The sequence below is a fragment of the Pseudonocardia sp. P1 genome, from assembly GCF_000178675.2.
Classification (GTDB): Bacteria; Actinomycetota; Actinomycetes; order Mycobacteriales; family Pseudonocardiaceae; genus Pseudonocardia.
In genome coordinates, this window is record NZ_ADUJ02000001.1 from 2,176,873 (window position 1) to 2,407,558 (window position 230,686).

200 protein-coding genes, 7 tRNA genes, 3 rRNA genes and 1 pseudogene (2 of these 211 running past the window's edge) are annotated in these 230,686 nt (G+C 74.5%); 121 read left to right on the forward strand and 90 right to left on the reverse strand.

What is annotated here, in order from left to right; all coding sequences use genetic code 11:
• From PP1_RS09580 to PP1_RS09610, 7 genes are all read right to left on the reverse strand, one after another.
• Positions 1-1,069, reverse strand: partial view of an NAD-glutamate dehydrogenase gene (locus PP1_RS09580; protein ID WP_249265948.1) — the start only. The gene continues 3,743 nt to the left of window position 1, outside the view; 1,069 of the gene's 4,812 nt are visible here — the first part of the coding sequence; it begins with the start codon at positions 1,067-1,069; the stop codon falls past the left edge of the window.
• A gap of 109 nt (positions 1,070-1,178) precedes the next feature.
• Positions 1,179-3,383: a hypothetical protein gene (locus tag PP1_RS09585; RefSeq protein WP_337819668.1), complete on the reverse strand. Its 2,205-nt coding sequence runs from the start codon at positions 3,381-3,383 to the stop codon at positions 1,179-1,181.
• Between the two features lie 1,632 nt (positions 3,384-5,015).
• Positions 5,016-6,692, reverse strand: a complete 1,677-nt coding sequence (ettA, locus tag PP1_RS09590) for an energy-dependent translational throttle protein EttA (RefSeq protein ID WP_010225779.1) — start codon at positions 6,690-6,692, stop codon at positions 5,016-5,018.
• A 25-nt stretch (positions 6,693-6,717) separates the two neighbouring features.
• The gene (locus tag PP1_RS09595) at positions 6,718-7,254 is read right to left on the reverse strand and encodes a single-stranded DNA-binding protein (RefSeq protein ID WP_010225781.1); all 537 of its coding nucleotides are present in this window, start codon (positions 7,252-7,254) and stop codon (positions 6,718-6,720) included.
• A 1,637-nt stretch (positions 7,255-8,891) separates the two neighbouring features.
• A 5S ribosomal RNA gene (rrf, locus tag PP1_RS09600) occupies positions 8,892-9,008 on the reverse strand.
• Between the two features lie 132 nt (positions 9,009-9,140).
• Positions 9,141-12,241, reverse strand: a 23S ribosomal RNA gene (locus PP1_RS09605).
• Between the two features lie 321 nt (positions 12,242-12,562).
• A 16S ribosomal RNA gene (locus PP1_RS09610) occupies positions 12,563-14,082 on the reverse strand.
• The 16S, 23S and 5S rRNA genes sit together here, the layout of an rRNA operon.
• A gap of 725 nt (positions 14,083-14,807) precedes the next feature.
• On the opposite strand from PP1_RS09610, the gene PP1_RS09615 reads away from it, so the two are divergent.
• Positions 14,808-15,437, forward strand: a complete 630-nt coding sequence (locus tag PP1_RS09615) for a methyltransferase domain-containing protein (protein WP_010227829.1) — start codon at positions 14,808-14,810, stop codon at positions 15,435-15,437.
• 98 nt (positions 15,438-15,535) lie between these two features.
• Here the strand turns inward: PP1_RS09615 and PP1_RS09620 are convergent, their stop codons facing one another.
• Positions 15,536-16,333: a Stp1/IreP family PP2C-type Ser/Thr phosphatase gene (locus tag PP1_RS09620; protein WP_050802321.1), complete on the reverse strand. Its 798-nt coding sequence runs from the start codon at positions 16,331-16,333 to the stop codon at positions 15,536-15,538.
• A 209-nt stretch (positions 16,334-16,542) separates the two neighbouring features.
• On the opposite strand from PP1_RS09620, the gene PP1_RS09625 reads away from it, so the two are divergent.
• From PP1_RS09625 to PP1_RS09640, 4 genes are all read left to right on the forward strand, one after another.
• A tRNA-Arg gene (locus PP1_RS09625) sits at positions 16,543-16,616 on the forward strand.
• Between the two features lie 105 nt (positions 16,617-16,721).
• A complete protein-coding gene (locus PP1_RS09630; RefSeq protein ID WP_010227825.1) occupies positions 16,722-16,922 on the forward strand; it encodes a hypothetical protein in 201 nt (66 codons plus the stop codon).
• The gene (locus PP1_RS09635) at positions 16,919-17,923 is read left to right on the forward strand and encodes an isopenicillin N synthase family dioxygenase (RefSeq protein ID WP_075314038.1); all 1,005 of its coding nucleotides are present in this window, start codon (positions 16,919-16,921) and stop codon (positions 17,921-17,923) included. Before PP1_RS09630 ends, PP1_RS09635 begins: the two co-directional genes overlap by 4 nt.
• A gap of 196 nt (positions 17,924-18,119) precedes the next feature.
• Positions 18,120-18,941 carry an LmeA family phospholipid-binding protein gene (locus PP1_RS09640; protein ID WP_075314037.1) on the forward strand — a complete coding sequence of 274 codons (822 nt, stop codon included), beginning with the start codon at positions 18,120-18,122 and terminating at the stop codon, positions 18,939-18,941.
• A gap of 13 nt (positions 18,942-18,954) precedes the next feature.
• On the opposite strand, the gene PP1_RS09645 is transcribed toward PP1_RS09640, so the two are convergent.
• Together PP1_RS09645 and PP1_RS09650 are read right to left on the reverse strand one after the other, a co-directional pair.
• On the reverse strand, positions 18,955-20,457 hold the full coding sequence (locus PP1_RS09645) for an FAD-dependent oxidoreductase (RefSeq protein WP_075314036.1): 1,503 nt from the start codon (positions 20,455-20,457) through the stop codon (positions 18,955-18,957).
• A gap of 16 nt (positions 20,458-20,473) precedes the next feature.
• Entirely contained in the window at positions 20,474-21,388 is a 915-nt protein-coding gene (locus tag PP1_RS09650) for an AurF N-oxygenase family protein (protein WP_010224578.1), read from the reverse strand.
• 176 nt (positions 21,389-21,564) lie between these two features.
• Here PP1_RS09650 and PP1_RS09655 point away from each other — a divergent pair, with 176 nt between their 5' ends.
• Together PP1_RS09655 and PP1_RS09660 are read left to right on the forward strand one after the other, a co-directional pair.
• On the forward strand, positions 21,565-22,365 hold the full coding sequence (locus tag PP1_RS09655; protein WP_010224577.1) for an MSCRAMM family protein: 801 nt from the start codon (positions 21,565-21,567) through the stop codon (positions 22,363-22,365).
• Positions 22,358-23,161: a YceI family protein gene (locus tag PP1_RS09660; RefSeq protein ID WP_010224576.1), complete on the forward strand. Its 804-nt coding sequence runs from the start codon at positions 22,358-22,360 to the stop codon at positions 23,159-23,161. The genes PP1_RS09655 and PP1_RS09660 overlap by 8 nt, the downstream gene beginning before the upstream one ends.
• A gap of 144 nt (positions 23,162-23,305) precedes the next feature.
• On the opposite strand, the gene PP1_RS09665 is transcribed toward PP1_RS09660, so the two are convergent.
• From PP1_RS09665 to PP1_RS09690, 7 genes are all read right to left on the reverse strand, one after another.
• Positions 23,306-23,602: a hypothetical protein gene (locus PP1_RS09665; RefSeq protein ID WP_010224575.1), complete on the reverse strand. Its 297-nt coding sequence runs from the start codon at positions 23,600-23,602 to the stop codon at positions 23,306-23,308.
• A gap of 38 nt (positions 23,603-23,640) precedes the next feature.
• Positions 23,641-24,930, reverse strand: a complete 1,290-nt coding sequence (locus PP1_RS09670) for a YeeE/YedE family protein (protein WP_010224574.1) — start codon at positions 24,928-24,930, stop codon at positions 23,641-23,643.
• Between the two features lie 32 nt (positions 24,931-24,962).
• Complete coding sequence (locus PP1_RS09675; RefSeq protein WP_075314035.1) at positions 24,963-27,005, reverse strand: hypothetical protein; 2,043 nt, start codon at positions 27,003-27,005, stop codon at positions 24,963-24,965.
• Positions 27,005-28,837, reverse strand: coding sequence for a hypothetical protein (locus PP1_RS09680; protein WP_010231015.1), 1,833 nt, complete (start codon positions 28,835-28,837; stop codon positions 27,005-27,007). The genes PP1_RS09675 and PP1_RS09680 overlap by 1 nt, the downstream gene beginning before the upstream one ends.
• Complete coding sequence (locus PP1_RS09685; protein WP_010231013.1) at positions 28,834-29,187, reverse strand: hypothetical protein; 354 nt, start codon at positions 29,185-29,187, stop codon at positions 28,834-28,836. Before PP1_RS09685 ends, PP1_RS09680 begins: the two co-directional genes overlap by 4 nt.
• Before the next feature lie 302 nt (positions 29,188-29,489).
• The gene (locus PP1_RS31570; protein WP_369821703.1) at positions 29,490-29,570 is read right to left on the reverse strand and encodes a putative leader peptide; all 81 of its coding nucleotides are present in this window, start codon (positions 29,568-29,570) and stop codon (positions 29,490-29,492) included.
• 653 nt (positions 29,571-30,223) lie between these two features.
• Complete coding sequence (locus PP1_RS09690; protein WP_139323800.1) at positions 30,224-31,729, reverse strand: MDR family MFS transporter; 1,506 nt, start codon at positions 31,727-31,729, stop codon at positions 30,224-30,226.
• Positions 31,730-31,851: 122 nt separating this feature from the next.
• On the opposite strand from PP1_RS09690, the gene PP1_RS09695 reads away from it, so the two are divergent.
• The 4 genes from PP1_RS09695 (at position 31,852) to PP1_RS09710 (ending at position 35,364) form a co-directional block, all read left to right on the forward strand.
• Positions 31,852-33,015: an NAD(P)/FAD-dependent oxidoreductase gene (locus tag PP1_RS09695; RefSeq protein ID WP_075314986.1), complete on the forward strand. Its 1,164-nt coding sequence runs from the start codon at positions 31,852-31,854 to the stop codon at positions 33,013-33,015.
• A 9-nt stretch (positions 33,016-33,024) separates the two neighbouring features.
• Complete coding sequence (gene idi, locus PP1_RS09700; protein WP_010238201.1) at positions 33,025-33,555, forward strand: isopentenyl-diphosphate Delta-isomerase; 531 nt, start codon at positions 33,025-33,027, stop codon at positions 33,553-33,555.
• Positions 33,556-33,642: 87 nt separating this feature from the next.
• Positions 33,643-34,614 (forward strand): small ribosomal subunit Rsm22 family protein, encoded by a 972-nt coding sequence (locus PP1_RS09705; RefSeq protein ID WP_075314034.1) that lies wholly within the window; start codon positions 33,643-33,645, stop codon positions 34,612-34,614.
• Positions 34,615-34,791: 177 nt separating this feature from the next.
• Positions 34,792-35,364 (forward strand): hypothetical protein, encoded by a 573-nt coding sequence (locus PP1_RS09710; protein WP_010233887.1) that lies wholly within the window; start codon positions 34,792-34,794, stop codon positions 35,362-35,364.
• Between the two features lie 13 nt (positions 35,365-35,377).
• Here PP1_RS09710 and PP1_RS09715 read toward each other — a convergent pair whose 3' ends face one another.
• Positions 35,378-36,388, reverse strand: a complete 1,011-nt coding sequence (locus tag PP1_RS09715; RefSeq protein ID WP_010233884.1) for a CobW family GTP-binding protein — start codon at positions 36,386-36,388, stop codon at positions 35,378-35,380.
• 97 nt (positions 36,389-36,485) lie between these two features.
• On the opposite strand from PP1_RS09715, the gene PP1_RS09720 reads away from it, so the two are divergent.
• A complete protein-coding gene (locus PP1_RS09720; RefSeq protein WP_060573446.1) occupies positions 36,486-37,484 on the forward strand; it encodes a carbohydrate kinase family protein in 999 nt (332 codons plus the stop codon).
• Here the strand turns inward: PP1_RS09720 and PP1_RS09725 are convergent, their stop codons facing one another.
• Positions 37,485-38,546 carry a glycoside hydrolase family 16 protein gene (locus PP1_RS09725; protein ID WP_139323799.1) on the reverse strand — a complete coding sequence of 354 codons (1,062 nt, stop codon included), beginning with the start codon at positions 38,544-38,546 and terminating at the stop codon, positions 37,485-37,487.
• Between the two features lie 402 nt (positions 38,547-38,948).
• On the opposite strand from PP1_RS09725, the gene PP1_RS09730 reads away from it, so the two are divergent.
• On the forward strand, positions 38,949-39,362 hold the full coding sequence (locus tag PP1_RS09730; RefSeq protein WP_029239691.1) for a cupin domain-containing protein: 414 nt from the start codon (positions 38,949-38,951) through the stop codon (positions 39,360-39,362).
• A gap of 10 nt (positions 39,363-39,372) precedes the next feature.
• On the opposite strand, the gene PP1_RS09735 is transcribed toward PP1_RS09730, so the two are convergent.
• The 7 genes from PP1_RS09735 to PP1_RS09765 are packed head-to-tail and all read right to left on the reverse strand — an operon-like array spanning position 39,373 to position 47,111.
• Positions 39,373-40,416 carry a PHP domain-containing protein gene (locus tag PP1_RS09735; RefSeq protein WP_010233368.1) on the reverse strand — a complete coding sequence of 348 codons (1,044 nt, stop codon included), beginning with the start codon at positions 40,414-40,416 and terminating at the stop codon, positions 39,373-39,375.
• A gap of 10 nt (positions 40,417-40,426) precedes the next feature.
• Positions 40,427-42,043: a CYTH and CHAD domain-containing protein gene (locus tag PP1_RS09740; protein ID WP_083697051.1), complete on the reverse strand. Its 1,617-nt coding sequence runs from the start codon at positions 42,041-42,043 to the stop codon at positions 40,427-40,429.
• A 59-nt stretch (positions 42,044-42,102) separates the two neighbouring features.
• Complete coding sequence (locus PP1_RS09745; RefSeq protein WP_010236464.1) at positions 42,103-43,608, reverse strand: FAD-binding oxidoreductase; 1,506 nt, start codon at positions 43,606-43,608, stop codon at positions 42,103-42,105.
• Positions 43,575-44,687 carry a pyridoxal-phosphate dependent enzyme gene (locus PP1_RS09750; RefSeq protein WP_050802479.1) on the reverse strand — a complete coding sequence of 371 codons (1,113 nt, stop codon included), beginning with the start codon at positions 44,685-44,687 and terminating at the stop codon, positions 43,575-43,577. Before PP1_RS09750 ends, PP1_RS09745 begins: the two co-directional genes overlap by 34 nt.
• Positions 44,684-45,601 carry a GHMP family kinase ATP-binding protein gene (locus tag PP1_RS09755; RefSeq protein WP_075314031.1) on the reverse strand — a complete coding sequence of 306 codons (918 nt, stop codon included), beginning with the start codon at positions 45,599-45,601 and terminating at the stop codon, positions 44,684-44,686. The genes PP1_RS09750 and PP1_RS09755 overlap by 4 nt, the downstream gene beginning before the upstream one ends.
• A complete protein-coding gene (locus PP1_RS09760) occupies positions 45,598-46,407 on the reverse strand; it encodes a Rossmann-like domain-containing protein (protein ID WP_010228876.1) in 810 nt (269 codons plus the stop codon). Before PP1_RS09760 ends, PP1_RS09755 begins: the two co-directional genes overlap by 4 nt.
• Positions 46,404-47,111: a methyltransferase gene (locus PP1_RS09765; RefSeq protein ID WP_010228874.1), complete on the reverse strand. Its 708-nt coding sequence runs from the start codon at positions 47,109-47,111 to the stop codon at positions 46,404-46,406. Before PP1_RS09765 ends, PP1_RS09760 begins: the two co-directional genes overlap by 4 nt.
• Positions 47,112-47,244: 133 nt before the next feature.
• On the opposite strand from PP1_RS09765, the gene PP1_RS09770 reads away from it, so the two are divergent.
• Genes PP1_RS09770 through PP1_RS09785 form a run of 4 tightly spaced genes read left to right on the forward strand, consistent with a single transcriptional unit; the run spans position 47,245 to position 51,272 of the window.
• Entirely contained in the window at positions 47,245-48,276 is a 1,032-nt protein-coding gene (locus PP1_RS09770) for a FecCD family ABC transporter permease (RefSeq protein WP_082399084.1), read from the forward strand.
• Positions 48,277-49,077, forward strand: a complete 801-nt coding sequence (locus PP1_RS09775) for an ABC transporter ATP-binding protein (RefSeq protein WP_010228866.1) — start codon at positions 48,277-48,279, stop codon at positions 49,075-49,077.
• Entirely contained in the window at positions 49,078-50,058 is a 981-nt protein-coding gene (locus tag PP1_RS09780; RefSeq protein ID WP_010228864.1) for an ABC transporter substrate-binding protein, read from the forward strand.
• The gene (locus PP1_RS09785) at positions 50,055-51,272 is read left to right on the forward strand and encodes an MFS transporter (protein WP_010228863.1); all 1,218 of its coding nucleotides are present in this window, start codon (positions 50,055-50,057) and stop codon (positions 51,270-51,272) included. Before PP1_RS09780 ends, PP1_RS09785 begins: the two co-directional genes overlap by 4 nt.
• 957 nt (positions 51,273-52,229) lie before the next feature.
• On the opposite strand, the gene PP1_RS09790 is transcribed toward PP1_RS09785, so the two are convergent.
• Entirely contained in the window at positions 52,230-53,195 is a 966-nt protein-coding gene (locus PP1_RS09790; RefSeq protein WP_010228861.1) for an NAD(P)/FAD-dependent oxidoreductase, read from the reverse strand.
• Complete coding sequence (locus PP1_RS09795; protein WP_010228858.1) at positions 53,192-53,842, reverse strand: GntR family transcriptional regulator; 651 nt, start codon at positions 53,840-53,842, stop codon at positions 53,192-53,194. The genes PP1_RS09790 and PP1_RS09795 overlap by 4 nt, the downstream gene beginning before the upstream one ends.
• Positions 53,843-54,076: 234 nt before the next feature.
• Between PP1_RS09795 and PP1_RS09800 the strand changes: the two genes are divergently transcribed.
• The 4 genes from PP1_RS09800 (at position 54,077) to PP1_RS09815 (ending at position 58,400) form a co-directional block, all read left to right on the forward strand.
• Complete coding sequence (locus PP1_RS09800; RefSeq protein ID WP_010228856.1) at positions 54,077-55,318, forward strand: CaiB/BaiF CoA transferase family protein; 1,242 nt, start codon at positions 54,077-54,079, stop codon at positions 55,316-55,318.
• 1 nt (position 55,319) lies between these two features.
• Positions 55,320-56,240 (forward strand): hydroxymethylglutaryl-CoA lyase, encoded by a 921-nt coding sequence (locus tag PP1_RS09805; RefSeq protein ID WP_010228854.1) that lies wholly within the window; start codon positions 55,320-55,322, stop codon positions 56,238-56,240.
• Between the two features lie 35 nt (positions 56,241-56,275).
• A complete protein-coding gene (locus PP1_RS09810) occupies positions 56,276-57,724 on the forward strand; it encodes a GntP family permease (protein WP_010228852.1) in 1,449 nt (482 codons plus the stop codon).
• A 64-nt stretch (positions 57,725-57,788) separates the two neighbouring features.
• Complete coding sequence (locus PP1_RS09815) at positions 57,789-58,400, forward strand: MSMEG_1061 family FMN-dependent PPOX-type flavoprotein (protein ID WP_010228850.1); 612 nt, start codon at positions 57,789-57,791, stop codon at positions 58,398-58,400.
• Here the strand turns inward: PP1_RS09815 and PP1_RS09820 are convergent.
• Positions 58,387-59,340 (reverse strand): o-succinylbenzoate synthase, encoded by a 954-nt coding sequence (locus PP1_RS09820; protein ID WP_010228848.1) that lies wholly within the window; start codon positions 59,338-59,340, stop codon positions 58,387-58,389. The two genes, PP1_RS09815 and PP1_RS09820, sit on opposite strands and share 14 nt — an antisense overlap.
• A gap of 10 nt (positions 59,341-59,350) precedes the next feature.
• Positions 59,351-60,805, reverse strand: coding sequence for a flavin-containing monooxygenase (locus PP1_RS09825; protein WP_010228846.1), 1,455 nt, complete (start codon positions 60,803-60,805; stop codon positions 59,351-59,353).
• Positions 60,806-60,891: 86 nt separating this feature from the next.
• Here PP1_RS09825 and PP1_RS09830 point away from each other — a divergent pair, with 86 nt between their 5' ends.
• The 4 genes from PP1_RS09830 (at position 60,892) to PP1_RS09845 (ending at position 64,630) form a co-directional block, all read left to right on the forward strand.
• Positions 60,892-61,497 carry a TetR/AcrR family transcriptional regulator gene (locus PP1_RS09830; protein ID WP_029239470.1) on the forward strand — a complete coding sequence of 202 codons (606 nt, stop codon included), beginning with the start codon at positions 60,892-60,894 and terminating at the stop codon, positions 61,495-61,497.
• A gap of 27 nt (positions 61,498-61,524) precedes the next feature.
• Positions 61,525-62,286: a siderophore-interacting protein gene (locus tag PP1_RS09835; protein ID WP_010228842.1), complete on the forward strand. Its 762-nt coding sequence runs from the start codon at positions 61,525-61,527 to the stop codon at positions 62,284-62,286.
• A 66-nt stretch (positions 62,287-62,352) separates the two neighbouring features.
• Positions 62,353-63,093 (forward strand): response regulator transcription factor, encoded by a 741-nt coding sequence (locus tag PP1_RS09840; RefSeq protein ID WP_010228840.1) that lies wholly within the window; start codon positions 62,353-62,355, stop codon positions 63,091-63,093.
• Positions 63,094-63,103: 10 nt separating this feature from the next.
• On the forward strand, positions 63,104-64,630 hold the full coding sequence (locus PP1_RS09845; protein WP_010228838.1) for a sensor histidine kinase: 1,527 nt from the start codon (positions 63,104-63,106) through the stop codon (positions 64,628-64,630).
• A 7-nt stretch (positions 64,631-64,637) separates the two neighbouring features.
• Here PP1_RS09845 and PP1_RS09850 read toward each other — a convergent pair whose 3' ends face one another.
• The 3 genes from PP1_RS09850 to PP1_RS09860 form a co-directional block, all read right to left on the reverse strand.
• The gene (locus tag PP1_RS09850) at positions 64,638-65,411 is read right to left on the reverse strand and encodes a MerR family transcriptional regulator (RefSeq protein WP_010228836.1); all 774 of its coding nucleotides are present in this window, start codon (positions 65,409-65,411) and stop codon (positions 64,638-64,640) included.
• A 418-nt stretch (positions 65,412-65,829) separates the two neighbouring features.
• Positions 65,830-66,390, reverse strand: a complete 561-nt coding sequence (speG, locus tag PP1_RS09855; RefSeq protein ID WP_212567249.1) for a spermidine N1-acetyltransferase — start codon at positions 66,388-66,390, stop codon at positions 65,830-65,832.
• Between the two features lie 69 nt (positions 66,391-66,459).
• Positions 66,460-66,711 (reverse strand): hypothetical protein, encoded by a 252-nt coding sequence (locus tag PP1_RS09860; protein WP_010228833.1) that lies wholly within the window; start codon positions 66,709-66,711, stop codon positions 66,460-66,462.
• A 112-nt stretch (positions 66,712-66,823) separates the two neighbouring features.
• Here PP1_RS09860 and PP1_RS09865 point away from each other — a divergent pair, with 112 nt between their 5' ends.
• Together PP1_RS09865 and PP1_RS09870 are read left to right on the forward strand one after the other, a co-directional pair.
• Entirely contained in the window at positions 66,824-68,482 is a 1,659-nt protein-coding gene (locus PP1_RS09865; protein WP_010228831.1) for an AMP-binding protein, read from the forward strand.
• 75 nt (positions 68,483-68,557) lie between these two features.
• Positions 68,558-69,469, forward strand: a complete 912-nt coding sequence (locus tag PP1_RS09870) for a sucrase ferredoxin (RefSeq protein WP_010228829.1) — start codon at positions 68,558-68,560, stop codon at positions 69,467-69,469.
• A 5-nt stretch (positions 69,470-69,474) separates the two neighbouring features.
• Here the strand turns inward: PP1_RS09870 and PP1_RS09875 are convergent, their stop codons facing one another.
• Together PP1_RS09875 and PP1_RS09880 are read right to left on the reverse strand one after the other, a co-directional pair.
• Positions 69,475-70,254: an HAD family hydrolase gene (locus PP1_RS09875; RefSeq protein ID WP_010228827.1), complete on the reverse strand. Its 780-nt coding sequence runs from the start codon at positions 70,252-70,254 to the stop codon at positions 69,475-69,477.
• A gap of 11 nt (positions 70,255-70,265) precedes the next feature.
• The gene (locus PP1_RS09880; RefSeq protein ID WP_075314984.1) at positions 70,266-70,763 is read right to left on the reverse strand and encodes a GNAT family N-acetyltransferase; all 498 of its coding nucleotides are present in this window, start codon (positions 70,761-70,763) and stop codon (positions 70,266-70,268) included.
• 118 nt (positions 70,764-70,881) lie between these two features.
• Here PP1_RS09880 and PP1_RS09885 point away from each other — a divergent pair, with 118 nt between their 5' ends.
• The 6 genes from PP1_RS09885 to PP1_RS09910 all read left to right on the forward strand — a co-directional run bounded on the left by PP1_RS09885 (position 70,882) and on the right by PP1_RS09910 (position 79,852).
• Positions 70,882-72,021: an acyl-CoA dehydrogenase family protein gene (locus PP1_RS09885; RefSeq protein ID WP_075314030.1), complete on the forward strand. Its 1,140-nt coding sequence runs from the start codon at positions 70,882-70,884 to the stop codon at positions 72,019-72,021.
• A 73-nt stretch (positions 72,022-72,094) separates the two neighbouring features.
• Positions 72,095-74,041, forward strand: coding sequence for a glycosyltransferase family 39 protein (locus PP1_RS09890; protein WP_083697049.1), 1,947 nt, complete (start codon positions 72,095-72,097; stop codon positions 74,039-74,041).
• Between the two features lie 77 nt (positions 74,042-74,118).
• Positions 74,119-75,405, forward strand: coding sequence for a bifunctional glycosyltransferase family 2/GtrA family protein (locus PP1_RS09895; protein ID WP_083697310.1), 1,287 nt, complete (start codon positions 74,119-74,121; stop codon positions 75,403-75,405).
• Positions 75,402-77,453, forward strand: coding sequence for an ArnT family glycosyltransferase (locus PP1_RS09900; protein ID WP_075314029.1), 2,052 nt, complete (start codon positions 75,402-75,404; stop codon positions 77,451-77,453). The genes PP1_RS09895 and PP1_RS09900 overlap by 4 nt, the downstream gene beginning before the upstream one ends.
• A gap of 168 nt (positions 77,454-77,621) precedes the next feature.
• Entirely contained in the window at positions 77,622-78,170 is a 549-nt protein-coding gene (locus PP1_RS09905; RefSeq protein ID WP_010227087.1) for a PH domain-containing protein, read from the forward strand.
• Complete coding sequence (locus PP1_RS09910; protein WP_083697048.1) at positions 78,167-79,852, forward strand: PH domain-containing protein; 1,686 nt, start codon at positions 78,167-78,169, stop codon at positions 79,850-79,852. The genes PP1_RS09905 and PP1_RS09910 overlap by 4 nt, the downstream gene beginning before the upstream one ends.
• 3 nt (positions 79,853-79,855) lie before the next feature.
• On the opposite strand, the gene PP1_RS09915 is transcribed toward PP1_RS09910, so the two are convergent.
• Positions 79,856-81,451 carry a helicase HerA-like domain-containing protein gene (locus PP1_RS09915; protein WP_060573496.1) on the reverse strand — a complete coding sequence of 532 codons (1,596 nt, stop codon included), beginning with the start codon at positions 81,449-81,451 and terminating at the stop codon, positions 79,856-79,858.
• Positions 81,452-81,532: 81 nt separating this feature from the next.
• Between PP1_RS09915 and orn the strand changes: the two genes are divergently transcribed.
• The 7 genes from orn to PP1_RS09950 all read left to right on the forward strand — a co-directional run bounded on the left by orn (position 81,533) and on the right by PP1_RS09950 (position 85,628).
• Positions 81,533-82,174 carry an oligoribonuclease gene (orn, locus tag PP1_RS09920; RefSeq protein WP_010229914.1) on the forward strand — a complete coding sequence of 214 codons (642 nt, stop codon included), beginning with the start codon at positions 81,533-81,535 and terminating at the stop codon, positions 82,172-82,174.
• 79 nt (positions 82,175-82,253) lie between these two features.
• Positions 82,254-82,326 (forward strand) — tRNA-His (locus PP1_RS09925).
• Between the two features lie 100 nt (positions 82,327-82,426).
• Positions 82,427-82,502 (forward strand) — tRNA-Lys (locus tag PP1_RS09930).
• Positions 82,503-82,541: 39 nt separating this feature from the next.
• Positions 82,542-82,613 (forward strand) — tRNA-Lys (locus PP1_RS09935).
• Between the two features lie 123 nt (positions 82,614-82,736).
• Entirely contained in the window at positions 82,737-83,369 is a 633-nt protein-coding gene (locus PP1_RS09940; protein ID WP_010229911.1) for a class I SAM-dependent methyltransferase, read from the forward strand.
• 58 nt (positions 83,370-83,427) lie between these two features.
• Positions 83,428-84,630 (forward strand): FAD-dependent oxidoreductase, encoded by a 1,203-nt coding sequence (locus PP1_RS09945; RefSeq protein WP_050802361.1) that lies wholly within the window; start codon positions 83,428-83,430, stop codon positions 84,628-84,630.
• Positions 84,631-84,644: 14 nt separating this feature from the next.
• On the forward strand, positions 84,645-85,628 hold the full coding sequence (locus PP1_RS09950; protein ID WP_075314028.1) for an asparaginase: 984 nt from the start codon (positions 84,645-84,647) through the stop codon (positions 85,626-85,628).
• 15 nt (positions 85,629-85,643) lie between these two features.
• On the opposite strand, the gene PP1_RS09955 is transcribed toward PP1_RS09950, so the two are convergent.
• Positions 85,644-86,687: a helix-turn-helix transcriptional regulator gene (locus PP1_RS09955; RefSeq protein ID WP_170918876.1), complete on the reverse strand. Its 1,044-nt coding sequence runs from the start codon at positions 86,685-86,687 to the stop codon at positions 85,644-85,646.
• 76 nt (positions 86,688-86,763) lie between these two features.
• On the opposite strand from PP1_RS09955, the gene PP1_RS09960 reads away from it, so the two are divergent.
• Positions 86,764-88,236 (forward strand): carboxylesterase/lipase family protein, encoded by a 1,473-nt coding sequence (locus PP1_RS09960; RefSeq protein ID WP_075314027.1) that lies wholly within the window; start codon positions 86,764-86,766, stop codon positions 88,234-88,236.
• A gap of 34 nt (positions 88,237-88,270) precedes the next feature.
• A complete protein-coding gene (locus PP1_RS09965) occupies positions 88,271-88,588 on the forward strand; it encodes a putative quinol monooxygenase (protein ID WP_010234743.1) in 318 nt (105 codons plus the stop codon).
• A 9-nt stretch (positions 88,589-88,597) separates the two neighbouring features.
• On the opposite strand, the gene PP1_RS09970 is transcribed toward PP1_RS09965, so the two are convergent.
• The 3 genes from PP1_RS09970 to PP1_RS09980 all read right to left on the reverse strand — a co-directional run bounded on the left by PP1_RS09970 (position 88,598) and on the right by PP1_RS09980 (position 91,949).
• The gene (locus PP1_RS09970) at positions 88,598-89,602 is read right to left on the reverse strand and encodes a TerC family protein (protein ID WP_010234740.1); all 1,005 of its coding nucleotides are present in this window, start codon (positions 89,600-89,602) and stop codon (positions 88,598-88,600) included.
• A gap of 142 nt (positions 89,603-89,744) precedes the next feature.
• Positions 89,745-90,632, reverse strand: a complete 888-nt coding sequence (locus PP1_RS09975; protein WP_010234737.1) for an SCO6745 family protein — start codon at positions 90,630-90,632, stop codon at positions 89,745-89,747.
• A gap of 39 nt (positions 90,633-90,671) precedes the next feature.
• The gene (locus tag PP1_RS09980) at positions 90,672-91,949 is read right to left on the reverse strand and encodes an SLC13 family permease (protein WP_010234734.1); all 1,278 of its coding nucleotides are present in this window, start codon (positions 91,947-91,949) and stop codon (positions 90,672-90,674) included.
• 232 nt (positions 91,950-92,181) lie between these two features.
• On the opposite strand from PP1_RS09980, the gene PP1_RS09985 reads away from it, so the two are divergent.
• Both PP1_RS09985 and PP1_RS09990 read left to right on the forward strand, forming a co-directional pair.
• Positions 92,182-93,465 carry an MFS transporter gene (locus tag PP1_RS09985; protein WP_033200039.1) on the forward strand — a complete coding sequence of 428 codons (1,284 nt, stop codon included), beginning with the start codon at positions 92,182-92,184 and terminating at the stop codon, positions 93,463-93,465.
• Positions 93,466-94,018: 553 nt separating this feature from the next.
• Positions 94,019-94,594 carry a MarR family transcriptional regulator gene (locus PP1_RS09990; RefSeq protein WP_139323795.1) on the forward strand — a complete coding sequence of 192 codons (576 nt, stop codon included), beginning with the start codon at positions 94,019-94,021 and terminating at the stop codon, positions 94,592-94,594.
• A gap of 46 nt (positions 94,595-94,640) precedes the next feature.
• On the opposite strand, the gene glpK (PP1_RS09995) is transcribed toward PP1_RS09990, so the two are convergent.
• Both glpK (PP1_RS09995) and PP1_RS10000 read right to left on the reverse strand, forming a co-directional pair.
• Complete coding sequence (gene glpK / locus PP1_RS09995; RefSeq protein WP_010236371.1) at positions 94,641-96,146, reverse strand: glycerol kinase GlpK; 1,506 nt, start codon at positions 96,144-96,146, stop codon at positions 94,641-94,643.
• Positions 96,143-96,904 carry an IclR family transcriptional regulator gene (locus PP1_RS10000; protein ID WP_075314025.1) on the reverse strand — a complete coding sequence of 254 codons (762 nt, stop codon included), beginning with the start codon at positions 96,902-96,904 and terminating at the stop codon, positions 96,143-96,145. Before PP1_RS10000 ends, glpK (PP1_RS09995) begins: the two co-directional genes overlap by 4 nt.
• A gap of 201 nt (positions 96,905-97,105) precedes the next feature.
• Here PP1_RS10000 and PP1_RS10005 point away from each other — a divergent pair, with 201 nt between their 5' ends.
• The 8 genes from PP1_RS10005 (at position 97,106) to PP1_RS10040 (ending at position 105,033) form a co-directional block, all read left to right on the forward strand.
• A complete protein-coding gene (locus tag PP1_RS10005; RefSeq protein WP_010231841.1) occupies positions 97,106-97,939 on the forward strand; it encodes an MIP/aquaporin family protein in 834 nt (277 codons plus the stop codon).
• Positions 97,940-97,978: 39 nt separating this feature from the next.
• Complete coding sequence (glpK, locus tag PP1_RS10010) at positions 97,979-99,496, forward strand: glycerol kinase GlpK (protein WP_010231844.1); 1,518 nt, start codon at positions 97,979-97,981, stop codon at positions 99,494-99,496.
• Between the two features lie 112 nt (positions 99,497-99,608).
• Positions 99,609-101,321, forward strand: a complete 1,713-nt coding sequence (locus tag PP1_RS10015; protein ID WP_010231847.1) for a glycerol-3-phosphate dehydrogenase/oxidase — start codon at positions 99,609-99,611, stop codon at positions 101,319-101,321.
• Between the two features lie 7 nt (positions 101,322-101,328).
• Positions 101,329-101,628, forward strand: coding sequence for a hypothetical protein (locus PP1_RS10020; RefSeq protein ID WP_060633800.1), 300 nt, complete (start codon positions 101,329-101,331; stop codon positions 101,626-101,628).
• A 105-nt stretch (positions 101,629-101,733) separates the two neighbouring features.
• On the forward strand, positions 101,734-102,315 hold the full coding sequence (locus PP1_RS10025; protein WP_010237102.1) for a DinB family protein: 582 nt from the start codon (positions 101,734-101,736) through the stop codon (positions 102,313-102,315).
• Between the two features lie 11 nt (positions 102,316-102,326).
• Positions 102,327-102,887 (forward strand): DinB family protein, encoded by a 561-nt coding sequence (locus PP1_RS10030; protein WP_010237104.1) that lies wholly within the window; start codon positions 102,327-102,329, stop codon positions 102,885-102,887.
• Positions 102,888-102,909: 22 nt separating this feature from the next.
• Positions 102,910-103,881, forward strand: a complete 972-nt coding sequence (locus PP1_RS10035; protein ID WP_249265947.1) for a pyridoxal-phosphate dependent enzyme — start codon at positions 102,910-102,912, stop codon at positions 103,879-103,881.
• Between the two features lie 9 nt (positions 103,882-103,890).
• Positions 103,891-105,033: a flavin-containing monooxygenase gene (locus PP1_RS10040; protein WP_075314024.1), complete on the forward strand. Its 1,143-nt coding sequence runs from the start codon at positions 103,891-103,893 to the stop codon at positions 105,031-105,033.
• Between the two features lie 4 nt (positions 105,034-105,037).
• Here PP1_RS10040 and PP1_RS10045 read toward each other — a convergent pair whose 3' ends face one another.
• Positions 105,038-105,529, reverse strand: a complete 492-nt coding sequence (locus tag PP1_RS10045) for a DUF2127 domain-containing protein (RefSeq protein WP_010227152.1) — start codon at positions 105,527-105,529, stop codon at positions 105,038-105,040.
• A 65-nt stretch (positions 105,530-105,594) separates the two neighbouring features.
• On the opposite strand from PP1_RS10045, the gene PP1_RS10050 reads away from it, so the two are divergent.
• Positions 105,595-107,289, forward strand: coding sequence for an MFS transporter (locus tag PP1_RS10050; protein ID WP_010227150.1), 1,695 nt, complete (start codon positions 105,595-105,597; stop codon positions 107,287-107,289).
• Positions 107,290-107,334: 45 nt separating this feature from the next.
• On the opposite strand, the gene gndA is transcribed toward PP1_RS10050, so the two are convergent.
• Positions 107,335-108,771, reverse strand: coding sequence for an NADP-dependent phosphogluconate dehydrogenase (gene gndA / locus PP1_RS10055; protein ID WP_010227149.1), 1,437 nt, complete (start codon positions 108,769-108,771; stop codon positions 107,335-107,337).
• Between the two features lie 136 nt (positions 108,772-108,907).
• Positions 108,908-109,774 (reverse strand): alpha/beta fold hydrolase, encoded by an 867-nt coding sequence (locus PP1_RS10060; protein WP_010227148.1) that lies wholly within the window; start codon positions 109,772-109,774, stop codon positions 108,908-108,910.
• Positions 109,775-109,909: 135 nt separating this feature from the next.
• Between PP1_RS10060 and PP1_RS10065 the strand changes: the two genes are divergently transcribed.
• Both PP1_RS10065 and PP1_RS10070 read left to right on the forward strand, forming a co-directional pair.
• Positions 109,910-110,767: a sulfite exporter TauE/SafE family protein gene (locus PP1_RS10065; RefSeq protein WP_010227147.1), complete on the forward strand. Its 858-nt coding sequence runs from the start codon at positions 109,910-109,912 to the stop codon at positions 110,765-110,767.
• Between the two features lie 87 nt (positions 110,768-110,854).
• Positions 110,855-113,101 (forward strand): UvrD-helicase domain-containing protein, encoded by a 2,247-nt coding sequence (locus PP1_RS10070; protein WP_010227146.1) that lies wholly within the window; start codon positions 110,855-110,857, stop codon positions 113,099-113,101.
• A 25-nt stretch (positions 113,102-113,126) separates the two neighbouring features.
• Here PP1_RS10070 and PP1_RS10075 read toward each other — a convergent pair whose 3' ends face one another.
• The 4 genes from PP1_RS10075 to PP1_RS10090 all read right to left on the reverse strand — a co-directional run bounded on the left by PP1_RS10075 (position 113,127) and on the right by PP1_RS10090 (position 116,270).
• Positions 113,127-114,014: an SCO1664 family protein gene (locus tag PP1_RS10075; RefSeq protein ID WP_010227145.1), complete on the reverse strand. Its 888-nt coding sequence runs from the start codon at positions 114,012-114,014 to the stop codon at positions 113,127-113,129.
• 10 nt (positions 114,015-114,024) lie between these two features.
• Positions 114,025-114,609 carry a DUF3090 domain-containing protein gene (locus PP1_RS10080; RefSeq protein WP_010227144.1) on the reverse strand — a complete coding sequence of 195 codons (585 nt, stop codon included), beginning with the start codon at positions 114,607-114,609 and terminating at the stop codon, positions 114,025-114,027.
• Between the two features lie 97 nt (positions 114,610-114,706).
• Positions 114,707-115,396: a histidine phosphatase family protein gene (locus tag PP1_RS10085; RefSeq protein ID WP_010227142.1), complete on the reverse strand. Its 690-nt coding sequence runs from the start codon at positions 115,394-115,396 to the stop codon at positions 114,707-114,709.
• 52 nt (positions 115,397-115,448) lie between these two features.
• Positions 115,449-116,270 (reverse strand): undecaprenyl-diphosphate phosphatase, encoded by an 822-nt coding sequence (locus PP1_RS10090; protein WP_010227141.1) that lies wholly within the window; start codon positions 116,268-116,270, stop codon positions 115,449-115,451.
• 135 nt (positions 116,271-116,405) lie between these two features.
• Between PP1_RS10090 and PP1_RS10095 the strand changes: the two genes are divergently transcribed.
• Entirely contained in the window at positions 116,406-117,362 is a 957-nt protein-coding gene (locus PP1_RS10095; protein ID WP_029239358.1) for an aldo/keto reductase, read from the forward strand.
• Positions 117,363-117,503: 141 nt separating this feature from the next.
• A complete protein-coding gene (locus PP1_RS10100) occupies positions 117,504-117,782 on the forward strand; it encodes a DUF5703 family protein (RefSeq protein WP_010227137.1) in 279 nt (92 codons plus the stop codon).
• A 3-nt stretch (positions 117,783-117,785) separates the two neighbouring features.
• Here the strand turns inward: PP1_RS10100 and PP1_RS10105 are convergent, their stop codons facing one another.
• The gene (locus PP1_RS10105; RefSeq protein WP_010227135.1) at positions 117,786-118,166 is read right to left on the reverse strand and encodes a VOC family protein; all 381 of its coding nucleotides are present in this window, start codon (positions 118,164-118,166) and stop codon (positions 117,786-117,788) included.
• Positions 118,167-118,229: 63 nt separating this feature from the next.
• Positions 118,230-119,000, reverse strand: a complete 771-nt coding sequence (locus PP1_RS10110; protein ID WP_033199097.1) for an SDR family oxidoreductase — start codon at positions 118,998-119,000, stop codon at positions 118,230-118,232.
• An 86-nt stretch (positions 119,001-119,086) separates the two neighbouring features.
• Between PP1_RS10110 and PP1_RS10115 the strand changes: the two genes are divergently transcribed.
• On the forward strand, positions 119,087-119,890 hold the full coding sequence (locus PP1_RS10115) for an alpha/beta fold hydrolase (protein ID WP_033199101.1): 804 nt from the start codon (positions 119,087-119,089) through the stop codon (positions 119,888-119,890).
• Between the two features lie 21 nt (positions 119,891-119,911).
• Here PP1_RS10115 and PP1_RS10120 read toward each other — a convergent pair whose 3' ends face one another.
• The gene (locus tag PP1_RS10120) at positions 119,912-121,243 is read right to left on the reverse strand and encodes a M20/M25/M40 family metallo-hydrolase (protein WP_010227125.1); all 1,332 of its coding nucleotides are present in this window, start codon (positions 121,241-121,243) and stop codon (positions 119,912-119,914) included.
• Between the two features lie 121 nt (positions 121,244-121,364).
• Here PP1_RS10120 and PP1_RS10125 point away from each other — a divergent pair.
• Positions 121,365-121,449, forward strand: a tRNA-Leu gene (locus PP1_RS10125).
• 501 nt (positions 121,450-121,950) lie between these two features.
• On the opposite strand, the gene PP1_RS10130 is transcribed toward PP1_RS10125, so the two are convergent.
• Positions 121,951-122,361, reverse strand: coding sequence for a hypothetical protein (locus tag PP1_RS10130; protein ID WP_010227124.1), 411 nt, complete (start codon positions 122,359-122,361; stop codon positions 121,951-121,953).
• A 125-nt stretch (positions 122,362-122,486) separates the two neighbouring features.
• On the opposite strand from PP1_RS10130, the gene PP1_RS10135 reads away from it, so the two are divergent.
• On the forward strand, positions 122,487-123,986 hold the full coding sequence (locus tag PP1_RS10135; RefSeq protein WP_010227122.1) for a helix-turn-helix domain-containing protein: 1,500 nt from the start codon (positions 122,487-122,489) through the stop codon (positions 123,984-123,986).
• A 160-nt stretch (positions 123,987-124,146) separates the two neighbouring features.
• Here the strand turns inward: PP1_RS10135 and PP1_RS10140 are convergent, their stop codons facing one another.
• Both PP1_RS10140 and PP1_RS10145 read right to left on the reverse strand, forming a co-directional pair.
• Positions 124,147-125,031: a phosphotransferase enzyme family protein gene (locus PP1_RS10140; protein WP_010227120.1), complete on the reverse strand. Its 885-nt coding sequence runs from the start codon at positions 125,029-125,031 to the stop codon at positions 124,147-124,149.
• A gap of 10 nt (positions 125,032-125,041) precedes the next feature.
• Positions 125,042-126,226: a cytochrome P450 gene (locus tag PP1_RS10145; protein ID WP_010227118.1), complete on the reverse strand. Its 1,185-nt coding sequence runs from the start codon at positions 126,224-126,226 to the stop codon at positions 125,042-125,044.
• A 192-nt stretch (positions 126,227-126,418) separates the two neighbouring features.
• Here PP1_RS10145 and PP1_RS10150 point away from each other — a divergent pair, with 192 nt between their 5' ends.
• Positions 126,419-127,573 (forward strand): CaiB/BaiF CoA transferase family protein, encoded by a 1,155-nt coding sequence (locus tag PP1_RS10150; RefSeq protein WP_010227116.1) that lies wholly within the window; start codon positions 126,419-126,421, stop codon positions 127,571-127,573.
• Between the two features lie 13 nt (positions 127,574-127,586).
• Here PP1_RS10150 and PP1_RS10155 read toward each other — a convergent pair whose 3' ends face one another.
• Positions 127,587-128,240 carry a GntR family transcriptional regulator gene (locus PP1_RS10155; RefSeq protein WP_010227114.1) on the reverse strand — a complete coding sequence of 218 codons (654 nt, stop codon included), beginning with the start codon at positions 128,238-128,240 and terminating at the stop codon, positions 127,587-127,589.
• An 87-nt stretch (positions 128,241-128,327) separates the two neighbouring features.
• On the opposite strand from PP1_RS10155, the gene PP1_RS10160 reads away from it, so the two are divergent.
• The gene (locus PP1_RS10160) at positions 128,328-129,692 is read left to right on the forward strand and encodes a GntP family permease (RefSeq protein WP_010227112.1); all 1,365 of its coding nucleotides are present in this window, start codon (positions 128,328-128,330) and stop codon (positions 129,690-129,692) included.
• Between the two features lie 69 nt (positions 129,693-129,761).
• On the opposite strand, the gene PP1_RS10165 is transcribed toward PP1_RS10160, so the two are convergent.
• The gene (locus PP1_RS10165) at positions 129,762-130,949 is read right to left on the reverse strand and encodes an MFS transporter (RefSeq protein ID WP_249265945.1); all 1,188 of its coding nucleotides are present in this window, start codon (positions 130,947-130,949) and stop codon (positions 129,762-129,764) included.
• Positions 130,950-131,049: 100 nt separating this feature from the next.
• Between PP1_RS10165 and PP1_RS10170 the strand changes: the two genes are divergently transcribed.
• From PP1_RS10170 to PP1_RS10180, 3 genes are all read left to right on the forward strand, one after another.
• Positions 131,050-132,240 carry an aminotransferase gene (locus PP1_RS10170; RefSeq protein WP_075314023.1) on the forward strand — a complete coding sequence of 397 codons (1,191 nt, stop codon included), beginning with the start codon at positions 131,050-131,052 and terminating at the stop codon, positions 132,238-132,240.
• Between the two features lie 61 nt (positions 132,241-132,301).
• Positions 132,302-133,708, forward strand: a complete 1,407-nt coding sequence (locus PP1_RS10175) for an MFS transporter (protein WP_075314022.1) — start codon at positions 132,302-132,304, stop codon at positions 133,706-133,708.
• A 68-nt stretch (positions 133,709-133,776) separates the two neighbouring features.
• A complete protein-coding gene (locus PP1_RS10180; protein WP_010230228.1) occupies positions 133,777-134,910 on the forward strand; it encodes a sensor domain-containing diguanylate cyclase in 1,134 nt (377 codons plus the stop codon).
• A 23-nt stretch (positions 134,911-134,933) separates the two neighbouring features.
• Here PP1_RS10180 and PP1_RS10185 read toward each other — a convergent pair whose 3' ends face one another.
• Positions 134,934-136,583: an FAD-dependent oxidoreductase gene (locus PP1_RS10185; RefSeq protein ID WP_010230230.1), complete on the reverse strand. Its 1,650-nt coding sequence runs from the start codon at positions 136,581-136,583 to the stop codon at positions 134,934-134,936.
• 168 nt (positions 136,584-136,751) lie between these two features.
• Between PP1_RS10185 and PP1_RS10190 the strand changes: the two genes are divergently transcribed.
• The 6 genes from PP1_RS10190 (at position 136,752) to PP1_RS10215 (ending at position 143,854) form a co-directional block, all read left to right on the forward strand.
• Positions 136,752-137,912, forward strand: a complete 1,161-nt coding sequence (locus PP1_RS10190) for a DegT/DnrJ/EryC1/StrS family aminotransferase (RefSeq protein ID WP_212592094.1) — start codon at positions 136,752-136,754, stop codon at positions 137,910-137,912.
• Positions 137,913-137,955: 43 nt separating this feature from the next.
• Complete coding sequence (locus PP1_RS10195) at positions 137,956-139,221, forward strand: kynureninase (protein ID WP_010230234.1); 1,266 nt, start codon at positions 137,956-137,958, stop codon at positions 139,219-139,221.
• A 66-nt stretch (positions 139,222-139,287) separates the two neighbouring features.
• Positions 139,288-139,884, forward strand: a complete 597-nt coding sequence (locus PP1_RS10200) for a sigma-70 family RNA polymerase sigma factor (RefSeq protein ID WP_033199558.1) — start codon at positions 139,288-139,290, stop codon at positions 139,882-139,884.
• A gap of 129 nt (positions 139,885-140,013) precedes the next feature.
• A complete protein-coding gene (locus tag PP1_RS10205) occupies positions 140,014-140,856 on the forward strand; it encodes a DUF5134 domain-containing protein (protein WP_075314021.1) in 843 nt (280 codons plus the stop codon).
• On the forward strand, positions 140,853-142,358 hold the full coding sequence (locus PP1_RS10210; RefSeq protein WP_075314020.1) for a PepSY-associated TM helix domain-containing protein: 1,506 nt from the start codon (positions 140,853-140,855) through the stop codon (positions 142,356-142,358). The genes PP1_RS10205 and PP1_RS10210 overlap by 4 nt, the downstream gene beginning before the upstream one ends.
• Positions 142,359-142,960: 602 nt before the next feature.
• Complete coding sequence (locus PP1_RS10215; RefSeq protein WP_010235877.1) at positions 142,961-143,854, forward strand: oxidoreductase; 894 nt, start codon at positions 142,961-142,963, stop codon at positions 143,852-143,854.
• 48 nt (positions 143,855-143,902) lie between these two features.
• Here PP1_RS10215 and mftD read toward each other — a convergent pair whose 3' ends face one another.
• The gene (mftD, locus tag PP1_RS10220; protein ID WP_010235874.1) at positions 143,903-145,120 is read right to left on the reverse strand and encodes a pre-mycofactocin synthase MftD; all 1,218 of its coding nucleotides are present in this window, start codon (positions 145,118-145,120) and stop codon (positions 143,903-143,905) included.
• A gap of 558 nt (positions 145,121-145,678) precedes the next feature.
• On the opposite strand from mftD, the gene PP1_RS10225 reads away from it, so the two are divergent.
• The 7 genes from PP1_RS10225 (at position 145,679) to PP1_RS10255 (ending at position 155,487) form a co-directional block, all read left to right on the forward strand.
• Positions 145,679-146,563: a LytR/AlgR family response regulator transcription factor gene (locus PP1_RS10225; protein ID WP_082538392.1), complete on the forward strand. Its 885-nt coding sequence runs from the start codon at positions 145,679-145,681 to the stop codon at positions 146,561-146,563.
• A 120-nt stretch (positions 146,564-146,683) separates the two neighbouring features.
• Positions 146,684-147,658: a hypothetical protein gene (locus PP1_RS10230; protein ID WP_212592093.1), complete on the forward strand. Its 975-nt coding sequence runs from the start codon at positions 146,684-146,686 to the stop codon at positions 147,656-147,658.
• A 1,442-nt stretch (positions 147,659-149,100) separates the two neighbouring features.
• A complete protein-coding gene (locus PP1_RS10235; protein WP_139317010.1) occupies positions 149,101-150,873 on the forward strand; it encodes an LCP family protein in 1,773 nt (590 codons plus the stop codon).
• A 117-nt stretch (positions 150,874-150,990) separates the two neighbouring features.
• Positions 150,991-152,001 (forward strand): iron-siderophore ABC transporter substrate-binding protein, encoded by a 1,011-nt coding sequence (locus tag PP1_RS10240; RefSeq protein ID WP_060573567.1) that lies wholly within the window; start codon positions 150,991-150,993, stop codon positions 151,999-152,001.
• Positions 151,998-153,059 (forward strand): FecCD family ABC transporter permease, encoded by a 1,062-nt coding sequence (locus tag PP1_RS10245; protein WP_082399094.1) that lies wholly within the window; start codon positions 151,998-152,000, stop codon positions 153,057-153,059. The genes PP1_RS10240 and PP1_RS10245 overlap by 4 nt, the downstream gene beginning before the upstream one ends.
• On the forward strand, positions 153,056-154,114 hold the full coding sequence (locus tag PP1_RS10250; protein ID WP_010236084.1) for a FecCD family ABC transporter permease: 1,059 nt from the start codon (positions 153,056-153,058) through the stop codon (positions 154,112-154,114). Before PP1_RS10245 ends, PP1_RS10250 begins: the two co-directional genes overlap by 4 nt.
• Positions 154,111-155,487 (forward strand): ATP-binding cassette domain-containing protein, encoded by a 1,377-nt coding sequence (locus tag PP1_RS10255; RefSeq protein WP_010236087.1) that lies wholly within the window; start codon positions 154,111-154,113, stop codon positions 155,485-155,487. Before PP1_RS10250 ends, PP1_RS10255 begins: the two co-directional genes overlap by 4 nt.
• A gap of 43 nt (positions 155,488-155,530) precedes the next feature.
• On the opposite strand, the gene asnB is transcribed toward PP1_RS10255, so the two are convergent.
• A complete protein-coding gene (asnB, locus tag PP1_RS10260) occupies positions 155,531-157,135 on the reverse strand; it encodes an asparagine synthase (glutamine-hydrolyzing) (RefSeq protein WP_010236089.1) in 1,605 nt (534 codons plus the stop codon).
• A gap of 254 nt (positions 157,136-157,389) precedes the next feature.
• Between asnB and PP1_RS10265 the strand changes: the two genes are divergently transcribed.
• The 4 genes from PP1_RS10265 (at position 157,390) to PP1_RS10280 (ending at position 160,958) form a co-directional block, all read left to right on the forward strand.
• The gene (locus PP1_RS10265; protein ID WP_010236091.1) at positions 157,390-158,829 is read left to right on the forward strand and encodes an NAD(P)/FAD-dependent oxidoreductase; all 1,440 of its coding nucleotides are present in this window, start codon (positions 157,390-157,392) and stop codon (positions 158,827-158,829) included.
• Positions 158,830-158,921: 92 nt separating this feature from the next.
• Positions 158,922-159,365, forward strand: a complete 444-nt coding sequence (locus tag PP1_RS10270) for an ester cyclase (RefSeq protein WP_139323793.1) — start codon at positions 158,922-158,924, stop codon at positions 159,363-159,365.
• Between the two features lie 236 nt (positions 159,366-159,601).
• Positions 159,602-159,913 carry an integration host factor, actinobacterial type gene (mihF, locus tag PP1_RS10275; RefSeq protein WP_010236095.1) on the forward strand — a complete coding sequence of 104 codons (312 nt, stop codon included), beginning with the start codon at positions 159,602-159,604 and terminating at the stop codon, positions 159,911-159,913.
• A gap of 136 nt (positions 159,914-160,049) precedes the next feature.
• Positions 160,050-160,958 (forward strand): alpha/beta fold hydrolase, encoded by a 909-nt coding sequence (locus tag PP1_RS10280; protein ID WP_075314017.1) that lies wholly within the window; start codon positions 160,050-160,052, stop codon positions 160,956-160,958.
• Here PP1_RS10280 and PP1_RS10285 read toward each other — a convergent pair.
• Positions 160,940-161,635, reverse strand: a complete 696-nt coding sequence (locus PP1_RS10285) for a response regulator (protein WP_010229340.1) — start codon at positions 161,633-161,635, stop codon at positions 160,940-160,942. The genes PP1_RS10280 and PP1_RS10285 overlap by 19 nt on opposite strands.
• Positions 161,632-163,272 carry a sensor histidine kinase gene (locus tag PP1_RS10290; protein WP_010229342.1) on the reverse strand — a complete coding sequence of 547 codons (1,641 nt, stop codon included), beginning with the start codon at positions 163,270-163,272 and terminating at the stop codon, positions 161,632-161,634. Before PP1_RS10290 ends, PP1_RS10285 begins: the two co-directional genes overlap by 4 nt.
• A gap of 67 nt (positions 163,273-163,339) precedes the next feature.
• Between PP1_RS10290 and PP1_RS10295 the strand changes: the two genes are divergently transcribed.
• The 6 genes from PP1_RS10295 to PP1_RS10315 all read left to right on the forward strand — a co-directional run bounded on the left by PP1_RS10295 (position 163,340) and on the right by PP1_RS10315 (position 169,367).
• Positions 163,340-164,347 (forward strand): Bug family tripartite tricarboxylate transporter substrate binding protein, encoded by a 1,008-nt coding sequence (locus tag PP1_RS10295; RefSeq protein WP_010229345.1) that lies wholly within the window; start codon positions 163,340-163,342, stop codon positions 164,345-164,347.
• Positions 164,348-164,515: 168 nt separating this feature from the next.
• Positions 164,516-165,913, forward strand: coding sequence for a GntP family permease (locus PP1_RS10300; protein WP_010229347.1), 1,398 nt, complete (start codon positions 164,516-164,518; stop codon positions 165,911-165,913).
• Positions 165,914-165,922: 9 nt separating this feature from the next.
• The gene (locus PP1_RS10305; protein WP_010229349.1) at positions 165,923-166,264 is read left to right on the forward strand and encodes an HD domain-containing protein; all 342 of its coding nucleotides are present in this window, start codon (positions 165,923-165,925) and stop codon (positions 166,262-166,264) included.
• Between the two features lie 251 nt (positions 166,265-166,515).
• The gene (gene sfnG, locus PP1_RS10310; protein ID WP_010229351.1) at positions 166,516-167,685 is read left to right on the forward strand and encodes a dimethylsulfone monooxygenase SfnG; all 1,170 of its coding nucleotides are present in this window, start codon (positions 166,516-166,518) and stop codon (positions 167,683-167,685) included.
• 148 nt (positions 167,686-167,833) lie between these two features.
• Positions 167,834-167,905, forward strand: a complete 72-nt coding sequence (locus PP1_RS31575) for a putative leader peptide (RefSeq protein ID WP_369821704.1) — start codon at positions 167,834-167,836, stop codon at positions 167,903-167,905.
• A gap of 214 nt (positions 167,906-168,119) precedes the next feature.
• Complete coding sequence (locus PP1_RS10315; protein ID WP_010229352.1) at positions 168,120-169,367, forward strand: acyl-CoA dehydrogenase family protein; 1,248 nt, start codon at positions 168,120-168,122, stop codon at positions 169,365-169,367.
• Positions 169,368-169,777: 410 nt separating this feature from the next.
• Here PP1_RS10315 and PP1_RS10320 read toward each other — a convergent pair whose 3' ends face one another.
• Together PP1_RS10320 and PP1_RS10325 are read right to left on the reverse strand one after the other, a co-directional pair.
• Positions 169,778-170,599 (reverse strand): NAD(P)H-binding protein, encoded by an 822-nt coding sequence (locus tag PP1_RS10320; RefSeq protein WP_010242251.1) that lies wholly within the window; start codon positions 170,597-170,599, stop codon positions 169,778-169,780.
• 90 nt (positions 170,600-170,689) lie between these two features.
• Positions 170,690-172,000 (reverse strand): TMEM165/GDT1 family protein, encoded by a 1,311-nt coding sequence (locus PP1_RS10325; RefSeq protein ID WP_050802561.1) that lies wholly within the window; start codon positions 171,998-172,000, stop codon positions 170,690-170,692.
• A 320-nt stretch (positions 172,001-172,320) separates the two neighbouring features.
• Between PP1_RS10325 and PP1_RS10330 the strand changes: the two genes are divergently transcribed.
• From PP1_RS10330 to PP1_RS10345, 4 genes are all read left to right on the forward strand, one after another.
• Positions 172,321-173,487: a thiolase family protein gene (locus PP1_RS10330; protein ID WP_010242245.1), complete on the forward strand. Its 1,167-nt coding sequence runs from the start codon at positions 172,321-172,323 to the stop codon at positions 173,485-173,487.
• A 20-nt stretch (positions 173,488-173,507) separates the two neighbouring features.
• Positions 173,508-174,254, forward strand: coding sequence for a GIDE domain-containing protein (locus tag PP1_RS10335; RefSeq protein WP_010242243.1), 747 nt, complete (start codon positions 173,508-173,510; stop codon positions 174,252-174,254).
• A 103-nt stretch (positions 174,255-174,357) separates the two neighbouring features.
• Entirely contained in the window at positions 174,358-175,857 is a 1,500-nt protein-coding gene (locus PP1_RS10340; RefSeq protein WP_010242239.1) for a S1C family serine protease, read from the forward strand.
• 198 nt (positions 175,858-176,055) lie between these two features.
• Entirely contained in the window at positions 176,056-177,438 is a 1,383-nt protein-coding gene (locus PP1_RS10345; RefSeq protein ID WP_010242237.1) for a sugar porter family MFS transporter, read from the forward strand.
• A 9-nt stretch (positions 177,439-177,447) separates the two neighbouring features.
• Here PP1_RS10345 and PP1_RS10350 read toward each other — a convergent pair whose 3' ends face one another.
• The 4 genes from PP1_RS10350 to PP1_RS10365 are packed head-to-tail and all read right to left on the reverse strand — an operon-like array spanning position 177,448 to position 180,599.
• On the reverse strand, positions 177,448-178,131 hold the full coding sequence (locus PP1_RS10350; protein WP_227012682.1) for a DedA family protein: 684 nt from the start codon (positions 178,129-178,131) through the stop codon (positions 177,448-177,450).
• Positions 178,128-178,928, reverse strand: a complete 801-nt coding sequence (locus PP1_RS10355) for an MBL fold metallo-hydrolase (RefSeq protein WP_083697045.1) — start codon at positions 178,926-178,928, stop codon at positions 178,128-178,130. The genes PP1_RS10350 and PP1_RS10355 overlap by 4 nt, the downstream gene beginning before the upstream one ends.
• A 35-nt stretch (positions 178,929-178,963) precedes the next feature.
• Entirely contained in the window at positions 178,964-179,374 is a 411-nt protein-coding gene (locus PP1_RS10360; RefSeq protein ID WP_010239087.1) for a TIGR03618 family F420-dependent PPOX class oxidoreductase, read from the reverse strand.
• Positions 179,375-179,384: 10 nt separating this feature from the next.
• Positions 179,385-180,599 carry a citrate synthase gene (locus PP1_RS10365; RefSeq protein WP_060722236.1) on the reverse strand — a complete coding sequence of 405 codons (1,215 nt, stop codon included), beginning with the start codon at positions 180,597-180,599 and terminating at the stop codon, positions 179,385-179,387.
• A gap of 79 nt (positions 180,600-180,678) precedes the next feature.
• On the opposite strand from PP1_RS10365, the gene PP1_RS10370 reads away from it, so the two are divergent.
• From PP1_RS10370 to PP1_RS10390, 5 genes and pseudogenes are all read left to right on the forward strand, one after another.
• Positions 180,679-181,842, forward strand: a complete 1,164-nt coding sequence (locus PP1_RS10370; protein ID WP_060573595.1) for a citrate/2-methylcitrate synthase — start codon at positions 180,679-180,681, stop codon at positions 181,840-181,842.
• Positions 181,843-181,959: 117 nt separating this feature from the next.
• Positions 181,960-183,408, forward strand: a pseudogene (locus PP1_RS10375) (MFS transporter); the annotation flags it as partial.
• A gap of 529 nt (positions 183,409-183,937) precedes the next feature.
• Positions 183,938-185,887 carry a 3-oxoacyl-ACP synthase III family protein gene (locus PP1_RS10380; RefSeq protein WP_010242731.1) on the forward strand — a complete coding sequence of 650 codons (1,950 nt, stop codon included), beginning with the start codon at positions 183,938-183,940 and terminating at the stop codon, positions 185,885-185,887.
• 114 nt (positions 185,888-186,001) lie between these two features.
• Complete coding sequence (locus PP1_RS10385) at positions 186,002-191,632, forward strand: ATP-binding protein (protein WP_010242733.1); 5,631 nt, start codon at positions 186,002-186,004, stop codon at positions 191,630-191,632.
• Positions 191,629-192,396 carry a beta-ketoacyl-ACP reductase gene (locus PP1_RS10390; protein ID WP_010242735.1) on the forward strand — a complete coding sequence of 256 codons (768 nt, stop codon included), beginning with the start codon at positions 191,629-191,631 and terminating at the stop codon, positions 192,394-192,396. Before PP1_RS10385 ends, PP1_RS10390 begins: the two co-directional genes overlap by 4 nt.
• A gap of 51 nt (positions 192,397-192,447) precedes the next feature.
• Here PP1_RS10390 and PP1_RS10395 read toward each other — a convergent pair whose 3' ends face one another.
• Complete coding sequence (locus PP1_RS10395; protein ID WP_010242737.1) at positions 192,448-193,644, reverse strand: glycoside hydrolase family 3 N-terminal domain-containing protein; 1,197 nt, start codon at positions 193,642-193,644, stop codon at positions 192,448-192,450.
• A gap of 113 nt (positions 193,645-193,757) precedes the next feature.
• A complete protein-coding gene (locus PP1_RS10400) occupies positions 193,758-194,753 on the reverse strand; it encodes a glutathione S-transferase family protein (RefSeq protein ID WP_010242739.1) in 996 nt (331 codons plus the stop codon).
• A 62-nt stretch (positions 194,754-194,815) separates the two neighbouring features.
• Between PP1_RS10400 and PP1_RS10405 the strand changes: the two genes are divergently transcribed.
• The 3 genes from PP1_RS10405 (at position 194,816) to PP1_RS10415 (ending at position 198,070) form a co-directional block, all read left to right on the forward strand.
• Positions 194,816-196,018 carry an acetyl-CoA hydrolase/transferase C-terminal domain-containing protein gene (locus tag PP1_RS10405; RefSeq protein WP_075314016.1) on the forward strand — a complete coding sequence of 401 codons (1,203 nt, stop codon included), beginning with the start codon at positions 194,816-194,818 and terminating at the stop codon, positions 196,016-196,018.
• A 358-nt stretch (positions 196,019-196,376) separates the two neighbouring features.
• Positions 196,377-197,243, forward strand: a complete 867-nt coding sequence (locus PP1_RS10410; protein ID WP_010242743.1) for a glycine/sarcosine N-methyltransferase — start codon at positions 196,377-196,379, stop codon at positions 197,241-197,243.
• Positions 197,240-198,070: a methyltransferase domain-containing protein gene (locus tag PP1_RS10415; RefSeq protein ID WP_010242745.1), complete on the forward strand. Its 831-nt coding sequence runs from the start codon at positions 197,240-197,242 to the stop codon at positions 198,068-198,070. Before PP1_RS10410 ends, PP1_RS10415 begins: the two co-directional genes overlap by 4 nt.
• Before the next feature lie 90 nt (positions 198,071-198,160).
• On the opposite strand, the gene PP1_RS10420 is transcribed toward PP1_RS10415, so the two are convergent.
• The 6 genes from PP1_RS10420 to PP1_RS10445 form a co-directional block, all read right to left on the reverse strand.
• The gene (locus PP1_RS10420; protein ID WP_010242747.1) at positions 198,161-198,382 is read right to left on the reverse strand and encodes a hypothetical protein; all 222 of its coding nucleotides are present in this window, start codon (positions 198,380-198,382) and stop codon (positions 198,161-198,163) included.
• A gap of 40 nt (positions 198,383-198,422) precedes the next feature.
• Positions 198,423-199,322, reverse strand: coding sequence for an alpha/beta fold hydrolase (locus tag PP1_RS10425; protein WP_010242749.1), 900 nt, complete (start codon positions 199,320-199,322; stop codon positions 198,423-198,425).
• A complete protein-coding gene (locus PP1_RS10430) occupies positions 199,292-199,861 on the reverse strand; it encodes a GtrA family protein (RefSeq protein WP_010242751.1) in 570 nt (189 codons plus the stop codon). The genes PP1_RS10425 and PP1_RS10430 overlap by 31 nt, the downstream gene beginning before the upstream one ends.
• A 101-nt stretch (positions 199,862-199,962) precedes the next feature.
• Complete coding sequence (gene pcaG, locus PP1_RS10435; RefSeq protein WP_075314015.1) at positions 199,963-200,541, reverse strand: protocatechuate 3,4-dioxygenase subunit alpha; 579 nt, start codon at positions 200,539-200,541, stop codon at positions 199,963-199,965.
• Entirely contained in the window at positions 200,538-201,257 is a 720-nt protein-coding gene (pcaH, locus tag PP1_RS10440; RefSeq protein WP_010242755.1) for a protocatechuate 3,4-dioxygenase subunit beta, read from the reverse strand. Before pcaH ends, pcaG begins: the two co-directional genes overlap by 4 nt.
• Positions 201,258-201,296: 39 nt before the next feature.
• On the reverse strand, positions 201,297-202,535 hold the full coding sequence (locus tag PP1_RS10445; protein ID WP_010242757.1) for a 4-hydroxybenzoate 3-monooxygenase: 1,239 nt from the start codon (positions 202,533-202,535) through the stop codon (positions 201,297-201,299).
• Positions 202,536-202,605: 70 nt separating this feature from the next.
• Between PP1_RS10445 and PP1_RS10450 the strand changes: the two genes are divergently transcribed.
• The 4 genes from PP1_RS10450 to PP1_RS10465 all read left to right on the forward strand — a co-directional run bounded on the left by PP1_RS10450 (position 202,606) and on the right by PP1_RS10465 (position 205,901).
• Positions 202,606-203,379: an IclR family transcriptional regulator gene (locus PP1_RS10450; RefSeq protein WP_010242759.1), complete on the forward strand. Its 774-nt coding sequence runs from the start codon at positions 202,606-202,608 to the stop codon at positions 203,377-203,379.
• A gap of 58 nt (positions 203,380-203,437) precedes the next feature.
• Positions 203,438-204,571 (forward strand): epoxide hydrolase family protein, encoded by a 1,134-nt coding sequence (locus PP1_RS10455; RefSeq protein ID WP_010242761.1) that lies wholly within the window; start codon positions 203,438-203,440, stop codon positions 204,569-204,571.
• Between the two features lie 24 nt (positions 204,572-204,595).
• A complete protein-coding gene (locus PP1_RS10460; RefSeq protein WP_010242764.1) occupies positions 204,596-205,153 on the forward strand; it encodes a DUF1697 domain-containing protein in 558 nt (185 codons plus the stop codon).
• Between the two features lie 148 nt (positions 205,154-205,301).
• On the forward strand, positions 205,302-205,901 hold the full coding sequence (locus tag PP1_RS10465) for a superoxide dismutase (protein ID WP_060573617.1): 600 nt from the start codon (positions 205,302-205,304) through the stop codon (positions 205,899-205,901).
• A gap of 61 nt (positions 205,902-205,962) precedes the next feature.
• Here PP1_RS10465 and PP1_RS10470 read toward each other — a convergent pair whose 3' ends face one another.
• Complete coding sequence (locus PP1_RS10470; RefSeq protein WP_060573619.1) at positions 205,963-207,255, reverse strand: competence/damage-inducible protein A; 1,293 nt, start codon at positions 207,253-207,255, stop codon at positions 205,963-205,965.
• A 455-nt stretch (positions 207,256-207,710) separates the two neighbouring features.
• On the opposite strand from PP1_RS10470, the gene PP1_RS10475 reads away from it, so the two are divergent.
• Positions 207,711-209,051, forward strand: a complete 1,341-nt coding sequence (locus PP1_RS10475; RefSeq protein WP_083697043.1) for a glycosyltransferase family 2 protein — start codon at positions 207,711-207,713, stop codon at positions 209,049-209,051.
• A 47-nt stretch (positions 209,052-209,098) separates the two neighbouring features.
• Here PP1_RS10475 and PP1_RS10480 read toward each other — a convergent pair whose 3' ends face one another.
• A complete protein-coding gene (locus tag PP1_RS10480; RefSeq protein WP_075314013.1) occupies positions 209,099-209,572 on the reverse strand; it encodes an acyl-CoA thioesterase in 474 nt (157 codons plus the stop codon).
• Between the two features lie 237 nt (positions 209,573-209,809).
• Here PP1_RS10480 and PP1_RS10485 point away from each other — a divergent pair, with 237 nt between their 5' ends.
• The 3 genes from PP1_RS10485 (at position 209,810) to PP1_RS10495 (ending at position 211,567) form a co-directional block, all read left to right on the forward strand.
• Positions 209,810-210,202, forward strand: coding sequence for an STAS domain-containing protein (locus PP1_RS10485; protein ID WP_139317007.1), 393 nt, complete (start codon positions 209,810-209,812; stop codon positions 210,200-210,202).
• A gap of 5 nt (positions 210,203-210,207) precedes the next feature.
• Positions 210,208-210,302: transfer RNA gene (locus PP1_RS10490), tRNA-Sec, on the forward strand.
• Positions 210,303-210,319: 17 nt separating this feature from the next.
• Positions 210,320-211,567, forward strand: coding sequence for an amidase family protein (locus PP1_RS10495; protein ID WP_060573628.1), 1,248 nt, complete (start codon positions 210,320-210,322; stop codon positions 211,565-211,567).
• Positions 211,568-211,573: 6 nt separating this feature from the next.
• On the opposite strand, the gene PP1_RS10500 is transcribed toward PP1_RS10495, so the two are convergent.
• Positions 211,574-212,617: a PLP-dependent cysteine synthase family protein gene (locus PP1_RS10500; RefSeq protein WP_083697305.1), complete on the reverse strand. Its 1,044-nt coding sequence runs from the start codon at positions 212,615-212,617 to the stop codon at positions 211,574-211,576.
• A gap of 64 nt (positions 212,618-212,681) precedes the next feature.
• Positions 212,682-213,716, reverse strand: a complete 1,035-nt coding sequence (gene selD / locus PP1_RS10505) for a selenide, water dikinase SelD (protein ID WP_010237680.1) — start codon at positions 213,714-213,716, stop codon at positions 212,682-212,684.
• 235 nt (positions 213,717-213,951) lie between these two features.
• Between selD and PP1_RS10510 the strand changes: the two genes are divergently transcribed.
• The 5 genes from PP1_RS10510 (at position 213,952) to PP1_RS10530 (ending at position 219,189) form a co-directional block, all read left to right on the forward strand.
• Complete coding sequence (locus PP1_RS10510; protein WP_060633804.1) at positions 213,952-214,947, forward strand: hypothetical protein; 996 nt, start codon at positions 213,952-213,954, stop codon at positions 214,945-214,947.
• A gap of 16 nt (positions 214,948-214,963) precedes the next feature.
• Positions 214,964-216,289: an L-seryl-tRNA(Sec) selenium transferase gene (selA, locus tag PP1_RS10515; protein WP_075314012.1), complete on the forward strand. Its 1,326-nt coding sequence runs from the start codon at positions 214,964-214,966 to the stop codon at positions 216,287-216,289.
• Positions 216,290-218,101 (forward strand): selenocysteine-specific translation elongation factor, encoded by a 1,812-nt coding sequence (gene selB / locus PP1_RS10520; RefSeq protein ID WP_075314011.1) that lies wholly within the window; start codon positions 216,290-216,292, stop codon positions 218,099-218,101.
• A 71-nt stretch (positions 218,102-218,172) separates the two neighbouring features.
• Positions 218,173-218,619 carry an STAS domain-containing protein gene (locus PP1_RS10525; RefSeq protein WP_010226258.1) on the forward strand — a complete coding sequence of 149 codons (447 nt, stop codon included), beginning with the start codon at positions 218,173-218,175 and terminating at the stop codon, positions 218,617-218,619.
• A 243-nt stretch (positions 218,620-218,862) separates the two neighbouring features.
• The gene (locus PP1_RS10530) at positions 218,863-219,189 is read left to right on the forward strand and encodes a WhiB family transcriptional regulator (RefSeq protein WP_029239291.1); all 327 of its coding nucleotides are present in this window, start codon (positions 218,863-218,865) and stop codon (positions 219,187-219,189) included.
• A gap of 27 nt (positions 219,190-219,216) precedes the next feature.
• On the opposite strand, the gene PP1_RS10535 is transcribed toward PP1_RS10530, so the two are convergent.
• A complete protein-coding gene (locus PP1_RS10535) occupies positions 219,217-219,771 on the reverse strand; it encodes a hypothetical protein (protein WP_010226254.1) in 555 nt (184 codons plus the stop codon).
• Positions 219,772-220,312: 541 nt separating this feature from the next.
• Between PP1_RS10535 and PP1_RS10540 the strand changes: the two genes are divergently transcribed.
• The 4 genes from PP1_RS10540 (at position 220,313) to PP1_RS10555 (ending at position 223,326) form a co-directional block, all read left to right on the forward strand.
• Complete coding sequence (locus PP1_RS10540) at positions 220,313-220,735, forward strand: STAS domain-containing protein (protein WP_010226251.1); 423 nt, start codon at positions 220,313-220,315, stop codon at positions 220,733-220,735.
• 87 nt (positions 220,736-220,822) lie between these two features.
• Positions 220,823-221,257: an ATP-binding protein gene (locus PP1_RS10545; protein WP_010226249.1), complete on the forward strand. Its 435-nt coding sequence runs from the start codon at positions 220,823-220,825 to the stop codon at positions 221,255-221,257.
• Entirely contained in the window at positions 221,254-222,030 is a 777-nt protein-coding gene (locus tag PP1_RS10550) for an RNA polymerase sigma factor SigF (protein ID WP_010226247.1), read from the forward strand. Before PP1_RS10545 ends, PP1_RS10550 begins: the two co-directional genes overlap by 4 nt.
• 99 nt (positions 222,031-222,129) lie before the next feature.
• The gene (locus PP1_RS10555; RefSeq protein WP_010226245.1) at positions 222,130-223,326 is read left to right on the forward strand and encodes an NAD(P)/FAD-dependent oxidoreductase; all 1,197 of its coding nucleotides are present in this window, start codon (positions 222,130-222,132) and stop codon (positions 223,324-223,326) included.
• A 45-nt stretch (positions 223,327-223,371) separates the two neighbouring features.
• Here the strand turns inward: PP1_RS10555 and PP1_RS10560 are convergent, their stop codons facing one another.
• On the reverse strand, positions 223,372-223,593 hold the full coding sequence (locus PP1_RS10560; protein WP_029239290.1) for a DUF3618 domain-containing protein: 222 nt from the start codon (positions 223,591-223,593) through the stop codon (positions 223,372-223,374).
• Positions 223,594-223,839: 246 nt separating this feature from the next.
• Between PP1_RS10560 and bcp the strand changes: the two genes are divergently transcribed.
• The 3 genes from bcp to PP1_RS10575 all read left to right on the forward strand — a co-directional run bounded on the left by bcp (position 223,840) and on the right by PP1_RS10575 (position 225,052).
• Positions 223,840-224,307 (forward strand): thioredoxin-dependent thiol peroxidase, encoded by a 468-nt coding sequence (gene bcp, locus PP1_RS10565; protein WP_010226241.1) that lies wholly within the window; start codon positions 223,840-223,842, stop codon positions 224,305-224,307.
• Between the two features lie 31 nt (positions 224,308-224,338).
• Positions 224,339-224,989 carry a transposase gene (locus PP1_RS10570; RefSeq protein WP_010226239.1) on the forward strand — a complete coding sequence of 217 codons (651 nt, stop codon included), beginning with the start codon at positions 224,339-224,341 and terminating at the stop codon, positions 224,987-224,989.
• Positions 224,980-225,052: transfer RNA gene (locus PP1_RS10575), tRNA-Leu, on the forward strand. Before PP1_RS10570 ends, PP1_RS10575 begins: the two co-directional genes overlap by 10 nt.
• Before the next feature lie 93 nt (positions 225,053-225,145).
• Here PP1_RS10575 and PP1_RS10580 read toward each other — a convergent pair.
• Positions 225,146-225,832, reverse strand: coding sequence for a TVP38/TMEM64 family protein (locus PP1_RS10580; protein WP_249265943.1), 687 nt, complete (start codon positions 225,830-225,832; stop codon positions 225,146-225,148).
• A gap of 82 nt (positions 225,833-225,914) precedes the next feature.
• Between PP1_RS10580 and PP1_RS10585 the strand changes: the two genes are divergently transcribed.
• Complete coding sequence (locus PP1_RS10585) at positions 225,915-226,319, forward strand: carboxymuconolactone decarboxylase family protein (protein ID WP_010226235.1); 405 nt, start codon at positions 225,915-225,917, stop codon at positions 226,317-226,319.
• Between the two features lie 22 nt (positions 226,320-226,341).
• Here PP1_RS10585 and PP1_RS10590 read toward each other — a convergent pair whose 3' ends face one another.
• The 7 genes in view from PP1_RS10590 to PP1_RS10620 are tightly spaced (at most 57 nt apart) and all read right to left on the reverse strand, a layout consistent with a single transcriptional unit that may run on beyond the window.
• Positions 226,342-226,998 (reverse strand): non-canonical purine NTP pyrophosphatase, encoded by a 657-nt coding sequence (locus PP1_RS10590; protein WP_075314010.1) that lies wholly within the window; start codon positions 226,996-226,998, stop codon positions 226,342-226,344.
• Positions 226,995-227,786, reverse strand: coding sequence for a ribonuclease PH (gene rph, locus PP1_RS10595; protein WP_029239135.1), 792 nt, complete (start codon positions 227,784-227,786; stop codon positions 226,995-226,997). Before rph ends, PP1_RS10590 begins: the two co-directional genes overlap by 4 nt.
• Positions 227,787-227,843: 57 nt before the next feature.
• A complete protein-coding gene (locus tag PP1_RS10600; protein ID WP_029239134.1) occupies positions 227,844-228,629 on the reverse strand; it encodes an MBL fold metallo-hydrolase in 786 nt (261 codons plus the stop codon).
• Between the two features lie 8 nt (positions 228,630-228,637).
• Positions 228,638-229,048 carry a hypothetical protein gene (locus PP1_RS10605; protein WP_010224055.1) on the reverse strand — a complete coding sequence of 137 codons (411 nt, stop codon included), beginning with the start codon at positions 229,046-229,048 and terminating at the stop codon, positions 228,638-228,640.
• Positions 229,041-229,406, reverse strand: a complete 366-nt coding sequence (locus PP1_RS10610; protein WP_010224053.1) for a hypothetical protein — start codon at positions 229,404-229,406, stop codon at positions 229,041-229,043. Before PP1_RS10610 ends, PP1_RS10605 begins: the two co-directional genes overlap by 8 nt.
• Positions 229,403-230,254, reverse strand: a complete 852-nt coding sequence (gene murI, locus PP1_RS10615) for a glutamate racemase (RefSeq protein ID WP_010224051.1) — start codon at positions 230,252-230,254, stop codon at positions 229,403-229,405. The genes PP1_RS10610 and murI overlap by 4 nt, the downstream gene beginning before the upstream one ends.
• Positions 230,251-230,686, reverse strand: the 3' portion of a protein-coding gene (locus PP1_RS10620; protein ID WP_029239133.1) for a rhomboid family intramembrane serine protease. 179 nt of this gene lie beyond the right edge of the window; 436 of the gene's 615 nt are visible here — the last part of the coding sequence; its start codon lies off the right edge, out of view; the stop codon is at positions 230,251-230,253. The genes murI and PP1_RS10620 overlap by 4 nt, the downstream gene beginning before the upstream one ends.

Here is a 230,686-nt window from a genome sequence, read left to right on the forward strand (position 1 = left end):
AGTAGGAGTCGGCAGGGAACCCGGCGCGGCGGATCGCGCCGCGGATCCGGCGGGCGACGACCGGGATGTCGAGGACCGACTCGTGCCGGGCGGGGACGGTCAGCATCCCGAGGAACCGGTGTTCCCCGGTGACGGTGCCGTCGTCGTCGCGGGCGCGGACGCCGACGTAGTACGGGTGCACCGCCCGCAGCACCCGGCTGCGCTCGCTGGCCCGGGTGATCAGGAGGGGGCCGCCGAACTCCTCGGCGCCCTCCTCTCCCTCCCCGGGGAGGAAGACCGCGGCGCCGGCGTCGTCGGGGCGGAGCACGCCGAGCCCGGTGTCGGTGTCGGGCTGCAGGCGGCCCTCGCGCCGGGAGTAGTGCCGGTAGCCGACGAAGACGAAGTGGTCGTCGACGAGCCAGCGGAGCAGCTCGGCGACCTCGGTGGGGTGCACGTCGTCGCCCTCGTGGGGGGCGGTGGCGCTCCCGGCGCCGGTCAGGTCGTCGGCGAGCGCGCGGGCCCGCAACGTCATGGCGGCGGTGTCGTCGATGACCTGGCGGACGTCGGACAGCGTCCGCTCCAGCTCCGCGCGCAGGCGCTCCGGGTCGAGGCCACCCGCGGAGACGACGTCGAGGTGCATCCAGGACTCGGCCCGGGCGTCCCCCGGCTCGCTGGGATCGGCGTCGGTGTCGACGCGGACGAGCGACCCGTCCGGACCGCGGTGGACGACGAGGATGGGGTGCACGACCCGGCGCACCGTCCCGCCCGCGCGGCCGACCCCGGCGATGACGGACTCGACCAGGTAGGGCATGTCGTCGGTGACGATGTCGACGGTCGTCGCGTCACCGGGGCCCGCGGTGACGTCGACGACGGCGCGTCCCGGCTCGCGGCGCGCGGCCAGTGCGAGGTGCGCGTCGACGACGGGTGCCGGACCGGCCAGCTCGGGGCCGCCGGTGCTCTCCGCCTCGGGCGTGTTCCGCGTGTAGAGGCGGACCAGCTCCGCCGCGGCGCCGCTCCCCGGACGCGGCTCTCCCCCCGCCCGCACCTCGACCCCGGTCGTGCTCCCCGTGCCATCCGTACCGCTGCTCACGTACCACTCCGGCCCCGCGCGTGTGCTGACTCACGCACCCTATCGCCCGGGTACGGCCGCCCGGAGGAACATCAGCGGACGGCGACTGGACCGTTCGCGCAGGTCAGGATCAGATCTCGCGGTATGCGGCCATGGCTCCGGCGAGGAGATCGGCCAGCCCCATGTGCTCCGGAATGTCCTGCGGATCGCCGGACGTCGTGGCGTCGTCGTCGGACGGCACGACGGTAGGGGGCGCGTCGGTCCCGGACGGGGCGTCCGTCGCGGTCGGGGCGTCCGCCGCGATCGGGGTGCCCGCCGCGGTCGGGGTGCCCGCCGCGGTCGGGGTGCCCGCCGCGGTCGAGGTGCCGGCGGAGCCGGTGCCGTCCGATGCCGGGGATCCGGGCGGTGTGCCTGGACCCGGCCCGCGGCGGCCCGGGTCGCGGAGGCTCGGGTCGTCGTCCGTCCCACCCCGGTCCGCAGGCCCGCTCGACGCGGCCTCCGTGCGCCGGTGCCCGCTCTCGTCGTCCGCACGACGGGAGTCGGGCTCCACCTCCGGGGCGACGTCGCCCGGCACCACGGCCGGGACGTCCCCCGACGCGGCGGCCGACCGGACGGTCCACACCTCGTCGCGCGGTTCCTCGGCCGCGGCGGACCCGTTCCGCACAGCGGCACGGGACGGACCGACGCGCTTCGGCAACGCCGAGGGTCCCGCCCCTTCCGTCACCGAGGACCAGGCGACCGGCCGACCCGCACGCCCGGTCTCCCCGGGTTCCTCCCGGCCGGTGTCGGGGAGCTCGAGGTGCGCGCGGACGGCGGCCGCCAGCCGCCGATCGTCGCCGTCGCGCCCGGTCCGGGAGATCCGTCCCGGACCGTCCGGGACACGGTCGCCCTGCGCACGGTCGCCGGGCACACCGTCACCCGGCGCCGGCCCGGCACGGACGTCCTGCTCCTGACCGCCGTGCCGTCCGGCCGTCCGGGCCTCGGACACCGGCTCCGGACGCCGCGGCGCGTCGGACCGGCGCCGGCCACCGCTGCCCGGCCGGACCGTCGTCCCGGCCGGGAGCGCGGACGGCTCGGCACCCTCGACCGCCCTGCGGCGGCCGCGGCGCGGCTCCTCCTGCTCCGTCGTCGGGTCCCAGACCGCCGTCATGGCGGGCCCGGCGTCCGCGACGGACGGCGCCGTCCCCGATCCACCGCCCGGCACCGGCGCCCCGTCGGGTGCGACCGGGTCCGGCTCACCGGGCGCGCTCGTCGTGACGGGCGCCTCGTCGTCCACGGGCGGTGTGGCCCGGCGCCTCCCGTTCCGGGCTCCGCCGACCGCGGCTGCGGGTCGGGCGAGCGTCGGTTCCGGGACGGGAGCGGGCTCGTCGGGGCCGGTCAGCTCGCGGACGATCTCTTCGCCCTCCGCGCCCCGCGGACCGGTGGCGCGCAGCCGCAGCCCGGTTCCCGCCGGGAGGCCACCCCGCCGGACGCGCACCGCGAGATGCGCGGCGAGCGACCGGGCCCAGAGGAGCACGGTCACCCGGTCGGCGTCGGGGAGGGTGATGAGGACGGCGTCGTCCTCGGTGACCGTCGTCCCGGACGGCGGGACCAGCCGCGCCGACCGGACCGCGATCTCGTGCAGGACACCCGCCGGGAGAGGGGCCGGCGCGGGAGCACCGTCCCGGCCGATCAGATCCACCCGGATCGACCGCTCAGCGAGACCGGGGTCGGGTTCGACGGGCGATCCGGCGGGCTCCGGTCCGGAGGTCTTCGGCTCCGCGGCCTTCAGCTCGGACGTCTCCCGCTCGGACGCCGTCGGTGTCTCCCGCTCGGACGCCGTCGGTGTCTCCCGCTCGGACGCCTCCGGCTCGGACCTCGTCGGCTCGCCTGCCCCCGGCCCCGCGGGCTCCGGTCCGGCGCCGTCCAGGACACCGCCCCCACCGGCGGCTGTGCCGTCGTGCGGGCCGGAATCGACCGGCGCGGCCTCGGCGCGGAGCGCCCCGAGGACGGACGAGCCGTTCGTCGACGCCGACGCCGGTCGCGGGTCGCGGAGCTCGGCGAGCAACGCGTCTCCGAGGGGCGCACCACTGTCGGCACCCGAGACGCCCGAGACCCCGTACCGGGCCCCCTCCGCCCGGTCGAGCACGCCGCTTGCGTCCGGACCGACCGGCGGCAGGCCCCCGAGCGGCGCATCCTGTTCCGCGTCCTCGGCCCGTCCGGTCATCAGGCCCGAGACACCGAGCGGGTCGTCGGGATCGATCGAGCTCGTGCCGCCGGAGGCGGTGAGCGCGGTGTCCCCCGCCCCGGCAGGTCCCTCGTCCGGGAGGACAGCACGACCCGTCGTCCCGGACACGACCGGATCGGCGGGCCTGTCGCCGCGGATGACGATCTCCGACCGACTCTCCTCCGCCGAGGTCTCGACCGGTGCGCCGGACGGTTCTCCCGTCGGTCCGTCCTCGCGCGGGCGCCCGAGCCCGAACCGCAGTCGTGCCGCCGGTCCGCCGCGTGCCGGGCCCGCAGCGTCGTCGATGTCCGTGCCGGAGCCGGTGCCGGTGCCGGTCGCGGTGCCCGTGCCGGTCGCGGTGCCCGTGCCGGTCGCGGTGCCCGTGCCGGTCGCGGTGCCCGTGCCGGTCGCGGTGCCCGTGCCGGTCGCCGGTCGCGGTGCCCGTGCCGGTCGCGGTGCCCGTGCCGGTCGCGGTGCCCGTGCCGGTCGCGGTGCCGGCCACCGCCCGCCGGAACGGCGTGGGCGTCGGCGCGTCTCCGCGGGATCCGGACCACCGGGCACGGCGGCCGGCCGACCCGTCCAGCGGGAGGGCTGCGGCGACGGCATGCCGGAAGCGGCGACCGCGGGCCCGGTCGAGCTGGTCGGCCGCCGTGGCCGCCCGCATCGCCTCCAGCGCCTCGCGGAACCGTCCCGCGCTCTCGTGCAGCTCGGACTGGGCGGTGCGGCACGCGGCGACGAGCGCCGGGACCCCGGCCGCCCCGGCACCGTCCGCCGCCTCGGCCAGGGCACGGGACGCGTGGTCCGCCCGCCCGGCACCGGCGCGAGCCAGGGTCAGCCGCAGCAACACGCCCTGCCGCCCGGCGTCGGCCACGTCCCGCTGGGCCGACGCGGCCCGCACGGCGTCTGCCGGTACCCGGCCGCCGTCGAGGAGCGCGGTGATCCACTGGCTGAGCAGGGCCGCGGCCAGGTGCGCCGACAGGGGGCGGGCGTCGGCGCGGTCCGGCGTCCAGCCGAGCTGCGCGAGCCCGCGGAGCGCGCTGTCGACGGCGAGGTCGTGCTCGCCGCGGGCGCGGTGCACCGACCCGACGACGAGGTCGGCGAAGGCCGACGCCTCACCGCTGAAGGCCGCCCCGCAGGAGGCGACCTCCTCGCGCAGGCGCTGGAGGTCGTCCACGGCAGGCCCGGCGAGCGCGCACCGGACCTGGACGGCGAGCCGGTCGAGCAGGAGCAACCCCGGCTCCTCCCCGGCACCGTCGTCCGGCAGCCCGGCGACGAGGGCGTGCGCGGTAGCCAGCTCACCGTCGACCTGCGCGACGGTGGCGAGCTCGACCCGCAGCCGAGCGGCCTCGGGCCGGCTCAGCAGTGCGGCACCGGGCGCCCGGACGGGCACGGACGGGACCGCGTCGTCCGGGCGTCCGGTGCCGGTGAGACCGGCGAGGACGGCCGTCGCGACGTCGCGGGCGTCACCGCCGGCGGCATGCCCGTCCAACAGCCAGCCGGCCGCCTGCACCCAGCCGAGATCGTCACTGTCCGCGACCGCGCGGGAACACGCGTAACCGGCGAGCTCCGAGGTCAGCAGCGGACGCTGCCAGCGCAGCGCCGCTGCCGTCCTCAGTTCAGCCGTCGTCGCGTTTCCGCGATCTCCCAGGTGGGACGTCACTTCGCCTCCCGTGACATCACCGGCCCGGTACACCCGCGCCGCCTCGTCGCGTCCGCTCTGCTCAGACAGGACCGACTCGGAGCGGTCCGGCGGAGTGGTGATCAGTCGCGGGTGAGCTTACGGTGCGTGACCCGGTGCGGTCGCGCAGCCTCTGCTCCGAGCCGCTCGATCTTGTTCTTCTCGTACGCCTCGAAGTTGCCCTCGAACCAGAACCACGCCGCCGGGTTCTCGTCCGTGCCCTCCCACGCGAGGATGTGCGTGCAGACCCGGTCCAGGAACCACCGGTCGTGGGAGATGACCACGGCACAGCCGGGGAACTGCTCGAGCGCGTTCTCCAGCGAGCCGAGGGTCTCGACGTCCAGGTCGTTCGTCGGCTCGTCGAGCAGGATCAGGTTGCCGCCCAGCTTCAGCGTGAGCGCCAGGTTCAGCCGGTTCCGCTCACCACCGGAGAGGACCCCCGCCGGCTTCTGCTGGTCGGGTCCCTTGAAACCGAACGCCGCGACGTAGGCCCGGGACGGCATCTCGACGTTGCCGACCTGGATGAAGTCGAGCCCGTCGGAGACGACCTCGAACACCGTCTTCTTCGGGTCGATCCCGCCACGGTTCTGGTCGACGTAGGAGAGCTTCACGGTGTCGCCGACCTTGACCTCGCCGGAGTCCGGCTCCTCCAGCCCGACGATCGTCTTGAACAGGGTCGTCTTACCGACACCGTTCGGGCCGATGACACCGACGATGCCGTTCCGCGGCAGTGTGAAGGACAGGTCCTTGATCAGCTGCCTGCCGTCGAAGCCCTTGTCCAGGTTCGAGACCTCGACGACCTGGTTGCCCATGCGTGGGCCCGGCGGGATCTGGATCTCCTCGAAGTCCAGCTTCCGGTGGCGCTCGGCCTCGGCCGCCATCTCGTCGTACCGGTCCAGCCGGGAACGGCTCTTGGCCTGACGGGCCTTCGGGTTGGAGCGGACCCAGGCCAGCTCCTCCTTCAGGCGCTTCTGCAGCTTGGCGTCCTTCTTGCCCTGGACGGCGAGCCGCTCCGCCTTCTTCTCCAGGTAGGTGGAGTAGTTGCCCTCGTAGGGGAACGTGCGACCGCGGTCGAGCTCGAGGATCCAGCCGGCGACGTTGTCGAGGAAGTACCGGTCGTGCGTCACCGCGAGGACGGCGCCCGGGTAGTTCGCGAGGAACTGCTCGAGCCACAGCACGCTCTCCGCGTCCAGGTGGTTCGTGGGCTCGTCGAGCAGGAGCAGGTCCGGGCTGGAGAGGAGCAGCTTGCACAGCGCGACCCGGCGGCGCTCACCACCGGAGAGGTGCCCGACCTCGGCATCCCCCGGCGGGCAGCGCAGGGCGTCCATCGCCTGCTCCAGCTGGGAGTCGAGCTCCCAGGCGTCGGCGTGGTCGAGCTCCTCCTGGAGCTTGCCCATCTCCTCCATCAGCTCGTCGGTGTAGTTCGTCGCCATCTCCTCGGCGATGGCGTTGTACCGATCGAGCTTGACCTTGACGTCGCCCAGCCCCTCCTCGACGTTGCCGAGGACGGTCTTCTCCTCGTTGAGGGGCGGCTCCTGCTGGAGGATGCCGACCGTCGCTCCGGGCTTCAGGAACGCGTCACCGTTGTTCGCGTTCTCCAGCCCTGCCATGATCTTGAGGACGGTCGACTTCCCGGCCCCGTTCGGGCCCACGACGCCGATCTTCGCCCCCGGCAGGAAGCTGATCGACGCGTTCTCCAGGATGACCTTGTCGCCGTGCGCCTTGCGCACGTTCCGCATCGTGTAAATCAGGTCCGCCACGCCACCGATGGTAGTTCGACGGCCGTCAGCGTCCGGAAGCCGGTACGGCGGCGACCTCACGCGGAGTCTCCTCGTCGCCGTCGGGCGCTGCGCCGAACGGGGCATCGCCGTCCTCCGTCATGCCGTCGAGGGCCTCCGACGGCACCTCCCAGTCGTCGACCGGTCGCTGGTCGCGGCCGGGCTCACGGTCGGGGCCGCTCACCGGCCGCGGCGGGACCAGCACCGGCGAGTACCGCAGATCGAGGCCCACGCTGATCGGGTCGATCTTCGGGGTCTTGCGCAGGACGTTGTCGCGATCGAGCCACTCCTCGACGAAGAGCCGGCCGACGACGATGACCGCGTGCCCCTTGTCCAGGGTCTGCGCTGCGTGCTCGGCCAGCCTCCGCCAGCACGTCACCGTGTAGTAGGTCTTGGCGACATCACGCCACTCGCCGCTGCTGTCGTCGCGTCGGCGATAGTTCTCGGCGACCGTCAGGTCCAGCACCGGCCGCCCACTGTGGGTGTAGCGGAGCTGGGGCTTGCGGGTCAGGTTGCCGACGACGGTGATCTGGTTGCTGCTCACGGGCTACTCCGGGGGTGGACGTCGAGTCGATGTCCCGTCGAGCATCCCGCCGCCGGACGCTTCCGGATCGGTCTTCCGGCAGGCTGTGGATGGTTCGGCCACTTGTGGATGCGAGACCGGCTCCGGCCGGCCCGATGGCGTTCATCGTCGGCCTCGTGTGCAGCTCTCCACGTGACCGTGTCCGACGTGCCGTCACTGCCGCGGGCCCTCCGTCGACGAGGTCCGAACCGGTCCGGGAGAACCGCGCCGGAGCACAGGATTCGCGAAGCCCCGCGAGCTCGACATCGCAACTCGCTCCTCGCCGGCCCACCGGACCAGAGCTCCTGTCCGGTGCCGACGGCAGCCGCGTTCCGCGGAACGCCGGTCCCGCTCGTGGCGACCACTGCTTTCCGGGACCTGGTCCGCGTCGAGGTGAGGTCCTCGCACGAGCAGGCAGGTGACCCGGATCTGCGTTCCGCGGAACGCTCCCCGACCACACCGGGCTGCGCTCGAACCCGGTCACGAGCGCCACGCCGAATCAGGCAGGCGGTCCGCGGCCGGGTGCAGCGACGCTGTACGGATGTCCGGCGCCCACCCTGCTGTACTGCTCGTGGCGCTCGTTGTCATCGCAGGCCCCCGGTCCTGGTCCCTGCCCCCGCACGACGACCTCATCGCCGCGGCCTGCCCACATCCGTATGCCGCTGGGGCGACGGGGGATCCGGAACGGCTTGCTGTCTGCGCGGCCGCCGGATGCGGCCAGGGACGTCCGGTGCGCGCACCGCCGACACCAGGACCTCGGGAGGCCGTTCTGTCTCCGTGATGGAGCCAGGCACCGACGCCATCCGCGCCGAGGTGCTCGGGCACCCGCGACACCGCGACGCGTCACGGCCGCAGAGCAAGCGCTGAGCCTCCTGGGCAGGAGCGTTCCGCGGAACGCAGCTGCCGCTCACGGGCTGAAACAGCGAGTCCGACGCCCGCTCCCGGCCGAGGTGGTCCGCCGCTCCGTCGCGTTCCGCGGAACACACACGGCTCCAGCGGGAACAGGGACATGCCCACCGGTCCCGGGTCCCCCGGGCGGGACCCGTTCTCCGCTCGGGTGCCGACGACGGTGCACTCTCCTCACACCCGCCCGGCCCGACCAGCCTCCGCCGGCGCCACCGGCGCCGCCGGCGTGAACGACCTGGGGGACGCCGTGCGGGCGCGTTCCGCGGAACGCGCCCCGACGGTCTGCGGGCCCCGGGAGAGCTGTCGGAGCCGCTCGCCACCGGGTCGGCACAAGGTCCGCGCCGGGTCGGCGCCCGCCGGTCGGGCAGGTCGCGCTCCGAGAACCCGTCCGCGTCCCGACCGCGTTCCGCGGAACGCGGCCCTGGCAACGTTGCGCCGACCTGGCGGCGTTCCGCGGACCTGGCGGCGTTCCGCGGTCCTGGCAGCGTTGCGCGGTCCCGGCGGTGTTCCCCGTCCTGGCGGCGTTCCGCGGACCTGGCGGCGTTCCGCGGAACGCACGACGACCGCAGACGACACACCCACCCGGCGTCGACGACACCCCAGGACCCGCGCCCCGGACCCACCGGCCCGCCGGACCGCCACCAGAAACCGGGCCCAGAACGCAGAAAATCCCCCGGACCGAAACGGTCCGAGGGATCCCCTGAAATGTTGAATGTCGGCGGCGACCTACTCTCCCACACCCTGTCGAGTGCAGTACCATCGGCGCAGGAAGGCTTAGCTACCGGGTTCGGAATGGGACCGGGCGTTCCCCTACCGCCATAACCACCGACAACACTATCCAATTACACCCCACACCCCCTCACACCCCACACCACGGTGAGACACAAGAAGACCCAGGAAACAGAGACCACACAACCAATGGTTGTGGACTCAGGGTCACACAGTGGATGCGAACAACATGTTGTGGCAAGCCCTCGGCCTATTAGTACCGGTCAACTCCACCCCTCACAAGGCTTCCATCTCCGGCCTATCAACCCAGTCATCTACTGGGAGCCTTACCCACTCAAGGTGGTGGGAGACCTCATCTTGGAACAGGCTTCCCGCTTAGATGCCTTCAGCGGTTATCCCTCCCGAACATAGCCAACCAGCCGTGCCCCTGGCGGGACAACTGGCACACCAGAGGTTCGTCCGTCCCGGTCCTCTCGTACTAGGGACAGCCTTCCTCAAGTCTCCAACGCGCGCGGCGGATAGGGACCGAACTGTCTCACGACGTTCTAAACCCAGCTCGCGTACCGCTTTAATGGGCGAACAGCCCAACCCTTGGGACCTACTCCAGCCCCAGGATGCGACGAGCCGACATCGAGGTGCCAAACCATGCCGTCGATATGGACTCTTGGGCAAGATCAGCCTGTTATCCCCGGGGTACCTTTTATCCGTTGAGCGACACCCCTTCCACCAGGAGGTGCCGGATCACTAGTCCCGACTTTCGTCCCTGCTCGACCCGTCAGTCTCACAGTCAAGCTCCCTTGTGCACTTACACTCAACACCTGATTGCCAACCAGGCTGAGGGAACCTTTGGGCGCCTCCGTTACTCTTTAGGAGGCAACCGCCCCAGTTAAACTACCCACCAGGCACTGTCCCTGAACCAGATCATGGCCCGAGGTTCAGACACCCAATTCGACCAGAGTGGTATTTCAACAACGACTCCACCGCCACTAGCGTGACGACTTCACAGTCTCCCACCTATCCTACACAAGCCGAACCGAGCATCAATACCAAGCTATAGTAAAGGTCCCGGGGTCTTTCCGTCCTGCCGCGCGTAACGAGCATCTTTACTCGTAATGCAATTTCGCCGAGTCTGTGGTCGAGACAGCGCCCAAGTCGTTACGCCATTCGTGCAGGTCGGAACTTACCCGACAAGGAATTTCGCTACCTTAGGATGGTTATAGTTACCACCGCCGTTTACTGGCGCTTAAATTCTCCGCTTCGCCCCCAAAGGAGCTAACAGGTCCTCTTAACGTTCCAGCACCGGGCAGGCGTCAGTCCGTATACATCGTCTTGCGACTTCGCACGGACCTGTGTTTTTAGTAAACAGTCGCTTGGGCCTGGTCTCTGCGACCACCCACCCCTAGCCCGCGAAGGGGCTTCAAGGCAGATGGCCCTCCTTCTCCCGAAGTTACGGAGGTATTTTGCCGAATTCCTTAACCACAGTTCGCTCGATCGCCTCGGTATTCTCTACCTGACCACCTGTGTCGGTTTGGGGTACGGGCCGCAACAGCACTCGCTAGAGGCTTTTCTCGACAGCATGGGATCACCCTCTTCGCCTCAATCGGCTACGCATCACCTCTCACCCTTGATGAGCCCCGGATTTACCTAGGACTCGGGCTACAGGCTTACACCACGACAACCACCGCGTGGCGGAGCTACCCTCCTGCGTCACCCCATCACTTGCCTACTACCGGATCGGATCCCACGCTCCCCCACAAACAACACTCCCGAAGGAGCGAAGGTGGGTTCGGATGGTTAGCATCACCGGCCCCGGCATGGACGCACTATCACGAGCACGGGAATATCAACCCGTTGTCCATCGACTACGCCTGACGGCCTCGCCTTAGGTCCCGGCTCACCCTGGGCGGAACAACCTGGCCCAGGAACCCTTGGTCATCCGGCGGCAGAGATTCTCACTCTGCATTCGCTACTCATGCCTGCATTCTCACTCCCACACCCTCCACCCGTAAATCACTCCCGGGCTTCACCAGATGCAGGACGCTCCCCTACCCAACAACACAACAGTGTCATTGCCACGGCTTCGGCGGTGCGCTTGAGCCCCGCTACATTGTCGGCGCAGGACCACTTGACCAGTGAGCTATTACGCACTCTTTCAAGGGTGGCTGCTTCTAAGCCAACCTCCTGGTTGTCCGGGCGATCCCACATCCTTTCCCACTTAGCGCACGCTTAGGGGCCTTAGCCGGTGATCTGGGCTGTTTCCCTCTCGACCACGAAGCTTATCCCCCGCAGTCTCACTGCCGCGCTCTCACTCACCGGCATTCGGAGTTTGGCTGACTTCGGTAAGCTTGTCGGCCCCCTAGGCCATCCAGTGCTCTACCTCCGATGAGAAACACACGACGCTGCACCTAAATGCATTTCGGGGAGAACCAGCTATCACGAAGTTTGATTGGCCTTTCACCCCTACCCACAGCTCATCCCCCAGGTTTTCAACCCTGGTGGGTTCGGGCCTCCACGACGTCTTACCGACGCTTCACCCTGGCCATGGGTAGATCACTCCGCTTCGGGTCTACACCCCGCGACTCCACCGCCCTATTCGGACTCGCTTTCGCTACGGCTACCCCACAACGGGTTAACCTCGCCACGAAGCATAACTCGCAGGCTCATTCTTCAAAAGGCACGCCATCACCCTGCAGCACAAGACTGCTCCAGGCTCTGACGGCTTGTAAGCACACGGTTTCAGGTACTATTTCACTCCCCTCCCGGGGTACTTTTCACCTTTCCCTCACGGTACTAGTCCGCTATCGGTCACCAGGTAGTATTTAGGCTTGACGGGTGGTCCCGCCAGATTCACAGCAAATTCCACGAGCTCGCTGCTACTCGAGAACAATGCCCACGACCAGACTCATGCTTTCGCGTACGGGGCTCTCACCCACTACGGCCGACCATCCCAGAGTCGTTCCGCTAACACAAACACTGGACCGTCCCATCCTCGGCAGAAGATGAACAGCACGTCTCACAACCCCGCATCCGCAACACCTGCCGGCTTGACACGGACACGGTTTAGCCTCTTCCGCTTTCGCTCGCCACTACTCACGGAATCACTGTTGTTTTCTCTTCCTGTGGGTACTGAGATGTTTCACTTCCCCACGTTCCCTCCACGCACCCTATGAATTCAGGTACGGGTAACACCCCATGACGGGTGCTGGGTTTCCCCATTCGGACACCCTCGGATCACAGTTCGGTTGACAACTCCCCGAGGACTATCGCGGCCTCCCACGTCCTTCATCGGCTCCTGATGCCCAGGCATCCACCATGTGCTCTTAACAACTTGACCACAACAAGATGCTCGCATCCACTATGCAACACTCAACCCACAACCACACAAGACCCCAGGCAACCACCACCCCCAACCAGAAGGCGTTAGGACAACCCAGAACCCACGCGGCCAAAGACAACACCCACCAAACCGGTGTCCCCTCAGGACCCAACAGTGTGCCGAACCACAGCCTGACGTTCATTGCGTTCCACCCAGTCACACCCGACCCACACTCGGGGCCGACAGTGCGATCTCAGTTAAGGAACCAACACATCCCCAACATTTCAGAAGAAACGAAAGAAACGAGCCGGTGCCCCACCACATGGTGAGACTCCTTAGAAAGGAGGTGATCCAGCCGCACCTTCCGGTACGGCTACCTTGTTACGACTTCGTCCCAATCGCCAGTCCCACCTTCGACGACTCCCTCCACAAGGGTTGGGCCGCCGGCTTCGGGTGTTACCAACTTTCGTGACGTGACGGGCGGTGTGTACAAGGCCCGGGAACGTATTCACCGCAGCGTTGCTGATCTGCGATTACTAGCGACTCCAACTTCACGGGGTCGAGTTGCAGACCCCGATCCGAACTGAGACTCACTTTAAGGGATTCGCTCCACCTCACGGTCTCGCAGCCCTCTGTATGAGCCATTGTAGCATGTGTGAAGCCCTGGACATAAGGGGCATGATGACTTGACGTCATCCCCACCTTCCTCCGAGTTGACCCCGGCAGTCTCCCATGAGTCCCCACCACTACGTGCTGGCAACATGGAATAAGGGTTGCGCTCGTTGCGGGACTTAACCCAACATCTCACGACACGAGCTGACGACAGCCATGCACCACCTGCACACAGGCCACAAGGGAAACGACATCTCTGCCGCGATCCTGTGCATGTCAAACCCAGGTAAGGTTCTTCGCGTTGCATCGAATTAATCCACATGCTCCGCCGCTTGTGCGGGCCCCCGTCAATTCCTTTGAGTTTTAGCCTTGCGGCCGTACTCCCCAGGCGGGGCGCTTAATGCGTTAGCTGCGGCGCAGAAACCGTGGAATGGTCCCCACACCTAGCGCCCAACGTTTACGGCGTGGACTACCAGGGTATCTAATCCTGTTCGCTCCCCACGCTTTCGCTCCTCAGCGTCAGTATCGGCCCAGAGACCCGCCTTCGCCACCGGTGTTCCTCCTGATATCTGCGCATTTCACCGCTACACCAGGAATTCCAGTCTCCCCTGCCGAACTCAAGTGATGCCCGTATCGACCGCACGCTCAGAGTTAAGCCCCAAGTTTTCACGGCCGACGCGACACACCGCCTACGAGCTCTTTACGCCCAATAATTCCGGACAACGCTCGCACCCTACGTGTTACCGCGGCTGCTGGCACGTAGTTGGCCGGTGCTTCTTCTCCAGGTACCGTCACAAAAGCTTCGTCCCTGGCGAAAGAGGTTTACAACCCGAAGGCCGTCATCCCCCACGCGGCGTCGCTGCGTCAGGCTTCCGCCCATTGCGCAATATTCCCCACTGCTGCCTCCCGTAGGAGTCTGGGCCGTGTCTCAGTCCCAGTGTGGCCGGTCGCCCTCTCAGGCCGGCTACCCGTCACCGCCTTGGTAGGCCATCACCCCACCAACAAGCTGATAGGCCGCGGGCCCATCCCCCACCGAAAAAACTTTCCACCACCCAACATGCGTTGAGAGGTCCTATCCGGTATTAGACCCAGTTTCCCGGGCTTATCCCAGAGTGGAGGGCAGGTCACCCACGTGTTACTCACCCGTTCGCCGCTCGTGTACCCCCGAAAGGGCCTTACCGCTCGACTTGCATGTGTTAAGCACGCCGCCAGCGTTCGTCCTGAGCCAGGATCAAACTCTCCAACAAAAACCCTGACTTACAAACAACTGGCCCACCAGCACGACGGGGTCGCACCGGCAGCCAAACAAACAATCTGGCACAAAAACGCCAAACCAAAAAATAGCTCGACACACTGTTGAGTTCTCAAAAGACACCCGCACCACCATCACCGATCTCCCGACCGGATCCAGAAGGCGGATCGCCTTGACCCCACCACCGTAAACCCACAACAAACTCGAAGGCCGACCGGGGGGTCGTAGTGGCCAGCGGGCCTGTTGACCGGGCCTCCAGGGCCCGTTCTGTCCGGCTCACTCGCTGACAGGAAGAAAGTTACGGCACGCCCTGTAGGCGCGTCAAACCGGGGTCGAAAACGCCCGCTGACCTGCGCGAACACGGCCCCAGGCCGCACAGCAGCGCGGACGAACCCGACCCTGTCGCACGACGAACGGTCGTGCTGACGGGCTCCCTCGGGATACTGGTTGACCAGCGCCGATCGCGCAAGAGGAAGCCCGGATCGGGGCCCGCGCGGGCCGTCCGCGCTGTCGTTCGTCTCGTGGACGCCCGATCTCCAACTTCTTTCAAGATTTTTTTCGACCGTCCGTCGCGGGTCCGGGGTACGACGAGCGGCAGGTGGGCGGCACGCGTCCGGTCCGCGCGGCTCGCGACCCCACTCGAAGACGATCATCGGCTGTGGGCGGCCGTTCGTCGCGGTCCGGCCGTCCCACCGGCCACCTGTACGCGAGACTCCCCCGGTGCCCCTCGACGGAGACGTCCTCCCGCCGGTCCTTCACCGGCTGCGTGCCGACGACGGCCCGACCGCCGCACAGTGGTGCCGCGCGCCCGGGGCGAGCGCACGCGTGCGGGCGACCGTCACCGGCATCGGGGCCGCCCTGGAGGCCGGGGACGGTGCGTTCGCCCTCGTGGCGGCGTCGCCCCTCGCCCTTCCGGTGCGCACGCGGTCCGTCGACCGCGTCGCCGTCCCGCTCGTCCTCCCGCTCCTGCAGGACATGGACGGGCTGCTCGCCGAGATCCGGCGGGTGCTCGCCCCGCACGGGCTGCTGTCCCTGCTCCTCCCGGCCCCGGCGTCGTGGGGCTGGCGCGGACGGCACCTCCGGCAGGCGGTCCGCGAGGCGTGGCGGCACCGGTCGGCCGTCGAGCATCCGGAGTGGCTGGTGTCGTCGGCGGACTTCGCGGTCCTCGCCGACGACCGGCTGAGCTTCCGGCTCACCGACGGGGGTGCGGAGCCGGCGGGCGACGTGGCGGAGCTGTGCGCGGCGGGCGTCTACCCGCCCGATCTCCCCGCGGAGACCCGGGCGGAACTCGCTGCGCACCGCTCGGCGGCGCGGACGGTACGTCTGCGCCGGATCGTGGCCCGCCGCTGACGCGAGCGCCCGGACGGGCGGTGTCGGTGCCCGTCCCGCCGTCGGGCTTCCCGGCCCGCCCGGACGTCACCCGTGGACGGGGCCGCCCGGCGTCGTCCTCAGTTGGAGGTCGCGATCTCCTTGGCCGCGCCGGCCGTCTCGAGGGGCTGCGTCGCCACCTCGGGGACGTCGACGACGTCCGCCACGATCGCGGTGATGTTGTCCGGGCCGCCGCCCTCGTTCGAGAGCTCGACGAGACGCTCGACCACGGCGTCCGGCTCCGTCCCCGACGCCAGCTCGCGCAGGAGCGCGGCGTCGTCGAGGACGGCGGTGACGCCGTCCGAGCACAGCAGGAAACGGTCACCCTCGACGATCTCGACGCGGTCGAGGTCCGGCTCCGGCGCGTGATCGGTGCTCAGCGCCCGCATCAGCACCGAGCGCCGAGGATGGTGCGCGGCCTCCTCGGCGGTGATCTGCCCCTGGTCGACCAGCTGCTGCACCATCGTGTGGTCGTGCGTGAGCTGCGCGAGCTCACCCTCACGGAGCCGGTAGATGCGCGAGTCACCGATGTGCGCGAGCGCCAGGTGCTCGCCCGTCAGCACCAGCGACACGACGGTCGTGCCCATGCCCCGGGTCTCCGGGTCCTCCCCCGCACGGCGGGCGAGGCGGTCGGTGGCGTCCTCCAGGGCGGAGTTCAGCTCGGCATCGAGGTCGATGTCGCTGAGGTCCTCGGGGAGCCGGGCCTCCATCTCGGTGAAGGCCGAGACCGTCATCGCGCTCGCGATCTCGCCGTGGGCGTGCCCGCCCATCCCGTCGGCCACGATCAGCAGCCGGCCCGTCGTCGCGCCGGAGTCCTGGTTCGACGTCCGGCGACGACCCACATCCGACCTGATCGCGGATCGCAGTCCCAGAACCATGGGCACAGTATGGACGTCACGGTCCGTCAGCGTCGCAGGCGAGGCCCCTTCGGCGTGCTCTTCAACCGGACGGATGGTGGTCGGGGGTGTCTCGCGGCCCGTCGGACCGCCGTCGGACGGCCGTCGGACCGCCCCGGAGGCCGATGTCGGATGGCTGATCACTTGCGCGTGTCGCTACCGTGGGCGGCGTCCGGGGAGACCCGGGACATGCCCTCGTAGCTCAGCTGGACAGAGCAAGAGCCTTCTAATCTCTAGGTCGCAGGTTCGAGTCCTGCCGGGGGCACACACGGCACACCGGCTCCGTCCCACGACGGATCGTCGGTCGCCCGGACGGAGCCGCTCCGGTGCTACTTTCCGTCGGTCCCGGCCCACGTCGAGAGGATGTCGCGTGTCCTCCCCGTCGCAGTTCGCCGTCTCGGTCAAGGGCGTCGTCCTCGACCCGCAGCGCCGAGTGCTCGTCCCCCGGTCCGAGGTGGCGGGACTCCGCATGCCGGACGGGTACCGGCGGTCGATCGACACGTGGTTCGACCGGATCGGCCCGGCCACGGTCCCCCGACGCACTGCGGGTCGGGGCGGCGACAGCTCATGACCAGGACCACCCTCCCGGTCCTCGACCTGTCGGACCTCGACCACGACGCGGAGACCGCGGACACGTTCCGCTCCGCGCTGCGGTCCGCGGGTCACGGCGTCGGGTTCTTCCACCTCCGAGGCCACGGCATCCCCGACGACGTCACGGCACGCGCGTTCGCCGAGGCCGGACGGTTCTTCGCGCTCCCCGACGAGGACAAGCGGGCCGTCGAGATGCTGCGGAGCCCGCAGTTCCGCGGCTGGACCCGCACCGGCGGCGAGCTCACCCGGGGCCGCGTCGACTGGCGCGAGCAGATCGACATCGGTGCCGAGCGGGCGACACACGACGATCCTGCCGCTCCCGCCTACATGCGGATGGAGGGGCCGAACCTCTGGCCTGCCGCGCAGCCCGCGCTGCGCGAGGCGTTCCTCGACTGGGAGCAGCGCTGCTCGACCGTCGCGCGGCGGTTGCTCCGGGCCTGGGCGGTCGCGCTGGGGAGTCCCGCCGACGTCTTCGACGGCATGTTCGGCGACCGCCCCTCGACCCTGATGAAGCTGGTCCGCTACCCCGGGCGGGAGGACCGTGGCCAGGGAGTGGGCGCGCACAAGGACCCGGGGTTCCTCACCCTGCTGATGATCGAGCCGGGCAAGGGCGGCCTCCAGGTCGAGCACGACGGCGGGTGGATCGACGTGCCCGCCGTCCCCGGGGCGTTCGTCGTCAACATCGGTGAGCTGATGGAGGTCGCCACCGACGGCTACCTCAAGGCGACCGTGCACCGCGTCGCCTCGCCGCCGCCGGGCGAGGTCCGGACGTCGATCCCGTTCTTCTTCAACCCCGCACTCGACTCCACGGTGCCGCGCATCGCGCTTCCCGCCGCGCTCGCGGCGCAGGCCCGCGGGGTCAGCCGGGACCCGGACAACGTCATCTCGGGGACGTTCGGCGACAACCTGCTCAAGGCGCGGCTGCGTGCCCATCCGGACGTCGCGGCCCGGCACCACCCCGATCTCACCGGGCCTGGCTAGTCCGGTCACGGGCCGCCGGTCGACGGCGCCCGGCGCGTCGGCGCAGGGGGCCGCCTCCGGCCTGTCCGGACGCCCGCCGGGCTGCGACGCTCGGACGGGTCCGGCGGACGGCGCCGGGCCGGTGTGCCGGCTCCCGGGCCGGCGCGACCACCGCCGACGCCGCCTCCCCCGGGCGACCGAAGGAGCACCCCGCCGTATGGCCGTACGGGAACCGGTCTCCGCCCCGCAGGGCGGCCCCGGCGTGCTGGAGAGCGCGGCCCTGCTCGCGTCCGGCACCGGGCCCGGCGGGGCGCTGCTGCTGCGGGCCCTGATCGAGGCCGTCCGCTTCCGCTACCTGGGTCGCGAGACGACCCTCGGCGGCACGCTCCGGCTCGTCCCGACCGCGATCGGGACCTCGGGCATCGGGACGCGGGCGCTCACCACCGGCCGGCTCGACGTCCGGCTCGCCGCGCGCGACGTCGTCCGGCCCGGGCTCCGGGTCCGCGATCTCACGGTGTCCGCGTCCGACGTCCGGCTGCGGCCCGCGCTCACCCCGGAGCTGGTCACCGGCCCGGTGGAGATCGCGGCGGTGCTGGACCCGGACTGGGTGACCGCCCGGCTCCGCGAGCACGCACCCGACCTGGACGTGACGGTCGACGCCGACGGGGTCCCGCGGGCCCGGCTGCGTCGTCACCCCGGGCTCGGCGCCGCGGAGCTGGCCGTCGCCGTCGAGGGGCACACGCTGTCGTGGAAGGTCGCGGCGCTGACCGTCGCGGGCCGCCGCGTCGGACCGCCCCGCTCCGACGACACGCGCCGCTCGGTGCGCGCGCTGCTCGACCGCAGCCCGCTGCGGGCGGCCCGCTCCGGCCGCGTCGTGCTGGCGGGCCTCCCCCCGGAGCTGCACCTGCACGGTGTCGGGATCGCACCGGACGGGATCACCGTCCGTGGGCGGCTCGCGTCGTGGCGGCGGCCGGTCCCGCCGACCGGCATCGACGACGTCCTGCGCGGGGCCCGCTCCCTGTTCGCCCCGGGGCGTTGAGAGAGCGGGCGGCTCAGCCCCGGCGGAGCAGGCGGCCCACGGCGCGGAGCCGGGACCCGCGCGGCGGGCGCGACGGCAGCCGGCCGGCGACGGCGTCGTCGAGCAGGGACCCGACGGTCTCGGCCGCGCAGGTCCGGTTGGTGCCGATGCCGCCCGAGGGGCCGCGCTTGATCCAGCCGACGACGTAGTGGCCGGGACGGTCGGCGACCCGGCCGGCGTCGTTCGGCACGACGCCGCGGTCGTCGTCGAAGGGCAGTCCCGGCACCGGGCGACCGCGATGCCCGGCGGCGCGGACGACCAGCCCGGCCGGGATCTCGGTGCCGTCGCACTTGTGCACGCCCCGGGCGCGGACGTCACCCGCGATCCGGTCCGGCGCGGAGTGGAAGCGGAACACGACCCGCGGCGCGGGGGCGGGCAGCGACCAGTCGATCTTCTCCCGCCGCGCGCCCTGCAGCAGCTGGTGCGCCTCGGAGGCGGCGGGGCCGTCCATCGACTCGGTGACGCGCGCGTCGTGCTCGTCGACGACGACGTCCACACCGGACCGTCCGAGCAGCTCGCGCAGCTCCGGCGCGGTCGCGGCGACCGTCTCCGGCCCGCGCCGGCCCAGCACGACGACCTCGCGGACCGCCCCGGCCCGCAGCGCGGCCAGCGCGGCGGCGTCGATCGGGGTGTCGTCCAGGTCCTCCGGCGGGGCGGTGAGGATCCGGGCCACGTCGATGGAGACGTTGCCGGTCCCGATCACCACGACCCGCTCACAGGTGGTGTCGACGGCGTCGCGGGGCACGTCGGGGTGGCCGTTGTACCAGCCGACGACGGTGTCCGCGGCGATGCTGCCGGGCAGTCCCTCGCCCTCGATCCCGAGGTCCTTCGCCACGGGTGCGCCGACCGCCCAGACCACGGCGTCGTGCTGCGCGGCGAGCTCGTCGGCCGTCACGTCCCGGCCGATCTCGGTGCCGAGCCGCATCCGCACGCGCGGATGGGTGTGGAACCGGGCGAACGACTCCCCGATCCGCTTGGTCGACGGGTGGTCGGGGGCGACGCCGTAGCGGACGAGACCGCCGGGGGTGTCCAGCCGGTCGACCAGCGTCACCCGGGACGCCGTGTGCAGCAGGAGGTCCTGCGCGGCGTACATGCCGGCGGGCCCCGTCCCGACGACGGCGACGTCCAGCGGCGCCATGTCCGCCGGCAGCGACCGGGTGAACTGCAGCGGGTACCAGTCGTGGAACAGCGGGGAGTCGCCCTCGAGCTTCCCCGCGACCGGCTTGCCGTCGTAGTACGCCGCGTTGACGTCGGCGTACCCGGCGAGCGACGCGCTGAGCCTCTCGACCGGGAACACCGCGTCGACCGGGCACGCGTCCGCGCACGCCCCGCAGTCGATGCACGCCCGCGGGTCGATGTAGAGCATGTCGGTCGTCGTGTAGTCCGGCTCGTCCGGCGTCGGGTGGATGCAGTTGACCGGGCACGCCGCGACGCAGGACGCGTCGGTGCAGCAGGTCTGGGTGATCGCGAAGGCCACGGCTGGTGTCCCCGGCTCAGACGAGGTTGGCGCGGCGGTAGAACCAGAGCGCCGGCTTCGTGAGCAGCCCGCACGAGGACAGGAACTCCATCAGCCCGGCGCACGACGAGCGCAGCTGCGACTTGTGGTGCTCGTTGGCCTTCGCCTCGCGCAGCGCTCGCTTCGTGTCGAGCCCCGCGTTCGCGTAGATCTGGTCGTTCCACATGCTGGTGACGATGAAGTAGGCGGCGGCCGCGACGGTGAGCGCCTGGTACCGGCGGCGCAGCGGGCCCGCGCCCTTGAGCCGCTCGCGGGTCTCCTCGCGGGCGAACTTCATGTGCCGCGACTCCTCGACCACGTGGATGTTGTTGATCGTCCGGACGAACGGGACGACGCGCTCGTCGCGCATCCAGTCCCGCTGCATCACGTCGAGGACCTCCTCGGCGACCAGGATCGACGCGTACGCCGCCTCGCCGGTGTAGGTCATCGCGCACAGCCGGCCGAGGTTCACGACGCTGCGCTTCGGGATGTAGGCCGGGGCGCCGAGCTTCTCCGAGCCGCGCGCGAACATGATCGAGTGCCGGCACTCGTCGGCGATCTCGGTCAGGGCCCACTGGAACGACGGGTCGGTCGGGTCCTTCGCGTAGAAGTCCCGCAGCACGAGCTGCTGGAGGATCATCTCGAACCAGATGCCGGTGGAGGCGACCGACGCCGACTCCTGCCGGGTCAGCTCCCTGCGCTGGTCCTCGGTCATCTCGTCCCAGTACGCGGTGCCGTAGAGGCTGCTCCACTCCGGGCTCATGCCGTGGTAGCTGCGGTCCAGCGGGGTCTCCCAGTCGACCTGCGTCGCGGGGTCGAACGACAGTTCCTCGGACGAGCGCAGCAACCGGGCAGCGGTGTCCTTCCGCTCCTCGGTGGTGTCGATACCGGGCTCGGGAACGGTGGCAGTCATGTCGACTCCCTCGTAGACGACGACGTCATGTGCTGTAACCACCGGTAACGTTACCACCGGTTACACGTGACGCAAGTCCCGGCGGGCCGTCACCGCGACGGCGCACCGGACGGGTGATCGCCGGACCCATCGCAGGGGATATCGTTGCGATAGGCAATGAACGGAGGAGAGCCGACGTGACTACCGGGCCCTCGATCACCGGGACCGTCCGGCGCCGCGGCGGGAACCCCGTCCCCGCCGCGACCGTGACCGTCACCGACCTGGACGGCCGCCAGCACGGCCGGGCCACCACCGGCGAGGACGGCAGCTGGTCCGTCCCGCTCGGCACCGGCGGGACCTACCTCGTCGTCGTCCGCGCCGAGGGGTCCGGGCCGGACGCCGGCCTCGTCGCGGTCCGCGACTCCCCCGCCCGCCACGACGTCGTGACCACCGGCGGCGGGACCGTCCACGGTGTCCTCACCGACGGCGCCGGGGTGCCCGTCCCCGCCGCGGCGGTCACCCTCATCGACCAGTCGGGAGAGGTCGTCGGGCACGGCCCCACCGGCCCGGACGGGCGGTTCCGGCTGGAGACCCCGGGCACCGGCCCGCACACCCTCACCGTGACCGCGCCCGGCCACCAGCCGGTGGCGCGCACCGTGACCGCCGGTCCCCCGGGGCCGCCGGTCGAGATCCGGCTGCCCGCCCGCGCCGGGCTCGCCGGCACCGCCCGCACCTCCGACGGCCGTCCTGTCGCGGGCGCCCGGATGGCGCTCACCGATCTCGACGGCCGCACCGTCGCGACCACGACGACCGGCCCGGACGGGCGCTACGAGCTGCGGGACCTCCCGCCCGGCCGGCACTCGCTCACCGCGAGCGGGCACCCACCGGTCGTCGCAGCGGTCCAGATCGACCGGGGTGCGACGACCCCGGTGCAGGTCCACTTCCCCGACCCGCGCGGCGCGGCTGCCGGGACACGGACGGAGAACGTCGATGAGTGAGCTGTACGGCCGGCTGAGCAGCCCCGACGGGTGGCCCGTCGCCGGCGGGACCGTCACCGTCATGGACGCCGGCGGTGTCCAGCAGGGACGGGCGGCGAGCCGCGCGGACGGCGGCTTCTCGATCGACGGCCTGGTGGCGGGGCCGCACACGGTGGTCGTCGCGGCACCGGGGCACGAGCCGTCGGCGCGGGCGGTGGTGGTGAACGGCGCGGGCGTCGACCTGGGCCGGTTCGAGCTGACCCGGGCGGGCGGCGCCGTGCTCCCCGCCCCGGGGACCTGGCGGATCGACGCGCAGCACTCGAGCATCCGCGCGACCGCGCTGCACCTGGGCATGAGCCGGATCCACGGCCGGCTGCGCCGGTTCTCCGGGCAGGTCGTCGTCGCCGACCCGTTCGAGACGAGCCGGGTGGAGGTGGCGATCGACGCGTCCTCGGTGGACTCGGACGAGCCGGACCGCGACGCGCACCTGCGCAACGCCGACTTCCTCGACGTCGAGCGGCACCCGTCGATCGGCTACGCCGGTACCGGGCTCACGAGGCACGACCCGACGCACTGGACGGTGCACGGCACGCTGTCGCTCAAGGGCGTCTCGGCGCCGGTGGACCTCGCCGTCGTCTACGGGGGCAGCGGGCCGGACCCGTGGGGCGGGACGCGCGCGGCGTTCACGGCCACCACGGAGATCTCCCGGGACGAGTTCGCGATCGACTGGAACCAGTCGGTGCTCGCCGGGGTACTGGCGGTCGGCCGGACACTGCGGATCGACATCGACGTCCAGGCCGTACTGGACGGGGGCTGACGGTCCCGGGGCGGTACAGCAGGGACGGTCACCCGCCCGGCGCCGAGGCCGGCGCGGCTCCGGGCGGGTGACCGTGTGTCCGGCTCGCGGCCCCCGGCGAGCCGACGCCCGGTGCGCGCCGTGGCGGCGCGCACCGGAGCAGGATCAGGACAGGCCGTCGAGGGCGCCGAAGACCGGCGCGGTCAGGTCGACGGGCTTCAGCAGGTCCTCGGGAACCGGGGCCCCCGGCAGGCCGTCCAGCAGGAACACCGGGGTGCCCGAGGACTCGCCGGCCTCCTCCGAACCGGACTCCGAACCGGAACCGGCCGACGGGGACGACGTCGCGCCGTCGTAGCCACCCGCCCCGGGGGTGTCGGCGTGCGCGAGCCCACCGGTGAGCGCGGCCAGCGCCCCGGCCCCGGCGACGGCGGCCGCCGCGCGGCCGGCAGTGCGTACGTTCATGATCGAACCTCTTTCTTCTCGGGGAGCGACCGGGCGGCTCAGCAGAGCGAGTCGGCCGGCTTGGGGTTGGTCAGGCCGAAGAGCGGCCGCAGCCGCAGCCCGACCCAGGTACCGCCGAGTGCGACGACGGCCCAGATCCATCCGTGCAGGCTGAACGAGGCGATGCCGGAGAAGTAGGCACCGATGTTGCAGCCACCGGCCAGCCGCGCGCCGTAGCCCATCGCGATGCCGCCGAGGACGGCGCCCAGCGCGAGCTTCCACGGGATCCGCTTGTGCAGCACGAACGCGCCGCCCACCGCGGAGGCCACCAGCGCGCCGATCATGATGCCGACGTCGAGGTTGGAGATCCGGTCGGCGAGCACCGGTCCGGCCAGCGACCTCGCGTTCGCCGGGACCTGCCAGTAGGCCAGGCTCGCCATGTCGAACCCGAGGAGCTGCAGGAACTTCGATCCCCACAGCGCGAACGCCGACGTGACGCCCCACGGCGCGGCGGAGACGAACAGGACCGCGGCGTTGAGCACGGCCAGCACGATCGCGCCCGCCCACATCGGCCAGGAGCCGCGCAGCACCCGGGCGATCCCGCGGGCCGACGGCGGCCGCTCGACCGGCGGCGGGGTGCGGCGCCGGGCCACCACCCAGGTGACGACCGTGATCGCGGCCAGGACGACCAGGGTCAGCGCGAGCGCGCCCGGGTACCCGAGCGACTGCGCCAGGTCGACGGTCGGGCCCTGGGGCACCGTCTGCGTCCAGAAGCTGTGCGTGAACACCGCGAACATCGAGCCGACGATGAAGCCGAACAGCGTCAGTACGATCGCGCTCTGCCCGCTGCCGACCGCGAACAGCGTGCCGGACGCGCACGAGCCGCCGACCTGCATGCCGACACCGAACAGGAACGAGCCCACGACCAGCCCGATCCCGACCGGTGCGCTGAGCCCGCGGGGCTCGCCGGCCAGCGCGAAGCCGGACGACAGGATCACCGCGAACAGCACCGCCGCGGTGCCGAGCATCAGCATGTGCGCCCGGATCGCGGCACCCTGGCCGACCGCGACGAGCTGCCGCCAGCCGGAGGTGAACCCGAACCGGGAGTGGAACAGGGTGAAGCCGAGTGCGAGACCCAGCGCGGCGGTACCGACCATCGTGGCCGGCGCGACCGTGCTCACCCCGATCAGGAACAGCACCGCGAGCACCAGGCCGACGGTGACGACCTTCCACTGTGGCGGCTTCGCCGCGCGGTCCTGCGGGCCGTACGCGGCACGTTCGGTCTCCCGGACGGCGCCGAGCAGACCGTTCGGCGGCCGCCCGGCGGCCTCGTCGCTGACCACGGACATGGGTGTCTCTCCTCGGATGGGTGGGGGCGTGCTCATGGGGTGGGCGCCGGGGGCGCCGTGTCCAGCGGACCACCGATCCGGACGACGGCTCCACCCGGGAACCAGGCGGCCGTGTTCGGCTGGTGATGGTCGTCGTCGCCGCTGGTCATCGGGACGCTGACCGGTGCGGCACCGTACAGCGCGGGCGGTTCGTCGAACCGCACGCCGCTCTCGGCGGCCCAGGCCCGCAGCCCGGCCACCGACGGCGACGAGCCGGGGGCGACGACGGACAGCGAGCGGACGTAGCGCTGCGGGATCTCCTCCTGCGGTCCGAAGTCGAGCGGCAGGAGGACGCCCGGGGTGTGTGCCAGCACGCCGCCGGTCAACAGCCAGGGTGCGAGGTAGATTCCGCCGAGTGCCGTGGGTCGCTCCACGGCGGCGACCGTGGTGTCGCGCAGCGTCGTCGCGCCGCCCTGCCAGCCGGACAGGACCAGCAGTGCGTCGTCCGCACCGGCACGCTCGCTCAGCCGGAGCCCGGCGGCGGTCGCCTCGGCGCGGACGGCGCCGGCCGCCGCCCGCGAGCGCGGTGACGCGTCCGCGGCGAGCGCGACGCCCGGCACCCCGCTGCCCGCGAGCGAGCGGACCGTGGCACGCAGGGCCTGCTCGTCGGCGGGATCGAGCGTCTCCGACGGGCAGGTCCCGACGGTGGGGTCGCCACCGGCGGTGATCCGTCCCAGGACGGCGGACAGGCACTCCGGCCCGTCGGCCCCGGCGCTGCCCTCCGGCGCGGTCCGCTCGTCACCGACGTCGACCGGCACCGAGCGGCTGACCGCACCGTCGGACACGGTGATCGAGCCGGTCCCCGCGGGGACGTCGACGAGCGCCCAGCCCCCGGGGGCTCCGGCACGCTGCACGAACGGCACCTCCCGGTCCCCGGCGCGGACGACGTAGCCGGCCGGGGCGGCGTCGCCGTCGTGCCCGGGCATCGCGGCCGCGCCCTCCCCACCGGTGATCTCGACGTCCTCGCCGGTGAGCTGCACCAGGTTCGGCCCGGGCCGCATCGGTGCGACCGCGAGGGTCAGCGGACCGGAGCCGAGGTCCAGCCCCCGCAGCAGCGCCTGGCCGGGCACCGCAGCGGGGGCCGGCGCGGGCAGCGCCGCCAGGAGGGTCGCGGCGCCGATCCCCGCGACCGCCGCGACGGCGGCGAGGCCGCGGCCCCGCTCGCGGACGGCGGCCGCGCGGACCCGTTCGCGGGCGGACGGCCCGGCCCGCCGGGACACGAGCGTCTCGGCGACCACCAGTGCCACGACGGCGGCCGGGGCGAGCAGGGTGACCGCCGCTGCCCGGCCGTAGCCGGTGCCGGGGAGGTCGACGAGTGCGAACGGCCCGGACACGGCGACCCGGACCGCGGCCAGCACCGTGGCGGCCACACCGGCGACGAGCGCGAGCACCCGCACCCGGCCCGGCCGCGCGGTCCTGTGCTCGCCGTCCACCACGTCCACGGCGCCGGGGGTGCCCGCGGTGCGGGTGGCGAACAGGTGCACCACCGCACCGGCGAGCAACGCGCCGGCGACGGCGTACCCGGCGTCGAGCAGGTACGGCACCGACCCCGGACTGCCGGCGGCCAGCTGCATCACCAGCAGGACCGTCACGGCGACGGCCGGGACGACCGCCAGCACCGGCCGGGACGTCCACAGCAGGGCCGGGACGGCGACGGTCACCGCCACCAGGCCGAGCGTCCACGAGGAGGTGCCGGCACCGGACCAGGTCACCGCGGCAACCGCGGCGGAGACGGCGGCGAGCGCCGCGACTCCCGCGACGACCCGCTCCGCGCGTCCGGCCGGTCCGGAGAGGACCCGCACGAGCCCGGTCCCCGCGACGACGGCGAGTGCGGTGAGCAGTACCAGGCGCAGGACGGTCTCCGCGGGCGGAGCACCGTCGACGATCCCGGCGGCGAGCGCCGGGCCTGCCGGGGCGGCACCCGCCACCGTGGTGATCACGGTGGCGGGGCCGGCCCCGGCCGGGCCGGCGGGCAGGAGCCCGTCGGCCGGCACGAGCGCTGCCCCGTGGGGCAGCAGGGTTGCGAACACCGACATCAGTCCTTGATGTCCTCGTCCGCGGCGACGAACAGCATCGAGTGCGGCTTGGCGTTGCCGAACGCACCGTGCGGCCAGTTCTCGCGGTTGAAGTTGATGCAGGTGTCGCCCGTGTCCTCGTCCTTGAAGGTCTCGTCCACGGCGAGCTCGCCGTCCTCCGCGATGTCCACCATGCACACCCGGTGGTCGCCGTCGAGCCCGGTGCGGGCCACGAAGTAGTTCGCGGTCGCGAGGCGCTTCGGCTGGTCGGTGTGGTGGTAGAAGCCGTCGTCACCCAGCTCCAGGTTGTCCAGGGCGCCCCAGTGCGGGCCCGCCCCGGTCTGGTCCGGGTTGATGCCGACCGTGCTCCTGATGGTCGGGCAGTCGCCCTCGGCACCACCGGCGGTGGTCTCCTCGATCGTGTCGATCGAGCACTCGGGCGCGTTGCCCGAGCCGACCAGCTTCTCGATGTCGAGCGCGATCACGCCGCCCGCCGTGCCCTTGTCGTCCGGGCCCAGCGTGCCGGCCTTGCGGCCGATCGTGGCGTGGTAGAGCGTCTTGTCGTCGGGGCTGGTCTGGATCCAGCCGCCGTTCGCGCTCGGGCCACCGTTCTCGCCACCCACGCCGAGCTCCGGCGCGGCGGTGCCGAGGTCGAAGACCTCCTTCCACTCCGGGTTCTCAGCGGTGATGTCCGGGGTGTAGAAGATCGCGCCACCCTGCATGGTCTGGGCGAACGCGCCCTTGTTGCCGGGCTGGTTGGTGACCGTGGTCTCCATCGCGGCGCGGTTCTCGTTGCGCAGCGGGTCCTCGCCGTTGGATCGCGGACCGGTGGGCAGGTACTGCACCGACTTGACCTTCGGGTGGTTCAGGTCGGAGATGTCCCAGGTCCGGACCGTCGGTCGTCGCAGGTACGGCGACGGGTTCTTCACCGGGTCGAGGATGATCGACCTCGGCTCGGCGTAGTCGCTCGTGACCATGGTGTCCAGGTCCTCGCGCAGCTGGATGCCGTGCGGGTTGGCGCAGGTCGGGTTGCCCAGTGCCGGCATGTTGAGGCACTGGGTCGGGTCCTCCGGCGTCTCGGTCGCGGCCGGGGCCTCGACCAGGTTCTCGCCGTCCTCACCGAACCGCACCACGGAGCCCGGGGCCCCCGCGAAGCCGTTGCCGGTGCGGACCTCGCCGTGGGTGTAGCGGCACGGGCCCGGGGCGACGGGGCCGCCCATGTAGGTCCCGTAGGCGGTGCCGTCGTTGAGCACCCAGTAGGCGTCCGGCACCGAGCCGCAGAGGGTCTGCGACGGCAGCGAGATGCCGGAGAGCTTGAGCTCCGGCAGCGCGGTGACGTCGAAGACGTAGGTGGCCGCCGAGTAGAGGCCACCCGCGTAGATCTTGTCGCCCTTGCGCCACGTGTACTGCATGTGGTGCGGCTCGTTCTCGACCAGCGGCCCGACGGTCGCGGTGTTCACGACCTTGCCGTAGTCCGGGGTGCCCTTGGTCGCGTCGACCACGGCGACGAAGTCCGGCCCCGGCAGGGAGTCGCGGACCTTGTCGATCGGGTCGGTGAGGGAGCCGGGCAGCTCCCGCACGTCGGAGACCGCGGTGTCGGCGACGTTCTCGTCACCGGCCCAGACGATCGCGTACTCCTTCTTGGGCCCGTCGGCGGACTGCTGACGGGCCTCCGGCGTGAGGTTGTTCTCGACCCAGTAGTCCTTGCCGTCGGAGCCGGTGACCTCGGACTTGACCTTGTCGATGCTGTTCTGTGCCGTCGCCGGGACCGCGACGACCCCGGCGACGACGGCCGCGCCCAGCAGGGCGAACGCGGTCCGTCGACCCCAGCGGGACTTCGGGAGCAGACTCATTCGCCGACCGTTCCGCTCTGGAGGACGGTCGGGGTGATCTGCTTCGGCGCCTGGCTCACCACGTCGACGAGCCCGGCGGCGGGCACGCCCGCGGGGGCGAAGTCACGCAGCTGCTTGATCGGCTCGTCGGAGTCGAACGCGGTGTAGGACGGCTCGACGGGGGGCGCGGTGGGCGCCGGGTCCGGCTGGGCGTCGTTCGGCGCGCTGAGCAGCGGGCCGAGGTCCGGGACGACGTCCGGCGTGGCCGCCTGGGCCGCGCCGGACAGGCCGATCAGGGCGGTGCCGGCGAGTGCGGCACCCCCCGCGATCAGCCGGGCCCGGGACGTCGATCGTGCGCGGTGCTGGGGCACGACGTGTCTCCTTCTGTGGTCGGGGAGCGGATCGGGATCCGATGTGGACACCCGGTCCGAGGCGGGCCGGTACCGCCGTCCGTGCAGGACGGCGGCCGGGGCGCCGGCGGATCGGGCGTGAACTCCGGTGGGCGTCGGATCCCGTCCTCCCGGGCCGCCGGGTGGCGGGGCAGGAGGGTCGCGCGGGGCGCGATACCGGACGTTTCCTCAGGGGTCGGGGCGGTCCCGTGCCGTACGGGTGCGGAGCGGCCGGAGCCGGGTCCGCACGGGACGGGGCGGGCGCGCCCCGGGGCCGGGCGCGGTCAGGCGCCGGAACAGAGCGCGCTCGCCTGGCGGCGCAGGTCGACGTGGCGCCGACTCGCGAACCGGGAGACGAGGTGCATGGGAGAGAGTCTGCGCTACTCGTTCGGACCAACCCGCGCCCGGACATGTCCAGATGGTGGGATCCGACCGCTCCGGGCCTCGCCTCGGCCGCTCCGGGTGACCTGCACTACTCCGTACGGGCCCGGACATGCCGGGACGGGGCACGGAAATCGCCCGCCAGGATTCACCCGATCGTGGCTTCCGGGTCGGGAACCGATCACGCTCACGCCGCTGACCTGGGATGACTCCGCCGGTTCCACGGCGAACGGGAACCGGTCCGGACAACACGCGTCGGCAAGCGGGCGTGTCGTGGCGTGACGGAACGGTATTGACATCGGGCGTCCCGAGCATCCGGCTTGTCGGATTGCGGAGTATCGCCGCAGGTCGGAGGCGTGCCGGGCCTCCGGCGCCCCGCCGATCCCGCCCGGCGGCACCGGACCGGCCGCGGCGCACCGGCGGTACGCGGAGACGGGTCACCGCACACCGCACACCGGGCCGGGCAGCCGGACCGCCGGACCGGCACTCGTCGCGCTCTGACAGCCGCGGCACCCCGTGACGGGCCGGCGCACCCGTTGCGTGGGGTGCGGCAGGGGATCACGGGGTGCGGCAGGGGGTCACCGGGTGCGGCGTGGGAGCGCGGGGCCCGGCCCGTCGGGGGCCGGGCCGCCCGGGCTCAGTGCGTCGTCGTCCCGGAGGTGACCGGGTCGGCGGCCGCGCGGCCCCCGGTCAGGAACGCCAGCGCCACCACGGCGAGCGACACGAACGCCGCGACGAGGAAGGCCGCGTGCACCCCGGCCTCGTCGATGCCGCCGTCGCCGGAGGCCAGGGTCATGACGGTGATGAACAGCGCCGTCCCCGCGGCGCCGGCGACCTGCTGCATCGTCGTGACGATGGCGCTGCCGTGCGAGTACAGGTCACCGGGGAGGGAACCGAGCGCGTCGGTCATCAGCGGCGTGAACATCAGCGCCAGCGCCGCGGACAGCCCGACGTGCAGCACCGTCACCAGCCAGATCGGCGAGCCGGCGCCGAGCGTCGTGAAGCCCCACATCGCGACGGCCAGCACCACCGCGCCGGGGATGACGAGCGGGCGCACGCCGAGCCGGTCGTAGGCACGTCCGACGATCGGGCCGAGCAGCCCCATCACCAGGCCGCCGGGCAGCACGACCAGGCCGGCGACGAAGGCGCTGTCGCCGAGCACGTCCTGGATGTAGAGGGGCAGCAGGATGATCGCGCCGAACAGCGACATGAAACCGGTCGCGACCAGGACGAGCGCGAGCGTGTAACGGCGGATCGCGAACGGGCGCAGGTCGAGCAGCGGCGCCCCGGTCCGCTGCAACCGGATCTGCCGGTGCACGAACACGGCCAGTGCGAGCGCCCCGACCACCAGCGGCACCCAGGGTGGGACGCCCCCGTGCGTGCCCGCGGCGGCGGACTCGCCGACCGCGGACAGCCCGTAGACGATGCCGGAGAACGCGACCACCGAGATCAGGACCGACAGCACGTCCAGCGGGGCCGTCGACGTCTCGGCGGTCACCTTCAGCCAGGTGGCGCCCGCGGCGAGGGCGAGCAGCGCGATCGGCAGGACGATCCAGAACATCCATCGCCAGCCGAGCGCGGAGAGGATGACCCCGGAGATCGTCGGCCCGACGGCGGGCGCGACCGCGATGACGATGGAGATCGTGCCCATCGTCTGCCCGCGCCGTGACGCGGGGACCAGGCGCAGGATCGTCGTCATCAGCAGCGGGACCATCACCGCGGTGCCGCAGGCCTGCACGACCCGGCCGCCCAGCAGCACGGGGAACGTCGGCGCCAGCGCGGACAGCAGGGTGCCCGCGCTGAACAGGCTCATCGACGCCAGGTAGACCGCGCGCGGCCGGAACCGCTGCAGCAGGTACCCGGTGATCGGGATGACGACGGCCATCGTCAGCATGAAACCGCTGGTCAACCACTGTCCGGTCGCGGCGGTGATCCCGAGGTCGGTGATCAGCGCGGGCAGCGCGACGCTCATGATCGTCTCGTTGAGGATCATGACGAAGGCGGACCCGACCAGCAGCGAGATGATGAGCGGAGCACCCACCGGGAGCCGCTCCGCCTCCGGGACGGGACCGGTCGTCGGCTCGGTCGTCACAGCGGGACTCCTTCGCGGTTCGGGCACGGTCCGGCCCCCGGTCGAGGGCATGCGGGACCGCGGACGGACGGTCGTGCGGTACATCGAGTGAACACGACGCCGCGTTCCACGGCGAACGGATTCCGTGCCCGGCGAACGCCGTCCGCCCGGGGCGGACGCGCAGAATGGGACGCATGCACACGTACGACGTCGTCGTGGTCGGGGCCGGTCCGGCCGGTGCCGCGGCGGCCCTGAACGCGTTGCGGCTGCGGCCGGACGCGACGGTGCTGATGCTCGACGCGCAGGCGTTCCCGCGGGACAAGGTGTGCGGTGACGGCGTCGCGGCCGAGGTGTTCGACCTGCTCGACGCCCTCGGTGTCGGCGGCGTGCGCGAGCTCGGGCCCGAGGCGCCGTGGCTGCGGCTGCGGACCCCGGGCGGGCGGGCCGTGCACCGTGCGGCGCCGCGGCCGAACCGGGTGATCACGCGGACGGTGCTCGACGCGGCGCTGGCCGGAGCGGCCGTCGCCGCCGGGGCGGAGCTGCGCACCCACCGGGTCCGGGCGCTCGTGCCGGAGCCGGGCCGCGTCGTCGTCGACGGGGTGGTCGCCGGACGGACGGTCGTCGCCGCCGACGGCGCGAACTCGGTGGTCCGCCGCGCGCTCGGCGCGCCGGCCGCCCCGCCCGGCGACACCGCCGTCGCGATCCGCGGGTACGCGCCGGTCGCGGCCGAGCCGGGCACGCTGACGATCGAGTACGCCGGCGGCGACCACCCCGCGTACGCGTGGTCGTTCCCGGTCGCCGGGGGCGGCGCGAACGTCGGCTACGGGGTGTTCGACAAACGCGGCGCCGGGTCCCGCGCCGACCTGCTGGAACGGCTGGCCGGGCTGCTGCCCGGCCAGCAGCCCGACCCCGCGACCCTGCGGGCGCACCACCTGCCGCTGTCGACGACACCCCGGTTCCAGCCCGACGGCCGGGTGGTGCTCGCCGGCGACGCCGCCGCGAAGGTCAACCCGCTGACCGGCGAGGGGATCTTCGACGCCGTCGCCTCGGGGATCCTCGCCGGCCGCAGCGCGCTGCGCGGCGCGTCCGCGGGGGCCGTGCACCGGGACGCGATGGACCGGACCTTCGGCCGGCACCACCGGCACGTCGGGACGCTGGCCCGGCTCGCCGCACGGCCCGCGTTCCTGGACGCCGCGATCGGTGCCGCCGCGGCGCACCGGACCGTGTTCGACTGCGCCGTCCGGCTGGGCCTGGCCCGCGGGACCGTCTCCCCCACGGCGCTCGCACTCGTCGCCGCGCAGCTGCCGGGCAGCGTGATCCGCGCCCGCCGCCGGGCCACCGCGGCGTCGCTGGGGTAGACAGGTCGCATGGAACAGGTCGTGCTCCTCGACGACGACGGCGCCCCGGTCGGGGTGGCCGACAAGGCGACCGTGCACGGCGCGACGACCCCGCGGCACCTGGCGTTCTCCTGTTACGGCGTGGACGACGCCGGCCGCCTGCTCGTCACCCGGCGTTCCCGCAGCAAGACGGCGTTCCCGCTGGTCTGGACGAACACCTGCTGCGGGCACCCCGCCCCGGGCGAGGACATGGCCGACGCGGTGCACCGCAGGCTCTCCGACGAGCTCGGCATCCGGGCGACCGAGCTGCGGCTGGTGCTGCCCGACTTCAGCTACCGCGCCTCGCAGGACGGCATCGAGGAGAACGAGCTCTGCCCGGTCTTCGTCGCGCGGATCACCGGCGAGCCCGACCCGCGGCCCGACGAGGTCGAGGAGACCCGGTGGTGGAGCTGGGAGCGCTTCCGCGCCGCCGCCGACGACCCGGACTCCGGCCTCTCCCCCTGGGCCCGCCTCCAGGCCCCCCTCCTGGACGCCCTCGCCGACCCGCTCCTGACCCGGTAGATCACCGATCGGGAGGGGAGGCGGCCACATGTGGCCGCACCGCTTCCCGATCCGTGACCTCCCCGGGCGGGGTGGTGGGATGGCCGGGTGGACGATCTGGCCGACGACCTCGGTGCCGCGCTCGACGGGGTACTGGACCCGATCCCGGGCGGGCGGCTCGCACCGCTCGTCGAGCGGCTGATCGGCGAGTACCGCAGCGGGTCGGTGCCCTCGTCGCCGATCCTGCGCACCGACGACGACGCGGCCGCCTACGCGGCGTACCGGATGCCGGCGACGCACGCCGCGGTCGTCGACGTCCTCGGGCGGGTGGCCGGGCGGGTGCCCGATCCGGTCTCGCACGTCGACCTCGGTGGCGGGACGGGTGCCGCGGTGTGGGCGGCGGCGCAGGTGTGGCCGTCGGTGCGCCGGGCCACGGTGCTCGAGGCGGCCGCCCCGGCACGGGCGCTCGGGCGCCGGCTGGCCGAGGGGGCGTCGGCGCCGTCGGTGCGGGGCGCCCGCTGGGAGTCCGCCGTGCTCGGCACCGGCACGGAGCTGCCGGACACCGATCTGCTCACCGCCTGTTACCTGCTCGGTGAGCTGCCCGAGCCGGTACGGGCGGCGCTGGTGGACGCGGCGGCCCGCACGGCACGGGTGGTGGTCGTCGTCGAACCGGGGACGCCCGCCGGGTACGCGCGGGTTCTGGCCGCCCGGTCCCGGCTGCTCGCCGCCGGGCTGCGGATCGCGGCACCCTGCCCGCACGACGACGTCTGCCCGGTGACCGGCGACGACTGGTGCCACTTCGCGGCCCGGGTCAGCCGCAGCTCGCGGCACCGCGCGCTCAAGGCCGGCTCACTGGGTCACGAGGACGAGAAGTTCTCCTACGTCGTCGCCGTCCGGGACACGGCCGCGCCGGCGCCGGGACGGGTGGTGCGGCACCCGCAGACGCGGAAGGGGCTCGTGACGCTGCGTGTGTGCGCGGCGGACGGTTCCCTGCGCGACACCCCCGTTCCGCGCAGCCGCAAGGAGCTGTACCGGGCCGCCCGCGACGCCGCGTGGGGCGACCCGTGGCCACCCGGGTGACACGCCAGGGGGTCTGCGTCGACCCCTCGCAACCGGGGGTGATCAACGACACACAGGTGATGCACAGTCCAGTCGTTGTGAATCCGTAACACGGACGGGCATCGTGTGCGACTGACCGGGCGAGACGGCCATCCGGTGGGCCGCGAGCAGCAGCTTTCTCACAGATCGAGCACGACCATGAACGACTTCACCACCGGTGCTCCCACCGATCGGCTCCCGACACTCGTCCGCACGCGCCGCGGCTACCGCGTGCACGATCCTGCGCTGCTCCAGGGCACCTCCTACGTCATCGACGACGCCGGCGACCTCGTCTACACGAAGGTCCCCGCCGGCGTCATGACCGCGAGCGCGTTCCTCGCCGCGACCGTCACCGCGGTGACCGTGGGTGCGCACAGCTGGACCCTGGCGATGCTGGTGTTCGTGATCGGGCTGCCAGTCGCGTTCGCCGCCGCCGCGGCGCTGCTGTCGCTGGTCCACGCGGCGACCGACCCGGTGCGCCGCTACCGCGCGCGGTTCGGGAACACCCGTTTCGCGCTCGACGTGACCGACCGGTCGTCGGCGGACTGGCAGCTATGCGCGCGGGCCGAGCGGCTCGCCGCGAGCCGGTCCTGGCAGGCCGGGCGGATCGACCCGACGCGGACCCTCGGCGGGCTGCTGTGGACGGCCGTCGGCGGTGGGGAGACCTGGGCGGCCGGCGCCCTGACCACGCTGGCCGAGCCGGCGACCGGCCCCGACCTCACCTCCGTCTGAGCGGGCGCCGCGGTCACACCGCGTAGCGGGCGACGGGGAGCAGAGCGTCGGTGTCGCGGCGGTCCCCGTCGCCCGCGACGCACGCCTCCAGCGAGCGCCGCAGGGCGGCCTCGTCGAGTCCGGTGCCGATCAGCACCAGCGTGGTGCGGCGGGGTTCGTCGGCGTCCCACCGGGTGCGGTGGAACCGGACGTAGCGGCCGACGGTGTGCAGGTCCCAGCGTTCCCGGCCGGGCGCGGCGGCGAACCGCACCGAGCCCTTGATCCGGTAGAGCCCGGACGGGCGGGCGTCGAGGAGGTCCTGCAGACGCCCGGCGTCGAGCGGGTCGTCGCACTCGAACGTGAGGCTCTGGTAGCCGGCGTGCAGGTGGGCCTCGTGGTCGTGGCCGGCCTCGCGCACCTGCTCGCCGAGCATCAGCTGCCGCCCGGGGACGACCTCGATGTCGAACAGCAGCGCCGGGTCGACCGCACCGTCGCGCACCGGGACGATCAGGGCCCGGGGGTTGGCCTCGCGGCACAGCCGTCGCACCCGCCACAGCGTCCCCGGCCCGACCCGGTCGATCTTGTTGAGGACGACGAGGTCGGCCATCCCGACGTGCTTGTCCAGCTGCGCGTGCCGGCGGCGGGTGTCCTCGAACTCGGCGGCGTCGACCACCTCGACGAGCCCGCCGAAGCTGAGGTGCCTGCCGAGCGCGTCGAGCACCAGCTGGACCAGCGTGCCGGGCTCGGCGATCCCGCTGGCCTCGATGACGATCACGTCGATCTCGTCACGGCGGCGGGTCAGGTTCTCCAGGACCCCGGCGACGCCGTCCTCCCCGACCTCGCAGCACAGGCAGCCGTTGCCGAGGCCGACGACCTCGCCCGCCTGCCCCGCCAGGCGCATCGCGTCGATGCCGACCGAGCCGAAGTCGTTGACGACGACACCGATGCGCGCGTCCCCGCCGGTGGCGAGGAGATGGTTCAGCAGGGTCGTCTTGCCGGCTCCGAGGAAACCGGCCAGCACCACGACCGGGATCTTCCGGGGCACCCGACATGCCTACCACGTGCCACGGACCGTGCACGCCGGGTGGGGGCGCGTGCACGGAGTGGGTCCGGGTCGTCCACCGGTCGATACAGTGCCCCCCATGCCCGACACAGCTGCCGGACGTCCGCCACACGGAGTGATCGCCGTCGCCGGAGAGGCCCTCGTCGACATCGTCCCCGCCCCGGCCGAGGGGTACTGGGAGTTCGCACCCGGTGGCAGCCCGGCGAACGTCGCGGTCGGCCTGTCGCGGCTGGACGTCCCGGCCCGGATGCTCGCCCGGCTGGCCGACGACCTGCTGGGCCGGAAGCTGCGCGACCATCTGGCGGGCAACGGCGTCGACCTGTCGCACGCCGTCGAGGCCGGCGAGCCGTCGTCGCTGGCGATCGTCGAGCTGGCCGACGACGGGCAGGCGTCCTACGACTTCCGCATCTCGGGCACCGCGGACTGGCAGTGGACCACCGACGAGCTCGAGGGCGCCCTGGACGAGGGCCCCGGCGGACCCGTCCTGGCCGTCCACTCCGGATCGCTGGCGCTCACGACCGCGCCCGGGCACGAGGCGCTGCGCGAGCTCCTGGCCTCGGCGGTCGACACCGCGACGGTGAGCTACGACCCCAACTTCCGGCCGTTGCTGATGGGCACCCCGGAGGAGGTCCTGCCCGGCGTGCACGAGCTCCTCGGGCTGGCCGACGTGGTGAAGGTCAGCGAGGAGGACCTCGCCTGGCTGCACCCGGGACGCGAGCCCGGTGACATCGTCGGCGAGTGGCTGGACCTCGGGCCTGCCGTCGTCGTCGTGACGCTGGGGGCGGAAGGCGTGCTGGCCGGCACCGCGTCGGGGCTGCACAGCGTGCTGCCGGGCCGGCGGATCGACGTCGTCGACACCGTCGGGGCCGGGGACAGCTTCTCCGCCGCGCTGCTGGCCGGGCTGCACCGGCGCGGGCTGCTCGGCGCGATCGCCCGCGACGACCTCTACCGCATCGGGCGCGAGGCCCTCGACGGCGTGCTCGCCGAGGCCGTCGCCGCGGCCGCGATCACCTGCTCCCGGCACGGTGCGAACCCGCCTACCCGGGCCGAGCTCGACGCCGCGGACCTCGCCGGCTGATCAGCCGAGCCTGCGCGGCGCCCGCTCGGGGAAGTCCTTCGGCTGGCCGGTCGCGTTCGAGCCGGGCGCCAGGGTCAGCTCCGCCGGCTCGCTCTCGGGCAGCGCCCACTGCTTCGCCCAGTCCATGTGCATGGCGGTCGGGCCGCCCGCGTCGCCGAAGTAGTCCAGCTGCATGGTCATGTTCATCGGCCGCGGCGGGAACTGCTCGGTGTTCGTGGTCGAGTACCACTCCTTCCCGTTCACGAAGGCCGTGATCTTCTCCGGCGTCCACTCGAGCGCGTAGGCCGACCACTGCGTCGCGTCGTGCTCGACGGAGCCGTAGTCCTGGTCGTTGTTCTCCCCGTAGTGCAGGAAGAACTCCGTCTCCTGCCGGGTGTCGTCGGTGATCTCCATCCAGTCGACCTCGCCACCGACCGGGAAGTCCTCGGCGACGGGCCAGAGCAGCAGCAGCGCGTTGAGCCCGCCGGACGCCTTCTCCGACTGCACGCACGCCTCCCACCGGCCGTACTTCTGACCGGGGTGCCAGCTGACGGCGCCGGTGGTGCCGTCCTCGTCGCCCCTGATCGTCATGGCGCCGTCGGCGACGGAGACCTGGTCCGGGGTGCGGATGCCCTGCTTGTCGTGGCCGGGTTCGGGGCCGTAGGGGTGCCAGTCCGGCGGGAGGGCGGTGCCGTCGAAGTCGGACCGGCGGGTCGGCTCGCCCCAGCCGAGCGTGTCGGCGGCGGTCGTCGTGCAGTGCGACGCCGGGGCGGGGGCCTGCTGCTGCTGCGGTTGCTGCGGTGCCGGTCCGGTTGCCGGAGGTGCCGGCTCCGCGTCGGGCTGCGGCTGCGCGGCGGGCTGCGCGGCGACAGCGCCTGCGCGTGCCGGGTCCGCGGGCTGCGTCGTGGCGTTGCTCGTGCGCGCCGGGTCCGTGGACTGCGTCGTGGCGTTGCTCGTGGGCGCCGGGTCCGTGGAATGCGCCGTGGCGGTGCCCGCGGCCGTCGTCGCCGTGACCGCCAGCGTCACCGCCAGCGCGGACGCCACGGCCAGCGCCCGCGACCGGGTCCTCGTGTTCGCACGCACCGTGAGTCACTCCCGTCACTCGGTTACCGACCGCCCCATCAGACGAGCAGTCGGTGAGGGGCGCCAGCCGAAACACTCGTCCGAGTCACCCCCGATCGGTGCTCGCGCCGGGAGAGATCGACCCACGGTGACGTCGGTGGCGCGGAACTCACCGCCCGTGACCGGCACGCACCCCGTCCCGCGCCCGTCGCTGCTCGGCGCACCCCTTCGCTGCTCCACGCACCCGTCGCGTGGGGTGCGGCGCGCGGTCGGAAGGTGCGCGGCGCGGTCGGAGGGTGCGGCAGCGCGGGGCGGGCGGGGCGGGGCGGGAGTGCGGCAGCGCCGGGGGCGAAGCGGTGGGGCGGGCGGGGCGGGCGGGGCGGGCGGTGGGTGCGGGGAGCGGTGCTCTGCGACAGTGGGGCCGTGTCGCGCCCCGATCTCGCTGCCGCGCTGGACCTCGCACCTCACCCGGAGGGTGGCTGGTACCGGCGGACCTGGACCTCCCCCGCGTCCGTCCCGACGCCGCACGGGGACCGGCCCACGGCGACCGCCATCCTCTACCTGATGGACGGTCCGGGCCGGTGGCACCGGGTCCGGTCGACCGAGCTGTGGCTGTGGCACTCGGGCTCCGCCGCGGAGCTCGTCCTGGGCGGCGACGGGGACGCGCCCGGCACCGAGCAGGTGCTCCGCCTCGGCGCGGCGGATCCGGAGACGCTCCCCCAGCGTGAGGTCCCGGCCGGGGTGTGGCAGCGGGCGTACCCGCTCGGCGACGAGCCCGTCCTGGTGAGCTGCGTCGTCTCCCCCGGGTTCGACTTCGCCGACTTCGAGCTGCGCTGAGAGCGGCCGGTCAGGCGGGCGCGGTGCCGAGCAGCCCCGCCGCGTCGCGGGTGTTGCGGATCCGCTCCGGCGCGACCCCGCAGGCGACGGCGCGGGCGCAGCCGTGGTCGAGCCAGTCGAGCTGGCCGGGGGCGTGCGCGTCGGTGTCGATCGTGAACTCGCACCCGGCCTCGACGGCGAGGCGGAGCAGCCGTTTCGGCGGGTCGAGCCGCTCCGGCCGCGAGTTGATCTCGACGGCGACGCCGTGCTCCGCGCAGGCGTCGAACACGGCGGTGGCGTCGAACTCCGACTCCGGGCGCTTCCGCCGGCCGGTGACCATCCGCCCGGTGCAGTGCCCGAGCACGTCGACGTGGGGGTTCGCGACGGCGGTGAGCATCCGCTCCGTCATCTCGTCGCGCGGCATCCGCAGCTTCGAGTGCACGCTGGCGACGACGAGGTCGAGCTCGGCGAGCAGGTCGGCGTCCTGGTCGAGGGCGCCGTCGTCGAGGATGTCGACCTCGATCCCGGTCAGTACCCGGAAGTCCGACCCGGTGCCGGCGATCCGCTCGTTCAGCTCCGCGACCTGCTCCAGCTGGCGGCGCAGCCGGTCCGCGGAGAGCCCGTTGGCGACGGTGAGGCGCGGCGAGTGGTCGGTGACGACGAGGTAGTCGTGGCCGAGCCCGATCGCCGTCTCCGCCATCTCGGTGAGCGGCGACCCGCCGTCGGACGCGTCGGTGTGGCTGTGGCAGTCCCCGCGCAACGACTGCCGCAGCGTCACGGCGGCCTCGGCGAGCGGGACGCCGTCGGCGTCGGCCCGCGCGACGGCGTCCTCCAGGCGCCGCAGGTAGACCGGTTCCTCGCCGGCGACCGACTCCCCCACGCAACGGGCGGTGACCTCGCCGACCCCGCGCAGATCGGTGAGCGAGCCGGCCGCGTGCAGCCGGGCGAGCTCGTCGGGGCCGGTGCCCCGCAGCGCCGCGGCGGCGGTGCGGAACGCCCGGACGCGGTAGGTCGACTCGTGTGCCCGCTCCAGCAGGAACGCGATCCGGCGCAGGTCGGCGACGGCGTCTCTCACACCTCGCAGGCTAGCGGCGCCGCATCCAGCGGCGGGATCTCGTGGTCCACACGTGCTCCCAGACCCCGGGCAGCCGCTCCTCCAGCCCGATCATGGCCGCCGTGTCCCGCCCGTGCAGCACACCGAAGGTGAACCCGTTGCGGCTCTCCGCGCCGGCGCGGGCGCCGAGGGTCCGCAGGAGCTCCCGGGACACCACGGCGTCCTGGTGGTCGCCGAGCACGGTCTGCACCTTCTTGAGCTGCTTCGAGAAGGCCCGCGCGTCCTTCCCGACGGCGGGACGGGCGACGTCGGTGGCGTAGCGGAGCTGCTTGCCGGTCTTGCGGGCGTCGTGCAGGGAGGTCGGCGCGACGTGCCCGGCGTCGAGGTCGGCGAGTGCGGCCTCCATCCGCCGCTCCAGCTTGCGGGCGGTCCGGCCGACCATCCGCGGCAGCGTCTCCCGTGCCGGCCGGTCGGCGCGCGACGACAGCGGCGGGTCGGCCAGCAGCCGCAGCAGCGCCCCGCGCAGGGCGGCGTAGCGCTCGCCGTCGACGACCTCGGTCACCGCCGCGCCGGTCTCGGCGCGGGTGCGGGCGAAGTGCCGGGTGACGGCGGCCTGCACCGGGCCGAGCAGCAGTTCCGGGTCCAGGTCGTCGAGGCGGCCGTTCAGCCGGGCCTCCTGGACCTCGGCGTCGCGCTCACCGGCGAGGGCCCGACCCAGCCAGCGCAGCTCCGCGACCAGGTGCGGCACCCGTGGCCCCTCGAACACCCGCGAGAAGGTCCGCAGCGCGCTACGGATCCGGCGGGCGGACACCCGCATCTGGTGCACGGCGTCGGGCCGGTCGGCACGCAGGTCGGCCTCGCGCGCGGCGAGGGTGTCCACCTGCCGTGCGACGTGGTCGAGCAGCGCGCGCCCCGCGGTGCCCTTGCGGCCCCGGCGGCGCGGCGGCTCGGCGGGCCCGGCGGCGGCGAACAGCGCGGCGAGCGTCCGGCGGGCCTGACCCGGCCCGCGGACGAGTCCGGTGTCGCGCAGCGCGCCGTCGATCTCCTGCAGCACGTCGGTGCCCGCCGTCCCCGGCCGGACGACGGCCTCGCTCCAGGCCTCCCCCGACGTCGATCCGCCGAGCGTCCCGGCCTGCACCTGGTCGCGCTGGAGCGACGCGAGCTCGCGCCCGGCGGCGTCGTGCAGGAGGCCCACCGACCGCACGATCCGCACCCGCCCGACCGGGCGGAGCTCGGCGTCGCCGCGGACCCGGCGGAGCAGCGCGTCGATCTCCGGCGGGACGCCCTCCGGGTCGACGCCCTCGATCCCGCCGCCGGCCTGCGGCACCCGCAGCTCCTCGACCGGGTCGCCGTCGGGCAGCCGGAGCACCCAGGTGACGCTGGGCGCGACCGGCGCGCCGCGGTCGGGGACGATCCGCTCGACGGCGAGCTCGACGCCGACCGCGAACAGGCGCAGGTCGGCGGTGTCGAACCGCTCGTGCTCACGCACCTCCGCCTCGGTGACGGGCCGGACACCGTGGATGCCGGCGGACCCGCCGAGCCGGGGCGCGCCGGTGTGCGCGGGCCCGGTGTAGGTGAGGGCGTCGGGCGGGAGCTGCTCCTCCACCGCCGGGCCTGCCGTCCGTGTCGCGTCGCCGGGTTCGCTCATCCCGGAGGGTTCCCGCGGGCCCGCGGTCCATACGGGGCCGTCCGGGCGAACCGGGCGTGTCAGACGGCCTTGCCGGGGTTGAGGATGCCGTGCGGGTCGAGGGCCACCTTCACCGCCCGCTGCAGGGCCAGTGCGCCCGGGCCGAGCTCGCGCTCCATCCCGTCGCGCTTGAGCAGGCCGACCCCGTGCTCACCGGTCACCGTCCCCCCGGCCTCGACGGCGGCGGCGATGATCTCGTCGAACGCGGCCCTCGTCCGGGCCCGCGCGCCCGGGTCGTCGTGCGGGGTGAGCATCAGCGGGTGCAGGTTGCCGTCGCCGGCGTGCGCGACGGTGGCGATGCGGACCCGGTGCCGGGTGCCGATCTCCTCGATCCGGGCGAGCATCTCCGCCATCCGGGGGCGGGGGACGCAGACGTCCTCGGTGAGCATGCCCATCCCGAGCTGCTCCAGCGCCGGGTAGGCCATGCGGCGGGCCGCGAAGAGCGCCTCGGCCTCGGTCTCGTCGGTGGAGGCCATGGCCTCGGTCGCGCCGTGCCGCTCGAACGCGGCCAGGATCGCGTCCGCCTCGGCCTCGGCGGCCGGTTCGGGCAGGTCGGTCTGGGCGAGCAGCAGTGCGGCGGCGTCCTCGGGCAGTCCGGCGTTGCGCCAGTTGTTGACCGCGGTCAGGCACTCGCGGTCGACGAGCTCGAACACGGCGGGCTGCAATCCCTGCTCGGTGACGGCAGCGACCGCGGCCCCGCAGTCGGCGAGCGAGTCGAAGAACCCGACGACGGTGCGCGGCGCGGACGGGCGCGCCGGGCGCAGCTTCACGGTGATCTCGGTGATCACACCGAGGGTGCCCTCGGACCCGACGAGCAGGCCCGCCAGGTCGTAGCCGACGACACCCTTCGCGGTCCGCCGCCCGACCCGCACGATCTCACCGGTCGCGGTGACGACCTCGAGCGCGAGCACGTAGTCGCGGGTCACGCCGTACTTCACGCAGCACAGCCCGCCCGCGTTGGTGGCGACGTTGCCGCCGATCGTCGACCAGGGCGCCGACGCCGGGTCCGGCGGGTACCAGAGGCCCTGGTCCGCGCAGGCGGCGCGCAGGTCGTCGTTCACCACCCCCGGTTCGACGACGGCGAGCCGCTCCCCGGCGGAGATCTCCCGGATCGCGGTCATCCGCTCCAGCGACAGCAGCACGCAGCCCTCGACCGCGTTCGCGCCGCCGGACAGCCCGGTCCCGGCCCCGCGCGGGACGACCGGCACCCGGGCCCGCGCGCAGGCGGCGACGGTGGCGGCGACGTCGGCCGTGGTCCGGGCCCGCACGACGCACAGCGGGGTGCCGTACTCGGCCCACTCCGCCTCGTCGTGCACGTAGGGGCGGACGGTGTCGGGATCGGTGAGGACCCGGTCGGCGTCGAGCACGGCGGCCAGCTCGGCGAGCAGGGCACGGCCGGTGGCGTCGGGCACCGACCGGTCCAGCTCGGCCGGTGCCGTGGACCCGCCGAACGGCCGCCCCTCCGGCTCGACGACGACCGGGGTGCCCTCGGTCAGCTCCCCGTCGGTGGATGCGCGCTCGACCATGACCGCGACGGTAGGCGGCCGCCGGGGCGCCGGGCCAGTGGAACCGGTGTGTGCACCGCGTCCGCAGGTGGTTCCGCCCCCGCCCACGCCATCCGGGACCACGGCAGCGCCAGCTCGTCGGTGCCCGTCACCGGGTGCGGGGCGAGCGTGTCCAGCGGCACCGCCTCGGTGTGCCGGGCGAAGACGCCGTCGACGTAGCGGTGGCCGGTGTCGGCGGCGATCAGCACGACGGTGCGACCCGGGTCCCGCGCGCGCTCCCACCGCGCGGCGAGGTACGACGCGCCCGCCGACAGGCCCGCGAACACCGCGTGCCCGCGGAGCAACGCCACCGCTCCGGACAGGGCGGCGGTGAACCCGGTCCAGTGGACGACGTCGTAGGCGGGGTGGTCGACGTTGCCGAACGGGATCGAGCTGCCGATCCCGGCGATGATGATGTCCGGGTCGGCGACGTGCTCGCTGCCGAAGGTCACGCTGCCGAACGGCTGCACCCCGACGAGCCGGGTCGGGCCCCCCGGCGGGTCACCGGCGCGCAGGTACCGGGCGAGGCCACCGGTGGAGGCCCCGGACCCGACCCCGCCGACGACGGTCAGCGGCACCGGTCCGAGCGCCTCCCGCAGCCGTTGCGCGACCGGCCGGTAGCCGAGGTAGTGGACGTCGTCGTGGTACTGGCGCATCCAGTGCAGCCGGGGGTCGGCCGCGAGCAGCTCCCGGATCCGCGCGACCCGGCGGCTCTGGTCGAGCTTCAGGTCGTCGCTGGGCGGCATCCGCTCGAGGGTGGCGCCGAGCAGCTCCAGCTGGATCCGGGCGGCGTCGTCGACGGTGGTGGAGCCGACGATGTGGCAGTGCAGGCCGTGCCGGTGGCAGGCCAGTGCGAGGGCGTAGGCGTAGATCCCGCTGGAGCTGTCGACGACGCTGTCACCGGGCGCGATCCGGCCGGTGTCGAGCAGCCGCCGCACCGCGGCGTCGGCACTGAGCACCTTCATGGTCTCGAACCGCAGGCAGACGAGCCCGTCGTCGAGCCGGACCAGGTCGGGGCGTCCGACGGCGTCGGCGACGTGGGTGTCGACCGCGCCGGTCACCGGGTGCCCCCGGCCGCCGCGACCGGCCGGAGGTGCGCGCCCCCGCCGGCGGTGAACCGCCCGGTCGGCACCAGCCCGGCCGCGCGCAGCGCCGCCGTCACCCGGTCCGCGGCGACGCCGTCTCCCGGGGCGAGCAGCACCCCGGCCACGTTGCCGCTGTGCGCGATCTGCACCCCGAGCACGCCGGGGCCCTCGACCGCGGCCCGCAGCCGGTCCACCTCGCCGTCGGTGCGGTGCAGCTGCGCGCTGCGGGTCGCGACCCGTGCGATCCCGGCCGGGTCGCCGGCGGCCAGCGCCGCGCGCAGCTCGTCGCGCAGCTCCTCGTAGGTGCCGACGACCGGGGCCGGGGGCTCGGGCGGGCGCACGGCGGGGGTGTCCACCGGGCGTCCGCCGTCGAGCAGGCAGCCGACCACGAGCAGCCGCGGCAGCTCGCCGGGCAGGACCTCGAGGACGTCGCCGTCGCGCTGGGCGAACAGGCGGGGCCGGGCGTCGTCGAACATCAGCGGGTCACTGGCCGCCTCGGCCGCGACGGCGAGGCGCGCCAGGGTGTGCGGCGCGATCCGGGTGCCGGCGGCGTCGGCGACCGCACGCACCGAGGCGACCACGTCCGCCGTCGACGAGCCCAGCCCCAGTCCCGGCGGGACGGCGCCGTGCAGGGTCAGCTGCCCGCCCCCGGTCCCCGGGCCGGCCACCGCGTCGAGCGCGAGGCGGGCCGCGCGGGCGGCCTTCACCCGGCCCGGGGGCCGCACCGTCACCTCGGTGCCGGTGCCCGACGGCCGGAACTCCGCACGCACCCCCGCGACCGGCGACGGCAGCGTGACCAGCCCCGGCCGGGCCGCGCCGGAGGAGTCCCGGAAGAACCCCTGCAGCAGCTCGCCGTGGTGGCACGGTGCGCTCCCCCGGCCGGGTCTCACGAGGCCGCCCGGTACCGGTAGAGCGCGGTCGTGTCGGCGCTGAACTGGGAGAACGGGAACGGCTCCGCGGACAGCGCGGACACGCCGTCGCCGAGGAAGGCTCTGGCCACCGCGGCTCCGGTCTGCGCGTAGACGGTCAGCGGGATCCCGCGGTCGCGACATCGGGCGGCGATCGGGTCGAAGGTGCCGTTCGCCAGGGTCATCCCGGTGGCGACGACGGCGTCCGCGGAGCCGATCACCTCGTCGGCGGAGTCGGAGACCGTGTCGCCCCACTGCGTGGTGCGCAGGTCGAGGTCGCAGGGCAGGCACTCGGCGCCCCGCTCACGGATGGCCGCGACGAGCGGGTTCACCACCCCGATCAGCGCGACCCGGGCACCGGCGGGCACGTCGAGCAGCCCGGCGACGGCGGCGTCGCGGGCCACCGCACGCTCCTCCGGCGTCCCGGCGGGCAGCTCCACCCGCTCCGCACCCGGGTCGTCGCGGAACGGCCGCACCCCGGCGAGGTAGGCGTCGAGGGCGGCGGTCCGGACCGGGGCGGGCACGTCGTCGCCGAGCAGCGCGGCCAGCGGGCTGCCGGAGAGGTCCTGGCAGGCGACCGGATCGAGCTCACCGTCCCGCGCCGACGCCGCACCGAACGCGGCACCGCATCGGACCAGGACGTAGCGGTTGCGGTAGGTCACCGGTCCCCCGGCCAGCCGGGTGCCGTGCCCCGCCCAGAACACGCTGGTCGCGGTCAGTTCCGCCGGGTCGGGGCCGTGCCCGCCCGCGAGCACCTCGGCGACCAGGTCGTCCACCGTGCGGGTCATCGGGCGCCTCCGGCACGGGTGAAGCGGAACAGGTGGGTGATCACACCGTCGCCCCAGTCGTGGCGCAGCGCCAGACCGGCGTCGAAACCGTGCCGCAGCGCACTGTCCACCAGGGCAGGCAGGTCGGCGGTGTTGGAGGCGATCACGAACACCTCCCCGTCCGGGGCGAGCACGTCGCGCTCCGCCAGCTGGGCGAAGAACCGTTCCAGCAACGGGGCGCCCTCGCAGACGTTGCGGACGACGTCGGGGTCGTCGTCGACCCGGACGCTCACCGCGGGCGGGTTGAACGTCACCACGTCGACGACCGTGGAGTCCGGGACGCCGTCGAGCAGGTCGGCGACGATCCCGGTGCGCGCGGCACCGCCGGCCAGACGGTCGAGGTGGCCGACGGCGGTCTCCACACTCGCCGGGTGGACGTCGACGGCGTAGGTGTGCGCGGCCCCGCGCACCCCCGCGGCGATCACCTCCAGCCCCAGGCCGCAGCCCATGGCGAGGTAGCGGCGACCGCGGGTCTCGATCTCCCCGGAGAGCACCCGGTCGGCGATCATCTCGCTGGTCAGGCCGGGCCGGAACACGCCGGGCGGGACCTCGAGGTCCCAGCCGTTCCAGTGCCGGGTGCGGGTGGTGTGGAGGGTGCCGTCGGGCCGGTTGAGGGCCGACACGGTCTCGGCCGGCAGCGGTGCCGGCAGCTCCTGCGGCGTCACGGGAACACTCTGCGTCATAATGAAAACGGATACCATTTCGAGACCTGACCGGACAACGGTGACGCGGCGTGCATCACGACTCGGTCCGGACGCTGGCGGATCGCTCGCTCGAGTGTTACTACATACGACAATCATGTTCATCAGATGCACAGTCGGTCTCGCCGTGGCCCTGGTCGTGTCGGTCGTCCTCGCGATCGGGCTCGGCCCCGCCCCCGTCTCCCCCGCCGACACGCTGCGCTACCTCGGCGCCGCCTTCACCGGCGGCACGATCCGGCTCGACGAGGTCGCGACCTACGAGATCGTCTGGCAGCTGCGCACGCCCCGGGTGCTGCTCGCCGCCGTCGTCGGGGCGGGGCTGTCCGCGGTCGGGGCCGGGGTGCAGGCGCTCGTCCGCAACCCCCTGGCCGACCCGTTCGTCCTCGGGATCTCCTCCGGTGCCGCCGTCGGCGCGGTCTCGGTGCTGGTCACCGGGGCGCTGGCCGTCGCGGGCATCTACGCGCTGTCGGTCGGCGCGTTCGCCGGTGCGCTGGTCGCCGCGCTGCTGGTGCACCTGGCCGCCCGGCGCCGGGGCCCCGGCGGGACGAGCCCGCTGCGCCTGGTCCTGACCGGCGTGGCGATGGCGTACGCGTTCCAGGCCACGATGGCGTTGCTGATCTACCTGGTCCCGCAGGGCGAGGCGACCGCGACCGTCCTCTACTGGACCCTCGGCGGGTTCGGCGCCGCCACCTGGGGCTCGCTGCCGCTGGTCGTCGTCGTGGTGCTCGCCGGGATCGTGCTGCTGCGGCTGCGGGCGCGGGACATGGACGTGCTCGCCCTCGGCGACGAGACCGCCGCGAGCTCCGGTGTGGACACCGGCCGGCTGCGCCGCGAGCTGTTCGTGCTGACGTCGGTCATGACCGGGGCGATGGTCGCGGTCAGCGGGGCCATCGGGTTCGTCGGGCTGATCGTGCCGCACCTGGTGCGGATGGTCACCGGCGCCGTGCACGCCCGGGTCCTGGTGCTGGCGCCGCTGGTCGGCGCGGTGCTGGCGGTCTGGGTCGACCTGCTCTCGCGCACCGTCGTCGCCCCCCGGGAGCTGCCGCTCGGCGTGGTGACCGCGCTCGTCGGCGTCCCGGTGTTCGTCGTGCTGCTGCGCCGCCGCGGCTACGTGTTCGGGGGCGTGTAGATGTCCGGCCTGTCGCTGTCCGGGATCACCGTCGCCGCCGGTGGCCGCGAGATCGTCCGGGAGCTGTCCCTCGACGTCGCGTCCGGCTCCGTGGTCGGGCTGGTCGGCCCGAACGGCAGCGGCAAGTCCACCGCGCTGCGCTGCGTCTACCGGACGCTGCGGCCGCTGCGCGGGACCGTCCTGCTCGACGGCGAGGACCTCACCACCGGCTCGCTGCGCGAGAGCGCACGCCGGGTCGCCGCGATGACCCAGGACCACGCGTCCGACCTGGACTTCACCGTCGCCGAGCTCGTCGCGCTCGGCCGGACACCGCACCTGGCCGGGCACCGTGGGCCCGGACCCGGCGACCTCCGGATCTGCCGCGAGGCGATGGACCGCGTCGGCGTCACCCACCTGGCCGACCGCGGCGTCCTGACGCTGTCCGGCGGCGAGCGCCAGCGGGTGCTCGCCGCCCGCGCGCTGGCCCAGACGCCCGAGGTTCTGGTGCTCGACGAGCCGACCAACCACCTCGACATCTCCTACCAGCTGGGCCTGCTCGCCCTGCTGCGCGAGATCGGCACGACGGTGCTGGTCGTGCTGCACGACCTGAACCTCGCGGCCGCGGTGTGCGACCGGATCGGCGTGCTGTCCGAGGGGCGCCTCGTCGCCTCCGGCGCCCCCGCCGACGTGCTCACCCCCGCGCTCGTGGCCGACGTGTTCGGCGTGCGCGCCGACGTCGTCACCCATCCCGTCACCGGTGGGACCCGGCTGCTCTACGCCCTGCCGGGCGACCCGGTCCGTCCCGACACCGAGGAGATCTGAGTGCGCACGACCCGCGCCGTACCCCTGCTGCTCGCCACCCTGCTCGCCGCCACCGCCTGCGGCGCGCAGGTCGAGCGGTCGACGGCGGAGACCGCCACGGTCCCCCGCTGCGGGCAGCCGGTGGAGTACCGCGCCCCCGAGCGCGCCGTCGCCTACGAGGCAGGGAGCGCCGACAAGCTGTTCGCGCTCGGGCTGGGCGAGAAGGTGCGCGGCTACGTCATGCCGCCGGCGAACCCGCCCGTCTCCGAGTCCCCCTGGGCCGCCGACTACGCCGCCACCGAGGAGCTCTCCACCGACCTGCTCAACCGCGAGCTCGTCGTCGACGCGGGCGCCGATCTCGTCGTCGCGGGCTGGCGGTCCGGGTTCTCCGACGAGCGCGGCATCACCCCGGAGCTGCTCGACCGGCTCGGCATCCAGAGCTTCATGCACACCGAGACCTGCTGGAACTACCCCGGCTTCCCCGAGCGGGTCACGCCGCTGGAGGGCCTCTACGAGGACATGCGCCGGCTCGGCGCGATCTTCCGGGTGCCCGAGCGGGCCGACGACGTCGTCGCCGGGATGCAGGCCAGGGTCGACGCCGTCACCGCGGCCGCGCCGCGGCAGGACCCGCCGCCGTCGGTGTTCCTCTACGACTCGGGCACCGACCGCCCGAACACCGCGGGCAACCAGGTGCCGCCGAACGACATCATCTCCCTCGCCGGTGGCCGTAACGTCCTCGACGACGTCGACGCCCGCTGGACCGACGTCGGATGGGAGACCGTCGTCGAGCGGCAGCCGGAGATCATCATGATCCTCGACTACGGCGACCAGAGCGCCGAGCAGAAGATCGACTACCTGACCTCGCTGCCGCAGCTGCGCAGCGTCCCTGCGATCGCGGAGCGGAACTTCTTCGTGCTCGACTACAACGAGGGCATCAGCGGCCCCCGCAACATCGACGGCCTGGAGCGCTTCGGCGCCTACCTGCGGGAGTTCCGCCGGTGACGGGCGCGCGGACCGTCCTGCGCGACGTCGCGTTCCTCCGGCTGTGGACCGGGACGACGGCGTCCGGCCTCGCCACCTGGGCGCTGCCGTTCGTGCTCGGCCTCGGCGTCGTCCAGGGGGCGCTGACCGCCGTCGAGCTCGGGCTGGCCCTCGGGGTGCGGACGGCCGGGTTCCTCGCCGCGATGCCGGCCGGCGGTGTGCTCGCCGACCGCTACTCCCGCCGGACGACGGTCGCCTGGTCCGGCGCGCTCGCCGCCGCCGGGTCCGCGGCCACCGCGCTCGCCCTGACCGGCGCAGGCGGGCTCGCGCTGCTGCTCGCCGGGTGCGCGCTGGCCGGCGTCGGGCAGGGGGCCTGCCGGCCGGCGTTCCAGGCGCTGGTCGCCGAGATCGTCGACGGAGACCGGCGGCAGGAGGCGAACGCCGCGATGACGTTCGCCGTGCGCGGCACCACCCTGGTCGCACCGGCCCTGACCGCGCTGGTCGCGACCGTCCTCCCGGTCGCCGGGGTCACCCTGGGCGTCACCGCGCTGTGGGTCGTCGCGGCCGCCGTCCCCGGGCCGGGGACGCACCGGCCGGTGCCCGCCGGGCCCCGCGCCGGGTTCGTCGCCGAGTTCGCCGAAGGCCTCACCGAGGCACGCCGGCACCCCTGGTTCCTCGCCGGGCTCGGCGCGCTGACCGCCGTGATCGCGACCGGCTACTCCGCGACCGGGGTGGCGTTGCCGCTGGTCAGCACCGAGAGCTACGGCGGATCCGCGGTCCTGGCCGCGGCGCTCACCGGCTACACGGCGGGTGCGCTGGTCGGCGCGGTGATCGTCGCGCGGTGGCGGCCGGTGGCTCGCGGCCGGGTCGCGCTCGCCGGGCTCGCGGTCTACGCCGTCGCGCCGCTGTCGCTGCTGACCCCGCTGCCTGTGTGGGTCGTGGTCGGCGCCTACGTGGTGTGCGGGATCGGGATCGAGCTGTTCAACGTCCCGTGGTTCACCGCGGTGCAGCGCGAGGTCGAGCCGTCGAAGCTGGCCCGGGTGTCGTCGCTGGACTTCCTGCTGTCCTACGGCCTGGCCCCGCTCGGGCTCGCCCTGATCGCGCCGGCGATCCAGGCGTTCGGGCTGCGGCCGGTGCTGCTGGTGTGCGCGATCATGTGCCTGCTCGGACCGGCCCTGGCGATGCTGGCCCCGGGGTCGCGCCGGTTCTCCCGGGAACCCGCCCCCGCACCCTGATCCGCTCCCCCGTCGCACCGCCGCACCCCGCGGGGCGCGGGGCGCGAGGCACGGGGCACGGGGCACGGGGCACGGGGCACGGGGCGCCGAGATGCAGCTCAGCGTCGTGGCGGGGTGTCGCGGACAGCGCTGAGCTGCATCTCGGCGGGGGGTGCCGCACAGTCAGCGGCACCCGCGCAGCTCCTCCGGCAACCGCGCACGCTCTGTCGCTCACGCACAGCTCGTGACCCTCCCGCACATGCCCCCCGTAACCGCACCGGCTGGTACCGCGCCCGCATGGGCTCTCCGCACATCCGCGCGCCGCTCCCGCCACAGCCGCACAGGTTCCGCAACGGCCGCGCGCCGCTCCCGCACACCTCCCGCCGCAACCGCACAGGTCTCACCGCTCCCGCACGAGACACGAACCGTGCGAGAGCACCGCAATGTGCGCGGCTGCTGCGCAACCTGTGCGGTTGCAGGGCTCGGGTGCGGAGAAGGGGGCCCGCGCGAGGAGCAGGACCTTCGCGGCCGACACCAGATCCGTGCAACCGACAACGAGCCTGTGCGGCTGAGACAGAACCTGTGCGGCGGCCGAGCTCCCTCCACGACCGCACAGGTTCCGTGGCTCCCGCACGAGACATGGACCGTGCGGGAGCACAAGTAGGTGTGCGGCTCCGGCCGAGCCTGTGCGGCTGGGACAGAACCTGTGCGGCGGGGGCACCTTCCCCCTAGCGGCAGGACCTGTACGGGACGAAGGGCTGGGCGGCAGCACGACCTGGGCGGCGGCGGAGCCTTGCCCGCAGCGGTGGCGCCCGAACGGGACGAAGGAGCTGTGCCGCCGCACGACCTTGGCGGCACGGACGAGTCCTCCGGAGTGGCCGGGGGCCGGCAGGTCGAGACTGCGCGATCCGGTACACGGCCGCCGCCGGGTCTGTGCGGTTGCGGCAGAACCGCTGCGGCGGCGGACCAGCCGGGCGGTCAGAGGGCGAGGCGGGTGGCCAGGGCGTGGCCGAGGGTCCGGCCGGAGAGCCAGGCCGTCTGGACCCGGGATCGTCCCCAGCCGTCGCCGGCGAGGGCGATGTTCTCGTCGTCGAGGTGGAAGGCCGTGGAGCGCTGGTCCGCTGGGGCCGCGTACCGCCAGCGGTGCACGTGGGTCCACTCCGGACCCGGGCCGATCCCGAGCAGCTCCCGCACCGCGGCCGTCATGGCGGGGACCGCGGCGGCGGGATCGGCGTCGTGGCGGCGGGCGACGTCGCCGGTGGAGTGCGCGACCAGGACGGGGGCGTCGTCGCCGCGGCGGTCGCCGTCGTCGGCGACGAGCGACAGGACCGGGTGCTCGTTCACGAACGCGGCGGGCAGCGCGGGCCAGTCGTGGTGGGCGAAGCCGAGGGTCAGCGCGAGCACCGGGTTCCACTTTCGTCCCGCGACGGCGGCGCCGGCCGGGGTTCCCGGATCGAGCAGCCGGGCGGCCTGCGGGTCCGGCATCGCGAGCACGACGGCGTCGCAGGGCTCGCCGTCGACCAGCGGTCTCCCGTCCGGTCCCGGCCGCACGGCCGTGACGAGACGTCCGGTGTGGACGGTCAGGTCGCGCGCGGCGTCGGCGACGAGCGACCGCAGCCCACCGGGTGCCGCCCACCGCATCGGGCCGGGGGCGTCGGCGGCGCGGGTGCCGCCGTCGAACACGGCGAGGGTGTCGGTCCACTCGCGGAGCAGGCCGTCACGGCGCCAGCGGTCCACCCGGTCGGCGAACGCGTCGTCGGACACCGTGAGGTAGGCGGCCCCGATGTCGGCGGGCCGGCCGTCGTGCCGGTGCACCGCGAGCCGTCCCCCGGCTCCGCGGGCCCGTTCGAGCACGGTCACGTCGGCGCCGCGTGCCGCCAGCTCCCCCGCACAGGTCACCCCGGCGATCCCGGCCCCGACGACGACCACCCGCGGCGCGCTCATCCGCCGTCCTCCGGCAGGTCGGCCAGCACCTCGGAGGAGCTGAGCAGGTGCGTGGTCATCGCGGCCCGCGCCAGCTCGGCGTTGCGCCGCCGGATGGCCGAGACGATGTCGTGGTGCTGGCGCTGGCTGCGTTCCAGCTCGGCGGGCGAGTACTGGCCGAAGTTCCGGGCGATCGCGTTGACGCTCACGAGCTGCTGCAGGAGCTGCGGGAGCCGGGGACTGCGGGCGGCCTCGACGATCCCGTCGTGCAGCTCCGCGTTGTGCACGCTTCGCCGCTCGATCGCCTCCGGGTCGGTCCGGTCCCCGAGGGCGTCCATCGCGGTGAGGGCCCGTTCGATCCGGGCGAGCTGCTCGTCGGTCCGGAGCTCGGCGGCCCGGCCCGCGGCGTGGCTCTCCAGGACCGCACGCAGCGCGAAGACCTCGCCGAGGTCGTCGGCGTCCCACCGGATGACCCGCGCGCCGCGGTTGGCCTCGATCTCGACCAGCCCGTCCAGGCTCAGCCTGCGCAGCGCCTCCCGGACCGGGGTCCGGCTGAGGTCGAGCCGTTGCGCCAGCGAGGATTCGGCGAGCTTGTCGCCCGGCCGGAACTCCCCCTCCAGGATCGCCGCACGGACGGCCTCGTAGGCGCGTTCCGCTCCCGTCGCCATGGGCTCGCCCTCACCTCCGCCGGAGTCGCGGCACGGCCGGCGTCCCGGCCCCGACCGCAGCCTAAGCGGTCGTGCACGGGCACGTCCCGGCGGCCGAATGTACACAATCAATGCCGTTCCGGGAAGTAATCCCCAGGAAAGAACGAACTCTTGACGAATCATGTGTACAACTTGCAGTCTGACGTGGCGTACACCACGCGATCTGCCTCGACGCGGAGGAGACCGGCGAGCCCCATGACGACGACGTCGACGACCCCCGGCAGCGCCGCTGCCGGCACCACGACCGACGGGCCGCTCGCCGGCCTCCGGGTGGTGGAGACCGGCTCGCTCATCGCGGGCCCGTTCTGTGCCCAGCTGCTCGGCGACTTCGGCGCCGAGATCATCAAGATCGAGGACCCGGGCGCGGGCGACCCCATGCGCCAGTGGGGCAGCTGCCGGCCGTCCGGCCACTCGCTGTCCTGGCCGATCATCGCCCGCAACAAGAAGTCCGTGACCTGCAACCTGCGGAGCCCCGAGGGACAGGAGATCCTCCGCGGCCTCGCGGAGCGCGCCGACGTGGTGGTGGAGAACTTCCGCCCCGGCACGATGGAGCGCTGGGGCTGCGGCTACGAGGACCTGAGCCGGACCAACCCGGGGATCATCATGACCCGGGTGACCGGCTACGGGCAGACCGGGCCGTACGCCCAGCGTGCCGGGTTCGGCGTGATCGGCGAGGCGATGGGCGGCATCCGCCACCTCACCGGCGAGCCCGGACGCCCGACGGGCCGGATCGGCGTCTCCCTCGGCGACTCGCTCGCGGGGACGTTCGCCGCGCTGGGCACCGTGATGGCCGTGGTCGGCCGGCAGCGCACGGGCGTCGGCCAGGTCGTGGACTCGGCGATCTACGAGGCCGTGCTCGCGCTGATGGAGGCATCGCTCCCGGAGTGGGAGCTGGCCGGTTTCCAGCGGGAACGCAGCGGGAGCACCCTGCCGGGCGTCGCACCCAGCAACGTCTACCCCACCCGGGACGGCGCCGAGGTGCTCATCGCGGGGAACCGCGACACCGTCTTCCGCAGGCTGGCCTCGGTGCTCGGCCGCGAGGACTGGCTCGACGACGACCGGTTCGCCACCCACGGCGCGCGCGGCGAGCACGGCGCGGAGCTCGACGCCCTGATCGGGGCGATCACGGCGACCCGGGACAGCGCGGCGCTGCTCGACGCGCTGCACGACGCGGGCGTCCCGGCCGGGCTCGCCTACCGCTCGGAGGACATGCTCCGCGACCCGCACTTCGCCGCCCGGCAGGCGATCGTCCGGCTCACCCATCCCGCGCTCGGCCCGTTCCCGATGCAGAACGTCGTGCCGCAGCTGTCCGGTACCCCCGGCCGGGTCGGGAGCCTCGGCCCGGAGCTGGGCGAGCACACCGACGCCGTCCTGTCGTCGGTCCTCGGCCTGGACGACGCCCGGATCGCGGAGCTCCGCGCGCGGGGGGTCGTCTGAGATGGGCGCGGATCACGGGATCACGCTCGTCGAGGTCGCGCCCCGCGACGGCCTGCAGAACGAGGCCGTCCACCTGACGGTGCCGCAGAAGCTCGAGCTCGTCGCCCGCTGCGTCGACGCCGGCGCGCGGCGGATCGAGGCGGTCAGCTTCGCGAACCCGGCGCGGGTCCCGGCGATGGCCGGCGCCGAGGAGCTGATGGCGCAGGTCCCCCGCCGCCCGGGCGTGCGGTACGCGGGGTTGGTCATGAACGACCGCGGGCTCGACCGCGCGCTCGCCTGCGGGGTCGACGAGATCGACGTCGTCGCCGTCGTGACCGACACGTTCAGCCGCCGGAACCAGAACACGGACACCGCCGGCGCCCTGGCACTGGTCGCCCAGCTGGTGCCGCGGGCGCGCGCCGCGGGCGTCCCGGTGACGGTGACCCTCGGCGCGTCGTTCGGATGCCCCTTCGAGGGCGAGGTCCCGCTCGACCGGCTACGCGCGTGCCTCGCCGCGGTCGCGGACGCGGGACCGGCGGAGATCGCGCTGGCCGACACCATCGGCGTCGCCGTCCCGCGGGACGTGCACGAGCGCGTCGCGCTGGCCCGCGAGGCCGCCCCCGGCACCCCGCTGCGGATCCACCTGCACGACACCCGCAACACCGCCGTCGCCAACGCGCTCGCCGCCGTCGAGGCCGGGGTGACCGTGCTCGACAGCAGCATCGGCGGCGCGGGCGGGTGCCCGTTCGCGCCCGCCGCGACCGGGAACGTCGCGACCGAGGACCTCGTCTACGCCCTGCGGCGCAGCGGGATCGACGTGGGCCACGACCTGGAGCTGCTCCGGGACTGCGCCCGCTGGCTGGAGACCGTGCTCGAACGACCGCTGCCCTCGGCGCTGCTCGCCGCGGGCGACTTCCCCGACCGGAGCCGGCAGGCCGGCTGAACCGCAGAGAAAGCGAGAACGGTGTGATCGGATCAATGGCGATCCTGCACATAGCGATCGCGGTCGCCGGCATCGTCGGCACGATCGTCCTCCTCCGGGTCGAGCCGGTGATCGCGCTCGTGCTCGGCGCGGCGTACCTCGGACTCGCGACCGGTCAGGGGGTCGAGGGGACCAGCACGGCCGTCGCCGAGGGCTTCGGCTCGGTGATGGGCGAGATCGGGCTCCTGATCGCGTTCGGTGTCCTGCTGGGCTCGCTCGTCCAGGCACTCGGTGTGCCGCAACGCATCGCCGAGGCGATGCTGCGGACGTTCGGGCGGGGCGGCGTGCCCTACGCCTACGGATTGTCCCTCGGCGTCGTGCTGGCCTCGGTGTTCGCGGACGTCCTCATCGTGCTGGCCGGTCCGCTGACCCGGCACGCGTCGCCGCGGCTCGGCCGCGACGGGCACGGCCTGCTCTCCGGGACGGCGATCATCGGCATCACCGCCGGGCTCACGTTCGTCGTCCCCGGGACCGCACTGATGGCGGTGATCGGCGTGCTCGGCATCCCGGTCGGGCAGGCGCTGCTCTACGCGTTGCCGGTCGGCGTGCTCACGATCGTCGTCACCGTCGCCGTCTACAGCGCACTGATCCGCTACGGGCTCTGGAACGCCGCGCGCGACCAGCTCTTCCCCGACGGGGACCCCGGCGACGGCGCCTCCGCGCCGCGGCCGGACACCGGCTCCGGTCCCGTCGACGACGGTGGGTCGCGCGCGCCCGACGGCGACGGCGTCGCCCCGGAGCCGGCGGGCCGGGCGGCGGTCGGCACGACCGGTGCGGACGCCCCGGCACGGCTCCCCGACGGTCCACTGTGGCTGTTCGCCGCCCCGCTGCTGGTCACCGTCGTGATGATCCTGGCCGGGGCGGGTCTCACCACGGCGGGCGTGCAGGGCACGGTCGTCGACGTCCTCGGCGACGTCAGCACCGCCCTGTTCACCGGCGTCTGCGTGGCCTACGTCGTCGCCCGCCGGGTGCTGGCCACCGAGGAGCTGGACGAGGCGGTCCGCCGCGGCATGCGGACCAGCGGGTCGATCCTGGTCCTGACCGGCGTCGGCGGCAGCTTCGCGGCGCTGGTCGGCGGGACGGACGCGGGCGACTACCTGTCGGGCCTGTTCAGCTCGGGGTTCGGCTCCCCGATCGTCCTCACCTGGATCATCGCCGCGGTCCTGCACGCGGCGGTCGGGTCCATCACGCTCGGCGCGCTGACCGCGGTCGGGATCGTCGCCCCCGTCGCCCAGGCGGCGGGCCCCGGCGAGGCCGTCCTCATCGGACTCGCCGCGCTGTCCGGGGCGCTGTTCGGCGGCCTGCCGAACGCGAACGGCTTCTGGCTGTTCAAGTCGGTGTTCGACCTGTCCGTCCGGGGTGCGCTGAAGACGTACACGCTCGGCCCGTCGATCTCCTCGGTCGTCTCCTTCCTGCTCCTGCTCGCACTGTCCGCCGTGGTGTGAGCCGGGCGCCGTTTCCGTGAAGCCCCTTCACGGTTAGGGTGTCCTAAGACCTTGGGGGGAGCACATGGACGAGATCACCGACGAGGCGCGGCTGCGCGAGGTCATCGGCGAGACGAGCGCCGCGATCCGGGACAAGGCCCGCGACCGGGTCGACCCGGTGACGGCGGACTTCCTGGCGGCGTCGCCGTTCTTCCTGCTCGCGACGACCGGACCGGACGGCGTCGACGTCTCGCCGCGGGGCGACCCCGCCGGCTGCATCCTGGTGCTCGACGAGCGCACGGTGGCCTTCGCCGACCGCAAGGGGAACCGGAAGCTGGACTCGCTGCGCAACATCCTGCACGACCCGCGGGTCGGGATGATCGTCGTCGTGCCGGGGTCCAACGACACGGTGCGGATCAACGGCCGCGCCCGGATCGTGCACGAGCCCGACTTCGCCGACCGGCTCGAGGTCAAGGGGTCCACGCCCGACGTGGCGATCGTCGTCGAGATCGACGAGCTGTTCCTGCACTGCGCGAAGGCGTTCCTGCGGTCGTCGCTGTGGGACTCCTCGACGTGGCCCGCGAAGGGCGAGGTGCCCACCGCCGGGAAGCTGGTGAAGGGGCAGTACCGCATCCCAGGCCCGGCGAAGGCGATCGACGTCGCGCTGCGCCGGGACGCGAAGGTCAACCAGTACTGAGCGCCGCGACGCGGTCGTACCGGGCCCGCCACCACGCGTCGCGGTCCGGCGGCGCCGCGGCCGCGTCCCGGTGCACCGGCTCCGGGGCCCGGCGCGGCACCGGGAGGAACCCGCCGTCCGGGAGGTAGGGCTCGGCGACGACGTCGGCGGCCAGCAGCGACGCCGTCCCGAGCCCGCAGGCGTGGTGCAGCTCGGGCAGCGCCCCGGCCAGCGCGAGCCCGGCGGCCAGCCCGACCCCGGACTCGACGGCCGACGACACGACGACCGGGAGCCCGCACTCCTGCGCGATCCGCAGCGCCCGCCGCACCCCGCCGAGCGGCGACACCTTGAGGACGACGACGTCGGCCGCCTCGGCACGCACCACCCGCATCGGGTCCTCCGCGCGGCGGATCGACTCGTCGGCGGCCACCGGCACGTCCACGGCGCGCCGCACCGCGGCGAGCTCCTCCACCGAGGCGCAGGGCTGCTCGACGTACTCCAGCCCGCCCGCGGCCCTCTCCAGCCGGGCGATCGCGGCGACCGCCTCGTCGACCGTCCACGCCGTGTTCGCGTCGACCCGGACCAGGCCGGACGGGCCGAGCGCGTCCCGCACGGCGGCGACCCGCTCCTCGTCCTCCGCCGCCGGCCGGCCCTTCTCGGCGACCTTGACCTTCGCCGTGGTGGCGCCGGAGGCCCGCACGATCCGCTGCGCGTGGTCGGGGCCGACGGCGGGCACGGTCGCGTTGACGGGGATCCGGTCGCGCACCGGCTCCGGCCAGCCCTCGTGGGCCGCCTCCCGGGCCGCGGCCAGCCAGGCGACGGCCTCGCGGTCGTCGTACTCGGCGAAGGGGCAGAACTCGCCCCAGCCCGCAGGCCCCCGCAGCAGCAGCCCCTCCCGGACCGTGATCCCGCGGAACCGGGTGGTCATGGGCAGCGCGTAGGTCCAGACGGGGTCGTCCACCCCGCCCAAGCTAGGCGACGAGCTCGTGCGCGGCCGGGTCGGCCCGGCGGGTCCGGTTCCGGAAGGTGAAGGTGTAGCCGGGCCACAGCGTGCGGTTGCGGCCGTGCTCGTCGAGGTACCAGGACGCGCACCCGCCGGAGCCCCAGACGGCCGCGCCCAGACGGTCCTGCAGGTCGGCGTTGTGCGCGTCCTGCACCTCGGCGCGGGTGTCGATCGCGACGACGCGGTTGCGGTCGACCAGCTCCATCGCGTCGAGGACGTAGTTCAGCTGCGACTCGATCATCAGCACCATCGAGCTGTGCCCCAGCCCGGTGTTCGGCCCGACGACGGCGAACAGGTTGGGGAACCCGGAGACCGTCGTGCCGTGCAGCGCCTGCGGGCCGTCCCGCCAGGCGTCGGCGAGCTTGACGCCGTCGCGGCCGGTGATCGCCATCCGGCTCATGCCGTCGCCGACCCGGAACCCGGTGCCGAACACGATGACGTCGCACGGGTGCTCGACGCCGTCGGTGGTGACGACGCCGCGCGCGGTGATCCGGTCGATGCCGGTGGTCTCGACGGAGACGTCGTCGCGGCGCAGTGCCGGGTAGTAGTCGTTGCTCATCAGGACGCGCTTGCAGCCCATCGTGAAGTCCGGGGTGACCTTCCGGCGCAGCTCCGGGTCGCCCGCGAAGGTCCGCCGCAGGTACAGCCGCGCCGCGCGCTCGGCGAGCTTCATGATCCGCGGGTGCATGAAGCCGACGACCATCGCCTCGTGCCGCCAGTACAGCGCCGTCCGGTAGGCTCGCCGCAGCCCGGGCACCCGGCGGAACGCGCGCCGGGTGCGCTCCCGGATCGGCTTGTCGGGCTTGGGCAGCACCCACGGTGCGGTCCGCTGGAACAGCGTGAGGTGCTCGGTCTCCGGGGCGATCGCCGGGACGAACTGGATCGCCGAGGCGCCGGTGCCGATCACGGCGACGCGCTTGCCGCGCAGGTCGGTGCCGTGGTCCCACTGGGCCGAGTGGAACGCGGTGCCGGCGAACTCCTCCAGGCCCTCGATCTCGGGGACCGACGGCTCGTGCAGGGCGCCGGTGCCGAACACGACGTAGCGCGCCCGCAGCAGCGTGCCGTCGGCGAGCGTGACGTCCCAGGCGGCGCCGTCCCACTCGGCACCGGTGACGTGCGCGCCGAACCGGATCCGGTCGCGCAGCCGGTAGTGGTCGGCCACGTCCTCCAGGTAGGCGCGGATCTCGGCCTGCCGGGCGAAGGTGCGGCTCCAGTCGTCGTTCGGGAAGAACGAGAACGAGTAGAGGTGCGACTCCACGTCGCAGGCGCAGCCCGGGTAGACGTTGTCCCGCCAGGTGCCGCCGAGGGTCTCCGCCTTCTCCAGCATCAGCCAGTCGCGGCGCCCGGCCCCGTCCAGCCGGATGGCGGCACCCAGCCCGGCGAATCCGCTCCCGACGATCAGCGTGTCGACCTGCTCGGACATGCGTCCCCTCCGGATCACGTCGGCTCACATCACTGTTACCGGCGGTAACCTACCACGGGTAACTTACTGCGGGTAGGGTCCCCGCCGTGACCACGCAGACCGTTCCGGGACCCCGGCGCCGCGTGCCCCGGGCCGAGCGGGAGCGCCAGATCGTCGACGCCGCCGTCGCCGTGTTCGGCGAGCGCGGCTACGCGAACACGTCGATGGAGGCCGTCGCCGAGCGCGTCGGTGTCACCAAGCCGGTGCTCTACGCGCACTTCGGCTCCAAGGAGGGCCTGCTGCTCGCCGCGATCGCGCGGGCACGGGCCGAGCTGCTCGAGGTCGTCGCGGAGGCCGCGGGCGCCGCGCACGACCCGGAATCGATGCTGCGCGGCGGCACGCTGGCGTTCTTCACCTACCTGGACCGCAGGGCGCCGGCCTGGCAGCTGTTCTGCTCCGAGGCAGGGGTGGCCGACGACGCGCTGGAGGAGATCCGCGCCCAGCAGACCGACTTCATCGCCGGGCTGCTCGCCGCCCAGGTGCCGGGCACCGAGCCGGAACGGCTCACCGGCTGGGCGCAGGTGATCGTCGGGGCCGGGGAGCGGCTCGCCGTCTGGCGCGGGCAGGACGAGCGCGTCACCGCCGAGCAGGCCACCGACTACCTCATGGAGGTCGCCTGGACCGGGCTGGCGGGACTCCGCCGGAACCGCTGAGGCGCCCGTCCGGGAGACTGGTCGGCCATGAGCACGACCGCACCCCGCCTGCTGCAGGTGACCCGCACCGAGCGGGTCACGCCCGGGATGGTCCGGGTGACCCTCACCGGCGAGGAGCTGGCCGGTTTCCCCGGCCACGGCCCGGACCGCCGGATCAAGATGTTCTTCCCGGTCGAGGGGCAGGAGCGCCCCGCGGTGCCGCGCGCGTCGACCGGCGGTCCGGTGTGGCCCGCCGGTGAGGCCCGCCCGGCGATCCGGACCTACACGGTGCGCCGCTTCTCCCCCGGTGCGGGGGCGCACGGCGAGCTCGACGTCGACTTCGTCGTGCACGCCGGGTACGGCCCGGCGGCGGCCTGGGCGGTGGCGGCGGAACCCGGGAACTGGGTCGGGGTGTCCGAGCCCGGCGGCCGCTGGGCCCCGGACCCGGCGGCCGAGCACCAGGTCGTCATCGGCGACGAGTCGGCGCTGCCCGCCCTCGCCACCGTGCTGGAGACGCTCACGGAGGAGCATCCGGCGGTGCCCGTCCGGGCGATAGTCGAGGTCTCCGGGCCCGACGAGGAGCAGCCGCTGCCCGGCGACGCCGAGGTTCACTGGGTGCACCGCGGGTCCGACCCGGCCGGCGAGCCGCTGGTCGCGGCCGTGCACGCTGCCGAGCTGCCCGCCGGGCGCGGGCAGGCGTGGCTGTCCGGCGAGTCCGCGGCGGTGAAGGACCTGCGCGCGCACCTGCTCGGCGACCGCGGTTTCGACCGGCGCGCCGTCTACGCCACCGGGTACTGGCGGGCCCGCTGACCCGGTCGCAGCATGCCGACAGCCGGCCCACAGCCGTCGCACAGGTCGGGGCTGTGTGCTGGCACCATGACCGAGGTGATCGACCGGGGAGCCGACCAGCTGCGCCGCGCCGACGGCAGCCCGATCCGGGTGCTGGTCGTCGACGACGAGTCGACCCTGTCGGACCTGCTCTCGATGGCGCTGCGCTACGAGGGCTGGGAGGTCCGGACCGCCGGTGACGGTGCGACCGCGGTGCGGCACGCCCGGGAGTTCCGGCCGGACGCGATCGTCCTCGACGTCATGCTGCCCGACGTCGACGGCTTCGAGGTCCTGCGCCGCGTCCGGGCAGGCACCCCCGAGGTGCCGGTGCTGTTCCTGACCGCGCGCGACGCGGTCGAGGACCGGGTCGCCGGCCTCACCGCGGGCGGCGACGACTACGTGACCAAGCCGTTCTCGCTGGAGGAGCTCGTCGCCCGGCTGCGGGGGCTGCTGCGCCGGGCCGGGATGGCGGCCGCGCAGCGCTCGTCCGAGCTCGTCGTCGGGGACCTGGTGCTCGACGAGGACGCGCACGAGGTGCGCCGCGCCGACCGCCCGATCGAGCTCACCGCGACCGAGTTCGAGCTGCTGCGCTACCTGATGCGCAACCCGCGCCGGGTGCTGTCGAAGGCCCAGATCCTCGACCGCGTCTGGAACTACGACTTCGGCGGCCAGTCCAACGTGGTCGAGCTCTACGTCTCCTACCTGCGCAAGAAGATCGACGCCGGGTACGCCCCGATGATCCACACGGTGCGCGGCGCCGGTTACGTGCTGCGGCCCGCGGCGGAGTAGGACGGGTCGCATGGTCGTCACGCGGGTCTCCGGGCGGGTGCGCTCCCTGCGCGCCCGGCTGGTGATCACCGTCCTGCTGGTGTTCACCGTCGCCTGCGTGGCGATCGGCGTGACGACGACGCTCTCCCTCGACCGCTACCTGTCGTCCCGGCAGGACCGGGAGCTCGTCCTCGCCCTCGACGGCTTCGTCTCCCGGCAGACCGGGCAGCCGCCCGGGTCGGTGGCCGACCCGGGCGGGGACCGCACCGCGCCGGACGCCGGCTCGGGCGCACCCGGGCCGGGGCGCTCGCCGCTGCCGGCCGTCCCGGGCGACGGGTTCCTCATCGGTCCCGGTCAGGGGCCCGGCTCGATGGCCGCCGTGTTCGACGCCGGCCGGGTCGAGCGCGCCGAACGCGCCGAGCGGGGCGGGACCGGCACCTCGGTCGCGGACACCGACGTCGCGGCCCTGCAGACCGTCCCTGCCGACGGCGCCCCGCACGACACGGCGCTCTCGCCGGGGAACTACCGGGCGGTGGCGCACGTCGCCGGCACGAGGACCTACGTCGTCGCGCAGCCCGACAGTGCGGGCGAGACCGTCGACCGGCTCCTGGTCACCGAGGTGATCGTGCTCGGCGCCGCAGTCCTGCTCGCCGGGCTGGGCGCCGCCGTCCTCGTCCGCCGCGAACTGCGACCCCTCGAACGGGTCGCCGGTGTCGCCGCCGGGGTCGGCGCCCTGCCGCTGGACCGCGGAGAGGTCCACCTCGCCGCGCGCGTCCCCGATCCCGATCCCCGCACCGAGGTCGGCCAGGTCGGCACCGCCCTGAACCACATGCTCGACAACGTCGAGGGCGCGCTCGCCGCCCGCCAGGAGTCCGAGACCCGGCTGCGCCGCTTCGTCGCCGACGCCAGCCACGAGCTGCGCACCCCGCTCGCCGCCATCCGCGGCTACGCCGAGCTGTCCCGCCGCGAACCCGACCCCGTCCCGGCCGGCACCACCCACGCCCTGACCCGGATCACCTCCCAGGCCGAGCGCATGAGCACCCTCGTCGAGGACCTGCTCCTGCTGGCCCGTCTCGACTCCGGCCGCCCCCTCGAACGCACCGAGGTCGACCTGACCCGCCTGGTGCTCGACGGTGTCGGTGACGCCCACGTCGCCGGCCCGGAGCACCGCTGGTACCCCCGGCTGCCCGACGACCCCGTCACCGTCACCGGCGACACCCACCGGCTCGCCCAGGTCGTCACCAACCTGCTGGCGAACGCGCGCACCCACACCCCGCCGGGCACGTCGGTGACCGTCGGCCTGGACCGGCCGGCCCCCGGCCGCGTCCGCCTCCGGGTCGGCGACGACGGCCCGGGCATCCCGCCCGAGGTCCTGCCCCGGGTGTTCGAGCGGTTCGCCCGCGGGGCGGAGGGCCGCAGCCGGGCCGGCAACGACACCCCGAGCACCGGGCTCGGCCTGGCGATCGTGTCCGCGGTGGTCGCGGCACACGACGGCACCGTCTCGGTGGACAGCGAGCCCGGGCGGACGGTCTTCACCGTCGAGCTGCCGGGCGCGTGAGTGCCGGTCAGTCCCGGTCGCCGGTGGCCGGGGTGTCCGGCGCGAGGTCCCCGGAGAGCTGGCGGATGAAGTCGTCCATCGCCTCCTGCATCGTCTGCCGGAACGCGCCGAGCAGCGACTGGGTCGCGACCGGCTGCAACGCCTCGACGGCCGTCCGCAGGTCGGCGACGCCGTCGCGGGGCAGGCCGGCGTCGACGTGCGCCTGCCACACCTGGTCGCGGAACAGGGCGACGAACATGTCCGCGATCTCCCGGGTGCGCCCGCGCAGCGCCACCCCGACCTCGACGACCGACTCCGGCGACAGGCCGAGCGCGATGGCGTGCACCCCGGCCCGCACCATCGACGGGTTGAGGATCCGCAGGCGCCCCTCCGACGGCCACTCCAGCAGCCCGGACCCGGCGAGGAGGGCGAGCGACTCCGCCGGGAGCTCGGCACCCGCCCACTCGACGAACTCGCTCTCGTCGATCTCGACGGGCTCCTCGGGCTGCCAGGGCGCGAGCATGCCGCGGTAGAGCCGCAGCGCCTCCTCGGCGCTGCCCGACGGCGTCTGGTTGATCAGCACGCCGATCGCCGCGAGGGAGAAGCCGCGGCGCTGCAGCCCGGCGATGAGGTCGAGCCGGGCGAGGTGCTCGGGGCCGTACCAGGCGGTGCGGCCACGCATCTCCCCTGCCTGCAGCAGGCCACGGGACAGGTGTGCGCGCACGTTGCGCACGGTCATCCCGGCCCGCGCGGCGAGCTGGTCGATGGGGTACTCGTCCCCGGCGGGCGGCGATCCGGACATCGGTGCGGACCCTACCCGGGGAAGGCGGTGGGGGCGGCGTCCCACGGCGGGACCGCAGCCGGATCGGGCGGTGCCGCGCCGTCCGCCGCCGCGACTCACGAGAGACGGACGATCAACGGTGACACGAGTCGGTGTTCCATGACGGCGACATCGGCGCCACGCCGATCCAGACCCTGTTTCTGCTGCTCATCGCCGTGCCTCCCGAAGACTTTGACATGACCTCTTCTTCGGATAGTACTGTTCGGCCGTGTCGACGTCACGACCGAGGACGCGGATCGGCCCCCGCCGGGGGAACGGTCCACGCGCCCGGGTGACGGCGAAGGCCCCGGCCGCATGCCCGCGGCCGGCACCCACCGGACCGGCCGACGGGTCCCCCTCCCTGCCGGCCGGTCCGGTCCCGGCACACCGGCGTCCGGGGTCAGGACCGCCCGAGGTGCTGGTCCTGGAGGATCGCCATCCGGTAGGCGTCGCGGTAGCGGCCGCTCGCGAAGAACTCCTCGCGCAGCTCGCCCTCGACGACGAACCCGGTGCGCTCGTAGGCGCGCACCGCGCGGGTGTTGTCGACGTCCACGACGAGGAAGACCTTGTGCAGGTTGAGCACGCCGAAGGCGTAGTCCAGCGCGGCGGACGTCGCACGCGCGGCGAGACCCCGGCCCTGGAACGCCGGGTGCACGATGATCTGGAACTCGGCCTTGCGGTGGATGTAGTCGATCTCCACCAGCTCGACGAGGCCGGCCCGGCCGTCGCGCACGGCAGGATCGTCGCCGGAGCCGCCGGCGGCGGCGAGCTGAATGACGAACCGGCGCTCGCGGACGTCGTGGACGTGCCGGTCGTAGATGTCCTGCAGCTCGACGAGCGCCTCGTAGGGCTCCTCGAACCAGTAGGACATGATCCCGGAGTCGTTGGAGAGCTCGTGCACGAACGCGAGGTCGTCGCGCTCCAGGGCACGCAGCCGCATGTCCGGGGTGGGGGGCGTCACGCAGGCCTCCGGGCCGATCGATCGGACGTCGTCGACCCGGAACCTACGAGATCGCGGCCCGGCCGCCGCTCAGCGCGTGGCGTGCGCCCGCTGCGGGACGCAGGCCGGGCAGTCGCGCCACGGCAGCGCGTGCGAGTCGGCGGGGCGGGCGGCGCCGCACCGGCAGACGCCGGCGAGACCGCCGAAGCCGGGCATGGTCTTCGTGGGACGACCGGCCCGGACCAGGGTGCGGCCGGAGGCGGGCGTGCGGGCAGGCAGGTACAGGCGCATCAGGATCCCCGACGGTGTGCTGACGTGAGCGGTGACCTGTGGGTCACCCACGGAGACATCGTCGTCACACCCCGGAACATGACAGGTGCTCGCCGTGACCTCTGACACATCACCCGCCACCGGACCCGGCGACGCCGGGGAGAGCACTGCGAGACTGCGGCGCATGGCCGCCTCCCCGCTGCTCCAGAACCTGTCCGGCACCGCACGCTCGGCCTACGAGCTGGGCAGCGGCACCGCCCGCGCGGCCGTCGCCCTGACCCGGTCCGGCGTGGTGCGTCCGCTCGGGCCCGGCCGGCTCTACGGGATGGGCCGCGCGTTCGTGCGGTACGGCCACAGCATCACCGCGGCGTTCGCCGTCGGCGCGGCCCGGCACCCGTACCGGCTCGCGGTCGTCGACGACGACGGCGTCACCACCTACGCCGAGCTCGACCAGCGCACCGACCGGCTCGCGCTCGCGCTGCTCGACTCCGGAGCCGGGCCGGGCGCACCGGTCGGGGTGCTCTGCCGCAACGCCCGGGCGCCGATCGAGGCCATGATCGCCGCCGGGAAGGCGGGCGCCGACGTCGTGCTCGTCAACACCGGGCTGTCCGCGGAGCAGATGCGCGGCGTGCAGGACCAGCAGCAGCTGCACACGATCGTCACCGACCCGGACTTCCTCGGCATCGTCCCGGACGGCCCGCGCGCGGTGCTGACGTCGACCCCCGACCGGCCGCGAGCCGCCGGCGACCGGGTGCTCGACGACCTCGAGGTGATGGTGGCGCGGGGCGGGCCGGGCGAGCTCCCCTTCCGGCCCGAGCCGTCGAAGCAGATCGTCCTGACCTCCGGTACGACCGGCACGCCGAAGGGCGCCCGGCGGCCGCACCCGTCGAGCCTGGCCCCGGCCGCGTCGATCCTCTCGGCGATCCCGCTGCGCGCCGGGGAGCCGGTGCACATCGCCGCGCCGCTGTTCCACACCTGGGGCAACGCCGGGCTGCTGCTGGCCTCGCTGCACGGCGCGACGGTCGTCCTGCGCCGTAAGTTCACCCCGGAGGGCCTGCTCGACGCGGTCGCCGAGCGCCGGTGCACCACGGTGTTCGCGGTCCCGGTGATGCTGCAGCGGGTGCTGGAGTCCGGCACAGCGGGCTGGACGTCCGGCCACGCCCCGCGGATCGTCGCCGTCTCCGGGTCCGCACTGCCCGGCGGGCAGGCGCAGGACTTCATGGACCGTTTCGGCGACTGCCTCTACAACCTCTACGGCTCGACCGAGGTGTCCTGGGTGTCGATCGCCGGTCCGCAGGACCTGCGCGACGCCCCCGGCACCGCGGGCCGCGCCCCGGCCGGCACCACCCTGCTCGTCCTCGACGACGACGACCGGGCCGCCGCGCCGGGCGTCGAGGGCCGGGTGTTCGTCGGCAACGACCTCCCGTTCGAGGGCTACACCGGCGGCGAGGAGGGCCTCGAGGAGCGCGATGGCCTGCTCGGCACCGGCGACGTCGGGCACCTCGACGAGGCGGGACGGCTGTTCCTGACCGGCCGGGCCGACGACATGATCGTCTCCGGTGGCGAGAACGTGCACCCGGGCCCGGTCGAGGACCTCGTCTCCGGGATGGACGGGGTCCGCGAGGCCTGCGTTCTCGGTGTGGACGACGACGACTACGGCCAGCGTCTCGCCGCCTGGGTCGTCCTCGAGCCGGGCGCCGACGTCTCCGCCGACGCCGTCCGCGACCGGGTCAAGGCCGACCTCGCGAAGTTCGCCGTCCCGCGGGACGTGCACTTCCTCGACGAGCTGCCGCGCAACCAGACCGGCAAGGTCCTGCGTGCCGAGCTCCCGGGTCGTTCCTGATCACGACCGGGGGTACGGACCGCCCGACCGGGGGGTCCGGCTTGAAGTTAGGTCAACCTTCCCTACACTGACCCGATGACGGTCACCTCCCCGCTCGCAGGCCCGCGGGCCGCGGGGGCTCCCCTGCGCGCCGGCTGCGCCGCGCTCAGCGAGGACGCCGGTGAACCGCTGACCGGGACCGCACCCGCCGCTCGCCGGCTGGTCGCCGTCGAGCACGTCGGTGCCTGGCCGCGCACGGTCGCCGACCACCCGGATCCCGACGTCGCCGAGCTGTACACGCGGCTGCGCCACGAGGACGTCCTGCTGCTGCTCCTCCGCCGGACCGGGCGGGCCGGGCGGGACTGCGACGGCGCGCGCACGGTCTACGTCGCCGACCTGGCCCCGGGCGCGTCCCGGGTCACCCGGCAGTCCGTCCGCAGCACCGACGACCTCGCCCGGATCACGTTCGACCCGGACGCCGGCGAGCCCGTCACCGACCCGGTGATGCTGGTGTGCGCGCACGGCAGGCGCGACGTCTGCTGCGCCGTCCGCGGCCGCGCGCTCGCCGCCGACCTCGGCGCCGAGGGCGCCGACGTCTGGGAGTGCACCCACCTCGGCGGGCACCGCTTCGCGCCGACTGCGCTGGTCCTGCCCACCGGGTACGCCTACGGCCGGCTCGACACCGGCAGCGGGCTGGCGGCGCTCAAGGCGGCGGCCGGCGGCGGCGTCGACCCGTGGTCGTGCCGCGGGCACGCCGGGCTGGAGCCGGTGCAGCAGGTCGCGGAGCTCGCCGTCCGTGAGCACACCGGCATCGGTCACGCCGGCGCCCTGCACGTGGACGCCGCGCACGAGCCGGGCCCGGTCACGGTGCGGTGCACCGACGGTCGTGCCTGGTCGGTGGAGGTCCTCCCCGACGGGGGGCTGCCGCCGCGGCCGCCGTCCTGCGGGGCGGTGCTGGAGCCGGCGGAGCCGCTGGTCGCGGGCGTGCCGGTCGAGCTCGGCCGGTAGGTCCCTCAGAACCAGCGCCGCAGCGCCGCCGCGAGCCCGTCCTCGGCGACGGTCGCGGTGCTGGAGTCGGCGTCGGCGTGCACCTCCGGCGGGGCCTGGCCCATCGCGACGCCGTGCCCGGCCCAGCGCAGCATCTCGCGGTCGTTGTCGCCGTCGCCGACGGCGAGGACGTCGGCCCGGTCGATCCCGAGCCGGGCCGCGACGCGGGCCAGCCCGGACGCCTTGGACATCCCGGCGGGGACCAGCGTCACCCAGGGCAGCTCGTGGTCGAGGGTCATCGTGGCGTCGTCGAACTCCAGTCCGGCGGCGCGTTCGGCCGTCTCGGCGGGGGTCCGGCCCGGCCAGTACATGATCAGCTTCGGGGTGGGCTCGCGGAGCAGCCCCTCGACGCCGACCTCCGTCACGTTCCCGGCGAGGATCCCGTCCGGGAACGGGCCGCTCACCCGCTGCCCGACGCCGACGTGCTCCCCCGCGAACACCGCCCCCGGGAAGTGCTCGCGCAGCCGGGCGAGGCCCGCGCCGACGTCGAACCGCGACACCGACAGCACCCGGCGGGTGGCGGTGTCCATCTCGACGGCGCCGTTCGAGGTCAGCGTGACCCCGGTGTCCAGGCCGATCCGGTCCAGCGCGGGCGCGACGCCGACGACGGTCCGGCCGGTGCAGAGCATCACCACGGCGTGCCGGCCGGCGGAGGTGATCGCGTCGAGAACGGCGGCGGACGGGGGTCGCTTCCCGTGCACGATCGTGCCGTCGATGTCCAGGGCGACCAGTCGGGGTCGGGTCACAGCACGAGAGCCTATGTCGCCGCCAGCCGGTACCGGACGGCCCCGTCGGCGGAGCCGGTGCGGTGCATCCCGATGCGCTCCAGCACCCGGACCGACGCCGGGTTGCCCGGCTCAACACCGGCGACGACCCGGGGCACGCCGTCGGCCAGCGCGAGCGCGGCCAGCGCGCGGGCGGCCTCCGTGGCGTAGCCGCGCCGGCGCCGCGACACGACGACGCCGTACCCGAGCTCCAGGCCGCCGTCGCCGTCGGGGAACAGGCCGGCCCCGCCGACGACGAGGCCGGTCGCCCGCTCCACCAGCAGCCGGTGGCCGTGCCGCCCCCAGCCGGGCCCGCCCGGGTCGCGGGCGAGGAGCCGGGCGATCTCCCGGTCGCCGCAGGCGGGGAAGTCGGCGGCCCAGCCGTCCCGCCGGGCCCCGGCGACGACGGCGGCCGCGACCTCGGGACTCCAGCGGCGCAGCAGCAGACTCGGGGTCGTCAGGTCGGGCACCGGGGTCCGCGGTTCGGGCACCGGCGGATCCTCCCCGCGCGCCGCGCCGCCCGCCACCGGGTTCGCGGCAGGTGTGACGTCGGGTGCGGATCCGCCCGGTACCGGCCCGCCGCGACGGCGCCCGTGCGACGGTGCCCGGGTGAGTGCGTCCACCGGCACCGATCCGTTCGCTCCCCCGGCCGAGCTCGCCGCGCACCCGGCCGTCGTCGCGGCGTCCGGGATCGCGGGGACCGTCCTCGCCCCGCGAGCCGCCGCGGCCGACGACCCGGCGCGCGGGGTGTCCCGGGAGTCCTGCGAGGCGGTGGCGCGGGCGGGGCTGCTCTCGGTCGCCGTCCCGGTCGCCGAGGGCGGCCTCGGCGGCGACGCCCGGGTCGACGCCGAGACGGTCGAGCTGCTGGCCGGGGCGTGCGGGGCGACCTGGTTCGTCGGCACCCAGCACCGCACCCCGCAGCAGCTCGCCCGGGGCGGGCCCGCGGAGCTGCCGGAGGGGACCGTGCGCACCGGACCTGCCGCCGCACTGCACCGGGCGGACCTGGGCTCCGGCGCCCGCCGGTCCGGGATCGCGATCGCGCACCTGCGCCGGCCGGGCCCGCCTGCGGTGACGGCCGAGCCGGACGGCACCGGGTGGCGGCTGCGCGGCCGCTCCGACTGGTGCACCGGGTGGGGACTGACCGACCTGCTGATGATCGGCGCCGTGGCGCCCGGCGACCGGTACCTGTTCGTCCTCGTCCCCGCCCGGGAGACGCCCGGGCTGCGGGCCGGTGCGCCGCTGCCGCTCAGCGTGATGGGCGGGACCCGCACCGTCGCCGTCGAGTTCGACGACCTGGCCGTCGGCGGCGACGCGGTGCTCGCCGAGATCGACGGCGCCCCCTACCGCGAGCTCGACGCCGCCCGCACCGCGAACGCGACCCCCGCCTCGATCGGGCTGCTGCGCCGGGTGCTGGCCGAGCTCGACCGGCTGGGCCGGGAGCGGGACCGCCCGGAGGCCGTGGACCTCGCCGCCGCGCTGGCACCGGAGGCCGCCCGGCGCCGCGCGGAGGTGTACGCCCTGCTCACCGGAGTGCCGCTGCGGGAGCGGACCGCCGAGCGGACGGCGCTGCGCGGCGAGCTCGCGGCGCTCACCGTGCGGGCGGCGCAGGGGCTGGTCGCGGCCCGCGCCGGGTCGGCGCTGCTGGCGTCGAGCCCGGAGCAGCGCTGGGCCCGGGAAGCCATGTTCTACCTGGTGCAGGCGCAGACCGCACCGGTGCGCGCGGCGCAGCTGAGCGCGCTGGCGGGGTAGCCCGGGCGGTACACAGCCCCCGCACAGGTCGATCACCGGGACGGCACAGCGGGCCCCGGCAGCGTCGGCGGGCGTGACGAGCACCCTGCAGCGTTCCCGGCCGGTCCCCGCGCGGGAGCCGGCGCCCCCACGCGGGTGGCGGCGGCACGTGCCGCTCGCCGTCCTGCTCACCGGGACGGCGGTGCTCTACCTCTGGGGGCTGTCGGAGTCCGGCTGGGCGAACGCGTTCTACGCGGCCGCCGCCCAGGCCGGTGCGCAGAGCTGGTCGGCGTGGTTCTTCGGCGCGTCCGACGCCGCGGGCGGCATCACCGTCGACAAGGCGCCCGGTGCGCTGTGGCCGATCGGACTGTCGGTCCGGCTGTTCGGGCTGTCCTCCTGGAGCGTCCTGGTGCCGCAGGCGCTGATGGGTGTCGGCTCGGTGGCGCTGCTGCACGCGGCGGTGCGCCGGGTCGCCGGTGACGCCGCCGGTCTGCTCGCCGGGGCGGTCCTGGCGCTGACCCCCGTCGCCGTGCTGATGTTCCGCTTCGACAACCCGGACGCGATGCTCGTGCTGGTCCTGACCGGCGCGGCGTACGCGGTCACCCGGGCCGTCGAGCAGGGCCGGACCCGCTGGCTCGTTCTCGCCGGTGCGCTCGTCGGGTACGGGTTCCTCGCGAAGATGCTGCAGGCGTTCCTGGTGCTGCCCGCGTTCACGCTGGTCTGGCTGCTGGCCGCGCCGGTCGCCTGGTGGCCGCGGGTCCGAGGGCTGCTCGCCGCCGGCGTCGCGCTGCTGGTGTCCGCCGGCTGGTGGGTGCTGGTCGTCGAGCTGTGGCCGGCGGCCGACCGGCCCTGGATCGGCGGGTCGCAGGGGAACAGCGTGCTGGAGCTGGTGTTCGGCTACAACGGCGTCGGACGGCTGACCGGCGACGAGGTCGGCTCGGTCGGGGGCGGTGCCGGTGGTGGCTGGGGCGAGACCGGGCTGCTGCGGCTGTTCGGCTCGGAGATGGGCCGGGAGGCGTCGTGGCTGCTGCCGGTCGCGATGCTGCTGCTCGGCGTCCTGCTGTGGCGGTCCCGGCGCGCACCCCGCACCGACCCGGCGCGGGCCGCCGCCCTGCTGTGGGGCGGCTGGCTGGTGGTCACCGGCCTGACGTTCAGCCTGATGGCCGGGATCATCCACAGCTACTACACGGTCGCGCCGGCCCCCGCGGTCGCGGCGCTGACCGGCATCGGCGTCGTGACGCTGTGGCGGGACCGGGCCGCGCTCGCGTCCCGGCTGCTGCTGGCGGCGACGGTGCTGCTCGCCGCCGGGTGGTCGTCCGCGCTGCTCGCGGGGGCGGCCGGCTGGCTGCCGTGGCTGCGCTGGACGGTGCTGGGCCTCGGCCTGGTCGCGGCCGCCGCACTGACCGGGGTGCACCGGATGCCGCGGGCGCTCGCCGCGGGCGTCGTGGTGGCGGCGGTGCTGGCCGGGCTGGGCGGCACCGCCGCGTGGTCGGTGGCCACGGCGGCGACGCCGCACACGGGCGCGATCCCGACCTCCGGGCCGGAGGGCCACGGGTCCGGGCCGGGCGGGCGCGGCGGCCCCGGCGGGATGCGCGACGGTCGCGGTGCGGGCGGGCCCGCGAACGGCCTCCCCGACGGTGGCGCACCGGGTGGCGGTCCCGGCGGCATCCTCGGCTCCCCCACCCCGTCCGCACAGGTCACGGCCCTGCTGCAGGAGGACGCGGCGGACTACACCTGGGTCGCGGCGGCCGTCGGTTCGAACCAGGCGGCCGGGTACCAGCTGGCGTCCGGTGGCCCCGTTCTCGCACTCGGCGGGTTCAACGGCACCGACCCGTACCCGACCCTCGACGCGTTCCGGCAGATGGTGGCGGACGGGCGGGTGCACTGGTTCGTCGGCGGCTCCGGCGGCGGCATGATCGCGAGCTCGGACACCGGCGGCAGTGACGCGGCGACCCGGATCGCGGAGTGGGTGCAGGCGTCGTTCCCGGCCCGGACCGTCGACGGCGTCACCCTCTACGACCTGTCCGGGGCGGCGTCGTGACCGGCGGGCACGTGCTCACAGCCGGCGCACAGGTCGATCACACGGCCGCGACAGAGCCGGGGACGACCGTCGGTGCCATGACCCCAGTCGTCACCGGCCCCGAGACCGTGACCCGACCCGACGTGCCGCCGCCACCGCAGCGGCCCGGACGAACCGTGCTGGACATCGTCGTCCCGGTGTTCAACGAGGAGTCCGATGTGGAGTCCTCGGTGCGGCGGCTGCACGCCTTCCTCACCGGCGGGTTCCCCTACACCTTCCGGATCACGATCGCCGACAACGCCAGCACCGACGCCACCCCCGTCATCGCGGCCGGGCTGGCCGCCGAGATCGCCGAGGTCCGCACGGTCCGGCTGGAGCAGAAGGGCCGCGGCCGGGCGCTGCGGCAGGTCTGGTCCGCGTCCGACGCCGACGTACTCGCCTACTGCGACGTCGACCTCTCCACCGACCTCGGCGCCGTCCTCCCCCTGGTCGCGCCGCTGGTCTCCGGGCACTCCGACCTGGCGATCGGGACCCGGCTCGGCCGCGGCTCCCGCGTCGTGCGCGGGGCCAAGCGGGAGTTCGTCTCCCGCAGCTACAACCTGATCCTGCGCGGCGCGCTGTCCGCCCGGTTCTCCGACGCCCAGTGCGGCTTCAAGGCGATCCGCTCCGACGTCGCCCACCGCCTGCTGCCCCTCGTCGAGGACACCGGCTGGTTCTTCGACACCGAGCTGCTCGTCCTCGCCGAACGCGCCGGCCTGCGCATCCACGAGGTCCCGGTCGACTGGGTCGACGACCCCGACTCCAGCGTCGACATCGTCGCAACCGCCGTCGCCGACCTGAAGGGCGTCTGGCGGGTCGGCCGGGCGCTGGCCCGTGGCGCGCTCCCACTGGCCGACATCCGCGCCCAGCTCGGCCGGGCACCGCTGGAACCGGCGCCGGTGCCGGGCGTCCCGCGGGCGATGCCGTTCCAGCTCGCCCGGTTCGCGGCGATCGGCGTCGCCTCGACCGTGGCGAACCTGCTGTTGTTCCTCGCCTTCCGCGGGATCCTCGGCCCGATCACCGCCAACGTCGCCGCGATGGTGATCTGCGCGGTGGTCAACACCGCCGCGAACCGGCGGTTCACCTTCGGCGTCCGCGGGCGCGAACGAGCCGTCACCCACCAGTTCCAGGGACTGGTCGTGTTCGGGCTCGGCCTGGCACTGACCACCGGCGCGCTCGGCATGCTCACCCTCGCCGCCCCCGGCGCCCACCTGGCCGTCGAGGTCGCGGTGATCGTCGCGGCCAACCTCGTCGCGACGGTGCTGCGCTTCGTCCTGTTCCGATCCTGGATCTTCCGCCGCGAGACCACCCCCGTCCCCACGCTCGAGAAGGCAGCCGCCCGGTGACCACCACGCTCGACCGCGGGCCGTCCGCACGGCCCCGCACCGACGACGACACACCCCCCCACCGGCCCTGGCACCGGCCGGTCTCGGTCGCCGCCCTGCTGGTCGCGACCGGCGTCCTGTACCTGTGGAACCTGGGCGCGTCCGGCTGGGCCAACTCCTTCTACGCCGCCGCGGTCCAGGCCGGGGCGAACGACTGGACGGCGTTCTTCTTCGGCTCCCTCGACCCGTCGAACGCGATCACCGTCGACAAGCCGCCCGCCGCGCTGTGGCCGATGGAGATCGCCGCCCGGGTCGCCGGGTTCAGCTCCTGGAGCCTGCTCGTCCCCCAGGCGCTCATGGGGGTCGCCGCGGTCGGGCTGCTGTACGCGGCCGTGCGCCGGGTCTCCGGGCACGGCGCCGGGCTGCTCGCCGGTGCCGCACTCGCGCTGACCCCGGTCGCGACCCTGATGTTCCGCTTCGACAACCCCGACGCGCTGCTCACCCTGCTCCTCGTCGCCGCCGCCTACCTGGTGGTCCGCGGTGTCGAGGACGGCCGCACCCGGTGGATCGTCGCGGCCGGGCTCGTCGTCGGGTTCGCCTTCCTGACCAAGTCGCTGCAGGCGTTCGTCGTCCTGCCGGCGCTGGCCCTGACCTGGGTGTGGGCCGCTCCCGGACGGCCGCTGCGGCGGGGGTGGCAGCTCCTCGCCGGTGGCGCCGGGATCGTCGCCGGTGCCGGCTGGTGGCTGCTCGCGGTCGCGCTCTGGCCGGTCGGGTCCCGGCCCTGGATCGGCGGGTCCGGTGACAACACCCCGCTGGGCCTGGCCTTCGGCTACAACGGCCTCGGCCGGATCCTCGGCGGCGACGGCAACGGCGGTGGCGGGACGCCGGGTGGCGGTGGCGGGACGCCGGGTGGCGGGGCCGCGGGAGCCCCCGGTGCGACGGCCGGTGCCGACGCGGCCGGCGCGGCGGGCACGGCCGGTGCGACGCCGCCCGGCGGCGGGATGATGCCGCCCGGCGGCACGGGCGGTGGTCCCGGCGGCACGGGCGGGAACACCGCGTTCGGTGGCGGGACGGGCGTCCTGCGGATGTTCGAGGCCGCCTTCGGCACCCAGGTGTCCTGGCTGCTGCCGGCGGCGCTGCTGCTGGTCGTCGCCGCACTGGTGCTGCGCGGGCGGGCGTCCCGGACCGACCCGGTGCGCGCGTCGCTGCTGCTGTGGGGCGGCTGGACGCTGGTCACCGCGCTGGTCTTCTCCTTCATGGAGGGCACGATCCACCCGTACTACGCGGTGGCACTCGCCCCCGGGATCGCGGCGCTGGTCGCGGTCGGCGGCCGCGAGGTCCTCGCCCACCGGGACCGCTGGTGGGCGCGGGCGGTGCTCGCGGTCGCGACGGCCGGGACCGCGGTGTGGGCGTTCGTCCTGCTGGGCCGGTCGCCCGACTTCCTGCCGTGGCTGCGGTGGGTGGTGCTGGTGCTCGGCGTCGTCGCCGGGGTGGCGTTGCTGGTCCGGTACGGCGGGAGGCGGGTGCTCGCCGTGGTGCTCGGGGTGGCGGTCCTGTCCGGGATCGCGGCACCGGCGGCCTACGCGGTGCAGACGGCCGCGACCGTGCACGGGGGCTCGATCCCCACGGCCGGACCGCAGGTCTCCGGCTCGCAGGACGGCGTCGGTGGCCGCGGCGTCCGCGACGGCGGGCGAGGTCCGGGTGGGCCCGGCGGCGCCGAGACGAACGCCGAGGTCGCCGCGCTCCTCGCCGACGCCGGCGACGCCCGCTGGGCCGCGGCCACGATCGGCTCGCAGAGCGCCGCGTCGATGATGCTCGCCGCCGGCGGCGACACGGCCGTCATGGCGATCGGCGGCTGGTCCGGCAGCGACGAGTTCCCGACCCTGGAGCAGTTCCGGCAGTACGTCGCGCAGGGCGAGATCCGGTACTTCGTCGGCGGCGGCGACGGTGGTGGGCCCGGTGGCGACCGCGGCGTCGGCGCCGCGATCACCGAGTGGGTGGCGGCGCACTACACCGCCACCACCGTCGGCGGGACGACCGTCTACGACCTCGCGGCCCCGTCCCGCTGAGGCACCCGCCGAGACATCAGCCGAGTGGCACACGGTGCACGCCGTCCCGGGCTCCCGGGGTGCACGGTGTGCCACTCGGTGGCTCCGGGACCCCTCTTTCGGCCACAGCCGCACACCGGGCGGCGCGGCCGCATGCCGAGCGGCGTCCTCGTTCGGCAGAGTGTGCCCATGACCGCCTCCGGCCCCCTCACGACCGGCGACCCGACCGACGGCACCGAGCAGCTCCCGCTCCCCCTGCGCCCACCGGCGCACCGGGTGGACGGGCGCGCGATCTGGTGGTGGCGGCTGCGCGGACTGCCGACGCCGGTCGTGCTGCTCGTCGCCCAGGGGGTCGGCTGGGTCCTGCTCCCGCGCGAGCCGTGGCACGGCCTGCTCATCGCGACGATCACGCTGACCGTCCTGTGGCTGCTCGTCGCCACGCTGCTGGTCCCGACCCTGCGCTACCGGCTGCACCGCTGGGAGGTCACCGACGAGGCCGTCTACACCCGCTCCGGCTGGCTGGTCCGGGAGTGGCGGATCGCGCCGATCCCGCGGGTGCAGACCGTCGACACCGAGCACGGCCCGCTGCAGCAGGCACTGCGGCTGGGGACCGTCACGGTGACGACGGCGTCGGCCCGCGGCCCGGTCCGCATCGCCGGTCTCGACGCCGACGAGGCCCGCGAGCTGGCCCGGCGGCTCACCGAGACGACCGGCCGGCACTCCGGGGACGCGACGTGAGCGGCGACGGAACCGGGTCCCCCGACCCGGGCTCCCGGTGGGTCGTCCCGGCCCCGGACCGTCCGACGCTCCGGGAGTCCGGCGGTGTCCCGCCTCCCTGGAGCCGCACCGAGGCACCCGGCACCGCGCTCGACGGCCACGACTCCCCCGCCCCCGGACCCGCAGGTACCGCGACGGCCCCCGGGGACGGCTGGCGGCGCCTCCCGGCGCTGATGCTCGTCGTCGCCCCCGCCACCGCACTCCTGAAGCTGGCCCCCGCCCTGGTCGTCCTGCTGCTGTTCGGCGCCGGACGCGGGAACGCGGTGCAGCTGTGGATCGCGGCCGGGATCGCCGTGCTCGCCGTCGGTGCCGGGGTGGTCCGCTGGCGGACCACCCGCTACCGCATCACCGAGGAGCGCGTCGAGCTGCACAGCGGGCTGCTCAACCGGCAGCGCCGCTCGGTCCCGCGGGACCGGATCCGCACCGTCGACCTGACTGCGCCGCTGCTGCACCGGCTCGTCGGGGTCAGCGTGGTGAAGGTCGGGTCCGGGCAGAGCGCGGGCAAGGAGTCCGGCCTGGATCTCGACGCCGTCACCACGGCCGAGGCCGAGCGTCTCCGCCGCGAGCTGCTCTCCCGCCCCGCCGCGGGCACCCACCCGCCCACGGCCGGTGCTCCCGGGCCGGCAGCGGAGCCGGAGGCCGGCGAGGAGCTGGACCGCATCGACTGGGCGTCGCTGCGCTACGCCCCGCTGACCGTCAGCTCGCTGGCCGCGATCGGTGCCGCCGCGGCCGCGCTCTGGAACCTGCTCCGCGAGGCGGACGTCGATCCCCGCACCCTCCCCGGCGCGGACGCCGTCGCCGGTGAGCTGACCTCCGCACCGGTCTGGGCGTCGGTGCTGGTCGGCGTCGTCCTGCTGCTGTTCCTGATGGTCGCCGGGTCGATCGTGCTGTTCGTCGAGCGCTGGTGGGGGTTCCGGCTGACCCGCGAGCCCGACGGCACCCTGCGGGTCCGGCGCGGGCTGCTCACCCGGCGTTCGCTGTCGGTGTCCGAGCAGCGGCTGCGCGGGGTCACCGTCACCGAGCCGCTGCTGGTGCGCGCGATCGGGAAGGGCGCGCAGGCCGGGGCGCTGACCGTCGGGCTGGCCGGCGCCGACGGCGAGGCGAGCCACGCGGGCGCGCTCGGCCCGCCGGTCCCGCGGGCGCACGCGCACCGCATCGCGACGACCGCCGCCCGGACCGGGTCCGCGGTCACCGACGGCCCGCTGACGGCGCACCCGCGGCGGGCCCGCACGCGGCGCCTGGTCCGGGCGGTCGGCCCGGCGCTGGTGCTGCCGGTGGCGGCCGCCGCACTCGCCTACGCGGGCGGCCCGTCCTGGCCGCTGGCGGTCGCGGCCCTGCTGGTCGTCGTCGCCGTCCCGCTCGGGCTGGACCGCTACCGCGCGCTCGGCCACCGGCTCGACGAGCGCTACCTGGTGGCCCGCAGCGGCTCGCTGCTCCGGACGACGGCGGCGCTGCGCCGCGACGGCGTCATCGGCTGGCGGGTCCGGCAGAGCCTGTTCCAGCGCCGGGCCGGCGTCGTCACCCTGGAGGCGACGACGGCGGCGGGCAACGGCGCCGTGCAGGTGCTCGACCTGGCCCCGTCCGACGCCGTCGCGCTGATGGCGGAGATCTCGCCGGACGCCGTGCGCGGCTTCCGGGCCTGATCCTCAGCGCCGGCGGCGGGTCCCGAACAGGCTCCGGGTGATCTCCCGGGTGACCGTGTTCGTGATCTGCCGCCCGGTCGGGGACTGCAGGAAGTCACCGACCTTGGAGAACCAGCCCTGCTCGCTGGAGTCCTGCGGCTGCGGCGGGGGCGGCGGCGGGGCGGCCTCGCCGGGCGGCGGGGCCTGCGGGGCCGGGGCCTCGACGGGGGTGGCGTCCCCGCCGGGACCGGACGCGATCCGGCCGGTCAGCCGCTCGTAGGCGGAGTCGCGGTCGACCATCTCGCCGTACTTGGCCTGCAGCGACGACGCGGCCGCCTCCTGCCGGACGTCGTCCTCGCCGAGCGCGGCCATCATCGAGCGCGGCGCCCGCAGCCGGGTCCACGCGACCGGGGTGGGGGCGCCCCGCTCGGACAGCACGGTCACGATCGCCTCGCCGGTGCCCAGCGACGTCAGCGCCGACTCCAGGTCGTAGACGTCGGACCGGGGGTAGGTCTTCACGGTCCGGTTGAGGGCCTTCTGGTCCTCCGGGGTGAAGGCCCGCAGCGCGTGCTGGACGCGCGCGCCGAGCTGCGACAGCACCTCGTTCGGGACGTCGGTGGGCAGCTGGGTGCAGAAGAACACCCCGACTCCTTTGGACCGGATGAGCTTCACCGTCTGCTCGATGCGGTCGAGGAACGCCTTCGACGCGTCGGCGAACAGCAGGTGCGCCTCGTCGAAGAAGAAGACCAGCTTCGGCTTGTCCAGGTCGCCGGCCTCGGGCAGGTCCTCGTAGAGCTCGGCCAGCAGCCACATGAGGAACGTGGAGAACAGCATCGGGTTCGCGGCCCGCTCGGCGAGCTCGAGCAGGGTGACGACACCCTTCCCCTCGATCTCGCGCATCAGGTCCGCCGGCTCGAACTCGGGCTCGCCGAAGAACGTGTCCCCGCCCTGGGCCTCCAGGTTCACCAGCGCCCGCAGGATCACCCCCGCCGTCGACGACGACACCCCGCCGATCCCCTTGAGGTCGGCCTTGCCCTCGTCGGAGGTCAGGTGCTGGATGACGGCGCGCAGGTCCTTCGTGTCGAGCAGCGGCAGCCCGCGCTGGTCGGCCCAGTGGAAGATCAGGCCGAGGGTCGACTCCTGGGTGGGGTTGAGCCCCAGGACCTTCGCCAGCAGGATCGGGCCGAACTGGGTGATCGTCGCCCGCACCGGGACGGCCACGCCGCCGTCGCCCAGCGACAGGAACTGCACCGGGTAGGCCGTCGGCGTCCAGTCGTCGCCGGTGTCGCGCACCCGCTCGTCGATCTTCGCGCCCGGCTCGCCGGCCCGCGCCATGCCCGACAGGTCGCCCTTGACGTCGGCCAGGAGCACCGGGACGCCGGCGTCGGAGAGCTGCCCGGCGAGCGCCTGCAGCGTCTTCGTCTTGCCGGTACCGGTGGCGCCGGCGACGAGGCCGTGCCGGTTCAGCGTCGCCAGCGGGATCCGGACCCGCGCCTCCGGGTCGCAGACACCGTCGACGAGCACCGTGCCGAGTTCCAGCGCGGCGCCGTCGGTGGCGTACCCCTCGGCGATGGTGCGGGCGGCGGTGTGATCTGCAGCGGAATCTGCGTTGTCGGCCACGGACCGGGAGCGTAGGGCACTCACACCGCCGTGACCCGCGGGGCGCGCGCCGTGTGCACGGATGTCACATAGTCTGCACCGATGACCGACCGGCTGGTGTGGATCGACTGCGAGATGACCGGGCTCGACCTCGGTTCCGACGCGCTCATCGAGATCGCGGCGCTGGTCACCGACGGGGACCTCAACGTCCTGGGCGAGGGCGTGGACGTCGTCATCGCCTGCGACGACGCGCAGCTCGACGCGATGCCCGACGTGGTGCGGGACATGCACGCGCGCTCCGGGCTGACCGAGGAGGTCCGGGCCGCGACGGTGACCATCGCCGAGGCGGAGGAACGGGTGCTCGCCTACATCCGCGCCCACGTTCCCGACGCCCGCACCGCGCCGCTCGCCGGCAACTCCATCGCGACCGACCGCGGATTCCTCGCCCGCGACATGCAGGAGCTCGACGCCTACCTGCACTACCGGATGATCGACGTCAGCTCGGTGAAGGAACTGGCCCGCCGCTGGTTCCCACGGGTGTTCTACGCGAAGCCGGAGAAGGGGCTGGCGCACCGCGCGCTGGCCGACATCCAGGAGTCGATCCGGGAGCTCGCGTACTACCGGAAGGCGTTGTTCGTGGCCCCGCCCGGGCCGAGCAGCGAGCAGGCCCAGGCCGCCGCGGCCGCGGTCGCCGACGTGGCCACGACGGCGAACCCGCAGGCAGGGGGCGGCGCGACGGGGTGAGCCAACCCCCGCGCAACCGGCCGCACACCGGGGGCTATGCTGTATCAGCGCTTCCGGCCACGGCCGGGGAGTTCGCATGGTGGGTGTAGCTCAGTTGGTAGAGCACCTGGTTGTGGTCCAGGGGGCCGCGGGTTCAAGTCCCGTCACTCACCCGGTCGCCACCCTGGCGGTCGATCCCGGAAAGCATCGTGCTAATTTTCCGGGGTCGTTCTCGCCCGGGGCGCGCGACAGCACGACGACAGAAATGAATACGCGCCGTTAGCTCAATTGGCAGAGCAGCTGGCTCTTAACCAGCGGGTTCGGGGTTCGAGTCCCTGACGGCGCACCACAACTCCACATCGCGAGACCCGGTGAGAATTCACCGTACGCGCCGTTAGCTCAATGGCAGAGCAGCTGGCTCTTAACCAGCGGGTTCGGGGTTCGAGTCCCTGACGGCGCACCGTGACGAGAAGGCCCGCGACCATCCGGTCGCGGGCCTTCTCGCGTCCCCGGGGCCGCGCGGCCGTCGTGACGCCGGTCGCCTCCACATGACCGGAGGCCGCGGACCCGCCACGATGTCCGTATGGCCCGTCCCGACCACACCGTCTTCCTCAAGCGGTCCTTCTCCAAGATGGACCAGCTCGCGACACCGTTCCTCACCGGGCGGCGACTGTGCCGGCAGCTGGCACAGGTCGTCCCGCACGGCACGAACGGCGTGGTCGTCGAGCTCGGGGCCGGGCCCGGCGTCCTGGCCGAGCCGATCCGCGCCCGGCTCGGCCCGAACGCCCGCTACCTCGCCATCGAGATCGACCCGGAGCTCGTCGCGCACCTGCGGGAGCACAAGCCGTGGCTGGAGGTCGTCGAGGGTGACGTCGCCGACCTGGAGCGGATCCTCGACGAGGCCGGGATCGACCGGGTGGACGCGTTCGTCTCCACGCTGCCCTGGGCGGTGTTCCCGCAGACGCTGCGCCTGTCGGTGATGGGCGTGATCGCACGGCGGCTCGTGCCGGACGGCGTCATGAGCATGATCATCACGTGGATGGCGCTGCCGAACCGGGTGCGCGACCTGCGGGACCTGCTCGACACCCACTTCGACGAGGTCGTCGAGACCGCCACCGAGTGGCGCAACCCGCCGCCCGCGCGGACCTTCCTCTGCCGCCGCCCGCTCCCGCAGTTCAACTCCCTCGACGAGCGAGACACTCGATCGGCGAGCTAGCATTGCGGGCGTGACCACCCCCGCGAGGACCGTCGTCGCCGGCGGTGGGCCGGGCGGGATGCTGCTGGCCTACCTGCTGGCCCGGGCCGGGCTGCCGGTGACGCTGCTCGAGCGTCACCAGGACTTCGACCGCGACTTCCGCGGCGACTCCCTGCACCCGTGGACCCTCGAGCTCCTCGACCGGCTCGGTCTCGCCGGGCGGCTGCTGGAGCTCCCGCACGTCAAGGCCCGGCAGTTCCGGTTCCGGACGCCGAAGGGGCTGGTCACCACCTCCGACTACGGCCTGCTCGACACCCCCTACGACTACGTCGCGCTGATGCCGCAGGCCCGGTTCCTCGACTTCCTCGCCGGGGAGGCCGCCGCGCTGCCGTCGTTCGCGCTGCGCACCGGTGCCGCGGTGAACGGCCTGCTCGGGACCGGGACGGCCGGTGACCCGGTGCGTGGCGTGACGCTGCGCTCCGGCGAGCAGGTCGAGGCCGATCTCGTCGTCGCCGCCGACGGCCGGTTCTCCCGGATCCGCACCCTCGCCGGGGCGACGGCCGTCTCCCAGGGCGCCACCACCGACCTGCTGTGGTTCGCGCTCCCCCAGCGCGACGACGACCCACCGGACGCGGACGTCGACCTCTTCTTCGGCGAGCGGCACTACGTCGGCCTGCTCGGCGGTCCCGGCCGCTGGCAGGTCGGGCTCTCCCTGCCGAAGGGCGGCTACCCGGCGATCCGCGAGGCGGGCGTCGGGTACGTCCGCCGGGAGGTCGCCGAGCGCGTGCCGTGGCTGGCCGACCGGGTCGGGCTGCTCACCGACCTGAACGACGCGACGCTGCTGTCGGTGGACATCTCCCGGGTGCCGGTCTGGCACCGCCCCGGCCTGCTCCTGCTCGGCGACGCCGCGCACGTCATCTCCCCGGTCGGGGGCAACGGGATCCTGATGGCCGCACAGGACGCACTGGCCGCGGCGAACCACCTGGTCCCGGCGCTGCGGGCCGGCACACCGGGCGACGACGTGCTCGCCGCGGTGCAGGCCGAGCGGGAACCGGCGATCGTCACCGTCCAGGACCAGCAGGTGCGGGTGGAGCGGACCGTCGCCCGGGCCCGCGAGCGCGGGCGCGCCGTCACACCGCCCGGGTTCCTGCGGCTGCTGACCCGGCTGCCCGCGGTCCGGCGCCGCTCGGCCCGGCGGAACGCGTACGGCCCGGTGCCGGTGCACCCCACGCCCGAGCTGGAACGGGCGCTCGGCCTGCGCCCGGCGCCCGGCCCCGCCTGACGTAGCGTCGACGGGTGACCTCCCCCGCCGCCACGACCGCCCCGCCCGTCCTCGCCGCCGCCGTCCCGCTGGCGTACGTCGAGCGCGAGGGCACCGTCGAGTCGGTGCACCTGGGCACGGTCGCCGAGCTCGACGCCGGCGGCGGCCTGACCGGCCGGGGCGACCCGGACGTCGCGTTCCTCCCGCGGTCCGCGCTGAAGCCCGTGCAGGCGGTCGCGCTGCTGCGCGCGGGCCTCGATCTCGACGGTGAGCTGCTCGCACTGGCCTGCGCGTCGCACTCCGGCGAGCCCGCGCACGTCGACGGCGTCCGCCGGATCCTCGCCGGCGCCGGGCTCACCGAGGACGACCTGGACAACACCCCGGACCTGCCGCTCGACCCGGACGCCGCCGCGGGCGTGCGCGCATCCGGTGGCGGCCCCGCGCCGGTGCTGCAGAACTGCTCCGGCAAGCACGCCGCGATGCTGGCCGCCTGCGTCGCCGCCGGGTGGCCGACGACCGGTTACCGCGACCCGGGGCACCCGCTGCAGCGGCTCGTCCGCGACACGGTCGCCGACCTGACCGGGGTCGAGCCCGCCGTCACCACCGTGGACGGGTGCGGCGCCCCGCTCCTCGGATCCACCCCGGCCGGGCTGGCCCGGGCGTTCGCCCGGATCGCGACCCCCGCGCCGGGGACCCCGGAGGGCCGGGTGGCCGCGGCGATGCGCGAGCACCCGTGGTGGGTCGGCGGCACCGGACGCGCCGTGACCCGGCTGGCGCAGGCCGTCCCGGGCCTCGTCGCGAAGGACGGCGCCGAGGGCGTCCTCGCGGCCGCGCTGCCGGACGGGCGCGCGTTCGCCGTCACCGTGCTGGACGGGGCGGCCCGCCCGCTACCGGTCGTCGCGGCCGGTCTCCTCGGCGGCTGGGGCGTGCACTCCCCCGCGCTGGACACCGCCGGGCGGGTCGAGGTGCTCGGCCACGGCGAGCCGGTCGGGTCCGTCCGGCTCGTGCCGCAGCCCTGACCACCGCTCCGCGGATCAGCCCGGCGGTCCCGTACCGGCGCTCCCGGGCCCCTCGTCCGGGGGCACCGCCGGACGACCCTCGTCCGGGGGCGCCGCCGCCCGGGACGCCGCGGCGGCCCGCCGGTACCGGGCGGCGACCGCGTCCAGGTGCTCGACGAGCTCCGGCGGCTCCAACACGTGGAAGTCGACGCCGAAGAACCCGATCCAGACGGCGAGCGTGTCCAGACCGGACGCACCGGCGACGAGCTCGCAGCGGCCGTCGCCGAGGTCGGTGACGGTGCCCGACGCCGGCGTCACCCACTCCGCGACCTGCTCCGCGGGCGCCTCGAACACCACCCGCGCCCGGTACGGGTACGCGCCGGTCGAGATCCCCCGCTGGGCGAACGCCGCGACGCCGCCCTCCGGTGGGTCGCGGGGCGCGAACCGCGGCCCGGCGGGGAGCCGGAGCCGCATCCGGTCGACCCGGAAGGTGCGCCAGTCGTCGCGGCCGGTGTCCCAGGCGACCAGGTACCAGCGCCGGCCGGTGTGCACGAGCCCCTCCGGCTCGACGATCCGGCGGGTCTCGCTGCCGTCGCCCCCGGTGTAGTCGAAGCGGACCCGCTCCCGGTCCCGGCAGGCCGCGGCCAGCGCGGAGAGGTCGTCGGCGTCGACCGTGGGGCCGCGCCCGACCAGGGTCGCGGTGGCCGCGCCCAGCGCCGCGACCCGGCGGCGCAGCCGGTTCGGCAGGACCTGCTCCAGCTTGGCCAGCGCCCGGACCGACGTCTCCTCGATCCCGGAGACGGTGCCGCCGGCCGCGGTCCGCAACCCGACGGCGACGGCCACCGCCTCGTCGTCGTCGAGGAGCAGCGGGGGCAGCGCGGCACCGGCGCCGAGCCGGTAGCCGCCGGTCGTGCCCGGCGTCGAGTGCACCGGGTAGCCGAGGGTGCGGAGCTTGTCGACGTCACGCCGCACGGTGCGGACGTCGACGTCGAGGCGCTCGGCCAGCGCCGGACCGGTCCAGTCCCGCGGTACCTGCAGCAGCCCGAGCAGGCGCAGCAGCCGTGCCGACGTCTCCATCACGCCGCCCAGTCTGCACCGCACCGAGGACAGGTCCGGTCCTCGACGGCGGGGCCGCCGCCGGAGTAGACCGGAGATCGTGACCTCTCCCGACTCCGCGCCCGTCGTGCGGACGACCTCCGGCCGGGTGCGCGGCACCCGCACCGGCGGCGTCGTCCGGTTCCGGTCCGTCCCCTACGCCGCGCCGCCCACCGGCCCGCTGCGCTACGCGGCCCCGGCGCCCGTCCCCGGGTGGGACGGCGTCCGCGACGCCGGCGGCGGGCCCGGCCCGAACGCCCCGCAGCCGGTCCGCGCGATCGCCGGCGGGCTCGACATGAGCCCGGTGATCGGGACCGGCTGGCGGCCCGGCGCGGACTTCCTCACCGCCGACGTGTGGACGCCCGACCCGGCCGCCGGCGGTCTGCCGGTGCTGGTGTTCGTGCACGGCGGCGCGTTCGTCGCCGGGGAAGCGTCGGCCCCCGCCTACGACGGCACGGCCCTCGCGGCGGACGGCGTCGTGCTGGTGTCGGTGAACTACCGGCTGGGGGCCGAGGGCTTCCTGCCGCTCGACGGGGGCGCCACCAACGTCGGGTTGCGCGACCAGCTCGCCGCACTCGCCTGGGTCCGGGACAACGTCGCCGCGTTCGGCGGCGACCCCGGCCGGGTCACCGTGTTCGGCGAGTCCGCCGGGGCGATGAGCATCGGTCTGCTGCTCGCCTCGCCGCAGTCGGCGGGACTGTTCCGGCGGGCCGTCGTCCAGTCCGGCGGTGCCGAGATGGCCCGGTCGGGGCCGGAACGGGCGGCGCCGTTCGCGGCCGCGCTGGCCGCCGGGCTGGGCGCGCCGGCGTCGGCGGAGGCCTTCCGCGGGTTCCCCGTCGAGGACGTCGCTGCCGCGCAGGGCCGCGTCGACGTCCCGGGGGGCCGCGGTGACCTGCGAGAGGCCGACGGCCGCGACCCCGGCTTCGGGATCACCGGCTTCCTGCCCGTCCTCGGCGACGACGTGCTGCCCGAGGACCCGCTGACGGCGCTGCGCGCCGGCGCCGGGGCGGACGTCGACCTCGTCGCCGGGTCGAACGCCGACGAGATGAACCTCTATCTCGTCCCCACCGGCGCCCTCGACGCGCTGACCGAGGACCAGGCCCGGACGGTGGTGGCGGCCGTCGCGCCGGGCGCCACGCTGTCCGGCGACGGCAGCCCCGGCGAGCGCTACAGCCGTCTGATGACCGAGCTGGTGTTCGCCGGCCCCACCCGGCGGCTGCTCGACGCCCACACCGGACGGCGGTTCGGCTACCTGTTCGGGTACCGCTCGACCGCCTGCGGCGGCCGGCTCGGGGCGGCGCACGCCACCGAGCTGCCGTTCGTGTTCGGGACGCTCGACCGGGCGTCCGGCCCGTCCGGCCTGGCCGGCGACGCCCCGCCCGCCGCACTGTCGGACCGCATGCGCGCCTCGTGGGTCCGGTTCGCCGCCGACGGCGACCCCGGCTGGCCTGCCTGGGACCCCGCGGCACCGGTGCGCCGCCGGTTCGACGTCGAGGACACCGACGAGGAGGCCACCGACGACCCGGCCCGCTGAGCCCGCCCGGCGGCGGCCGTCTACGGTCGCCGCCGTGGAGACGAACGAGCGGGTCGGCAGGTACGTGCGGATGGTGGCCGTGGAGGGCCAGGGCCCCGAGCTGGCCAAGGCCCTGCTCCGGGTGGCGGACGGGATGGCGCAGCAGCCCGGCTGCCTGGCGTACGTCGTGAACGCGACGCCGGACGAGGCGGACGCCGTCTGGGTGACGGAGATGTGGTCCGACGCGGCCTCGTCCGAGGCCGCGCTGGGCCGGGACCTCGGCGAGGCCGGGCTCGGCGACGTGCTCGAGCTGCTCGCCGCGCCGCCGGACTACATCGAGGTCACCCCGCTGGGCGGCCCCGGCCTCGCCTGAGCACCCGGGTCAGTTCTGCTGCTCGGACCGCTCCTTGCGGGCCTTCAGCGAGCCGGGCTTGGCCTTCGCCGTCGGGTCGCCCTTGGTCTTGATCAGGCTGGCCACGGTGACGATCGCCAGGATGCCGAGGATGACGACCAGGCTGAGCACGGTCGGGATCTCCGGCACCGCCGGGTTGATGTCGACGTGGAGCCAGTGCAGGACCAGCTTCACGCCGATGAAGCCCAGGATGATCGCGAGCCCGGTCGACAGGTAGACCAGCCGGTCCAGCAGGCCCTTCACCAGGAAGAACAGCGCCCGCAGGCCCAGGAGGGCGAACGCGTTCGCCGCGAAGACGATGTACGCCTCCTGGGTCACGCCGAACACCGCGGGGATCGAGTCCAGCGCGAACAGCAGGTCGATGCCGCCGATCGCGACGAGCACCAGGAACAGCGGGGTGGCGACGCGCTTGCCGTTGTCCCGGGTGAAGAGCTTGCCGCCGTCGTACTCGGTGCTGACCGGGAAGAGCCGCTTGGCGCCCTTCACGACCATGTTGTCCTCGATGTCCGGCTCCTCGTCCTTGTGCCGGTACAGCTGGACCGCGGTCCAGAGCAGCAGCACGCCGAAGACCAGGAACATGAACGAGAACAGGTTCAGCAGCGCCGCACCGACCACGATGAAGATGGCGCGCATGATCAGGGCCAGGACGATGCCGAAGGTCAGCGCCTTCTGCTGGTGCTCCTCCGGGACCGCGAACGTCGTCATGATGACGACGAAGACGAAGAGGTTGTCGACCGAGAGGCTCTTCTCGACGATGTAGCCGGTGAAGTACTGGGTGCCGAAGTCCCAGCCGTGCACCATCGCGAAGATCACGCCGAACGCGATCGCGATCCCGATGTAGAAGACCGACCAGGCGGTCGCCTCCTTGAAGCCGACCTTGTGCGGCCGCAACCAGCCCTGTACGAGGTCGACCGCGAGCAGGGCGATGATCGCACCGATCGTGATGGCCCATTCCAGGCCGCTGATCTCGAGCACCGGGTCTCCTCCGTACGGGATCATCGTTCCGGCCGGGACGAGCCGGTTGCGCTACGCACCATATCGGTCACGGCGGACGTTCCGCCGCACGTGACGCACCGGCCCGTCGCCGGCCGGGACGATCGGTCCCGCCGGACCCGGTCTACCGGGCGAACACGCCGTCGGACGGGAACGCCCCGTTCGCGAGCGCGGTCCGCACGAACGCGCCGCCGATCTCGCCGAGCCGGCCGGCGCCGTCGGCGCCCAGCGCCGCCCAGGGCTCCGAGCCGAGCCGGTGGGTGTCGTCCTCGAGGCGCTTGCGCAGCAGCGACCCCTCCTCGGTGAGCACCGGTGTCACGACCTCGTCCGACGGGTCCGCCTGCTCGAGCAGGCCGCGGCCGGCGAGCCGCGCGACGCCGTCGTTCCACTCGCCGGCCGACCAGCCGCGGCTGGCCCGGGCGAAGCCGACGGTGAACCCGGTGCCGGTGGCGGTCGCGGTGAGCAGGGCCTCCAGCCCGGAGAGCCCGGCCTCGACGAGCAGCGCGATGTGCCCGTCGCCGCGGTGCTCGCGCAGGATCGACAGCGCGTGCCAGAACACGAGGTGCGGCGCGGTGGGCCACTCGACGTCGAGATGCCCGGCGGCGAGCGGGCGGCCGTCCGCGGGGACCGCCTCGGCGGCGGTGCGGGCGAGCGCCGCGGCCTCGGCCATCTCCGGGGAGCCGACGCCGTCGTCGCCCAGCAGCCTGCGCAGCGACGCGTCCGCCACCTCGAACCGGGCCGCGACCAGGTCCGACGGGGAGACCAGCTCCCAGGCCCGCGGGATCGACGCCGCGACCAGGCGGGGCGAGAAGTTGTAGAAGGTCGCCGTCACGACCGAGGGGCCGACCGCCCCCATCGGGGCGGCGCGCGGCGCGAAGTAGCTCATCCGCCCCTCCTCGAGCCCGGCGCTCCGGTAGCGGGGCTCGGCCTCGGGGGCGAAGTAGATCTGGGCGTGCAGGGGCTCGAGGCCGCGGGCCAGGCGGCCCGCGGCGACGACGCTGTCGGTGCTCATGCTCCGGACGCTAACCCGGCTGCGCCGTCCGGGCGCACCTCAGAGCAACCCGGGGAGCACGAGCAGGGCCCATGCCAGCAACGGTCCGACGACCACGACGACCCCGGCGTAGACCATCATCTGCCGGTAGAAGGCGTCCCGGTCGACGCCGGCGGGGGCGTTGGCGAGCACCAGCGCACCGTTGGTGGAGAACGGGCTGACGTCGACGACGGTGGCGGCGACGGCGAGCGCGGCGACCATCCCGATCGCCGAGACCTGCCCCTGCTGCAGGAACGGGACGGCCAGCGGGATCGCGACGCCGAGGATCGCGACCGACGACGCGAACGCCGACAGCACCCCGCCGAGGTAGCAGAGCAGCAGGGCCGCGAGCAGCGGCGCACCGATCGCCGTGATGCCGGACGAGACGAAGTCGACCGTCCCCGCGGCGATGAGGACGCCGACGTAGGTGATCACACCGCAGATCAGCAGGACGGTGGACCAGGAGACCTGCCCGACGACGTCGGGACGCTTCGGGTTCATCAGCCGCAGCACGATCGCGACGGCGAGGGCGACGACGCCGACGTCCCACCCGAACGCGGCCGCGCCGACGGCCATCAGCACGATCCCGGCGAGGGTCACACCGCGCTCCGGGCCGATCCGGAGGTCGGGGAGGTCACCGCTCTCCGTGACCTCCTGGTCGACCGACCGGCCGAGCAGCGAGCGGCCCCCGAGCAGCAGGTAGATCCCGACCGCGATGACGACGTTGACGACCAGCGGGGTCAGGAACAGCACGACCGGATCGCCGGGCAGCCCGACGCGGGCCATCGTCGAGTTCACGAACGCGCCGTAGACGGTGATCGGCGAGAACGCCCCGCCGAGCGCACCGTGCACCACCATCATGCCCATGAGCAGCAGGTTCACCCCGTAGCGACGGGCGAACGGCAGGGCCAGCGGCGCCACGATCGCCACCGCGAACAGCGCGCCGAGCGCGGACAGGCCGCAGGAGATCGCGAAGAACACGAACGGGGCGAGCGCGAGACGTCCGCGGACCAGCCGCATCGCCCCGTGCACGATGAGATCGACGGTGCCGTTCGCCGTCGCCAGCGCGAACAGGTACGTCAGCCCGACGAGGAGCAGGAACAGGTCACCGGGGAACCCGCCGGCGATCTCGTCGCCGTCCGGGACGCCGAGGATCACCTCGTCGAGACTCAGGCCCAGCATGCCGACGCCGACCCCGACGGCCGCGACCAGCGCCAGCGCGCCGAGGTTCACCGGCATCGTCGTGGCGATCACGAACATGACCACCAGCACGACGATCGAGACGATCTCGGGCCCCATCCGCGCGGCTCCTCGGGTCGACCGGCCCGGACGGCGGTGACCGGGCGACGGGCCGCATCGTGGCAAACGACCCACATCGTGGGCAAGCCTCGCTCGGTCACGACGGGCGACCCGCCGGACCCGTCCGGCCATTGACAGTGCGCCGAACGGGGGCGGAGAGTACTCCGGCCGGGCTACCGGGACAGGGGGAAGAGTGAGCGACACGACCGGGAGTGACACCGGGGCACCGGCGATGTCGGCCCGCCGCATCGCGCTGGCCAGCTTCATCGGCACCGCGATCGAGTTCTACGACTTCTACATCTACGGCACCGCGGCCGCGCTGGTCTTCGGGTCACTGTTCTTCCCCGACCTCGACCCGCTCACCGGCACCCTCGCGGCGTTCGCGACGTTCGGCGTCGGGTTCGTCGCCCGGCCGGTCGGCGCGGTGGCGTTCGGGCACTTCGGCGACCGGATCGGGCGCAAGGCGACGCTGGTCGTCTCGCTGCTGACGATGGGTGTCGGCACCGTCGCGATCGGGTTGCTGCCCACGTACTCGTCGGTCGGGATCCTGGCGCCGCTGTTGCTGGTGCTGTGCCGGTTCCTGCAGGGCTTCGGCCTCGGCGGGGAGTGGGGCGGCGCCGTGCTGATGGCGACCGAGCACGCCCCGGCGGGCAAGCGCGGCCTGTACTCCAGCTTCCCGCAGCTCGGGCCCGCTGTCGGGTTCGTCGTGGCGAGCGGCGCGTTCCTCGCGCTGTCCGCCGGCCTGAGCGACGAGCAGTTCGCCGCCTGGGGCTGGCGGGTGCCGTTCCTGGCCAGCGCGGTGCTCGTCCTCGTCGGTCTCTACATCCGGCTCCGGATCGCCGAGACGCCCGTGTTCGAGAAGGCGATGCGTGAGCAGGAGAAGGCCAGGGCGCCGATCGCGGACGTCGTGCGGCGCCAGCCGCGCTCCCTGCTGCTCGCGACCGGCGGCATGATCATCACGCACACGATCTTCTACACGGTGACGACGTTCAGCCTGTCCTACGGCACCCAGGTGCTGGACCTGTCCCGGACGATGCTGCTGGTCGCCGCCATGGTCGCGGCCGCCGTGATGGGCGTCGCGACCCCGATCCTCGCCGTGCTGTCCGACCGGACCGGGCGCCGCCGCGTCTGCCTGTGGGCGTGCGTCCTGGCGGTGCTGTGGGCGTTCCCCCTCTTCTGGCTGCTCGGCACCGGCAACGGCATCCTGATCACGATCGGCTTCTCCGTCGCCATGATCGCCTTCGCCGGGGTGTTCGCCCCGATGGGCGCGTTCCTCCCGGAGCTCTTCGCGACCCGCTACCGCTACACCGGCGCCTCGATCGGCTACAACGCCTCCAGCATCGTCGGCGGCGGGATCACCCCGCTGCTGGCGACCAGCCTGACCGCCGCCGCCGGCGCGTCCTGGCCGGTGTCGCTGCTGGTCGCCGGGCTCGCGGCGGTGTCAGGGCTGAGCATCTGGGCCCTGCACGAGACCCGCACCGCCGACCTGGGCGACGACGGCGCCTTCACCCGGTGACCCGCACCCACCGAGCCCGCCCCACCCCGGCGGCCGGCCGCGCGTGATCGGCAGCCGGTGATCGGCAGCCCGCGATCGGCAGCCCGCGATCGGCGGCCGTGGGCGCCGGATTCGCCGATCCACCGCGGTCGAGGCCCCCGTCGTGTTACCTCACCTGGATGCAGCTCCACACCGAGGGCGCACCCCACCCCCCACTTCTCTGGATTCGCTTCCCCAGGCAGGGATTTCCGAGAACACACTCCTGCGGGAGGGGCCCGGTCGTCCCGGGCGGCACGCCCGGTGTGCTCGTCGCACCCGCACCCGCACCCCGGCGCCACCGGCCTCCCGGTCTGCAGAATCGCTGCCTGAGGAAGCGGTTCTCCACGGGGATCACCCCGGCCGCCCGTGACGCAGGGGGCGTCGGGACGGGGCGGGACGGTCCGTGTGGCCGAGCCCGGGCGACCGGGCCCCGCCGTCGGCTCCCGGCCGCGCCGGCGACGGGGGCGGTGCCGGCGACTCGGGTGGTGCCGGCGACTCGGGTGGTGCCGGCGGCGCCGGGTCCGGAGGAGCTCCCGTGAGCCCCGGCGCCGACGACGCCCCCGTGGACGACGCTCCCGTGGACGACGCTCCCGTGGACGACGCTCCCGTGGACGAGGCCACCGCGCGCGCCGCCGCCCTGCACGAGGCCGCCGAGGAGCTGCGGGGGATCCTGCCGCGCTGGGAGCTCGTCGCGCACCACCGGCTGCGCGACCTGGCGGAGCGGCACGAGCTGTCGCTGAACGAGCTCGTCGTCCTGGCCGAGCTGCTGCTCCGCTCCCGGCCGCTCGACGGCGCCGCCACCGCGGAGCTGACCGGACTCCGCAGTGGCGGGGCCGCCCGGCTGCTCGCGCGGCTGGAGGAGCGGGACCTGGTGGTGCGCGACCCCGATCCCGGCGACGGGCGCCGGCTGCTGGTGTCCGCGTCGGACGAGGCGCGTGAGCTGCTGTGGCACGACCTCACCGACGTCGACGCCATGCGGATGTTCGCCGTCGTCCCGACGGACCGGATCGGCTGGGCGACCGGGTTCCTCGGCCGCCTCACCGACCTGGGCGTCCGCCGGGTCCAGGCGTTGCAGGACCGCCGCGCCCGCCGGCGGCGCCGCGGCCGGTAGGACCGCGGGACGGCAGCAGCACGGAGCACGGCAGCACGGCGCGCGCTCACCGCGCCCAGCCGGCGCTCCGTTCCACCGCGCGCTGCCAGTTGACGTGCTCGCGGTCCCGCACCGCGGGGTCCATCGCGGGGTCCCAGGCCGCGGCCCGGTGCCAGTTGCGGCGCAGCACCTCCTGGTCCGGCCAGTACCCGACGGCGAGGCCTGCCGCGTAGGCGGCGCCGAGCGAGACCGCCTCGGAGCCGAGCGGGCGTTCGACCGTCAGGTCGAGCACGTCGGCGACGCACTGCATGAGCAGGTGGTTCGCCGTCATGCCGCCGTCCACCTTCAACCGCGTGACCGGCAGGCCGGAGTCCGCGTTCATCGCGTCCAGCACCTCGCGGGTCTGCCACGCCGTCGCCTCCAGCACGGCCCGGGCCAGGTGCCCGCGGTGGATGTAGGACGTCAGCCCGACGATCACACCGCGCGCGTCCGGGTACCAGCGCGGCGCGTACAGACCGGAGAACGCGGGCACGACGTAGCAGCCGCCGTTGTCGGGCACGGTGAGTGCCAGCGTCTCGATGCGGGCCGCGGTGGAGATCATCCCGAGGTTGTCGCGGAACCACTGCACCAGCGACCCGGTCATCGCGATCGATCCCTCGAGGGCGTAGACCGGTTCGTCACCGAGCAGGTACCCGACCGTCGGGATCAGGCCCGTCTCCGACCCGGCGATGCGCGATCCGGTGTTCTTCAGGAGGAACGCGCCCGTCCCGTAGGTGCACTTCGCCTCGCCCGGCGCGAAGCAGGTCTGCCCGACCAGCGCGGCCTGCTGGTCACCGAGCGCCCCCGCGACGGGGACGCCGGGCAGCAGGTCCACGCAGCGGCCGTACACCTGCGAGTTCGGCACGATCCGCGGCAGCATCCGCGGCGGGACCCGCAGCGCGGCACACAGGTCCGGCGACCACTCGAGGGTCCGCAGGTCCATGAGCATCGTCCGGCTGGCGTTGGTGACGTCGGTGACGTGCACGCCGCCGTCCGGGCCGCCGGTGAGCTGCCAGATCAGCCAGCTCTCGATCGTCCCGAACAGCACGTCGCCCCGCTCCGCGCCCTCCCGGGCGCCCGGGACGTGGTCCAGCAGCCACTGCAGCCGCGGCCCGGCGAAGTAGGTGGCCGGGCCGAGCCCGGAGACCTTCGCGTACATCCCGGCGTCGGCGGCCAGCCCGGCGACGATGCCACCGGTGCGGGTGTCCTGCCAGGTGATCGCCCGCGACAGCGGGACGCCGGTGTGCCGGTTCCAGATGACAGTCGTCTCGCGCTGGTTCGCGATGCCGAGCGCCGCGACGTTCTGCGGACCGAGCCCGGCCCGGCGCAACGCCGCGGGCACCACCCGGTTGACCGCGCGCCAGATCTCGGCCGCGTCGTGCTCGGCACGCCCCGGGCTCGGGAAGTGCTGGCGGTGCTCGTGCTGCGCGACCGCGACCATCCGCCCGGAGCGGGTGAAGAGCAGGCAGCGGGTGGACGTCGTGCCCTGGTCGATCGCCGCGACCACCCGCTCCGACGACGGCACCGTGCTCATCGCAGTCCCTCCAGCCCGTCGGCGATCTCGGCGGCCGCGCCGGTCAGCTGGACCAGCGGATCCGGACGGGGCCTGCCGTCGGAGCTGAACAGCTGCTCGGCCGGGGCGCCGATGCCGAGCGCGGCCACGGTCAGCCCGCCGCCGCTGCGCACGGCGACCGCGAGCCCGCCGGTCCCCGGCTCCCAGCCGCCGGGATCCGCCGCCCAGCCGCGCCGGCGGGCCGCCGTCAGCTCCCGGGTCAGCGCCGCCGGATCGGTGAGGGTCCGCCGGGTGTAGCGGTCCAGCGGCTCCGGCACCCGCACCGACGCCGGTGCGAACGCCAGCAGGCACAGCCCCCACGCCGTCGCGTGCAGCGGCTGCACGGTGTTGGTGCGCAACGTCTGCGGGCTCCCGTCCGGCCGGAAGACGTGGTGCACGACGTCCACCCCGCGGCCGTCGACGGACGGGACGCCGAGGTACACCGCGCACCCGGTTCCCGCGGCGAGCGCGTCCGCCCAGTTCATCGCCCGCGACCGCAGGTCGTGCCGGTCCCACGGGGTGCCGAGCCGGTCCAGCCCCTCCCCCAGGAGGTAGCGCCCACTGGCCTGGTCCTGCGCGACGAGCCCCTCGTCGCGCAGCGTCCGCAGGATGCCGTGGACGGTCGGCCGGGGCAGGTCCACCGCGGCGGCGAGCTCCGCGAGCGCGAGCGGGCGCCCGGCGCCACCGAGCAGCCGCAGCAGCGCGGCCGCCCGCTCGACGGACTGGATCTGCCGGGCCACGACGCCCGATCCTAGGGGCCGGGGACCGCGACGGCGACGCCCGCTGCGGCCGACCGCCACCCGATCATGCGCTGATCGACCCGCAACGTTCGACATCGTCGAACGGTTTGCGTTGCCGCCTCACCGCTCCGCTCCTAGCGTCTCCGCCCACGGCGGGGCCGTCCGGTCCCGCGAGGGGGAACTCGAGGAGGAGGGGGTTCGATGACGAGCTCCGAGAAGACCGAGAAAACCGAGGCGGCTCCCGCGCCGAAGGGCCTGTCACTGATCGCCGAGATGAGCGCCGAGTTCGCCGGCACGATGATCCTGATCCTCTTCGGGGTCGGCGTCGTCGCTCAGGTGACCACGACGCCCGACGGGTCCAACGGGCAGTACGACTCGATCGCCTGGGCATGGGGCATCGGCGTCATGCTCGGTGTCTACGTGGCCGGCCGTACCTCCGGCGCGCACCTCAACCCGGCCGTCACCCTCGCCTTCGCGCTCTACGAGGGCTTCCCGTGGCGCAAGGTCGCACCGTTCGTGCTGGCCCAGGTGCTGGGCGCGTTCGTCGCCGCACTGATCGTCCGTGTCGTCTACGCCGACTTCATCCGGTCCGTCGACCCGAACCTGACCGAGACCCAGGGGATCTTCTCCACCTCGCCCGGTGACCCGGTGTCGATCCCGACGGCGTTCCTCGACCAGGTCGTCGGCACCGCGATCCTGATCTTCGTGATCTTCTCGCTGGTCCACCCGCGGAACAAGGGTCCGCTGGCCAACATGGCGCCGTTCATGATCGGCGTGCTGGTCGTGGGCATCGGCATGGCGTGGGGTGCGAACGCCGGCTACGCCATCAACCCGGCCCGTGACTTCGGCCCGCGGCTGGCCTCCTTCATCACCGGTTACGACACCGCCTGGGTCACCAGTGACGGCACGCCGTACTGGTGGCTGCCGATCGTCGCGCCGCTGCTCGGCGCCGTCGTCGGCGGTGGCCTGTTCAAGCTGCTGATCGACCGCTACATCCCGGCCGAGGACGCCCCGCAGGAGATCGGACGGGTCTGACGCCCGGCCCCACCGACCGCACAGCAGAAGGAGAGCTCAATGGCCGAGTTCGTCGGCGCCATCGACCAGGGCACCACCTCCAGCCGCTTCATGATCTTCGATCACTCCGGCAACGAGGTGGGCCGGCACCAGCTGGAGCACGAGCAGATCCTGCCGCAGCCCGGCTGGGTCGAGCACAATCCCGTCGAGATCATCGAACGCACCAACGCCTGCCTGCAGTCCGCGCTCAACGCGACCAACCTGACCGCGGACGACCTGGTCGCGCTCGGCGTCACCAACCAGCGCGAGACCACCGTCGTGTGGAACCGGCGCAACGGGCGCCCGTACTACAACGCGATCGTCTGGCAGGACACCCGCACCGACCGGATCGCCACCGCCCTGGAGCGTGAGGGCAAGGGCGACGTCATCCGGCGCAAGGCGGGCCTGCCGCCCGCGACGTACTTCTCCGGCGGCAAGATCCAGTGGATCCTGGAGAACGTCGACGGCGTCCGGGAGGCCGCCGAGGCGGGCGACGCGATCTTCGGCAACACCGACACCTGGGTCATCTGGAACCTGACGGGCGGCCCGAACGGCGGGCGGCACGTCACCGACGTGACCAACGCGAGCCGCACGATGCTGATGAACCTCGAGACGCTCGACTGGGACGACGAGCTGCTCGGCTTCTTCGGCATCCCCCGGCAGATGCTGCCGGAGATCAAGCCGTCGTCGTCGGCCGACGGCTTCGGCACGACGCTGGCGAACGGCGCGCTGGGCGGCGAGGTCCGGATCACCGGCGACCTCGGCGACCAGCAGGCCGCGACCGTCGGGCAGGTGTGCTTCGCCCCGGGCGAGGCGAAGAACACCTACGGCACCGGCAACTTCATGCTGCTCAACACCGGCAACGAGCTCGTCCGCTCGGAGTCGGGGCTGCTGTCGACGGTCTGCTACAAGTTCGGCGACGAGCCGGTCGTCTACGCGCTGGAGGGGTCGATCGCCGTCACCGGGTCGGCCGTGCAGTGGCTGCGCGACCAGCTCGGGATCATCTCCGGCGCCTCGCAGTCCGAGTCGCTGGCCCGCCAGGTCGAGGACAACGGGGGCGTGTACTTCGTGCCCGCGTTCTCCGGGCTGTTCGCGCCGTACTGGCGGTCCGACGCCCGCGGCGCGATCGTCGGGCTGTCCCGGTTCAACACGAACGCGCACCTGGCCCGGGCCACCCTGGAGGCGATCTGCTACCAGTCCCGCGACGTCGCCGAGGCGATGACGAAGGACTCCGGCGTCTCGCTCGACGTCCTGAAGGTCGACGGCGGCGTCACGCTGAACGAGCTCTGCATGCAGATCCAGGCGGACGTCCTGGGTGTCTCGGTGTCGCGGCCGGTCGTCGCGGAGACGACGGCGCTCGGCGCGGCCTACGCGGCCGGGCTGGCGGTCGGGTTCTGGAAGAACACCGACGAGCTGCGGGAGAACTGGAACGAGGCCCGCCGCTGGGAGCCGCACTGGGACGCCGCCCAGCGTGACGAGGGCTACGCGAAGTGGAAGAAGGCCGTCGAGCGCACGCTCGACTGGGTCGACGTCGAGTGACCCCTGTGCCCGGTGCCGCCCCCACGACAGGGCGACACCGGGCACAACGGCGCACGTCCCGGGCGTTGAACGGGTAGTCCCCTGCAGGACGACACGAGTGGAAGGTCTGATCATGAAATCGGTGGAGCTCTCCCCGGAGGCCCGTACCGCGGCACTGCAGGCGATGGGCGACCGCGAGCTCGACGTGCTCGTCGTGGGGGGTGGCGTCGTCGGCGCCGGCTCCGCGCTCGACGCCGCGACCCGCGGCCTGTCGGTCGGCCTCGTGGAGGCGCGCGACTTCGCGTCCGGCACGTCCAGCCGCTCGTCCAAGCTCGTCCACGGCGGTCTCCGCTACCTGGAGATGCTGGACTTCCGGCTGGTCGCCGAGGCGCTCGCGGAGCGCGGCCTGCTCATCCAGCACCTCGCCCCGCACCTGGTCCGCCCGGTGCCGTTCCTCTACCCGCTGCAGCACCGCGGCTGGGAGCGGCTCTACGCCGGCGCCGGCGTCGCGCTCTACGACACGCTCGGCTTCCTCTCGGGCCGGTCCCGCGGCGTCCCGCACCACCGGCACCTCACCCGTCGCGGTGCGCGCCGGGTCGTCCCGTCGCTGCGCAAGGACGCCCTCGTGGGCGCCCTGCAGTACTACGACGCCCAGGTCGACGACGCCCGGCACACCATGATGATCGCCCGCACGGCCGCCGCGTACGGCGCGCACGTGGCGACCCGCGCCCGCGTCGTCGGGCTGCTGAAGGACGCCGGCCGTGTGGTCGGCGCGACCGTGCAGGACCTGGAGACCGGCGAGCGGGTCGACGTCCGCGCCAAGCAGGTCATCAACGCGACCGGCGTGTGGACCGACGACACCCAGGGCCTGGCCGGTGAGCGTGGCCTGTTCAAGGTGCGGGCCTCGAAGGGCATCCACCTGGTGGTGCCCCGCGACCGGATCCGCGGTGAGTCCGGGCTGATCCTGCGCACCGAGAAGTCGGTGCTGTTCGTCATCCCGTGGGGCCGGCACTGGATCATCGGCACCACCGACACCGACTGGGACCTCGACAAGGCCCACCCGGCTGCCAGCGCGGCCGACATCGACTACCTGCTCGAACACGTCAACGCCGTGCTGGAGCAGCCGCTCACCCACGACGACGTCGAGGGCGTCTACGCGGGCCTGCGCCCGCTGCTGTCGGGCGAGTCGGACTCCACGTCGAAGCTGTCCCGCGAGCACGCGGTCGCGACGCCGGTGCCCGGCCTCGTCGTCGTCGCCGGTGGGAAGTACACGACCTACCGGGTGATGGCGAAGGACGCGGTCGACGCCGCGGTGCACAGCCTGGACGCGAAGGTCCCGGAGTCGTGCACCGAGGACGTGCCGCTGCTCGGCGCCGAGGGCTTCCACGCGCTGACCAACGCCACCGCGCGGCTGGCCACGCAGTCGGGCCTGCACAAGGCCCGGATCGAGCACCTGCTCGGCCGCTACGGCTCGCTGATCCAGGAGGTGCTCGGCGTCGCCTCCGACGACCCGACGCTCACCGAGCCCCTCGCCGGCGCGCCGGACTACCTGCGCGCCGAGGTCGTCTACGCCGCGTCGCACGAGGGCGCCCGGCACCTCGAGGACATCCTCGCCCGCCGCACCCGGATCTCGATCGAGACGTTCGACCGCGGTGTCGGTGCGGCCGAGGAGGCCGCCCGGCTCGTCGCCCCGGTCCTCGGCTGGAACGAGGAGCAGGTCGCCCGCGAGGTCGACCACTACCGCAAGCGGGTGGAGGCCGAGCGGGAGAGCCAGAAGATGCCCGACGACGCCACCGCCGACGCGGCCCGGCTCGGCGCCCCGGACGTCGTGCCGGTCAGCGGCTGAGCCCGCCGTGAGCGAGCCCGGGCGGACCCCGGACGGCCGGTACGTGGTCGTCCGGGGCCGCCGGTGGCGGGCCGCCGATCCCGAGCTGCCCGACGACGTCCGGTCCCGGCTGCAGCAGCACCTCGGGCAGGCCCGCGCCGAGGTCGGCGCCGGGCGGCGGACCGGCGACGACGACCGGGTCACCGCCGCACGCGCCCGCGTCGACGCGGCCAAGCACGGCCTGGGCGAGCGCGGCACGCCGTGGTGGGAGCTCGGGCTCGGCGAGCGGCGCGACCGCTGGGAGGACGCGCTGCGCGAACTCTCCTGAGGAGCCCGGTCATCGAGGACCGGACCTGTCCGCATGGGGTCCTACCGTCGTTCTCGTCGGGCCGGGGAACAGCCCCCGGCCGGAGAACCCCCGAGAGGCGGGCCCATGAACGCCACCACCGAGTCCCAGGCCCTGACCGGCGAGCGCGCCGAGCTGGTCGCCCTGCTGGAGCGGCACCGCGGTTTCCTGTTGCAGACCGCCCAGGGCCTCACCGAGTCCCAGGCCCGTACGGCGAGCACGGTCAGCGCCCTCACCATCGCCTCGCTGCTCAAGCACGTCGCCGACACCGAGGAGCAGTGGTTCCGGTTCGCGCTGGAGGGCGCGAGCGCCTTCACCGCCGTCTACACCGACGACGTCGACTGGGACGCCGTCGCCACCGAGGGCGAGAGCAACGGCGGCGACTGGTCGGACTCCGAGTGGACCGACACCCGGTTCGTGCTGGCGGACCACGAGACCCTGGAGTTCCTGCGGGCGCGGATCGAGCAGGTCGCCGGGCGGACCGAGGAGATCCTGCGGACCGCGGACCTCGACGTCGTCCACGACCTGCCCGTCGCCCCGTGGTTCGAGCCGGGCGCCGCCTGGTCCGTGCGGCGGGTCGCGCTGCACATGCTGGCCGAGATCAGCCAGCACTCCGGGCACGCGGACATCATCCGCGAGGCCCTCGACGGCGCGCGGACGATGGGCTGAGGGGGCAGGCGATGAACGACACCGCCGAGTCGATGACCGAACTGCTGGGCTCCGCCGCGCGCGGCCTGTCCGGCGAGCGGGCCTGCATCCTGGAGACCCTCGCGAAGCACCGGATGCTGCTGCGGCACACCGTGGACGGGCTCTCCGAGTCCGACGCCCGGCGACGCCCGACGGCGAGCGCTCTGACCCTCGCCGGGATCCTGAAGCACGTCGAGGGCGTCGAGCGGGGCTGGACGGACTTCATCCGGACCGGCGTCGTCGAGGGCGCCGAGACGTGGGCCGACGTCGCCGCGGACCCCGACGCCGAACGCGAGGACTTCGCCGTCGGCCCCGACGACACGTGCGAGTCCCTGCTCGCGCGGTACGCGGCGACCGCAGCCCGCACCGACGAGCTGGTCACGACCGTGGACCTCGACGTCGCGCACAAGCTGCCGCCCGCGCCGTGGTTCCCCGGGGAGGCGTGGTGGAGCGCCCGTCAGGCGCTCGCGCACATCGTCGGCGAGACCGCCCAGCACAGCGGGCACGCCGACATCATCCGGGAGACGATCGACGGCCGGAGGTCGATGGGCTGACCGGGTCACTACCGTCGGGGGCATGGCCGACCTGGTGACCCTCGACGACATCGAGACCGCGGCGGAGCGGATCGCCGGGGGCGTGGTCCGCACCCCGACCGTCCCCTCCCCCGGCCTCGCCGCCCTGCTGGGCGCCCCGGTGCTGCTGAAGCTGGAGCAGCTCCAGCGGGCCGGGTCGTTCAAGCCGCGCGGCGTGCTCGCGAAGCTCGCGACGTTGTCCGCCGCCGAGCGCGACGCCGGGCTGGTCGCCGTCTCCGGCGGGAACCACGGCCTCGCGGTCGCGGAGGTGGCGGGCGCGGCGGGGGTCGCGGCCGTCGTCGTCATGCCGGAGAACGCGCCGGCCCGGTCGGTCGCCGCCGCCCGGGCGGCGGGTGCCGACGTGCGGCTCACCCCGGACATCCCGGCCGCGTTCGCGCTGGCCGGCGAGCTGCAGGCGGCCGGGGCGACGCTGGTGCACCCGTTCGACGATCCGGTCGTGCTCGCCGCGCAGGGCACGACCGGGCTGGAGCTGGCCCGCGATGCCGCCACGCTCGGCGAGCCGCCGACCGACGTCCTCGTCTCGATCGGCGGCGGCGCGCTGCTCTCCGGGGTCGCGACCGCCGTGCGTGCGCTGCTGCCGGACACCCGGGTGTGGGGCGTGGAGACGGTCGGGGCCGAGGCGATGTCCGCGGCGCTCGCCGCCGGCGGCCCGGTCCCGGTGACGATCACCTCGGCGATCACCACGCTGTCCGCGCCGTCGGTCTCGCAGCTGACCTACGACCACGTCCGCGAGCTGGTCCACGACGTGCTGGTCGTGCCGGACGCCGACGCCGTCCGCGGCAGCGTCGAGCTCGCCGAGCACGCCGGGATCTGGGCCGAGCCCGCCGCGGGGTGCCTGGTCGCCGGCGCCCGCACCGTCGTCGCGCGGCACCCGGACGCCCGGCTCGCCCTGGTCGTCTGCGGGGCGAACGCGGACGTCGCCGACGTGGTGGGCGCGGCGCGGCCACCCGCCTGACCGGCCGGGATGGCGGGGCGGCTCCCCGGCGTTGAGTCCGGCGTGGAGCAGCGGACGGACGTGGTCGTGATCGGCGCCGGGCAGGCGGGGCTGTCCGCGGCGGCCGGGCTGCGGCGCGGCGGGCTGGAGCCCGGCCCCGGGTTCGTCGTGCTCGACGGCGAGGACGGCCCCGGCGGCGCGTGGCGGCACCGCTGGCCGACGCTGCGGATGCGCACGGTCAACGGGATCCACGACGTCGCCGGCGTCCGGTCCGGGTTCGACGACCCGGGCGCCGATCCCGACCGGCCCGCCCGGGAGGCGGTCCCCGGCTACTTCGCCGCGATCGAGCGGGCCTGGGACCTGCAGGTCGTGCGCCCGGTCCGGGTGCACGCGGTGCGCGACGCGGACGACGTGGCCGGCCGGGACGGGGAGCTCACCGTCGGGACCGACGCCGGCACCTGGACGGCCCCGCACCTGATCAACGCGACCGGCACCTGGACGCGGCCGTTCGTGCCGTCCTACCCGGGCGCCGGGACGTTCCGCGGGACCGCCCTGCACGCCCGCGACCACACCGGCCCGGAGGCGATGGCCGGGAAGCGGGTCGTCGTGGTGGGCGGCGGGATCACCGCGGTGCAGCTGCTGCTGGAGATCGCCCCGTACGCGGCGTCGACGATCTGGGTGACGCGGCGTGAGCCGGTCTGGCACGAGGGCCCGTTCGACGCCGGACACGGGCGCGCCGCCGTCGCGCTCGTGGAGGAGCGGGTGCGGGCCGGGCTGCCGCCCCGCAGCGTCGTCGGCGTCACCGGGCTGGGCCTGACGCCGGAGGTCCGGGCCGGGATCGCGAGCGGCGTGCTGCGCAGGCGGCCGATGTTCGCCCGCATCACCCCCGACGGCGTGACCTGGGACGACGGCACCCACGAGGCCGCCGACGTCCTGCTGTGGGCGACCGGGTGGCGGCCCGCGACCGGGCACCTCGCGCCGCTGCGGCTCCGGTCGCCGGGTGGCGGGATCCGGCTGGGTGAGCCGCTGGACACGACCGTCGTCGCCGACCCGCGGGTGCACCTGGTCGGCTACGGGCCGTCGGCGAGCACGATCGGCGCCGACCGGGCGGGGCGGGCCGCCGCCCGCGCGGTGCTGGCCGGGCTGCGCGACCGGGCCGGCGCGGCCGCCTGAGCCGTCACTCCCGCCGTTCCCGGCTGAGCAGCCGGTACTCGCGCAGCACCAGCACGATGATCGCGACGTCGAGCGCGGCGAGGAACGGCAGCAGCAGCGACCCGGTGTGCCAGGCGTGCACCAGCTCGTAGACCACGAACAGCGACAGCACCACGATCGCGGGCGGGTACGCCGGCAGCCACTTCCGCAGCAGCGCCCCCACCAGCGCCAGCTTGATCGCCCCGTGCAGGGCGAGGTAGACGACGGCGAAGGTGCGGTCGCCGCCGGCGAACGCGTCGGTCCCGGCGACGAGGTGCCGCGCCAGGGTGCCGTCCAGCGGCCCGACGAGGTCGCGGGCGAGGATCCGCGCCACCACGTGGTGCAGCCAGTCCCCGGACACCAGCAGCAGCGCGACCGCGGCCAGCAGCTCGGCCGCACCGTCGACACCCTTGACCACCAGGGCGATCCGGAACAGCCGCTCGGTCCACCGGGCCTGCTCGGCCGCCGGTCGTGTCATGGCGCGACCCTAGACCGGCCCGGTCTCGTTGCAGCACGCAACCGCCCGTCGTAACCTCGTTAGCGATGCTCAAGGAAACCGGCGACCGCTACCGATGGGTCGCGCTGTCGAACACCACCATGGGCGTGCTGATCGTGACGATCAACATGTCGATCCTGCTCATCGCCCTGCCGGACATCTTCCGCGGCATCGGGGTCGATCCGCTCGCTCCGCAGAACATCGACTACCTGCTGTGGCTGATCATGGGCTACCTGGTCGTCACCGCGGTGCTGGTGGTCAGCTTCGGGCGGCTCGGCGACATGTACGGCCGCACCCGGATGTACAACCTGGGCTTCGCCGTCTTCACGCTGTTCTCGGTGCTGCTCGCGGCGACCTGGATGCAGGGCGACGCCGGCGCCGTCTGGCTGATCGTGATGCGGGTGCTGCAGGGCGTCGGCGGGGCGCTCCTGCTGGCGAACTCGACCGCGATCCTCACCGACGCGTTCCCCGCCGACCGGCGCGGGCTCGCCCTCGGGGTGAACTCGGTCGCGGCGATCGCCGGGTCGTTCCTCGGGCTGGTCGTCGGCGGGGTGCTCGCCCCGGTGGACTGGCACCTGGTGTTCCTGGTGTCGGTGCCGGTCGGGGTGTTCGGCACCGGGTGGGCGTACGCGAAGCTGCGCGACACCGGCGTCCGCCGGGCGGCCCGGATCGACTGGTGGGGCAACGCGACGTTCGCGGTCGGGCTCGTCGCCGTCCTCATGGGCATCACCTACGGCATCCAGCCCTACGGCGACGACGTCATGGGCTGGACGAGCCCGCTCGTGCTCGGCCTGATCGGCGGCGGGATCGTCGTCCTGGGGATCTTCACCTGGATCGAGCGCCGGGTGCCCGACCCGATGTTCCACGTCTCGCTGTTCTCGATCCGCGCCTTCACCGCCGGGAACCTGGCGAGCCTGCTCGCCGCGCTCGGCCGGGGCGGGCTGCAGTTCATCCTGATCATCTGGCTGCAGGGGATCTGGCTGCCCGAGCACGGCTTCGCGTTCGAGGCGACGCCGCTGTGGGCCGGGATCTACATGGTCCCGCTGACGATCGGGTTCCTCGTCGCCGGGCCGGTGTCGGGGATCCTGTCCGACCGGTACGGGGCGCGGGCGTTCGCGACCGGCGGCATGGTCGCCGCGGCGGCGACCTTCCTCGCGCTGCTGGCCGTACCGGTGGACTTCGACTACCGCGTCTTCGCGGTGGTCCTCGCGCTCAACGGGCTCGCGATGGGGCTGTTCAGCTCCCCGAACCGGGCGGCGATCATGAACTCGCTGCCGGCGCACCAGCGCGGCGCGGGCGCGGGGATGACGTCGACGTTCCAGAACGCCGCGACCGTGCTGTCGATCGGGGTGTTCTTCTCACTGCTGATCGCCGGGCTGGCGACGACACTGCCGTCGGCGATGCACGACGGCCTGGTCGCCCAGGGCGTCCCGGAGCTCGCCGCGGACCGGGTGGCCGCGCTCCCGCCGGTGGGGATCCTGTTCGCCGCGCTGCTGGGCTACAACCCCGTCGCGACGCTGCTGGGCCCCGACGTGCTCGCCCACCTGGACCCGGCGCACGCCGCGTTCCTGACCGGGCGGGTGTTCTTCCCGCAGCTGATCTCCGGCCCGTTCGCCGACGGGCTCACCTTCGCACTGGGCTTCGCGGCCGTCGCCTGCCTGGTCGCGGCGGTGGCGAGCGCGCTGCGGGGCGGGCGGTACCACCACGACGACGCCGTGGCACCCGCCCCCACACGGACCTGACCGGACCTGACCCGCCCCGGAGTGTCCCGGGGCGGGTGGTGCCGGTCAGTCGGTGCGGACCTCGGCGCCGTCCTGGCTCCAGCGGGTGTGGAACTTGCCGTCGGCGTCGATGCGCTCGTAGGTGTGCGCGCCGAAGTAGTCGCGCAGGCCCTGGATCAGGTTCGCCGGGCCCCGCTCGCGGCGGTAGCCGTCGTAGTAGGACAGGCTGGAGGAGAACGCGGGGATCGCGACGCCGTTCTCGGTCGCGGTCACCACGACCCGCCGCCACGCGTCCTGCGCCGCACCGACGGCCTCGGTGAAGTACGGGACCATCAGCAGGTTGTCGAGGTCCGGGTGGGTCTCGTAGGCCTCGGTGATCCGGTTGAGGAACTGCGCGCGGATGATGCAGCCGCCGCGCCAGATCCGGGCCATCGCACCCAGGTCGAGGTCCCAGCCGTTCGCCTGCGACGCGGCCCGCATCTGCGCGAAGCCCTGCGCGTAGGCGACCACCTTCGACGCGTAGAGCGCCTGGCGGACGTCCTCGACCAGCTGGTCGACGTTCGCGGTGCGCTGCTGCGCCGGCCCGGCCAGCGTCGTCGACGCGGCCTTCCGCTCGTCACGCAGCGCCGACAGCGTCCGGGCGAACACGGCCTCGGTGATGCCGGTCAGCGGGACGCCGAGGTCGAGCGCGTCGATCGCCGTCCACCGGCCGGTGCCCTTCTGCTCGGCCTGGTCGGTGATGACGTCGACCAGCGGCGTGCCGGTCTTCTCGTCGGTCTTCGCGAGCACGATGCCGGTGATCTCGATGAGGAACGACTCGAGGTCACCGGTGTTCCACTGCTCGACGATCTTCCCGATCTCCGGCGCCGAGAGCCCGCCGACGTGGCTGAGCAGGTCGTAGGCCTCGGCGATGAGCTGGATGTCGGCGTACTCGATGCCGTTGTGCACCATCTTGACGTAGTGCCCGGCCCCGCCCGGCCCGACGTGCGTGCAGCACGGGGTGCCGTCGACCTCGGCGGCGATCGCGGTGAGGATCTCGGAGACCTCGCCGTAGGCCTCCACCGGCCCGCCGGGCATGATGCTCGGCCCGTTGAGGGCGCCCTCCTCGCCGCCGGAGACGCCGATCCCCATGAACCGCAGCCCGCGCTCGGCGCAGTAGGCGGCGCGGCGGTCGGTGTCGGGGAAGTGCGAGTTGCCGGCGTCGATGATGATGTCGCCGGAGTCGAGCAGCGGCGCGAGCTCGTCGATGACGGCGTCCACCGGCTTGCCGGCCTTCACCATGACGACGATCTTGCGCGGCGTCTCCAGCGCGTCGACGAACTCCTGCAGCGACTCGGCACCGGTGAAGGAGCCCTCGTGGCCGTAGTCCTTCATGAACTCGGTGGTCTTCGACGTGGTGCGGTTGTGCACCGCCACCCCGAACCCGCGGCGGGCCATGTTGCGGGCGAGGTTCGCCCCCATCACCGCCAGCCCGGTGACCCCGATCCGGCTCTTCTCCGCCATCGAACTCCTCCGTCTCGCTCTGCCGTGTGCGTGCGTCGCGCGCGATACCCCCGCGCGAGCCGCGGACCGGGCACCATCCTGGCCCTTCCGGTGTCCGCCGCGCGCGGTGCGTCCGCTGTCCCCTTGGTCACGGCGGTCATCGGCCGCGGAGGAACTCCAGCAGGAGCCGGCCCGCCTGCTCCGGTGCCTCCTGCGGGATCCAGTGCCCGGCGCCCTCGACGAGCGCGAACCGGAAGTCCTCGACGAACTCCGACGAGCGCCGCATCTGCCCCTCGGTCAGCGCCATGTCGCCGTCGCTCCACACCCCGAGGACCGGGACCCGGATCGGTGGCACCTGCGGGATCTCGGTGGCCACGAACGTCGCCGGGTCCACGTTGGCGCGGTACCACTCCAGCGACGCGGTCAGCGCACCCGGCCGGGACAGGTCGGCGATCTGCTGCGCGGGCAGCGGGTGCCCCTCCGGGAACGACGCCTGGGCCCATGCCCGGAGGAACTGCCAGTCGTGCGCGGGCAGCACCTCCTCGGCGACGCCCGGGAACTGGAACCACAGCATGTACCAGGACATCGCCTTCTGCCCGAACCCGGCCGTCGCGAACGCGGCGGGGTGCCCGACGGAGAACGCGGCGTAGCGGGTCACCCGGTCCGAGGCGAGCGTCAGCGTCCACCCCAGCACCGCGCCCCAGTCGTGCCCGGCGAGGGCGAAGCGGTCGATCCCGAGCGCGTCGGCGACGCCGAGGACGTCCGCCCGGAGCGCCTTCATCCGGTAGTGCTCGGTCCCCTCCGGCCGGTCCGACTCGCCGAACCCGCGCAGGTCGGGCACGACGACCCGGTAGCCGGCCGCCGCGAGGACCTCGGCCTGGGGCTCCCACAGCGTCGCCCGGTCCGGCCAGCCGTGCAGCAGGACGACGACCTCGCCCGGCCCACCGGTGTCGTGCACCGACAGGGTGGTCTCGGGCCGGGTCGTGCCGGGGACGGTGATCCGCTGCGGTGCGGGGAGGGCCATGCGTCGCTCCTGGTGGATGTCCGGGACCTGTCCCCCGCACGCTAGGCGGTGATCGCCGGCGCGGGGCACCGCGGCCGGATCCCGGTTCGTGGGACCGCCCCGGCGCGGGGTGCCGGGCCGATCGAGAATGGGCCCATGGCCCGCAGCGACGCGATCGGACCGCCGGGTGCGGGCGGACAGGCCGACGACAGCGGCGCGGAGGGCGGGCGCAGCGGGCTGGTCGGCACGATCGGGCTGGTCGGCGGCGTCGTCGGCGGTCTGATCGGCGGCGGGAGCGGGGTGCTGTTCGTCCCGGCGCTCGACCGGTTCACCCGGATGTCGCGGGCCCGGATCCACGGCACGTCGACGATCGCCAACATCGGCGTGTGCGTCGCGGGGGCCGCCGCCTACGCGGCCGGTGGCGGGGTGCTGGACCTGCGGGCCGGCGTCGGACTGATCATCGGCGGCACGGTCGGCGGGCTGGTCGGGCCGGCGCTGCTGGCGCGGGCGTCGGAGACCCTGCTGCGCGTCCTGCTGATCGGGATCCTCCTGCTCACGGCCGTGAAGCTCACCGTCGACGCGCTCGCGCTCCCCCTGTTCGACGGTGCGCTCGTGCCGCAGGAGCTGATCGACGACCCGTGGTTCCTGTACCCGGTGACGACGGCCGTCGGGTTGGTCATCGGCGCGTGGGCCGGGGCGATGGGGCTCGGCGGCGGGCTGCTCGCGGTGCCCGCGATGGTGCTGCTGTTCGGGACCGACCTGCACGTCGCCGCGGGGACGTCACTCCTGATGTTCATCCCGAACTCGATCGTCGGCACGGTCGTGCACCTGCGCCAGGGGACTGCGTCGGGCCGGTGGGGGCGGCTGCTCGCGGTGACGGCGGCCCCGGGGACGGTCGCCGGGGCGGCGCTGGGGCTGTCGCTCGACGCCGTCGTGCTCGGGCTGGTGTTCGGGACGTTCGCGACGGCGATGGCGGTCCGGGAGATCGTCCAGCTGCTGCGCACACGTGCGTGAGGGGTCGCGGAGGCGCTACCATGCGGGGTGCGACCTGACGAAGATCTCGTAGCTCCGCGCTTTCAGCATACCACGGATGGGAAGAGTGTGAACAGAGCCCTCGCCGACCAGGAACTGACCGCGGAGACCGGGCAGGTCCGCGCACTGCACGCACTGCTCGCCACCGAGCTCGCGGACGCGACGGCCCGCGCACGCGGCGGCGAGGCCGCACCGACCGGTGAGGAGCTCAGCGCCCGCTGGGAGCGGGACGTCTCGGTGCACCGCTGGTCGGAGCGGGTCACGGCGCTCAAGGCCGCCCGAGCGGGGCTGTGCTTCGGGCGCCTCGACCACACCGGCGGGGAGGCGACCTACGTCGGCCGGATCGGGCTCACCGACCCGGCCGACGGGGAGAGCGCGCTGGTCGACTGGCGGGCGCCGGCGGCCCGGCCGTTCTACTGCGCCACCCCCGTCACCCCGCTCGGGGTGACCCGGCGGCGGCACTTCCGCATCGCCGGTACCGCCCCCGACGAGCGCGTCGCGTCGTACCACGACGACGTCCTGGACCGCTCGGCCCTGGCCGGGACCGACGCCCGGTCGGCGTCGGACCCGGCGCTGCTCGCCGCACTGAACGCGCCCCGCGGATCGCAGATGCGCGACATCGTGACGACCATCCAGGCCGAGCAGGACGAGATCATCCGGCTCCCGCTGGCGGGCACCGCGGTGATCGAGGGCGGCCCGGGCACCGGCAAGACCGCCGTCGCGCTGCACCGGGTCGCCTACCTGCTCTACGCGCACCGCGACCGGCTGGCCCGCAGCGGTGTGCTCGTCGTCGGGCCGAGCGCCGGGTTCGTGCACTACGTCGGCGGGGTGCTCCCGGCGCTGGGTGAGTCGGCCGTGGTGTTCACGACGCCCGGCCGGCTGCGGCACGGCGTCGTCGCGGGCGCCCTCGACCCGCCGGAGGTCGCGCGCACCAAGGGCGACCTCGCGATGGTGGACGTGCTGCGCCGCGCGGTCGCCGACCGGCAGGAGCTGCCGGGCGGCCGGATCGCGATCGAGCTCGACGACGTCACCGTCGAGATCGACGACGCCATGGTCGCGGAGGCCCGGCGGCGGGCACAGGCCACCGGGTCGGCCCACAACGTCGCCCGCGTGACGTTCCGCGACGCGCTCGGCGGTCTGCTCGTCGACCAGGGCCTGGAGGCGCTCGGCGCGAGCCTGGAGGACCCGCCCGAGGTCGCCGAGCTCCTCGCCGGGCTCGGCGACCTGCCGGAGATCGAGCCGGCCGGCGCGGCGGAGGTGTCGGCGGAGATGCGGCAGGGGCTGCGCGCGAACCTGCGCTCGGAGCCCGGCTTCCACGCGGCCGTCGAGCAGCTCTGGCCGGTGCTGACACCGGAGCGGGCGCTCGCCGACCTCTACGCGTCGCGGCGGCGCCTCGCGGCGGCGGCCGGCGGGACCGACCTCACCGGCCTGCACCGCGCCGCGGGCGCACCGTGGACGGTGGCCGACGCACCGCTGCTCGACGAACTCGCCGAGCTGCTCGGGGACCCGCCCGGCGCGGCGGCCACCGCCGAGGAGCCGGACGGGCGCTACGCGGCCGACGTCCTGTCCATCCTGGAGTCCGCCGACCGCGACCTCGCCGGTGAGGACGCCGACGAGCTGCGCCCGACCGACTTCGTGACCTCCGACGTCCTGGCCGGACGGCACGTGGCCGGGATCGGTGGGACGGTCGCCGAGCGGGCCGCGGCCGACCGGGACTGGCGGTTCGGGCACCTCGTCGTCGACGAGGCGCAGGAACTGTCCGCGATGGACTGGCACGTCCTGCTGCGCCGGTGCCCGTCGCGCTCGATCACCGCGGTCGGCGACCTCGCCCAGCGCAGCGCACCCGCCGGGGCCCGCAGCTGGACCGACGTGCTCGCCCCGCACCTCGACGACCGGTGGACGCACCGCACGCTCACGGTGAACTACCGGACCCCCACCGAGATCATGGACCCGGCGGCCGAGGTCCTGGCGTCGTTCGCGCCCGGGCACCGGCCACCGGACTCGGTGCGGGAGACCGGCGAGCACCCGTGGGACCGCACGGTCCCCGCGGCCGGCCTCGCCGACGCGGTGCGGGAGGCGGTCGAGGCCGAGGCGGCCCGGCTCGACGACGGGACCGTCGCGGTGATCGCCGCCGACATCACCGGTCTCGACGATCTCCCGGCGCAGGTGCACACACCGGTGTCGGCGAAGGGCCTGGAGTTCGACGCCGTCGTGATCGTCGATCCGGAGCGCGTCCGGGCCGGGAACCCGGCCGATCTCTACGTGTCGATGACCCGGGCGACCCGGCGGCTCGGGCTGCTGCGCCCGGCGGACTGAGCGGCCCGGGCCGGGCGGCGGAGGATCAGAACGCGGGCCAGGGGATCGCCGGCCCGAACCCGTCCGGCCCGGGGAAGTGCGGCTCGGCGAGGAGGTGGTCGATGCGGGAGCGCAGCGCGGCCACCTCCCGCCGGGTGACGTGCTCCCCCAGCGTGTCGGCGAAGTCCCCGGCGAGACGGGATCGCAGCTCCTTGAGCTGCGCGGTGCGCTCCTCGCCGATGCCGTCGCCGATCCAGCCCCACAGCACCGTCCGCAGCTTGGGCTCGGTGTGCAGGGTGAGACCGTGGTCGACGCCGTAGACGCCGCCGTCACCGGCGACGATGACGTGCCCGCCCTTGCGGTCGGCGTTGTTCACGACGACGTCGAACACCGCCATCGCGCGCAGCTGCGGGTGGTCGGCGTGCACGAGGACGACCGGGTCACCGGCGCCGTCACGGGCACGCAGCACCGGCAGCCAGCCGCCCGGCACGTCGCCGGGCTCGCACAGCTCCACCAGCGACTCCGACGCCAGGTGGAGGGTCTGCTCGTCGAGCTCCCCGTCGAGCTCGTCGCCCTCCGAGCCCGGGTCGGTCAGCGCGCTCTCGTCGCCGGACGACACCCAGGCCTGCACCATTCCCGGCCCGAACGGGGCCTCCTCCCGGAGCACCGTCGGCGGCACGACGTTCAGCCCGGAGACCTCGGACACCAGGTAGGCGCCGACCTCGCGCCCGGCGAGCGTGCCGTCCGGGAAGTCCCAGAGCGGGCGCTCCCCGCGGACCGGCTTGTAGACGCAGCGCAGCTCGGTCCCGTCGAGCGTGACGGTGCCGAAGAGGGTGGCGTTGGACGCGTCGACCATCCGTCCGGTGACCTCGAGCCGCCCCCGGTCGAGGATCTCGAGCACGGCCGGGTCGCGGAGTCCGGGAGCCGGGCTCACTCGACCCTGCTCACTCGGAGGACCCGGCCACGGGGTTGCGGTCGTGGTAGCCGTTCAGCCGGACGCAGACGTGCCCCTCGGGGTCGAGCGGCTCGGCACACAGCGGGCACGGCGCGCGACCCGCGCCGACGACCTTCTCGGCCCGGTCGGCGAACGCCTTCGCCGCGTTCGGCGAGAGGAACACGCGCAACGCGTCCGGCCCCTCCTCGGTGTCGTCGAGGACGACCGACTCGTCGATCTCCTCCTCCGACACCGCGAGGAGCTCGACGACGATCGAGCTGGAGTCCGCGTCCCACCCCAGGCCCATCGTGCCGACCCGGAACTCCTCCTCGAGCGGGACGTTCAACGGGTCGTTGTCGGAGCCCGGCGTCTCGTCGCCCTCGGGGAGGTTCTCCTCGCCGAAGCGCTTGGACACCTCGCCGAGCAGCGCGGTGATCCGCTCCGCCAGCACCGAGACCTGCTGTTTCTCGAGCAGCACGCTGATCGTGCGCGAACTCTCGATCGCCTGCAGGTAGAAAGCGCGGTCGCCGGGTTCACCGACGGTGCCGGCCACGAAGCGGTCCGGGCGGCGGAAGACGTGGATGACGCGTGCCATGACCCTTCCCAGGGTAGGCGAGACGGGAACCGGGGGCATCCCCACCGTCGGCCGACAGCGCTGTCACCAGGAACGATGGGAGAAGGATCACCTTACCTCACGCGTTGGTCGCGCCTCCGACCACCGCGTCCGACGACGGCTTCTCCTCCGCCGGCCTGGGGATCAGGCTCGCCACGTCGCCGGACTGCTCGTTCATCCGCGCGACGAACGGGCGCAGCTGGGTGTAGGCGACGACGCTCACCGAGCAGGTGTCGACGACGATCCGCTGGAAGTTGTCGAGGTGGCAGGCGAGCGCGTCGGCCAGTACCGCTTTGATGACGTCGCCGTGGCTGCACGCGAGCACGATGGCGTCGTCGCCGTGCTCGGCGCGCACCCGCGCGACGTGCCTGCGGACGCCCGCGACCGCCCGGGCCTGCATGCCGGCGAGCGACTCGCCGTCCGGGAACACCGCCGCCGACGGGTGGGCCTGGACGACCTTCCACAGGTCCTCCGAGGTCAGCTCGGAGATCTTCCGGCCGGTCCACGAGCCGTAGTCGACCTCGGCCAGGTCGTCCTCGACGACGGGCTCCAGCCCGCGGGCGGCCGCCAGCGGCGCCACGGTCTCCCGGCAGCGGGTCAGCGGCGAGGTGACCACGGAGGCGATCGGCAGGTCGGCGAGCCGGTCGACGACCTTCGCGGCCTGCTCGCGGCCACGGTCGTCGAGCTCGACCCCGGGGGTGCGCCCGGCCAGCACCCCGGCGGTGTTCGCCGTGGAGCGCCCGTGCCGCAGCAGGATCAAGGTCGTCACGCGGGCGAGGCTACGTGACGTGCGCGGACCGGGGCGGGAGCCCCGGGCCCGCTCAGGTCGCGGAGACCGCCCCGATCGCCAGCGCCGCCAGCAGGGCGACACCCAGCGCGATCCGGTACGCCACGAAGACGTAGACGGTGTTGTTCTGCACGAACCGCAGCAGCCACGCGATGACCGCGTAGCCGACGACGAAGGCGATCACGACGGCGACGACCATCTGGGCCGCCGACGGTCCGTCGCCCGCGAACACGTCGGGCAGCGTGAACAGGCCCGCACCGAACACCGACGGGATCGCCAGCAGGAACGAGTACCGGACGACCGCCGGCCGGGTCAGGCCGAGCGCCAGGCCCGCGGTGATCGTGCCCCCGGACCGGGAGACCCCCGGGACCAGCGCCATGGCCTGGGCGAACCCGAGCACGATGCCGTCCCGCCAGGTGATCTTCTCGATCGGTTTGCGCTGCTTCCCGAACCGTTCGGCCAGGCCGAGCAGGATCCCGAAGACGACCAGCATCGTCGCGACCAGCCACAGGTTCCGTGCCACGGTCTCGACCTGGTCCTTGAGCAGCACGCCCAGGACGGCGATCGGGATCGAGCCGACGATCACCAGCCAGGCCAGCCGGTAGTCGTCGGTCTGGCGGACCTCGGCGTCGCGGAACCCGCGGAGCCAGGTGACGAACAGCCGCCACAGGTCCTTCGCGAAGTACACGATCACCGCGGCCTCGGTCCCCAGCTGGGTCACCGCGGTGAAGGCGGCCCCGGGATCGCTGTTGAAGAACACCTCGGACGTGATCCGGAGGTGCCCGGACGACGACACGGGCAGGAACTCGGTGAGTCCCTGGATGAGGCCGAGGACGATCACCTCGAGCCAGCTCATCGGCGCCCCCGGACGAGGGGCACCGGCTGCAGTGCGGCCTGATCGGTCACGGGCCGTCACCGTACGCGTGGAGACGGGGGTCACTACGCGCGCCCTCGACGGTGGCGGGGGTGAACCCGCCTAGGCTCGGGGACCGTGCTGAGCAGACCGGTGGGCGCCAGCGGCCTGGAGGTGTCCCGGGTCGGGCTGGGCACGATGACGTGGGGCGAGGACACCTCGCCCGCGGAGGCGGCGGAGCAGCTGCGGGTCTTCGTCGACGCCGGCGGCACCCTCGTCGAGACCGCCGACGACTACGGCGGCGGCGCGGCCCAGCAGGTGCTCGGCGGGCTGCTGCGCCGGACGGTCCCCCGGGACGACCTCGTGATCGCCGGGCGGGGCAGCACGGCCGGCACGGCGGGGCCGGGCGGGCGGGCGTCCCGGGCCACGCTGCTGCGCTCGCTGGACACGACCCTGCGCCGGCTCGGCGTCGACCATCTCGACCTGTGGCAGTTCCCCGGCTGGGACCCGCACGTCCCGCTGGACGAGATGCTGTCCGCGGTGCAGGTGGCGGTCTACTCGGGCCGGGTCCGCTACGCCGGGCTGGTCGCCCCGCAGGGCTGGCAGCTCGCCACGGTGGCCGGTGCCGCGGCGGGCGGGCCGGACCCGGCCGTGTGCCGGCCGGTGTCGACCCAGGTGGAGTACTCGCTGCTGGCGCGGGAGCCGGAGGCGGAGCTGCTGCCCGCGGCCCGGCACCACGGCCTGGGGATCCTCGCGTGGGCCCCGCTGGGCCGCGGGGTGCTGACCGGCAAGTACACCGACGGCACGCCCGCCGACTCGCGCGGCGCGAGCACGCTGCTGGCCTCCTACGTCGAGGCCCGCCGCACCGAGCACTCCGCGCGGATCGTGCAGTCGGTGCTGACCGCGGCCGACGGGCTCGGGACGTCCCCGCTCGTCGTCGCCCTGACCTGGGTGCGCGACCGGACCGGGGTGGCGAGCGCCGTCGTCGGTGCGCGGGACGCGGCGCAGCTGCTGGCCTCGCTCGCGGCGGAGGACGTGACCCTGCCCGCCGAGATCCGGACTGCACTCGACGACGTGAGCGACCCTGTCCGGTGACGTGACGCGGCCCGCAGGCCCCGGGGATGCGGGACGTTCGTGGTGGCCGGGGACCGAGCTGCATGCCTATCGTGGTCACGCCAGCACCACCCGCCGTTCACCCGGCGGGCGGCGCCGTGACAGCGCGACCGGGAGGCACGGATGGCGGAGAGCGGACCGGAGGAGTCGGCAGCCGAAGGGAATCGGTACGCCGGGACTCGGGACGGCGAGGGCTGGATCGACGACCGGTACGAGTACCGCCCCGTGCGGATCGACGGCGACGTCCCCCGGTTGACGGCCGCGGTCCGGCTCGCCATCCAGGCCGAGTTCTCCGGCTGGGAGCTCTCCCGGCTGCGCCTCTACCCGGGCGGGGTGCGCAAGGTGGTCCTCAGGCGGAGGATCAGCCACGCGCACGGGCTCCTGCCCGAGCCGACGTTCTGAGCCTCAGCCGCCGTACGGCACCGTGATGATCTCCAGCAGGTGCCCGGACGGGTCCTCGAAGTAGATCCCGCGCCCGCCGTCGTTCGTGTTGACCTCGCCCGGACGGGACCGGCCCGGGTCCGCCCAGTACTGCTGGCCGCGGTCCCGGATCCGGCCGAACGCGGCGTCGAACTCCGCGTCGGAGACCAGGAACGCATAGTGCTGGGAGACGACGTCGGCGCCCGGGCCGGCGTCGAGGTAGTCGAGGCTCACACCGTTCGCGGTCTCGACGACCTGGAACGGGCCGAACGGCTGCGGCTCCGGCAGCGCGAGTACCTCGGCCAGGTACGCGGCACCGGCCCGCTTGTCGTGCGAGTGGACGATGGTGTGGTTCAGCTGTGCCATGCCGGAGAGCCTGCGACCTGAACCTCGGTCGAGGTCAAGGGGCCGTTCCCCGGCGGGTCCCGCTCAGTGGTCCTGCCAGCCGATCTCCGGGGGCTTCCCCGCGCCCTTCGGACTCGGCACCCCGCGGAACCCGTACGGCGCAGGCTCCCGCCCCGGCTGCACGAACCAGCACTCCCCCGGCTCGCCCCGCTCGAGGATGTCCTCGATCCCGCCCGCGACGTCGTCCGCGGTCAGCATCGGGAACTCCCCGAACCGGTCGCGCACCCGCGCGATCAGCGGGGTGTCGGCGAAGCCGGGGCAGACCGCGTTCACCCTGATCCCCTCCGGCGCGAGCGTCGGCGCGGCGGACCGGACGTAGCCGACGACGGCGTGCTTCGTCGCCGTGTACAGCGCGTCGCCGGGCATCCCGACCAGCCCCGCCAGCGACGACGTCGCCACCACGTGCCCGCCGCCCGCCCGGCGCAGCGCCGGGACGGCCGCGGCCAGCCCGAACACGACGTGGTCGAGGTTGACCCCGAGGATGCGCCGGTAGTCGTCCAGGTCGAGGTCCTCGATGCCGGACTGGCCCGCGGTCACACCGGCGTTGAGGAGGACGACGTCGAGCCGGCCGAACCGGTCCTCCGCCGCGGCGACGGCGGCCGGCATCGCCCCGGGATCGGTGACGTCCGCGCCGATCGCCAGACCGTCCGACCGGCCGGCGACGGCCGCGGCCGCGTCGGCGTCCCGGTCCACCACGACGATCCGTGCCCCCGCCGCCACCAGCCGGTCCACCGCCGCCGCACCGATGCCCGACGCGCCGCCGGTGACCAGGGCGACCCTGCCCGAAAGATCCATGACGGCCACCCTGCCCCATGCGGACCACCCGCCGGAAGCGGCCCGGCCTCGTCGTCCGGGCGGGAGCGTCCTGCGATCGTGCGGGGATGGAGGACCACGCGATCGCGGACGACGGCACCACCCTGCACGTCGAGTGGACGGGCACCGGCCCCGTCGTGCTCCTGCTCCAGGGCGGGATCTCCGAGGCGTCCGCCACCACGCGGCTGGCCGCCGAGCTGGCGGACACCTTCACGGTGGTCTCCTACGACCGGCGCGGGCTGGGCAGGAGCCCGGCCCCGGTCCCCGGCGAGCCACCCCCGGACGCCCTCCACCGGCACGCGCTCGACGCGGCCGCCGTGCTCCGGCGGTTCACCGACCGGCCCGCGTCCGTCGTCGGGGCGAGCATCGGCGCGGTCGTCGCGCTGCAGCTCGCCGTCGAGGAGCCGGACCTCGTCGGCACGGCCGTCGTCCACGAGCCACCGCTGCCCGCCGTCGTCCACGACGCGGAGCGCGAGGCCGGGCTGGACCACGTCGCGGAGCTCGCCCGGACCGACCTCGTGGCCGCGATCGGCGCGATGGGCCGGCTCGTCGCCGACAGGAGCGATCCCGAGCCCGGCGCCGGGGCGCCCCGGCCGGCCGGCGATCTCCACGCCGGGCTGCGGTGGTTCTTCGCGCACGACTTCCCGGCGGTGCGCGCGAACCCGCTCGACGCCGCACGCCTCCGTTCCGTGCCCGTCACGCTCGTCCCGTCCGTGGGCGCGGACGTGCCCGGCGGCTGGGACCGACGCTGCGCGGAGGCACTCGCGGCCGCACTCGGACGGCCGGCGGTGCCGATGCCCGGCGGGCACGGCGCCCTCACGACCCGTCCGCGAGGGGCGGCCCGGCAGCTGCGCCGGATCCTGACACCGTGACCGCGGAGGCGGCGCTCCCCCTCAGACCGTTCTGAGGAAGCGGTCCAGCACCCGGGTGCCGAAGGTCAGCGCGTCCACCGGGACACGCTCGTCGATGCCGTGGAACAGCGACGCGAAGTCCAGCTCCGGGGGCAGCCGCAGCGGGGCGAAGCCGTAGCACTTCATCCCCAGCGTCGAGAACGCCTTCGCGTCGGTCCCGCCGGACAGCATGTACGGGACGATCTCCGCGGCCGGGTCCTCGGTGCGCAGCGCCGCCTGCATCGCGTCGGTCAGGGCGCCCTCGAACGGCGTCTCGACGGCGGGCAGGTCGGTGACCCACTCCCGCTCGACGTCCGGCCCGAGCAGCTCGTCGACCTCGCGCAGGAACTCCTCCTCGCGCCCCGGCAGCACCCGGCAGTCGACGACCGCCTCCGCCGTCGACGGGATGACGTTCGCCTTGTACCCGGCGTTCAGCATCGTCGGGTTCGCGGTGTCCCGGACGGTCGCCCCGATGATCCGCGCGATCGGGCCGAGCTTGGCCAGGGCACCCTCGAGGTCGTCCTCCGGGTACTCGACGCCGGTCAGCTCGGTCATCCGGTCCAGGAACGCCTGCACGGTGTCGGTGATCGTCAGCGGGAACGTGTGGTTCCCGAGCCGGGCCACGGCCTCCGACAGGATGGTGACGGCGTTGTCGTCGTGCAGGAACGAGCCGTGCCCCGGCTTGCCCTTGGCCCGCAGCCGCATCCAGGCGATGCCCTTCTCCGCGGACTCGATCAGGTAGGCGCGCTGGTCCTCGCCCAGGGTCAGCGAGAACCCGCCGACCTCGCCGACGGCCTCGGTGCACCCGGCGAACAGGTCCGGCCGGTGCTCCACCAGCCACTGCGCGCCCCACTTGCCGCCGGCCTCCTCGTCGGCGACGAACGCCCACACGATGTCCCGCGGCGGGACCACGCCCTCACGCTTGAAGCGGCGCGCGACCGCCAGCATCATCGCGTCCATGTCCTTCATGTCGACGGCGCCGCGGCCCCAGACGTAGCCGTCCTGCACCGCCCCGGAGAACGGGTGCACCGACCACTCGCTCGCGTCCGCCGGGACGACGTCGAGGTGCCCGTGCATCAGCAGCGCACCCCGCGAGCGGTCCGCGCCCTCCAGACGGGCGATCACGTTCATCCGCTTCGGCATGCCGGACTCGACCAGCTCGACGTCGTAGCCGACCTCGCGCAGCTTCTCCGCGACGTAGTCGGCGGCCTCGGCCTCACCGGCCAGGGTCTCGGGATCCGCGGTGTTCGTCGTGTCGATCCGGATCAGCTCGGAACACAGCTGGACGACCTCCGCCTCGGCACTGCTGGGGCTCTCGTCCGGTGAAGCGGTCATGGGCGCCTTCCTACCACCGCGCACCGGGGCCGACCTGCCGAGACCCGGGGTGGACACCCGGGCGCAGACCGCCCCGGGGGCTCGGCTATGCTTCTCCCCGACGCGATCGAGAGATCGTGGCGTCCGAGTGGCGGAATGGCAGACGCGCTAGCTTGAGGTGCTAGTCCCCGTATTAGGGGGTGGGGGTTCAAGTCCCCCCTCGGACACACTCATACACCCCCGGGGTCGGGTCGGATGGTGACATCCTCCGCTCTCACCCCGGGGTCGTGCCTCATCTCCAGCCGACGCTCGTCGTGCAGCTTCCGCTTCTCGTCCACGTTCGCGCTGGTCGAACGCCCGTCCCGGCGACGTGATCGACCCGGACGGCGACGCCCGTCCGCCGGTGGCGCCATGGTCGTGAGCGCGAGCGATCCAGCCGGCGACGACCTGGACCGTGGCCCAGCCGTTCTCGGCGACGAGCCCGACGGCGAACCGGTCGTAGGTGCTCATCCGCACCCCGGCCGACTGCAGGGCACCGGTCAGCCAGTGCGCACTGCACCAGCGGATCTCGGAGCCCGGCCGTCGGGCCCCGGAGTGCGGCGGGGCCTCGGCCAGCAGCGACTGCAGGTCGACCGGTTCGTCCGTGAACGCACCGAGCGGGACGGCGTCGCGAGCGTAGGGCGGACACGGCCGGCCCGACGCCGACTCGCGGCCGTTGCTCGTCGCGATCACCGGTCGCCCCGCGTGCGGAGCTGCCGGACGATCCGGGAGGACCAGCACCGGTTCCGGCGCGGCGCTCTCAGGGCCTCGTTCGCCTGCAGCCGACACCGGGCCTCGGTCCGGCAGGGCTCGCACCACAACGGCCCGATCGGTGTCAGCAGCGACGCCGCGCGGACCGAGCGCCCGCACAGGACCGAGAAGTACTCGCGGCGGTCGGCCAGTTCAGCGCCGTGGACGTCGGCGTCGGTGCGGTGACAGACGTCGTCGGCGGCAGCGACGAGGGGGATGGAGACGGGCCACGGCTCCGGAAAGGTCTCGCCACCGTCCGGATGCGGTCCGCGGACCGCGGCGTTCGCGGACCGCGGCGAGCAGGGTGGATTCCGTTGCGCGACAGTTGGATCGACGACTGTGGTGGTCATGTCCCCATGACACTCGGAAAGCGGAGAGCGCGAGAGCACATGCGGTCCCCGGAGTGGGCCCGGCCCGGGGACGTCGTGGGGACATTCCGGCCCGCAGCCGAGCAGGGTCGACTAGATTTTCCCGGGTGACGCCGGTCCGGGAGCGGACGCCGAACTCCGCGCTCGTCGAGCTGCGCGAGAACGCAGGCATGTCTCAGCACGATCTGGCCGAGGAACTGAACGACCTGGCGCGCAACAAGTTCGGGCGACCGGTGGAACTGACGAAGAAGACGGTCGGCCGGTGGGAGCGGGGCGAGGTCGCCTGGCCCCAGCCGTTCTACCGGCGGTTGCTGGCCGAGCACTTCCGCGTGGCCGCCGACGAACTCGGCTTCCTGCGGCCCCGGCCCGGCACCGCACAACTGCAGACCCGCTCGACGCTGACCGACACCGACGACCTGCTCCGCCTCACCGACGAGCCGGCCGCCCCGGATCCGCGAGTCGTCGCCGAACAGGACCGGTGGCGCCAGGTCCGGCAGGCGCTCGGCCTGCGGCGACGCGCACTCGCCGTCGCAGCCGAATCGCTGTACCCGGACCACCGGCTACCCGGCTGCACCGGGACAGGAGTGATCGCCGATCCCTCGTGGATCCCGGCCGCGCCGATCCCGTTGGAGCACATCGTCCTGGACCTGCTCGACGACGCACCGCGGATGATCTCCGGAATCGAGCCGGACAGCGCGGCCGTGCGTCCGCTGCGTGACACGTCCCGCCGCTACAGGCGCTACAGCCACGCGATCCGGGATCTCGCGCGGCCGTCGCTGTTCGAGAACCGGCTCACGTTCCGGCTGCTCGACGTCGACTGGTCACTACCCGACCAGCAGCTCTCGTTCGGCACGATGGGGTTCTTCGACGGACTCGACGTGAACGAGGCCCTGGCCCACGAGACCGCCCAGGAGTTCCTGGCCCGCAATGCTTCCGGAGGTCTGGAGATCGGCCGTCCGTCGTGGCGGCGGCTGGCGTTCCGCAAGCTCGTCGCCGATCCCTTCGACCTCAGGCGCCGTCCGATGATGGGCGCCATCGGCACCCTGACGGTTCGGGGTGGCGACAGCCCGAGCGTCGTCCTCCACGCCCGCGACGGTCTTCACGTCGCCGGGGGTGGCAGCATGATCCACCTGTTGCCTGCCGGGATCTTCCAGCCCAGCAGCGTGCTGCCGGAGTCCGTCGCCACCGACTTCTCCGTGTGGCGCAACATGCAACGCGAGTTCGCGGAGGAAGTACTCGGTCACGACGAGTACGACGGCACGGGCGCACCCGTCGACTACGACCGGTCACCCTTCGCCGATCTGGACGCAGCCGTCACCGATGGACGACTCCGTGCCTACTGTCTCGGCGTCACCCTCGACGCCCTCACCCTGGCCGGCGACATCCTCACCGTGGTCGTCCTCGACCCGGACCTCCACGATCGTCTGTTCGCCGACTCGGTCGACCGCAACACCGAGGGCACGATCCCGGCACGACGCATCCCGTTCGAGCGCAACACGATCGACCGGTTGTCCGACGCGCAGCGGCTGTCGCCGGGGGCAGCGGCAGCGCTGCACCTGGCCTGGCAGCATCGGGACACCCTGCTCGGTGGCGGACGTACCGCGTGACTCGGCGATCCCGGCTGGCCGGATCCGGATCCGACTTCGTCGGACCGTCCGAGGCGTCCTGGGCACTGGAACGTCGGTGCGTCCGCGGGTGTCGACGCGAGCGCCCGTCCACGCGAGATCGATGCTGCCCTGTGCCAGTGAGCCGAGGTTTCACCGGTCGTCAGAACGGGCGCCAGCCACGCCGGCTCGCACCGGTCCGGAGCGCCGTGATGCGCTTCTCCACCTCCGCAGCGGTGGTCGCGGACTCGCCGGCCCTGCGTCCGAGCCAGGTGGTCATCGCGATCTCCCGCATGTCCGCGAGCTCCGTGTACCCCTCCCAGCCGGTCAGGTCGTAGCCGTAGACCCGGACGAACTCCCGGTACTCGTCGGCCGTGTGCCAGCCGAGCCGATCGGAGAACAGCGCGGTCTGGACCAGGTCCCACTCGCGCGGCCCGACAGCGACACCGTCCAGGTCGATCAGCACCGGGCCACCGTCGTCACCCCGGAGGACGTTGCCGACGTTCGCGTCGCCGTGGACGACACCCGGCGGGAGCACGAACGGGAGCTCCGGGAACGTCACCCGCGCCCAGCGGATCCGCTCGTCCAGGAAGCCGCGGTTCGCCGGTGACAGATGCCGCAGGTCGGGGAGCTCGTCGCCCACCGCCCCGAAGGGACGCAGCGGCGGGAAGGCGATGTCGTGCGGCGGTTCGAGTGCGTGCAGCTCCCGAATCAACCGGGCGACGTCACCGATCGGCGCGTAGACCTCGCCCCGGCACACGGAGCGCCAGAGCGTGACGGCCCGTCCGGCGCCGTCGATCGGCTGCTCGACGGGCAGCGGGCGCGCCACCGGGTAGCCGACACGCTCCAGCCACCGCGCGACGCGGATCTGACGCTCGGCGTCGTCCCACGCCCGCCGGTCGGGCGCCACACGTCCGATGACCTCCCCGTCGAGCCGGAACACCGCATTCGACCCGATACGGATCGTCTCCACCGATCCGACACGGATCCCCACCCGCCTGCACGCGGCGACGAGCGACGAGCGCGCGTCGGCCCCGGTGAGGGACACGTCCCGCCCGTCAGGAGACCGTGACCACGAGGCTCTCCAGCCCCCGCAACCCGTTGTTGACCATCGGGCGCGACTCGACGATCTCGAACCGGTGCACCCGGTCGGCCAGCCGGTCCAGGAGAGCCGTCATCTCCAGCCGCGCCAGGTGCATGCCCACGCAGACGTGCTCACCCCGGCCGAAGGCCAGGTGGTCCGACGGCCGCCGCGTGATGTCGAACCGCGTCGGATCGGGGTAGTGCCGGTCGTCGCGGTTCGCCGACCCGTAGAGCAGGGCGACGCGCGACCCCGCCGGGAGCAGGGTCCCACCGACCTCGTGGTCCTCGGTGAGGACGCGGGAGAACTGCGGCACCGGCGTCTCCAGGCGCAGCGACTCGTTGATCGCGTGCGGGATGAGCGAGCGGTCCGCGCGCAGCAGGTCCCACTGGTCGGGGTGCTCGGCGAACAGCCGGACGGTGTTCGAGATGGCCAGGATCGTCGTGTCCAGGCTCGGCGTGACGTAGTCGAGCATCATCACCGGGCACTTGTCGTGCGGCATCTCCCCGCGGTCGGCGGCCTCGTAGAGGTGCGCCGCCCAGCCGTCCGGGCGGAGCCGGCCCGGCACCGCCTCCTCGACGGCGAACGCCATGAACTCGTCGACCGACGGCTGCGACGCGGTGAACCGCTCGTTGGCGGGCCCCTGGACGTTCCAGATGGCGGCCGCCCACTCCAGCATCTTCTCCCGCCCCCGGTCCGGGAGCCCGACCAGCTCGGACACGACGGCCATCGGGAGGTGCTCGGCGAGCTCGGTGGCGGCGTCGAACCGGCCGCGGTCGACCAGCTCGGTGACGATCGTCGCGGCCTCGGCCTCGATGCGCGGGGCGATCTCGCGCATCCGGTCCTGGCGCAGCGGGCGTCCGAGGACCGAGCGCATCATCGTGTGGTCCGGCGGGTCGCTGCACAGCGTGATGCCTTCGAGCTGCGCGTTGACCTGCGGGTCGACGAACACTCCCCGGGCCGACGAGAACGTCCGCCAGTCCATGAGGGCCGCGCGGACCTCGTCGTAGCGCGGCAGCGCGTAGAGGCCGTCCCGGGTCAGCCGGACCACGGGCCCGAGCTCCCGGAGCTCCTCGTAGATCGGGTAGGGGTCGATCCGCGCCGGTTCGGAGAACAGGTCGACGTCACTGGCAGGGACGGTGGGCGCTGCGGGAACGGTCACGGCTCTCCCGGGTGGTGGGGCGTCGTCCGTTCGATGTCTACCAGCTCCGGGCACCGCTACCCCCGGTCCGACGACGACCGGCCCGGCCGGGCGGCGACGGCACCCGCGGGGCGGTCCCGTCGTCGTTGTTGATTTATAAATTATTCGGTACGGTCCCGCCGACCACCCCGTCCGACGTCCGGAGGCACCGCCGTGACCCCGCTCCCTCTCGACGGCGTCACCGTCGTCGCCCTCGAGCAGGCCATCGCCATCCCGTTCGCCACCCGCCAGCTCGCCGACCTCGGCGCCCGGGTGATCAAGATCGAACGTCCCGGCACGGGTGACTTCGCCCGCCAGTACGACACCACCGTCCTGGGCCAGTCCAGCCACTTCGTCTGGGTGAACCGGGGCAAGGAGTCGGTCGAGCTCGACGTCAAGGACCCCGACGGGCTGGCCGCGCTGCGGTCGCTGCTGGACGAGGCCGACGTCTTCGCGTCCAACCTGGCCCCCGGCGCGGTGGGCCGGCTCGGGCTGGACGGCGCGACGCTGTCGGAGACCCACCCCCGGCTCGTCGTCTGCGAGCTGTCCGGCTACGGCGAGGACGGGCCCTACGGCGGCAAGAAGGCCTACGACCTGCTGGTCCAGTGCGAGGCCGGGCTGCCGTCCGTGACGGGGACGCCGGACGAGCAGGTGAAGGCCGGGATCCCGGTCGCCGACATCGCCGGGGGCATGTACGCGTTCTCCGGGATCCTGTCCGCCCTCTACGAGCGCGAGCGCACCGGCCGCGGCCAGGTCCTCGAGGTGACGCTGTTCGAGGCGCTCGCCGAGTGGATGGGCTACGCCGCCTACTTCTCCCGGTTCACCGGCTCGGCGCCGCCCCGGTCCGGGCTCCACCACGCCGCGATCGCGCCGTACGGCCCGTTCGCGACGGCCGACGGCGCCGTCTACCTGTCCGTGCAGAACGACCGGGAGTGGCGGCGGTTCTGCGAGGTCGTACTGGGCGAGCCGGAGCTGGCCGACCGCGCCGACCTGGTCACCAACGACGTCCGGTACCGGAACCGGGGCGCCGTGCAGGAGCTCGTCGAGCAGCGGTTCGCGACCCTCACGGCCGCCGAGGCCGTCGACCGGCTGGACCGCGCGCAGATCGCCAACTCCCAGCTGCGCGACGTCGGCGAGCTGTTCGACCACCCGCAGCTGGCGGCCCGGGACCGGATCCGGGAGGTCGGCACCCGGGGCGGTCCCGTCCCTGCGCTGCTGCCCCCGATCACGGTGCGCGGGCGCGAGCCGCGGATGGCGCCGGTCCCCGCGCTGGGCGAGCACACCGACGCGGTGCGCGCCGAGCTGTCCGCCCGCACCGGTGGTTCCTGAGACCCGCCGGCGGTCAGTCGCGGTCCAGCCAGTCGGCCGCGCTCGCCGCGGCGTCGGCGATGTGCCGGTGCAGGATCTCCCGCGCGGCCGCCGGGTCCCGGCGGGCCAGCGCGTCGACGAGCTCGCGGTGTTCCCGCGCGGACGTCTCGTAGCGGTTCTCGAGGACGACGGCCTGGAACGGCAATGCGTTCCACAATCGCGCGACGAATTCCTCCAGCATCGGCGACCGGGCCGCCCGGTACACGCGACGGTGGAATTCCGCATTGCGCGCGCCGACCGTCGAGATGTCCGCGTTCGCCCGGGTCGCCTCGTCGACCGCGCCGAGGGCCGCCTCGATCTCGCGGACGTCGGTGTCGGTCACCAGCCCGGCGGCCCGCTCGGCCGCCATCGGTTCGAGTGCGAGACGCAGCCGGTAGATCTCGGCGACGCGTTCCGCGCTGTGCCGGGCGATCACGGTGCCGCGGTTCGGCACCTGCTCGACCAGCCCGTGCTCGGCGAGCCGGCGCAGCGCCTCGCGGACCGGCGTCAGGCTCATCTCCAACTGCTCGGCGAGCCCGTTGAGGGTCACCCGCTCGCCGGGCGCCAACCGGCCGGACCGGATCGCCTCGCGCAGCACCGTGTAGGCGACCTCCGCCTTCGTGGGTGTGTGCGCCGGCCCCAGATTCACGTCCGGCATCGTACGTGACCATTGTCCGGCCACCCGGACACGATTCCCATTTCCCGACCCGACGAACCCCACTGCACAGGAGCAAGGATGATCGTGGTCCACACGACGATCGCGATTCTCGCGGTCGTCCTTCTCATCATGGCGCTGAAAGTGGACCCGATCATCTCGCTGATCACCGGGTCGCTCTATCTCGGCCTGGCGTCCGGCCTGGGCTTCGAGGCCACGCTCGGGGCGATCGTCGACGGCTTCGGCTCGATCATGGCCGAGGTCGGGCTGCTGATCGGCTTCGGCGTCCTGATCGGGTCCCTGCTGTTCGCGATGCGGGCGCTCCAGCGGCTGGTCGGGCTGCTGCTGGACGGGCTCGGCGCACGCCGCCTGCCGTACGCGATGGCCGCGGTGATGACCGCCCTGTTCCCGTCGATCTACGTGGACGTCCAGCTGGTGCTCGCCGCCCCGCTGGCCCGGCAGGCAGCGCCCCGGCTGGGCCCGCGCGGGCTGGGCATCATGGCCGGCGCGCTCACCACCGGGATCCTGGTCGGGTACGTCTTCGTCGTCCCCGGGCTGGGGACGATCTCGATCGCCGGGTTGCTCGGCGTCCCGCTCGCCCAGATGCTCGGCTACGGCCTGCTGATCGGCGTCGCCACCGCGGTGCTCACGGTGTTCCTCTACCGGCGACTCGTCGCGGCGGGCTTCTGGAACCCCGAGCGCGACGAGGTCGATCCCCCCGAGCTCGCCCGGACCGGGCAGGACACCGGCACCGGCACCGAGGCTGCACCCGCGCCGGGTTCCGGCCGCATCCCGTCGCTGCCGGTCTCGCTGCTCCCGGTGCTGGTCCCGCTGCTGCTGATCGCGTTCGGGGCCGTCGCCGAGGCCGCCGGGTTCTCGACGCCCTTCATCGCGTTCCTCGGCGACCCGGCGCTGGCCCTGTTCGTCGGCCTGGTGGGTGCCTACGCGCTGGCCAAGGCGACGATCGGTGGCGCGGCCACGGACTCCGCGATGGGCCGGGGGCTCGCCACCACCGGCCAGATCCTGCTCATCACCGGCGTCGGCGGCTCGCTGGGCGCGGTCATCGGCGAGACCGACCTCGACGGCGTCCTCGCCGGCCTCTTCTCCGCCGACGCCGCCTCCCCGGTGGTGGTCAGCATCCTGGTCGCCTGGCTGATCGCCGCCGTGCTGCACCTCGCCATCGGGTCGATCTCGGTCGCCGCGATCACCGCGGCCGGGATCATCGGCCCGATCCTCGCCCAGCTCGACGTCCAGCCGCTGATCATCGGGCTCGCGATCGGCGCGGGCTCGCTGTTCGCGCTGCACGTCAACAGCAACTTCTTCTGGATGTTCCAGGCGCTGCTCGGCGTGACGACCCGCGGGGCGCTCAAGGCGCTCACCTTCGTCACGGCACTGGCGTCGGTCGTGGCGCTGCCCCTGATCGTCGTCCTGGGGCTCGTCGTGTGAGCCCGCGGCCCGCGCCGTCCGGCGCACCGGGTTCCGCGGATCCCCGGACCGGGCGCTGCCGGTGCGAGCTCAGCGGGACGACGGCGGCCGGGTCCCGAGTGCCAGCAGTGCGCCGAGCGTCGTCGCCCCCGCGAGGACCACGAACAGCGCCGGGTACCCGCCGAGCGGCCCGGCCAGCGCCGCGCCCGCCCACGGCGAGATCGCGACGGCGGCCGTCGCCGGGGCGGACAGCAGGCCGTTGAGCCGGCCGTAGTACCGCGACGGCCACCGGTCGGACACCGCCGTGGCCTGCAGCAGCGTCGTGATCCCGCGGGCGGCGCCGGTCAGGACGGCCGCGGCGACCAGCAGCCACGCCGGTCCGGGCAGCAGCCCGAGCAGCGCCGTCGTGGCACCGAGCCCGGCGAGCACGACGACCGCGCGGGTCCGCGCCCCGAGCCGCCCGACCGTCCGCGCGTAGAACGCCCGGCCCGCGACCTGGCCGAGACCGCCGAGGCCGAGCGCCCAGGCCGCCGTCTGCACGTCCAGGCCGCGCTCGATGAGCAGCGGCACCTGGTTCACCGCGACCGCGAAGCTGCAGAACACGCCGAGGCACACCGCGGCGACCGTCAGCAGGAACGCCGGGCTGCGGGTGATCGCGCCCGGCCGGGCGCCGCGCGGCGGTTCCGGCGCCTCCGGCCACGGCCCGCGCAGCCCGAACAGGTGCGCGGGGACCGTCACCACCCCGAGGACGACGGCGAGCACCAGGTAGGTCCCGCGCCACCCGAACGGCTCCAGCAGCGCCGCCGTGAGCGGCGCGAACACCGTGCTCGCCAGCCCGCCGGCCAGGGTGACCCAGGTCAGCGCCCGCACCCGGTCGGTGCCCCACCAGCGGGTCAGCGCCGCGAACGCCGGCGGGTAGAGCGTCGCGGACTGGGCGAGCCCGGCGAGCAGCCACGCGGCCAGGAACCACGGCCACGACCCCGCACAGGCGATCGCGACGACGGCAGGCACCGCGAGCAGCGACCCGGCGGTCATCGGCCACCGCGGGCCCCACCGGTCCAGCACCCGTCCGACGCCGATCCCGGCCAGCGCCGACACCACCAGCCCGGCGGAGAACGCGCCGGTCACGGCGGAGTGCGACCAGCCCGTGTCGTCCGAGATCGCCGGGGCCAGCACCGGCAGCGCGTAGTAGAGGACGCCCCAGCTGGTGAGCTCGGTCAGGCACAGCACGGCCAGCACGCGGCGGCGCGGCACCGGGTCGTGCACCGGACGTCTCACCTCGCAACCGTTCGCCCGGAGGACCGTAGCGGCGCGCCACCTAGACTGCCCGTCGGACAGCCGACGATCGTCTGAAGAACCGGAAGGACGGCGCGCAGCGGTGCGACTCGACCCCACCACGGCAGCGGGCAGCGACTCCCCCATCGGCGCGGCGCTCGCGCTGGCCGGCGAACGCGACCCCGCCCGCGACGCCGAGCACCCGCTGCTCGACCTCTCCCAGGCCGCACCGGCCTACCCACCGGCGCCGGAGGTCGTCGAGCAGGTCGTCGCGACCGCCCAGGACCCGGCGACCCTCGGCTACGCGCCCGTCCCGGGGCTGCCGCCGCTGCGGCGGGCGATCGCCGACGAGCTCTCCCGCGACTACGCGGGCACCGTCACCCCGGACGACGTGACCGTCACCGCGGGCTGCAACCAGGCGTTCGCCGTCGTCGCCGACGCGCTCGCCGGCCCCGGCGACGAGATGATCATGCCGCTGCCGTACTACTTCAACCACCAGATGTGGCTGACGATGCGCGGCGTGCGCCCGGTGTACCTGGAGCCGGACGAGCAACTCGTCCCCCGCGCCGCCGACGCCGAGGCCCTGATCACCCCGCGCACCCGGGCGATCGTGCTGGTCACGCCCGGGAACCCGAGCGGGGTCACCGTGCCGCCGTCGGAGATCGTGGCGTTCGCCGGGCTGGCCCGCCGGCACGGCATCGCGCTGGTCGTCGACGAGACCTACCGCTCGTTCCGCGACGCCGCGGACGAGCCGGCGCACCCGCTGTTCGCCGGCCCGGACTGGCGCGACACCGTCGTCAGCCTGCACTCCTACTCCAAGGACCTGGCCATCCCCGGCTACCGCGCCGGGTCGGTGGTCGCCGGGGCGGACCTCACCCGCCAGGTGCTCAAGCTGCTCGACTGCGTCGCGATCTGCGCGCCGCGGGTCGGGCAGGAGGCGGCGCTCGCCGGGCTCACCCGGGCCGGGACCTGGCGGGCCGAGCGGGTCGCCGAGGTCGCGCGCCGCCGGGCCTGGCTGGGCGCGGCGCTGGCGGACCGGCCGGGCGGCTTCGAGGTCGTCGCGCTCGGCGCGTTCTTCGCGTGGGTGCGGCACCCGTTCGAGGGCACACCGACGCTCGACGTCGTCCGTGAGCTGGTGCTCGGCCACGACACCCTGACCATCCCCGGCACGGCGTTCCTGCCCGACGACCGCCGGATGCTGCGGCTGAGCGTCGGCAAGGTCGACGAGGCGGCAGCGGCGACGCTCGCGACCCGGCTGGCGGCGGCCGGCAGCCGGGCCGGCGCAGCCTCCTGACCGGCCCGGAGCGACGGGGCGGGCCAGGAATCCGGGCGGGGCGGCACGCGTTGAGGCCCGCGTGACCGACACCGGACTGCGCACCGGCACCGCCGCGGGCCGGTGGGTGATCCTCGCCTGCGTCCTCGGCTCGGGCATGGCGATGCTCGACAACACCGTCGTCACGATCGCGCTGCCGCGCATCGGTGAGGAGCTCGGTGCGGGTTTCGCCGGTCTGCAGTGGACGGTCAACGGCTACACCCTCACCCTGGCCGGGCTCATCCTGCTGGGCGGCTCGCTGGGTGACCGGTTCGGGCGGCGCCGGGTGTTCGTGACGGGGGCCGTGTGGTTCGCGGTCGCGTCCCTGCTGTGCGCGCTCGCCCCGACCGTGGAGCTGCTCGCGGTCGCGCGGGCGCTGCAGGGCGTCGGCGGGGCGCTGCTCACGCCGGGCAGCCTGGCGCTGATCTCCGCGTCGTTCCACGGCGCCGACCGCGCCGCGGCGATCGGCGCCTGGTCCGGCCTCGGCGGGGTCGCGGGGGCGCTCGGCCCGTTCGTCGGCGGGACGCTGGTCGAGTGGTCCTGGCGGGCGGTGTTCCTGATCAACCTGCCGCTCGCGGCGGTCGTCGTCGCGGTCGCGCTGCGGCACGTGCCGGAGTCGCGCGACCCGGAGGCGCCGCACCGTCCGGACCTCCCGGGCAGTGTGCTCGCCGTGGCCGGGCTGGCGCTGCTGACCTGGGCCGGGACCGCGGCCGGGACCGGTGGGACGCCCGGCCCGGCGGTGTGGGCCGCGGGCGCGGCCGGCGTGGTCGCGCTGGTGGCCTTCGCGCTGGCGGAGCGGCGCAGCCCGTCCCCGCTCGTGCCGCCGGACCTGTTCACCGGCAGCGCGGGCCGCCGGTTCACCGGCGCCAACCTCGTGACCGTCGCCGTCTACGCGGCGCTGTCGCTGCTGTTCGTGCTGATCGCGGTCCAGCTGCAGGTGGTGGCCGGGTTCTCGCCGCTGCTGGCGGGCACCGCGACGCTGCCCGTCACCGTCCTCATGCTGCTGCTGTCACCGCGCGCCGGGCGGCTCGCCACCCGGACCGGACCGGCCCCGCTGGTGACGACCGGGCTGCTGCTGGCCGCCGCGGGTGCGTTCCTCGCCGGGCGGCTGGACGCGGGCGCGAGCTGGCTCCTCGACGTCCTCCCCGCGACCGCGCTGGTGGGGCTGGGGCTCTCCGCCGCCGTCGCCCCGCTCACGACCGCCGTGCTCGACGCCGCCTCCGACCGGCACGCCGGCGTCGCCTCCGGGGTGAACAACGCGATCGCACGGGCGGCCGGGCTGCTGGCCGTCGCCGTCGTGCCCGCGGTGGCGGGCATCCGGGGCGACGGACCGGCGGACGCGGCGTCGTTCGGCCCGGGGTTCGAGGTCGCGATGACGATCGCGTCGGCACTCCTCGTGGTCGGAGCCGTACTCGCCGCTGCACTGTTGCGGCGTTCCGACGCGACATAGGTCACCTCGGCAGGACACGGGCTGCGCCGGTCACTACAAAGGCGTTACTGCAAACGTGTGAGGTGTGAGTGCGCGGAGCCGGTCCCGAGCCCGTCACCGTCGCCGACGACGCGGGTCGACCCTCACGCACGGTCACCACTCCGCTGCTCGCCGCAGTCTCCCGCGCCGTCGAGGACTTCGCGCTCGCCCCGTCCCGGGACCGTCCCACGGCCGTCGTCGGGCTCGTGCAGCGCGCCGGCTACCTGGAACCGCACCTGGGGACGTGGGCCCGGATCGCCGAGCGGTGCGGCGACGGCGCGGTCGTCGCCGTCGCCGGGGAGCCGCCCGAGGGCCTCCCGCCGGGGCTCGGCTGCGTCCCGCTCGCCGACGGCGAACCGGCGGCCCGGGAGTGGAGCGTCACGGTGCTCACCCCGCGGTCCGGGGCCACCGTCGTCGCGCACGACCTGGAGGCCGTCGACGGGTCGGCCCGGTCGCTGGAGCGCGGGCGGCTGTTCACCGCCCGCTGGTCGTTCCGGCACTCCGACGCGCACGACGAGCTCCTGCGGCTGCGCCGGGAGCTCGGGCCGCGGCTCGGACCCCGCCGGACCGGCGCGCTCGACGAGGTACTGTCGCGCGTCGTCCCGATCCCCGGCACGGCCACCGACCACCGCTACGACGCCGCGGCGGACCGGCTCGCGCGCAGCCTGTCGGACGAGCGCCGGCGGGCCGACCTGGCCGAGAACCGGCTCGACGCGCACGAGCCGGGCGCCGAGCGGGATCCGCGCAGCGGCCTGCCCACCCGGGCGTTCCTGGACCGGTGGATGCACGGCTCGGCGCCCGGGACGCTGCCGCTCGGGCTGGTGCTGCTGCGGGTGCACGGCCTGGGCACGGTGAACCGCCTGCACGGGTTCCGGGCCGAGTCCTCGGTGCTCCAGGGCGTCGCCCGGCTGCTCGGCGGGCACACCGGCGCCACCGGGCGGCCGGTCCGGGTCGGCCGCGAGGAGTTCCTGCTCGTGCTGCCCGGGCTCGACGTCCGGACGCTCGCCGGTACCGCCCGGCGGCTCTGCGAGAGCGTCGCCGGCCTGTCCTCGGCGTTCCCGTTCGTGCCGACGCCGTCCCACGCGGTGATCACCCGGACCCGGGACCGGCCGCTTCCGCTCGACGCCCTGTGGGCGGCGCTCGACGGCGCGGCGGGCACCGGCGTCACCCTGCTGCGGGGCTGACGGCGGTGCACCGAACGGGCCGCTCAGGACTCCAGCGCGATGCCCTCCGCCGACCGGCAGGCCAGCGCGACCAGCGCCAGCGTCGGACCGACCGCCCCGGCCGACGGGAACACCGCGCTGGACGCGATGTGCACGTTGGGGGTGCCGTGCACGCGGCAGTCCGGGTCGACGACACCGGTGCGCGGCGAGTCCGACATCCGCAGCAGGCCCATCTGGTGCGTGCCGTCGGTCATGTCCATCGAGTGCACCTGCTCGACGTCGGACAGGTCGACGTGCGCCAGGCCGGTCCGCTCGAGCTCCTTGCCGATGAGCGTCAGCGAGGTCGCGATCGCGTCCCGGTCGGCGGCGGAGACCCGGTAGTCGACGCGCAGCCGGTGCTGCCCCAGTGCGTCCCGCTCGCGGTCCAGGGTGACCCGGTTGGCCGGGTCCGGGGTCTGCTCGGCGTCGAACCGCAGCCGGCAGTGCCCGGTGTCCAGCGGCATGAACGACGGGACCCGCCGCTCACCGGTGATCCGCGGCCGCACCCACCCGCGGGCGAAGCGGGCCACCCGCAGGGGGTCGGCCGCGACGTTGCGCACGTGCCTGCCGATGCCGGTGGTGCGGGCGTACTGGGCGTGCGTGCCCGCCGCCTTGAACCCGGTGCGGATCCGCCCCATCCCCCAGTACGTCAGGGCGAACGTGGACAGCAGCGCGTCGCCGTGGGCGGGGTCCTTCGGGTCGGCGAACCACAGCGCCGCCTTCAGGTTGCCCAGCCGGTGGTCGGCCTGCGCCCGGGGCGTCAGCGAGAGCATCCGGCGGGCGTAGACGCCGTCGTCGGTCGGGAGGTAGCCGAGACCGAGCGACCGGCCGGCCTTCGTCAGCCGCAGCCGGCCGACCTCGCCGACCGGGTGCGTCATGTAGTGCCTGCCGACCTGGCCGTACTCGTCGCCGATGCCGGTGCCCATGCCGGTACCGCCGTAGCCGTCGGACGCGAGCAGGATCCGGGTGGACTCCAGGCCGCCGGCGGCGACGACGAAGTGCCGTGCCCGCACCCGCACCTCCAGCCCGGGACGCGGGACGACGACGGCCTCGGTCGCGGCCCCCGACACCGGGTCGCGCTCGAGCCGGGTGACGGTGGCGTGCAGGAACAGCCGGATCCGCCCGGCCCTCGCCATCGCCTCGACCCGCGGCGCGAACGACGTCGGCGGGCTCCAGCGCCACAGGTCGTCCCAGCGCAGGACGTCCGACGACACCCCGGACGGGGTGAGCGGGAAGCCGGACGAGGCGGCGGAGTACTCGCAGGCACCGGCGTCGAGGTGCCGCTGCGCGACCGCGTACCAGCCCTGCAGCTCGTCGTGGGCGATCGGCCAGCCGGAGCCGGGCAGCCAGTCGCGCTCGGCGAAGTCGACGTCGTCGAGCGGGGCGCAGCGCCCGCCCCAGACGATCGAGGTCCCGCCCAGCCGCTTCTGCCGGACGGCGTCGACCGGGTCGTGCGCGCCGCGGCCGGTGACGCCGCGGTAGGTGTCACGGGCGGTGCGTCCCAGGCCGGGGCCGCCGCCCTCCAGGACGACGACGCGCAGGCCGCGGTCGGCGAGCTCCGCGGCGACCGCGGCACCCGCCGGGCCGCTGCCGATCACGCAGACCTCGGCCTCGAACCAGGAACCGGGGAGCGCTCGTCGGGTGTCGATGAGCATTGCGGCGCGGATCCTTCCGGTCGTGTCCCCCGGGGGCAGGGGACAGACGTGCTCGGTACCGTCTGTCCGGTTCCGCAGGGTTGTGCGGAACCCGAATCGGGTGTGTTTCGTTGCGTTCGACCGATTCTCGCCGGAAGAGCTCCGGTGAAGCGGTCCAGGAGGACAATTATGGGACTCGCCGCCGCGGCGACGACCGCAAGGGGTATGGCCGCCACCGTCCGCGTGCTCGGACGGGGTGAGCTGGGCCGGTTCACCGGCGGCGACCGGTCCGAGGTGGCCCGCTTCGAGCGCGAGCTCGCGGCCCACGTCGGCACCGGGCACGCGCTGGCCGTGAACAGCGGGACCAGCGCGCTCGTCGCCGCGCTCGTCGGTGCCGGGATCGGGCCGGGCGACGAGGTGCTCGTGCCCGCCTACACCTGGGTGTCGACGGCCGCGGCGGCGCTCGCCGTCGGCGCCGTCCCGGTGCTCGTGGAGATCGACGGGTCGCTGACGATGGACCCGGCCGACCTCAAGGACCGGATCACGACGCGCAGCCGCGCCGTGGTGCCGGTGCACATGGGCAACCAGGTCGCCGACATGGACGCGATCATGGAGGTGGCCTCCGCGCACGACCTCGTCGTGATCGAGGACGCGTGCCAGGCGATCGGCGTGTCCTACCGCGGCCGGAAGGTGGGCTCGATCGGGCACGCCGGCTGCTTCAGCTTCAACCAGCACAAGAACATCCGCGCCGGTGAGGGCGGGGCGCTGGTGACGAACGACGCCGCGCTGTTCGAGCGGGCGTCGATGTACCACGACGTCGGCAGCTACGAGCGGCCCGGCTGGGCCGGGAACGACGCCGACCTGATCGTCGGGGTCAACCTGCGGATGCCGGAGCTGTCCGCGGCGGTGCTGCGCCCGCAGCTCGCCGGGCTCGACCGGCAGATCGCCCGGCGCCGCCGGCACCGCACGATCGTCCTCGACGCGCTGGCGTCGCGGAAGGACCTGGAGCCGGTCCCGCACCACGACCCGCTCGCCGCCGCCGGGCTGGCCGTGCGGTTCGACGGGGCGGCCGACCCCGTCCGGTCGGCCACCGCCTTCGCCGGGAACCGCGGCGTGCACCGGCTGATCGACACCGGCCGCCACGTCTACACGAACTGGCGTTCGCTGCAGGCCCGCAACCCGGTGCACCCGGCGCTGGACCAGTACGCGGCGGTCGACGCGCACATCGACCACGGTCCGACGGCCTGCCCCCGCACCCTGGAGATCCTCGCCCGCACCTGCGCGGTCGACCTGGCGCCGGAGCTGCCGACCCCGGCGTTCCGGCTGCTCGCCGGGCGGATCGCCGGCTGATCCCGGGCGGCGGGAGCGTGCGGGCACCGGCAGACTGCGCCGGGTGACCGGCCCGCTCGATCCCGCTCCCCACGACGACGCCGACCCGCTCGCCCGCTTCCGGGACCGGTTCGCCCCGGCCCCCGGCGTCGTCGCCTACCTCGACGGCAACTCGCTCGGCCGCCCGCCGGCGGCGACGGCCGAGCGGCTCGCCCGCTTCGTCCGCGAGGACTGGGGCACCCGGCTGATCCGCGGCTGGCACGAGGGCTGGTGGACCCGGCCGGAGGACCTGGGCGACCGGCTCGGCGCGCTGGCGCTCGGGGCCGCACCGGGACAGACCGTCGTCGCCGACTCGACGACGGTGCTGCTCTACAAGCTGGCCCGGGCCGCCGTCGCGCTCCGGCCGGGCCGCGACGAGATCGTCACCGACGCCGGGGACTTCCCCACCGACCGCGACCTGCTCGCCGGGATCGCCGCCGAGCGCGGCCTGCGGCTGCGCCGGATCGACACGGACCCGGCCGGCGGGATCACGCCGGAGGAGGTCTCCGCGGCCGTGTCGGAGCGGACGACACTGGTCAGCCTCAGCCACGTCGCGTACCGCTCCGGCCGGATCGCCGACGCCGCCGCGATCACCCGGATCGCGCACGACGCGGGCGCACTCGTCCTGTGGGACCTGTCGCACTCGGCCGGGTCGGTGCCGGTCGAGCTGGACGCCTGGGGCGCCGACCTCGCGGCGGGCTGCGGCTACAAGTACCTGAACGGTGGGCCCGGCGCCCCCGCGTTCGGCTACGCCCGCGCCGGGCTGCTGCCCGGCATCGAGAACCCGGTCCGCGGCTGGGTCGGCCGGGCCGAGCCGTTCGCCATGGACGCGGAGTTCGCGCCGGATCCCGGGATCCGGCGGCTGCTGTCCGGCACCCCGCCGGTGCTCGCCACGGTGCCGCTGCAGGTCTCGCTGGAGATGCTCGCCGAGGCCGGGACCGGTGCGGTCCGCGAGAAGTCGCTGCGGCTCACCTCGTACGTGCTGGACCTCGCCGACGCCTGGCTGGAGCCGCTCGGCGTCACCGTCGCCTCGCCGCGCGACCCGCGGCACCGCGGCGGGCACGTCATGCTCACCCGGCCCGGGTTCGCCGGCCTGCTCGCACCGCTGCACGCGGCCGGGGTGATCCCCGACTTCCGGGAGCCGGACGGGCTGCGGATCGGCCCGGCGCCGCTGTCGACGTCGTTCGCCGAGGTGCACGCCGGGATGGCGGTGCTCCGGGACATGATCGCCCGGGAGCCGGGATCGGCGCCCGGGTCTGTCCGGACAGCTCCGGTCGATCACCGAACGTGATCCCATCTCGCGGACGGTCACCAGGTCGGCGGACGCGGGCCGTCGGGGGCGGGCTACCGTGGCCCCGTGTCCCGACGTCCCGACGATGCCACGGTGACGGCGTGGGCGCTGGCCGCAGGCGCCGGCGACCAGGCCGCGCTGTCGTCGTTCGTGCGGGCGACACAGGCCGACGTGCACCGGTTCCTGGTGCACCTGAACGGCCGTGCCGACGCGGAGGACCTCGCCCAGGAGACCTACCTGCGGGCGCTGCGGACCCTGCCGACGTTCGAGGCCCGGTCCAGCGCGCGCACCTGGCTGCTGTCGGTCGCCCGCCGGGTGGCGGTGGACGCCGTCCGTACGGCGGTGCGGCGCCCCCGCACCCGTGACCTGGGCGAGGACACCGCCGAGGTGATCGAGCGGGCGCTCCCGCGGACCGGCGCCCACGAGGCGGTGCTGCTCCGCGCGCTGATCGACGACCTCGCCGCGGACCGGCGGGAGGCGTTCGTCCTCACCCAGGTCCTCGATCTCGGCTACGCCGAGGCCGCCGAGGTCTGCCGGTGCCCGGTCGGCACCATCCGGTCCCGGGTCGCCCGGGCCCGGGAGGACCTGGTCCGGGCGCTCGACGCCGACGGCGGGACCCGCACGGACCGCGCCGGCCGGGCGGCACGCTCCGCACCGAGCTGAGCCGGCGCCCGGACGTCCCGGGCCCACGTGACGAGCGTCGCACCGGGAACCACGATCGTTCCGGCGACGACCACTCCTCCACGTGACCGCGCGACCGCGGCCCACGTCCCGGACGACCCAGGAGGACACGTGATCACGTCCGTGCCGCTCGCGTGGGCGCTCACCGCGCTCTTCACCGCCACCGGCGGCTACGCGCTGGCCCGCTGGTCGGAGGCCGTGTCGGCACGGCGCTCGGCGGCGCACCGCACCGCGGAGCTGGCCCACGTCGTGATGAGCGCCGCGATGGTCCTGATGACCTGGACCTGGTCCGGCACCGCCGGTCTCGCCGTCCAGATCGCGCTCTTCGCGGTCTTCGCGCTGTTCTTCGTCGTGACCGCGGCTCGCGGGATCCACTGCGGACCGACCGGGCCGGTCGCCGGCGCGGCGCACGCGTTGATGGCGGCGGCGATGGTCTGGATGCTCGCCGCGATGCCGGTGATCATGCCGGTGGCCGCCGCGTCGTCCGGTGGCGGCGGGCACGCGGGCCACGCCGGCCACGGCGGGGGTTCCGGCGACGCCGGTCACGCGATGCACGCGGGCCAGGCGGGCTGGGCGGTCGCGGCGACGGTCGTGCTGTGCGCCGCGCTGCTCGCCGTCGCCGGGTTCTGGGCGGTGCGCGCGCTGAGCCACGGCACCCGCTCCGGCGACCCCTTCACCCCCGACGACGACGTCACCGGCGGCGCGGCGGCCGGCTGCCCGGACGGCTGCGCGCCCGGCACCGACGCCACGACGACGGCCGCCCCGGCAGGCGTGGACTCCGACGTTCCGGCCCGCGCGGACAGCGCGGCCGCCGGCACCGCGACGGTGCTCGCGGAGCGCCCGGCCGCCACACCGGCGGCGTCCCGGCTCGGTGCCCGCACCGACGCCGCCTGCCACGCCGTGATGAGCGTCGGCATGGTCGTGATGCTCGCCGCGATGGTGGCGGGCTGGTGAGCGCCGACCTCGAGACCCGGCCCGGCGCGCCCACCCCGCCGCCGGAGCGCGGGCCGCTGTTCCGCGGGCTGAAGCCCCTGATCACCCGGGTGCACTTCTACGCGGGCCTGTTCGTCGGTCCCTTCCTGCTCGTCGCCGCGGTGACCGGGCTGCTGTACACGGTGTCGCCGCAGATCGAGCGGTGGGTGCACGCCGACGCGCTGACGGTCCCCGTGTCCGGGCCGGAGCGGCCGATCGGCGACCAGGTCTCGGCGGCCCTCGCGACCCAGCCGGGCCTGACGGTGACGGAGGTCAGGCCGTCACCGGAGCCGGGGACCACCACCCGCGTCTCGTTCGACGCCGATCTCCCGGAGAGCTACGCGCGGACGGTGTTCGTCGACCCCTACACCGCGCAGCCGGTGTCCACGCTGGACACCTACGCCGAGTGGCTCCCGGTCCGCGGGGTGATCGACAACCTGCACCGGTCGCTGCTGCTCGGGCCGCCCGGGCAGGTGTACACCGAGCTGGCCGCCTCGTGGCTGGCCGTCCTGACGCTGTCCGGGCTCGTCGTCCAGCTGAGCCGGCGGGTGCGGGCCCGCCGCGACCGGTTCGTCCCGCGGGCCGCCGGCTCGCAGCGGGCGCGGTTGCGCTCCTGGCACGGCGCGGTGGGGATCTGGGCCTCGGTCGGGTTCCTGTTCCTCGCCGCCACCGGCCTGACCTGGTCGCTGTTCGCCGGGTCGAACGTCACCCAGCTGCGCCAGGCCATGGACTGGACGACACCGTCGGTCAGCAGCACGCTGCCGGACGCGGCGCCCGGCGGCTCCGGCGGCTCCGGGGACACGGGGAGCCCCGGCGGGTCCGCGGGCACGGACCCGGCGGCCACCGCACAGCGCGTCCTCGACGCCGCCCGCGCCGACGGCCTCGGCGGGCCGGTCGAGATCGCCCCGGGCGACGCCGGGGAGGCCTGGCGCGTGCAGCAGGCGGTCCGGAGCTGGCCGGAGCAGCAGGACTCGGTCGCCGTCGACCCCGCGACCGGCGTCGTCACCGACCGGCTCGCGTTCGCCGACTGGCCGGTCGCGGCGAAGCTGGCCCGCTGGGGCGTCGACGCCCACATGGGTCTGCTCTTCGGGACCGTCAACATGATCGCGCTGGCGGCACTCGCGCTGGCCCTGATCGTCCTGGTGGTCTGGGGCTACCGGATGTGGTGGCTGCGCAGGCCCGCGGTGCGCGGGGCCGGGGCGGGACCGCCCGGTTCGCGGGAGCGGCCGTCACCGGCGTCGGTGGCGCTGCTCGCGGGCCTCGCCGTGGTCGTCGGGATCGTCCTGCCGGTGCTCGGGGTCTCGCTGATCCTGTTCCTGCTGCTCGACGCGGCGCTCACCGCGCGCCGCGGGCCGGACGGCGGCGACGGCCGTGACCACGACCACGACGGTGACCGGGACCGTGCCGCCGGGGCCGGAGGGGCCGGGGCCGGGGTCGAGGCCGAGAGCCTGGACCCCGTGGGCCGGCCGGACACGGCGGGGTGATCGGGCCCGGCGGCGCCGATCCGGGCCGCCGCCCCGGGTCCACTCGCTCCCGGGCGCGGCCCGCGCCCCGGCTCCGCTGCCCGCCCCGGAGGAGCCCCTGTCGTGGAATCGCTGCCTTGGGAAGCGAATCCACAGAACCCCTCAACCCGTGGCGGCTCCCGGACCCGGCCCGCACCCCCGCTCCGCTGCCCGCCCCGGAGGAGCCCCTGTCGTGGAATCGCTGCCTTGGGAAGCGAATCCACAGAACCCCTCAACCCGTGGCGGCTCCCGGACCCGGCCCGCACCCCCGCTCCGCTGCCCGCCCCGGAGGAGCCCCTGTCGTGGAATCGCTGCCTTGGGAAGCGAATCCACAGAACCCCTCAACCCGTGGCGGCTCCCGGACCCGGCCCGCACCCCCGCTCCGCTGCCCGCCCCGGAGGAGCCCCTGTCGTGGAATCGCTGCCTTGGGAAGCGAATCCACGGAACCCCCTCCACCCGGGGCGGCTCAGCGCCCCCTGCGTCCGCGGCCCGCACCGGTCCCACCCCTCCGTGACGGGCAGCGGCCGGCGGGAACGGGTAGACCGGACGCAGCGATCCCGCCCCCGTCCGCGAAGGAGCCCCCCGTGTTCCGGAACTCACCCGCTCCCTGGACCGCCGCCGACATCCCCGATCAGTCCGGCCGGACCGTGGTCGTCACGGGCGCGAACAGCGGCCTGGGTCTCGAGACGGCACGCGCGCTGGTCGACGCGGGTGCCCGCGTCGTGCTGGCCGTCCGCGACACGGCGAAGGGGGACGCCGTCGCCGGCGAGCTGGGCGGCGCGGCGACGGTGCGGCGGCTCGACCTCGCGGACCTGACGTCGGTGCGGGAGTTCGCCGCGGGTGTCGAGGGGCCGATCGACGTGCTCGTCAACAACGCCGGGCTGATGGCGGTCCCGCAGAGCCGCACCGCCGACGGGTTCGAGACCCAGCTGGGGGTGAACTTCCTCGGGCACTTCGCGCTGACCGGCCTCCTCGCCGACCGGATCACCGACCGCGTCGTGACGCTGTCCAGCGTGATGCACCGGATCGGCCGCATCGACCTGGACGACCTGAACTTCCGGCGCCGCCGCTACGAGCGCTGGACCGCCTACGGCCAGTCCAAGCTGGCCTGCCTGATGTTCGCCTACGAGCTGGAGCACCGGTTCGTCGCCGCGGGTTCCCGGCTGCGGTCGACGGCGGCCCACCCCGGCTACTCCGCGACGAACCTGCAGTCGCGGACGGAGTCGGTCCAGGACGCGGTGATGGGCGTGCTGAACCGGATCGTCGCCCAGCCCGCCGCGGCCGGTGCCCTGCCGACGTTGTTCGCCGCGACCGTCACGGACCTGCCCGGCGGGGCCTACATCGGCCCGGACGGGATCGGCGAGGCCCGCGGGCACCCACGCCCGGTCGGGTCGACGGCCGCGTCGCACGACCGGCGGGTGCAGGCGGCGCTGTGGGAGCGCGCCGAGGAGCTGACGAAGGTCGCCTTCCCGGTGTAGCGCCGGCCCGGCACACCACACGTGGTGCACCGGGCCGGCGGACCGCGGTCAGAGCTTGGAGGTCCGCGTGAAGTTCTCCGGGACGATCAGGTCGTCGCGGCTCAGCTCGTGGATCGACGACTTGCCGAGCCCGAGCAACGCCTCGTCGATGCCCTTGTAGAGGATCGACAGCACGTTGGTGACGCCGCGCTCGCCCTGCGCGGCCATCCCCCACAGGTACGCACGCCCGATCAGGCAGGCGCGGGCGCCGAGCGCGAGCGCCTTGACGACGTCGGCGCCGCGGCGGATCCCGCCGTCCATCAGCACCTCGACCTGGTCACCGACGGCGTCGACGACGGCGGGCAGCGCCCGGATCGCGGCCGGGGTGCCGTCGAGGTTGTTGCCGCCGTGGTTGGAGACCGAGATCGCGGTGGCGCCGGCGTCGACGGCCCGGCGGGCGTCGTCCGGGTGCATGATCCCCTTGATCATGAACGGGCCGTCCCACTGCTCGCGCAGCCAGGCGAGGTCCTCCCAGGTCGGCAGCGGGCTGGTCCACCAGACGCCGTAGGCGCCGAAGAACGTGGGCGCGTCGCCACCGTCCGGCGGGGCCATGTTCGGGGTCTTCAGGTCCGGCAGCTTCCCGGAGCGGGCCCAGTCCAGCAGGTAACGGGGCTTGTTGATCACCTCGGGCGCGAACTGCATCATCGCCTTGAGGTCCATCTTCTCCGGGATGGGCGGGCTGCCCCAGTCGCGCCGGGTGGCGAAGGTCCAGTCCAGGGTGACGATCAGTCCCTTGGCGCCGGCCCGCTTCGCCCGCATCGCGCGGGCCAGGATGTCCTCGCGGGACCCGGCCCAGTAGACCTGGAAGAAGACCTTGTCGTTGACCGCGCAGACGTCCTCGACCGACCGCGACGCGAACGACGACAGGCCCATCGCCGTCGAGACCGTCTGCTCGGGGTTCAGCGGGTTCTGGATGTTGGAGCTCGCCGCGGCCCGCGCGACGGCGACCTCGCCCTCCGGGTCGACCGCCTGGACACCGGTCGGCGAGATCACGACCGGGAAGTCGATCTCCTGTCCGAGGACGCTCGTCCTCTGCTCGCGCTGCGGCGGCAGGCCCGCGATGTGCGGGCGGAAACCGATCTCGTCGAAGGCGGCCACGTTGTCGGCGAGGGTGATGCCCTGCTCCGCCCCGGCCACCAGCGCGTAGTAGACCGACTTCGGGAGGCGCCTGCGCGCCCGGCGCTGCGCCTCCGCGACCGTCTCGAACCAGTCCTTCGTGCTCGCCATGCCTGCCCCTTCGCAGTCCGTGGTGCTCGTGGTCGCTGTCACGTCACGTCGTCACGTGACGGGCTTCACGCACGCTATCGTTTCGGCACCCGGTGCCACAATCCGGCGTGCCCGTACCCCGTCCGATCGGCGGGGGCCGTACCGTCCGCCCGACCAGCCACGACGCCGCCCCGCACGGCTCCGGGCACCGTCCGGTGGACCGTCACCCGGTCCGCCGCACCTCCACCTCACGGAGCGCGACCGGCGCCACGGGAACGGCCCACCCCGGTTCGTGGAGGCCCGGACGGAGGACCGGCCGTCGGTGACGCTGCGCAGTCTCGCTACGGTGTGCCCGCAGTCACCGGTCAGCGGGCGACGGGCCCGCGGCAAGGAGGAGCCGTGTACAGCCACGCGCGGGGTGGGCACGCTTCCGGTGCGACGCCGGTCGTCTCCGGCGTCACCGGGTACGGAGCGCCTCCCGAGTACGGCGCGAGCCACCACCGGCCGATCGGGCTGCCCGGGCAGTCCCGCAGCCCCGAGCCGCCGGAGGCCCCGGCGCCCGCGGGGACCGGCAACCTGCTGACCGTCCTCGCGGTCGACGACGAGGAGCCCGCCCTCCTCGAGCTCGCCCACCTGCTGGGCGAGGACCCGCGGGTGGACACCGTGCTGACCGCGCCGGACGCCACCGAGGCGCTGCGCATCCTGCACGGCTCGCAGTCCGACAGCTCCACGCCCGGCGTGGACGTCGTGTTCCTGGACATCCGGATGCCGGGCCTCGACGGCCTGGAGCTCGCCCGGGTGCTCAACGCGATGGCCGACCCGCCGCCGGTGGTCTTCGTGACCGCCCACGACGACCGCGCCGTCGACGCCTACGAGGTCGGCGCCGTCGACTACCTCCTCAAGCCGCTGCGCAGCGAGCGCCTGTCCGGGTCGCTGGACCGGACCGTCGCGCTGCGTGCGGCGCGCCGTGCCGACGCCGCCGGGCCGCCCCCCGGCGCCCCGCCCGTCCCGCACGGCGCACCCGGCCCGGCCGTCCGTCGCGGGGCACCTGCCCCGGTCGCCACCACGGACGACGAGGTCGTCCCGGTCGAGCTGGCCGGCACCACGAAGCTGGTCCCGCGGTCGTCGATCCGGTTCGTCGAGGCCCAGGGCGACTACGCCCGCCTGCACACCGCCGAGGGCAGCCACCTCGTGCGGATCCCGGTGTCGGTGCTCGAGGACCGCTGGGGCGACGCCGGGTTCGTGCGGATCCACCGGGCCTACCTCGTGGCGCTGCAGCTGATCACGGAGCTGCGGATGGCGGGCTCGGGCTACGTCGTGCGGCTCGGCAACGGGCCGACCGCCGTCGAGCTGCCGGTGAGCCGCCGCCACACCGCCGGGCTGAAGCGCATCCTGCGCGGACGACCGCCGCGGCCGCAGCGCGGCCCGGAGGACGGGCCGGACGGCCCCGTCCTGCCCCGGTAGGGCCCCGCCACCGCTGCGGACGGCGTGGACTCCGGAGCGGCGACACGCCGTCACGCTCCGCACGGCCGGAACCCGGCCCGTCACCTAACCTGGTGACCGGTGTCTCTCCTTCGTGTCCCGGTGTCCCGTTCCCTCCGTCACCGGTCGTCCGCCCGCGTGCGGCCGGCCGCCGTCCTCACCGCGGTGCTCGCGCTGTGCGCCGTCCTCGCCGGCTGCACGTCCGATCCACCCGCCGCCGCGGAGCCCCCGCCGCCCGCGCCCGCCGCGCCGCCCGCCGACGCCGCGCCGCCGGTGCCCGAGCTACCGGGCGGCGGCACCGAGGTGTTCCCCGGACGCCGGATGGCGGCCCTCTACGGTCATCCCGGCACCCCGTCGATGGGCGTGCTCGGCGAGCAGGACCTGCCCCGCTCGATCGCCCGCGCCCGGGACCTCGCCGCGGACTTCCAGCCGCTGGTGCGCGAGCCCGTCGTCCCGGCGTTCGAGATCATCGCCACGGTGGCCGACAGCGTCCCCGGGGCGGACGGCGACTACTCGGCGGAGATGAGCGTCGACGAGCTGCGGCCGTGGGTCACGGAGGCCGGGAAGGCCGGGGTCTACGTGGTCATCGACCTCCAGCCGGGCCGCGCCGACTTCCTCACCCAGGCGAAGCGCTACACCGAGCTGCTGGCCCAGCCGCACGTCGGCCTGGCCCTGGATCCGGAGTGGCGGCTCGAACCCGGGCAGCGGCACGGCGACCAGATCGGATCGGTGGACGCGGCCGAGGTCAACGCCACGTCGGCGTGGCTGGCCGGGCTGGTCCGGGAACGCGGGCTGCCGCAGAAGGTGTTCCTGATGCACCAGTTCCGCGTCCCGATGATCGCCGACCGGCAGGCGGTCGTCACCTCGCACCCCGAGCTCGCGACCGTGCTGCACGCCGACGGCTACGGCACCCCGCAGGAGAAGCTCGACACCTGGAACGTGCTGCACTCGGCACCCCGGCCGCAGGGCCTCTGGTGGGGCTGGAAGAACTTCCTCGACGAGGACACACCGACGTTCACACCCCGCCGGACCTACGACGTCCGACCCGAGTCACCGGTCTTCGTCTCGTACCAGTGACGGGTATGTCCACCCTGTCCGGAGACACCCACAGGGGTGGGTGGGCGGCCACCGAGATCACGATCACGGCAAGTACTCTCGGGTGACCCGGGCGCCGGAGCCGTCGCCGGGCACACGCACCGTGCCGGTTCCACAGCCGTCACAGGTACCCATCCGTGCCGATCAGTGAAGGGGGTGCCCGAGTGGACGACCGACCGCCTGACGGCACCCCTCCTCCCGGCCGCTCCGGCCGCTCCCGCAACGACGGGCGCCCGCGCCGCGACGACCGACCGCACCTGCGCGGCGAGTCCCGGGGTGACGCTCCCGGCGGACCTCCCGGGCCCCCTCGCGGCACCCCCGACGGACGTCCCGGCCCGCCCCCGGGCGGACGGCCGCCGTCCGGCGGCCCGCGGGACCGCCGGTCCCCCGGTGAGCCCCGCCCCCCGGCGGCGACCGGTCCGGAGCAGCGCCCCGGCACTCCGCCCCCCGGACGTGGGCGGGACCGCGCGCCCGGCCCCCGGCGCGGACCCGGTGGCCCGGAGGGCCCCGGCAACGCGGACGACGACGGCGACTCACCCTGGCTGCGCCGCCGCGAGCGCGACGCCGCGGCCGAGGCCGAGCGGGCCGCGGCCTGGTCCCGCCGGGCACGCGACACGGCGTCCAGCGGGCACAGCGACAGCCGCCCGACCGACATCCGCTCGATCCGCGCCGCCAGCCGCGGCATCGGCGAGACCCTGCGGACCCCCGGCCGTCCGGAGGCCGCGGCCGAACGACGACGGCACCGCGCCGCCGAGCCCGACGTCCCGCCGGAGGAGCGCGACCGCGCCGCCCGGCTGAGCGGTGAGCTGCCGGTGGTCCCGCGCCGTTCCCGCCGGGAGCCCCCTCCCCCGGCGGGCCCCCCGCCCGCACGCCCGAACACCCCGAACGGCGGCCCCGGCGCGCCCCCCGGCGCACCTCCGGTGCGCCCCGGAGGCGGACCCGGCGGACCGGCCGGCCGTCCCGGACCGGCCCCCGGGCCCGGTGGTCCGGGCGGTGGCCCCGGCGGGCCCTCCGGTGGACCCGGTGCGCCCGGTGGCCCCGGCGGGTCCGGTGGGCCCGCTGCGCCCGGTGGTCCCGGCGGGTCCGGTGGGCCCGGCGGGTCCGGTGGTCCCGGCGGGTCCGGTGGGCCCGGCGGGTCCGGTGGGCCCGGCGGGTCCGGTGGTCCGGGCGGACCCGGTCGCTCTGGCGGACCGGGCACCACCGGTACGCCCGCAGGACCCGGTGGCCCGCCCGGTCCCCGTGCTCCCGGCCGGGGCCGCCCGGCCGACGCCCCCACGCGTGCCGCCGCGGCGGCCCCGCCTACCCGGCCCGCCGACGCGACCCGGCGCGAGCCCGGTCCCGACGGCGCGCGCCCGCCGGACCGCCCCGGCCGCCCCACGCCGGCCCGCCCGCCCCGCGACGCGGCCCCCGCTGCGGGTGCCGCCGTGGCCGCGGCGAGCGCCGGAGCCGGCACCGCCGTGGCCGGAGCCGCGGCCGGGGCCGCACCCGGAGCCGTCGCACCGGGACGCACCGGCCGGCCGGGCGCCGCCGACGAGGACCGGCAGGAGGACGACCGTCCCCCCGGCCGCCGGCGGACCCTCGACACCGCGCGCGCCTCCCTCGGCGCCGCGCTCGGCCTCACCGCGGCCTCGACCGTCCTCCCCGGCAGCGGGCACCTCGCGCTGCGCCGTCGCCGCACCGGCGGGCTGATCCTCGGCACGCTGCTGGCGGTCGTCGTGGGGCTCGCGGTCTTGGTGCTGCTGACGCGCCGGTCCGTCCTGCTGCAGAACCTGCTGTCGACCACCACGCTGACCGTCATCGCGGGCGCGCTGGTGCTCGGCGGGATCGGCTGGATCGCCCAGGTCGCCCGCACCTACGCGCTCGCGCGGCCACGGACGCTGCCACTGGGCCAGAAGATCATCGGCACGGGGACCGCGGCACTCCTGTGCCTCACCGTCGCCGTGCCGTTCGGGTACGGCGTGGAGCTGCTGAACTCCCAGCGCGGGCTGCTGGACTCCCTGTTCCAGGGCGGCGGGACGTCCGCGGCCGAGGCGCTCGGGAAACCCCGGCTGAACGTCCTGCTCCTCGGCAGCGACGCCGGCGACGACCGCAGCGGCACCCGTACCGACACGATGATGGTCGCCAGCATCGACACCCGGTCCGGCCGGACGACCCTGTTCAGCCTCCCCCGGAACATCCAGCGTGCCGAGTTCCCGCCGGGGTCACCGGCAGCCGAGGAGTTCCCGGACGGCTTCCACGACTCCTCGCAGCCGCTGTCCGGCGACTACCTGCTCAACGGCGTCTTCGCCTACGGCGAGCAGAACCCGGAGATCGCGCCGCCGACGCCCACCGCCGAGCCCGGCCTCAACCTCCTGCAGTCGACGATCTCGTACATGACGGGCCTCCCGATCGACTACTACCTGGAGGTCAACATGGCCGGGTTCTCGTCGATGATCGACGCGGTCGGCGGGGTCACGGTCAACGTCGGGCAGGAGCCGATCCCGGTCGGCGGGGTCACCGCCTTCGGCCGGTACGTCACGCCCGACCGCTACATCCCCCCGGGCATGCAGACGCTCAACGGCGAGGACGCGCTGTGGTTCGCCCGGTCCCGCCGCGACGGCACCGACTACCAGCGGATGGGGCGGCAGCGCTGCCTGATCCAGGCGGTGATCAGCGAGACCAGCGCGACCGAGCTGATCGGCCGGTTCCAGAGCATCGCCGCGGTGACCCGGGACAACGTCTCGACCGACATGCCGCAGCAGGTGCTGCCGTCGCTGGCGGTGCTGGCCGACGAGGGCTTCCGGCTGGAGAGCGTCGCGTTCGACCCGTCACTGCCGGACCCGAACTCCTCGACCGGCTACTTCGTCACCGCCGACCCGGACGCCGACTACATGCGCGAGGTCGTCCGCGGGGCGATCGCCGACCCGCCGCCGCCCCCGGACCCTGCGCTCGCCGCCCCGGCACCTGCGCCGGCACCGGCGGCCCCGTCGTCGGAGGCCCCGTCGTCGTCGGAGTCGGGGGCACCGTCGTCGTCCGCCGCGCCGGAGCCGGCCTCGACCGCCCCGCAGTCGGTGGAGGACTCCTGCGCGAGCACCGGCGCGGCCGACGTCCCGTCCGAGGAGGAGCAGGGCGCGGCGGAGAGCGCCGAGGACTCCGGCTCGGGCACGACGACCACCGGGCTCGGCCCGGTCGGCGGCATCCGCCCCGACGAGTACTGAGTCCCGTCCGGGTTGCTCCGGACGTCCGATCCGAGGCGACCGACACGCTCCCTTCCTTTCGCCCGTCCGGGTTTGGTTAGGTAAGCGAAACCTGATCACCGGAAAGGCTGACCCCCCGTGCTCCGTCGGACGCCCTCCGTCCTCGCCGCGCTCCTCGCGGCCCTCGCCCTCCTCGCCGGCTGCGGTTCCGGCTCCGATCCCGCACCGGGCGGCGAGGGCGCGACCGCGCCCGCCGCCGACGGAGCCTTCCCGGTCACGATCCCGACGGCGTTCGGTGAGGTCACCGTCCCCGAGCAACCGCAGCGGGTCGTCGCGCTGGGCTGGAGCGACGCCGAGACCGCGCTCGCCCTGGGCGTCGAGCCGGTCGGTGCGGCCGACTGGCTCGCCGTCGGCGGCGACGGGCTCGGGCCGTGGGTGCCGCAGGACTACACGACCCCGCCGACCGTGCTCGGCACCCTGGAGGTCGATCTGGAGGCCGTCGCCGCGCTCGACCCGGACCTGATCCTCGACACCCGCGCCGCGGGCACCCGGGACCGCTACGACCGGCTGACCCAGCTCGGCGTGCCGGTCGTCTCGATCCCGGCCGGCGGGGAGAACTACCTGACGAACTGGCGCGACCAGCTCCGCATGGTGGGGGCCGCGGTCGGCCGCCCCGGGGAGGCCGCCCAGCTGCAGTCCGGCCTGGAGCAGCGCTTCGCCGACGCCCGCGCGCAGCACCCCCAGCTGGCCGGGGCCACCGTCGTGTCGGGTGCCCGCAACACCCTCGGCGAGTACGCCGCCTACACCGCGGGCTCCGGGCGGATGGAGTTCCTGGAGGAGCTGGGCATGACCCTGGCACCGCAGATCGCCGCGCTGCCCACCGAGGGCTTCTCGACGCCGATCTCGCGGGAGCGCATGAACCTGCTCGACGCCGACGTCACCGTCATGCAGCCGATCGGCAAGGACGCGACCGAGATCGAGAACGACCCGTTGTGGCAGGCCGTGCCGTCGGTCGCCGCCGGCCGCGGCGTGCTGCTGTCCGACCGGGACGTGTCGCAGGCGTTCTCCGCCGCGTCGGTGCAGGGCTGGACGTTCGCGCTGGACCGCACGGTGCCGCGCCTGGCGGACGCGGCCGCGGCCGCACCGTGACCGCCGGCCCGGCCGCGCCGGCCGTGGCGGAGCCGGACGCCCCGCCCGCCGCGGCCCGGCGGGCCCGGGTGCGGCGCGCCGCCGTCGTGCTGGTGGTGCTGCTGGCGGGTTCGGTGACGGCGAGCATGCTCGTCGGCGCCGGGATGCTGGCGCCCGCGACCGTCGCCGACGCCCTGTTCGGCGACGGGCCGGTGACGCCGGAGAGCCTGGTCGTCACCGACGTCCGGCTGCCCCGCACGGTGCTCGCCCTGCTCGCCGGCGCCGCACTCGGTGTCGCCGGGGTGCTCGCCCAGGGCATGACCCGCAACCCGATCGCCGAGCCCGGCCTGCTCGGCCTGAACACCGGCGCGGCGCTGGCCGTCGTGCTGGGCATCGGGGTGTTCGGTGTCTCCACCCTGACCGGCTACGTGTGGTTCGGCTTCCTGGGGGCGGCGCTCGCCGCGGTCGTCGTCGGCGGGGTCGCCGGGGTCGGGCGCAGCAGCCGCACCGTCTCCCCCGCCGCGCTGGCGCTGGCCGGCGCGGCGGTGGCGGCCGGGCTCGGCTCGGTGATCACCGTGTTCCTGCTGACCAACCCGACGCTGTTCGACGACTACCGGTTCTGGCAGGTCGGCTCGGTCGCCGGCCGGGACCTGTCGATCGCGGCCCAGGCGGCCCCGTTCGTCGTGGCCGGGCTGGCACTGGCTCTGACCTGCGGGCAGCGGCTCGACGCGCTGGCGCTCGGCGACGACGTCGCCCGCTCCTTCGGCCGCCGCCCCGGCGCCGACCGCCTGGTGTGCGGGCTCGCGCTCGTTCTGCTGGCCGGGACGGCGACGGCGGCGGCCGGGCCGATCGCGTTCGTCGGGCTCGCCGTCCCGCACGTGCTGCGCGCGCTGACCGGCCCCGGTCACCGCACCCTGCTGCCGCTCGCGGTCCTGGCGGGCCCGTCGCTGCTGCTGCTCGCCGACGTCCTCGGGCGGGTCGTGGTGCCGCCCGCCGAGGTGCAGGCCGGTGTGGTCACCGCCGTCGTCGGCGTGCCGCTGTTCGTGGCGCTGGTGCGTCGCCGGAAGTTCGTCCGGTGAGCGCCCCGCCCGACACCACCGACGCGACCGGCGGGGTCGCGGTCCTGCGCGGGCTGCGTGCCCGTCGGAGGCGACGCGTCCTGGTCTCCGGAGCGGTCGTCGCGGCCGCGGTGCTCGCCGCGTTCGTCGTCACGCTCTCGGCGGGGGCACAGCTCGTCCCGCCCGCCGACGTCGTCGCCGCGCTGCTCGGCTCCGGATCGCCGCGCACCGAGCTGGTGGTGCTGCGGCTGCGGCTACCCCGCGCGCTCACCGCCGTGCTGGTCGGCGCGGCACTCGGGCTGGCCGGGGCGCTGTTCCAGCGGCTGCTGCGCAACCAGCTCGCCAGCCCGGACATCATCGGGATCAGTGCCGGGGCGAGCGCCGCCGCGGTCGCCGGCACCGTGCTGCTGGGCCTGTCCGCGGCCGGTGTGTCGGTGGCGGCGGTGCTCGGTGCGGTCGCGACGACGGTGCTGATCCTCGCCCTGACCCACCGCGACGGCCTGCACGGCGTCCGGTTCGTGCTGGTGGGGCTCGGGATCGGCACCGGGCTGCTGGCCGTCGTGTCGTTCCTGATGATCCGCGCGTCGCTGACCAGCGCGCAGGAGAACCTGGTGTGGCTGACCGGCAGCATCAACCAGGCCGACTGGTCGCGCACGGTGCCGCTGGTCGCGGCCTGCGCGGTGCTGGTCCCGCTCGCGCTGGTGCTGGCCCGGGCACTGCCCCGGCTGGAGCTCGGCGACGACACCGCGACCGCGCTCGGGCTGCCGGTCGGGCGGGCCCGGCTCGCCCTGATCGCGGTCGGAGTCCTCCTGGTCGCGACCGCTGTGGCCGCGGCAGGGCCGGTGTCGTTCGTGGCGCTGGTCTGCGGCCCGCTGGCGACGCGCGCGGCCGGGCCGGGGAACGGGTCGCTCCCGCACGCCGCCGGCATCGGTGCGCTGGTGGTGCTGGTCTCCGACCTGGTGGCCCGCCATCTCGTGAACGACGTCGCGCTGCCGGTCGGTGTGGTCACCGGCGCGGTCGGCGCGCCCTACCTGCTGTGGCTGCTGGCCCGCGCCCGTACGAGGGGAACGACATGAGCCTGACCGCGGACGACCTGGTCCTGCGCTACGACGACCGCGTGGTCGCCGACGGCCTGACGGTCCGGCTGCCACCCGGGCGGATCACCGCGATCGTCGGGCCGAACGCGTGCGGCAAGTCCACGCTGCTGCGCGGCCTCGGCCGGATCATCACCCCGGCAGCCGGGCACGTCGCCCTCGACGGCACCGACGTCCGCGAGATCGGCGGCCGCGAGCTGGCCCGCCGGCTCGGGCTGCTCCCGCAGTCCCCGGTGGCGCCGGACGGGATCACCGTCGCCGATCTCGTCGAGCGCGGCCGGTCACCGCACCAGGGCTGGTTCGGCGGCCACGGGGACGCCGACGACGCCGCCGTCGCCGCCGCCATGCGGGCGACCGGGGTGCTCGAGCTCGCCGACCGCCCGGTGGACGAGCTGTCCGGCGGGCAGCGGCAGCGGGTGTGGATCGCCATGGTCCTCGCCCAGGACACCGGCGTGCTGCTGCTCGACGAGCCGACGACCTTCCTCGACATGACCCACGCCGTCGAGGTGCTGGACCTGCTCGTCGACCGCAACCGGGCGGAGGGGACGACGGTCGCCGTCGTCCTGCACGACCTGAACCTGGCGTGCCGCTACGCCGACCACCTGATCGCGATGCGCGACGGCGCGGTCGTCGCCGAGGGCCCGCCCGCGGCGACGATGACCGTGGACCTGGTCCGGCGGGTGTTCGCGATGGAGTCGCAGGTCGTGCCGGACCCGGTGACGGGGACGCCGATGGTCGTCCCCGCGGGGCGGCACCATCCCGTCCCCGCCCCCGGTGCCGGCCCGCGCACCGCGGACGGGCCGGGGCCGCGCACCGAGTCCGACCTGCGGGAGGTCGTCGGGGAGCCGCACCCGCTGGTGCTGGACAAGTCCGCCGACCGGATCGACGACGTCGCCGCGTCGTTCGTCGCGGCGGCGACGCTCGCGTTCGTCGGCACCGTCGGCGCCTCCGGGTCGGTCACGGTGACCCCGCGCGGCAACCCGCCGGGCGACGGCCCCCGCGTCCTCGACGGCGGACGGCGGATCGCGCTGCCCGAGCGGCCCGGCAACCGGCGCCTCGACAGCCTGCGCAACCTGCTGGACCGGTCCGGGATCGGGCTGACGTTCTGCGTCCCCCGGGTCGAGCACGTGCTGCGGGTCAACGGGCACGGCCGGGTGGTGCGCGACGCCGACGTGCTCGGGCTGTGGGAGGACCCGCCGGAGCTGGCGATCGTCGTCGACGTCGAGGAGACGTTCGTGCACTGCGGGCGGGCCCTGCGCACGTCCGGCACGTGGCGGCCGGAGGACTGGGCGGACCCGTCCGGGGTCCCGAGCTCGAAGGAGCTGGCCGCGGCCGCGCGCGCCACGCGTGACTGAGTGCCGTCGCGGCCCGGACCGGCGGGGTCCGGGCCGCGCGCGGTCACGCGGTCGCGAACGCGCCCAGGACGCGGTCCGGGCGGATCCCGGCGAAGTGCGACTGCCAGATCTCGTAGTAGAGGTACTCCTCCTCGCTGCGCAGCGGCCACGAGTACTCCGGCTGCTCGGGCACCGACCGGGTCTCCCCGGACTCCCGGGCCTCCGCGGCCTTGCGGCCGGCCAGCTCGGCGAGCACGGTGCCGGCGCCGGAGCCGTCGCCGAACTGCTCCTTGCCCCGCCACAGCAGGTCCTCGGGCAGCCAGCCCTCGAACGCCTCCCGCAGGATCGCCTTCTCGGGGCGGCCGTCGGTGCGCTGCTTCCACTCCGGCGGCAGCGCCAGCGCGGTGCGGACGAGGCCGGAGTCCAGGAACGGCTCGCGGGCCTCCAGGCCGAAGTACATCGTCGTGCGGTCGCAGCGCTGCAGGTTCAGGTGGTGCAGCTGCTCCAGGGAGCGGACCAGCTCGGCCTGCAGGGTGTCGGGGTCGGCGTAGTCGTCGGTGTGGGTGTAGGAGTACCCGGCGAACAGCTCGTCGGCGCCCTCCCCGGTCAGCACGACCTTGACCTTCTTCGCGGCCTCGCGGGCCAGGATCAGGTTCGGCACCGAGCTGCGGACCAGCGCCGGGTCGTAGTGCTCGATCACCTCGACGGCGTGGTCGAGGGCCTCGCCGATGTCCTCGGCGGTCACGATGATCTCGTGGTGGTCCGATCCGATGTGCGCGGCGACCTTGCGGGCCGCGATCAGGTCGCCGGAGTCGGCGGTGCCGACCGCGAACGTCGGCAGCTGCTCACCGCGGGCCCGCGCCTCCTGGGCGGCGATCGCCGCGACCAGCGCCGAGTCGAGCCCGCCGGAGAGGAAGACCCCGACGCCGACGTCGGACATCATCCGGCGGCGCACCGCGGAGATCACGGCCTCGCGGACCCGGGACAGGTCGGCGTCGTCCCAGCCGGGGCGGATCGCGCGCCGCGACGGCCGGACCTCGACCGGCACCGCCTCGGCGAACCGGACCAGGCCCGACGACGGGCTCCACAGGCACCCGGGCGGGAAGGACTCGACGTACGGCCGGTCCTCCTCGTCGAAGGCGCGCAGCTCGCTGGCGAACAGCACGGTCGCCTCGGGGTCCGGGGCGGTGTAGGGCACGTCGGTGCCGCCGACGTCGGCCGGCGGGACCCAGTAGAGCGGCTTCACGCCGAACGGGTCCCGCGCCACCAGGCCGGACCCGTCCTCACGGCCCATCGCGACGGCGAACATGCCGTTCAGCGAGGCCACCGCGACCTGCCCGTCCCACATGACCGCGTGCAGCGCGGCCTCGGTGTCGGACTTGGTGCGGACGGTGCCGTCCGGGAACGCCTTGCTGATGCGCTCGTGGTTGTAGATCTCGCCGTTGCCGACGATCCAGGCCGTCTCGTCGGCGTCCGACATCGGCTGGTGCCCGCCGCTCACATCCATGATCGACAGGCGCTGGTGCCCGAGCCAGGTGTTCCCGACGACCTGTACACCCGTGTCGTCCGGTCCGCGGTGCGCCACCCTGGCGAGCATCCGCTCGTACTTCTCGAAGTCCTCCGGTGCTCCCACCGCTGTCCCGCCGAACGCGGCGACGATCCCGCACATGGTGACCATCGTCCCATGTCCCGAGGGGTGCGCATCTCGCTTGTGCATGATCGACGTGTGAGTTCGGACTCTGGAAGGCGTTTCCGGGTCGATGAGGTTTGCTCCGGGGTCCCGCGGTCAATACCGTCGTAGTCATCGGCCGGTACGGCCGTCGTTCACCGCCCTCTCACCTCCGGCGGCGAGGACCCAGCACCGGCCACCGAGCAGAGCGCGGAGACCCCGCGCCAGGACCGACCGACGAGGGGCGGACTCAGGTGAGCACGGCAGGGCACGACGAAGGCACGGGCCGGCAGAAGGTCGTGATCGTCGGCGGTGGTTTCGGCGGCGTGCAGGCGGCCAAGGCCCTCAAGGGCGCCGACGTCGACGTGACGATCGTCGACCGCACCAATCACCACCTCTTCCAGCCCCTGCTCTACCAGGTCGCGACGGGCATCCTGTCCCCCGGCCTGATCGCCCCGGCGCTGCGCCGGGTGCTGAAGAAGCAGGACAACGTCCGCACGCTGCTCGCCGAGGTCGGTGAGATCGACCTCGAGACCAAGATCGTGCACGCCGCCTCGCCGGACGGGCAGCACATCGACCTGCCCTACGACACCCTCGTCGTCGCCGCGGGCGCCACGCACGCCTACTTCGGCCACCCCGAGTGGGCCGAGCACGCCCCCGGCATGAAGTCCATCGAGGACGCCCGGCTGCTCCGCTCCCGCATCCTGGGCGCCTACGAGCTGGCCGAGGTCGCCCCGACCGAGGAGGAGCAGCGGGCCTGGACGACGTTCGTCGTCGTCGGCGCCGGCCCCACCGGCGTCGAGCTGGCCGGTCAGCTCTCCGAGCTGGCCCGCCACGTGCTGCCCCGCGAGTACCGCGCGATCGACACCCGCGACGCCCGGATCATCCTGCTCGACGCCGCGCCCGCCGTGCTGCCGCCGTTCGCGAAGAAGCTGCAGAACTACACGCGCAAGACCCTCGAGAAGAAGGGCGTCGAGGTCCGCCTGAACACCATGGCGACCGACATCGACGCCGACTCGATCACCGTCAAGGGCCCCCAGGGGACCGACCGGATCGTCGCCCGCACCAAGGTCTGGGCCGCCGGCGTGCAGGCCTCGCCGCTGGCCGAGCTGCTGGCGAAGGCCTCCGGTGGCGAGGTCGACCGCGCGGGCAGGCTCTCCGTCGACCCGGACTGCAGCCTGCCCGGCCGGCGCGACGTGTTCGCCATCGGCGACATGGTCTCGACCATCGACCGGCTGCCCGGCGTCGCGCAGGTCGCGATGCAGCAGGGCACCTACGTCGGCAAGCTCATCAAGGCCCGGTCCAAGGGCGATGACACCACCCCGGCCCCGTTCACGTACTTCGACAAGGGCTCGATGGCCACCATCGGCGCCCGCGAGGCCGTCGCCGACGTGCGCGGCGTCAAGTTCACCGGCTGGCTCGGCTACCTGATGTGGTGCTACGTCCACGTCATGTTCCTGATCGGCTGGGGCAACCGCCTCGGGACGCTCTACAACTGGGTCCGGTCGCTGCGCTACGCCCGCTACCGCGGCCACCGCCTGATCAGCGTGACCGCGTCGTACGACAAGGCCGAGCCGCACCACGGCGACGCCGGTCTCCCCGCCGAGAAGGCCGAGCACCGGAGCGAGGTGGACCCGCGCACCGCGCCGGGCACACCGGCCCCGCCCGAGGAGAAGCCGGCCGCGTCGGCCTGACCCCTCCCCCGTCCCGGAACGCCCGGGTGGCCGCACCGGCCACCCGGGCGTTCCGGTATCCGGGCGGGCCCGCGCCGTGGCACGGTTCCCGGGTGACCCCGGCGATGCAGACGCTCATGCGCGACGTCGCGCGGCTCTGGGACGACGCCGCCGACGGTCTCTACGACCGCGGTGATCCCGCCCCGGCGACCGCGGTGCTCGGCGACGGCGTGGTGTGGACCGAGCTGCCGACCGGCGCGGGCGGCACCGGGCCGGACGCGGTGGGCGGGCACCTCGCCGTCGTCGCCGCGTCGCTGCCCGGCGGCGGCACCCGGACCCGGCTGTCCCGCACGCTCGACGTGCGCCGGATCGCCGACGAGGTCCGGTTCGCCTTCACCCACGACCACGAGCTGCCCTGGCTGCTGCCGGGCGTCGCCCCCACCGGACGCCGGGTGGAGGTCCACGCGGTCCAGCTGGTGCGGGTCCGGCAGGGCCGGATCGACGAGCTCCGCACCCTCTGGGACGTCGCCGGGCTCCGCACCGCGCTGGGGTTCTGACCGGTCATCCCGCACTCATGCCTCTGACCTGCGGGAACAGGGAATCCCCCGTACGGTGCGACGGGCGGTCGCCGAGCTGCGCCGAGCAGCCCGGAAGCGGTCTCCGCGGGCGTCCGACACGCCCCGTGGAGGGGGTTCCTGCAGGTCGCGCGGGGGTCTCTGCCAGTCTGTACCGCGATCCGCGATGGGAATCCACCCCGGTACGGGGTGTTGGGAACCGAGAGGAGGCGTCAGCGATGGCCCTGCCCACCCTGACCCCGGAACAGCGTGCCGAGGCGCTGAAGAAGGCGGCCGCCGCGCGCACCGCCCGCAAGGAGCTCCGCGACAAGATCGCCAGCGGTGAGGAGACGATCCCCGGGGTGCTCGGTCGCGCGAAGACCGACCAGATCGTCGGCAAGACCAAGGTCGCCGACCTGCTGAAGAGCGTCCCGGGCTGGGGCCCGGCGAAGGTCTCGAAGGTCATGGAGGAGGCCGGCATCGACGCCTCGCGTCGCGCCGCCGGTCTCGGCGAGCGTCAGCGCCAGGCCCTGATCGAGAAGGTCGGCTGACCGACCCCTCGTAGCGCCACCCGGCGCCGGGCCAGCCCGGTGCCGCGCGACGGCCCGGTCCGCCTCCCGCGGACCGGGCCGTCGCGCGTCCGGGCCCGGCCGCCGGCCCGTGATCGTCCTTTGGCAGGCTGCGCACGTGGAGCGCGAGGTCGAGATCGAGCCGGGCGTGACCCTGTGGGTGGAGGACCTCCCCGCCCACCGCGAGACCCCCGCGCACCCCGTCCTGCTCGTGATGGGTGCGAACGCCTCCGGGATCGGCTGGCCCGACGCCCTCGTCGAGCTGCTGCGTGAGCGGCACCGCGTGGTCCGCTACGACCACCGCGACACCGGCCGGTCCTCGCACGCGTTCGAGGACCACCCGTACGGCATCGCCGACCTCGCCGGGGACGCGCTCACCGTGCTCGACGCGTGCGGCATCGGCCGCGCGCACGTCGTCGGCATGTCGATGGGCGGGGTGCTGGTGCAGCTGCTCGCCCTGGACGCGCCGGACCGGCTCGCCAGCGCCGCGCTGCTCTGCACGGCCGCGCTCGGCGCGGACCTCGCCGGCCTGCCCGGGCCGCCCCGGGACGTGCTGCGGATGTGGCAGGAGATGCACGACCCGCGCGACGAGCGCAGCGAGCTCGCCTGGCGGGTCGAGCACTGGCGGCGGCTCTCGGGCGGGGCGCTGCCGTTCGAGCCGGCCGAGTTCGAGGAGCTCGAACGACGCGTGATGGCCCACTCCGGCCGGGTGGAGGCGCCGACCGCGCACGCCCAGGCCGACCCGGGCGGGCTGGACCGCGGCGACGAGCTCGGGTCGATCACCGTCCCGACCCTCGTCGTCGAGGCCCCGGCCGACCCGGTGAACCCGCCGCCGCACGCGGCGTTCCTCGCCGAGCGCATCGCGGGCCGCCGGGCCGCGCCGCCCGTCCGGCTCGTGTCGATCGAGGGGATGGGCCACGCGCTGCCGTCGGCGGTGCTGGAGCCCCTCGCGTGGAAGCTGCTGGAGCACGCGGCGGAGGCCGAGGACGAGGCCGCCGGAGCGCCGGGTCAGCCGACCCAGCGGTAGCGGCGCTCCGGGCGCCCGGTGCCGCCGTAGCGCAGCCGCACCGTCGCCGTGCCCGTGGTGACGAAGTGCTCGAGGTAGCGGCGCGCGCTGACCCGGGACAGCGCCGTGGCCTCCGCACACTCGGTGGCCGACAGGTCGGCGTCGCCGGCGCCGGTGTGCTCGCGCAGGGTGCGCGCCACCAGGTCCGCGGTCGGGGTGGTGAGCCCCTTCGGCATCCGTTCCGGGCCACCGGCGGACCCGGCGGGCATCCCGCCGGTGCCGCCGAAGAGGCGGTCGATGTCGGACTGGCCGCGGACCCGGTCCAGGTCGCGGCGCAGTCGCCGGGCCCGGTGCACCTGCGCGGCCAGCGCCGCCGAGTCGAACGGCTTCACCAGGTAGTGCAGGGCGCCCCCGTGCAGTGCCGCGGCCACCGTGTCCGGGTCGTCCGCGGCCGTCACGACCAGCACGAACGAGTCGTCCGCCGCGCCGGTCCGGAGCCCGCGCAGCACCTCGATGCCGGACATGTCGGGCAGGTACACGTCGAGCAGCACCAGGTCGGGGCGCAGCTCCGCCGCCCGCTCCAGGGCCTCCGCGCCGCGGTGCGCCACCCCGACGACGGTGCAGCCCTCGATCCGCTCCACGTATCCCGAGTGGACCTTGGCGACCATGAAGTCGTCGTCGACCACGAGCACCCTCACCGCTGCACCTCCTCTCCCGTCGTCGCCGGTTCCCCGGCCACCGGCAGGACGGCCACGAACACCGCTCCGGTGCCCTCCGCCGCGTCCTGCACCGCGATCATCCCACCGCGCCGCAGGCACGCCTGCCGGGCGAGCGCCAGGCCCAGGCCCCGGCCGCCGATCTCGGCGGCCTTGGTGCTGAACCCGGCCCGGAACACCTCCTCGGCGAGCTCGGAGGCCACGCCGGGGCCGGAGTCGCGGACCTCGATCCAGACCTCGCCGCCGTCGTCGTCCCCGCCACCGCTCAGCCCGATCTGCACGCGGCGCTCACCCGACCGGCCCGCCGTCGCGTCGACCGCGTTGTCGATCAGGTTGCCGAGCACGGTGACGAGGTCGGCGGACAGGTCCGGGTCGCGCTCCGGGTCGGTGGGCTCCAGCCGTGAGTCCGGGTCGAACGTCAGCTCGACACCGCGCTCGGCGGCCCGGCTGTTCTTCGCGACCAGCAGCGCCGCCGTCGCCGCGTCGCCCACCCGCGACGACACCTCCCGCCGCCAGCCCTCCGAGGCGGCGACGATCCCCGCGACGAACCGCCGCACCTCCTCGTGCTCGCCGAGCTCGGTCAGTCCGGCGATGGTGTGCAGGCGGTTGGAGAACTCGTGGGCCTGCGCGCGCAGCGTGTCGGTGACGGTGTGCGAGGCGTCGAGGCGGTGCTGCAGGGTGGTCAGCTCCGTGCGGTCCCGCAGGGTGACCACCGCGCCGACCTCGCGGCCGTCGAGGCGCACCGGCATCCGGTTCAGCACCAGCGCCCGGGTGTCGCGCAGCACCAGCTGGTCCTCCCCGGCGGCGGCGCCGGTGAGCACCTCGCGCAGCCGGTCGTCCAGGCCGAGATCGGCGACGGGGTCGCCGGGCCGGGCGCCGGGGAGCTCCAGGAGCTCACGGGCGACCGGGTTGAGCAGGGTGATCCGGTCGGCGGTGTCCAGCCCGACCACGCCCTCCTTGATCCCCAGCAGCATCGCCTCCCGCCGCTGCACCAGCTCGACGATCTCGCCGGGCTCCAGGCCGAGTGTCTGCCGGCGGACCCGGCGGGCGAGCAGCAGCGACCCGGCGACGCCGACGCCGAGCGCGAGCCCGAGCAGCGCGACCGTCTCGGTGCGGGCCCCGGCGAGCGACTCCCACAGCGACGGCGCCCGGATCCCGGCCGACACCAGCCCGGCCACCGCACCCCGGTCGTCGATCACCGGGACCTGGGCGACCACCGTGCGGCCGTCCGGGGCGCCGACCCAGGCCCGGCCGGCCGGCGCGGTGCTCGCCCCGGGATCGAACCGCTCGCGGACCCGGGACGGGTCCGGCGACGTGCGCACGACCAGGCCCGCGTCGACGATCTCGATCTCGTCGGCGCCCGACAGGTTCTCCGCGCTGCGCGCGAACGACGGCAGCAGGTCGTACTGGCGACGCTGCAGGGCCTCCCGCACCGTGGGGACCGACGCGACGTCCTCGGCGACCGAGAGCATCCGGCGGCCCTGCGTCTCGCGGAACGACTCCGCGGACTGCACGGCGGCGAGCGCCGCGACCGCACCGAGCAGCACCAGGACGACCACCAGCTGCCAGACCAGGAACTGGCGCGCCAGCGGGGTCCTCGTGCCGCCACGCCGTCCCACCGGCCCAGACTAGGCTGGTCCGGGTGTGCCCGGCGCACCCTGCCGGACCGACCACAGGACCCAGCCCATGACCGACACCGCCACCGGTGGTCCCGCCCGTCCGTCCCGGCGGACGTTCTGTGCGGGCGTCGCCGCGGGGCTCGCCGCGCTCGCGACCGGCGCGGCCGCGGGCTGCGGCGGCCCGGAACCCGTCCGCGGGCTGCGGTTCCTCGTCCCGAACGCGCCCGGCGGCGGGTACGACGTGACCGCCCGCAGCGCGGCCAAGGCGCTGTCCGACGCCGGCATCACCGGCCCGGCCGAGGTGTTCAGCCTGCCCGGGGCGGGCGGCATCGCGGGACTGGGCCGGGTGGTGAACGAGGCGGGCAACGACCGGCTGGTGCTGAGCATGGGTCTCGGCCTGGTCGGCGCCACCCGCTCCGCCGACGCCACCGGGCTCCTCACCGCGGCGACACCGCTCGCCCGGCTGACCCGCGAGACCGAGATCGTCGTGGTGGCCCGCGACTCGCCGTTCCGCGACCTGCCCCAGCTGCTCGCCGCGTGGCGCGCCGACCCGGCGGGCAACGCCGTCGGGGGCGGGTCGTCGACCGGCGGCCCGGACCACCTGGCGACGATGCTGGTCGCGGAGGGAGCCGGGGTGCCGCCCCGGCGCGTCGGCTACGTCCCGCACGACGGCGGTGGCGAGCTGCTCGCATCACTGCTCGCCGACGAGGTCACCTTCGGGGTGTCCGGGCTGGGCGAGTTCGCCGACCAGATCGCGTCCGGCGCGCTGCGCATCCTGGCGATCACCGCGGGGGAGCCGATCCCCGGCGTCGGCGCACCGACCCTGCGCGAGGCCGGCATCGACCTCGAGGTGACCAACTGGCGCGGGATCCTCGCCCCGCCCGGTCTGACACCCGGCCAGGCGGGCGGGCTCGACGACTGCTTCGCCGCGATGGTCCGCACCCCCCAGTGGCAGGACGTGCTGCGCCGCAACAACTGGCAGGACGCCTACCTGCCCGGCCCGGAGTTCGGCACCTTCCTGCGCAGCGAGGACGAGCGCGTCGGCCGGGTGCTCACGGGCCTGGGTCTCGGCTGAGGAGCGCCGGCCCGTCCCGGCCGTGACCACAAGTTCCGCAATGTCGTTCGTGTCCGCAAGCTGGACCGTCCACGCGGTACGGAGTGATCGTTTCGAGCGGAACGTCACCTCTCGCACCGGCGCGTTGTTCCCCGACGACCGGTCGACGCCGTCGTCGGAAGGGACCTCGTGGAGAACTGGACATCGCCGCTGGGCACCGGACCGCTGCTCGGGATCGCGCTCGGCGCGATCGTCGTGCTGCTGGTGGCCATCATCCGGTTCAAGATCCACCCGCTGCTGGCGCTGACCGTCGTCTCCGCGCTGACCGCCTTCGCGGCCCGGATCCCCGCCGACGCGGTCCTCGACGTGCTGGTGGACGGCTTCGGCGAGACCCTCGGCGAGGTCGCCCTGCTGGTCGGGCTCGGCGCCATGTTCGGCAGGCTCGCCGAGGTCAGCGGTGCCGCCGGGGCCCTGTCGGACGCCCTGGTGAGCCGGTTCGGGGACCGCCGGGCGCCGTTCGCGCTGGGCGTCGCCTCGCTGCTGTTCGGCTTCCCGATCTTCTTCGACGCCGCCTTCATGGTGATGCTGCCGATCATCTTCACGGTCGCCCGCCGGGTCGGCGGCGGCGTGCTCGTGCACACCCTGCCCGCGGCCGCGGCACTGTCCACGATGCACGTGTTCCTGCCGCCGCACCCCGGGGCCGTCGCGTCGACGGTGCTGCTCGGCGGCGACGTCGGGCTGGTGGTGCTCATCGGCGTCCTCGTCGCGGTGCCGACCTGGTACCTGGGCGCGTACTTCTACAGCGTCTGGATCGGCCGCCGCATCGTGCTGCCGGTCCCCGAGCTGCTCACCGGTGGCCCGCAGGCAGACGACGACGAGACCGGCCCGCCGCCCCGGCCGCGGGTCGTGGTGGGGCTTCTCCTGCTGCCGCTGGTCCTCATCTTCGCGAACACGCTGGCCGCGACCCTGGCGGACACCGGCGCCGTCGACCCCGATGCCCCGTGGGTCGTGCTTCCGCAGTTCCTGGGGGCGACCCCGGTCGCGCTGCTGATCACCGTGTTGGTGGCGACCTGGGTGCTGGCGACGCGCCGCGGGCGCCGGGCGGCGTTCGTCGAGGACCTCCTCGACAACGCGCTCAAGCCGATCGCGCCGGTCGTGTTCATCACCGGGGCGGGTGGCATGTTCGGTGCGGTGCTGATCGCCAGCGGGATCGGCGACGCGCTCGCCGGGACGCTCGGGGCGACCGGCCTGCCGGTGATCGTGTCGGTCTTCCTGGTCGCGGCGATCCTGCGGATCGCGCTCGGCACCGCCACCGTGACGATCACGACCGCGGCCGGGCTGCTGGGTGCCTCGGTGGTCGAGGCGGGGCTCGGTCCGGTGCAGACCGTCGCCGTCGTGCTGGCGCTGGCCGCCGGGTCCTCGATCTTCCCGCACGTCAACGACGCGAGCTTCTGGCTGATCGGGCGGCTGCTCGGGATGGACGTCCCGACGACGTTCAAGACCTGGAGCGTGATCAAGACGCTGATCTCGCTGGTCGGGTTCGCGCTGTCCTGCGTCGTGTTCGTGCTCGCGTCCCTGGCGGGCTAGTTTCGCCGGGTGGGATTCGACGCCGCCCGTGCGCTCGCCGAGACGCTGCTCGCACACCAGCGCCCGGAGTTGTGGATGCGGGCGCAGCGGGCCGCGATCCGGGCCCGGGAGCTCGCCGAGGAGCGCGGCCTCGACCGGGACCTGCTGATGACGGCGGCGATCCTGCACCCGGTCGGGCACTCCCCCGTCGTCCGGCGCAGTGGCGACCCGGTCCGTGACGCCGCCCGGTTCCTCGGCGCGCGCGGGTTCGACCCGCGGGTGGTCGAGCTGGTCGGCGGCGGCACGGACGGCCCGCACGCCGAGGCCCTGCGGACCTGCGCGGACGGGCAGGCCGACCCGTCCGCGCGGTGACCTCGCCCCCCACCGGTTGACAACGCACCTACCCGCGGGTTCGGTGGTGGTGTGGTCGCTTTCCTGCTGACGCGACGCCGTCACGTCGATCACCTGGTCGTCACGAGCCAGGCCTGTCGTTGATCTGCTGATCCGCGGGTCCGTTTCCTCTCTTTCCTCCGTTTCCTCCCACGGGCGTCCGAGCACGCCCACTCCGCCGTGTCCGGCATGCCCGGCATGTCCGGCGGACGACACCCTGGAGTTCATCCCCCATGACCGACACCACCGCCGACAATCTCGACACCACACTGAACGCACAGATCAGTGAGCCGCTGAAGTTCGCCTACTGGGTGCCGAACGTCTCCGGCGGCCTGGTCACGAGCACCATCGAGCAGCGCACCGACTGGGGCTTCGACTACAACGTGAAGCTCGCGCAGACCGCCGAGAACAACGGCTTCGACTACGCGCTCTCCCAGATCCGCTACATGGCGAGCTACGGCGCCGACCACCAGCACGAGGCCACCAGCTTCTCGCTCGCACTGGGCCTGGCCACCGAGCGGCTCAAGGTCATCGCCGCCGTGCACCCCGGCCTGTGGCAGCCCGCCGTGCTGTCGAAGTGGATCGCCACCGCCGACCACCTGACGAAGGGCCGGATCGCGGTCAACGTCGTCTCCGGCTGGCTCAAGGACGAGTTCACCTCGATGGGCGAGCCGTGGCTGGAGCACGACGAGCGCTACCGCCGCACCGACGAGTTCATCCGGGTGCTGCGCGAGATCTGGACCGCGGGCGACGGCGGCGCCGAGTTCGCCGGCGACTTCTACCGGGTGCACGGCTTCGACCTGAAGCCCAAGCCGGTCGACGTCCCCGGCCGCCCGCACCCGGAGATCTTCCAGGGCGGCAACTCGACGGCCGCCCGCCGCAACGGCGGCCGCGTCTCCGACTGGTACTTCTCCAACGGCAAGGACTACGACGGCTTCACCGAGCAGGTCGAGGAGGTCCTCGGCCACGCGAAGACCGCGCCGCGGCTGCAGCCCGTCCGGTTCGGGCTGAACGGCTTCATGATCGCCCGGGACGACGAGAAGGAGGCCCGGGACACCCTGCGCGAGATCATCGAGAAGGCGAACAAGCCCGCCGTCGAGGGCTTCCGCGACGCCGTCCAGCAGGCCGGGAACTCCACCGGCGACAAGCGCGGCATGTGGGCGGACTCGTCGTTCTCCGACCTGGTCCAGTACAACGACGGTTTCAAGAGCCAGCTCATCGGCACGCCGGAACAGATCGCCGACCGCGCCATCGAGTACAAGCGGCGCGGCGCCAACCTGCTGCTGCTCGGCTTCCTGCACTTCCAGGAGGAGGTCGAGTACTTCGGCGAGAAGGTCCTCCCCATCATCCGGGAGAAGGAGGCCGAGCTCGCCGCCCGCGAGCCGCGGCCGGTCACGGTCTGAGCCGATCCACCGACGGGCCCGGCGGGCGGCACGCTCGCCGGGCCCGTCCGCGCCCGGACGCGGAACCGGTCCGGACAACCCCCCGTGAATCCCAGTGCGGGGGACGCGCCATTGACGTCCTCGCGCATTCTCGCGAACACTGGGAATCGTGCAGTCCACCGAGCTCACCCGTCGACGCCACGTCGACCTGTCCCGCGTGAACTCGTCGATCTGTCGCTGATCACCGCCGCGCCGCACCGTCGCCGACCTGCGGCGCAGCCGTCGGAGCCCGGTTCCCGCCGCGCCCGCCGGTGATCACCCGACACGGATCCCCGCCGTCCTGGGACGGGCACCGGATCACCGTTCCCGCACACCCCGGAACCGCCGGGTCACGTGTACGGAAACGGTGACCGGCGCCTGCCCGGACGCATTCTCTCCCCGACGAGGAGACACGCATGACCACGACCGAGAACCGTTCCGGCACCGCCACCGTCGCCGAGGTGGTCGACTGGACCGCCGCGCCCGCCCCCACCGACGAGGCGGGCTGGCTGCGCCGGGCCGGCGAGGTCCGCCGCATCCTGGAGCGCGACGCCGCCGCCCGCGACCGCGCCGGCGCCACCCCCTACGACGAGGTCGCCCTGCTCAAGGAGTCCGGGCTCGTCACCCTGCTCGGCCCGGTCGAGCACGGGGGCGGCGGCCAGGAGTGGCCGACCGCCTACCGGGTGATCCGCGAGGTCGCCGCGGGCGACGGCTCGATCGGCCAGCTGCTCGGCTACCACCTGCTGTGGTTCTGGGCGGCCCGGCTGGTCGGCACGCCCGAGCAGATCGAGGCGGTCGAGGCCGACGCCACCCGGAACCGCTGGTTCTTCGGCGGCGCGGTCAACCCCCGCGACTCCGACCTGCTGATCCGCGACGAGGGCGACGAGATCGTCTACAACGGCCGGAAGAGCTTCTCCACCGGCAGCACGATCTCCGACGTCACGGTGCTGGAAGGGGTACTGGAGGGCACCGACACCCACGTCTTCGCGATCGTGCCCAGCGAGCAGGACGGCATCGTCTTCCACGACGACTGGGACAACATCGGCCAGCGGCTCACCGAGAGCGGCAGCGTGACGATCACCGACGTCCGGGTGCCGTGGGCCTCGGCGGCCGGATTCACCGACAAGGCGTTCCAGCCGCGGGTCTACAACACGCTCAACGTGCCGACCATCCAGCTGGTGTTCGTCAACTTCTACCTGGGCATCGCACGGGGCGCGCTCGAGACCGGCGCCCGGTACACCCGCACCGTGACCCGGCCCTGGCTGCACGGCGACGCCGAGCGCGCCGTCGACGAGCCCTACCAGCTCGACCTCTACGGCGACTACCGCTCGAAGCTGTGGGCGGTCGAGGCACTGGCCGACGCCGTCGCCGAGGAGGGGCTCGCCATCCACCGCGACGCCTGGAACGTCACCGAGGAGCAGCGTGGCGAGCACGAGGTCCGGGTCGCCGCGGTGAAGGCGCGGGCCACCGACGTCGCGCTGGAGATCACGTCCGGGATCTTCGAGGGGCTCGGCGCCCGCGCGACGTCCGCGGAGCTCGCGTTCGACCGGTTCTGGCGCAACGTGCGCACGCACACCCTGCACGATCCGGTGGCCTACAAGCGCCGCGAGGTCGGCGCCCACCTGCTGCGCGACGAACTGCCGCAGCCCACCTGGTACACCTGACCGCCCACCCGGGCGCGGTGGCGCTCCGCCACCGCGCCCGCCCCGGCCCGCCCCGGCCCGGCCCGGCCCGGCCCGCAAACGCTCACCGGTTCAGGCCAGGCTCACCCGATCGCACGAGCGGGGCCGCATTCCGTGAGCGGCCCGGCGCGGCACGGCCCAGCGCGGCGCGGCGCGGCGCGGCGCGGCACCCAGACGCTCACCGGTTCCGGCCACGCTCACCCGATCGCATGAGCGGGGCCCTGTCGCGTGAGCGCCCCGCCTCGTCCTGCTCTGCCCCGCGCTGTCCTGCGCTGCGAGGCCCGCAGATGCTCACCGGTTCCGCCCACGCTCGCCCGATCCCGTGAGCGCGGCCGTACCCCGTGAGCGCGGCCGTGGCCGAGGAGCGGGGGTGCGGGGTCGGGTGCGGTGTGTCAGGTGATCGCGGCGCGCAGGCGGTCGGCGTGGGAGTGCGCCCAGGCGGCGACGGTCGTCGCGGGACGGCCGGTCACCTCCTCGACCACGCCGTTCGGGGCCGGTTCGGCGTCGTGCAGGAAACCCAGGATCGTGTGGACGACCATCTCGGCGGCGTCCCGGCCGGCCGAGGGCTCCAGCGCCGCGACGGCCTCGTCCGGGGTGACCTGCTCGAACCCGATCCCGACGCCGGTGGCCTCGGCGATCGCGGCCACCGCGTCACGACGGCTGACCGGTTCCGGGCCGGTCAGCGTGAGGGCCCGGCCCGTGTAGCCCGGCGCGGTCAGGGCGACGGCGGCGACCTCGGCGATGTCGGTCATCGCCGTCGGCGTGCTCGCCAGCTCCGGCCACGGCTCGCGCACGACCCCGGTGGCCCGGATCTGCGGGAGCCACATCTCGTAGTTCTCGACGAAGTCGGCGGGCCACAGGTGCGTCCAGGCGGGGCCGGCGGCCTCGACGGCCTTCGTCACGGTCCCCCACCAGCTGTCCGGCTCACCGGTCAGCGCCACGACGTGCTCCACCCCGGCGTCCGCGGCCGCCGCGAGCACCTCGGCCGCCGTCGGCTCGTACGGGGCGAGGTACATCGCGCGGACCTCGTCGAACGCCCCGTCCAGCGCGGCCGGCCGCCGGACCGAACCGCGCACGGCCTCGACGCCGTCGGGCAGTGCGGCCCGCGCCGGGTCGACGGTGAGCGCGCGCACGGGCTCACCGGTGCGGGCGATCAGGTGGTCGACGACCAGCCGGCCGATGTTCCCGGTCGCCCCGGTCACCAGGATCGTCATGGGCTCTCCCTCCGACGCCGGGGCCGCGCCACCGCGGCCCCTGACGTCGTACACCGTACCGGAATTACCGTACGGCGTACCGGGACGAGGTCAGCCGACCCGGGTGTGGTCGTCCCCGGCCGTGGCGTCGCCGTCCGCCCCGGTCCGGCGGACCCGTGGCAGGAACCGGCCGGTGCGCAGCCGGTAGGCGTCGTACTCGGGCCCCAGCGCGCTGCCCAGCCCGGGCTCGTACACCGCGCGGGCCTGGATCTGCACCGCGACGAGGATCAGCACCCCGGCGAGCACCCCGAGCAGGGTCGGGGCCATGAACAGCATCCCGGCGCAGCCGACGATCAGCCCGGTCAGCGCGGGGTTGCGGACGCGGCGGTAGAGGCCACCGGTCGCGAGCACCGGGCGTCGCGCGGCGTCCGGGTCCCCGGCGGCCGCGGCGCCCGCCTCGGTCGCGCTGCGCCGCCACACCGTGCCGAGCTGCAGCATGGCGACCGCGACGACGGCGAACCCGAGCAGCAGCAGACCGGCACCGACGACCGCCACCGCGGGCCGGGACAGCACCGAGATCGGCTCGAGCACGTCCAGCGCGACCAGCAGCGGGGCACCGAAGCCGAGGACGGCGGCGACGACGAACAGCGTCCGCGCCCACCAGGCCGGACTGCCCGGGGCCCTGGCCACGTCGAGCCGGCGTTCCCCGCGGGCCCGGTGCGCCCGGCCGCGGACGACGAGCCCGGTCCCGACGGCGACCAGACCCAGCGCCAGCGCGGCCCAGCCGAATCCCTGGTGACCCATCGCGTCGGCGAGCCGGGCCCAGGCGTCGTCGCCCCAGACCTGCGGGACGGCCTCGGCGAACAGCCAGGCGCCGAACACGAAGAACATGATCGCGGCACCGACGGAGATGACCCGCTCGGGGAGCTTCTGGCCGAGCTTGCGGCCGACGACGATGGCCAGCGCGTCGGCGGCGACCATGCCCAGCGTGGAACCGAGCCACACGCCGAACCAGCTGTACTGGGTGGCCAGGGTGATCGTGGCGAGCATGGTCTTGTCGCCCAGCTCGGCCAGGAAGAACGCGACCGACGCGGCGACGACGGCGGACCCGCCGGCCCGCTTGGCCTTCTGCTCCTCGTCGTCGGTCAGCGAGTCCCCGCGCAGGGTCCAGGCGCCGAACGCGACGAAGGCCACCGACGCGACCAGCGCGATCCAGCCGGTCGGGATCGACGCGCCCAGGCCGTACCCGACGGCGACCGACACCAGGTGGGTCACCGACGTGGCGATCGTGATCCCGACGAGCACCGGGATCGCCTTGAAGCGCGTCGCGAACGTGAGAGCCATGAGCTGGGACTTGTCCCCGAGCTCGGCCACGAAGATGACGCCGAAGCTGACCGCGAACGCAGCCAGGAATCCGTCCATGTCCATCCCTCGATCTCGCTCCGGATCGAGGGGTACGGGTGACCTCGATCCGGATCATCCGGATCGAAGGTCTCGCTCACCTGGTGGCCAGGCCCTGCGCCCGGGCCGGCCCTCGTGATCGGGGCGGACCAGTATGTCGAGCGCAGCGTTGGGAGCTACTCCCCTTCGCGTACGGGACCTGACGTTACCTCATCGATCCAGTCCTGCTCGACCGTCGCGGATCGATGTGACCGCACTCTCAGCACGTGCCGGCCGGGATGGCTTAGCGTCGCGAAGCAACCGCACCGCCCCTGTCACCGCCGACCGAGGAGGAACCCGCCATGCCCGAGGCCGTCGTCTGCGAGGCCGTCCGCACACCGATCGGCAAGCGGAAGGGATCGCTGTCCGAGGTCCACCCGGTCGACCTGTCGGCCGCCGTGCTCACCGCGCTCGCCGAGCGGACCGGGATCGACCCCGGCGTGGTCGACGACGTCGTCTGGGGCTGCGTCAACCAGGTCGGCGACCAGGCCGCCCAGATCGGCCGGTACGCGCTGCTGGCCGCCGGATGGCCGGAGACGGTGCCGGGCGTGACGATCAACCGGGCCTGCGGGTCGAGCCAGTCGGCCTTCGACTTCGCGGCCGGGATGGTCCTCGCCGGGCAGTACGACGTCGTCGTCGCCGGTGGGGTGGAGTCGATGACCCGGGTGCCGCTCGGCGCGGGCCGCGAGCTGGGCCGGCCCTACGGCCCGCTGGTGCGCGACCGCTACCGCGAGGACCTGACCTCGGGAGAGTTCCCGAACGACGACTTCAACCAGGGTGTCGGCGCGGAGCGGATCGCCCGCGACTGGGGGCTGTCCCGGACCCGGCTCGACGAGTACGCCGCCCGCTCGCACGAGCTGGCCGCCGCCGCGATCGACTCGGGCGCGTTCGACGGGCAGCTCGTCGACGTCCCGGGCGCGCCGGGATTCGCCGCCGACGAGGGGCTGCGCCGCGGGACGACCGCCGAGACCCTCGCCGCGCTGAAGCCGGTGTTCTCCGGGACCGGGGTGATCCACGCCGGGAACAGCTCGCAGATCTCCGACGGCGCGTCCGCCGTGCTCGTCACGACGCCGGAGCGGGCCGCGGAGCTGGGACTGACCCCGATCGTCCGCTACCACTCCGGCGCGGTGTCCGGGGCCGACCCGCTGCGGATGCTGACCGGGCCGATCCCCGCGACCCAGAAGGTCCTCAAGCGCTCCGGGCTGGCGATCGGCGACATCGGCGCGTTCGAGGTCAACGAGGCGTTCGCGCCGGTCCCGCTGGCCTGGCAGGCGGAGCTCGGCGCCGACGACGCCCGGCTCAACCCGCTCGGCGGCGCGATCGCCGTCGGGCACCCGCTGGGTGCTTCCGGCACGATCCTGCTGACCCGGCTCGTGCACCACATGCGCGACCGCGGCATCCGCTACGGGCTGCAGACCATGTGCGAGGGCGGCGGCACGGCGAACGCGACGGTCGTCGAGCTGGTGTGACCGTCGGCTAGGTTCCCGTCGTGCTGTGGATCGGGATCATCGCGTTGCTCGCCGGTGCCGGGTGCTTCTGGGCCGCCGTCCACACCCAGCGCCGGGTGCACGCGATGATGGCGGCGGAGACGCTGCCGGTGCCCCGGCTGCTGGAGGAGGCGGGGATCGCCGCGGACCTCAACGGCGGGCCGGGCCGGTTCCGGAAGGTCTGCGAGGTCGTGGGCGAGGCCGCGCCCGCCCCGGTCGGCCTGCTGCGCTCCGAGCTCGCCGGCGTCGAGTGCGTCTGGCACGCCCACCGGGTCGAGCGCCGGTTCGAGCGCCGCGAGCGCGACTCCGAGGGCCGGATGCGCACCTCCACCCACACCGAGACCGTCTCCGAGCGGGTGTCACCGCACGGCTGGCCGCTGCTGCGCGACGGGCACACCATCGGCGTCGACCCGGGCGGGCGGCGTCCCGACCCGGTCGAGCTGGTGCTGGACCGCTTCGACCCGGCGGACGAGCGCGGCCCCCGCGGCGACCGCACGCTCGGCTACCGCAACCAGGAGTGGGTGCTCCGCCCCGGCGTGCGGATGTACGTACTGGGCGAGGTCGACGACCGTGACGGTCCGCTGGTGATCCGGGCCCCGCAGGACACGTCCCACCCGTTCGTCCTGTCCACCCGCACCGAGGACGAGCTGACCGCCACCGACCGGCGCAGCCAGCGGTGGTGGGCCCGCGGCGGCGCCGCACTCGTCCTGCTGGGGCTGGTCCTGACGATCGCAGGCGCGGTGACCTGAGGCGCGGGACCTGAGCGCGGCCCCACCGGTCCACACCGAACGCGCGCGGGATTCCCAGCGCGATCACAGGCTCGTCTCAGGGTCACGCCGCACAGTTGCTCCCATGACCGAGTACGGGCCGGGCACCGGCGGGCGCGCCGACGGGGAGACCTCCACCGGGGGCGGCGCCACGGACCCCACCCGGCCCGATCCGCGTGCGGCAGGGGACGGCCCCGGGCACGCCGACGGCAGGAGCGCTCAGGAGGCGACCGACGTGACCGACACCGACCACCGGAGGCAGCAGGAGCAGGCCCCGCCGCCGTGGGCCTCCGCGAGCAACCCCACGATCCCGGCGCACGGTGCCGGCAGCCCGCCCACCTCGGTGTACCCGCCGTTCCCGGCGCAGGCCCCTGCCCCGAAGCCGCCGCGGCGCTTCGGTGCCGGCCTGGTCGCCGTCGCGGTCGCGGCGGGGCTGATCGGGGGCGGCGTCGGCTTCGGTGGCGCCTACGCCGTGCTCGGCGGGGACACCGGTTCGAGCACCGCGACGCTGTCCAGCTCCGCCGCCCCGGGCACCCCCGCCCAGGCCGCCGACGGCTCCATCGCCGGCGCGGCCGCCGCGATCACCCCGAGCACGGTGGACATCCAGGTCCGCACCGCGCAGGGCACCGCCGAGGGGTCGGGCGTGATCCTCACCGCCGACGGCGAGGTCCTCACCAACAACCACGTCGTCTCCGGGGCGGGCGACGGCGGGCAGATCACGGTCTCGACCGCCGACGGCACCCAGCACCGCGCGACCGTCGTCGGCACCTCCCCCAGCTACGACCTCGCCGTCATCCGGCTGGAGGGGGCCTCGGACCTGAAGGCCGCCACGCTCGGCCAGTCCTCGGGCGTGCAGGTCGGCGAGCAGGTGGTCGCCACCGGGTCCCCGCAGGGGCTCTCCGGCACCGTCACCGCCGGCATCGTGTCCGCGCTGAACCGCACCGTCTCCGCCAGTGGCGACGGCGGCACCCCGGTCGTCTACAACGGGCTGCAGACCGACGCACCGATCAACCAGGGCAACTCCGGCGGTCCGCTGGTCAACCTCGCCGGGCAGGTCGTCGGCATCAACTCGGCGATCGCGACGAGCGGGCAGAACGCCGGCTCGATCGGTCTCGGCTTCGCGATCCCGGTGGACACCGCGAAGCGGGTGGCCCAGGAGCTGATGTCGGACGGCGTCGCGACCAAGCCGCAGCTCGGCGTCCAGGGGTCGGTGTCGGCCTCCGGCTCCGAGACCGCGGGCACCGGTGGCGCGCAGGTGGCGGCCGTCGAGCCCGGCTCGCCCGCGGCGAACGCGGGCGTGGCGGCGGGCGACGTCGTCACCAAGGTCGACGAGTACCCGGTGTCGAGCTTCGCGGACCTGATCGCACGGGTCGGCAACTTCACCCCCGGCCAGCAGGTCACGCTGACCATCGGCAGCGGGGCGGACGCCCGCCAGGTCCCGGTGACCCTCGGCAGCGCGCAGGACACCGAGGCGGCCACCGCCCGGCAGGGCGCCCTCACCACGCCGGAGGGCTCCGGGCAGGGCGGCGGTTCCGCACCTTCCGCGCCGTTCGGGATCAACCCCTTCGGGGGCGGCGGGAACTGACCCCTCCCCCACCGGTCTCCGGCCGGGTGCGACGTACCCCCTCCCGTCGCGCCCGGCCGGTTCCGTCTGTGTCCGGAATCGTGTGGGTTCCGGCCCGCATTGCGGCGAACGGTGGACAGTCACGGACCGATACGGCAACCCTGGTCGCCGTTGTTGCGTGGCGCACCCGTCGCGCGACCCGACCGGGAGGGGCTGTCGATGACGACACACGGCGACACCGGCGACACCGGCCACCGCACGCGGCAGGGACGCGGGATCGGCCTGGCGACCACCGTCGCCGCCGCGGGCGGACTGCTGTTCGGCTACGACACCGGGGTGATCAGCGGGGCGCTGCTGTTCATCGCACCGGAGTTCGGGCTCGGTGAGGCCGGCCAGCAGCTGCTCGTCTCCGGGCTGCTGGTAGGCGCGCTGGTAGGCGCGCTGGCCGGCGGGGCGATCACCGACGCACTCGGCCGGCGGCGGACGCTCGTCGGCGTCGCCGCGGTGTTCCTTCTCGGCGCGGTGCTCTCCGGGCTGGCCCCGGGGACCGGGGTGCTGCTCGGCGCCCGGGTGCTGCTGGGGCTGGCGATCGGCGTGTCCTCGGTCTGCGTGCCGCTCTACATCGCCGAGATCGCGCCGAAGGAGTCACGCGGGCGCCTGGTCTCGATGAACCAGTTCCTGATCACGGTCGGGATCCTGCTGTCCTACCTGGTCAACTCAATGTTCGCGGAGGCGGAGAGCTGGCGCTGGCCGCTCCTGCTGGCCGGTGTCCCGGCGCTGGCGATGCTCGTCGGGCTGGCCGGGGCGCAGGAGTCGCCGCGCTGGCTGGTGCTGCGCGGGCGGGTCGACGAGGCGCGAGCCGCGCTCGCCGGCCGGACGCCCGAGCAGGCCGACGCCGAGATCGCCGAGATCCGCGCCGCCGCCCGCGACGAGGCCCGCTGGACCTGGTCGGACCTGCGCCGCCCGCAGCTGCGTCCCGCGCTGACCCTGGGCATCGGCGTGGCCGCGGTGAACCAGCTGGTCGGGGTGAACGCGGTCATCTACTACGCGCCGACGATCCTGTCCGGGGTGTTCGGCTCCGACACCGGCGCGCTCCTGGCGACGGTGGGGATCGGGGTGGTGAACACGGTCGTCACGGCGGTGGCGCTGGCCCGGATCGACTCGTGGGGCCGCAGGCCGTTGCTGCTCGGCGGGCTCGCCGTCGTCGTCGCCGCGCTGGTCGCGCTGGTCGTGCTGTTCCTGCTGCCCTCGCAGGACGGCATCGTCGGGGTCCTCGTCGTCGTCGCGCTCTGCGTGTACATCGCCGCGTTCGCCGCGAGCCTGGGCATCGCGATCTGGCTGGTGAACTCCGAGGTGTTCCCGACCGCGGTCCGCGGCAAGGCCGCCGGGCTCGGCGCGACGACGCACTGGGGCATCGACCTGGTGATCGCGTCGACGACGCTGACGCTCATCACCACGCTCGGGGAGTCCGGGCTGTTCGCGATCTTCGCGGTGATCGGCGTGGCCGGGTTCGTCTTCCTCCACCGGCTGATGCCCGAGACCAAGGGGCGCAGCCTGGAGGAGATCGACGCCGCGTTGCAGGAGCGTGCGGGACGGACCTGACCGCACCCGTCACCGGTCGTGGGCGGGCTCTCCCGGCGAGTGGGCCCGCCGCTCGCGGCGCCGGGACCGCAGGCGGCCCACCAGCGCCGTCACCGCGCCGACGACGGCGACGAGCCCGACCGCCAGCCCCGCCGCCACCAGCGGTGAGTCGGTGAGGTTGCCGGTGAGGACCCCGAGCACGCCGTAGAGCAGCGTCCAGAGCACCGCGCCGGCCGCGACCGCCGGGAGCAGCACCGACCAGGCCATCCCGGACGCGGCGGCCGCGATCAGGGTCGGCACCCGTCCCGCGGGGGCGACCCGGCCGACCAGGACCAGCAGCCAGCCGCGGTCGGCGAACGCGGCCCGCACCCGGGCCACCCGCTCGCCGGTGCGCGCCCCGCCGAACCGGCCGCCTGCCACCGCGTCGAGCACCGGGACGCTCCCCCGGCGGGCGACGGCGTAGGTCACCAGGTCCCCGGCGAGCGCCGCGGCGAAGGCCAGCACGAGCACCACCGGCAGCGACAGCGCCGGGGAGGTCATCGCCGTCGCCGCGGCGGCACCGACGATGGCCCCGGTCGGCACCACCGGCAGGATCGAGCCGAACAGCACCCCGCCCCCGACGACGAGGTAGGCGACCCGGCCGGCGTCCGGGCTCAGCTCGGCGGTGAACCACTCCTCGGTGGCCGGTTGCAGCACGGCGCCCAGCACGCTCACACCGCCGCCCCGACCGCCGCGCCGGGCGGGACGACCAGGGTGCGCGCCGGCAGCCCGGCCGCGGCGACCGCCGCGGCGAAGTCGTGCGGCGGCCGCACGAGGAGCTCCCGCATCCGCCCGCCGGTCCGCCCGGGGACCGAGCAGAGCCCGGTGACGGCGAGCGTGCCCCAGTGCACCGGCAGCGCGGCCCGGGGCGCCAGCCGCCGGACGGCCTCGGCGGCACCGGCCGGGTCGAGGTGTCCCGGGCCGAGGCTCGGGCCCCAGCCCCACACCGGCAGCGCGGCGAGGTCGATCGGGCCCTGGGCGGCGACGTCGCCGAGGCCCGGGAACAGTCCGGTGTCCCCGGCGGCGTAGACGCGCAGGCCGTCGCCCTCCAGCAGGTGGCCCATCGCGTCGGCCTGCGGGCCGTGGGTCAGCCGGGGGCCCCAGCGGTGCCCGGAGTGGTCGGCCGGGGTGCCGGTGACGTGCAGCCCGCCGAACGTCCGCCGCTGCCCGACGGCCAGCTCCGACACCCGGGCCACGCCGCGCCGGCGCAGCCACGCCGCCGCCCCTGCCGGGACCACGACCTCGGTGTCGCGCGGCAGCAGCGCCAGCGAGCCCAGGTGCAGGTGGTCGGCGTGCAGGTGCGAGATCAGGACCAGGTCGACGCCGCCGAGCCCCGCGGGATCGACCGCGGGCGCCATCCGCCGCAGCGGCCCGACCGCGGAGGTCAGCACCGGGTCGGTGAGCACGGTGCGCCCGCCGAGGCGCAGCCGCAGCGTGCTGTGCCCGAGGAAGGTCGTCTCCGGCAGGTCCACGCCGTCGAGTATCCCCGCCGGCGCGGCGGCGGGGATCAGGCGTTGCCGAGGACCCGGTCGACGACGATCCGCAGCACCACCCGCTGCGGGTTCACCCGGGGCTCCTTGTACTCCGCGGCGTAGCGGCGTTCCGCGGCGTGCACCCCCTCCGGGGTGGGATCCACGACGGCGACCCCCTCGAGGGTCGACCAGGTCCGGCCGTCGACCGCGGTGACGGTGACCCGGGCCCCGTCCGGCCCGGCGGCGGCGACGTTGCGGGCCTTCTGCGAGCCGCCGCTGGACAGGACCCTGGCGATCCCGTCCTCCACGTCGACGGTCACCCCGACCGGCACGGCATGCGGCGTGCCGTCCCGCCGCGGGGTGACCAGGACGCACGGGCGGCGCTCCGACCAGAGCTCGCGGAAGCGGTCGGACACACCGTCGGCGAGGGAACGTCGTCGCGTCATCCGGCCATCCTCACCCCGCGGTCCCGGGCGGGTGCTCCCGGCTCCCCGGTCGCGGCCCGGTGTAGACGCCGGACGGCCGGAACCGCAGGCCGGGCTCGGCGTACTCCTCGCGGGCGTGCGCCACCCAGCCGACGGTGCGGGCGGTGGCGAACAGCAGCTCGCCGGCGTCGCGCCGCAGGCCGTGGGCGTGCAGCAACGCGGCCAGCGCGAGATCGACGTTCGGGGCGGGGCCCTCGCCGCCGCGGTCGAGGTCCCCGGCCACCGCGTCCACGCACGCGAGCACCCGCTCCGCGGCCGGGTCGTCGCGCAGGCGGTCCAGCAGCACCGTCGCGCGGGGGTCCGGGCCCCGGTACACCGTGTGCCCGAAGCCGGGCACACGTTCGCCGGCGCGCAGCCGCTCGGCGAGCGCGCCGCGGGGGTCGTCCAGGGCGCCGGCGAGGAACCGGTGGGCCAGCCCGCTCGCGAGGCCGTGCCGCGGGCCGTCGAGCGCGCCGAGCCCGGCGGAGACGACGGCGTGCACGTCGGCGAGGGTGCTCGCGGCGACCCGGGCCGCCACCGTCGACGCGGCCAGGCCGTGGTCGGCGAGCAGCACCAGCGCGGCGCGGACGTGGTCGAGCGCCGCGGGCGGGGGTTCGCCGTCCGGGTCACGGGCCAGGGCGGGCCACAGGCGCGCGGCGAGCGGGCCGTCCCCGCCGCCCGCCAGCGCGTCGACGACCGTCCCCAGCAGCCCGGACGCCGTGCGCACGACCGCAGCGGGCGCGACGTCGGCGCGGAGCGGGTCGGCCGCGGCGAGCGCGGCGACCGCCACCCGGAACCGGTCGGTGGTGCGCGCCCCGCCCGGGAGCGCCGCCAGCGCACCGCGGGCCACGGGCAGCAGCGCCGGATCGGCGTCGAACGCGACGGGGCCCGGGGTCTCCCAGAGCACGGCCGCCGCGTCCCCGAGGGTCCCGGCCACGGCGAGCTCGCCCACGGGCACGCCGCGGAACCACGGACCGCCGTCGGCCACGAGTGTGATCCGGGTCCGGATCCGCTCGACCGCGCCGGAGGGCTCGCCCGCCTCCCGGCCGCGCGCGGCGAGCGCCTCCACCTCGTCCTGGGCGAACCGGCTCCCCCGCCGCTGCGCGCCGCGCACGCTGGTCAGCAACCCGCGGCTGGCGTAGGCGTACACGGTCTCGCGCTTCACCCCGAGCCGTTCCGCGGTCTCGGCGGCGTTCAGGAACTCCACGACGGCACCCTACGGGACCGGATCAACATTGACCGGATCAATATTGACAAGCGTTGTCGCCGGGCGGACCGTCCGCGGCATGACCACGACCGAGAGGGCCGCCGTGCCGGAGGTCCCACCGGGCCTGCGCGGCGTCGCCGTCACCACCACGACCCTCGGCGACGTCCGCGGCGACGAGGGCTTCTACCACTACCGCCAGTACTCCGCGGTCGAGCTCGCCCGGACCCGCACGTTCGTCTGCGCCTGGTTCCTCGCCGCCCGCGGACGGCTGCCCGACCCGGACGAGCGGGCCGCGTTCGCCGCCCGCATCGCGCAGCGCCGGGCGCTGCCCGCCGCGCTGTCCGCGCTGCTTCCGGGCATCGCCGCGGCGTGCGGCGACGACCTGCTCGCGGGGCTGCGCGCCGCGCTGTCGGTGCTCGGCCCGCTGCACGGCATGCGACCGGTGTGGGACGCCGGCCCGGAGCGCGGCGCCGACGACGCGCTCACCGTCTGCGCGGCGACGCCGACGATCCTGGCCGCGCTGCACCGGCTGCGGTCCGGCCTCGACCCGGTGCCGCCCCGGCCGGACCTGGAACCCGCGGCGGACTGGCTGTGGATGCTCACCGGCGCCGAACCCGACCCTGGGCACGCCCGCGCCGTCGACGCCTACCTGGTCAGCACGCTGGACCACGGGTTCAACGCCTCCACCTTCACCGCACGCGTCGTCGCGTCGACCGGCGCGGACGTCGCGTCCGCGGTGACGGCGGCGACCGGTGCCTTCTCCGGCCCGCTGCACGGTGGTGCGCCGGACCGCGCACTGGAGGGCCTCGACGCCATCGACCGCGACGCCGGCGGCTCACCCGAGCGCTGGGTGGCGGACCGGCTCGCCGCCGGCGAACGGATCATGGGGTTCGGACACGCCGTGTACCGCGGGCCGGACCCGCGCACGGCGCTGCTGCGGGAGGTCGCCGAGCGGCTCGGCGGGCCGCTGCCCGCCCGCGCCGCCGACGTCGAACGCCGGGTCGCCGCCACCCTCGCCGAGCTCCGCCCGGACCGCCCGCTGCACGCGAACGTCGAGTTCTACGCCGGAGTGGTGATGGCGGGCTGCGGGATCCCGCGCAGCATGTTCACGCCGACGTTCGCGACCAGCCGGGTCGTCGGCTGGTGCGCCCACGTGCTGGAGCAGGCGGAGCAGCGTCGGCTGATCCGTCCGTCGGCCACCTACGTGGGCCCGCCGCCACCGGAGCCGGTGCCACCCCGCTGAACCCGGCCGGGCGGGCACCGGTGAGAAAGCTGGCAATGCAAACTTCCCTGTTGCCGCCGACATGCGGGACGTGCTCACCTGATCGTGCACATCCACAACAGCAGCGTCGGAGGTCGTGTGTTCCGGGCCCGTCGATCCGCAGGAGCGTCCCCCGGAGGCCCCGCACAGGAGGCACGGCACCGGCCGGCCGTCGCGATCACCGTGCTCGCCTCGTGCGGCCTGCTCGTCTCGCTGGTGCAGACGATGGTCGTCCCGCTGCTGCCGCGCTTCCCGGAGCTGCTGTCGGTGAGCCCGTCGACGGCGTCCTGGCTGATCACCGCGAACCTCGTCGCCGGTGCCGTGTCGGCGCCGGTCCTCGGCCGGCTCGGTGACATGTACGGCAAGCGGCGGATGCTGCTGGTCGCCCTGGGCCTGGTCGGTGCCGGTTCGCTGCTCGGCGCGGTCGCCCCCGGCATCGCTCTCCTCCTGGCGGCGCGGGTGCTGCAGGGCGCGGCGTTCGGCGTCATCGCGCTCGGGATGAGCCTGATGCGTGACGTCCTGCCCGCCGACCGCGTCGGGTCCGGGGTCGGGCTGATGTCGTCGTCGCTCGGGTTCGGCGGCGCCATCGGGCTGCCGATCACCGGCGTCGTCGCGCAGTTCACCAGCTGGCGCTGGCTGTTCGCCGGGGCCGCGGTCATCGCCGTGTTCCAGATCCTGGTGGTACGGCGGCTGGTCCCCGAGTCGAACCTGCGCAGCGGCGGCCGGTTCGACACCGTCGGGGCGCTCGGTGTCGGCGCCGCCCTGGTGTGCCTGCTGCTGGCGGTGTCGAAGGGCAACGACTGGGGCTGGGCCTCGCCGCTGGTGCTCGGCCTGTTCGCCGCGTCGGTCGTGCTGGCCCTGGTGACGGGGCGGTACGAACTGCGGGTGCCGGGCCCGCTGGTGGACCTGCGCGTGTCCGCGCGGCCGGCGGTGCTCCTGACGAACCTCGCGTCGGTGCTGGTCGGCTTCGCCATGTTCGCGGGCTTCGTGCTCGCCACCCAGATCCTGCAGGCGCCGGTCGCGACCGGGTACGGCTTCGGGCTGTCGCTGGTCGTCGCCGGTCTGGTCCTGCTGCCGATGGGCGGCTCGATGGTGGTCTTCTCGTCGGCCTCGGCCCGGCTGTCCCGGGTCCGCGGGCCGCGCACCACGCTGGTGCTCGGCACGCTGCTGCTGGGCGCCGGCAACCTCGGGTTCGCCCTGATCCCGGGCACCGTGTGGCTGCTCATGCTGGTGTCCACCGTCGCGGCGGTCGGGGCGGCGCTGGCCTACTCGGCGATCCCGCTGACGATCATGCAGGCGGTGCCGGAGTCGGAGACGGCCGCGGCGAACAGCCTCAACACCCTCGCCCGCCAGCTGGGGACGAGCTCGTGCACGGCCGTCGTCGCCGCGGTGACGACGGCCCTGGTCCTCGACGGCGGCACCCTGCCCGCCGCCTCGGCCTACACGATCTCGTTCGCCGCGGCCGGCGTCGCGGCGCTGGTGGCGACGGTCCTCGTCGCCCTGACACCGGCGCCGTCGGTCGCGCGGGAGCCGGTCACCACCGCCTCCTGACCCGCGTTCCGGCGCGGTCCCGCCCACCGTTCCCACCCGTCACGGGAATTGCGTCCGTGTCGCGTTCCGGGCACCGGGACGGACGCCGGTCCGGTGACCGTCCCGTCCACTATGGATCCCTCTGCGCCCGGCCCGCCGCGCGGCGGCCCCCGGCCCGGCGCGGACCTTCGGCGGACCCGGTGTCGCCATCGACCGCGCCACACCCCCGCGCTGCATGTGCACGCCGGGAGACGGCGCGGGCACGTCCAGTGATCATTCCAGTGTGGACACCACGCGGGCGCCCACCTGCGGAGACAACAAGAATGTAATAAGAACCCGCGAGTAGACCCACGGGTAACATTCTCGCCGGTAACAGTCCGAGTTGACCGACAATGCGTGAGCGCGCACACTCCGGGGCCGGATCACATTCCTATCGTGCCTGTTCACCGATACCGTCATCGGCACCGCTACCGATCCGATCACCCGGTCCGCATTCGCGTCCGGCCTGGTGATTCATCTGGCTGACGCCGCTCCAGGAGGTCGTCACATGAAGCCGTTCGTGGTCAACAGCCACGACCGTCTGGTCTTTCCCGCCAATTTCCTCGGCGAGCTCGACTTTTCGGTGATCGACGATCTCGAACAGTTCACCGCAATCGTCGGCCGCGATTTCGAGGCGAAAGCCCCTACCGGGACCGACATCCTGGAGCGCGTCACCACCGGCGCCTACCGGAGCCGCTTCGCGCTGCTGCGCGACATGAGCCAGAACCTGTTCTGGGTCAACCGGTACACGCTGACCATGTTCGAGAAGCGGCCCACCCGCTGGCGCGACCTGCCGCGGCACCGGGGCGACGTCTTCCTCCCGACCCTCACCCCCTGGCGTGACGGCGACAAGAAGGTCCGCGCGGTGCAGGAGGCCTTCGCGGTGCTGCCTTCCACCTGGGACGACGGCGTCGAGGAGAAGATCTTCGACCTGCTCTTCGACGTCTACGGCAACCGTCGCCACCACGCGACCGAGCTGCCGGCGGTCAAGCCCACGGTGGAGCAGTTCCTGACCACCCCGGGCGCCCGCACCTTCGTCGTGCCGCACCACGACCCGGACTACCCGGTCTTCTCCTGGAGCGAGATCCTCGACGCGCACGCCGAACGGCCCGAGCTCGAGGCGCTGACCCGCTGGGCGATGGTCCTGCACAACCAGTACCCGTGGGACCGCGCGGCCACCGAGCTGCGCACCGCCGACGAGATCGGCGACGACGACCACGTCATCGCGTTCCACCCGCGCAACCGCGACGTGGCGGCCTTCCTCGACCGCGCCACCGGCGCCCGCCCGGCCCGCCGCGGCCGGATCGCGACGCAGGCCGAGCCGGTCGAGCCGGAGCGCCCGCTGCCGCCGGTGCGGGTCCGCGAGGCGTTCGCGGTCCAGCCGAAGGTGGAGGCCCTCGCGGTCGTCCGCGGCGAGCACGTCTGCTCGAACGACGACGTCGTGCGCAACTCCGCGTTCTCCTGGTCGCCGATGAGCGCCGAGGAGATCTCCACCAAGACCGGCATCGACCAGCGCCGCTACACCGAGCTGGACATCGAGGACCTCGCCTGGGCCGCGGCGGTCCGGGCGCTGGAGCACTCCGGGCGCGACCGGTCCGAGATCGGAGCCGTGCTCGTCGCCACCTGCACCAGCGAGCGGCTGATCCCGTCGCTGTCGACGTGGCTGTCCGGTCAGCTGGGGCTGCTGCAGACGCACTGCTCGGCCGACATCGTCGCCGCCTGCGCCGGCCTGCCCTACGGCCTGGCCGAGGCCGTCCGGCAGCTGCAGGAGGTCCGGCGCCCGGTGCTGCTGGTCTGCGTCGAGAAGTTCTCCGACAAGATCGGCAACGTCCGCACCTCCCGGATGATCTTCGGGGACGGCGCCGCGGCCATGGTGGTCGCACCGGCGGCCGAGGGCGAGCGCGGCGACGTCGACCTCCTCCAGACCTACGCGTCGGGCCCCGTCTCCCAGGTCAACTCGATCATCTGGCCGAACCCGGAGTTCGACAACGACATCACCGTCTACGGGCCCGAGGTGAAGGCGCTCGTCGCCCGCTACCTCTCCCAGATGATCGGCGAGCTGACCGAGCAGGCCGGCCCGGACGGCACGGGCACGATGCTCGACGCGGTCGACCTGATCGTCCCGCACCAGGCCAACAAGACGATGATCCTGCAGCTCGCGGCGAAGGCCGGCCTCTCGGCGGAGCAGCTGTACTTCAACATCGGCTCGATGGGCAACGTGTCGGCGGCGTCCATCCCGATCGCGCTCCACGACGCCTGCACCGACGGCGCCGTCACCGGCCGCACCCGGGTCTTCGCTCCCGGCTTCGGCGCCGGGGCCGTCGGCGGCTACGCGGTGCTCGAGGTCGATCCGGCCGTCATGGCCCCGGAGGTGGTCCTCGACCCGGCGGCCGCGCCCGAGGCGGCCGCCGTGGCGGCCCCCACGTCCGACGACGTCCGTATCGCGTTCGGCGAGTGACAGGGTTGGGGCCCCACCGGTAGGACAGGGCGAGCGAACCTCGTCCCGTCACCGGCCCGGGGGCACCGCCCGTGTCACCGAACGCCGCCGCAGCCACCAGGAGCAGTGAAACCCGTGTTCTCGCGCATCGCCATCGTCAACCGCGGCGAACCCGCCATGCGGTTGATCAACGCCGTCCGTGAGTGGAACGCAGAGAACGGACCCGACCGCCGGCTGCGCACCATCGCGCTCCACACCGCCGTCGACCGTCGTGCGATGTACGTCCGGGAGGCCGACGAGGCCGTCCTGATCGGACCGGACGACCCGGACCACATGGGTGCGAGCCCTTACCTCGACTTCGCCGAGCTCGAGCGGGCGCTGCGGGTGTCGCGGGCCGAGGCGGTCTGGCCGGGCTGGGGCTTCGTCTCCGAGAAGGCCGACTTCGCCGAGCTCTGCGCACGGCTCGGGATCACCTTCGTGGGCCCGTCGGCCGAGGTGATGCGCCGGCTCGGCGACAAGATCGCCTCCAAGCAGCTGGCCGAGTCGGTCGGCGTGCCGATGGCCCCGTGGTCCGGCGGCCCGGTCGCCGATCTCGACGCGGCCCGCAAGGCCGCCGAGACCGTGGGCTACCCGCTGATGGTGAAGGCGACCGCGGGCGGCGGCGGCCGCGGCATCCGGTTCGTGGCGGGCCCGGAGCACCTGGACGAGGCCTTCGAGCGGGCGGCGTCCGAGGCGTCGCGGACGGCGGGCGACGCGACGGTGTTCCTGGAGCGCGCGGTCGCCGGCGGGCGGCACGTCGAGGTCCAGGTCGTCGCGGACGCGACGGGGGACGTGTGGACCCTGGGGGTCCGGGACTGCTCGGTGCAGCGCCGGAACCAGAAGGTGATCGAGGAGTCGGCGTCGACCGCGCTGGACGCCGAGCAGGAGCGTCTGCTGCGCGACTCCGCGGCCGACCTGGCCCGCGCCGCCGGCTACGTCAACGCCGGCACCGTGGAGTTCCTCTACCAGCCCGAGGAGAAGCTGCTCTCCTTCCTCGAGGTCAACACCCGGCTGCAGGTGGAGCACCCCGTCACCGAGGCGTGCACCGGCGTCGACATCGTGAAGCTGCAGCTGCACGTCGCCGCGGGCGGTGCGCTGGCCGAGGTCGCGACCTCGGTGCCGGCGGGATCCGGCTGGGCGATCGAGGCCCGGCTGACCGCCGAGGACCCGGAGCGCGAGTTCGCGCCCGCCCCCGGCCGGATCGAGCACCTCGCCCTGCCCAGCGGCCCCGGCATCCGGGTGGACACCGGTGTCGCCGCGGGCGACGTCATCCCGCCGCAGTTCGACTCCATGATCGCCAAGGTGATCGCGTGGGGCCGCGACCGCGACGAGGCCCGCGCCCGGCTCTCCCGCGCGCTGCGCCAGACCGCCGCGGTGATCGACGGCGGCTCCACGAACAAGGCGTTCCTGCTGGACCTGCTCGACCGCGACGAGCTGCGCGCCGGCGACGTGCAGACCACCTGGCTCGACGGGATGATGGCGCAGGGCTACGCCCCGCCGCGCCGCATCGACGTCGCCCTGCTGGCCACCGCGATCCAGTCGCACGACGGCCACGTCGCCCGCCAGCAGGACCGGCTGTTCCGCTCCGCCGAGGCCGGCCGCCCCGAGGTCGGCTACGAGACCTGGCACCAGACCGACGTGACGGTGGCCGGGCAGTCGTACAAGCTGCGGGTCGCCCGCACCCGGGCCGGCCGCTACCGCGTCGAGCTCGACGGCACCTCGGTCGACGTCGACGTCGAGCGCAACGGCGCCTACGAGCGCCGGATCACCGTCGGTGAGCAGAGCTGGACCGTGCTGTCGGTCGCCCAGGAGTCCGACTACCTGGTCGAGGTCGACGGCGCCGTGCACCGCATCTCCGGCGGCGAGGCCGGCATCGTGCGCGCACCCGCCCCGGCGATGGTCGTCGCGCTGCCGGTCGCCCCCGGCGACGTCGTCTCCGAGGGCGACACCGTCGCCATCGTCGAGTCGATGAAGCTGGAGACCTCGCTGCGGGCGCCGTTCGACGGCACCGTCGCCGAGCTGCTCGTCCCGGCCAACACCCAGGTCGACGGCGGCACCAAGCTCGTCCGGCTGGAACCCTCGGCCGACACCGAGACGGTCGCGGCCCCCACCGCCGACCGCGCCGACTTCGCCGCCTTCACCGCGGCCGGCACCGACGACGAGCCCGCCGCCACGGCCGCCGACGCGCTGTCCGCGCTGCGCTACCAGGTGCTCGGCTTCGACGTCGACGAGAGCCAGGCCCGGCCGCAGATGCGCCGCCTCGCCGGGGCCCGCGCGCGCCTCGCCGACGACGACCCGGCCGTCCTCGCCGGCGAGGTCGCCGTCCTGAGGATCTTCGGTGACCTGTGCGCGCTGTCCCGGAACCGCTCCGAGACCGACGACGTCACCGGCGAGACCGAGCGCAACCCGCAGGAGTACCTCTACGCGTACCTGCGCAGCCGCGACGCCGACGACGAGGGCCTGCCCGAGTCGTTCCAGGCCAAGCTGCGCACCGCGCTCGCGCACTACGGCGTCTCCGACATCTCGTCCGCCCCGGACCTCGGCCCGGCGCTGTACCGGATGTTCCTGGCACACCGCCGCGCCCCGCAGCAGGTGCCGGTCGTGCTGCACCTGCTCAACTGGCGCCTCGAGCACCCCCGCTCGCTCGCCGGGCTGTCGTCCGCGGCCCGGGAGGACTACCTGCGGACCCTCGACGAGCTCGTCGTCGCCACCCAGCTGCGGCACCCCGTCGTCGGCGACACCGCACGGCTGGTCCGCTACCGCGCGTTCGACGCGCCGGTCGTGGCGGCCGAGCGCTCGCACGCGCTCGCCGAGCTCCGGGAGAGCCTGGACGTGCTGGCCACCGACCCGGCGACGCCGGACCGGGCCCGCCGGATCGACGCGCTGGTCGCGTCGTCGGAGTCGATCCTCGGCGTCTTCGGGGAGCGGCACGACGCCGTCCTGCTGGAGGTCATGACCCGGCGCTACTACCGGGTGCGGCCGCTGCGCGACCTGGAGCTCACCGAGCACGCCGGCAAGCCGCTGCTGACGGCGCGCTACCAGCACCTCGGCAACGACCGGACGCTGTTCGCCTCGGTCATCGACAACAACGACCCGGCCGCCGCCGTGGCGGTCGCCGAGGAGCTGCGCCGCCGCGTCGGCGAGCTCGACGGCGACCGCACCGCGCTCGTCGACCTCTACGTCACCTCCACCAAGGCCGACGACGGCGGCGACCCCGACGCCCGCGCCGAGCGGGTCCGGGCAGCGCTCGGCCGGGTGCCCGCCATCCTGCACCGGGTCGCCGTCGCCGTCCGCCCGAACCCGCGTGCCGAGCACACCGCGGAGGCCGAGGCCGAGGCGCCGACCTGGTTCACCTTCCGCCCCGACGAGACCGGCGAGCTCGTCGAGGACCGGACGCTGCGCGGCATGCACCCGCTGGTCGCCGACCGGCTGCGGCTGTGGCGCTTCCGCAACTTCGAGCTGACCCGTGTGCCGGCCGCCACCGACGTCCACCTGTTCCGCGCCGTCGGCCGCGAGGTCCCGGGCGACGACCGGCTGGTCGCGATGGCCGACGTCCGCGAGCTGACCGTGCTCCGTGACGAGGAGACCGGGCGGATCCGGTCCCTGCCGCAGTTCGAGCGCGCGCTCGACGCCTGCATCAACTCGCTGCGGTCCGCCCGTGCGAACGACCGGAACCTGGCCCGGCTGTCGTGGAACCGGATCGCGCTCTACGTCTGGCCGGAGGTCGACGTCCCGCTGGCCGAGCTCGACCAGGTGGTCCGGCGGCTCGCACCGCGCACCGCGCACCTCGGGCTGGAGCAGGTGCTCGTCGAGTTCCGCACGGCCGATGTGTCGGTCACCGGCGGGCAGGGCGGCCCGAAGTCGATGCTGCTGCGCATGTCCCGGCCCCCCGGTGCCGGGCTGACCCTGCGGCTCGACGAGCCGCCGACCGAGCCGATGCGCGAGCTCGACGACTACGACCAGAAGGTCCTCAAGGCCCGTCGCCGCGGCGCGGTCTACCCGTACGAGATCGTCCCGCTGCTCACCGCCCCGATCGACGCCGGCGAGGGCACCTGGCAGGAGTACGACCTGGTCGAACCGGACGACCCGGCACGGCCGCTGCCGGTCGACCGGGCGCCCGGCGGCAACCGGGCCAACCTGGTGCTCGGCGTCGTCTCGGTGCCGACCCGCCGCTACCCGGAGGGCATGAAGCGGGTCGTGCTGCTCGGTGACCCGACCCGGGCGCTCGGCGCGATCGCCGAGCCCGAGTGCCGCCGGGTGCTGGCCGCCATCGACCTCGCCCGCGAGCTCGACGTGCCCGTCGAGTGGTTCGCCGTCTCCGCCGGCGCGAAGATCGCGATGGACTCCGGCACCGAGAACATGGACTGGATCTCCCGGGTGCTGCGCGGGATCATCGAGTTCACCCAGGCCGGCGGCGAGATGAACGTCGTCGTCACCGGCATCAACGTCGGCGCCCAGCCCTACTGGAACGCCGAGGCGACGATGCTCATGCACACCAGGGGCATCCTGGTGATGACGCCGGACTCGGCCATGGTGCTCACCGGCAAGCAGTCGCTCGACTACTCCGGCGGGGTCTCGGCCGAGGACAACTTCGGCATCGGCGGCTACGACCGGATCATGGGCCCGAACGGGCAGGCGCAGTACTGGGCGCCGGACCTGTCCGGCGCGGTGCAGGTGCTGCTGCGCCACTACGCGCACACCTGGGCGCTGCCCGGCGAGCGGTTCCCGCGGCCCGCGCCGACCACCGACCCGGTCTCCCGGGACGTCACGACCGCGCCGCACGCCGGCCCGAACTGCGAGTTCACCACGCTCGGGGAGATCTGGGCGGAGGCCACCAACGGCGAGCGCAAGAAGCCGTTCGACATCCGCTCGGTGCTGCGCGGCGTCGCCGACGCCGACCACGTCACCTCCGAGCGCTGGGCCGACATGCACGACGCCGAGTCGGTCGTCGCGCTCGACGCGCACCTGGGCGGCCAGCCGATCGCCATGGTCGGCATCGAGTCGCGGCCGATCCCGCGCCGCGGCCCGCGCCCGGTGGACGGCCCGTCGCAGTTCACCGCCGGGACGCTGTTCCCGCGCTCGTCGCGCAAGTGCGCGCGGGCGATCAACGCGGCGTCCGGCAACCGGCCGCTGGTGGTGCTGGCGAACCTCTCCGGGTTCGACGGCTCGCCGGAGTCGCTGCGCGGGCTGCAGCTGGAGAACGGCGCCGAGATCGGCCGGGCCATCGTCAACTTCGACGGGCCGATCGTCTTCTGCGTCGTGTCGCGGTACCACGGCGGCGCGTTCGTCGTCTTCTCCGGGACGCTGAACGACAACATGGAGGTCGCCGCGATCACCGGCTCCTACGCCTCCGTGCTCGGCGGGGCGCCGGCTGCCGCCGTCGTCTTCGCCGGCGAGGTCAAGAACCGGGTCGCCGCCGACGAGCGGATCACCGTCCTGGAGGGCCGGATCGCCGAGGCCTCGGAGGCCGGCGACGAGGCCGTCGCGGCCCGGCTGCGCGGCGAGCTCGCCGCGCTCCGCCCGGACGTCCGGTCGGAGAAGCTCGGCCAGGTGGCCGACGAGTTCGACACCAAGCACTCCATCGAGCGGGCGCAGAGCGTCGGCTCGGTGCACCGGATCGTCACCCCCGACCAGCTGCGGCCCTACCTGGCCGACGCCGTGGCACGGGGCATGAAGCGCACTCTCGACCGCCGCACCGGCGACACCACTGGAGGACGACAGACATGACCGCCATCACCGACACCAACCCGGAGCAGCGCGTCGCGATCGTGACCGGCGGGGCGCGCGGCATCGGGGCCGCGATCACCACCACCCTCGCCCGCCAGGGCGTGCACGTCGCCGCCGGCTACTCGTCGAACTCGAAGGCCGCCGACGACCTGCGCGAGAAGCTCGGCGCCGAGGGCGCATCGGTGTCGGTGCACCAGGGCAACGTCGGCGCGCCGGAGGACTGCTCCCGCGTCGTGCAGGAGGTGCTCGAGCAGCGGGGCCGGGTCGACTACCTGGTCAACAACGCCGGGATCACCGTCGACAAGACCGTCCGCAAGCTGACCGTCGACGACTGGCACGCCGTGCTGCGGATCAACCTCTCCGGCGCGTTCTACATGAGCAAGGCCGTGCTGGAGCACATGTCCGGCAACGAGTTCGGCCGGATCGTGAACATCTCGTCGGTGATCGGCCAGACCGGGTCGATCGGCCAGGCCAACTACGCCTCGTCCAAGGCGGGCCTGATCGGTTTCTCGAAGTCCCTCGCGCAGGAGGTCGCCCGCAAGGGCATCACCGTCAACTGCGTCGCGCCGGGCTTCATCGAGACCGAGATGGTCGCCGCCGTGCCGGAGAAGGCGATGGAGAAGATCCTCGCGAAGATCCCGGTCGGGCGGCTCGGGCAGGCCGACGAGATCGCCCGCGCGGTGTCGTTCCTGGTCGACGACCGCGCCGGCTACGTGACCGGGTCCGTGATCAGCGTCAACGGCGGCCTGGACATGGCCTCCTGACCCGTCCCCCACCGGCCGCCCCTGCACCCACCGGGTGCGGGGGCGGCGGTGTCAGGAGCGGGAGCAGAGGCCCTTCGACTCCAGGACGCGGGCGGTGGCGGCGTCGTTCGCCTCCGGCGTGATCCGGCCTTCGGCGAGGCCCTTCTCGGCGGCGTCGAGCAGCGGGCCGACCGGTGTGACGTTCGAGAACAGCGCGATGTCGGCGCCCGCCGACAGCGCCCGGGTGGTCGCCTCGGCCAGCCCGAACCGGTCGGTGATCGCCTTCATCGCGCCGAGGTCGTCGGTCATGACGACGCCGTCGAACCGGTACTGCTCGCGCAGCAGCCGGTAGGCGGCCGGGTCGACGCTGGTCGGGTTGCCGCCGGTGAGCCCGGGGACCTCCAGGTGCCCGAGCATGACGCCGATCCGGCCGTCGAGCGGCTTGCCGGGCCCCACGAGCGCCGCGTACGGCTTCAGGTCCTTCTGCTCCAGCTCCGCCAGGGGCGGGGTGGTGACCGAGCCCTTGTGCGAGTCGCCGGAGCTGTGGCCGTGCCCGGGGAAGTGCTTGAGCACGCCGTACACGCCCCCGGCCTGCTGGCCCTCGGCCCACGCCTGGGCGTAACGGGTGGCGGTCTCCGGGTCGTCGGAGAACGACCGGTCACCGATCACCGACGAGCGCGGCTGGTCGGAGGTGTCCACCGACGGCGCGAGGTTCCAGGTGACGCCCCGGGCCTTCAGCTGCCCGGCGCGCTCGCGCGCGATCTCCGTGACCTGCTCGGGGGTCCTCGACGCGGCCATCTCCCGCGCGCTGGGGATGTCGCCGTCGAGGTCGTCGATCCGCTGGACACGGCCGCCCTCCTCGTCGACGGCGACGGCGAGCGGGGTGCGCGAGGCGTCCTGCAGGGCCTGCATCCGGTTCCCCTGCAGCAGTGCGGTCTCGTTGCCGCCGAGGAACACGCCGCCGACCTGGGACTCCTTCACGATCGCCGCGGCGCCGGCCGGGTCGGAGGCGTCGACCCCGACCATGAGCCGCTGCGCGAGCCGGTCCCGGGTGGACAGTGCCGCGACCATCGGGACGCAGGTGTCGGCGGGGGCCTGCTCGACGCTCGCCGGAGCGGCCTGCGGCTCCGCGGAACCGGGCCCGGGGTCACCACGGTTCGCCGTCAGCACCGGCGTCGTGACGGCCACGGTGCCCGCCGCCAGCGCGCCCACGACGGCCGCGGTCAGCAGCCCGACACCGCGACGGCGGCGGATGGTTGGTCCTCGCATCGCCGACCATCGTGACGCACCGGGCGCCCGCCCGTGCGGCGACACGGTGGGTGCCGGCGTCCGGTCCGCCAGGACGACGCCACCGAGCGGCGGACGGTCGCCCGGCCGGGTGGTCAGCCGACGGCCGGCACGCGCTCCCCCGCGGGCGGCGGGCCGGGCGGGGTGCCGTCACCGAACGGGCGCCCGCCCAGCTCCTCGCGGCCGTGCGGGGTGAGCCAGCCCGAGGGGTCGGGGCCGAGCGGCACGACCCCGGACGGGTTCACCGAGGTGTGCACGCCGTAGTAGTGCTGCTTGATCTGCTCGAAGTCGATCGTGTCGCCGAACCCGGGCGTCCCGTAGAGGTCCCGGGCGTAGGCCCACAGCACCGGCAGCTCGGTCAGCTTGTGCCGGTTCGCCTTGAAGTGGCCGTGGTAGACGGCGTCGAAGCGGACCAGCGTCACCCACAGCCGGACGTCGGCCTGGGTGATCGTGTCCCCGACCAGGAAGCGACGCGTCGACAGCCGCTCCGACAGCGCGTCGAGGCGCTCCCACAACGCGCGGTAGGCCCGCTCGTAGGCGCGCTGCGAGGTGGCGAACCCGCACTTGTAGACGCCGTTGTTGACGTCGTGGAAGATCCCCTCGCCCAGGCTCTCGATCTCGTCGCGGTGGGCGGCGGGCCACAGGTCCGGGGCGCCGGGGCGGTGGTGCTCCCGCCACTGGGTGGCCAGGTCGTACTCGAGGTCGGCGTAGGAGTTGGTCGCGACCGCGCCGGAGCCGACGTCGACCATCGCCGGGACGGTGACGCCGCCGTCGTAGCCGGGGACCGCCGTCTCGTAGGCCTCGCGCAGGTACTCGATGCCGAGCACCGGGTCGACCCCGCCGGGATCGAGGTGGAAGCGCCAGCTGCGCTCGTCGTGCAGCGGGCCCGCGATGCCCAGCGAGATCGCGTCCTCCAGGCCGAGGAGCCGCCGGGTGATGATCGCCCGGTTGGCCCACGGGCAGGCCCGTGCCCCGACCAGCCGGTACCGGCCCGCCGCGACCGGCCACGGCGACGACCCGTCCGCCGTGATGCGCTCCGCGACCCCGAGGGGCCCGCGTACGAACTCTCCGCTGTCCTGCTCGGTCGCCATGGTCGGTGACGGTAGTGGCGGACACACTGCCGTGCAGGTCACGGACATGATCGGATGGCGGCATGACCGACGAGACGGAACGGGCGCTCGACGAGCTGGTGCGCCCCGGCGCCCGGGTCGCGGTCGCCGACGCGTGCGGCCTGCCCTACGCCCTCGCCGGCCCGCTGAGCCGGGTCGCCGCCCGCCGCCGCGACGACGGCGACGGCGTCCGCCTGGTGCTCGGCTGGATCCCCGGCCCGGCACCGGACCTCGATCCGGCCGCCTTCGTCGACATCCGCACGGTCGTCGGCGGTCCGGGCGCCCGCGCGCTGCTCGACTCGGGCGCCGCGCAGCGGGTGCCGGCGCGGCTCTCCGCGGTCCCGGCGCTGCTGGCCGGGCCGCTGCGGCCGGACCTGCTGCTGGCCACCGTCGTCGCCGACGCCGACGGCTACCGGTTCGGCGCCGAGTCGTCGTGGATGCGCGGGCTCGCCGACGACGGTGTGCCCGTCGCCGCGGTCGTCTCCGGGACCGCGCCGCACGCCGAGGCCGGGCCGCCGTTGCCGGACGTCACCGTCGTCGGCCGCGTCGACGGGCCGGCCGGGCTCCCGCACGTCGTGACGGCTCCCCCGCCGACCGACGCCGACCGGGCGATCGCCGAGCAGGTCGCCGCACTCGTCCCGGCGGGCGCCCGGATCCAGTTCGGGCCCGGTCGCCTGGCCGGGGCGCTGGTCGCCGCCCTGGACGTCCCGGTGCACGTCGACTCGGGCCTGCTCGCCGACGCGGTCGTCGATCTCGACGAGCGGGGGCTGCTGCTCGGGACCCCGTCGTCGACCGCGCTCTGCGGCAGCGAGCGGCTGTACTCCTGGGCGGGCGGGCCCGGCCGGTCCGGTGTCGTCCGGCCGATCGAGTACACCCACGACCTGTCGCGGCTGAGCACGGACCCGGGCCCGCTGGTCGCGCTCAACACCGCGCTGGAGATCGACGTCCACGGGCAGGTCAACGTCGAGGGCGTCGCCGGGTCGGCCGCCGGGATGATCGGCGGCCACCCGGACTTCGCGGCCGCGGCGGCACGCGGGCCGGGGCTCTCGGTGATCGCGCTGCCGTCGTCGCACCGGGGTGGGCCGACGCTCGTCGAGCGGCTCGGCGGGCCGGTCAGCACTCCGTCACACGACGTCGACGTCGTCGTCACCGAACGGGGCACCGCGGACCTGCGTGGCCTGGGCAGGGACGAGCGTCGGCGTGCGCTCGACGTCCTGTGGAGTGGCGCCGCTGGCGCGAACGAGTGAACCTCGAATCCATGGCGTGAGCGGTATCACACCATCTCTCCGGGCGCGCGCAGGCTCCACGGGCCCTCCGCTCGCGGTGCGCGACCTCACCGCGGACTCCGGGCGCACCCCGGGCGCGTCCCCGCGATCGACGACCGGCGAACGACACTGGTGGGAGCGCGGGTTCCGCACCCCACCACGAGGCCCGGAAACATGCTCGTAATGTGAGGAAACCCACGCCTGATCGGGCGCGAGTTGCGTATAACACAACCTCGGCGAGCGATAAAGCCCCCCGCGCCGGACCCGGACGGACCGGCGGCTCCCGATCTAACGTCGACTCGACCCGCTGCACCCGAACCTTGTCGAGGAGACGCGGTACATGACGGCCGACCACCGCACCGAGAGCGAGCTGCCCGAGCTCGGAAGGACTGTCCAGGAGTTCGGTGACGAACCGACCGAGGTCCGGGAGTCCACCCACTACAAGCACGAGTACGTGCAGACGTTCGTCGACAAGTGGGACGAGCTGATCGACTGGCGTGCCCGCTACGAGAGCGAGGGGAAGTTCTTCGTCGAGCAGCTCCGCAAGCGTGGCGTGAAGAGCGTGCTCGACGTCGCCACCGGCACCGGGTTCCACTCGGTCCGGCTGCTCGAGGAGGGCTTCGACACCGTCTCCGCCGACGGCAGCGCCGAGATGCTCGCGAAGGCGTTCGACAACGGCATGAAGTACGGCGGGCACATCCTGCGCGTCGTGCAGGCCGACTGGCGCTGGCTCAACCGTGACGTGCACGGCGAGTACGACGCGATCATCTGCCTCGGGAACTCGTTCACGCACCTGTTCTCCGAGAAGGACCGCCGCAAGGCGCTCGCCGAGTTCTACGCGATGCTCAAGCACGACGGCGTCCTGATCCTGGACCAGCGCAACTACGACTCGATCCTGGACAACGGGTTCTCGTCGAAGCACCAGTACTACTACTGCGGCGACGGCGTCGTGGCGGAGCCGGAGCACGTCGACGACGGCCTGGCCCGGTTCCGGTACCAGTTCTCGGACGGCTCCGAGTACCACCTGAACATGTTCCCGCTGCGCAAGGACTACACGCGCCGCCTCATGCACGAGGTCGGGTTCCAGAAGATCGAGACCTACGGCGACTTCCAGTCGACCTACTCCGACGACGAGCCGGACTTCTTCGTCCACATCGCGGAGAAGGCGTACCTGGAAGAGGCCCTCGACGGGGAGGTCCCGGCGTGACGCAGGCACAGGCCGCGGAGACCACCGCACGGAGCTACTACGACTCCGAGGACGCCGACAACTTCTACTCCCGGGTCTGGGGCGGCGAGGACATCCACGTCGGCCTCTACGAGACCCCGGACGAGGAGATCGCCGCCGCGAGCCGGCGGACCGTCGCGCGGATGGGCGAGATCGCGGGCATCACGTCCGGCACCCGGGTCCTCGACCTGGGCTCCGGCTACGGCGGCGCTGCCCGCCAGCTCGCGCGCAATCTCGGCGCGCACGTGCACTGCCTGAACCTGTCCCCCGTCGAGAACGAGCGCAACGCCCGGCTCACGAAGGAGCAGGGGCTCGACGGACTCGTGACGGTGGCGACCGGGACGTTCGAGGACGTGCCCGTCGAGGACGCCTCGGTCGACGTCGTCTGGTCGCAGGACGCGTTCCTGCACTCCGGCGACCGGGAGACCGTGCTCGGCGAGGTCGCCCGGGTGCTGAAGCCCGGCGGGCAGGTCGTGTTCACCGACCCGATGGCCGTCGACGGGCTCGACCAGTCCTCGATCCAGCCGATCCTGGACCGCATCCAGCTGGCGACGATGGCGACCCCCGGCTTCTACACCGAGGGGCTCGAGACGCGCGGCTTCACGTCCGTGACGTTCCACGACCACGCCGCGCAGCTGCCGACGCACTACCGGCGGGTCCGTGAGGAGCTGGTCGCCCGCGAGCAGGAGCTCGCCGCGGCCATCTCCGGCACCTACATCGCGAACATGAAGGCGGGCCTGCAGCACTGGGTGGACGGCGGCAACGCCGGCAAGCTCACCTGGGGCGTCGTGCACGCCGTCAAGGGCTGAGAAGGACCGGTACGACGACGAGGGCCCGGCACCCGCCGTGAGCGGGGTGCCGGGCCCTCGTCGTGTCCGTGGCCGGGCGGGGGCCGGTGCTCAGTCGTCCTGCTCGTCCTCCTGACCGCCGCCCTGACCGCCGCCCTGGTCGTCGTCCTGGTCGTCCTGGTCGTCGCCGTCGTCGTCGCCCTGCTGCTGCTCCTGCTGCTGGCCGGGGGCGGGCGCGGCGTCACCGCCACCACAGGCACCGGCGGTCGTGAACACGAGGGCGAGCGCGGCGAGGACGCCGAGCGCCGCCCGGGACAGGGTTGTACGTCGCATGGGTCCGAGTGTTCCAGGATTGTCCGGAACGCCGGGCGGCTCAGGACGTGAGGAACGTCCTGAGCTCGGCCAGGACGTCGGCGGGCCGCTCGTCGACGAGGAAGTGCCCGGCACCGGCGAGCCCCCGCCCGGTGACGAGACCCGGCTCGACCGCCTCGCGGCGCCACACGTCGAGCGGGCTCTCGGCGTTCGCGCCGACGACCCCGGCACCGCCCCAGAGGACGAGCGCGGGGGCGCCGATCCGCTGCCCGATCGCGACCGACGCGGCGTCGTGCTCCAGGTCGATCGACGCGCCGGCCCGGTAGTCCTCCAGCATCGCGTGCCGCGCCGCGGGATCGGCGAACGCGCGCTCGTAGGACGCCAGCGCCTCCGGGGGGTGCGCGTCCAGCCCGGAGCCCCAGCCGCCCAGCAGCGAGTGCAGGTAGGCGATCGGGTCCCCGGCGATGAGGCGCTCCGGGACGTCGGCGGGCTGGATGAACAGGAACCAGTGGTAGTACGCCGTCGCCAGCGCGCGGTCCACGTGCCCGTAGACGTACGCGGTCGGCAGGATGTCGAGCAGCGCGGCGCGGGTGACCGCGGCCGGGTGGTCGAGCAGCATCCGGTGCGTGACCCGCGCGCCGCGGTCGTGCCCGGCGACGGCGAACTCGTCGAACCCGAGCTCGGCCATCACCGCGACCTGGTCGCCCGCCATCGCGCGGAACGAGTAGCCGAGGTGGTCCGCACCGGACTCCGGGCGGCCGGACTCCCCGTACCCGCGCAGGTCGGTGCAGACGACGGTGTGGTCGCGGGCCAGTTCCTCGGCGACCGGCGCCCACATCGCGTGGGTCTGCGGGAAGCCGTGCAGCAGCAGGACGGGCGGGCCCTCGCCGCCGCGCACCCCGTGGACGGGTACGCGGTCCGGGCCGACGGTCAGGTCGAAGGTGGTGAAATCGCCGAACACTCCTCGGCTCCTTCCGGGTGGTGGATCGGGTCACCGGCGCGTCCCCCGTGGACGTCGAACACCCAGAACCGCAGCACCGCGAACCGCAGCAGCCCGCCCGCGACGCTCGCCAGCGCCACCGCGGTGGCCTCCTCGGCGGGCGTCGGGCGGACGAGGATCCACTCCAGACCGATCAGCACGGTGGAGGTGTAGGTCGCGTAGAAGGCGACCGTGCCGACGTCCTGCACCCACTCGCGGAGCCGGTGCGCGCGGGCGCCGCCGAAGGCGAAGCGCCGGTTCGCCTCGGTGGACACCGCGGTGGTCAGGACGAGCGCGACGAGGTTGGCCGGGACCGCGTCCAGCCACGGCCGGACGAGCAGGAACAGTGCCGCGTTCAGCGCGGTCGCGCCGCCGCCGATCACCGCGTAGCGGGCCAGCTGGACGGCGAGCGGGTGGCGGGCGCCGAGCCGGCGGGCGGCCGCGCGGATCCGGGCACCGCCGGGCGCACCGGCCCGAGTCGTCCCGCCCTCCCCCGGTCCCGGGGTGGATGCTGCGTCCACCGGCCCTCCCACGGACATCCTCACGAGGATCTTCGCAGGGACTACCCGGCCCGGACGAGACGAATCGGCGGGACGTGTGACACAGCCACCCGTCCGGACGCTCAGATCCGCAGGAACACCGTCTCGCCCTCGCCCTGGAGCCGGATGTCGAACCGGTAGCGGTCGGCGCCCTCGGCGACCGCGACCAGGGTGTCGCGCCGCTCGGCGGGCACCACCGCCAGCAGCGGGTCCGCGGCGTTGGCCTCGGCGAAGCAGGGGAAGTAGATCCGGGTCACGACGCGGTCGAGCAGCCCGCGGGCGAACACCGAGACGTCGAGGTGCGGGGCCTCGGACACGCCGTCCTCGCCGGGGACGGGCAGCGCACCGGGCAGCACGGTGCGCAGGCTCCAGCGGCCGTCGTCGCCGGTGGGGACGCGGCCGAACCCGCGGAACCCGGCCACCGCGGGCCTCCGCGCGCCGCGGGGGTCGTCGGGGTGGTCGAAGCGTCCGTCCGGGTCGGCCTGCCAGGTCTCGATCAGGGCGTCGACGACGGGGTCGCCGTTGCCGTCGTGGACGGTGCCGCCGACGGTCACCGCGCCCGGCGTGCCCTCGGGGACGACGTCCGCGCCGTCCGGCCACGGCAGTCCGAGCGACAGGTAGGGCCCGACGGTCTGGGACGGGGTGGGGTCGTGGCGGCTCATGCGTGCGGCTCCTCGAACGGGGTCTGCTCGCGGCCGCGGAGCACGATGTCGAACCGGAACGCCAGTGCCCACCCGGGACGGGTGGCGTCGAGGTCGAAGGTGGACACCATGCGCCCGCGGGCTCCCTCGGGGACCGAGTTGTAGATCGGGTCCTGGGCGAACAGCGGGTCGTCCGGGAAGTACATCTGGGTGACCAGGCGCTGGGTGAAGGCGCGGCCGAACAGCGAGAAGTGGATGTGTGCGGGGCGCCAGGCGTTGTGGTGGTTGCCCCACGGATAGGCACCCGGCTTGATCGTGGTGAACGAGTAGTGGCCGAGCGGGTCGGTCAGCACCCGGCCGCCGCCGGTGAAGTTCGGGTCCAGCGGCGCGGGCCAGTCGTCCCACCGGTGGGCGTAGCGGCCTGCGGCGTTGGCCTGCCAGACCTCGACCAGGGTGTCGGGGACCGGGCGGCCGTCGGAGTCGAGTACCCGGCCGAAGACGACGATCCGCTGGCCCTGGGCCTCACCGTGCTCGCCGAGGGTGAGGTCGTCGTCGCCGGGGCGGAGCGGGCCGGTGAGCAGCGGGCCGGTGACCTCGGTGAGGCGGTGCGGGAGGATCACCGGCTGCTGCTGCGGGGCGCGCAGCCCGGTGCTGCGGTAGCCAGGGGACAGCAGGGGCGCGTGGGTGCCCTCCGGGGCCGGCCGGTAGCCGGCCGGGCGGGTGACGGACGACGTCATCGGCGGGCCTCTCGTGGTGGGTTCGGGCTCGGGCCGCGGTCAGCAGGCGCCGTGCGGGAGGCCGACGTAGTTCTCGGCCAGGCTGGTCGCGGCGGCCCGCGAGGTGACGGTGTAGCGCAGCTGGGAGCGCTGCAACCCGACGCCGAACGCGTCTCCCGCCTCGGTGGCGGGGTCGAAGCGGTGCAGCATCGAGGTCATGAACCAGGAGAAGTGCTCGGCCCGCCAGACCCGGCGCAGGCAGGTCGCCGAGTAGCCGTCGAAGCCGGTCTCGTCACCGTCCGCGCAGAACCGCGTGACGGCCTCGGCCAGCACCCGGACGTCGGCGATCGCCAGGTTCATGCCCTTGGCGCCGGTCGGCGGGACGATGTGCGCGGCGTCCCCGGCCAGGAACAGCCGGCCGCGGCGCATCGGGGAGGCGACCATGCTCCGCATCCCGGTGACGCCCGGCTTCTCCAGGAACTCGCCCTCGTTCAGGGTGAAGCCCTCGCAGGCCAGCCGGGTGTGCAGCTCGTCCCAGATGCGGGCGTCGGACCAGTCGGCCGGGTCGGTCTCCGGCGGCACCTGCAGGTAGAGCCGGGTGACCTCGGGACTGCGCATCGAGTAGAGCGCGAAGCCGTTGTCGTGGTGGGCGTAGACGAGCTCGTCGGTGGTGGGCGCGGCCTTCGCCAGCACGCCCAGCCAGCCGAACGGGTACACGCGCTCGGCGACGGTGAGCCCCCCGCCGTCCCCGACGATCTCCCGGGTGATGCCGTGGAACCCGTCGCAGCCGGCGACGACGTCGCAGCGCAGCAGGTTCTCGGCGCCGTCCGCGCCGGTCCAGGTGATCGACGGCGACGCGGTGTCCACGTCGTGCACCGCCACCCCGGAGACGTCGAACTCGACCGGCAGGCCCGCGTCGTCGACCCGGTCGGCGAGCAGGTCCTTCACGACCTCCTGCTGGCCGTACACGGTGATCCCGGTCCCGACGAGGTCGGCGAAGTCGATCCGGTGGTCGCGGGCCGGCTCACCGGGGGCCTCGGCGAACCGCAGCGAGATCCCGTGGTGCGGCATGCCCTCGCGGTCGAGCCGCCCGGCGACGCCCATCCCGCGCAGCAGCTCGACGGTCGGCGCCTCCAGGACGCCGGCGCGGACCCGGGCCTCGACGTAGGAGCGGCTGCGGGCCTCCAGCACCACCGAGTCGATGCCCTCCCGCGCCAGCAGCGCCGCCAGGACCAGCCCGGCGGGGCCCGCCCCCACGATGCCGACCCGGGTCCGGTGCTCGCGCCGCTGCGTCGTCATGGTGGGGACGTTCCCGCAGCGGCGCTCCCGCATTCGACACGACTTCCGCCCTGCGGAAGAATGCCCGGTCATGGGATCGAGGCCGGTCCGTTCGGGGGTCACCGCGCGGGTGCTGGACGTGCTCGGGGCGTTCAGCGCGACGACACCGGTCCTCGCCCTCACCGACATCGCGACCCGGACCGGGCTGCCACTGACGACCGTGCACCGGATCGTCGGCGAGCTCGCCGCGGGCGGCGCGCTGGACCGCGGCGGTGACGGCCGCTACCGGATCGGGCTGCGGCTCTGGGAGATCGGCCACCTCGCCCCCGCCAGCCACGGGCTGCGCGAGGCGGCGATGCCGTTCCTCGAGGACCTGCACGAGGTGACCCGGCACAACGTCCAGCTCGCCGTCCTCGACCCGGACGACCCGGGCGAGGTCGTCTACGTGGAGCGGCTCTCCCGCCACGACGCCGTCTCGATCGTCACCCGCTCCGGCTCCCGGCTCCCCTCGCACGCGACCGGTGTGGGGCTGGTGCTGCTGGCGCACGCGGTGCCCGAGGCGGCGGAGGCCGTGCTGGCCCGCCCGCTGCGCCGGTTCACCGCGCACACCGTCTGCGAGCCCGACGGGGTGCGCACCCTGCTGGCCCGGGCCCGTACCAGCGGGTTCGTGATCTCGGACCGGCAGATCGAGGCGGTGTCGCTGTCGGTGGCGGCGCCGGTCCGGGCGGGCGAGGGGCCGGTCGTCGCGGCGCTGTCGATCGTCGTCCCGGCCGACGGCACCAACCCGCACACCTGGGTCCCCGCGGTCCGGGCGGCGGCCCGCGGGATCAGCCGGGCGCTGGCCCGCGGGGGCGCCGCATCGTGATCGTTCCGATGCCCCGGCCACCGGGACGCGGCGGCGCCGACCGTGCCACCGTGACGGGGTGCGCGACTTCCGCATCGAGATCCCCGAGGCCGAGCTCGACGACCTGCGCGAGCGGCTCGCCCGGACCCGCTGGCCGGAGCCTGCCACCGTGGAGGGCTGGAACCAGGGGGTGCCGCTGGACTACGCCCGCGAGCTCTGCGAGTACTGGCGCACCCGCTACGACTGGCGCCGGGTCGAGGCGGAGATCAACGCCTGGCCGCAGTACCGCACCGGGCTCGACGGCGGTGGCGACGACTCCGTCGAGGTGCACGTCCTGCACGCCCGCTCGCGGCACCCCGGCGCGATGCCGCTGCTGCTCACCCACGGCTGGCCCGGCTCGATCGTCGAGTTCCTCGACGTCCTGACCGCACTGACCGACCCGCCGGACCCGGCCGACGCGTTCCACGTCGTGCTGCCGACGCTGCCCGGGTTCGGGTTCTCCGGGAAGCCGGCGGTGACCGGCTGGGGCGTCGAGCGCATCGCCGTCGCGTGGGCCCAGCTGATGGACCGGCTCGGCTACGACCGGTTCGCCGCGCAGGGCGGCGACTGGGGCTCGATGATCACCTCCGCGCTCGGCACCGCGGCGCCGGAGATGCTGTACGGCATCCACCTCACGATGGCGCTCGCCCCGAAGCCGGACGACGACGACCGGGTGCTGACAAAGCAGGAGAAGGAGGACATCCGCTTCTCCAAGGCGTTCGACCGCTACGGCAGCGGCTACTCCGCCGAGCAGACCACCCGCCCGCAGACCATCGGCTACGGGCTCGTCGACTCCCCCGCCGCCCAGTGCACCTGGATCGTCGAGAAGTTCTGGGACTGGACCGACTGCGCGGGACACCCGGAGAACGTGATCGGCCGGGACCGGCTGCTGGACAACGTCATGCAGTACTGGCTCAACGGGACGGGCGCCTCCTCGGCCCGGCTCTACTGGGAGAGCTTCGCCCGCCGGCGGCTGGAGGAGGTCGACGTCCCGACCGGGGTCGCCCAGTTCCCGCACGAGATGACCAAGCTGCCGCGGCACTGGCTGGAGCGGCGGTTCACCGACCTGCGCCGGTTCTCCCGGCCCGACGTCGGCGGGCACTTCGCGTCGATGGAGCAGCCGGAGGTGTTCGTGGACGAGCTGCGCGACTTCTTCCGGGAGCTGCGCACCTGACCCGCGCTGCGGCAGGATCGCGGCGTGCGCACCCACGTCGCGCTGCTGCGCGGGATCAACGTCGGCGGGACCGGGAAGGTCCCGATGGCCGACCTGCGGCGGGTGCTCGCCGGGCGCGGGTTCACCGACGTCGCCACCTACATCCAGTCCGGGAACGTGGTCCTGACCAGCACCGATCCCGATCCCGGCACGATCGCCGACGAGATCGCCGGGATCCTGCAGGACGACTTCGGCCTCGACCGCCCGGTCGTCGCGTTCGGCCGGGACGAGTACGCCGCCGCCGTCGCGGCGAACCCGTTCCCGCAGGTGAGCGAGCCGAAGCAGCTGCACGCGGTGTTCCTGGCCGCACCCCCGGACGACGCCGGGACGGCCCGGCTGGAGGCCGCGCTGGCCGTCGAACGGGAGCAGGGCGGCCCGGGCGACGCCGCCGTCGTCGGGCGGGTGGTCTACCTGCACCTTCCCGACGGGATCGGGCGCAGCCGGCTCGCCGCCCGGCTGTCCACGCGGACCGGCGCCGCCGACGGTGGCGGCACCGCCCGGAACTGGGCCACGGTCCGGAAGCTCCGCGAGCTCCTGGGGTGACGCCCGGGGTGAGACACACCGCCGTTCCGGTCCGTGGACGCGTAGTCGTCCGCCGTCGCGGGTAGGGGTGTGGTGCGACATAGTGGCACGTGTTCGTGCGTGGCCGACCGCCACGCTTTTCCGTGACCGAGGAGGTCGGAGACAACCGATGGCCGAGTACACGCTCCCGGATCTGCCGTACGACTACGGCGCACTCGCTCCGCACATCGCGCCGGAGATCATGGAGCTGCACCACTCCAAGCACCACAACACCTACGTCCAGGGCCTCAACGGCACCATCGACAAGCTCGCCGAGGCCCGGGAGAAGAACGACTTCGGCGCCGTCGTCGGCCTGGAGAAGACCCTCGCGTTCAACCTCGGCGGGCACGTCAACCACTCCGCCTTCTGGAAGAACCTCTCCCCGGACGGCGGCGACAAGCCCACCGGTGACCTCGCCTCCGCGATCGACAACGACTTCGGGTCGTTCGACGCGTTCCAGGCGCACTTCACCGCCGCCGCCACCACCATCCAGGGCTCCGGCTGGGCCATCCTGGGCTTCGACCAGCTCGGGCAGAAGCTGCTGATCCACCAGCTCTACGACCAGCAGTCCCAGCTCCCCGCCGGGCAGACCCCGATCGTGCTGCTCGACATGTGGGAGCACGCGTTCTACCTGCAGTACAAGAACGTGAAGCCGGACTACGTCAAGGCCTGGTGGAACGTCGTCAACTGGGCGGACGCCGCCGAGCGCTTCGCCGCCGCGAAGGGCTGACACCGCCTGCGCCCACGCCCCGCCCGGACCGTTCCGGGCGGGGCGCGCGTGTGTGCGGGGCCTAGCGGTGCGCGTCCGGCCCCGTCACCCCGGTCACGCGCAGCAGCAGGTGCATCGCCAGGTCGACCGACCGTTCCCGGACGTCGGCCCGACCGCCGGGCAGCTGCGGGTCGCGGGCGATCACCTGGCCGTCGGCCGTCGTGACGCAGAAGCAGACGTAGCCGACGGGCTTGGCCTCCGTCCCGCCCCCGGGCCCGGCGACACCGGTGATGCCGACGCCGACGTCGGCCCCGAACCGTGCGCGGGCGCCGTCGGCCAGCGCCCGGGCCACCTCCGGCGACACCGCACCGTGCTCGGCGACCAGCGCCGCCGGCACGTCCAGCAGGGCCGTCTTCGCCGCGTCGGAGTAGGCGACCACGCCCCCGGCGACGTAGGCCGACGAGCCGGACCGGTCGACCAGCCGCCCGGCCAGCAGTCCGCCGGTGCAGGACTCGCCGGTCGCGACCGTCCAGCCCCGGCCTGCCAGCGCATCGGCGACGAGCTCGTCGGTGGTGCTGCCGTCGTCGCTGATCAGCTTCCGGCGGTGCCGGTCGACGATCCGCTCCGCGAGGTCCCGGGCGACCGGCTCCGCGCCGGGTAGCGGGTGCAGGTCCACCTCGAGCTCGGAGCGGCGCAGGCAGGTCGTGATCTCGACCCGGGACAGGTCGAGATCGGTGCCGATCACCCGCAGCGTCTCGGCGATCTCGGACTCCGGCAGCCCGGCGAACCGGAGCAGGGTCGGCTCCGCGTGCGGGGTCCGGGCGAGCAGCGCCGCGACCGGCTCCGCGGCGAGCGCCGCGGGCCACATCCCGGTCAGCTCGCGCGGCGGCCCCGGCAGGACGACGACGAGCGGCCCGCCCTCGCGGGACACCGCCAGGCCCGGCGCGGTCCCGACCGGCTCCAGCACACTGCCCCCGCGCGGCACCCGCGCCTGCTTGGCGGTCGCGGCGTCCAGCGCCGGGCCGTCCCAGCCCGCGCGCGCCGCCCAGCCCGCGACCCGCGCGTGGATCCGCTCCTGCAGCGCGGTGTCGACCTCCATCGGCGCGCCGGCGAACTCGGCGACGACGTCCGCGGTCAGGTCGTCGGCGGTCGGGCCGAGCCCACCGGAGGTGACGACGAGATCGTCGCCAGCCACGAACTCCAGCGCGGTGCGCAGGTCCTCGGGGCGGTCACCGACCAGCAGCACCCGGCGCACAGCGAAGCCGAGGTCGCCGAGCGAGCGCGCCACGAACGGACCGTTGGCGTCGGCGACGTGGCCGGTCAGCAGCTCGCTGCCGGTGACCAGCACGGACGCGGTGGGGCGGGACTCACTCATGATCCGAACCTACCCGCGCGCGTGGCGGGGCACCCGGTTCCACCCGGCGGCGGTGGTCGAACCGGGCAGAACACCCGGGACAGCCCCGAACCGGACACGGTGCTCACCCGATCGTGGTCAGCGCGACCGTGATCGACGCTGGTGGGGACACCGGGCCCGACCGCCTGCACGTGTGGTCACCCGTTCGTGTCGACCCGTCCCGTCGGACACGCCGACGACGGAGCCGACACAGCGTGTCCCCGCTCGAAGCAGCGCGCTCGTCGCGGCGTCGGACGGTCGCCCGGGGCGGCCGATCCGGTCTCGCGTCGACGCTCACGAGATCGTGGCCTGCGTCGACACGAAGCACTGACACCGGTACCGGTGAACCGGTCACCGTCGAGCACGCAGCGTAGCCGGATCCCGGCCGACGGGCGCTCTCAGTGTGGTCTCAGGGCGCGTGCACGAGACTGTCCGACATGTCAGGGAAGTCTGCGACGCCCGACGCCGTGACCTGGGTCGGCGAACTCGACCGCCTCGCGCCGCTGCGCGACCTGCGGGTCGGCCCCGGGTTCCACGCCGCCCGTCTGCTGGTCACCGTCGGTGGCACACCGCAGGGGCAGGTGACCGTGCCGCTGCGGAACGGGCACGCCACCATCGCGGAGCTCAACGCCGCCCTGATCACGCTCGGCCCGCCCGAGGCGGTCGTGCCGGCGCCGGTCGGGTCCGACCCGGTCACCGTGGTCGTCGCGACCCGCAACCGCCCCGAGTCCCTGGCCCGCTGCCTGCGCGCCGTGCTCGCCTCCGACCACCCCGCCCTCTCGGTGGTCGTCGTCGACAACGACCCCGACGACGAACGCACCCAGCAGGCCGTCACCGCCACCGGCTCACCCCGGGTCCGCTACGTCCGCGAACCCCGCCGCGGCGCCTCGGTCGGCCGCAACCGCGGCCTCGCCGAGGCCCGCACCGACCTGGTCGCCTTCACCGACGACGACACCGAGGTCGACCCCGCCTGGGCCTCCCGCATCGCCGGCGCCTTCGCCGCCGACCCCGACCTGGCCTGCGTGTCGGGCCCCGTCCTCGCCGCCCGCCTGGGCAGCCCCGAGGAACGCGCCGCCGACACCGCCCTGGCCTGGAACAAGGGCTTCACCGCCCGCCGCTTCTCGCTGGCCGCACCCCCGCCGGACTCCCCGATCTTCCCGTTCGCCCCCGGCCTGCTCGGCATCGGCGCCAACCTCGCCGTGCGCGCCACCGCCGCCCGCTCGGTCGGCGGCTTCGACGAGGCCATGGGCCCGGGCACCCCTACCCACGGCGGCGAGGACTGTGAGTTCCTGGTCCGCATGATCCTGGCCGGGCACGTCCTGGGCTACCTGCCCGGCGCCTACCTGTGGCACCACCACCGCCCCGACCAGGAGGCCCTGCGCAAGCAGATGGAGGGCTACGCGGTCGGCCTGGGCAGCTTCCTGGCCAAGGTCGCACTGTCCCCGCAGGGCCGCTCCGCGGCCCTGCGCCGGCTGCCCGCCGCCGTCGCCCGGCTGCGCCACATCTCCGCCCGCGAGGCCGGTGCCGGCGACGCGATGCCGGCCGACGCCGACCAGACCCGCACCCGCGGCATGCTCAACGGGCCGCGGGCCTACCTGCAGTCCCGGCGGGCGGTGCGCCGCGCCGGCGGTGCGGTCCCGCCCCTGATGGGGTTCGTCGGACCGGCCGTCGTGCCGGGGCACCGGACCGTCACCGCATCCGGCGCGTTCCCGGCGGCCGGGCAGCAGCCGGCGGAGGACGGCGAGCGCGCCGGCACCGACCCGGTCGTCCCGGCCTGACCGCGGGCGTCACACCCGCGGGCCGCCGCCGGTCCGCAGGCGGCCCGTCACGCGCCGGTCGCGGCCTGCCGGGCCGGGCCCGGCCCCAGCACCTCCGGTGCGGACGCCGCCGCCACCAGCCGGCCGTACGGGTCGGCCACGAGCCGCCGGGTCGCGACGTCCAGCACACCCATCGTGCACTCCGCCTCCGCGGCGAGCTCGCGGCCGTCGCCGGTCTCGCGCACCAGCCGGTGACGCATCGTGAACGGCTTCCGCTCGGTGAACCCGATCTCCGAGTCGATCTCCACCTGCTCGCCGACGCGGAGCTCGGCCCGGAAGTGCACGGTCGTCGACAGGAGGACGACCGTGATCCCGGCGGCGTCCAGGGCCGGCTGGGACAACCCGGCCGCCCGCAGGTGCTCCATCCGGGCGTGCTCGGCGTACTGGTGGTACACCGCGTGGTTGACGTGCCCGTTCACGTCCACCTCGTAGCTACGGACACCGATCCGGACCGTGAACCGCCCGGGCTGCACTGCGCTCATGGACGCCACCCTGGCATCTCCCCCGACCGTCCGGGGGCGACCGCCGGGCCGGTGCCGCGGAACGTTTGTGCGACCCGCGACCGCGGTCGTAGGGTGGGACGTCCTCCTGACTAGGCTGGAGCGGGAGCAGCACGGGCGGCCCGTCAAGCAACGGCGGCCGGTCGTCACTCACGGTGAAGCTCCCGGGATTCCGGGAGCCGAGCCACCGGCGACGACTGTCGAGGGAGCACGAGACACATGAGCAGTGAGACGCCCACCGGGGTGGGGGACGACCAGGACCCCGACGTCGGCGAGGTCGTCCGCTTCGAGGTGGTCGAGCACGGGGACGGCGCCGTCGTCGTCCACGTCCACGGCGAGATCGACACGATGACCGCTCCGGTCGTGCGGCAACGCCTGGCCGGGCAGATCCCGGCCGCGAGCCTGCTGGTGGTCGACCTGACCCGGGTGACCTTCCTGGGATCGGCCGGGCTGGCCGCACTCGTCGAGGCCAAGGAGAAGGCGGAGGGCGACGGCAGCAGGCTGCGCCTGGTGTGCGGGTCGCACGCGGTGACCCGCGCCCTCGAGGCGACGAACCTGCTGTCCCTGTTCGACGTCGCCGACGGTGTGCCGGAGGCACTCCGCACGGCCTGAGACCTGGAGGCGTATGGGCGCCTGGTGGCCCCCGCGGTCTTCAACACCGACGTGGCCGAGTACCTCGGCCAGGCGGGTTCGATTCCCGTCCGCCTCCGCAGAACCGCAGTATCGACGATGAGCATCCTCCCCGCGCCCGGCACCGCACCGACCGGCGTTCCGGCCACGGCCGGTGCGGTCCGGGCCGGCGAGCGCACCGCGGCCGAGTACGCGTGTGCCCTGCTGGACCGGGCGGGGGGTGCCGCCGGGCTGCTCGCCGTCGACGCCGAGTCGCTGCGCGCGGCGGCCGCCGCGCTGGACCGGCGCACCGACCGGTTCGCGCTGCCGCTCGCGGGCGTGCTCGTCGCCGTCGAGGAGGGCATCTCGACGACCGGGCGCGGCGACGAACCGGTACGGCGGCTGCGCGGTGCGGGCGCGCTGGTCGCGGGCCGTGCGCGCACCGCCGAGTTCGGCATCGGTCCGGACGGGTCCCCCGGCGGCCGGGCCACCGCGGCCGCCGTCGCGACGGGCACCGTCCCCCTCGGCATCGGGGTGGACGGCGACGGTGCGCTGCGCGCCGCCGCAGCCGCGCACGGCCTGGCCGCGCTGAAGCCCGGGCGCCGCGTGCTCCCGCTGCCCCCCGGCGCGGACCGGCGGTGGGCGGGACTGGCCGAGACGACCGTCGTCGCCGCCGGACCGGCCGATCTCCGGGCGGCGCTGGACGTGCTGGCCGCCCCCGCACGCCGCGCCCCGGCCGTGACGGGCGGTCTCCCCGGCGCCACGGCCCTCGGCCCGGCTCCCGCTCCGGCGGCCGCCCCCGCGGCGGACGGCGGGGAACCGGTCGGCTCGCTGGCCTGCTCGCTGCGCACCGGCCGGACCCGGCTCGCCGACCCGGCCGCGGCGGCCGCCGTGCACGCCGCGATCCGGGTGCTGGGCACCACCGCCGTGCGGCTGCTCGCCGCGGACCCGCCGTACCGCGCGGTCCTGCCGGTGCACGGCGCGCGCCGCAGGCACGCCGGGCTGGCCCGCCGGGTGGAGGACCTCGATCTCGATCCGGCCGGGCTCCCCCGCACGGCGCGCAGCGCGCTGCGCCGCGGGCGCCGGGTGCGGCGGCTCGGCGGGCTCCGCCCGGCCACCCCCGCGTCCTGGCGGCAGCGGCTGGTCGGCTGGCTCGACGACGCCGGCGCCGAGGCCGGGCTGCTGCCCGTGACCTCGGGCCCCACCGGGGCCGGGACGACCGGGCTGGCCGCGTGGAACCTCGCCGGACTGCCGTCGCTGGTCGCGCCGGTGCCCACCGCGGGCGGGCCGGCCTGCGTGCAGCTGGTCGGACGGCCCGGGTCGGAGCGGCGGCTGCTGGCCACCGCGGAGCTGCTCGGCGGTTCCTGACGGGTGTCAGGCGGGCGGCTCCCACCGTCCGGTCGCGACGAACGTCTCCAGGGCCGCGGTGTGCGGGGCGAGGTCGAGGCCCTGCGCGGCGACCCAGCCGTCGTCGTAGTAGCTGTGCCGGTAGCGCTCGCCGCCGTCGCAGATCAGCGTGACGACACTGCCGGAGCGACCGCTGCGGAGCATCTCGGCGACCAGCTGGTAGACCGCCCAGAGGTTGGTGCCGGTCGAGCCGCCGACCCAGCGGCCGGTGCGGTCCCGCAGGTGCCGGGCGGCGGCGACGCTGGCGGCGTCGGGCACCGGGAACATCCGGTCGATCACCGACGGCACGAAGCTCGGCTCCATCCGGGGCCTGCCGATCCCCTCGATCCGCGACGCCACCCCGGTCTCGTGGGCCGGGTCGCCCGCCAGCCAGCCGGGCAGGAACGCCGAGCCCTCCGGATCGACGACCGCGAGCCGGGTGGGCAGCCGCCGGTAGCGCAGGTAGCGGCCGATCGTCGCGGACGTCCCGCCGGTGCCGGCACCGACGACGATCCACTCCGGGACCGGGTGCTGCTCCTCGGCGAGCTGGGCCAGGATCGACTCGGCGATGTTGTTGTTGCCCCGCCAGTCGGTGGCCCGCTCGGCGTAGGTGAACTGGTCGAGGTAGTGGCCGCCGGACTCGGCGGCGAGCCGCTCGGCCTCGGCGTAGACCTGGCCGCCGTGCTCCACGAAGTGGCAACGGCCGCCCTCGCGCTCGATGAGCGCGACCTTCTCCGGGCTCGTCGACCGCGGCATCACCGCGACGAACGGCAGCCTCAGCAGCCGCGCGAAGTACGCCTCGGAGACCGCCGTCGACCCGGAGCTGGCCTCGACGACCGTCGTCCCCTCGGTGATCCAGCCCGACGCCAGCCCGTACAGGAACAGGGACCGGGCCAGCCGGTGCTTGAGGCTCCCGGTGGGGTGCACCGACTCGTCCTTGAGGTACACGTGCACGCCCCACTCGGCGGGCAGGTCGAGCACGTGCAGGTGCGTGTCGGCGGAGCGGTTCGCGTCGGCCTGGACCCGGCGCATCGCCTCGTCGGTCCAGGCTCGGGTGCGGGCACAGCTGCGGTCGACGGGCTCCACCCGTCCGACCCTAGACGTGGACCAGACCGGTCCCCGCGGTGACGGACCCGATCACTGCGGCCGGGTGCCCCCGCTCGCGCAGCCACCGGACGGCCGTGCCCGCGGCGCCGGGCGCGGCGCCGAACAGCAGCCCGCCGGAGGTCTGGGCGTCGGAGAGCAGCAGCACCTCGTCGTCGGACGCGGACGTGCGCACGATCCGGTCGTCCACCCACTGCCGGTTGCGCAGCGTTCCGCCGGGGACGACGCCGCCGGCGACGAGCTCCCGGACGCCGTCGAGCAGCGGCACGGCGCCCGCGTCGACGCTGGCGTCCACACCGGACGCGACGGTCATCTTCGTGAGGTGGCCGAGCAGCCCGTAGCCGGTGACGTCGGTGCAGCCGGTCGCACCCGCGTCCCGGGCGGCCCGCGCGGCGTCGGCGTTCGGGGTGGTCATCGCGGCGACGGCGGCCTCGACCGCGGCCGGGACACCGCGCTTCACGGCGGTGGTGACGACGCCGATCCCGAGCGGCTTGGTCAGGACCAGCTCGTCGCCGGGGCGCAGGCCCGCGTTGGTCAGCACCCGCTCCGGGTGGACCTCCCCGACGACGGCGAGGCCGTACTTCGGTTCCGGGTCGTCGATCGTGTGCCCGCCGACGACGGCGAACCCGCAGTCCCGGCCGACGCCGGCGCCGCCCTCGAGCACCTCGGCGAGCACGTCCGGGCCGAGGTCCTCCGACGGCCAGCACACCAGGTTCAGCGCGAACAGCGGGGTGCCGCCCATCGCGTAGACGTCCGACACGGCATTGGTCGCGGCGATCGCCCCCCAGGTGCGCGCGTCGTCGACGATCGGGGTGAAGAAGTCGGTGGTCGCGACCAGCGCACGGTCCGGCGACAGCCGCCAGACGGCCGCGTCGTCCCCGGTGTCCGTCCCCACCAGCAGGTCCGGGTGCGACGGCGGGGTCACCCCGGCGAGCACCTCGGCCAGCTGTCCCGGGCCGAGCTTGCACCCGCAGCCCGCGCCGTGGCTGTACTCGGTGAGCCGGCGCGTGGTCGCACGGTCGGACATGCGTTCCCCCCTCGGAAACGACCTGGTCACCTCGGGAACGCTACCCGCCCCCCGGGAGTTACCGTCGGGAGCGCGCCGTCGGTCGCCGCGCCGGATCCGTCCGCCGAACGGGGGCTGTCCGGGCACGGTCCGGCGAACGACACTGACCCACCGTGAGCGCGGGGCACGAGAACGACCCGGCCGGACAGGCCGGCGATGCTCCGCACCGGAGCACGACAGGAGGACGAGCGGCGACGTGGTCGACAACGACGGAGTGGCCGAGGACGTCCGCGACGACGAGACGACCCGCGCCGGGGACACCGCCCCCGATCTCCCCCGGCGCAGCCCGTCCCCGTCGCGGGGCGGGGACGGCGCCCGGGCGGAGGTGACCGGCGGCGAGCAGGCCCCCGAGGACCCCGGCACCCGGCTCGCCGACGCGGAGCGCGCCCGTGTCCGGGCCGAGGCCGCCCGGGACGAGGCCGTCCGCCGGGCCGACGCACTCGCCGCCGCGCTGGACGAGGCCCGGGCCCGGCCGGCCGAGACGTTCGGGATGCGCGCCGACAAGGTGCTCCGGATGGCCGACCACGAGGCGGCGCAGCGGCGCCGAGCCGCCGAGCAGGAAGCGGGCGAGCTGCGCCGGCAGGCGCTCGCCGAGGCTGCCCGGATCACGGCGGCGGCGCACGCCGAGGCCGAGCGGACGACCGCTGCGGCCCGGGCGGAGGCCGAGCGGCTCGCGGTGGACGCCGCCGGTGAGCACGAGCGGCAGCGGGCGGCCGGGGTCGCGGCCCGCCGGAACTCCGAGCTGGTCGCCGACACCGCGGCGTCGATGCACGCGCACGTCTCCGAGCTGCGGAGCTCGGTGCGCGACGAGATCGCGCGGCTGCACTCGCTGCTCGGCGCGGAGCTGGGCAGGCTCGACGGGCCGGCGCGTCCGTCGCCCGGGCGTTCCCGCGACACCGACCCGCCGCCCGCGGTCCCCCCGGCCCGCGCGCCGGGCGGCGGTGGTGCGCACACCCTGCGGGAGCCGGCCCCCGCCGAACCCGCCACCGCCGAGCCCGCGATCTCCGAGCCCGCGACCGGGGACCTTCCCGCGGTGTCCCTGCCCGAGCAGCGGGCGGCGGACAGCGCGCCCGTCGCCGGTGCGGAGGACGGCCCCGAGGACGGCCCTGAGGACGGCTCCGCCGCGGAGGGCACCCCGCGGGCCGGGGACGCCGAGCCCGCCCGGACGTCCGGGGACACCGGCCCCGGCTGAGCGCTACCGTGCGGCGATGACCACCGCGCGCCACGCCGCGGCGGACCCGCGCCGCCGGATCCCGCGGACCGACGCCGTCCTCGCCGCACCGGAGCTCGCCGGCGCGATCGACCGGCTCGGCCGCGCCCGGGTCAAGCGCGCCGTCGCCGCGGCCCAGCAGCGCGCCCGCGACGGCGAGATCGACCCGTCGGACGTCACCACGGACGTGCTGGCCGCGCTCCCGGCGGCGGCGACCACGATCCGTCCGGTGCTCAATGCCAGCGGCGTCCTGCTGCACACCAACCTCGGCCGGGCCCCGCTCTCCGGTGCCGCCGTCGCCGCGCTCGGTGCCGCCGCCGGAACCTGTGACGTCGAGCTGGACCTCGCGACCGGCAGGCGCGGTACCCGCGGCGCCGGGGCCGTCGCAGCACTGCGCGACGCGGTCCCCGGTGCGGGCGCCGCGTGGGTCGCCAACAACGGCGCCGCCGCGCTCGCGCTGGTCTGCGCGGCCCTCGCCGGGACCGGCCGCGAGATCGTCGTGTCCCGGGGCCAGCTCGTCGAGATCGGCGACGGGTTCCGCATCCCGGAGCTCATCGAGTCGACCGGCGCCCGGCTCCGCCCGGTCGGCACCACGAACCGCACCCACCTGCGCGACTACGCCGACGCGATCGGCCCGGACACGGCGTTCGTGCTGGTGGTGCACCCGTCGAACTTCGTCGTCAGCGGCTTCGTCTCCACGGTGGGCATCGGCGAGCTGGCCGGGCTCGGGCCCCCGGTCGTCGCCGACATCGGCTCAGGACTGCTCACCCCGCACCCGCTGCTGCCGGACGAGCCGGACGCGGCCGGGACCCTCGCCGACGGCGCCGACCTCGTGACGGCGTCCGGCGACAAGCTGCTCGGCGGGCCGCAGGCCGGCCTGCTGCTCGGCGGCGGGGAACGCGGGACGGCACTGGTCGAGACCGTCCGCCGGTTCCCGCTGGCCCGCGCGATGCGGGTCGACAAGCTGACCCTCGCCGCGCTGGAGGCCTCGGTCGCCGGGCCGCCGACCCCCGTCCGGGAGTTCCTCGACGCCGATCCGGCCGCACTGCGCGGCCGGGCGGACGCGCTCGCCGCCGCGCTCGCCGCGGACGGTGTCGACGCCACCGCCGTCGACACCGTGGCCGGGGTCGGTGGCGGCGGGGCCCCCGGGGTGGAGCTGGCCAGCGCCGGGATCGCGCTCCCCGCCCGCTACGCCGCGGCGTTGCGCGCCGGGGACCCGCCGGTGCTCGGCCGGGTCGCCGACGACCGCTGCCTGCTCGACCTGCGGGCGCTGCCCCCGGCGGCCGACGCCGTCCTGGCCCGCGCGGTGCGGGAGGTCCGGTAGGTGCACGTCCTCTGCACCGCCGGGCACGTCGACCACGGCAAGTCGACGCTGGTCCGCGCGCTCACCGGGATGGAGCCCGACCGCTACGCCGAGGAACGGCGACGCGGGATGACGATCGACCTCGGCTTCGCCTGGACCACGCTGACCGGGAAGGACGGGCCGGCCACCGTGGCGTTCGTCGACGTCCCGGGACACGAACGGTTCGTGACCACCATGCTCGCCGGTGCCGGTCCGGTCCCGGCCGCACTGTTCGTCGTCGCCGCCGACGAGGGCTGGATGCCGCAGTCCGGGGAGCACGCCGACGCACTCGCCGCCGCCGGGATCACCCGCGGGCTGCTCGTCGTGACCCGGACCGACCTGCTCGACCCCGAGCTGGCCCTCGACGACGCCCGCGCCGGGCTCGCCGCCCGCGGGCTCGGCGGGTGGCCCGCCGTCGCCGTCTCCGCGGCCACCGGGGACGGCCTCGACACCCTGCGCGCGGCCCTCGTCGAGCTGGTCGCGGCGCTGCCCCCGGCCGACCCGGACGGCGCCGCGCGGCTCTGGGTGGACCGGGCCTTCACCGTCCGCGGGTCGGGCACCGTCGTCACCGGGACGCTCGGCAGCGGCACCGTGCGCACCGGCGACGAGCTGGAGCTCGACGGCGCCGACGGCCGGCACGTCGTGACCGTGCGGGCGGTGCAGGAGCTCGGTGCCCCGGTCGACGCCGCCGGTGCGGTCGCCCGGGTCGCGCTCAACCTGCGCGGGGTCCCGCGGGACCGGGTGCGGCGCGGGGACGTCCTGCTCGCCCGCGGCGCGTGGCCGGTCACCACCGAGGCCGACGTCCGGCTGCACGGCGTCGGCGGGCCGCCGCCGGAGCTCACCTCCCCGACGGGGCTGACCCTGCACGCCGGCTCGGCCGCCGTCCCGGTCCGGGTGCGGCCGCTCGGCGACGACGTCGTCCGGATCCGCCCGGAGCACCCGCTGCCGCTGCGGATCGGCGACCGCGCGGTGCTGCGCGATCCCGGGGCGCACCGGATCGTGGCGGGGGTGACCGTCCTGGACCCGGCGCCGCCCCCGCTGCGCCGCCGCGGCGCCGCGCGGCGCCGGGCGGGTGAGCTGGCGGCGGCGACCGGCGTCCCGGACGCCGCGGCGGAGCTGGCCCGGCGCGGCGCCGTACCGGCGGCCGACCTCGTGCGGTGGGGCGTACCGGCCGCCGCCGTCGCCGCGCTGGGCACCCGGGTGCCGGGAGCGGCCGGCTGGCTGCTCGATCCGGTCGCGGCCGACGCGGCCGTCACCGCGCTGGAGCGGGCCGTGGCCGCGCACGACGCGTCGGACCCGCTCGACCCGGGGCTGCCGCTCGCAGCGGCCCGACGGGAGGCCGGGCTGCCCGACGCCGGGCTGGTGGAGGCCGCGCTGGCCCGGGCCGCGGAACCCCGTCTGGTGGTGCGCGACGGCCGCGTCCGCCCGGCCGCCGACGCGGGCCCGCCGGAGCACGTCCTCGCGGCCGCGGCGGCGTTGCGGGCGGACCTCGCCGCGCGCCCGTTCACCGCGCCGGAGGCGGACCGCCTGGCCGGGCTGGGCCTGGGGCAGCGCGAGCTCGCCGCGCTGGAGCGGGCCGGGGAGCTGCTGCGGCTGACCCCCGACGTGGTGCTGCTGCCCGACGCCCCGGAGCGCGCACTGGAGGTGCTCCGCGGGCTCGGCGAGGAGTTCACCGCGAGCACCGCACGGCAGGCGCTGGGGACCAGCAGACGAGTCGTCGTCCCGCTGCTGGAACTGCTGGGGCGCACCGGACGGACCGTCCGGACCCCGTCGGGTGGGCACCGCCTCCGCTGACACCGGACGCCGGGGACCGCGGTCCCCGGCTCCGAGTGGCGGCGGCGCAGCACCGTGCCTACCGTCGGCCCATGACCGACTCGCGTCCGCCCGGCCCCGGCACCGCCCGCGGCCGATCCGGCGGGACCGGGGCGGCACCCGGCCCCGGGGACACCGGGGCCACCGACATCACCGACAGCGGCGACGGGCTGCGGCTCGCCGCCACGACCCGGCCCGGCGGGGTCGTCGTGATCGCGGTCGAGGGCGAGCTGGACATCCTCACCGGGCCGGGGCTCCGGACCGCGGTGACCGCCCGGATCCCGGACGCGGCGCTGGTGGTGCTCGAGCTGGACGGCGTGCAGTTCCTCGGCACCAGCGGGCTCGCGGCGCTCATCGAGATCCGCGAGGAGGCGCACCGGGCCGGGGTCGAGCTCCGGCTGGCCTGCGCCGAACGACGGGTGCTGCGCCCGCTCGGCATCGCCGGTCTGGACCACCTGTTCGACATCCACGAGGGAGTCCAGGCGGCACTGGACTCCTGACGATGTGACTCAGATCACACTATCGTGTCAGGGCGTCCGGTCACGCCCACCTGCGGGGACCTGCAGACCACCCGTGACATGCGACGACAATTCGGGACCCTCTGTCGCCCGATCCGGCCCGCCAGCGCGCCGGACGGCCTCATAGCACCGATGGGCCCGGCCGGAGGTTTGCCCGTCGCGGCCCTCGGGAACCGGGTGACAAGTCAGCCCGGGCCGCCGGGTCCCGACCGACGAGGTGAGCACGTGAGCGATGTTTCCCGGCTTCCCGGCCCGATGGACGACCAGTGGGAGTGGCAGCGCCTCGGCGCGTGCCGCGGGATGGACAGCGCGGTCTTCTTCCACCCGGACGGCGAGCGGAACCCGTCACGCTCCCGGCGCACCGAGCGGGCCAAGCAGGTCTGCCGGGGCTGTCCGGTGGTCCAGCAGTGCCGGCGCTTCGCCCTCGCGAGCCGCGAGCCGTTCGGCGTGTGGGGCGGGCTCGGCGAGTCCGAGCGCCGGGCGATCCTCGAACGCCGCGACGCCGGACGCATCGCGGCCGAGGCCCCCGGACTCGTCGCCGCCGCCGGCTGACCGCCGCACCCGTCCGTCCGCGCCGGGTCAGGCCCCCGGGGCCTCCTCGGCCAGCCAGGTGGGCAGCGACGTCGCACCGGCACCCGGAGCGCGGTACGGCAGGACCGGCAGCCCGTAGACCCGCGCCACCCGGCGGACCGCCCGTCGCACGACCTCGATCTCCGGATCCGCGACCGCGCCCGTCGAGGCAGGTGCCACGCAGAACGTGTCGCCGTCCGGGTCGAACCCGACGAGCTCGGACAGCGCCGCCACGAGGTCCGGCTCGTCCGCGTCCTGCACCACCCAGCGCAGACCCAGCCGGTGCAACCGCACCGGACCGGACGGGATCCGCGACACCGGCATCGTGATCGGTGAGTCGTCCGGGTCGGCCGACGGGTCGTCCCCCGGGTAGTCCTCGGCCTCCACGGGCTCCGCGCGACGCAGCCGGTCCGCCGGGTCGTTGCGGACGACGAGCAGGTCGGTCTCACCCGCGCTGCCGGACAGCTCGGCGAGGGCACCCCCGGCCCGGGCGGACTCGGACTCGGTGAGCGCGACGGCCACCAGCCTGCGCGGCCGGGCCACGTCCTGCACCACGACGATCACGCGCCTTCCGGGACGATCTGCTCTCTCCGCCGACAGTGAACCCCGGCGGCGGCCCCGGATGCGCGCCGGACCGGCCCCCGTACGGACGAGTGGGGTCACGCGCGCCGCGAGCGGATCGTGGACGGCGCCGCCCACGATCACATCCGCTGGTACGCGGTACCGCCCGGCGCCGCCGACGGCCGCCGGTCTCCGCCGGCGGTCCGGCGGTCGAGCGGTGCCGTACGCCCGCCCGGCGGTCGATGTGATCCCTCGGGTGGCGGAACGGCACACCGGTGAGCCGTCACCCCTCCGGCGGCACCGGCCTGACCCTGCGTGACCGGGGCGTCCACCCGGCACGTCCCCGCCCGACGGCGCCCCGGACCACCCGGACGGCCCAGCGCGCCGATGGCCGGACACCGTCCGTGGCGCGCCGGGACCGGCCGGTATCGTCTGGTCGCGCGGTCCCGCCCGGCGGAGCCGCGCACGTACCTGCGAGACCCCGTCGAGAACACGGCGGGGGCACCCGCCCCGACGACGCGCCTCGGCGCGCCCGTTCCCGGAGGTGATCCCCCTGCCCGGATCCCCGCCGCCGTCCCGCGGGGACGGCGTCGAGCACCCGGACGACAGCGCCGACCTCGGCGTGACGTTCTCGTCCCCCCGCCGGGGACTCACCGTGCTCACCGTCCGCGGCGAGGTCGACACGCTGACCGCGCCCCGGCTCGGCGTCGCGCTCGACGAACTGCTGGACCGTCCCGCGAACGGCGACGGCGACGACCGCGACGTCGCCGTCGACCTCGAGGGCGTCACGTTCCTCGCGTCCAGCGGGCTCGGCGTCCTCATCCACACCGCACGCCGGGCCGCCCGTGACGACCGGCGTCTCTACGTCGTCGCCACCAACCGGGCGGTCCTGCGACCGCTCGAGGTGACCGGCTCCGCCCAGCTCTTCACGGTCCTGGCCGACCAGACCGGCATACCCGGGCCCTGAGCGGGGCACTCCCGGCACGACGGGGACCCGCCCGACGGCCGGCGCCGGTGGCGCCGGGCGCGACACCGACCGAAAGGACGACCCAGCGTGGCCCACGAGGACACCTCGAGCGCTCCCACCGACCAGGCATCCGGCGCCGCCACCGTCGAGATCCGGACGGCGGCACGCGCCGCGCTGATCCCGACGGTCCGTGCAGTCGCCTCCGACCTCGCCGCGCGCGCGGACTTCGACCTCGACGCGATCTCCGACCTGCGGATGGCGGTCGACGAGGCGTGCGCGACGCTGGTCGGGCTCGCCGCCCCCGGATCGTCCCTGCGCTGCACGTTCGACGTCCACGGCGAGCGGATCGACGTCTCCGCACGGGTGCACACCGGAGCGGACGCGGAGCTGCCCACCGACAGCTTCGGCTGGCGGGTGCTGCAGACCCTCGCCGACCAGGTCGCGGTCGAGACCGGTGAGGAGGACGGGGGCGGTTCCGCCCTCACCATCCGGTTGCACAAGCTCGCCGGACCCGGCCTGTGACGGCGGACCCCGAGTACGCACACCTCACCCCGCTGCTGTCGGAGTACAGCGGCCTCGAGGTGGACGACCCGCGCCGGGAGCAGCTGCGCGACCGGCTCGTCACCGGGTACCTGCCCGTCGCCCAGCACATCGCGCGCCGCTTCAACCACCGCGGCGAACCGCTCGACGACCTCGTCCAGGTCGCCACCGTCGGCCTGATCAACGCCATCGACCGGTTCGACCCGGACAAGGGCGGCGAGTTCTTCTCGTTCGCGGTGCCGACGATCTCGGGCGAGGTCCGCAGGCACTTCCGCGACCAGAGCTGGTCGATGCGCGTCCCGCGCCGGCTCAAGGACATGCACGTCTCGATCAACGGGGCGGTGTCCGAGCTGTCCCAGACCCTGGGCCGCTCCCCGCGGCCCTCGGAGATCGCCGAGCACCTCGGCCTGCCCGTACCGGAGGTGCTGGAGGGGCTGGAAGCCGCCGAGGCCTACCGCAGCTCGTCGCTCGACGAGATGCTGTCCTCGGAGGACGGTGGCGCCACCGTCGGGGAGCTCGTGGGCGACGCCGACGCCGAGCTCGACCGCGTCGACTACCGCGAGTCGCTCCGCCCGCTGCTCGCCGAGCTCGCGCCGCGCGAGCGCACGATCGTCATGTTGCGGTTCTTCGGGAACCGGACCCAGACGCAGATCGCGAACGAGGTCGGGATCTCGCAGATGCACGTGTCCCGGCTGCTCTCCCAGACGCTGTCCCGGCTGCGCAACCGACTCGAACCCGACGACCGCACGCTGTAGACCCCGCCCCGCGCGGACGGGGCCGGCCGGTGTCGGCGAAGATCCTGTGCGAGGGACCGCGGTGGCGCGGCTGGCCGCGGCGCGATCGGGAGGAGCGCGATGAGCGTGCCGGAACACGTGCTGGTGATCGGAGCGGGCCTGGCCGGCCTGCGGACCGTGCAGGGACTGCGCCGGGCGGGCTACGAGGGCCGGCTCAGCCTGGTCGGGGCGGAGGAGCACCTCCCCTACGACCGGCCGCCGCTGTCCAAGCAGTACCTCGCCGGTGAGTGGGACCGGTCGCGGATCGAGCTGGCCTCGGAGGACGACCTCGAGGAGCTCGGCGTCCGCACCCACCTCGGGCGCGCCGCCGTCGCGCTGCGGCCGGGCGAGGTCGAGCTCGACGACGGCGCCACCCTGCACGCCGACGCGATCGTGCTCGCCGTCGGTGTCACCTCCCGCACCCTCGACGGCCAGCCCGGATCCATCCACGTGCTGCGCAGCGTCGACGAGTCCGACGGGCTGCGGGACGCACTGGCGGACGCCTCGTCGCTGCTGGTCGTCGGGGCCGGGTTCGTCGGCGCCGAGGTGGCCAGCACCGCGGTCGACCGCGGGCTGGCGGTGACGGTCGTCGAGACCGCGCCGGTGCCGATGGAGCGCCTGCTCGGCGAGCGGGGCGGCACCCTGGTGGCCCGGCTGATGACGGACGCCGGGATCGACCTGCGGACCGGGGTGTCGGTGGCGTCGCTGACGGCGACGGGGGCCGAGCTGTCCGACGGCTCGACGGTGTCCGCGGACGAGACCGTCGTCGGGATCGGCGGGCGGCTGGACCTGGGCTGGCTCGAGGGCAGCGGGCCGGACCTGTCCGGCGGCATCCCGTGCGACGAGCACGGCCGGGTCGAGGGGCTCGACGGTGTCTGGGCGGTCGGGGACGCCGCGGCGTGGACCGACCCGCGCACCGGGGACCGGGCACGGCTCGAGCACTGGACGTCGGCCGCCGAGCAGGCCGCAGCCGTCGCCGCGGACATCGCGGGCGGGGACCCGCCGCCGGCCACCGTGCCGTTCTTCTGGTCCGACCAGTTCGGCCTCAAGATCCAGCTGATCGGACGGCCGGGCGCGGCGGACGAGGTGCTGACGCTGCACGGCGACGGCCTCGACGGGGGCGCAGTGAAGGGCACCGTGCTCGGCTACCTGCGCGGGGACACCCTGGTCGCGGTCGCCGGGTTCGGGGCGGCCCGGCTGATCGCCCGCTACCGCAGGCCGCTCTCCGACGGGGTGGACCGGGCCGCGCTGCTGGAGTTCCGCGACACCCTGTCCTGACCGGGGCGCCGGCCGGGCCTCCCGGCCGGCCGGGCCCGGCGGGGCTCAGCGCAGGATCGAGCGGACCAGCGCCAGCCCGACGAGCGCGCCGACCGCGATCAGCGTGTACTTGATCTTGGGGTCGGCGAGCTTCTCGGCGACCTGCTCCTTGCCGCCCTCGATGAGGTTCTTCGGGTTCGCACGGTCGGCCAGGGCGTCCAGGCTCTCGGCCAGCGCGTCCCGGGTCTGCTCGATCTCGTGCTGGATGCTCTCGGGGTCGCGGGCCACCACGTCTCCTCCGACTCGGCCGGTACGCGCAGCGCGCCCGGGATCTCCTGCTGCTCGCGCCCGCCGGGGTGTGCGCGGGCGGCGTGGCACACACCGTAGCCATCGCCCGCACCCCGCGCGCAGCGTGGCCACCCGGCGGCGGCGCGTCGCGGCCACCTGTCCACAACCGGCCCCCGATCGGCCGAGTTGTCCACAGGCGGCGTGCTCGGGACGGTGGCGTGCACACCGGGTGGCAGGCTGATCGTCATGAGCGACCGGCTGCAGGCGGGAGACCCCGCCCCCGACTTCACCCTCGACGACGCCGACGGCACGCCCGTCTCGCTGGCCGACCACCGCGGCCGCAGGGTGATCGTCTACTTCTACCCCGCTGCGAGCACGCCCGGCTGCACCACCGAGGCCTGCGACTTCCGCGACAACCTCACCGAGCTGAACGGGGCGGGCATCGACGTCCTCGGCATCTCGCCGGACACGCCGGCGAAGCTGGCGAAGTTCCGTGACGCCGAGGGGCTGACCTTCCCGCTGCTGTCCGACCCGGAGAAGCAGGTCCTCACCGCGTGGGGCGCCTACGGCGAGAAGAAGCTCTACGGCAAGACGGTGACCGGGGTCATCCGCTCGACGTTCCTGATCGGCGAGGACGGCACGGTCACCGACGCCCGGTACAACGTGAAGGCCACCGGGCACGTGGCGAAGCTGCGGCGGGACTGGAAGATCTAGTGCCGCGGGTCCGCCCGGCGGGCGGTGGGTGATGCCCCGCGCCCGCCGGTGGACCGACGAGCAGCTCGTCGCGGCCGTGGCGACGTCGGCCACGCTGGCCGAGGTCTGCCGGCGGCTCGGGATCCGGCCGGGCCGGTACGACGTGCTCCGGGCCCACATCGAGCGGGTCGGGGCGGACGCGGGTCACCTGGCGGGGCCGGTGGAGGCGCGACGGCGCCACCACTGGACGGACGCGCAGCTCACCGAGGCGGTGCGGGCGTCGATCTCGGTGTCGGCAGTCCTGCGCGCACTCGGGTACCCCCCGAGCGGCGGGATGCACCGCATGATCGTCGGTCACATCCGCCGGCTCGGCCTCGACGTGTCGCACTTCCGCGGCCGGGCCTGGGCGCGGGGCCGGACCTTCCCGGACCGGCAGGGTCGGCCGCTCGACGAGGTCCTGGTCCGCGACTCACCGCATCGCAACACCGGTCACCTCCGGCAACGGTTGATCACCGCCGGACTGAAGCCGGCCCACTGCGAGACGTGCGGGCTGAGCCGGTGGCGGGATGCTCCGCTGCCGCTGCATCTCGACCACGTGAACGGCGACCACACCGACAACCGGCTGGAGAACCTCCGTATCCTGTGCCCGAACTGCCACGCGCAGACCGCGACGTGGTGCACTCGCAAGGACGAGCCGGCGTAGCCCAACGGCAGAGGCCCGGTCTTTAGGTGGCCGACAGTGCGGGTTCGAATCCCGTCGCCGGCACGTGTCGGGTGGTCGCCGGGCCGGTGCTCGGCGACCACCCGACGGTCGCGCTGCGACCGGCGGTCAGGCCGCCGCTCGTCAGACCGCCGCTCGTCAGGCCGCCGGCTCGTCCGGCAGCGGGCGCCGGGCCGCCAGCAGGACACCGCCCAGTCCGAGGAGCGCGCAGACCCCCGAGACGAGCAGCAGCGAGGGCGGCAGGTGCCCGGTCACCGCGTCGCCGAGCGCGACCATCGCGATCGTGCTGGGGGCGGAGCCGAGGATCGTGCCGACCAGGTAGGGCCAGAACCGCACGGCGGACAGCCCGGCCAGGTAGTTCATCGCCGCGAACGGCACCATCGGGATCAGCCGGAGCGAGGTGACGGCCAGGGTCCCGTGGTGGTCGAGCCTGGGCCGCACCCACACGGCCCGCGGGTGCTCGGCCCAGCGCGCGACCATCCGGCCGCCGGTGACCCGGACCAGGAGGAACGCCACGATCGCGGCCAGAGCGGTCGCGACCAGGGTCAGCAGCGTCCCCGACACCGCGCCGAACAGCACACCGGCGGAGACGGTGAAGACCGTGCGGGGGAACGGCGGGACGTTCAGCAGCACCTGGAGCAGCACGAACACGACCGGTCCCCAGGGCCCGGAGGCCTCGACGACGCGGCGCACCTCACCGAACTGCGGGACGACGGAGACCCCGTAGGCGCGGGCCACGAGTACGACGAGGCTCGCCAGGAGCACCAGCCCGAGACAGGCCAGGAGAGGACGCCACCACCGCACTCCGGCCACGGTACTCAGCACGCCGCCGCGACCGTCGTCACGTCCCGGAACGGGTGGTGCACCGCTCACCGGCGGGGCCGCGGAACCGTGAGAAGGTGCCGTCATGAGCGCCGCGACCGACGGAATGGATCCCGCCGACCTGGACCAGGAGGGGCTCGCCGTGCGGCGCGAGGTGCTCGGCGCCGGCTACGTCGAGGCGGCGCTGGCGAAGGTCGACGGCACGACGGCCGAGTTCCAGCAGCTGATCACCCGCTACGCATGGAACGAGATCTGGACCCGGCCCGGCCTGGAGCGGCGGATGCGGTCCGCCGTGACGCTGACCGCCCTGGTCGCCCACGGGCACTGGGCCGAGTTCGAGTTGCACGTCCGGGCCGCCCGGCGCAACGGGCTGAGCGGCGACGAGATCGTCGAGATCCTGCTGCAGACCGCGATCTACTGCGGTGTCCCGGCCGCCAACTCCGCCTTCAAGATCGCCCAGCAGGTTCTGGCGGAGCCGGCCCCGGAGTGACCCGGGGCCGGTGCCGCCGGTGTCACGCCTGGGCGAGCAGGGCCTGCAGGTGCGGGACGAGGGCGCGCAGCGCGAGCCCGCGGTGCGACGCCGCGTCCTTCTCCGCGGCGGACAGCTCCGCCGAGGACCGGGTCTCCCCCTCCGGCGCGAAGATCGGGTCGTAGCCGAAGCCGTTCCCGCCCCGCGGCGCGCGCAGCAGGGTGCCCCGCCACGTGCCGTGGACGACGGTCCGGCCGGGGGTCTCGCCGTCGGCGCCGGGTGCGTCCGCGGCGGCGCCGTCCGGGGTCACGAGCGCGGCCGCGCACACGAAGGCGGCGCCGCGCCGGTCGTCCGGCACGTCCCCGGTCTGCCCGAGCAGCAGCTGCAGGTTGGCGTCGTCGTCGCCGTGCCGCCCCGCCCAGCGGGCCGAGAAGATGCCGGGCATCCCGTTGAGCGCGTCGACGGTGATGCCGGAGTCGTCGGCGATCGCCGGCAGGCCGGTCGCGGCGGCCGCGTCCCGGGCCTTGGCGAGCGCGTTCTCGGCGAAGGTCGCCCCGGTCTCCGGCGCCTCGGGGAACTCGGGGACGTCGGCGAGCCCGACGATCTCGACACCGGCCAGCCCGGCGGCGTCGACGATCCGGCGCAGCTCCACGAGCTTCTTGGCGTTCCGGGTGGCCAGCAGGATCCGGGCCGCGGTCACTCGGCGCCCTCCGCCGCCTCGGCCGCGGCCTTCTCCGACTCGAGCTTGGGGTGCGGGGCGTCGAGCGCCTCGATCTGCATCCGGGCAATGCCGGCGATCCCGGCGAGCGCGGAGTCGAGCATCGCGTCGAGGGTCTTGCGGGCGAACGTGGCGCCCTCACCGGTGCCCTGGACCTCGATGAGCGTGCCGGTCTCGGTCGCCACCACGTTGGTGTCGACCTCGGCCCGGGAGTCCTCCTCGTAGGGCAGGTCGAGCCGGACCCGGCCGTCGACGACGCCGACGGACACGGCCGCGACCTGGCAGGAGATCGGCTTGGGGTCGGTCAGCTTCCCGTGCTCGCCGAGCCAGGTGACGGCGTCGCACAGCGCGACGTAGGCGCCGGTGATGGCCGCGGTCCGGGTGCCGCCGTCGGCCTGCAGCACGTCGCAGTCGATCGCGATGGTGTTCTCGCCGAGCGCGCGCAGGTCGATGCAGGCGCGCAGCGACCGGCCGATCAGGCGGGAGATCTCGTGGGTGCGACCGCCGATCTTTCCCTTCACCGACTCCCGCGACGACCGGGTGTCGGTCGACGAGGGCAGCATCGCGTACTCGGCGGTGACCCAGCCGAGGCCGGATCCCTTGCGCCAGCGCGGGACCCCCTCGGTCACGCTGGCCGCGCACAGCACCTTGGTGTCCCCGAACTCCACCAGCACCGATCCGGCCGGATGCTTCTGGAAGCCCCGGGTGATCGTCACCGGACGGAGCTCGTCGTCCGCGCGTCCGTCCGTCCTGCCCTCAGATCGTGTCACCCGGACATCCTAGGAACCCGTGGCCGGGCCCGCCGGGCCGCTCCGGTCCCGGGGCGCTCAGAGGTCGAACACGGCGTCCGGGGCGGCGAGCTCGACGGGGGCGCCGAAGGAGGCCTTCGCCTCGGTGGCGAGCTCCTCGCGGTCGTACCAGGCGGGGACGTGCGTGACGACCAGCCGCCGGGCGCCGGCCGCGGCGGCGTGCGCCCCGGCCTCCCGGCCGGACAGGTGCACGCCGGCCGGGTTGGCGTCGTCGTGCGGCCAGCTCGCCTCGCACAGGAACAGGTCGGCGGCGCGGGCCGCGTCGACGAGACCGTCGCAGGCGCCGGTGTCCCCGGAGTAGGCGAGGACCGTCCCCGCGTGCTCGACCCGGAGGGCGAACGACGGGCACGGGTGCACCACCGGGTGGGCGGTGACCGTCACCGTGTCCGCGCCGGTGCCGACGGTGAAGGAGCCGCCTGCGGCGAGGTCGTGGAACGTGAACACGTCCGTGAGGTCGGTGCCGTGCAGCTCCTCCTCCGACGGCGCGTAGGCGCGGGCGAAGCGGGCGTGCGCGCCGGACGGGGCGTGCACCGGCAACGGGGACCCGGCGGGGTCGAACGGCGGCCGCGGGTGGTACCGGCGGTGCACGACGAGCGAGGCGAAGTCCGAGCAGTGGTCGGCGTGCAGGTGGCTGAAGGCGACGGCGTCGAGGCCCCACGGGTCGGTGTGCCGCTGGAGCGCACCGAGTGTGCCGTTGCCGAGGTCGAGCGTGAACCGGGTGGCACCGGCCTCCACGAGGTAGCCGGACGCCGGGGAGCCGGGACCGGGACCGCTGCCGGAGCACCCGAGCACGATCAGCCGCATGCGCGACACTAACCCGATCGCGCCGTGCGCCGCAGCCACCAGATCCCGGCGAACGGCAGGACGAGCGGGATGAAGCCGTACCCGACGCCGAACCAGGACCAGACCGTGTCCTGCGGGAAGTCACCGGGCACGAGCAGGGTGAAGGCCCCGACGACGAGCACCCCGGTCAGCTCGAACAGCACGGCGGCCCAGGCGAGGCGCCGGAAGCCCGGTCCGGTCCCGGCGAGGCCGATCGTGGCGAGGACGTAGACGATCCCGGCGAGGCCGGACAGTGTGTACGCCAGGGGCGCCTCGGCGAACCGTTCCGCGATCTGGACGCCGGCCCGCGCGGTCGCGGCGACCGCGAAGACCCCGTAGACGGCGATGAGGATGCGGCCGGGCCCGGTCGCGGTGGCGCGGACCTCCCCCGGCTCAGGCACCGGGCACCCACAGGCCCTGCAGGCGGAGCACCGCGACGAGGGTGCCGAGCGCGCCGACGGCGATCACCGTGCCGCCCCACCGGCTGGGCTCGGCGGTGGCGAACTGCAACGAGACCGGCGGGACGCAGATCGCGACGACGAGGTAGATGAGGAAGGTGCTCTGCTCCGGCAGGGTGACACCGCCGACGAGCACCTGGTAGGCGGCGATGGCCGCCTGCACCACGACGAGTGCCGTGCAGACCCCGACCGCGATCCGGTGGACCGCGCCCGGGGGGCGGTTCGTCACCGTGGTGACCAGCCCGAACAGCGCGGTGGCCGACAGGGCCACCGTGATCACCAGGACCAGCGCACCGATCACGGCGCGGACGTTACCCCGGCCCCGGGGAGGGGCTGCGACCCGGCCCGCCCCACGACGGCACCGATCTCCGGGCCGAGGAAGCGGCGGCCGAGCCGGCGGAACGGCTCCGGGTCGCCGGTGGCGAGGAAACGGTGCGCCGCCGCCGGTGCGGTGTCGTCGCGCAGCAGGTCACGGGTGTGCAGGGTGCGCACGAGGGTGCGGGCGGTCTCGTCGGCCGAGGACACCAGCGTCACGTCCGGGCCGAGGACGATCTCCAGGACCCCGGTGAGCAGCGGGTAGTGCGTGCAGCCGAGGACGACGGTGTCGACCCCGGCCCGCTGCAGCGGCTCCAGGTAGCCCTCGGCGACGCCGAGAACCTGCCGGCCGCTGGTGGTGCCGCGCTCGACGAAGTCGACGAAGCGGGGGCACGCGACGGAGGTGATCTCGGTGTCGCGGGCGGCGTCGAAGGCGTCGGCGTAGGCGCCGGAGGCGATCGTCGCCTGCGTCCCGATGACGCCGATCCGGCCGTTGCGGGTGGCGGCGACGGCACGTCGCACGGCGGGGCGGACGACCTCGACGACCGGGACCGGGTAGCGCTCGCGGAAGTCGGCGAGGCAGGCCGCCGACGCCGAGTTGCAGGCGATGACCAGCGCCTTCACCCCGGACTCGACGAGCTCGTCGCCGATCTGCAGCGCGAGCCGGCGGATGTCGGCGATCGTGCGGGGCCCGTACGGGCTGTGCGCGGTGTCGCCGACGTAGACGATCTGCTCGGCGGGCAGGAGGTCGATCACGGAGCGGGCGACGGTGAGACCACCCACGCCGGAGTCGAAGATCCCGATCGGTGCGTCGATCCCCCGCTCGCTGCTCACACCCCCAGGGTAGGCGTGGCGCGGCGGTCGGCCTTCGCCACCCAGGACGCGGCGACCACGCCGCCGACCGCGCCGAACAGGTGGCCCTGCCAGGACACCATCGGGTCGGACGGCAGCACCCCCCACAGCAGCGAACCCCAGACGAGGAACAGCACGACGGCGAGCAGGATCTGCCGCCCATTGCGCGCGTAGAAGCCGCGGACCAGCAGGAACAGGAACCAGCCGAACACGATCGACGACGCCCCGATCACCGGCAGCGGGGAGATCAGCCAGACCCCGACGCCGCTGACCACCCAGATCGTCGCGGTCACCACGAACCACTGCCCGACCCCGCCGGACATCGCGAGGAAGCCGAACACCAGGAACGGCACGGTGTTCGCGACGAGGTGCGCCCAGTCGCCGTGCAGCAGCGGCGCGGTGAGGATCCCGGCG

Bases quoted from the DNA above. Each gene is read 5' to 3' on its own strand.
- PP1_RS09620 (WP_050802321.1), bottom strand. From the start codon at position 16,333: ATGGTTCTGGGACTGCGATCCGCGATCAGGTCGGATGTGGGTCGTCGC.
- PP1_RS09635 (WP_075314038.1), top strand. From the start codon at position 16,919: ATGACCAGGACCACCCTCCCGGTCCTCGACCTGTCGGACCTCGACCAC.
- PP1_RS09640 (WP_075314037.1), top strand. From the start codon at position 18,120: ATGGCCGTACGGGAACCGGTCTCCGCCCCGCAGGGCGGCCCCGGCGTG.
- PP1_RS09650 (WP_010224578.1), bottom strand. From the start codon at position 21,388: ATGACTGCCACCGTTCCCGAGCCCGGTATCGACACCACCGAGGAGCGG.
- PP1_RS09660 (WP_010224576.1), top strand. From the start codon at position 22,358: ATGAGTGAGCTGTACGGCCGGCTGAGCAGCCCCGACGGGTGGCCCGTC.
- PP1_RS09665 (WP_010224575.1), bottom strand. From the start codon at position 23,602: ATGAACGTACGCACTGCCGGCCGCGCGGCGGCCGCCGTCGCCGGGGCC.
- PP1_RS09670 (WP_010224574.1), bottom strand. From the start codon at position 24,930: ATGTCCGTGGTCAGCGACGAGGCCGCCGGGCGGCCGCCGAACGGTCTG.
- PP1_RS09675 (WP_075314035.1), bottom strand. From the start codon at position 27,005: ATGTCGGTGTTCGCAACCCTGCTGCCCCACGGGGCAGCGCTCGTGCCG.
- PP1_RS09680 (WP_010231015.1), bottom strand. From the start codon at position 28,837: ATGAGTCTGCTCCCGAAGTCCCGCTGGGGTCGACGGACCGCGTTCGCC.
- PP1_RS31570 (WP_369821703.1), bottom strand. From the start codon at position 29,570: ATGCACCTCGTCTCCCGGTTCGCGAGTCGGCGCCACGTCGACCTGCGC.
- PP1_RS09690 (WP_139323800.1), bottom strand. From the start codon at position 31,729: ATGCCCTCGACCGGGGGCCGGACCGTGCCCGAACCGCGAAGGAGTCCC.
- PP1_RS09695 (WP_075314986.1), top strand. From the start codon at position 31,852: ATGCACACGTACGACGTCGTCGTGGTCGGGGCCGGTCCGGCCGGTGCC.
- idi (WP_010238201.1), top strand. From the start codon at position 33,025: ATGGAACAGGTCGTGCTCCTCGACGACGACGGCGCCCCGGTCGGGGTG.
- PP1_RS09710 (WP_010233887.1), top strand. From the start codon at position 34,792: ATGAACGACTTCACCACCGGTGCTCCCACCGATCGGCTCCCGACACTC.
- PP1_RS09720 (WP_060573446.1), top strand. From the start codon at position 36,486: ATGCCCGACACAGCTGCCGGACGTCCGCCACACGGAGTGATCGCCGTC.
- PP1_RS09740 (WP_083697051.1), bottom strand. From the start codon at position 42,043: ATGAGCGAACCCGGCGACGCGACACGGACGGCAGGCCCGGCGGTGGAG.
- PP1_RS09745 (WP_010236464.1), bottom strand. From the start codon at position 43,608: ATGGTCGAGCGCGCATCCACCGACGGGGAGCTGACCGAGGGCACCCCG.
- PP1_RS09760 (WP_010228876.1), bottom strand. From the start codon at position 46,407: ATGACCCGCACGGTGGACGACCTGGTCGCCGAGGTGCTCGCGGGCGGG.
- PP1_RS09770 (WP_082399084.1), top strand. From the start codon at position 47,245: ATGTTCATCAGATGCACAGTCGGTCTCGCCGTGGCCCTGGTCGTGTCG.
- PP1_RS09775 (WP_010228866.1), top strand. From the start codon at position 48,277: ATGTCCGGCCTGTCGCTGTCCGGGATCACCGTCGCCGCCGGTGGCCGC.
- PP1_RS09790 (WP_010228861.1), bottom strand. From the start codon at position 53,195: ATGAGCGCGCCGCGGGTGGTCGTCGTCGGGGCCGGGATCGCCGGGGTG.
- PP1_RS09795 (WP_010228858.1), bottom strand. From the start codon at position 53,842: ATGGCGACGGGAGCGGAACGCGCCTACGAGGCCGTCCGTGCGGCGATC.
- PP1_RS09800 (WP_010228856.1), top strand. From the start codon at position 54,077: ATGACGACGACGTCGACGACCCCCGGCAGCGCCGCTGCCGGCACCACG.
- PP1_RS09805 (WP_010228854.1), top strand. From the start codon at position 55,320: ATGGGCGCGGATCACGGGATCACGCTCGTCGAGGTCGCGCCCCGCGAC.
- PP1_RS09810 (WP_010228852.1), top strand. From the start codon at position 56,276: ATGGCGATCCTGCACATAGCGATCGCGGTCGCCGGCATCGTCGGCACG.
- PP1_RS09815 (WP_010228850.1), top strand. From the start codon at position 57,789: ATGGACGAGATCACCGACGAGGCGCGGCTGCGCGAGGTCATCGGCGAG.
- PP1_RS09825 (WP_010228846.1), bottom strand. From the start codon at position 60,805: ATGTCCGAGCAGGTCGACACGCTGATCGTCGGGAGCGGATTCGCCGGG.
- PP1_RS09835 (WP_010228842.1), top strand. From the start codon at position 61,525: ATGAGCACGACCGCACCCCGCCTGCTGCAGGTGACCCGCACCGAGCGG.
- PP1_RS09840 (WP_010228840.1), top strand. From the start codon at position 62,353: ATGACCGAGGTGATCGACCGGGGAGCCGACCAGCTGCGCCGCGCCGAC.
- PP1_RS09845 (WP_010228838.1), top strand. From the start codon at position 63,104: ATGGTCGTCACGCGGGTCTCCGGGCGGGTGCGCTCCCTGCGCGCCCGG.
- PP1_RS09850 (WP_010228836.1), bottom strand. From the start codon at position 65,411: ATGTCCGGATCGCCGCCCGCCGGGGACGAGTACCCCATCGACCAGCTC.
- PP1_RS09865 (WP_010228831.1), top strand. From the start codon at position 66,824: ATGGCCGCCTCCCCGCTGCTCCAGAACCTGTCCGGCACCGCACGCTCG.
- PP1_RS09870 (WP_010228829.1), top strand. From the start codon at position 68,558: ATGACGGTCACCTCCCCGCTCGCAGGCCCGCGGGCCGCGGGGGCTCCC.
- PP1_RS09895 (WP_083697310.1), top strand. From the start codon at position 74,119: ATGACCCCAGTCGTCACCGGCCCCGAGACCGTGACCCGACCCGACGTG.
- PP1_RS09905 (WP_010227087.1), top strand. From the start codon at position 77,622: ATGACCGCCTCCGGCCCCCTCACGACCGGCGACCCGACCGACGGCACC.
- orn (WP_010229914.1), top strand. From the start codon at position 81,533: ATGACCGACCGGCTGGTGTGGATCGACTGCGAGATGACCGGGCTCGAC.
- PP1_RS09940 (WP_010229911.1), top strand. From the start codon at position 82,737: ATGGCCCGTCCCGACCACACCGTCTTCCTCAAGCGGTCCTTCTCCAAG.
- PP1_RS09945 (WP_050802361.1), top strand. From the start codon at position 83,428: ATGCTGCTGGCCTACCTGCTGGCCCGGGCCGGGCTGCCGGTGACGCTG.
- PP1_RS09975 (WP_010234737.1), bottom strand. From the start codon at position 90,632: ATGAGCACCGACAGCGTCGTCGCCGCGGGCCGCCTGGCCCGCGGCCTC.
- PP1_RS09980 (WP_010234734.1), bottom strand. From the start codon at position 91,949: ATGGGGCCCGAGATCGTCTCGATCGTCGTGCTGGTGGTCATGTTCGTG.
- PP1_RS09985 (WP_033200039.1), top strand. From the start codon at position 92,182: ATGTCGGCCCGCCGCATCGCGCTGGCCAGCTTCATCGGCACCGCGATC.
- glpK (WP_010236371.1), bottom strand. From the start codon at position 96,146: ATGAGCACGGTGCCGTCGTCGGAGCGGGTGGTCGCGGCGATCGACCAG.
- PP1_RS10005 (WP_010231841.1), top strand. From the start codon at position 97,106: ATGACGAGCTCCGAGAAGACCGAGAAAACCGAGGCGGCTCCCGCGCCG.
- glpK (WP_010231844.1), top strand. From the start codon at position 97,979: ATGGCCGAGTTCGTCGGCGCCATCGACCAGGGCACCACCTCCAGCCGC.
- PP1_RS10015 (WP_010231847.1), top strand. From the start codon at position 99,609: ATGAAATCGGTGGAGCTCTCCCCGGAGGCCCGTACCGCGGCACTGCAG.
- PP1_RS10025 (WP_010237102.1), top strand. From the start codon at position 101,734: ATGAACGCCACCACCGAGTCCCAGGCCCTGACCGGCGAGCGCGCCGAG.
- PP1_RS10030 (WP_010237104.1), top strand. From the start codon at position 102,327: ATGAACGACACCGCCGAGTCGATGACCGAACTGCTGGGCTCCGCCGCG.
- PP1_RS10035 (WP_249265947.1), top strand. From the start codon at position 102,910: ATGGCCGACCTGGTGACCCTCGACGACATCGAGACCGCGGCGGAGCGG.
- PP1_RS10040 (WP_075314024.1), top strand. From the start codon at position 103,891: ATGGCGGGGCGGCTCCCCGGCGTTGAGTCCGGCGTGGAGCAGCGGACG.
- PP1_RS10045 (WP_010227152.1), bottom strand. From the start codon at position 105,529: ATGACACGACCGGCGGCCGAGCAGGCCCGGTGGACCGAGCGGCTGTTC.
- PP1_RS10050 (WP_010227150.1), top strand. From the start codon at position 105,595: ATGCTCAAGGAAACCGGCGACCGCTACCGATGGGTCGCGCTGTCGAAC.
- gndA (WP_010227149.1), bottom strand. From the start codon at position 108,771: ATGGCGGAGAAGAGCCGGATCGGGGTCACCGGGCTGGCGGTGATGGGG.
- PP1_RS10060 (WP_010227148.1), bottom strand. From the start codon at position 109,774: ATGGCCCTCCCCGCACCGCAGCGGATCACCGTCCCCGGCACGACCCGG.
- PP1_RS10065 (WP_010227147.1), top strand. From the start codon at position 109,910: ATGGCCCGCAGCGACGCGATCGGACCGCCGGGTGCGGGCGGACAGGCC.
- PP1_RS10080 (WP_010227144.1), bottom strand. From the start codon at position 114,609: ATGGCACGCGTCATCCACGTCTTCCGCCGCCCGGACCGCTTCGTGGCC.
- PP1_RS10090 (WP_010227141.1), bottom strand. From the start codon at position 116,270: ATGAGCTGGCTCGAGGTGATCGTCCTCGGCCTCATCCAGGGACTCACC.
- PP1_RS10100 (WP_010227137.1), top strand. From the start codon at position 117,504: ATGGCGGAGAGCGGACCGGAGGAGTCGGCAGCCGAAGGGAATCGGTAC.
- PP1_RS10105 (WP_010227135.1), bottom strand. From the start codon at position 118,166: ATGGCACAGCTGAACCACACCATCGTCCACTCGCACGACAAGCGGGCC.
- PP1_RS10110 (WP_033199097.1), bottom strand. From the start codon at position 119,000: ATGGATCTTTCGGGCAGGGTCGCCCTGGTCACCGGCGGCGCGTCGGGC.
- PP1_RS10115 (WP_033199101.1), top strand. From the start codon at position 119,087: ATGGAGGACCACGCGATCGCGGACGACGGCACCACCCTGCACGTCGAG.
- PP1_RS10120 (WP_010227125.1), bottom strand. From the start codon at position 121,243: ATGACCGCTTCACCGGACGAGAGCCCCAGCAGTGCCGAGGCGGAGGTC.
- PP1_RS10130 (WP_010227124.1), bottom strand. From the start codon at position 122,361: ATGACCACCACAGTCGTCGATCCAACTGTCGCGCAACGGAATCCACCC.
- PP1_RS10160 (WP_010227112.1), top strand. From the start codon at position 128,328: ATGATCGTGGTCCACACGACGATCGCGATTCTCGCGGTCGTCCTTCTC.
- PP1_RS10185 (WP_010230230.1), bottom strand. From the start codon at position 136,583: ATGCTCATCGACACCCGACGAGCGCTCCCCGGTTCCTGGTTCGAGGCC.
- PP1_RS10190 (WP_212592094.1), top strand. From the start codon at position 136,752: ATGGGACTCGCCGCCGCGGCGACGACCGCAAGGGGTATGGCCGCCACC.
- mftD (WP_010235874.1), bottom strand. From the start codon at position 145,120: ATGGCGAGCACGAAGGACTGGTTCGAGACGGTCGCGGAGGCGCAGCGC.
- PP1_RS10255 (WP_010236087.1), top strand. From the start codon at position 154,111: ATGAGCCTGACCGCGGACGACCTGGTCCTGCGCTACGACGACCGCGTG.
- asnB (WP_010236089.1), bottom strand. From the start codon at position 157,135: ATGTGCGGGATCGTCGCCGCGTTCGGCGGGACAGCGGTGGGAGCACCG.
- mihF (WP_010236095.1), top strand. From the start codon at position 159,602: ATGGCCCTGCCCACCCTGACCCCGGAACAGCGTGCCGAGGCGCTGAAG.
- PP1_RS10295 (WP_010229345.1), top strand. From the start codon at position 163,340: ATGACCGACACCGCCACCGGTGGTCCCGCCCGTCCGTCCCGGCGGACG.
- sfnG (WP_010229351.1), top strand. From the start codon at position 166,516: ATGACCGACACCACCGCCGACAATCTCGACACCACACTGAACGCACAG.
- PP1_RS10315 (WP_010229352.1), top strand. From the start codon at position 168,120: ATGACCACGACCGAGAACCGTTCCGGCACCGCCACCGTCGCCGAGGTG.
- PP1_RS10320 (WP_010242251.1), bottom strand. From the start codon at position 170,599: ATGACGATCCTGGTGACCGGGGCGACCGGGAACATCGGCCGGCTGGTC.
- PP1_RS10325 (WP_050802561.1), bottom strand. From the start codon at position 172,000: ATGGACGGATTCCTGGCTGCGTTCGCGGTCAGCTTCGGCGTCATCTTC.
- PP1_RS10330 (WP_010242245.1), top strand. From the start codon at position 172,321: ATGCCCGAGGCCGTCGTCTGCGAGGCCGTCCGCACACCGATCGGCAAG.
- PP1_RS10340 (WP_010242239.1), top strand. From the start codon at position 174,358: ATGACCGAGTACGGGCCGGGCACCGGCGGGCGCGCCGACGGGGAGACC.
- PP1_RS10345 (WP_010242237.1), top strand. From the start codon at position 176,056: ATGACGACACACGGCGACACCGGCGACACCGGCCACCGCACGCGGCAG.
- PP1_RS10360 (WP_010239087.1), bottom strand. From the start codon at position 179,374: ATGACGCGACGACGTTCCCTCGCCGACGGTGTGTCCGACCGCTTCCGC.
- PP1_RS10370 (WP_060573595.1), top strand. From the start codon at position 180,679: ATGACCACGACCGAGAGGGCCGCCGTGCCGGAGGTCCCACCGGGCCTG.
- PP1_RS10380 (WP_010242731.1), top strand. From the start codon at position 183,938: ATGAAGCCGTTCGTGGTCAACAGCCACGACCGTCTGGTCTTTCCCGCC.
- PP1_RS10390 (WP_010242735.1), top strand. From the start codon at position 191,629: ATGACCGCCATCACCGACACCAACCCGGAGCAGCGCGTCGCGATCGTG.
- PP1_RS10395 (WP_010242737.1), bottom strand. From the start codon at position 193,644: ATGCGAGGACCAACCATCCGCCGCCGTCGCGGTGTCGGGCTGCTGACC.
- PP1_RS10400 (WP_010242739.1), bottom strand. From the start codon at position 194,753: ATGGCGACCGAGCAGGACAGCGGAGAGTTCGTACGCGGGCCCCTCGGG.
- PP1_RS10405 (WP_075314016.1), top strand. From the start codon at position 194,816: ATGACCGACGAGACGGAACGGGCGCTCGACGAGCTGGTGCGCCCCGGC.
- PP1_RS10410 (WP_010242743.1), top strand. From the start codon at position 196,377: ATGACGGCCGACCACCGCACCGAGAGCGAGCTGCCCGAGCTCGGAAGG.
- PP1_RS10420 (WP_010242747.1), bottom strand. From the start codon at position 198,382: ATGCGACGTACAACCCTGTCCCGGGCGGCGCTCGGCGTCCTCGCCGCG.
- pcaG (WP_075314015.1), bottom strand. From the start codon at position 200,541: ATGAGCCGCCACGACCCCACCCCGTCCCAGACCGTCGGGCCCTACCTG.
- pcaH (WP_010242755.1), bottom strand. From the start codon at position 201,257: ATGACGTCGTCCGTCACCCGCCCGGCCGGCTACCGGCCGGCCCCGGAG.
- PP1_RS10445 (WP_010242757.1), bottom strand. From the start codon at position 202,535: ATGACGACGCAGCGGCGCGAGCACCGGACCCGGGTCGGCATCGTGGGG.
- PP1_RS10450 (WP_010242759.1), top strand. From the start codon at position 202,606: ATGGGATCGAGGCCGGTCCGTTCGGGGGTCACCGCGCGGGTGCTGGAC.
- PP1_RS10465 (WP_060573617.1), top strand. From the start codon at position 205,302: ATGGCCGAGTACACGCTCCCGGATCTGCCGTACGACTACGGCGCACTC.
- PP1_RS10470 (WP_060573619.1), bottom strand. From the start codon at position 207,255: ATGAGTGAGTCCCGCCCCACCGCGTCCGTGCTGGTCACCGGCAGCGAG.
- PP1_RS10475 (WP_083697043.1), top strand. From the start codon at position 207,711: ATGTCAGGGAAGTCTGCGACGCCCGACGCCGTGACCTGGGTCGGCGAA.
- PP1_RS10480 (WP_075314013.1), bottom strand. From the start codon at position 209,572: ATGAGCGCAGTGCAGCCCGGGCGGTTCACGGTCCGGATCGGTGTCCGT.
- PP1_RS10485 (WP_139317007.1), top strand. From the start codon at position 209,810: ATGAGCAGTGAGACGCCCACCGGGGTGGGGGACGACCAGGACCCCGAC.
- PP1_RS10495 (WP_060573628.1), top strand. From the start codon at position 210,320: ATGAGCATCCTCCCCGCGCCCGGCACCGCACCGACCGGCGTTCCGGCC.
- PP1_RS10500 (WP_083697305.1), bottom strand. From the start codon at position 212,617: ATGCGCCGGGTCCAGGCCGACGCGAACCGCTCCGCCGACACGCACCTG.
- selD (WP_010237680.1), bottom strand. From the start codon at position 213,716: ATGTCCGACCGTGCGACCACGCGCCGGCTCACCGAGTACAGCCACGGC.
- selA (WP_075314012.1), top strand. From the start codon at position 214,964: ATGACCACCGCGCGCCACGCCGCGGCGGACCCGCGCCGCCGGATCCCG.
- PP1_RS10525 (WP_010226258.1), top strand. From the start codon at position 218,173: ATGACCGACTCGCGTCCGCCCGGCCCCGGCACCGCCCGCGGCCGATCC.
- PP1_RS10555 (WP_010226245.1), top strand. From the start codon at position 222,130: ATGAGCGTGCCGGAACACGTGCTGGTGATCGGAGCGGGCCTGGCCGGC.
- bcp (WP_010226241.1), top strand. From the start codon at position 223,840: ATGAGCGACCGGCTGCAGGCGGGAGACCCCGCCCCCGACTTCACCCTC.
- PP1_RS10570 (WP_010226239.1), top strand. From the start codon at position 224,339: ATGCCCCGCGCCCGCCGGTGGACCGACGAGCAGCTCGTCGCGGCCGTG.
- PP1_RS10585 (WP_010226235.1), top strand. From the start codon at position 225,915: ATGAGCGCCGCGACCGACGGAATGGATCCCGCCGACCTGGACCAGGAG.
- PP1_RS10600 (WP_029239134.1), bottom strand. From the start codon at position 228,629: ATGCGGCTGATCGTGCTCGGGTGCTCCGGCAGCGGTCCCGGTCCCGGC.